Source organism: Streptomyces sp. 3MP-14 (assembly GCF_006334905.2).
Taxonomy (GTDB): Bacteria; Actinomycetota; Actinomycetes; order Streptomycetales; family Streptomycetaceae; genus Streptomyces; species Streptomyces triticirhizae.
On sequence record NZ_VDLZ02000016.1, the window covers coordinates 1 to 227,457 of the forward strand.

A 227,457-nucleotide genomic window follows, 5' to 3' on the forward strand; every position below is an offset into this window, starting at 1 on the left:
GCTCCGCGACGGAACCTTCTACGAACCCCGGACACCGAAGGACATCAAACTCGCCGCATAACCCCAGCAACACCAAACCACCCCAAACCCGACAGAGACGCCTTGACGAACGACATAGAGGCACCCCTCCCAGCCAGCCTCCTGCGGTCATTCGTTACGCCCGCACCCGGCCGATCGTGCGCCATCTAGGCCCGGCGTCGTAGCCCGCGCCAGAACCCCAACCCAAGTGGCGAGTCTCGTCGACCAACAAACGACCAGTCGGGCTGCCCCGCACCGGCCACCGGCCCGCAGACAAACCCCGCACCCAACACACCACCCCGCCGAGAACCGTTTTCGGACACGGCGAGATCAACCGTTCCACCAGCGGTTCCCCTTCGGTGGGCCGAACGACGAGGCCGGCGCACCTCGTTGCGGGTTCCGGGCCTGCCCGCCGTCCGGCGGGCAGGTCTGAGCGCCAGGTCACACCACGAACCCGTGGACAGGGGTCGGTTGATCCGCTCCCCGGGTCGCCCCCGCGCCCCCGTGGCGGGCCCTCGGGAAAAGTCCATCCTGTCGAACCCCTTGCCGGACCCGGTAGTAGAACGGTATACCAGCGTCGGACGGAACCTTTCCGCCACGGGCGCACCGGCCGATGCCGGCCCACACCCCCCATGCCGCACCAGACATGGGACGACTCGACGCTGCGCTTACTTAAGTTACTGCCTGAAGTTTTGCGAAGGGCTACTCATGATCAACGGATCGCGCTCGCGCGTCCTTGCCTCCTGCGTCACCGTCGCCGCCCTGGGACTCACGGCCTGCTCGGGGGGCGGCACCAACAGCGCCTCCGAGGACGGGCTGATCCTCAACGGCTACGCCGGAGCCAGCGGAACCTTTGTGGAGAACTGGAACCCGCTCTCGCCCACGGTCCTCAGCGGCACGCAGGGGATGATCTACGAGCCGCTGTTCTTCTTCAACAACCTCCAGCCGGCCACCGAGGAGCCGCAGCCCATCCTCGGCGCGAGCTTCTCCTGGAACGAGGACGGCACCGTCCTGTCGGTCGAGACCCAGGAGGGCATCAACTGGAGCGACGGGGAGCCGTTCTCCGCCGAGGACGTGGCGTTCACGTTCAACCTCATCCGGAACACGCCGGAGTTGAACACCACCGGCACCACGCCGGAGGCGGAGCTGGTCGACGAGACCCATGTGACGCTCACCTTCGAGGAGCCGTCCTTCGTGAGCGCCCCGACCCTGCTGGGCGGGACCTACATCGTTCCCGAGCACATCTGGTCGGAGAAGTCCGACCCGGCGACCGACCCCAACCCGGAGCCGGTCGGCACCGGGCCCATGATGGCCGCCGACTTCACCCCGCAGTCCTACCTGGTGACGAAGAACCCGGAGTTCCGCAACGCCGACGACGTCCAGGTGGGCGGCCTGCGCTACCACTCGCTCTCCGGCAACCAGGCCGCGACCGACAAGCTGCTGGCCAAGCAGCTGGACTGGGCCGGCGTCTTCATCCCCGACGTGGAGAACGTGGTCGGCAATCGCGACGACCTCGGCCTCACCTACTTCGGTAGCCAGCAGGTGGCCATCGCCTCCTGCGCCAACGCGGAACTGGGCTGTGAGGGCCCGCAGACCGAGCAGGCCGTCCGGCAGGCGCTCTCCGCCGCGCTCGACCGGGACCAGGTGAACCAGCTGGCCTACTACGGCAACGCCCAGCCGATCTCGGCGACCTACGCCCTGCTGGAGCGCGACACCGACCTGATCGCCCCCGACCTGCGCGAGCCGGTCCCGAACGCCCCCGACGTCGAGCGCGCCAAGCAGCTGCTGGAGGACGCCGGTTGGACCCTGGGCTCGGACGGCATCTACGCCAAGGACGGCGAGCGCCTCTCCATGAACGTCCAGGTCACCACCGGCTACACCGACTACATCACCGCGCTGGACGCCATGGCGCAGCAGGCGAAGGCGGCGGGCATCGAGTTGGTGATCCGGCAGGTCGCCAACTCCGAGAACGTCAGCTCCCAGGGGCTCGGCAACTTCGAACTGGCCATGAGCGGCGTCTTCCAGGGTGAGGCGGCCGACCCGTACTACGCCTACGAGACCTACTTCGCGTCCAACAACACCGGCCCCGTCGGCGAGTCGGTCAACCCCTACGGCAACGTCGCCCGCTACTCCAACCCCGAGGTGGACGAGGCGATCGTGGCCGCCGCCAGCACCGAGGACATGGCGGTGCGGGCCGAGCAGTACGCGATCATCCAGGAGCACATCGTCGAGGACCTGCCCTACATCCCGGTCGTCAACAACATCTCGTTCTCCAGCTACAGCACGGAGCGGGTCACCGGCTTCCCCACCACGGACGACCTGTGGGCCAGCCCCGACATCGGCTCCGCGCCGGACAACGGCCTGGTCGTCCAGCAGCTGCGGCCCGTCGACTGACGCCGCCGGCGCACGGTTTCGAGGCGACCATCCATGTACCTCCTGCGGAAACTCACCTTCTATCTCGCGGCCCTCTGGGCGGCGGTCACCCTCAACTTCCTGATACCGAGGCTGCTTCCGGGCAACCCGGTGGACATCCTCATCAGCAAGCTCGCCCAGCAGGGCCCGGTCGCCCCGGGCACCCGGGACTCGCTGGAGATGCTGCTGGGCTCGGACACCTCCGAATCCCTCTGGTCCCAGTACGTCAGCTATCTCGGCGGCCTGCTCAAGGGGGACTTCGGGACCTCGGTGACCTACTTCCCGGCCCCGGTGACGGATGTCATCGGGCAGGCCATCCCGTGGACCCTGCTGCTCGTCGGCATCTCCACGCTGCTCGCCTTCCTGCTCGGCGTCGGCCTCGGGGCCTTCGCCGGGTGGAAGCGGGGCACCTGGGTCGACTCGATCATCCCGGCCACCGCGCTGCTCCAGTCCGTGCCGTACTTCTGGCTGGCGCTGGTGCTGGTGTACTTCTTCGCGGTCAACCTGGGCTGGTTCCCACTGAGCGGCGGCTATGACGTCAACTCGGTGAGCCCCGGCTGGTCCTGGGAGTTCATCGAGAGCGCCATCTCCTACGGCACGCTCCCCGCGATCACCATCGTCGTCAGCTCCATCGGCGGCTGGCTGCTGGGGATGCGCAACATGATGGTCTCCACGCTCTCCGACGACTACGTGGTCACCGCCGAGGCCAAGGGCCTGCACCCGATGCGGGTGATGATCACCTACGCGGCCAGGAACGCGGCGCTGCCCTCCGTCGCCGGATTCGCCATCTCGCTGGGCTTCGTGGTGGCCGGGTCGATCGTGACGGAACAGGTCTTCTCGTATCCGGGCATCGGCAACGCGATGCTGCTGGCCGTGTCGAACAACGACTACGCGCTCATGCAGGGGCTGTTCCTCGTCATCACCATCGCCGTCCTGGTGTCGAACCTGCTCGTCGACCTGTTCTACGGGCTCATCGACCCCCGTACCCGGACCCGGAACTGAGAGGCCGTCCCCATGTCCAGTGTGCTCAACGACACCATGGCCGCCGCCGAGGAGGGCTCCATCGAGGCGGCGGCCGGGCCCAGGCGTCGGCGCTGGCGTGAGCCCAAGCTGCTCACCGGCGCCGGCATCGTCATCGTCATCGTGCTGTTCGGGCTGCTCGGCCCGCTGCTGACGCAGGACCCGTACGCGGTCGACAACATCGGCATGACCCCGCCCAGCGGAGACCACCTGCTGGGCACCACCCAGACCGGCGAGGACGTGCTGGCGCAACTCGCCCACGGCACCCGGGGATCGCTGCTGATCGGCGTCATGGTGGGCGCCATGACGCTGGCGCTCTCCTCCTTCTTCGGCATCCTCGGCGCGTTCGTCGGCGGCTTCCTCGACGAGCTGTTCTCGCTCTTCACCAACATCGTCCTGGTCATCCCCGGACTGCCGCTGATGATCGTGATCGGCAGCTATGTCGAGCAGAAGAGCATCTTCCTGGTCGCTTCCGTCCTCGCCCTGACCGGCTGGGCCGCGGGCGCCCGGGTGGTGCGGGCCCAGACGCTGTCGCTGCGCGACCGCGACTACGTGCTCGCCACCCGGGTGGCCGGGGAGTCGACGTGGCGGATCATCTGCGTGGAGATCCTGCCCAACCTGCTGCCCGTGCTGTCCTCCGGGTTCGTCTTCTCGATCGTCTTCGCGATCCTCGGCGAGGCCGGGCTCGCGTTCATCGGCATCGGCGCCAGCGACTCCCTGACCTGGGGCACGATGCTCGCCGACGCGCAGAACGGGCAGGCGCTGCTGCTCGGCGGCTGGTGGTGGTTCGTGGCCCCCGGCTTCCTGATCGCCATCCTCGGCTGCGGCCTCGCCCTGATCAACTTCAGCATCGACGAGATCATCAACCCCAAGCTGCGCCCGGCTCGTGCCCGAAAGAGGTCGTCGTGATGGCGAAGGCACCCGTTCTCACCGTGGACGGACTGTCCATCGACTACGTCACGGACCGCTCCGTCCCGGCCGTCGAGGAGGTGAGCCTCCAGATCCACCGGGGCGAGATCCTCGGCCTGGCCGGGGAGAGCGGCTGCGGCAAGTCGACGTTCGCCTACGGCATCAACCAGCTGATCCGCCCGCCGGGCACCATCTCCGGCGGCAGCGTCACCTTCCACGACAGCTCGGGCGAGGACATCGACGTGCTGGCGCTGACCGGGCGGGAGCTGCGCGGCTACCGGTGGGACAAGGTGTCCATGGTCTTCCAGGGCGCCATGAACTCGCTGAACCCGGTCATCCCCATCCACGCCCAGCTCGGCGACGTCTTCAAGACCCACCGGCCCGAGATGAGCCGGGCCCAACGCCAGGCCAGGGCCGAGGAGTTGTTCGAGTTCGTCGGCGTGCCGACGAACCGGCTGCGGTCCTACGCGCACGAGCTGTCCGGCGGAATGCGGCAGCGCGTGATGATCGCGATGGCGCTGGCGCTCTCGCCCCAGCTGATCATCATGGACGAGCCGACGACCGCCCTCGACGTGGTGGTGCAGCGGGACATCATCGAGGAGATCACCAGGCTCCAGCGCGAACTCGACTTCTCCGTCCTGTTCATCACCCACGACCTGCCGATGCTGCTGGAGATCAGCGACCGCATCGCCATCATGAAGGACGGGCGGATCGTGGAGCTGGCCGGGGTCGAGGACATCTACTTCGCGGCCCAACACCCGTACACCAGGCAACTGTTGCGTTCCTTTCCGAGCCTCACCGGAACGCGCGGCGACTTCATCCGACACGGGGCCGGCAACGAAGAATCCGGGGAGGAATGACGATGGCCACTCTCGAAGTGCGTTCGCTACAGAAGGACTTCCCGGTCAGGAACGGGGTGCGCCGCACCCTGTTCCCGGCCGTGAAGGGGGTCGACTTCGAGCTGGACGCCGGGAGGACCGTGGCCCTGGTGGGCCAGAGCGGCAGCGGCAAGTCCACGGTCGCCCGCATGATCGCCCAGCTGGAGAAGCCGACCGGCGGGGAGATCCTGCTCAACGGCCAGCCGGCGACGTTCCGCAGGCGCGGGATGCGGGAGTACCGCAGCCAGGTGCAGATGGTCTTCCAGGACCCGTTCGCCTCGCTGAACCCGTTCCACACCATCGCGCACCACCTGGAGCGGCCGCTGCTGCGCAACGGCCGGGTCCGGGGGAAGGCGGCGCTGCGGGCCAGGGTCGAGGAGCTGCTGGAGCGCGTCAACCTGACGCCCGCCGACAACTTCGCCGAGCGCCGCCCGCACGAGCTGTCCGGCGGGCAGCGGCAACGCGTCGCCATCGCACGGGCGTTGGCGCCCGAGCCGACGGTGCTGATCGCGGACGAGCCGGTCTCGATGCTGGACGTCTCGATCCGGCTGGGCATCCTGCACCTGCTGGCCAGGCTGCAACGGGAGGAGAACCTGGCGGTCCTCTACATCACCCACGACCTGGCGACCGCGCGCCACTTCTCCGACGAGATCCTCGTCATGTACCAGGGGGAGGTCGTGGAGCGCGGCGCGGCGGACGACGTGATCCTGCGGCCCACGGCCGAGTTCACCCGCCGCCTCGCCAACGCGGCCCCGGAGCCGGCCCGCAGCGAGCGCTTCCGCCGCGCGGCCGTGCGGTACGCCTCCGGCGGGGACGGGGGCGCCGGCGCGGGCGCCGGCGCCGGGGCCGCCTCCGGCGAGGGTGCTTCCGCCTCCGGCGAGGGTGCTTCCGCCTTCGGCGGGGGCGTTTCCGCCTTCGGCGGGGATGCTTCCGGCGCGGGGGCGGTGCCGTCCGCTACCCCGGACGGGTCAGGGACGTCGGACGCGTCGGGGAGCCCGGACACGCCGGACACTTCGGACGGGCCTGACGGGGCGGGGAAGCCCTGAACCGCCTCCCGGGCAACCCCCGTTCGCACCCCTTGGCCGTGAAGGCGCGTCACCGAGCGGACACCGTCGATGCCGATGCGGGCGCCGGCGCGGAGCCGTCCGGGCGCCGAACGCCCCGAACGGGGCCGGGAGTCCGGATAACCCGGACCAGCCGGGGAGCTTGGGCACGTCGGACGGGTCGGGGTGCCCGGACGCCCAGGATGCGTCCGGGAGTCCGACGCCCCGGGCGGGCCCACGGGCCCCGGACGCTCCCGGATACGTCGGGGAACCCGTACGGGCCGGGAAGGCCAACCGCCGGTTCGGCGGCCCATGTTCACACTCCACGACAGCGAAGGTGCACCACCCATGAGCCTGGCCCCGATGCCGGCACCCGATGCCGTGTTCGTCCAGACCCGGCCGACCGACCCGTTCGAGCCGGCCGCCGGGGCCGGCGACCGCTGGACCCGGGAGGGGGTGGAGGTGCGCGTGACCGGGGCCCCCGGCTGGTCGACCCTCTCGGTCGCCGCCGGGGGCGAGCCGCTCTCCCGGGTCGCGCTCCGCTGGCGCGGCGGCGTCCCGGAGGGCGCCCGCGTGCTGGGCGACGCCTGGGAGCGTTCGTACGGCGACCTCGCCTGGGAGGGCGTGGTGCCGCACCGCGTGCTGCCCTGGTACTGGCTGGCGCACGACGAGCGGGCCGGCCGCACCCTCGGCGCCGGGGTGCGGACCTCGCCTGCGGCCTGGTGCTCCTGGTCGGTCGACGCGGAGGGCGTCACGCTCTGGGCCGACCTGCGCGCCGGGCAGCGGCCGGTGCGGCTGGGCGACCGCGAGCTTGAGGTCGCCCAACTCGTCCGGCTGGACAGCGAGTCGGGGCCGCACGGCGCGCACCGCGAACTCGTCGTCGGGCTCGCCCCGGCGCCGGTGCCCAGCGGGCCGCTGGTCGGCGCCAACAACTGGTACTACGCCTACGGGCACGGCTTCGACGCCGATGCGGTGGTCGGGGACGCGCGGATCATCGCCAGGCTGGCCGGCGACCACCCGGTGCGGCCGTTCAGCGTGATCGACGCCGGCTGGACCCCCGGCGGCGGCACCGGCGGCGGCCCGTGGGACCGGGGCCAGGGCTCCTTCGCCGACATGGCGGAGGTCGCCTCCCGGATCAGCGCCGAGGGCGCCAGGCCCGGGCTCTGGTACCGGCCGCTGCTCTCCCGCGAGCGGGTGCCGCACGCCCACGCCCAACAGCTCGACGGGGCCTGGGCGTTGGACCCGACCAGGCCGGAGACGCTCGCCGGCGTCGCGGCCGATGTCGCGCGCTTCCGGGAGTGGGGCTTCGAGCTGGTCAAGCACGACTTCAGCACCTACGACATCCTGGCCGCCTTCGCCCCGCGGTTCGGCCCCTCGCTGGGCAACGCGCCCTGGCGGTTCGCCGACGAGACCCGCACCACGGTCGAGGTGATCCGGGAGCTGTACGACGTGATCGCCGAGGCGGCCGGCGACCTGGTGGTGATCGGCTGCAACACGGTCGGCCATCTGGCCGCCGGCCGGTTCGCGGCCCAGCGGATCGGGGACGACACCTCGGGCCGGCAGTGGGAACGCACCCGGCGGATGGGCGTCAACGCGCTCGCGTTCCGGCTGCCGCAGCACGGCGCGTTCTATGTCGCCGACGCCGACTGCGTGCCGGTGACCCCGCAGACGCCCTGGGAGCTGAACCGGCGGTTCCTCGACCTGGTGGCGCGCTCGGGGACCGCGCTGTTCCTGTCCGTCGACCCACGGGAGTTGACCCCGGAGATCGAGGCGGAGCTGAGCGCGGCGGTGCGCGTCGCGCTCGACGGCGGCGTGCCGGGCGGCGTCGAGCCGCTCGACGTGCTGCACACCACGACCCCGCGCCGCTGGCGGGTGGGTGACCGGGAGGTCGGCTACGACTGGTCCGCACCGCTCGGCGCCGAACCGTTCATCCACGACGTGTAACCATCCGCGACGGGTGAACGGTGCGCCGGCCCGGGGTGGGGGCCCCGGGCCGGCGCCGGTGTGAGCGCCCTATGCCGCGGCGGCGGCCGGGGCGGGGGAGGGCGCGGTGGCGTAGCGGGCGGGAACGCCGGGCAGGGCCCGGCGGGCGAGTCCGGCCAGGGTGCGGCCGGGGCCGATGTCGAGGAAGGCCGTGCAGCCCAACTCCTCGTGGAGCGTGCTCAGGGTCTCCGACCAGCGGACGGGGCCGGTCAGCTGGCGGGCGGCCAACTCCCGCCAGCGGCGGCCGCCCTCGTGCGGGCGGGCGTCGACGTTGGCGACCACGGGCAGCGCGCTGGCCCGGAAGCCCGTCAGCTCCAGGGCGCGGCGCAGCGCCGCCTCGGCTCCCTTCATATAGGGGCTGTGGCAGGCCGCGCCCACCGCCAGCACCCGGCAGCGCAGATCGAGCGCCGGCGCGGCGGCGGCCAGCGCGTCCACGGCCGAGCGGCTGCCGGCGACCACGGTCTGCTGCGGGCCGTTGTGGTTGGCCACCCACAGGTCCTCGCCCGACTCCCGCAGCTCAGCGACGAGTTCGGCGACCCGTTCGGCGCCCTCGCCCAGCACCGCCGCCATCGCGCCGGGGTGCCGCGCGGCCGCCTCGGCCATCGCCCGGCCGCGCTCCCCGACCAGCCAGGCGCCGTCGGCCACCGACAGCACGCCGGCCGCGACCAGCGCCGTGAACTCGCCCAGGCTGTGCCCGGCGAGCGCCACCACCCGCGCCTCGGGCTCCCTTCGGCGGAAGTCCGACCAGGCCAGCAGCGAGCCGGTGAACACCGCGATCTGCGCCAGGTCGGTGCGGGTCAGGGTCTCCTCGTCGGCGGTCAGCAGCAGCTCCGCCACGTCGTGCCCGGATGCCCGCGAGACGGTCTCGACCAACTCCCAGGACGCGGTCTCGCGCCAGGGCCGGCCCATTCCGGCGCGCTGCACGCCCTGTCCGGGAAAGAGGACGGCGTAACGCGGCTCGGGTTCTGGCTCCGCGCGCTTTTCTTCGTGGATCTCCTTGACCATGGCATTCTTTCCGGGACGTGGGAGTTCCATCGTTCCCGCCCGCCGCTCAAGAGCCGGAAAAGGAACGCTCACATGTCCACGCCTTGAGTGAGGCATTGCCCGGCACCCCGAATGCTGGCCATCGGACGGCCGAACCCGCACGCCCCGGCCTTGAGGGGGCTTTGAGTGAACGCTTGGCCGACCTCATCGACGATGGACACCACACAGGGGGAAGCGAGATGCACCCATCGAATTCCCAGGGCCTGATGGAGGATTGAGGAAATGACGTCCGAAGAAACGCGGAAAACCTGCCTTCCGGGCGCCTCGGAACTGGAGTTCCGTCACACCGTCGACCGTTCCCTGCTGCATCGCTGGGCCCTGGCCGAGGTGTTCCTGACCGACGGCCGCCGGGTGAGCGACAACGAGTACCTGGCGGCGGCCCAACTCCCCCCGTCCCACGCCTACTACACCGACCACATCTCGCGGCTCGGCGCGCCCGACCCGATGCTGCTGCTGGAGTGCTGCCGGCAGGCCGAGACCTACGGCGGGCACGAGTACGCCGGCGTCTCGCGGGACAGCAAGTTCCTGCTGCGGTCCTGGTCCATGGCGCTGCCCGGGCTGCTGAGCGTTCCGCAGGAGGAGACGCCGGGCGAACTGCGGATCGCCGTGCGGCTGTCCAACCGGCGCGGCGCGCCGGGCGACGCGCGGCGGCTGACGTTCGGCGTCGACATGAAGCTCGCCGGCCGCTGCCTCGGCTTCGTGTCGATGGACGTCGGCTACATCCCGTCCGAGGTGTACGACGCGGTGCGCCTCTCGGGCCGGGGCCGCCCGCTGGTGCCGTTCCGCGACATCCCGCGCCAGGACGCGCATGTGGCGCCGCACCTGGTCGGCCGCAACTCGCCGTCCAACGTGGTGCTGAGCAGCGCGACGCTGGGCACCGACAGCGCGCAGGCCACGGTCCGCATCCCGCTGGACAACCGCAGCATGTTCGACCACGGCCAGGACCATGTCCCCGGCATGGTGCTGATGGAGGCCGCGCGCCAGCTGTGCCTGCTGGGCGCCTCCGACCTGTGGGGCGCCTCGGCGCACCGCACCACCGTCGCCGGCTTCGACTTCTCCTTCATGCGCTACGCCGAACTCGACCTGCCGACCACGGTGCACATCCGCAAGACCGAGCCGTACGTTCCCGAGGACAACCTCAGCCTGATGCTGCCCGACCTGCGCACCTTCTATATCGACTTCGAGCAGCAGGGCGACGTCATCGCCTCCGGGCGGATGCACACCACCACCTCGGCCGCGACCAGGCCGCTGCCGGTGGGGGAGGAGTGCGCATGAGCCCCCGCGAACTGCCGCCGCTGCCCGCGCACCTGTGGCTGGTGCCCGCCCAGTGGCTGCCGCCCACCGTGGAGAAGGCCGCCGACGCGCGGGCCGACGGGCGGATCACCGAGGACGAGGCCGAGTCCATGGGCTACGACCAACTCCCGTGCTCCCTCGACGAGTCCGCGCCCCAGCTGGCGGTGCGCGCCGCCCGGCGCGCGCTGGAGCGCGCCGGCGTGCGCCCGGGGGACGTGTCGGCGGTGCTGCACGCCTGGACGTACTACCAGGGGCACGACTTCTGGTCGCCCGCCCACTATGTCGCCTCCGCCGCCGGCGCCGAGTCCGCCGTCCCGATGGGCGTGCAGCAGATGTGCAACGGCGGTGCCGCCGCGCTGGAGACGGCCGTCCACCGGCTGGCGGCCGACCCGGGCCGGGGCCCGGTGCTGACCACGACCGGGGACCGGTTCGCCCCGCCCGGCTTCGACCGGTGGGCCGGCGACTACGGCGTCTGGTACGGCGACGGCGGCACGGCGGCCGTGGTCGGCGCCGCCGCGACCCGCGACCTGGTGCCGGCGGGGTCGCTGGTGCTGTGCGCGCTGGCCACCCGCTCCGACCCGCAGTTGGAGGCCGCGCACCGGGACCGGGGCGCGTTCCACCCGGCGCCGCACAGCCGCTCGGCGGCCGTGGACACCCGGCGCACCAAGAAGGCGTTCCTGGCCGCGCGCGGCCGGGACTGGTTCCTGGACCGGCTGCGCGCCCAGACCGCCGCGACGCTGGCCGACGCGCTGCGCCAGGCCGGGATCGACGGCGACCGCCCGGCGCCGCGCTCCGTGCTGCTGCCCCGGCTCGGCCGGGCCACCGCGCGGAACGTCTACGGGCCCGCCGTCGCCACCGTGACCGCCGCGCCGCCCGGCGACCTGGGGGAGCGCACCGGCCACCTCGGCGCGGGCGACCTGCTGTCCAACCTGACCGAGCTGGCCGACGACGCGAGCCCCTGGTGCCTGGAGCGCGGCGAGTTCGGGGTGGTGCTCAGCGCGGGCGCCGGCTTCACCTGGAGCGCCGCCGTGGTGCGCCGCGCCTGACCGCCCACCTGACCGCCCGCCTGACCGCCGGCGCGCGCCCCCGCTTTGAGACCCCAGACCCCAGACCTCCGAGAGAAAACGAAGGGACCTCCCTCATGACCATCCCGCTGCGCGCGGAACCCGGCGGCCGACGCCCCGTGCTCGTCGTCGGCGCGGGCCCGGTGGGCCTGGTGCTCGCCGCCGAACTGCTCAGCCAGGGCGTGCCGGTCCGGCTGATCGACAACTCGGCCGCAGGGCCCACCCAACACTCCCGGGCCAGCGTCGTCTGGCCCCGAAGCCTCGAACTCCTCGGCCGCATCGGGGCGTCGGCGCCGCTGGTCGAGCTGGGCAACCGCCTCGACTCGGTCCGCTACTACTCGCGCAAGCGGCACATCGGCTCCGTCGACATGTGTCGACTTACCGACACCCCCTACCCGTTCGGCGTGGTCATCCCGCAGGACACCACCGAGGAGGTCGTCCGCACCCGGCTGGTCGCGCTGGGCGGCGAGGTCGAGTTCGGCACGCTGGTCGGCCTCGACCAGTCCGGGCCGCGCCCGGTCGCCGCCGTGGAACGGGCCGACGCGCGGGTCGAGCACATCGAGGCGGACTGGGTCGTCGGCGCCGACGGGGCGCGCAGCGCGGTCCGCGAGCTGGCCGGCATCCGCTTCCTCGGCAGCGGCGACGACGTGCTCTTCGCGATCGGCGACGGCCCGGTCGGCGGCGACATGGACCCGCACGCGCTGCTCTACTGCTACTCGCGCAGCGGCGCCCTGGGCATCGCGCCGTTCGGCGAGGGCCGGTTCCGGCTGGCGATCAGCGTGCCGGACTGGCGCGACGAACAGGGCCCGCCGCCCGAGCTGTTCCAGCGCTTCGTCGACGAACGCTCCCCGCGCGCCGGGCTGGTGGGCGAGCTGGACTGGTCCACCATCTTCCGCGCCAGGCGCCGGGTCGCCGAGACGATGCGGGCCGGCCGGGTCTTTCTCGCCGGCGACGCCGCCCATGTCTTCAGCGCCGCCGGCGCGCAGGGCATGAACACCGGCATCCAGGACGCCGTCAACCTCGCGTGGAAGCTCGCGGGCGTCGTCAACGGCACCTTCGAGTCCGCGATCCTGGACACCTACGACACCGAGCGGCACCTGGCCGCCGAGCGCATCGTGCTCACCACCGCCAAGCAGACCAGCTGGGGCCTGCTCAACCGCCGGCACCAGGCGCTGGCCAGGGACAACGCCATGCGGCTCGCCGAACGCACCGGCGTGCTCCAGCGGTTCGGCGCCCCGCTGGTCGCGCAGCACGACGTGAGCTACCGCCCGGCCGAGACGCTGCGGGACACCGTTCCCGGGCTGACCCGCCGGGTGCGGGCCGGCGACCGGCTGCCGGTCTTCGCCGCGCACGGTGCGCACGGCGCGCCGCAGCCCAACGCCGAGCCCTGGCCGGCCGTTCACCCGGCCCGGCTGTCGCTGCTGCTGTGGGCCGGGCCCCGGCAGGACGCCGGCTGGGTCGCGACGCGGGAGGCCGTGGCGGCCGTCGCGCCCGAGAACGTCGAGGTGCGCGACATCTCCTCCTGGTCCGGCTTCGAGCCGCTGCTCGGCCGCCGCCCGAGGGCGGTGCTGGTGCGGCCCGACGGCCATGTGGCGGCGCTGGTCGAGCCCGAACCCGACGCGGTGCGGCTGGCGTTGCGCCGGGCGCGCGCCGTCTTCGACGCGCCGGGCGCGCGGGCGCCGCGCGCGCTCCCGCTGCCGGCCGGCGGCGCGGACGCGGTGGCCACGGGCGAGGACTTCGCCGAGGAGCTGGCGTCATGAGCGGCAACGCGACCCGACCCGAACCGACCGGACCCGCCGCCGTGCTCTGCGGCCTGGGCGGCGCGCTGCCCGCCAGGGCGGTATCCAACGACGAACTCGCCGCCCAACTGGACACCTCCGACGCCTGGATACGCTCCCGCACCGGCATCGGCCAGCGCCATGTCATCGCCCCGGGCCAGGCCACCTCCGACCTGGCGGTCGAGGCCGGCGCCCGCGCCCTGGCCTCCGCCAGGGACACCGCCGGCCCGGCCGCCGCCGAGGTCGACCTGCTGGTGCTGGCCACCAGCACGCCCGACCGGCCGTGCCCGGCGACCGCGCCGGTCGTCGCCCAACGCCTGGGCCTGGGCACCGTCCCGGCCTTCGACGTGGCGGCCGTCTGCACCGGCTTCGTCTACGCGCTGGCCACCGCCGGCTCGCTGATCGAGGCCGGCGTCGCCCGCCGGGCGCTGGTGATCGGCGCCGACACGTTCTCCACCATCCTCGACCCGGCCGACCGCACCACCCGGGCCCTGTTCGGCGACGGCGCGGGCGCCGTCGTCCTGCGGGCCGGCACCCGGGACGAGCCGGGCGCGCTGCTCGGCTACGACCTGGGCAGCGACGGGCAGGGCGTGGACCTGATCACGGTGCGCGCCGGCGGCTCCCGGCAGCGCTCGGAGCCCGGCCCGCCGCCCGAGGCCGACCGGTGGTTCACGATGCGAGGCTCCTCCGTCTTCCGGGAGGCGGTGCTCAGCATGAGCGACTCCGCCCGGGCGCTCGCCGAGCGGACCGGCTGGGACCCGGCCGGCCCCGACAAGCTCGTGGCGCACCAGGCCAACGTCCGCATCCTGCGCGCCGTGGGCGACCAACTCGGCCTGGACGAGAAGCAGATCGTGGTCCACCTCGACCGGGTCGGCAACACCGTCGCCGCCTCCATCCCGCTGGCCCTGACCGACGCCGCCGGCGAGGGCGCGCTCCAGCCCGGGCACCGGGTGCTGCTGACCGGCTTCGGCGGCGGCCTCACCTGGGGCTCGGCCGCGCTGGTCTGGCCCGACGTGGTGACCGGACCGCCCGGCACCGTCTGAACCACCGACCCCACCGACCCCACCGACCCCACCGACCGCACCGACCGCACCCGCACCGACCCGCATTCACCCGTAGTAAGCAGATCCCGAGAAGGAGTTCCACCATGACCGTTCCCGTCGCCCAGGAGAACCTGAAGCAGCAGGTCACCACCCTCATCAGCGAGAAGTTCGGCCTCGACCAGGAGGAGCTGCTCTCCGGCGCCACCTTCGACGAGTTGGAGATCGACTCGCTGATCATCACCGAGCTGAGCCTCGCCCTGCGCAAGGAGTTGGGCGTCGTCCTGGACGAGGGCGACCTGAAGTCGTCGTTCACCCTGGACGAGGCCCTGACCGTCATCCGGCAGAAGGCGGCCGCCGCGTGAGCGGCCGGGCCCTGGGGCGCGGCGTCGCCGTCACCGGCATCGGCCTGGTGACCCCGGCCGGCATCGGCGTCGCCGAGAACTGGGAGCGCGTCCTCACCGGCGTCTCCGCCGCCGCGACCGACCCCGAACTCAAGGGCGAGAAGGTCGACATCTCCTGCCGGGTGCCCGGCTTCGACCCGGTGGCCGCCCTCGGGCGGCGCCACGCCTGGAAGCTGGACCGCTTCACCCAGCTCGCGCTCGTCGGCGCCCGGCAGGCCGTCGCCGACTCCGGACTCGACACCGAGTCCTGGGACCGCACCCGGGTCGGCGTCGTCATCGGCAACTCCCTCGGCGGCGCCGCCACGTTGGAGAAGCAGCTGCGCACCTACTTCGAGGGCGCGCCCGAGGACGTGTCGGCGCTGATGATCCCGATGGGCATGGTCAACATGGTCGCCGGCCAGGTCGCCATGGACCTGCGGGTGCACGGCCCCAGTCTGGTCACCGCGACCGCCTGCGCCTCGGGGGCCTCGGCCATCGGCACGGCCAGGGAGTGGCTGCTGTCCGGGGTGTGCGACGTGGTGCTGGCCGGCGGCACCGAGTCGGCGATCAGCCCCGGCACGCTCAACGGACTGTCCCGGATGGGCGCGCTCTCCGGCCGCACCCACGACCCGGCCGCCGCCTCGCGGCCGTTCGCCCAGGACCGGGACGGCTTCGTCGCCGGCGAGGGCGCGGCGATCCTGGTGCTGGAGCGGTGCGCCGACGCCCAGGCGCGGGGCGCCCGGCGCTATGCGGACGTCGCCGGCTTCGGCGCCTCCTCGGACGCGCACCACGCCACCGCCCCGCACCCGCAGGGCGCGGGCCTGGCCCGGGCGTTGCGCGACGCGCTGGCCCAGGCCGGGGTGCTGCCCGACGAGGTGCAGCACGTCAACGCGCACGGCACCTCGACGCCGATGAACGACCTGACGGAGGCGCGCGCCCTGCACGCGGTCTTCGGCGACCGGCCCGCCGTCACCTCCACCAAGGGCGTCACCGGGCACACCCTGGCGGCGGCCGGCGCCGTCGAGGCGGCCTACACCGCGCTCGCGCTGCACCACGGCGCGGTGCCGCCCACCGCCAACCTGCGGTCGGTCGACCCGGGGATCGACGTCGACATCGACGTGGTCACCTCGGGCCCGCGCCGGCAGCGGCTGTCGGTCGCGGCCAGCACCTCCCTCGGGTTCGGCGGGCACAACGCCGCGCTGGTGCTGACCGCCGCCTGACCGGGCCGGGGCGTCCCCCGCGCCCCGGCCCCACCCGACCCGGAGCCCGGAGCCCGGAGCCCACCGACCCAACCCCCGTTCCCCCGACAGAGATTGGACCTCACCCACGTGTCTACCCGCCTCCTCGGCAGCACCGGCCTCGCCGTCGGCCCCATCGGGCTCGGCTGCATGGGCATGAGCTGGGGCTACGCCGAGTCCCAACGCGACGACGCCGCCTCGGTCGAGGTGATCCACCGCGCCCTGGACGCCGGCCCGATCCTGCTGGACACCGCCGACGCCTACGGCGAGGGACACAACGAGACCCTCGTCGGCCGCGCCCTCGCCGGCCGTCGGTCGGAAGCGGTGCTGGCCACCAAGGTCGGGATCGTCGTCGAGGACCTCGCCACCCGGCGGCTCGGCCGCGACGGCTCGCCCGCCCACATCCGCGCCGGCGTGGACGCCTCGCTGCGCCGGCTGGGCGTGGACGTCATCGACCTCTACTACCTGCACCGCGTCGACCCGACCGTGCCGCTCGCCGAGTCCTGGGGCGCGCTGGCCGAGCTGGTGACCGAGGGCAAGGTCCGCCACCTCGGGCTCTCCGAGGTCACCGTGGAGCAGGCCGAGGAGGCGCACCGGGCGCACCCGGTGGCGGCCGTGCAGTCCGAGCTCTCCCTGTGGACGCGGGAGCCGCTGGACCCGACGACCGGCCTGGTCGGCTGGTGCGCGCGGGCCGGCGCGGCGTTCGTGCCGTTCGCCCCGCTCGGCCGTGGCTTCCTCACCGGCCGCTACTCCGGGCCCGGCGACTTCGAGCGCGGCGACTTCCGGGCCACCAACCCCCGCTTCCAGGACGCCGCGTTCGCCGCCAACCTCCGCATCGTCGAGGTCGTCGAGACGGTCGCGGCCCGGCACGGCGCGACGGCGGCGCAGGTCGCGCTCGCCTGGACGCTCACCAGGGGCGAGCACGTCATCCCCATCCCCGGCACCAGGCAGCTCGGCTATCTCGCGGCCAACCTCGCGGCGGCCGAACTCCGGCTCGACGCACGGGACCTCGCCGAGCTGGACGCCGCCCCCGCCGCGACCGGCAGCCGCTACTAGAACCCGCGCACCCACCCCCGCCCCCGGCACCGGCCCGCCCGCCGCCGGCGCACCGGCCCCGCCCCGCCCCCGGCATGAAAGCCCCATCGAGAGGACGGACGACCCATGACCGAACACCCGACACCCGCAGCCGGCCCGCCGCCCACCGTGGCCGTCGTCGGCCTGGGCACCGCCGGCGGCGCGCTGGCCGCGCGGATGGTCGACGCCGGACTGCGCGTCCTCGGCATCGACCCCGACCCGGCCGCCCGCGACCGCGCCCAACGGGCCGAAGCGGCGCCCGAGATCCACGCCGACCCCGGCGCGGTCGCCGAGGCCGACGTGGTGCTGGAGGCCGTGCCCGAGCCGGCCGCCGCCAAGCGCGCGACGCTGGCCACGCTGGCCCGCCACCGCAGGCTGGGCGCCCCGCTGGTCACCACGGCGCTCGCCGTGCCGGCCGCCGAGCTGGAAACCGCCGCCGGGCGCGACCTGTTGGCGCTGCGCTTCCTGCACCCCGACGCCCTGGACGCCGTCGAACTCGCCCGCGCCCCCGGCGCGGGGGACCGGGCGACCGCCCTGGTCACCCGGGTCCTGACCACGGCGGGGATCGCGGTGCACCCGGCGCCCGACCGCGCCGGCTCCCTCGCACCCGGGCTCCTCCTCGGCCTGCTCAACCGCGCCGCCTGGATGGTGCACGAGGGCTACGCCGGCGCCGCCGAGGTGGACGCCGCCATGCGCCTGGGCTGCGGCTGGCGCGAGGGCCCGCTGGCGCTGCTCGACGCCATCGGCCTGGACACCGCCCGCGACATCCTCGCCCAACTCGCCGAAAGCGGCGGGGAACACGCCCCGCCCGCCCCCATCCTCGACAAGCTCGTCGCCCAGGGCGCGCTCGGCCACAAGACCGGCCACGGCTTCCACCGCCACCCCACGGACCGCGCCGCCGAAGGCGCCGGCGCGCGCCCCGAGGAGGAACGCGCCCCCGTCGCGCCGGTCGCCCCGCCCGGCCGCAACGTCGTGGTCGTCGGCTCCGGCGTGATGGCCACCGGGATCGCCGAGAGCTGTGTGCGCGCCGGCTTCCACACCACGCTGCTGGCGCGCGCCCCCGAGCGGGCGCGCGAGGCGCACGAGACGGTGACGTTCCAGCTGCAACGCGCCACCGCCGCCGGCACCCCCGGCGACGACGAGGAACTGCGCGCCGCCCTCGACCGCTGGACCGCGACCACCGACCGCTCGGTGCTGACCGGCGCCGACCTGGTGATCGAGGCCGTGGTGGAGGACCCGCGCGTCAAGCGCCAACTCTTCGCCGAACTGGGCGAGGTGTGCGCGCCGCGCACCCTGCTCGCCACCTCCACCTCCAGCCTGTCGGTCAACGCCTGCACCGAGCCGGCCGGCCGCCCGGCCGAGGTGCTGGGGCTGCACTTCTTCAACCCGGCGCCGCGCATGGCGCTCGTCGAGCTGGTTCCCGCGCGCGGCACCAGCCCGCACACCCTGGCCCGGGCGCGCGGCGCGGCGGCGCTGCTCGGCAAGCGCGTGGTGGAGTGCGGCGACCGCCCCGGCTTCATCGTCAACGCGCTGCTCTTCCCCTATCTCAACCAGGCGCTGCGGCTGTTGGACGGCGGCGAGGTCGCGCCGCCCGCGTTGGACGCCGCCGTCAGGGCCGTGGGCGGGCAGCCGCTCGGGCCGGTGCGGCTGCTGGACACGGTGGGCGCCGACGTGGCGCTCGAAGTGCAACGACGGCTGCACCGCGAGCTGGCCGACGCGGTCTCCGCGCCGGTGCCGCTGCTCGAACAGCTCGTCGCCGAGGGCTATCTGGGCCGCAAGACGGCCGGCCGGGGCGTCCGCGCCTTCCTCGCCGACCGCGCGGCGGCCGCCGCGACGCCCGCGACCGGCGCCGCCTGAGCCACCCCCCCCGGTCGGGACGCCCGTTCCCCGTCCCCTCTCCCCATCTCTCCCCTCTTTCCCCATCTCTCCCCTTTCTCCTCTGTCCCCTCGCTTCGGAAGGCCATCTCCCCATGCCCCAGCCCGGACGATCCGGGGTCGGCGCCGCGTTCTTCGACGTGGACGAGACGCTGATCACCGTCAAGAGCATGTTCCGCTTCCTCGAACACCACTTCAGGGAGCGGGGGTTGCCGCCCGACGCCTACCGGCGCGCCGCCGCCACGCTGCGGGAGCGCGCCGCCGCCGGGGTCTCCCGGCTGCGGACCAACCGCGAGTACTACCGGCTCTACGCCGGGCACCCGGTGGACGCGACCTTCGCCCACGGCCGTTCCTGGTTCGAGGCCGAACTCGCCACCGGCACGCTGCTGCACGAGCCCGTCGTGTCCGCGCTGCGGCGGCACCGGCGGGAGGGCGCGCTGATCGTGCTGGTGTCGGGCTCGTTCCGGCCCTGCCTGGAACCGGTGGCCGAACTGCTGGGCGCCGACGAGATCCTGTGCGGGGAGCCCGAGATCGCCGACGGGCACTGGACCGGTGAGCTGGAGCGGCCGGTCATCGGGGTGGAGAAGGGCAGACTCGCCCGGGAGGCGCTGCGCCGCCACGGCGTGCCCATGGCGCGGGCCACCGCCTACGCGGACCACGCCTCGGACCTGCATCTGCTGCGCGCGGTCGGGCATCCGGTGGTCGTCGGCGACGACACGGTGCTCGGTGCCCATGTCGCGGCGACCGGCGGGGGAACGTTGCCCGGCATCCGGTGCGCGCCGCGCGCGGCGGCGCTGGGCACCGGCTGAGGCCGGACCGGCGGCGGGCGGCGCGCCCTTGCGCCGCCCGCGCCCCGGCGTGCGCGCCGGAGTCAGCGGGCGGGCGGGGCGCCGGCCAGCGAGACCAGCGCGGTGAAGCAGAGCTGACCGTCCTGCCGCATCGTCACCAGGATGCGGGTGCGGTCCTGCTGGTCGTTGGGCAGCGGCGTGGCCTCCACCCAGCAGGGGCTGTCGAGTTCGATGTAGCGGTGGAACAGCGTCTCCATCGCCTCGGTCACCCCCGAGCTGGCGTGCCGCATGGAGCGCGCGGCCTGTTGGGCGGCCTCCAGCAACAGGATGCCGGGGGCGTGGTCGCTGGGGTGGTCGAAGTAGACCGGGTGGTGGGTGTCGACGCGCAGCTGCCACCGGCCACGGTCGTCGGTCGGGGAGAGCACCGAGTCGCGGAACTCCCCCTCGCCGCTGGCGGGCGGCGGCGGCAGCGGGCGGCTGCGGGCGGTCGCCATGGCCTGCTCGGCGTCGCCGTGCGCGCCCCGCAGCCGCTGGTAGACGGCGGGGGTCTGGATGCTGAACCTGGTGTGGGCGTTGCCCAGCCACCGGCCGCCGTCCCGCACGCTGATGCTCAGCGTCAGCGCGGACACCCGGCCCCGGCGGCGGGCGATGTCGTGGCAGCGCACATGGAGGTCGGGACGACCGCCGGCGTCCGCCGCGCGCAGCGCCGCCAGGTCGAGCGCGAACCGGTACTCGTCCCACAGCAGATGGTGCCCGAACGGGACGTCGAACCCGGCGTGCGAGAGCAGCGGGAACGTCTGACGGATCGTCTCCGTCAGCAGCACCGCGTCGTCGTGGTGCGAGCCACGGGCGGTCAGCGGGCGGCCGGTGTTCCGCCAGTCCGCCGTGATCAGGAAGGTGTCCTCGCCGGTGCGCCGCAGGCCGGAGAGCAGCACCTGGGAGGGGTCGTGCTTGTGCACGAGGTTCTTGCCGATCCCGGCGGGCGGTAACACCGTCGCGGTTGTTACGTCGTTCATCACTAACCCCCATCTGTGAACGTGTCATGCGGGGGCTGCGCCGATCTGGCGTCACCCCGCCTCGGCGAGTAACATAGAGGACGTTCTTTTTCTTGTCGAGACCCGGGGCGAGGGCATGGCACCACCGAAGCAGGAACGCGCAGTTCAGACCCGGCAGCAACTCCTCCGGGCGGCGGCGGAGGTCTTCGACGAGTACGGCTACGCCGGCGCCGGCATCAACAAGATCCTCCAGCGCGCCGGGGTCACCGCAGGGGCGCTGTACTTCCACTTCAAGAACAAACAGGACCTCGCCGTCGAGGTGATGAACGCCCAGCGGCACACCATCGAGCCGCATGTGCCCTCCACCGGGCTGCAACGCCTGGTGGACATCACCCTGATCTGGTCCCACTCGCTCCAGGCCGACCCGCTGCTGCGCGCGGGCGTCCGGCTCACCGGCGAGCAGGCCAGCTTCGGTTTGCACGACCCGACGCCGTACACGGCCTGGGCGCGCAGCTTCGAGACCTGCCTCGAAGTCGCCCGCGCCGACGGCGAGTTGCGCGACCACGTCCGGCTGGACGAACTGGCCGAGTTCGTGGTCGGCGCGTGCACCGGGATGCAGGAGTACGCGCAGGTCGTCTCCGAGCGCGCCGACCTGCCGCGCCGCACCGTCAACATGTGGCGCGTGATGCTGCCGGGCATCGCGACCGCCGAGGCGCTGCGCGGGATCGAGGCCAGCGAGGAACGCGCCGCCACCCTCTGGACCGAGGTCACCGCCCACCGGGGCGAGGCCGGGTCGGAGGGCGGCCCCACCGAAGGGGACCGGACCGAGCAACGGACCGGGAGCCCCACCGACACCAGCCCCCAACGGGGAACGAAGGAGACCACATGACCGGGCGGCTCCACCACCTGCGCCACGCGGCGGTCAACATCGACGGGGTGTTACTCACCGACACCTTCAGCCCGCTGATCCACCGCTTCATCACCAGCCGGGGCGGCGCCTACTCGGCCGAGGTCGAGCGCCGCGTCTTCTCCCAGCGCAGACGGGACGCCGGCTGGGCGCTGGCCGAGGCGGTGCCCCAGGAGATGACCGGGCCGCAGGCGCTGGCGGCGTACTTCGCCGAGCGCGCGGCCCATCTCGCCGAGCACCCCGTGGAGATCGCCGAGGGCGCGCGCGCCCTGCTGGAGCGGCTGCGCGCCGCCGGGCTGCGTCTGGTCTGCTACGGCGGCCTGGGCCGCGAGCACTTCGACGAGCATCTGGGCGCGTTCACCGAGCTGTTCGACGACCCGGTCTACTTCTGCACCAACGACGTCCGGCCCGGCCTGCGGGAGATCACCGAACGGCTGGGGCTGCGCCACGGCGAGGTGCTGTTCGTCGACGACGTGGCGCGGGTCGCCGAGGAGGCCCGACGGCTGGGCGCCCCGTTCGTCGGGGTGCCGAGCAGCTACCCGCACAGCCACCAGGGCGAGTTGATGCGACGCGCCGGCGTGCGCCACCTGGTGCGCGCCCTGGGCGGGATCGACGCGGCGCTGCTGCGGGCGGTGGACGGGGAGGCCGCCGCCGGCACCCTGTGGGCCGACCCCGCGACCGACGGCCGGGCCCGGCCGCTGGCCGGCGCCGCGTCCTGAACGGCGGTCGGGCGCGGGCGGGTTGACCGCGCCCGGCCGTGGTCGCGGTGGTCGCGGTGGTCGGGGGGTCGTTCAGACCGCGCCGACGCCGCCGTCCACCGCCAGCGTCGTGCCGGTGACAAACGAGGACGCGTCGCTGATCAGCCACAGCGCGGCCTGGGCCACCTCGTCCGGGTCGGCGACGCGCTTCTGGATGGCCCGCTCGTAGAACTTCTCCTCGATCGCCGGGTCCATCGCGATGACCGACTCCATCATCTCGGTCCTGGTGCTGCCCACCGACAGGGCGTTGACCCGGACGCCCCGGGTGCCGTACTCGGCGGCGGCGGCCTTGGTCAGCCCGATCACCGCGTGCTTGGCGGCGACATAGGGCGCGCCGGCGCCGGTGGCGATCAGCCCTGCTGTGCTCGCGGTGTTGACCACGGAGCCGCCGCCGGTCGCCAACAGGGCCGGGATCTGGTGCCGCAGACAGTTCCACACGCCCCGGACGTTGGTCTCCATCACGGCGTCGAAGTCCTCGTCCGGCACCGCGTGGAGGTCGGTGCCGAGCGTGGCGTGGCCCGCGTTGTTGAAGGCCGCGTCGAGCCGGCCGAAGCGCTCCACCGCCGTGGCCACCGCGCGCTCCACGTCCGGGCCGTTGCGCACGTCGCCCACCACGGCCGTGGCGCGGCCACCGCCCGCGGCTAACTCCTCGACCAGCGCGTCCAGTCGGGCCTTGCGGCGCGCCATCAGCAGCACCGCCGCGCCCCGGCCGGCCAGCAGCCGCGCGGCCGCGGCACCGATGCCCGAGGAGGCCCCCGTGATCATGACGACCCGGCCGTCGATCTTCCCTACATCCTTGGTCATCCCGCCAGTCAACCAGCGGGCGCGCGGGGGAGCGAGAGGGCGGCGTGCGCGCGGCATCACGCGCCCCGGGGCCAACCGACCTGCCAAGTACGTCGCGAGCCGCCCCCGGCCAGCGGTTTTTTGACCTTCTTTACACTACGGTAGGGATGCTGTCGGCGAGACCAACTACGGGGCCCGAGCATGGCAGCGCCACCCGTGACCGGGGGGGTGCGACATGACCAGAGACGACGGAGAAGGGTTCCCGTGGCGCGGCAGGAGAGGGCAGAGCAGACCCGGCACCGGCTCATCGACGCGGCGGCCATCGAGTTCGCGGCACACGGCTACGCCGGCACCTCCCTGCACGGGATCGTGCGCGCGGCCGGGCTCACGATGGGCGCCCTGACCTTCCACTTTCCCTCCAAGTCCGCCCTGGCCGAGGCCGTGTGCGAGGCCGGCGCCGCCGCCACCAGGGAGGTGGTGAGCGGCGCCGCCACCGCCCGGGGCGTGGACGGCGTGCTCGGCCAGGCGCTCGCGCTGGCCGAGGCGTTCGCGACCACCCCGAGGATGCACGCGGCGGCCCGGCTGGCCCGGGAGGGCCTCTCGCGGGTCGACTGGTACGCCTCCTGGGTTCCCGAGCTGCGCACGGGACTTGAGCGGGTCTGGCGGGAGGAGCGGGTGGAGTCCGAGCTGACCCCGGGCATGGTCACCGCGCTGCTGGCCTATGTGCTGGTGGCCGTCGAGGCAACGGCCGAGACCGGGGACGACCTGGCCGCCGCCGTCGGCGGCTCCGGAAGGGACGTGCTGCCGCAGGCGATCAAGGCGCTGCGCGGCCTGATCCCCGGCGCCTGATCCCCGGCGCCTGATCCTGGGCGCCCAACCGCCCGTTCCCCGTTCCCCGCGCCGGCGCCCGGTGCGGGGAACCTGCCATTTATGGGGCGCACTTGCTCGGCCGCGCGCCCCCTCCGCCTGGTCGCGCTCCCACAACTTCCCGCAGTTCAGGGCCCCTTCACGCCCCCGCACCCGGCGCGCGTTCCGCGGGTTCGCCCCACCATCCCCGCTCCGCACCCTGTAAAAATACAGAACGTTCGCTATATTTTCGAAAGAGCGACGGCCAGGAGGGGGAGACCAGCGCCCATGAACGCACCACCCGCACACGTCAGGTCCGCCGACCCCGGACCCGCGCCGCTGATCCAGCGGCTCTTCGCCCACCTGCCCCGAGCCGACCAGCGGCGCTGGGCCGAGATCTACCTCGCCGGGCTGCTCGGCACCCAGGGGAAGAAGTCCGTCGGACGCATGGCGGCCGCCGTCACGCTCTCCCCGACCGCGTCCCAGTCGCTCCAGCAGTTCATCAACGTGAGCCCCTGGAGCTGGGGCCCGGTCAGGGCCGAGCTGGCGCGCTGGGTCGCCGACCGCGCGCCGGTGCACTCCCTGACCCTGGCCCCGGTGATCGTGCCCAAGCGCGGCACCCTCTCCGTCGGCGTGCACCGCCGCTTCGTGCCGGCGCTCGGCCGCACCGTCAACTGCCAGCTGGCGATGGGCGCGTTCCTCACCGGCGACGCCGGCGCCCGCTCCGTCGACTGGCAGCTGTACCTGCCGCGCCGCTGGGCCGAGACGCCCGAGCTGCGCGAGCGCGCCCGGCTGCCCGAAACCCTCGGCTACGCCTCGGCGTCCGCGCTCTGCCTGGCGCTGCTCGACCGCGTGACGCGCGCCCTGCCCTCCGGTCTTCCCGTGCTGGTCGACCCGGCGGGCCACCTCGAACCCGAGGCCCTCGTCAGGGGGTTGGAGGCCAGGGGACACGACTGGATCGTCGCGATCCCCGGCACCATGGCGGTCATCCCCGCCGCCGGGCCGGCCTCCGACACCGCGCTCGCCCTGCTGCGCCGCCAGGCGCGGGCGGCCGGCGCCGGCCCCGCCGTCCGGCCCACGCCGCTCCGCCCCGTGCTGCGCGCGCTGCGCGCCCGCGTGCCGTTCCCCGGCCTGGACCGGGAGCGCCTGCTGGTCGGCGAGTGGACCGGCCCCACCGCCGCCCCCGACCGGATCTGGCTCAGCAACCTGCCCCGCGCCCGACACGGCCAGGCGCGGGTGCTGATCGCCGCCCACGCCACCACCTCACTCGGCGGCTCCGAGGCCGAGTTGGGGCTGCACGACTTCGCCGGCCGCTCCTACCCGGGCTGGCACCGGCACGCCACGCTGGTCTCCGCCGCCGCCGTCTGCCGCCGGCTCGCCGAAGAGCTCGGCGGCCAGCGCAGGGCCGAACTCGCCGGAGCCGCCCGCCGCTGACCGGCCGACACGGCCCGGGCGAACCCCGCCGACCCCGGCGGAGGGCCCCACCGGCCGACACCGCCGGCCCACCCCACCCCCACGCACACCCGTGCCACACCGACCCGCACCTTCATCGACTCGCTGCCCGGGGACGGACGGCGAGGCCAGCGACGAGGAGGAGCTGTGGAGTTCCGTCTCCTTGGCCCCATGGATGTCCACGAACAGGGGCGCGACATCACGCCCACCGCCCCCAAGCAGCGCCAGGTTCTCGCGCTGCTCCTGGCCCGCGCGAACCGGCGGGTCTCCGTCGGCACGCTGCTGACCGAGGTGTGGGAGAACGGGCCGCCCAGGACCGCGACCACCGCGCTCCAGACCTACATCGGCTCGATCCGCAAGACCCTGGCCGCCGCCACCGGCGCCACCGTCCGCGCCGTCGCCGAACAGCGCCTGGTCACCGACGGCACCGGCTATGTGCTGCGGCTCGCCGACGACGAGTGCGACCGGCCGCGCTTCGAACAACTCGTGCTGGAGGGCCGCACGTTGATGACCGGAAACGACCCGCTGCGCGCCACCGCCGTCCTGGGCAGCGCGCTGGCCATGTGGCGCGGCGCGCCGTTCTGCAACGTGCGGCTCGGCAGCCAGCTGTCCGCCCAGGCCCGGGTGCTCAACGAGGCGCACCTCGCCGCCTGCGAGGTGCGGGTCGAGGCGCTGTTACGCTCCCGCCGCTTCCCCGAAGCGGTCTGCGAGAGCGTCGAGTTGATCGAGGAGCACCCCTACCACGAGAACCTGCACGCCCAGCTGATGCGCGCCCTGTACGCCTCCGGCAGACGGGCCGCCGCTCTGGAGACCTACCAGTCGCTGCGCAGACGGATGTCCGACGACCTGGGCATAGCGCCCTCGCCCAACACCAGAACGCTGCACCATGTGATGCTCCAGGACCTGCCCGACCAGCGCTATCTGGCGCTTTCCGGCGCCGTGCGCTGAGGCCGCCGCCGCGCCGTCACCCGGTGCCGCCGCCCGACTGCCACAGCCGGTCCAACGCCCGCGCCGGGCCGCCGAGGCCCCGCACCCGTTCCACCGCCGTGTTCACGAACGCCCGCAGCCGGCCCGTCTCGTGGTCCGCCGGCCACACGAACGCGTACTCGATGCGCGGCGCGTCGCTGAACGGCCGGAACACCAGCCCGGGCCGCGCGTAGTACCGCACCCCCGCCGCCGAGACCGGGGTGACGCCCTTGCCGGCCAGCACCAGCGACAGCGCGTCCTCCCAGTGCGTGATGGCCTGCCCGTGCGGGATCGGGCGCCCCGACGGGGTCTGGCGCGGGAAGTGGTGGTCCAGCCAGTGCGCCGGCACTGGACGCGCCACCGTCAGCAGCGTCGCCTCCGCCAGGTCCTCCACGCTCACCACGTCGCGCGCCGCGAACGGATGGTCAGCCGACATCAACAGCACCCGCTCCTGCGACAACAGCACCGGGCCCGAGCGGAGATCCGCTTCCTGAATCGGGAGTTCGCTGACCTGGAGATCGATGTCGCCCGAGCGTAAAGGCCCGTAGGGGTCGGAAATCTGCACCTGCCGGATCAGGACTTCGACGCCCGGATAGCGGTCGCCGAACACTTCCGTGATGTCGTGCAGAAGATGTCCGGTGAACGCCCCGGAAAACCCTATGCGTAACGTGCCGGTAATGCCCCGGCCGGCCGCGGTCGCCCGCGCCACCGCCTCGTCGATCCGCCGCTGCGCCGGCCCCACCTCGTCCCTCAGCCGCGCCCCGATCGGCGTCAACGTCACATGACGGCTGGTGCGTTCGAACAGCCGGGCCCCGATGCGCCGTTCCAACCTGGCGATGGTCTGACTCACCCGGCTCTGCGACACCCCCACCCGTTCCGCCGTCCTGCCGAAGTGCAACTCCTCGGCGAGCGCGAGAAATATCTCGATCTCCTGCCGCTCCATGTTCCTCCCCGGTCCCTCCCCGTTGCCCCTCGCCTCGAACGATGAGCGAAGCGGATCGATCGTTGCACAGATCGTTCTTGTTGCGCAGGCGCGTGGATTCGATGCTGAGGAAACCGTCAGTAAAGAAAGGACATCTCCATGACCGTTGCGGAATCCTCGGCCCGTGCCGACACGGCGACCGACATTCTCGACCCGCCACGAGCGCCCGACGACAGCCGGTTCGGCTCGCGCGAGTGGACGGTGCTGATCACCCTGTGCTGCGCGACGTTCATGTGCGGCCTGGACTTCTCGATCGTCACCGTCGCACTGCCCGAGATCGGGAGCAGCCTCGGCTTCTCCTCCGCCGGCACCCTCCAGTGGGTCGCCACGGCCAGCCTGCTGCCGTCGGCGTCCCTGCTGCCGTTCTTCGCCCGCGTCTCCGACCTGGTGGGCCGCAAGCGGCTGTTCACCATCGGCGTCGCGCTGTTCACCCTCTTCTCGCTCGGCGCCTCGGTCGCCGACTCACCCGGCCAGCTGATCGCCACCCGCGTCGGCCAGGGCACGGCAGCCGCGATGATCGCCCCGGCCGCCATCGCGCTGCTGACCGGCTACTTCCCCGAGGGGCCGCGGCGCGCCCGTGCCCTCGGCCTCAACGGCGCCGTGATGTCGCTGGGCTTCGTGCTCGGCGCCCTCGGCGGCGGCGTCATCACCAGCGGCCTCAACTGGCGCTGGACCATGGTCGTGCTGTGCCTGATGGGCGCCCTGGCGCTGGTCGGTGCCTTCGCGCTGCCGCCGATCCGGGAGCCCGGCGCCGCCAAGCGCATGGACATCCCCGGCGCCGTGCTGGCCACGTTCGGCCTCTTCGGCCTGGTCTACGGCATCGCCACCGGCGGTGACGAGGGCTGGGGCCGCCCCGAGGCGCTGGTCCCGATCATCGGCGGCCTGCTGCTCCTGGTCGGCTTCCTGCTCGTCGAGCGGAGCCACCCGGAGCCGCTGGTGCCGCTGAACGTGCTGCGCCGCCCCAAGGTGTCGCTGGCCGGGCTCTTCGGCGTCATCACCTTCGGCATGTGCGCGGGCACCACGGTGCTGCTGAGCCTGTACATGCAGGACGTGTTGGGCTGGTCGCCGATGCAGGCGGGCCTGGGCTACCTCGGCGAGGGCGCGGCCGCCGTGATCGGCGGAATGCTCGTCGGGCGACTGCTCGCCCGCGTCCAGGGCGCCGTCGTGCTGGCGGCCGGCCTGGCCATCCAGGGCGTGGGCACCGCCGCCATGTTCACCCTGCCCGAGGACGGCAACGTGGCCGCCCTGCTGATCACCTCGTCGATCATGGGCCTGGGCCACGTGTTCAGCGTCGTCGCCTTCATCTCCGTGATGACCAGCGGCGTCACCGCCGAGGACCAGGGCGTGGTGGGCGGGCTCTCCCAGCTGCCGCAGTACATCGCCGCCATCGGCGTCGCGGCGCTGACCGCGATCGCCGCCGCCCGCACCAGCTCCGTCGCCGGGGACGCGGTGGCCGACGCCGGCGCCACCCTGAGCGGCCTGCACGCCGGCATGGTGACGGCGGGTGTCGTCGCCCTGGCCGGCGCGGCCCTCGCCGGCACCGTGCTGCGCAAGCGGACCGCCGTCTAGTCCGGTGCCATCCGCGTGCACGGCCCGCCGCGCGCCACGCGGCGGGCCGGCCCCCGCAGTCAGGAGGTGGCCGTGCTGAACGACAGGCGGCTCCGCCGGCCGTCCGCCCCGCGCACGCTCCACGTCGGGGACCTGAGGGTCAGCTATGTGCCGGACGGCGCGATGCTGCTCAAGCCCGCCGGGTCGCTGCGCCCGGCGGCGTACCGGTCCTATCTCAACGACACGGGCCATCTGGTGGCCAACATCGGCGGGTTGCTGGTGCAGCGCGGCACCCGGGCCCTGCTGATCGACACCGGGCTCGGGCCACACTCGGTGCCGGCCCGGCCCGAGGCGCCCGCCGACCTGGTGGGCGCCACGGGCCCGCCGGGTCGGCGGGCGGAGCCGGCGGACGACGCCCGGCGGCACGGCGCCGCCGCGCACGGCGGCTCGCTGCCGGGCAACCTCGCCCGGCTCGGCCCCGGCCCGGAGGGCATCGAGGTGGTGGCGTTCACCCGGCTCCACCTCGACCAGCTCGGCTGGGCCAGCGTGCGGCCTCCGGTGTTCACCCGGGCCACCTTCGTGGTCCCGGCCGGAGCCTGGGACGGCCCGGTGCCCGAGCTGCCGCCGGCGCTGCGGCGACGGCTGCGCCGGGTGGTGCCGGGGGAGGAGGTCTTTCCCGGCGTCCGCGCCCTGGCGCTGCCGGGGCACACCGGCTTCACCATCACCTCCCGTGGCGAGCGGCTGCTGGCCTTCGGCGGCGCGCTGCACTCGCCGGTCCAGGTGCGGCACCCGGAGTGGTCGCTGCTGCCCGACGCCGACCCGCGCGGCGCGACGGCCCGCCGCCGGCGGCTGATCGCCGAGTTGCAGCGGGCCGACACGCTCGGCTTCGGCAGCTACTTCGCCGACGTCGTCTTCGGCCGGGTGCGGCTGGCGGCCGAAGGGCTGCACTGGCACCCCGAGTAGCGGCGGCCGGCACCCGCGCCCCGCGCCCGCACCAACGGGGCGGCGCGCCCTCACCGACACCGGGACACCGGGTCGGGAGGGCGCGCCGCCCCGTTCCGTCGCCGTCGGACCTTGCGCGGCGCGGGGATGGAAAACGTTCGACCTTGGGTATTTCCATCGCTGTAAGTCCCGTGATGCCATGACGAGGTTGGGACGACCCCGTCGCAACCCGACGCCGCCACGGCGTCCCTGAGGACCCCGAACGACCGAGGGAGCACCGATGCGCGCCCGCTCCAGAACCGCCCTGATCACCGCCCTGCTCGCGTTGCTCATCGGCCTGGCCGGTGCGCCGCGGTCCTCGGCAGGAGAAGCGATGCCCCAAGCCACCGGAACCTTCCGCAACCCGCTCAACACAGGCCCCGACCCGTTCGTCACCTACGCCAACGGGAACTACCACCTCGCCACCACCCAGGGCGACGCCATCCGGATGTGGAGCGCGCCCTCCCTCTCCACCCTGCTCGCGGCCGACCCCGTCACGGTGTGGACCGACACCGACCCCTCCCGCGACCAGCACCTCTGGGCCCCGGAGTTCTACCGCTTCAACGAGCGCTGGTACCTGTACTACACGGCCGACGACGGCGTGGACGAACACCACCGGCTCTACGTCCTGGAGTCCGAGGGCGACGACCCCAGGGGGCCCTACCACTTCAAGGGCAAGCTCGAACCGCCCAACCACGTCGACGACTTCGCGATCGACCCCGGCATCCTCCAGCACGACGGCCGGCTCTACCTCGCCTACAGCGGCCTCAACGAGTACCAGCACAACGGCCTCAACATCGCCCCGATGTCCAACCCCTACACCGTCTCCGGCGACGCGGTCGCCCTGGACGCCGCCGGCGGCTGCCCCGAGGTCCGCGAGGGCCCGGCGTTCCTCTACCGCAACGGCCACACCTGGATGACCTACTCCGCCTGCGACACCGGCAAGCCGGACTACCAGGTCTGGATGATGTCCCTGCCGGACGGCGCGGACCCGCTGGTCGCGTCGAACTGGACCCAGCACCAGGGGCCGTCGTTCTCCCGCGACGACGCCGCCGGCGTCTTCGGGCCCGGCCACCACAACTTCTTCACCTCGCCGGACGGGACCGAGGACTGGATCATCTACCACGCCAAGACCACCTCCGACTACACCTACACCGACCGCACCACCCGCGCCCAGCGCATCGGTTGGAACCCGGACGGCAGCCCCGACCTCGGCACCCCGCTCGCGCTCGGCGCCACCCAGGACCTGCCGTCGGGCGACCCCGGCTCGAACGTGGCGGGCCTCAACTACTGGATCAACGACGACGGCCGCTCCAGCGGCGACGGCACCGTCACCTTCGAGGGCGACTGGAACTCCGGCACCGGCTGCGCCGCCCAGTGCTTCTGGGGCGACGACCACTGGAGCGACCAGCCGGGCGCCACCGCGACGTTCACCTTCACCGGCACCAGGATCGCGCTGCTGTCCGTGCGCGACACCGGCAACGGCATCGCCGCCATCAGCGTCGACGGCGGGCCCGAGGAGCGCGTCGACCTCCACGGCCCGATCCGCGTCGGCGAGGCGCTCCAGTACCTCAGCCCCCGACTGCCGCACGGCACCCACACGTTGACGATCCGGGTCACCGGCGAGCGCAACCCCGAATCCGGCGCCGCCTTCGTCAGCGTGGACCGGGCCGAGGTCTACGCCGACTGAGCGCCGGCGCACGGCGCGGCGCGCCGGGCGAGTCGTCGCGGACACGCCTAGAAGGCGACGAATCGGGAACGCTCGTCCACAGGGAGGTGGCGAAGGCCCCGGACGGGCACCACGGATCGAGGGGAGTGACAGGAATGAACGGCATTCGAACGGTGGGGCGGGCCGGCGCCCGAGGCAGGGCCGCCGCCGGCGTGGCCGGCACGACCCTGGCGGACGTCTCCCGAGCCCGCGACCTCACCCGCGCCTTCTGCGACGATCTCGCCCCAGCCTTGAGCCAGGACCTGGCGGACGCCCTGCTGTTGGCGGTCTCCGAGCTGGTCACCAACGCCCTCCGGCACGGCGGCGGCAGCTTCGCGCTGCACCTGACCGCCACGCCGGAGGCGGTGGTGGTGGAAGTGGACGACGGCGAGCCGCGCCCGCCGCACGCCCGCAGCCCCGACGTGCTGCGCGGCGGCGGCTTCGGCTGGCCGCTGGTGCGCTCGCTGGCGTCGGGGGTGGCCGTCGTCCCCAGGCCGGGAGGCAAGACGGTGCGGGCCACGTTCCGGCGCGCGGCGGACCTCAACCAGGCCGCCTGACCCGGGAGTCGGGGCCGGCGCCCCACCGTCCCACCGGCTGTCATACCGGTGCTTTTGACGGCCCTTGGGGCAGATCCTGCGGTTCTCGGGTCAGAGTGGACGATCGGGATATTAGCCCTTGCGAGTGGATGCCATGATGGTGGTACGGATGGGTCCGGGGAGCCTCACGAGGTGCCCGGGACCCCGGGGAAACGGCGCTTGGCGACGTCCGGCGGGGCGTTGGCGTGTCCGTCAACCCCGTTGCGGGAAAGCTGAATCGTGGGACCGGGATACCCACGTGTCCTTGTGGGGCGTTAGGGTTACCCTGCCCGGACCGGGTGCCGCTGTACGGGTGGGAGAGTCATGAAGCAGATAACAGCGCACGGCAGGCCGCCGCGAGTGCCTGCGATCAACTGCGGGAGCACGGCCAACAGCGCGCGCCTCGACCGCCACCTCAGCGTGCTCGGCGGTCCCGCCGTGCCGGCGGGCGAGACCGAGGAAGCCACCACGCTGATGCGGGAGTTGACCCGCCGCGACCACAAGAGCCCGACCCGGGCCAACCGCACGGCCCGCGTGCTCCTCTTCGCCCCGCTCCGCCGGCTGCGTCGCACGCTCTTCGGCGGGCGCGGCTGAGCCTGGCAGACGTCCCTTCGACGTTCCCGCCGCCGCCGAGCCCGGTCCGGTCTCCGGCGGCGGCGCCCACCTCGGGCGGGCGCCGGGCGACGCCTCCCACGCGTCGCGCTCCCGGTCCCCGGCGCCTCCCGGGACGAAGGCCCGTATCCCCGCCCTGCCGCCGCGCGTCGCGGCGTCCGTTCAGTTGAGCACGTCGTGCCGTGCGGCCGGCCCGTCCCCTTCGCCCGCCGGCTCCGCCCGTTCCGCCGGGCCCGGCTCGCGCTCCGGGGCGCCGCGCTCCGCCTCCACCGTCACCGAGAAGGAGAAGCGGTCGCCCCGGTAGGACATCAGGGCCACATCCACCACCCGCCCGGTCAGGTCGTGCTCCACGCCCGTGATGTGCAGGATCGGGCTGAGCAGCGGCACCTCCAGCAGCCGGGCCGTGGTGGGATCGGCCAGCCTGGCCTGCGCCGTGTTGTCGACCCGGCCGACCCTGACGCCCGCCACGTCCCGCAGCACCCGGGTCATCGGCCAACGTTCCAGCGCCGAGGGGTCGATGCGGTCGGCGACCTCGGGGTGGATCAGGTTCTCCACCCAGCTCACCGGCTCCCCGTCCGGCGCCGCGCGGCGCAGCCGCCGGAAGCGCACCACCTCGGCGACCCCGGGGAAGTGCTCCACCAGCCCGGTCGGCACCGGCACCGGCACCGGGCCCGGGTCAAGCAGCGTGGTGTGGCCCCCGGACTGCTGGGCGACGATGGTGTCCAGCGTGCCCAACAGCCGTACAGGGACGCCGCGTTGGGCCGCCGGCTCGATAAAGGTGCCGCGCCTGCGGTGCCGACTGATCAGCCCCTCGGTCTCCAGCTCCTTCAGGGCCTGCCGCATGGTCAGCACACTCACGCCGAAGTGCTCGGCCAGCTGCTCCTCCGTGGGCAGGCGCAGCGGCGCGTGCGGCGGGCGCCCGAGTATGGAGGCGCGTAACGACTGGGAGACCTGGTACCACAGCGGCAGCTTGCGGTTCAGGTCGATCGAGTCGGGGGCGAAGACGTTCACGGCTGACGGACCTTCGGGTCGGGAGGCGAACCGGCGCCGGCCCGGCGGGCCCTCGCTACGGTCGCGTCGGGGAGAAGTGCTGTTCCAGACCTTGCCACACGTCGTCGTAGCGGCGCTGACGATGCGAGGCGTCGGCGGCCAGCGCGGTCAGCGTCACCGGCCAACGCGTCTCGAACATGAACGCGAGCCCGTCATCGATCCGTTCCGGGCGCAGCTCGGCGGTGCTGGCCCGCTCGAACGTGATCCGGTCCGGGCCGTGCGCGGACATCATGGTGTGCAGCGAGCCGCCCCCCGGCCGGAAGCCCTCCGCCTTGGCGTCGTAGGCGCCCTCGATCAGGCCCATGTACTCGGTCATCACGTTGCGGTGGAAGTAGGGCGGCCGGAAGGTGTCCTCGCCCACCAGCCAGCGGGGCGCGAAGACCACGAAGTCCACGTTGGCCTGGCCCGGCAGCTCCGAGGGCGAGGTCAGCACGGTGAAGATCGACGGGTCGGGGTGGTCGTAGCTGATCGAACCCAGCACATTGAACCGGCGCAGGTCATAGAGGTAGGGCACATGGCTGCCGTGCCAGGCCACCACGTCCAGCGGCGAGTGGTCGTACTCGGCGGCCCAGAGCCGGCCGCAGAACTTGGTGACCACCTCGACCGGCCCGCCCGCCTCCTCGTAGGCGGCGGTGGGCGCCAGGAAGTCCCGCGCGTTGGCCAGGCCGTTGGCGCCGATCGGCCCCAGCTCGGGCAGCGTGAACGGCTGCCCGTGGTTCTCGCAGACATAGCCACGCGCCGGCCCGTCGGGCAGCTCCACCCGGAACCGCACCCCGCGCGGGATCAGCGCCATGTGCCCCGGCGAGGCCCGCAGCACGCCCAGCTCGGTGCGCAGCAGCAGCGTGCCGCGCTCGGGCACCAGCAGCAGCTCGCCGTCCGCGTCGCCGAACACCCGGTCGATCATGGGGGAGTTGGCGTGGTAGAGGTGGATCGCCATGCCGGAGCGCAGCCGGGTGTCCCCGTTGCCGCCCAGGGTCCACAGCCCGGCGACGAAGTCGGTGCCGGGCGGCGGCTCGGGCATCGGGTCCCAGCGCATCCGGTTGGGGTCGGGCTCGGTCTCCTCGAACGGGGCGCCGCGCAGCGAGCCGTTGCCGATCCGGTGGAACGGCGGGTGCGCGGCCGAGGGGCGCAGACGGTAGAGCCACGAGCGCCGGTTGTGCGCCCTGGGCTCGGTGAACGCGGTGCCGCTGAGCTGCTCGGCGTAGAGCCCCAGCGGCGCGCGCTGGGGCGAGTTGCGCCCCACGGGGAGCGCCCCCGGCACCGCCTCGCTGCTGTGCTCGTTGCCGAACCCGGAGAGATAGCGCGGCGTCTCCTGGTCCCTGTCGGGGCTCGGCCGTTCGCCGGCGGTCGACGCCGCCGTGGTCGCCTCGTCGGTGTCCATCACACACTCCCGCCGCCGCTGATTCCTCTGATGGTGCGCAGGAATTGACGGTAGGAACGCCGGTCGGGCAAGTCAACGACCCTGCGGAGTCCGGCTCAACAACTCAGCCGTCTGCCGACGGTTGCGATACGGGTGCAGCGCCTGGCGCATCGCGCGCAACGCCTGCTCGGCGTCGCCGGACCGCAGCCGTTCCCGCCCGTCGAGGAAGCCGCTCCACGCCGCGCACGCCTCGTCCAGCCGGCCGGCCCGCAGCAGGAGTTGGCCGAATCTCGCCTGCGTCAGCGCCCGGCCGCGCAGGTCGGAGGGCGAGCGCTCGACGGCCGAGCGCCGCAGCGCGCCCAGCGCGCCCGGCAGGTCGCCCAGCGCCTCCAGCACCGCGGCCGTCTGGAAGTGCAGCGCGGCGGGCGGGTAGCTGTCGAACGGCGCGCCGGCGCCGCCGGCCTGCTCGGCGGCCCGCTCCGCCCGGCCGAGCACGGCGAGGGCCTCCCTGCGGTCCCCGGTGCGGGCCAGCGCCACCGCCAACTGCGTGCCCACATACGCCTGGTGCGCCGGCGGCGCGCCGCGCGCCCCCCGCTGCGCCGCCTCGGCGAGCTGGAGCGCCGAGGGCAGATGCCCCAGGCGCTGCGCCTGCGCGCTCATCGCGCGCAGCACCACGCTCCAGGAGGTGCGGTCGCCGGACTCCCCGGCCAGCCGCTGCGCGTAGTTGTAGTACCGCTGGGCCACGCCGTGCAGCAGCCCGTCCTCGTACATCCGGGCGAGCAGGAAGGCCAGCCGGCTGGCCAGCACCAGCAACTCGGCCCGCATCCTGGGCGTCTGCCGGGACCCGAGCAGCGGCACCACGTCGTCGGCCAGATACGCGGAGAGCGCGCTGCGCGCGTGCCGGCCGCCGTGCGAGTCGATCGAGGTGGCGAAGAACTCCACCGCGTCGTGCAGCGCCTTGGTCTCCTCGGCGCGCTGGCCCAGGCCCCTGAACTGCGGCGGCCCCTGCGGCGGATGCGGCACCACGGCGTCGGCGACCCGGTAGGGGCGCTGGTGCAGCGGCACCCGGCGGGCGGCGTCGGCGTCCGAGCGGCAGAGCGCGGTGAAGCCGGTGACCGGGTCGATCGGCGGGCCCTCGCTGGCGACGTCGGCGAAGCCGGCCGCCTCCGGCGTGATCGCCCGCCCGATCCTTCGGGACAGCGCCTCGGCGGCGAGTTGGGGCACCGGGTGGCGGGGCTGGGTGCCCGAGAGCCAGTGCGCGACGGCGGTGCGGTCGTAGCGGAGCGTGGAGCCGATCTCGGCCCCCAGGATGTTGACGGAACGCGCCAGCGCCTCCTGCGTCCAACCGGCCTCGGTGAGCAAGGCGCGCAGCCGGTGGTTCGGCCCCTGCCGCTTCTTCATGCCTCCAGTGGTCTCACGCCGGGGGCGCGAGTCGCCAGGGCGCATGGAGGCATGGGGCGCGGACGCTCTGCACCCCGATCACACGATCGAGTTGCTTTTGGGGCATTCGGTCACGCTCAAGTGGCGTGTGGCGACACGGTGGTTGACCGTATGGGCATGAATGATCCGAACGCGTATGCCATGGTCGTCCGCCCGCCCCAGCCGTCCGAGACCGCGAACCCCTGGGACACGCCCGCGCGTTGGGCCCCCGAGGCGGACGAGCGGTCCGCTCCGTCGACCGCCGCCGTCGAACGTCGGGCCGTGGGCGGCTGACCGCCGTCGGCTGACCGGTGCCGGTTGACCGCAGTTGGGTGACCGCCGCCGGGTGACCGTTGCCCGCCCCGCCCGGCGTCCCGTCGTCGCCGGGGCCGGGCCGGGGCTCCTGCCGCGGCCGTCAGGTGAAGAAGCGGGTGACGGTCTCGGCCGTGCAGACCGGCTTCTCGCCGCCCTCCCGCTCCACGGTGACCGCCAGGGTGAGCTGCCAACCGTCGCGCACCGGCTCGGCGTTGACCACCGAGCCCCGGGCCCGCACCCGGGAGCCCACCGGGAGCGGGGCGGGGAAGCGCACCCGGTTGCTGCCGTAGTTGATCGCCATCCGCACCCCTTCCACGCGCAGCAGCTGGGGAGTCAGCACGGGCAGCAGCGCCAACGTCAGATAGCCATGGGCGATCGTTGACCCGAAGGGACCGTTCGCCGCCCGTTCCGGATCGACGTGAATCCACTGGTGATCGCCGGTGGCCTCAGCGAACTGGTCGATCCGGCGCTGGTCGACGAGCAGCCAGTCGCTCGGGCCCAGCGGCTCGCCGATCGCCTCCGGCAGCGCTTCGGGCGAGGAGATGATCCGTGGTTCAGCCATCCGGCCAGAGTACTCAGCGGTAGCCAGCCGGGGGAGGGGCCGGCGGATCAGCGGGGCGCGGTCACCAGCCACACCCCGGCCAGCACCGCCAGCGCGAGCACGCTCCCGGCGGCGAGCAGCACGGTGCCCGGGCCCACGCGCCGGTCGCCCGACCTGGCCAGCGAGACCATCCGCCGCTGGGTCAACACCAGGAAGCCGGCCCAGACCAGCGCCGCGCCGGCCACCGCCAACGCCCCGACCAGCGCCCCCGAGTCCGCCATCACCACCCCGCGCCCCGCCAGCACCAGGGCCAACGCGAACGCCAGGGTCGTCCTTCGCCAGGCCAGCCGGGTGCGTTCCTCCTGCCCCTCGCCGTCCCGCCGCCCCTCGCCCGCGCGTCCCGCCGGGTCCTCGGGCTCTAGTGGGGCCACAGCAGGGCCCCGATGACCAGCAGCGCGGTGAGCACCGTGCCCACCGAGAGCACGGCGGGGAACCGGCTCAACGGCAGGTCGTCGCCGCGCCGTATGGCCCGTTCGGTGCGCACCCAGTGGTCGACCGCGCGCACCGCGCAGAGCGCGCCGCTCAGCAACAGCAGCAGCGCCACGGCCGTCCGGAACGCCCAGGGCAGCTCGGTCAGGAACTGCTGCACCGCGATCCCGCCGGCGAGCAGCGCCAGGGCGGTCCGCAACCAGGCGAGGAACGTGCGCTCGTTGGCGAGCGAGAACCGGTAGTCCGGCGTCGGCCCCTCGTCCCGCATCCGCTGGGGGGAGAACCACCACCGCACGGCATCCCACGTTCGTCCGATCACGCCCTCGACCCTAGGCCCTGTCCGGTCAGAATCGGCCACCGAACGCCCGATCACCTGCAACGGCCGTCCAGGGGTGATCAACTCGGCCATCCCTCGATCGATCTGAGCTTCGCCGGTCCTCGCGGTTGACGACCCGCTTCCGGGCCACCCAGGATCACTATCGATCGAACGGGAGGATCGTGGGATGGCATATGACGCCAACGTGATCGTGATCGGCGCCGGGCTCGCCGGCCTGGCGGCCACGGCCGAACTGGCCGACGCCGGGCGCAAGGTCATCCTGCTGGACCAGGAGCCGGAGGCGTCCGTCGGCGGCCAGGCCCACTGGTCCTTCGGCGGCCTCTTCCTGGTGAACTCCCCGGAGCAGCGCCGGCTTCGGGTGCGCGACAGCCACGAACTGGCCTGGCAGGACTGGCTCGGCACCGCCGGCTTCGACCGGCGCGAGGACCACTGGCCGCGCCGCTGGGCCGAGGCCTATGTCGACTTCGCCGCCGGCGAGAAGCGCTCCTGGCTGCACGGCATGGGCGTGCGGTTCTTCCCCGCCGTCGGCTGGGCCGAACGCGGCGGCTACGACGCCTCGGGGCACGGCAACTCCGTGCCCCGTTTCCATGTCACCTGGGGCACCGGGCCAGGCGTGGTGGCCCCGTTCGAGCGCCGGGTCCGCCGGGCTGCCGAACAGGGCCTGGTGGACCTGCGGTTCCGCCACCGGGTCAGCGGGCTGGCGCGCACCGGGGGCGAGGTGGACACCGTCCTGGGCGAGGTGCTCGCCGAGGACACCGCGCGGCGCGGCGTCGCCAGCAACCGGGAGGTGATCAGCGCCTTCGAACTCCGCGCCCAGGCCGTGATCATCACCTCCGGCGGCATCGGCGGCAACCCGGACCTGGTCCGCGCCGCCTGGCCGGAACGCCTGGGCAGCCCGCCGGCGCACATGCTCAGCGGCGTCCCGGCCCATGTGGACGGGATGATGCTGGGCATCGCCGAGCGCGCCGGCGCGCGGCTGATCAACCGCGACCGGATGTGGCACTACACCGAGGGCATCACCAACTGGGACCCGATCTGGGCCCACCACGGCATCCGCATCCTGCCCGGGCCGTCCTCGCTCTGGCTGGACGCCAGGGGCCAACGGCTGCCTGTCCCGCTCTTCCCCGGCTTCGACACCCTCGGCACCCTGGAGCACCTCAGGCGCACCGGGCACGACCACAGCTGGTTCGTCCTCACCCGGAAGATCGTCGAGAAGGAGTTCGCGCTCTCCGGCTCCGAGCAGAACCCCGACCTGACGGGGAAGAGCGTCCGCCAGGTCCTGGGCCGGGCCCGCTCCGGCGCCCCGGCCCCGGTGCGGGCGTTCCTGGAACGCGGCCCCGACTTCGTCGTGGAGCACGAACTCGGCGCGCTGGTCCGGGGGATGAACGCCGTCACCGGCGAGAGGCTGATCGACGAGTCCGAGCTGCGCCGCCAGATCGAGGCCCGCGACCGGGAGATCGGCAACCGTTTCACCAAGGACCTCCAGATCACCGCCATGCGCGGCGCGCGAAGCTACCTCGGCGACCGGCTGATCCGGATCGCCACCCCGCACCGGCTGCTCGACCCGAAGGCGGGGCCGCTGATCGCGGTGCGGCTGCACATCCTCACCCGCAAGACGCTCGGCGGCCTGGAGACGGACCTCTCGGGTCGGGTGCTCACCGACGGCGGCGAGCCGCTGCCCGGCGTCTACGCGGCCGGCGAGGCGGCGGGCTTCGGCGGCGGGGGGATGCACGGCTACCGCTCGTTGGAGGGCACCTTCCTCGGCGGCTGCCTCTTCTCCGGGCGGACGGCCGGCCGGGCGGCGGCCAAGGCCATCTGACCGGACCGGTCGGCGCCGGGGCATCCGCCGAGCTCCAACCCTGACCCGCGCGCCGGGAGTTGTGCGAAGCGCGCGGGGCCAGGGGCGGCCGGCATCGAGCCGACCACCCCGGGCCCCGTCGTGCTGTCGCCGGTCCCTCCGACCGGCGCCCGTCAGGGCTTGGACGGACCGGTGTCCCCCGCGGACCCGCTCTCGTCCGAGGAAGCGTCTCCCGTACCGCCGGAGGATTCGGCGATCACGGCCGTCGAACCTGCCTCGGCCACCGCGCCGTCCTCGACGGTGCCCGGGCCGATCCGGATCTCGAAGTCGCCGGCGTACTTCTCGCTGCCCGCGATCACGGCCATCTCCACGACCTCCTCACCCTTGCGCTCGCGCAGCACCAGGGCGTCCCGGCGCAGGTCCTTCATCAGCGCGAAGCAGAGGCCCACCATCACCAGGGTGAACGGCACCGCCGCCAGGATCGTGAGGTTCTGTAGGCCGTCGAGGGCCGGGTTCTCGCCCTCCTCACCGCCCTCGCCGCTGCCCACCAGGAGCATGATCGCGGCGACCGCACCGGTGAGCGCACCCCAGAAGATGACGACCAGTCGGTTCGGCTCCTGGGAGCCCTTCTGCGAGAGGGTGCCCATCACGATGGAGGCCGCGTCGGCGCCGGAGACGAAGAAGATGCCGACCAGGATCATCACCAGCAGCGAGGTGACCGTGGCGATCGGATACTCGGCGAGCACCGTGAACAGCTGCGCCTCCTCGCCGCCCTGCCCGGCCACGTCGACGCCGCTCTCCTGCACCCGCATCCCGGTACCGCCGAAGATGGCGAACCACACGAGGCTGACGGCACTCGGCACCAGGATCACGCCGCCGACGAACTGGCGGATCGTGCGGCCACGGCTGATCCGGGCGATGAACATGCCGACGAACGGCGTCCAGGAGATCCACCACGCCCAGTAGAAGACGGTCCAGCCGGAGAGCCAACCGGCCACGCCCTCGCCGCCGCTGGCCTCGGTGCGCGCCGCCATCTGCGGCAGCTGATCGATGAACGTGCCGACCGAGGTGGGGATGAGGTCCAGGATGAGGATGGTCGGGCCGGCCACGAAGACGAAGACCGCCAGCACGGCCGCCAGCACCATGTTGATGTTGGACAGCCACTGGATGCCCTTGGCCACACCGGAGACCGCCGAGAGCACGAAGGCCGCCGTCAGGAAGGCGATGATCGCCACCAGCAGGCCCTCGCCCACATCGCTCATCCAGTCGAGTTCCTCTATCCCGCTGCCGATCTGGAGCGCGCCCAGGCCGAGCGAGGCGGCGGAGCCGAAGAGGGTGGCCACGATGGCCAGGATGTCGATGACCTTGCCGACGCCGCCGTTGGCACGTCGCTCTCCTATCAGCGGGGTGAAGACCGCGCTGATCGTCTGCCGCCGCCCACGCCGGTAGGCGCTGTAGGCGATGGCCATGCCGACGACCGCGTAGATCGCCCAGGGGTGCAACGTCCAGTGGAACAGCGCGGTCGCCATGGAGGTGGCCATCGCCTCGCCCGAGTCACCGGGGGAGGTGCCCGGGGGCGCGGTCACATAGTGGCTGATCGGCTCGGCGGCCCCCCAGAACATGAGCCCGATGCCCATGCCCGCGCTGAACATCATCGCCACCCAGGACACGGTCCTGAACTCGGGCTCCTCGCCCTCCTTGCCCAAGGTGATCCGGCCGTAGCGGCTGGCCGCCAGCCAGAGCGCGAACACCACGAACCCGGAGGCGGCGAGGACGAAGCCCCATCCGGCGTTCTCGATGATGCTGTTCAGGGCGTCGCTCGAGGCGTCGGCCAGCGAGTCGGTGGCGACGGCTCCCCAGATGACAAAGGCAAGAGTGACCGCGGCGGACACGCCGAACACCACGGGATCGGTCCGTGGCTTTGCGAAGGCGGCCCGCGTGGGCTCTTCCAATGTCGGTGAGTTCTTATCGCCTGGCACGCGATTCCACCTATCTGTAATCGTTATCTTCCCTGGTCAGGACAGGTACCTGCACAGGGCAAGCGGTTGGGTACGCGGGGGCGGCTACCCGTGCTCGTCAGGCCCATGCGCGAAGGTTATCGACCCGAGACCTCCGTCGATTGCGGAAAGTCACCTCACTGCTGCACAAGGTAGCGGGTGGGTCTGACAATGCCCGCGATTGCGGGGTCAGGGAGGGATCTCGGCGCCGCCCCGGGCGGCCGCCCTGTGACGCGGGTGACACCGGAGACCGGCGGGGTCCGGCGAGGGTCGGTAAGGGCGGTTGGGGCGGACGGGGGTGTGGGTCCGCCGGAGCGGTGTCCCGTCGGTGCGGGCGGCGAAGCGGGCGGCTCGTGGGTGCTCGCTGACCAGCAACGTTCGGCGTCTGAAGGCGAGTTGACCTCGGGGTGGCAGGGGTCGGTCAACGGGATGAAGCGACCGTTCAATGCCGCTCGTTATTGACATGCCCACTTCCATCAACGCGCGTTGCTTGGTACAAACAGTGCCACAGCGACCCCCCATGGAGGTTCCGTGAGACTGACCAGACGCCTGTCGGCCGTCGCCGCACTGATCTTCGGCGTCGTGCTGACGCTGATGGGCGCCGGCCCGGCACAGGCAGCCGCTCCCGCCTATGTGGCCCTCGGGGACTCGTACTCCTCGGGCAACGGTGCCGGCAACTACATCGACTCGAGTGGCAACTGCCACCGGAGCAACAACGCCTATCCCGCCCTGTGGGAGCGGGCGAACAACCCCTCCAGCTTCTCCTTCGTGGCCTGCTCCGGCGCCGTCACCAGCGACGTGACCGGCTCCCAGGTGAGCGCGCTCAACTCCTCCACCGGCCTGGTGAGCATCACCATCGGCGGCAACGACGCCGGATTCGCCGATGTGATGACCACCTGCGTGCTCGGTTCCGACAGCACCTGCCTGAACCGGATCAACACCGCTCGCAACTTCGTCAACAGCACCCTGCCGGCCCGCCTCGACAGCGTGTACAACGCCATCAAGTCCCGGGCGCCCAACGCGCATGTGGTGGTCCTCGGCTACCCCCGCTTCTACACCGAGCCCTCCGGCATCTGCCTGGGGCTCAGCCAGACCAAGCGGCAGGCCATCAACGACGCCTCCGACCTGCTCAACTCCGTGATCTCCGCCCGCGCCTCGGCGCACGGCTTCACCTATGGCAACGTGGCGGCGGCCTTCGACGGCCACGAGCTGTGCTCGGGCGACGACTGGCTCCACGACCTGGCGCTTCCGACCTGGGAGGCCTACCACCCGACCGCCCTCGGGCACTCGGGCGGCTACTACCCGGTCCTCAACGCCAACGACTGACCGACCCGGCAAGGGCGCGCGGCGCCGTGCCCGACGCCTCCGCCGGTGTGGCCGGCAGGGTCCCCACCCCGCCGGCCACACCGACGCGTCGACGGCGGAACCGCCCCGCCGGCGACGGGAGTTGGCCCACGGCTCGGCTCGGCTCGGCTCGGCTCAGGCGGCCTCGGGGCGGTGGGCGAGGACATAGCCCTGCTGGCCCCGGCCCCGCGCGGGACGCTCGTCCTCGTCCGGCTCCCTGACCAGGTGCGCGTCCACCGTCAGGCCGGCCTCCGTCAACAGGGCGATGACGCGGTCGACGGGGAACCAGTAGACGTCGAGGTCCACCGCGTGGACGTAGCCGTGTTCCAGACGATGCCGGCGATCGCCCACCTTGAAGGCATGGATCAGCCGCCCGCCCGGCGCTAGGACACGGTGGAACTCGGCGAAGATCGCCAGCAGTTCCTCCGGCGGGGTGTGAACCGTGGAGTACCAGGCGACCACGCCCCCCAGCGAACCGTTCGCCAGGTCGAGGTCGTGCATCGCGCCCACCTCGAACCGCAGCCCCGGGTGGGCCCTCCTCGCCACCGCGACCATCTCGGGGGAGAGGTCGATCCCGAACATGCCGACCACCCCGAGTCCGTGCAGATGGCCGGTGATCCGCCCGGGACCGCAGCCGAGGTCGGCCACCGGAAGCCCGCCTCCCCCTCTCTGGACCAGCTCGGCGAACGCCCCCAACAGGGCGCGTTCCAGCGGTCTGCGGTCCAGGTCCCTCGCGAGCAGTCGGGCATAGTCCTCGGCGACCGTGTCGTAGGCGGCGCGGGTGCGGTCGGTATGGGGCGGCCGTGATTCGGCGGGCGGTGGGGGAGGGGAGTCACGACGAAACATACGGAGAGTGTAGGTGTGGGCTCTGACAGTGGCTGTCCGTCATCGGTGGCGGGTGCGCTCACTCCAGCAGGGCGCCGCGCAGCGCCTCGCGCTGTGCCCGCTGCCACCGCTGGATGCGGTCCCAGCGCGCCCAGCCGCCGCCCTCGGCCACCGCTCGCCGGTAGACGGGGTCGCCGTTGGCCACCCGCCTGGCGACGAAGGCGCGGCCGACGGCGGTGGCCCGCTCGATGGCCTCCGGGAGATCCGCGCGATCCCGGGGCGTCAGGCCGTAGCCGTCCGCGAGCACCCGGGCCCGGGCGATCGCGTCCAGACCCTCCGGATAGAAGCCGGCGCGGGAGCGTGGGTCGCGCATCGGCGCCCAGTAGCGCGCGGCCTGCGCCACGTCCCACAGCGGGCGGCCGGGCGCCGCCAGGTCGAAGTCGATCAGGGCCACGGCCCGGCCCTCGCGGAAGACGACGTTCTCCAGGCACGCGTCGTTGTGACAGAGCACGGAGCCGCCCTCGGGATCGGCGAGTTCCGTGCTCCAGCCCGTCGACGCGTCGGGCGGCGGCAACGCGGCGGAGGCGCCGTGCAGCCGCCGCAGCAACGCGCCCACCGAGCGCAGCGCGGCCTCGGTCATCGCCCAGTCGGGGAACGGCGGAAGCGGCACGTCACCCGGCACAAAGCCCAACTGCTCGCGCCCGTCAGGCCCGATCGCCAGGGGCTCGGGCACGCCGTCGAAGCCTCCGGCCCGGAGGGCCGCGAGATGGGCGTGGAGCGCTTTGGCCTGGGGCGGTGCCGGGCGGTCGACACGATCGCCCCTGCGGAAGACCGCGCGGCTGTTGGCCATGCCGCCCGCGAGCCGCACCGGCTCCTCGGCGGGTTCGTCGGCGGGTTCGTCGGCCGTCGGGCCGTGGGCGCGATCACCGGTCGTGGCGGACATGGCGGACCTGCCTTCCGTGGGAGGTGCGGGGCGGTGGGGCGGACCGGCGCCCGGCTGCGCCGGGGCACCGCGCGGGGGAACCCGTTCGGCCTCAACCGCCGGCGGCGTGCCGGCCGTTCGCGGCGCGCCAGTGTTCAGGGCGCGGCGGCGCGTGGCGCCGGTATGTGCCGCCGCCGCGCGCTCGGGGCGGCGGGCGGCGGGCGACGACACCGCACCATGGTGAACCAGCGCCCACCGCACGGGAATCCCGTGGCGCCCCGCCCACCCGGGGCGCCATACTCCGGCGTCGTGAACGCTCCACCTCCCGGCCTCGGAACCCCCTTCCCCGTCCTCTGGCTCTGCGGTCCGCCGGGGGTGGGCAAGTCGACCAGCGGATGGCTGCTCTACCAGCGGCTCGCCGCCGCCGGCACACCCGTCGGCTTTGTGGACATCGACCAGCTCGGCATGAACTTCCCCGAGCCGCCGGGCGACCCGGGGCGCTATCGGCTGAAGACCGCGAACCTGGCCTCGCTGGCCGCCAACCACCGCGCGGCCGGCGCGCGTTGCCTCGTCGTCTCCGGCGTGGTGGACCCGCTCGCCGGCGTCGATCGGGGTCAACTGCCGGGGATCGAACTGACGTTGTGCGGGCTGACGGCGCCCCCCGAGGAGCTGGGGCGACGCTATCTCGGGCGGGGCACCCTGCCGGAGGAGCTGGCCCGGGTCCTCGCCGAGAACGAGGAGTTCGAGCGGGCGGGCCTGGTGGATCGCCACGTCGACACCGGCGGCCTCCCGCCCGCGCAGGTCGTGGAACGGGTACTCGCCGACTGGCACCCGCCCGCCGCCGCGAGCGACGGGCAACCGGCGCCGAACCCGCCCGCGCCCACGCCCCCCGACGGCCCGGTCGCGACGCTGCTGCTCTGCGGGGCTCGCGCGGTGGGCACCTCGACCGTCGGCTGGGAGGTGGCACAACGACTCCAGCGGGCCGGAATCCGCACGGGCTTTGTCGACCTCGGACAGGTCGGATTCCTCCGGCCGGCGCCCGTGGACGACCCCGGGCTGCATCGCCTCAGGTCCGCCAATCTGGCGGCCCTGCTCGGCCGGTACGCGACCCGGGGCAGCCGCCATCTCGTCGCCGTCGGCTCCCCGCGCACCGAGGACGACCTGGCGCAGTACCGGCGTGCCCTGGCCGGGAACCCGCTCACCGTCGATCGGCTGACCGCCGGCCCCGAGACGCTCGCCGACCGCGTGCGACGCCGTGGCGCCGGGGAGGGCCCGCAGCTGCCCGGCGACTTGCTGATCGGGCGATCCGAGGAGGAACTGGCCGCAATCGCCGCCGAGTCCGCGCGCGAGGCCCGGCGGCTCGCCGACGCCGCGCTCGGCGACCTGGCCCTGGCCACCGACGACCGGAGCGTCGAGGAGATCGCCGACGCCCTCTTCCGACTCTGGGACCACGCGCCGGAGACGGTCATGCCCGCCCCCTGACGGGCCCGTCGCGAACCCGTCGGGAACGCGTCCGCGCCGAGGTGACGGACCGTATTCTCCTCGGTGGGAGGGACGACGATGGACATGGCGAGTGTGGGCGTGCGCCTCGGCTCGGGAGTGGTCGCGCCGCTGGTGCGGCGACTGTTCAGGAACCCGGGGCCGGGTGCCGGCCTGGTCGACAAGCCGGTGCGGATCGACGAGCTGGTGTCGTTCCGAGGCGAGAAACGCACCCTCGGCGAGCGCGACATGGTCAGACTCGCCCGCGAGTTGGTCGATCGGGGTCTCAAGGCGCTGGGCACCGAGGGCGCCGCCCTGGCCGAGGAGCGTCCGGCGCTGGAGGCCGCCCTCGCCGAGACCCTGCACGGCCTGGGCCGCCTCGACATGGACGACGCACAGGCGGTCAGGCTCGGGGCGGATCGGCTCGCGGAGGCGCTGCCCGACCGCTCGCGTGAACTGTCCGCCGCCGGCGAGGCGTTCTACCGCGCACTGGTCCGGCTGGCCTGCCTGCACATCGTCGACTTCTTCAGCAAGCGCTCGACCTTTGTCGCCCGCACTCTGGTCGAACAGACCCGTCAGAACGAGCGGTTGATCGCCACCCTGGACCTGTTGATCGAGCGCCTGCCGACCCGTTCCACGGAGGATGGCGCCTTCGAGGAACGCTACCGACGCTATGTGGCCGGACGGCATGGCACGCTGACCATCTTCGGACTCGATCTGGACGACGAATGGCCGCTGGACGACGCCTATCTGTCGCTGGAGGCCGCCCGACGGGAACCGGGGCACGAGATGCCCGTGGTCGAACGCGCGGAACGCGCGCTCGCCGGACTCGACCGGGTGCTGCTGCGCGGAGGCGCCGGCTCCGGCAAGACCACGCTGGTGCAGTGGCTGGCCGTCACCACCGCCGCCGACACGGTGCCCCCCGGGCTCAACCACCTGCTGGGCCGCGTGCCCTTCGTCCTCCCGTTGCGCACCCTCGCGCGCGGCGACCGCGAACTGCCGGGCCCCGGCGACTTCCTCTCGGCGGTCAACTGCCCCCACTCGCCGCCGGCGGGCTGGGCGGAACGGGTACTGACGGCGGGGCGGGCCCTGCTGCTGGTGGACGGCATCGACGAGATCCCCGAGGAACGGCGTCCCGCCACACGGGCCTGGCTGCGGGAGATGCTGCGGGAGTTCCCCGGCAACGTGTGGCTGGTCACCGGCCGGCCGGCCGCCGTGGCCGAGGACTGGCTGGCCCGCGAGCTGTTCGTCGAACTCGCGCTGGCACCCCTGAGCCTCGCGGACGTCGGCACCCTGATCCACCGCTGGCATCGCGCGGCGCGGGTCGAGGAGGCGGAGGCGGACGCGTTGCTCCGCGCGGTGCGCGGGCGTCAGGACCTGGTCAGGCTGGCCACCAACCCGCTGATGTGCGCCGTGATGTGCGCGCTGCACCACGCCAGCCACGGCTACCTCCCGAGGGGGCGCGAGGCGCTCTACGAAGCGGCGCTGCGGATGCTCCTGGAGCGGAGGGATCGCCAGCGCCAGGTCGCCCACGGGATCACCCTGGATGCCGCCTCGGCGACCCAGCTGCTCCAGAAGCTCGCCTACTGGCTGATCCGCAACGGCGACTCCGAGATGGACCGCCCGGACGCCGTCGCCGTCATCGACGGCGTGCTGCCCTCGATGCCGCAGGTGAGGGAGCAGGGCTCGGCCGAGGACGTCTACCGCCATCTGCTGGAGCGCTCGGGCCTGTTGCGCGAACCCGCGGAGGGGCTGGTGGACTTCGTCCACCGCACCTTCCAGGACTACCTCGCGGCGCGCGAGGCGGTCGAGGCCAGGGACCTTCCGCTGCTGGTGAAGAACGCCCACCGCGACCAGTGGGAGGATGTCGTCCGCATGGCCGTCGCCCACGGGCGCCCCGAGGAACGCGCCCGGCTGCTGAGGCTCCTGGTCAGGCGCGGCGACCAGGTCAGACGCCACCGCCTGCGGCTCCACCTGCTGGCGGCCGCCTGCCTGGAACACGCCACCCAACTCGCGCCCGAGGCGCGGGAGCTGGTCACCGCCCGGCTGGCCGAGCTGCTGCCGCCCCGCACCTGGAACGAGGCGGTCGCGCTGGCCCACGCCGGCTCGGTGGTGCTGGAACTGCTGCCGGGGCCGGCGGAGTTGACCTCGGATGAGGAGCGGCTGGCCGTCTTCGAGACCGTGCGCCTTGTCGGCGGCGACGTCGCCCTGAACCGCCTGGTGGAGTTCTGCGGGTGCGGCGACGAGGAGGTGGAGAGACGGCTCGCGCTCTGCTGGAGCAACTTCGAGCCCGGGGCCTACGCCGAGACCATCCTGCCCCGACTGCGCCCTGGCGAACCGGTGCTCGTCACCCGTACCGAGGAGCTTCCCCACCTCGCCCGCACCCGCACTCCTTACACGGCCCACAGCGTCGCCCCGGAGCAGTTGATCTCCGCCGGGATCCAAGACTGCTGCGCGCAGCTGCGCGTCAGCGGCCCGGTCGACCTCACCCTGCTGCGGAGGCTGGTCGCCCTGCGAGAGCTGGATCTCGGACGGAGCGTGCGTGGCCAGGACGTGTCGACGCTGAAGGATCTGAATCTGCGGTCGATCCAGCTGGATCTGGTGGGCAACCAGCCGGTGCACGGCCTTCACGACCTCGCTGGCGCCGAGGAGCTTCTGGTCAGGGCCCATGGGCCCCTGGCGGTGCTGCCTCCCGAGGCGCCCGTCACCTGGCTGCTCTGCGTCGAGAACTTCGGGGACCTCGCCTCCGTTCGGGGGTGGCCCCGACTGGGGACCGTCGCCTTCGGGGCGAAGGTGCGAAGGCTGCGGACGGCCGACTGGCGTGTGCTGAGCGGCGTCGCGGGTCTCCGCGACGTCTACTGCTGGGGCGAGTTGGGAGAGAACCTGCTGGAGTCCGGCGTGGTCCTGGAGAACGTCCGCCAACTCAGCTTCCACTCGCTCCCGCCGGGGCTGGACCTCTCCCGGATGGTCGATGCCGTCCCTCGCCTGGAGCGCCTCAGCCTGTCCGGGGGACCGGGCGTGGATCTGGCGCCCCTCGCGGGGCTGCCCGATCTCCGTCAGGTGGCGGTCCTCGAAGTGGAGTCCGTCGGCGGGACCGACGCGCTGAGCGGGGTGACCGTGCGGCACAGCTGCTCCCGCTACCGGCCGACCCGCTGAGCACGTTCGCCAGCGGAGACGGGCCGCCGACACCCGTCGCGAGGCGGGTCCGACCCAACGGATCACGGCCCGCACCCAGGCAAGCAACCTACGCACCGGGCGTCACCAGCCCCGTCTCATAGGCATGGATGACCAACTGGACCCGGTCGCGCGCCGCCAGCTTGGAGATCAGATGCGCCAGATGTGCCTTGACGGTGGCCATGCTGATCACCAACTCCGCAGCGATCTCCGCGTTCGACCGGCCCAGGCCCACCAACGTGAGGACCTCCCGCTCCCGCTCGGTGATGCTGTCCGGCAGCGCCCTCCGACGAGGTCCCTCGCGGGGGCGGGAGGTGAACTCCTCGATCATGCGCCGGGTGACGCCCGGGGCCAGCAGCCCGTCGCCCGCCGCCACCACCCGAATCGCCTGGAGGATGTCGTCCAGACCCATGTCCTTCACCACGAACCCGCTGGCCCCGGCTCGCAGCGCGCCATAGACGGTGTCGTCATCGTCGAAGGTGGTGAGGACCAGCACCCGGGTCTCGCTCTCGGCCGCCGTGATGCGCCGGGTCGCCTCGATACCGTCCATGCCCGGCATCCGGATATCCATCACCACGACGTCCGGCCCCAACTCCTCGGCCAGCGCCACGGCTTCCTCCCCGCTGCCGGCCTCGCCCACCGCCACGATGTCCGTGCTGTCGGCCATCAGCACGCGAAGCCCTATCCGCACCAGTGGCTGGTCGTCGACCAGGAGTACGCGCACGCTCATGGGGCGACCACCGCCCCGGGGACCGGCAGCCGCGCCTCCACCTGGAAGCCGCCGTCACGTCCGGGGCCCGCCCGGAACCGGCCGCCGAGCAGGCCGACCCGCTCCTCCATCCCCAGGATGCCGAAGCCCGTCCCCGAGACGACACCGCCACGCCCCGGGTCGGCGACGGTGACCACCACCTCGTCGTCGGAGCTGCGATCGATCGTCACCAGGCAACGCTCGACCCCGGCGTGCCGTACCACATTGGTCAGCGCCTCCTGAACGATCCGGAACGCCGCCAGGTCGACCTCAGGGGGAAGCGGTCCGCGCTCCCCGTGCCACCGCAGCTCCGCCGCGACCCCGGCGTCCCCGGCGGACGCAAGCAGCTTGTCGATCTCCGCCAGTCCCGGCGCCGGGCCGAGCGGGGAGAGCGCCGCCGCGGCATCCGCGGCATCCGCGTCGGACCGGCGCAACGCGACGAGCGTGCGGCGCAGCCCGAACAGCGTCTCCCGGCTGGACGCCTCGATGGCCGCCAGCGCGTTCCTCGCCTGCTCCGGCTGGGTGTCGATCACCCGACGCCCCATGCCGGCCTGGATCGCTATCACCCCCACGCTGTGCGCGATGACGTCATGCAACTCCCGTGCGATGCTCAGCCGTTCCGCCGTGACCGCCTGAGCCGCCGCCTGCTGCCGGATGGCCTCCTCGTGGGCACGGCGCTCCCGGATCATCTGCCCGAGCAGCAACCCCGTGATCTGCGACATGAAATAGGGCAAGAGCACATTGCCCCAGGGAATCAGGTCCGTCATGAGGGAGAACGAGCAGGCGAGCTGGGCCGCGAAGGCGAGCGTCCCGGCGCCGAGAGCGAAGCGCCGCCGCCGCACCGCCCCGATGTAGACGATCATCATGTCGCAGCCGACCAGCAGCACGGCCAGCGTCCAGCTCGGCACCTCCTGCGTGGCCGTCGCCGCCAGGCTCAGCAGGCCGAGGACCAGCGCCGCAAGGGGGTTGCGGCGCATCAGGGGAGCGAGAAGCGCCATCGTCACCGCGGTTAGCAGGGTCTGGGTCAGGGACGGGTCGGGCAGGACGAGCACCGAGCTGACGGCGGCGACGGGTTGGAGCAGGGCCGCGCACCAGGCCGCGACCGAGCGGCCCTTCTGCGGTGACGGAGCGTGAGGTGTTGCGGTCATGCGGCGATGGTAGTGCGCTGACCTGCGCCGGCACATTGGCCCGTGGGCCTAATTCCCCGGGCTAATAGGCGCTCGGAGAATCTAGCCCGTGGTCTGATGTGCACGATGGGGGCGCGGCAGCACGGTTGACCACATGATCGAAGTCACCGAACTCACCAAGCGTTTCCGAGGCGCCGCCGCCGTCGACGGACTGAGCTTCACCGTCCGTCCCGGCCGCGTCACCGGATTCCTCGGCCCCAACGGCGCCGGCAAGAGCACCACGTTGCGCCTCCTCCTCGGCCTCAACCGCCCCACGAGCGGGAGCGCCACGATCGAGGGACGTCTCTTCGCCGGCCGGCCCAGGGGCCTGCGGCACGTGGGCGCCCTGCTCGACGCGCACGACGTGCACGGCGGTCGCACGGCCCGGGCCCATCTGACCGCGCTCGCGCTGAGCAACGGGCTGCCGAGGAGCCGGGTGCCGGCGGTGCTGGAGGAGGTCGGGTTGGCCTCGGCGGCGGGCCGCAGGATCGGCGGCTTCTCCCTGGGCATGAGACAACGGCTGGGCATCGCCGGCGCCCTGCTCGGCGACCCGCCGGTGCTGCTCTTCGACGAGCCGGTCAACGGCCTCGACCCCGAGGGCGTGCGCTGGGCGCGGGGCCTGTTCGGGAGGCTGGCCGCCGAGGGGCGGACGGTGCTGGTCTCCAGCCATCTGATGAGCGAGATGGAGCACACCGCCGAGGAGTTGGTGGTGATCGGCAGGGGGCGGTTGATCGCGGCCGAGGCCCTTGCCACCTTCGCGAGCCGCGCCACCCGGCAGCGCGTCAGGGTGCGGTCCCCGCAGGCCCGGCAGCTCGCCGGGCTGCTGGCGAAGGAGGACGGGGCGGGCGTGGTGCCTCCCCCGGCATCCGATCCCGAGGCCATCGAGGTCACCGGCCTGCCAGCCGCCCGCATCGGCGACCTGGCCGCCCACCACCGCATCCCCGTCCACGAGTTGTCCGGCCGGGGCTCCTCCCTGGAGGACGCGTTCATGGAACTGGTCGCCGACAGCGTCGAGTACGCGGCGAAGGACCCGCGATGACCGCCATCCCTCGCACGACCGGCCCCACGGGAACGACCAGCGCCCGGCGCTCGGCCGGCGACGAGTCGCGGTACCGGTTCCGCCACCTTCTCGCCGCCGAGTGGCTGAAGTGGTGGACGCTGCGCTCCATCTTCTGGGCCCTCGTCCTCGGCGCCCTCGCGGTGGTCGGCATCAACGCCTACACCGCCAGCTCGGACTCCGAGTCCTGGCCGAGCCTGTCCCCGGACGCACAGGCCGACCTCGGACCCGTCTGGGCCGCCCAGGACGCCTTCACGCCCGCGTCCGCGATGATCCTCGTCCTGGTCTGCGGCACGCTCGGGGCGATGGCACTGGTCGGCGAGCACAGCTCCGGGCTCGTCAGGACGACGTTCGCCGCCGTGCCGGCCCGCCACGCGGTCGTCGTGGCCAAGGGGCTGGTGATCGCCGGGGTGATGGCGCTCTACGGCGCGGTGCTGGCGGTCGCCTCCTTCGGGACCAGCCAGGCGATCCTCGCGGGGCGGGGGATCGGACTGCCCTGGGACCATCCCGGCGCCGCCCGACTGATGGCCGCCTCGGCCCTGTTGGCGCCGATATCCGCGATGACCGGTCTCGCCCTGGGCGCGCTGATACGCCACGCGGCGGCGACCCTGGTCACGGTGAGCGCCGTGCTTCTGTTGCTGCCGCAGATGGTCGGCGAGCGGTCCGCCTGGAGCGCCACCGTGCGGCACGCGATGCTCCTGCCCGCCTGGGAGCATCTGGTCGAGATAGCCGACTGGCCTTCGTCTCCCGAGTATCCGGCGACGACGGGCGGTTCCTGGGCCGCGTATGTCGGGTGGGCTCTGGTCCCGGTGCTCCTGGCCGTGCTGGCCACGCGGCGGATGGATCTCTAGACCGGGTGCGCACCGCGAGGTCGGGGACGGGGCAGCGGTGGGCGAGCGTCCTGGGCGGTCAGCTCCGGTCGGCCGCTGTTGGTTCGGCGCTACGCTGCGGGCATGGATGGGGCGCGGGGATCGCGGGTCGGGGTGCTGCTGCGGGAGTGGCGGCGGCGGAGAAGGCTGAGCCAGCTGGAGTTGTCGCTTCTCGCCGAGACCTCGGCGCGCCACCTGTCCTGCGTGGAGACCGGGAAGGCGCGGCCCAGTCGGGAGATGGTGCTGCGGCTGGCGGATGCCCTGGACGTTCCCCTCCGCGAGCGCAACTCCCTGCTCCTGGCGGCCGACTATGCGCCCGCCTACCGGGAGAGCGGGTGGGAGGACCAGGAGCTGAGCCAGATCCGCGCCGCTCTGGACCAGATGCTGGCCGCGCACGAGCCGTATCCGGCCGTCGTCCTCGACCGCTACTGGAACGTTCGGCTCGCCAACCGGGCGATGCGCTCGCTCCTGTCCGACATCCCGCCCCGGCTGCACGAGCCCACGCCGAACGTCTTCCGCCTGGTGCTGCACCCCGAGGGCCTGGCCGCCCGACTGGTGAACCTGGCGGAGGTCAGGGGCCACTTCCTGGAGTACCTCGGCCGGCAGGTCGACGGCACGGGTGATCCCCGGCTGCGCGTGCTTCTGGAGGAGGTGCGTTCCTATCCGCGTCCGGAGGGGTGGCGGGAGGACGGGGCGTTCCTGCCGTCGGCCGGGCCGATCCAGGTTCCGTTGCGGGTGCGGTCGCCGGTGGGGGAGTTGTCGCTCTTCGGCACGATGGCGACGTTCGGTGCGCCGGCCGATGTGACGCTGTCGGAGTTGGCGATCGAGCTGTTCTATCCGCTCGACGAGCGGACCGCCGGCGTGCTGCGGCAGGCGGCCGCCGAGGCCGCCGAGTCGGTCGGGTGACCGGGCCGTCGGCCCGCTGGTTCAGCGGCCGTTGATGGCCGGCGTGGGCAGCGCGGCCGGGGCCTCGAGGCGGGCTATCAGCCGGTCGAGCAAGGCGACCAGCAGCGGATCGTCCTCGTCGGCGGGAAGAGCGGACCAGACCGCGCGCACCCGTTCCGCCAGCCGCAGATAGACCTCCCGGCCGCGCGGGGTGAGCCCCGCCACCACCCGCCGCCGATCCAGCGGATCGACCCTGCGGTGCACCAGGCCGTCGTCCACGAGCTGGTCCACCAGCCGGGTCAGCGTCGGAGGGGGAAGCTGGGTCCGGTCGGCGATGGCCGTCATGCCCTGGCCCGGGCTCTCGGAGAGCAGCGACAGCACCCGCCAGGACTCCACCGAACAACCCGACTCCTCCAGGGCGGTTCGCAGCCTGCGCGCCGCGAGCCGCTCGGCGCGGGAGAGCAGGGCGGCCACATCGTCCGGGTGGGAGGCGGCAGTTGGGGGCATCTCTCTCCTCCGGACGACGGGTCTCCATGGTACAAACGCCGGCGGGGACGGCCGTTCGACGCGTGGGGCCCCCGGGCGCCGCACGCCCCACCCCACCCCGCCGGCGCCCACACCCCCGCCCCCGCCGGCCCCGCCGGCGCCCCCACCCCGCGCGCTCCACTCCAACTCGTCGGCGCCCGCCCGCCGGTTCGCCGCCGGCCAACGCGCCATGCGCCAACGCGCCGCGCCACACCCCCGCGCCAACGCGCCGCGCGTCCCCTCGCCCGCATCTCGCTGTGCGGCCGGGCCGCCCGGCCCGGCCGCGCAGGGGCCATCATGGGCGGATGGCCCCCGGGGACTGGCTCGCGCCCGACGCCGACTCACTCGGCGTCGCCCTGGTGGTGCCTCGACGCGGCCCGGCCGGAATCTTCGGCCCCGCCTGCGAGTTGTGCGCCCAGCTCGCCGCCGACGAGGTCAACGCCGACGGCGGCGTGCTCGGCCGCGCCCTCCGCCTGGTGCCGGTCGACGGCGGAGCCCCGCCGCAGCACGTGGCCGCCGAGGTCGAGGCGCTGGTCAGCGCCGGCATCGTGGAGGGCGTGACGGGCTGGCACATCTCCTCGGTCCGTCAGGCGGTCGCCCCCAGGGTCGCCCACCGGGTGCCCTATGTGTATACGGCCCTCTACGAGGGAGGCGAGGACTCCGCCGGCGTCTTCCTCACCAGCGAGACCCCCGACGGCCAACTCCGCCCCGCCATGCGCCTGCTGGCCGCCGAGCGGCGGGTGCGCCGCTGGTATGTCGTCGGCAACGACTATGTCTGGCCCCGCCGCACGGCCCGCGCCGCCCACCGCTACGCCCGCGAGAACGCGGGCCGGATCGTCGGCGAGGACTATCTCCCGCTGGGCACCGAGGACTTCGCCGCCACGCTGCGCCGGATCGAGCGCGGCGAGGCGGACGCGGTGCTGATGCTGCTGGTCGGCAGCGACGCCGTGCGGTTCAACCGGGCGTTCGCCGCGTGGGGCCTGGACCGGCGCGCCCTGCGGCTGAGCACCCTGATGGACGAGAACATGCTCGCCGCCAGCGGCCCCGACGCCACCCGGGGGCTCAGCGCGACCGGCGGCTTCTTCGCCGCCCTGGCCACCGCCGACACCCTGGACTTCCAGGGGCGTTACACCGCGCGGTTCGGCGTCGACGCGCCGGCGCCCAGCGCCCTGGGCGAGTCCTGCTACGAGGGCGTGCTGCTGCTGGCGGCGCTGGTCGGCCGGGCCGGTTCGGTGGCGGTGCCGGCCATCGAGTCCACGGCGCCCGAGGTGAGTTACCAGGGCGCCAGGGGCGAACTGCGGTTGCGCGGCCGGCATGTGCGGCAGCGCATCTATCTGGCCGAGGCGGACGGCATGGACTTCGCCGTCACCGCTGACCTGGACGCCTGGACCTGAGCCGCCGTGATACTTCCGAACGGAAGTATTAACCACCGTGAAATTCCCGGGTAATAGGGCGATTTGAAGCTGTGGCGTGCCCTCGTCGGGCGGCGTGGCCCGGCGTTCCCCTCGCACTATCCCGGTGCCGCACTCCCCGGTGCCGCACCCCTCGATGCCGCAACCCCAGCCGCACCCCGCAGCCGCCGGGGACCAGTATCCCCGGCCGCCCGGGGACAAGGAGGACGAGAGATGCTCCCCATAGCCCGGCCCCCCATAGCCCGGGTACGCCGACTCGCCGCGATCGCGGTCGCCTCGGCCACCGCCCTCGCCCTGACCGCCTGTGGCGCCAAGACCGGCGAGGAGAGTGCCAACGCCGCCGCCACCGTCGACACCTCCGGCGACACCATCAAGGTCGGCCTGCTGAACTCGCTCTCCGGCACCATGGCCATCAGCGAGGTGACGGTCCGCGACGCGCTGATGCTCGCCATCGAGGAGATCAACGCCGACGGCGGCGTGTTGGGCAAGCAGATCGAGCCGATCAGCGAGGACGGCGCCTCGGACTGGCCCACCTTCGCCGAGAAGTCCGAGAAGCTCATCCAACAGGACCAGGTGGCCGCCGTGTTCGGCTGCTGGACCTCCGCCAGCCGCAAGGCGGTGCTGCCCGTCTTCGAGCAGAACGGCTCGCTGCTGTTCTACCCCGTGCAGTACGAGGGCCTGGAGCAGTCGCCCAACATCTTCTACACCGGCGCCACCACCAACCAACAGATCGTCCCCGCCCTCGACTACCTGGTCGAGGAGGGCGTCGAGTCGCTCTACCTGGTCGGCAGCGACTATGTCTTCCCGCGCACCGCCAACCGGATCATCCGCGCCTACGCCGAGGAACACGGCATCGAGATCGTCGGCGAGGACTACGCCCCGCTGGGCTCGACCGAGTTCGCCACCATCGCCAACAAGGTCGAACAGGCCGGCGCCGACGCCGTGTTCAACACGCTCAACGGAGACAGCAACGTCTCGTTCTTCTCCGAGTACGCGGCCACCGGCCTCACCGCCGAGACGATGCCCGTGCTGTCGGTCTCGATCGCCGAGGAGGAGGTCAGGAGCATCGGCGCCGAGAACCTGGAGGGCCAGCTGACCTCCTGGAACTACTACCAGACCACCGAGGGCGCGGCCAACGAGGAGTTCGTCGCCGCCTTCCAGGAGCGCTACGGCGCCGACCGCCCCACCTCCGACCCGATGGAGGCCGCCTACACCTCGGTCCACCTGTGGGCCGCGATGGTCGAGGAGGCCGGTTCCTTCGAGGTGGCGGACGTCCGCGCGGCGGCCGACGGGATCACGTTCGAGGCCCCCGAGGGCACGGTCACCGTGGACGGCGAGACCCAGCACATCCACAAGACCGCGCGCATCGGCCGGATCGGCGCGGACGGCCTGATCACCGAGGTCTGGAGCAGCGAGGAGCCCATCAGGCCCGACCCCTACCTGCGGGAGTACGACTGGGCCGAGGGTCTGTCCTGACCCATGACCGTCATCCTCAGCCAGTCGTTCACGGGCATCAGCATCGGCGCCGTGCTGCTGCTGATCGCCCTGGGTCTGTCCCTGACCTTCGGTCAGATGGGCGTGATCAACATGGCGCACGGCGAGTTCATCATGGCCGGCGCCTACACCGTCTATGTCGTCCAGAAGTCGATCGACTCCGCCGGCACCTCGCTGTTGGTCTCCCTCCCGCTCGCCTTCCTCGTCGCGGGCAGCATGGGCGTGCTCCTGGAGTGGCTGCTGATCCGCCGCCTCTACGCCCGTCCGTTGGACACCCTGCTGGTCACCTGGGGCGTCTCGCTGATGCTCCAGCAGCTGGCCAGGGACATCTTCGGCGCGCCCAACGTGAACGCCCAGGCGCCGAGTTGGCTCAGCGGCCGGATCACCCTGGTCGAGGGGGAGCACTCGTTGACCCTGGCGCACAGCCGGCTGTTCATCCTGGGCCTGGCGATCGCCGCGGTGGTCGCCCTCACCCTGACCCTGCGCCGCACCTCGCTGGGCCGGCGGATCAGGGCGGTGGTGCAGCATCGCGACCTCGCCGAGGCGTCGGGCATCGCCACCGGCCGGGTCGACCGGATCACCTTCTTCATCGGCTCGGGCCTGGCGGGGCTCGCCGGCGTCGCGTTGACGCTGGTGGGCCCGATCGGGCCGACGATGGGCACCAACATCATCATCGACGCCTTCCTGGTGATCGTGGTCGGCGGCATCGGCCAGCTGCGGGGCGCGGTGATCGCGGCGTTCGCGCTGGGCGTGCTCCAGGCCGTGATGGAGTACTCGACCACGGTCAGCGTCGCCCGGGTCACCGTGCTGGTCGCCATCGTGGCCTTCCTCCAGTGGCGTCCCCAAGGCATCTACACCCTGCGCACCAGGAGCCTGGCGTGACCGACATCCAGACAGCGGCCGGCAAGGAGACCGGCAAAAGGACCGGCAAAAGGACGGGCAACGGCAACGGCAACGGGACCGGTGCGCGGGGCGCGCGCTGGCGGCTGGCCGGCGGCTACGCGGCGGGCGCCGTGCTGCTCTTCGCCGTGGCGCCCGCCCTGCTGTCCGACTTCCGCCTCGAACAACTCGCCCGCTACCTCTGCTTCGCCATGGTCGCCGTCGGTATCTCGCTGGCCTGGGGGCGCGGCGGGATGCTGACCCTGGGCCAGGGCCTCTTCTTCGGCCTCGGCGGCTACGCCATGGCGATGCACCTCAAGCTCGCCGACGCCGGCGCCGGGCAGCTGCCGGACTTCATGCTGCTCTATGGCTCGACCGAGCAACTCCCCTGGTGGTGGGAGCCGTTCCGCTCGCCGGTCGTCGCGATCGCCGCCGTCTTCCTGGTGCCGATGGCGGTGGCCGCCGTGATCGGCTTCCTGGTCTTCCGCCGGCGGGTGCGCGGCGCCTACTTCGCGATCCTCAGCCAGGCGCTGGCCGCCGCGTTCGCCATCCTGCTGATCGGCCAGCAGGCCACCACCGGCGGCACCAACGGGCTGACCAACTTCCAGGGCTTCTTCGGCTTCGCCCTCAACGACCCGGTCAACCGCAGGACCGTCTACTTCCTCATCGCCGGCACCCTGCTGGCGCTGATGCTGCTGACCCGCCAGCTCTTCCTCAGCCGCTACGGCGAACTGCTGGTCGCCGTGCGGGACTCGGAGGAACGGGTCCGCTTCCTGGGCTACGACCCGGCGCTGGTCAAGCTGGTCGCCTATGTGGTCTCGGCTGGCATGGCCGGGCTGGCCGGGGCGCTGTTCGTGCCGGCGGTCGGGATCATCTCGCCGGCGCTGATCGGCATCGTGCCGTCCATCCAGTTCCTGATCGGCGCGGCCATCGGCGGCCGGGCCAGCCTGGTCGGCGCGGCGCTGGGCGCCATCGCCGTCGCCTGGGCCCAGACCACGCTCTCCGAGGAGTTCCCCGCCGCCTGGACCTACTTCCAGGCCGGGCTGTTCATCGTGGTCGTCGCCTTCCTGCCCGGCGGCCTGATCTCCCTGCGGCAGCTGCTCACCCGCCGCCGCCCGACCCTCCTGGGAGCGCGCACATGACCGAGGAGCCCCTGCACGGCCTGACGATCTCCGAACTGCGCGTCTCCTTCGACGGTTTCACCGCCGTGGACGGCGTCGACCTGCGGGTCGAGCCCGGCGACCTCAGGTTCCTCATCGGCCCCAACGGCGCGGGCAAGACGACCCTGGTCGACGCCGTCACCGGCCTGGCCAGGGCCACCGGCTCGGTGCGGTTCGGCGGCCGGGAGCTGCTGGGCCGGCCGGTGCACCGGATCGCGCGGCTGGGCATCGGCCGCACCTTCCAGACCGCGACGGTCTTCGAGAACCTCACCGTCGTCCAGAACCTCGACATCGCCGCCGGCGCCGGCCGCCGCCCGCTCACCCTGCTGCGGCAGCGCCGTTCGGTGCCGTCGGAGGTGGACGAGGCGCTGACCACCGTCGGCCTCGCGCCGCACGCGCACCGGCTGGCGGGCACCCTCTCCCACGGTCAGAAGCAGTGGCTGGAGATCGGGATGCTGCTGGTGCAGAACGTCGAACTCCTGCTGTTGGACGAGCCGGTGGCCGGCATGAGCCACGAGGAACGGGACGCCACCGGCGCGTTGTTGCGCACGGTGGCGGCCGAGCGCACGGTGGTGGTGATCGAGCACGACATGGAGTTCATGCGCGCCTTCGCCAGCAGCGTCACCGTGCTGCACGCCGGGCGGGTGCTCAGCGAGGGCAGCCCCGCCGAGGTGCGCGCCGACCCCCGGGTGCAGGAGGTCTATCTCGGCCACGCGCCCGAACGACCCACCGCCGCCGCGCGGGTGGGGGAGGAGTCCTGATGCTGGAGATCACCGAACTCGTCGCCGGCTACGGCCGCAGCGACGTGCTGCACGGGGTGAGCCTGACCGTGCCCGAGGACGGCGTGGTCTGCGTGCTGGGACACAACGGCGCCGGCAAGTCCACGCTGCTGCGCGCCGCCCTCGGGCTGATCCGCCCGAGCGCCGGCCGGGTGCGGCTGGACGGCCGGGACGTGACCCGGCTGCCCGCGCACCGGAAGGTGCGGGCCGGGCTCGCCTACGTTCCGCAGGGGCAGCAGAGCTTCCCGCAGCTGACCGCGCTGGAGAACCTCCGGCTGGTCGCCGACGGGCGGGGCGGGGACGGCGCCCGGGCGCTCGACGAGGCGCTCGACCTCTTCCCCGCGCTGCGCGAACTGGCCGGCCGCCGCGCCGGGTTGCTCTCCGGCGGCCAGCGGCAGCAGCTGGCCATCGCCCGCGCGCTGATCACCCGGCCCCGGCTGCTGCTCCTCGACGAGCCGACCGAGGGCATCCAGCCCTCGGTGGTGGCCGAGATCCAGCGCACCATCCTGGAGTTGGCCGGCCGGGGCGGCCTGTCGGTGCTGCTGGTCGAGCAGCACATCGACTTCGCGCTGCGCGCCGCCCAGCGCTACCACGTGCTGGAGGCCGGCCGGATCACCTCGACGGGCGAGGGCGGCGAGGCCGCCAGGGACCGGGTGCGGGAGGCCCTCACCGTCTGAACGCGGCGAGCCCCGGCGGAGAGCCCACGCGCCGCCCCGCCGCCCGAGCCCGGCCGGCGGGGCGCGCCCGGTCGGCCGGGCGGGCGCCTCACTCCTCGTCCGGGCAGACGATCTCGTCCCTGGGCACGTAGTGGGTCTCGAAGGTCTCCCGGTCCACCTCGGCGCCGTCCCGCACGAAGATCCGCTCCACCGCGACGTCGAAGCCCTCCAACGGCGGCTGCGGAACGCAGTCCTCGCCCTCGCCCTCCCGGCGCTCCGGCTCCTCGATGTTCTCCCGCTGCCCCGTCTCGGAGCGGACCTCGTCGAACCGCCTGGTGCCCAGGAAGGTCACCGTCACCGAGTCGTTGTCGGCCGAGGCCAGGACGTAGATCGCGTTCCCCGAGTCGTTGCGGAACCGCAGGTCGAGGCTGCCCCAGGCCACCGTGGCCTCGCGGCCCTCGGGGTAGCGCTCGATATAGAACGAGTGCGCCCCGTACTCGACGATCTCCACGCCCGCGAAGAACATCGCGTTGAAGACCGTGGTCGCCACCGCCGAGACGCCGCCGCCCTGCGCGGTCTGGTACTGGTCGTCGAGGATGATCACGCCCTCGACGAAGCCGTTCTCCTCGGTGCGTTCGCCGACCGTCCCGTTGAAGCTCCACTCCTCGTCGGGCAGCACCAGCGAGCCGTTGATCAGCTGGGCCGCGCGGCCGATGTTGGTGATGCGGTAGGGCGCGGGCTCGAACTCCACGGTGAAGCTGGAGATCTCCTCGACCAGCCCGAGGTCCCGGTAGTTCTCCTCGCTGAGGTCCGGCTCCACGGTCTCCGTGGGCAGCAGACCCATGCGCGCCCGCTCGCCGCTCCGGTCGAGCAGCGGCAGCACCGCGTCCCCCACCTCGTCGACGGCGACCCGGCTGCCCTCGGCGCCGCCCGAGGCGACCACGGAGCCGCCGTCGAGGCTCAGCGTCGCGTCGGTCGGCTCCACCGAGGCGTCCTCGAACAGCGGCACCACCCGGTCGTCCTCGACCAGCCCCTCGGCGTCCAACCGGGGCTCCAGCCGCCCCTCCTCGTCGGGCTCCATCGCGAGATGGTCGCCCAACACCTCGGGGCCCAGCGACACCCGCGCCGTGCCGTCCTCGCTCACCAGCGTGACCGGGCCCGACATCGCCGGCTCGGCGAACTCCTCGACCGCGCGCGCCACCTCGTCCTCGTCGGTAAGCGGCTCGGCCAGCGAGACGGGCAGCCGCACGGGCTGCGCCTCCTCGTTGAGATAGGCGGCGCGCAGCAGGTCGACGGAGCGCTCCACGTCCAGCGCGGTGCCGGCCGCAGGCTCGGTGATCCGCACCTGGCCGTCCTCGAAGCCCACCTCGCCCTCGGTCACGGCGGCGTCGGCGGACTCGGCGAGGTCGGTGAGCGCCGCCTCGCTGCGCTCCTCGTGCTGCACCACCACGGGGTCGAGCGCGCCGCCGCCGATGCCGAGGAGCCGGCTCAACAGCCCCGGCCGGTCGGCCCGTTCGACGGTCGCGGAGACGTCCAGCAGCAGCCCGGCCTCCTCCGGGTCCACCTCGTACACGTTCTCGTCGGCCTCGCCGATCAGCACCGGGACCGGTGCCAGTCGCTCCTCGCTCAGCTCGGCGTTGAGCCGTTCCCTGGCGGCCTCGTCGCTCAGGCCGCCGATGTCGACGCCCAACACGGTGGTGCCGGCGGCTATCCGCCCGCCCCACAGCATCCCGGCCAGCAGATAGAGGAGCACGGTGGCCAGCAGGCCGGCGCCGCCCCACAGGGCCCAGCGCTGCCAGGGGGGAGGGGCGGGAGCCGGTATCCGGGGAGGCTCGGCCGGGATCGGCGGGATGACGGCCACGGAACTCCCTTGAGGCGACGGGCGGCGAGCGTGCGACGCGGGAAGTGCGGCCGGGTGAGGGCCGGCGCCTGGGAAGGCTAGCAAAGAGCGCGCCGCCGGCGATGCCCGGGGCGCGGCGCGGGTCGGGAACGGAACGAACCGGTCAGGCGGGGCCGGGGCCGGCGCCGTTCCTCCAGCGGGGCTGCGGCACGCGGTCGCAGGCGGCGGACAGCTCGGCCCAGACCGTGCAACCCGACCAGTGGTCCGGGGAGATCACGCCCCAGCGGGCGGCGAGCGCGTCGAGCAGCAGCAGGCCCCTGCCGTTCTCCGCGTCCGCGTCGGCGACGCGCGGCACCCCGTGCGAGGGCCCGGACCCCTCGTCGGCGACCTCGATCCGCAGCACCTGGCCGCTGGACCACAGCAGACACCTGACCTGGCTACTCTGCGTGTGCAGGATGGCGTTGGTGACCAGCTCCGAGACGATGAGCTGGGCGTTGTCACAGGTGGTGCTCGGCAGGCCCCAGCCGTACAGTTGGTGCCGCACCCGTCGACGAGCCGCGGCGACCGAGGTGTCCCGGGCGGGCAACGCGAAGCTCTCGCCCGGCGGTTGGGCGGGCCGCATCGCCGGAGCTGGCAGGGGGGACGGCGGCACGCCGTGAGTAGGAGCCACGGGCGGGGTCGCCTTCCGGGGAACTGGAGCCGTCGTGAGCCGGGTCACGCGTTAACTATGCGTTCTCCTGAGGGCTCTGCGCAAGAGGAGTTCTGCAATTCGCAGAAAGCGAAGAGATCTCTGTGGATGTCGCTACCCGGTGTGGCAAACTTCTGTGCAGCGTAGGCGAGATGACATAGGCGCGGGACCAACGAGACGAAGCGGCAAGGGGAACCAAGGTGGCAGAGGCGCGGTCGGGGCCCACCGTGGGACAGATCGTCCTGGGGTTGCGGCTGAAGGAGTTGCGCGAGTCAGCCGGGTGTTCCTTCGCCGACGCCGCCGCCGCGCTGAGCGTCAACACCACGACCGTGCGGCGGATGGAGAAGGCCGAGGTCGGCCTCAAACCCCTGTACGTCAAGGCCCTGTTGGAGCGGTACGGCGTCGCCGCCGAGGAGGCTGAATCCTTTCTCCGGCTGGTGGAGGAGGCCAACCGCCCCGGCTGGTGGCACCGGTTCCGCGATGTGCTGCCGGACTGGTTCAGCCTCTATGTGAGCCTGGAGGGCGAGGCCAGCCTCATCCGGGCCTACGAACCACACTGCGTGCCGGGTCTGTTGCAGACCCCGGCCTATGCGCGCGCCCTGCTGCGCACCGGGTTTCCCGGCGCCTCCGACGAGGAGCTAGAGCGCCGGGTAGCGCTGCGGATGGAACGTCAGGAGCTGCTCACGCGGCCCCGCGCCCCGCTGCTGTGGGCCGTGGTCGAGGAGCATGTGCTGAGGCGTCGGGTCGGCACGGCCGCGGAGATGCTCCAGCAGATCGACCGGCTGATCGAGGCGACGCAGTTGCCCAACGTCACCCTCCAGATCATGCCGTTCAGCGCCGGACCCCATCCCGGCATGTTCGGGCCGTTCCAGCTCTTCCGCTTCGAGATCCCGGAGCTGCCCGACATCATCTACGCCGAAAGTCTGACCGGCGCGACCTACCTCGACGAGCGGCCCGACACCGTGGCCTATCTGGAGGTTCTGGACCGCATGGGTACGCAAGCGGCGTCAGCGCAGGACACCGAGGCTCTCCTCGGTGAGATTCGCAAGGAGCTGACCGCATGATCAAGCACATCTACAACGGGATGCCGGCCAGGGAGCTGGGCAGCGAGGGTTGGCGCAAGCCGTGGAGCGGCACCAACGGCGGCAACTGCGTGGAGGCGCTCAAGCTGGCCGACGGCCGGGTGGCGATCCGCCAGTCGACCGATCCCGACGGCCCGGCGCTGATCTACACCATGCACGAGATCGAGACCTTCATCCGCGGCGCCAAGCGCGGTGAGGCCGACTTCCTCTTCGCCTGAGCGATCCGACCCGACCTGTCCCTCCGTGCTTGACCGCAAGCCCACTCGTCCCCCCAGCCCACCCCCACCCCCACCCCCACGCCCCTGACCTACCGACCCCCAAGCCATGGCATGGGGGTCCTTCTCGTGTGTGAGGTGGATCTCAACGCAGCGGGGAAGATCCTCGGTTCGTTTACGGTTCAACCAACCGTTATCCGTTGACCAACCCCCAACCGGAGGTCCTCTTCCATGAGTTCTCCCGTCAAGCTCGCCGTCGTCTACTACTCCTCCACCGGCACCGTCGCGCGGATCGCCTCGGAGCTGGGTGAGGCGGCGACCAAGGCCGGCGCCGAGGTGCGGGTGCTGAAGGTGACCGAGCTGGCCCCGGCCGAGGCCATCGCGTCCAACGAGGCCTGGGCGGCGCACGCGGCGGCCAGCGCCGACGTGCCGGTGGCCACCCCCGAGGACATCGAGTGGGCGGATGCCGTGATCTTCGGCACCCCGACCCGGTTCGGCAACGTGGCCGCGCAGCTCAAGCAGTTCCTCGACCAGCTCGGCGGCCTGTGGGCCTCGGGCCGGCTGGCCGACAAGGTCTACAGCGGCTTCGTCGGCACCAGCACCCAGCACGGCGGTCAGGAGTCCACGCTGCTGGCGCTCTACAACTCGGTGCACCACTTCGGCGGCGTCCTCGTGGCCCCCGGCTACACCGACCCCGCCAAGTTCGCCGACGGCAACCCCTACGGCACCTCCCACGTGGACGCCCAGGGCGCCAACCCCGTCGACGACGCGACCGTCAACGCCGCCCGGGTGCAGGCCGAGCGCGTGGTGCGCTTCGCCGCCGCGATCAAGTCGGCCTGACCGCCGCCGCGCCGCCCGACCGGGCGACGCGCGCGCACGCGCGAACCCCCGCCGCCCGCCCCGAACCCGGGGCGGAGCGACGGGGGTTCGCCTCGTTCCCCTCGGCGAGGGGACGCGCGGTCAGCGGGCCGAGCCGGTGTGGGTCCGCAGCGCGACCTCGCGGATGAAGACGGTCAGCAGCAGCGAGCCCAGGGCGATCGGCGCGGCCACCAGGAAGACATCGGCGATGCCGTGCCCGTAGGCGCTGGCGATCACCGTCCGCACCGGTCCCGGCAGCGCGGCCATGTCCGGGATCTGGCCGCCGCCCCCCGCCGGCACCACGCCCAGTTCGGCGAGGCCCGAAGTGGAGTACTCCGCGACCCGGTTGGCCAGCAGCGCGCCCAGCACGGCGACGCCGATCGCGCCGCCGAAGGTCCGGAAGAACGCCACCATCGAGCTGGCCGCCCCCAGGTCCTCGGGCCCGACCACGTTCTGCGCGGCCAGCACCAGGTTCTGCATGGTCATCCCGACGCCCAGGCCGAGCAGCAGCATGGCGGCGGCGACCTGCCAGTAGGCGGTGTCGTAGCGCACGGTGCCCAGCAGCGCGCAGCCGGCCGTCAGCAGCACCCCGCCGGCCAGCAGCCAGGACTTCCAGCGGCCGGTGCGGGTGATCAGCCGGCCGGAGACGGTCGAGGAGAGCGTCATGCCGACGATCATCGGGATGGTCATCACCCCGGACATGGTCGCGCTCTCGCCGCGCGCCAGCTGGAAGTACTGCGCGAAGAAGACCGTGCCGGCGAGCATGGCCACGCCGACCAGCAGCGAGGTGGCTGAGGTGAGCGCGATGGTGCGGTCGCGGAACAGCCGCAGCGGGATGATCGGTTCGGCGGCCCTGGTCTCCACGACGACGAAGAGCACGGCCAGCAGCAGCGAGCCGCCCACCATCGCGAGCGTCTGCCAGGACAGCCAGTCGTAGGAGTCGCCGGCCAGGGTCACCCAGATCAGCAGCAGCGAGACCGAGGCGCTGACCAGCGCGGCGCCCGTCCAGTCGATGCGCACGCCGGCGCGGCGCACCCGGGGCAGCTTGAGCGTGCGGTGGAGCACCACCAGCGCGGCGATCGCGAACGGCACGCCGATGTAGAAGCACCAGCGCCAGCCGAGCCAGGAGGTGTCGGTGATCACGCCGCCGATGAGCGGCCCGCTCACGGTTGCGGCGGCGAACGTGGCGCCCAGATAGCCGCTGTACCGGCCACGCTGCCGGGGCGGGATCATGGCGGCCAGGATGATCTGCGAGAGCCCGATCAGGCCGCCGACGCCGAGGCCCTGGACCACCCGCACGCTGATCAGCATGGCCGGGTTCTGGGAGAGGCCGGCGATCATCGAGCCGATCACATAGATGGTCAACGCGGCCTGGATCAGCAGCTTCTTGTCGAAGAGGTCGGCGAGCTTGCCCCACAGCGGCATCGAGGCGGTCATCGCCAGCAGGGTGGCGGTGACGACCCAGGTGAAGGCGGACTGCCCGCCGCCGAGGTCGGCGATGATGCGCGGCAGGGCGTTGGTGACGATGGTGGAGGAGAGGATCGCGGCGAACATCCCGAGCAGGAGCCCGGAGAGCGCCCGCATGATCTCCGGGTGCGTCATGTCCGGAGCCGCCGAGGGCGCCGTTCCCTCGGGCGGGGCGCCCTCGGGCGCGGTTTCGGCCGCCGGGATCGCCGGCGTCCTGACGATCTCGGTCAGGGTCGCCGGATCGGGTATGGATTCCCTACTGTGCGTGGTCAAACGATCTCCCCATGATGTGGTTCCGCTCGTGACCCTATGACAAGGTGCTTATTACACGTAAACGAATTGGGGAAAGCTTTAGGTGTTTTGGGGTATTCCGTACGTTCCCCGGCGCCCGTCCGCGCGCCAGGGTGGGCGAACCCCTTCCGAATGCGCCCGGTAACGCCGCGCGGTTCTCGTCTATTCCCGGCCCGGGCGCCGAACGGTGTGAACTCCCGCACACCCGCACGGCGTTGACCAGTCGCTTCCCGGCGCGCGGCGCCGGGTGTCGGCGCGGCGTCCGCCGCGTGAATTCCGGGGCGAATTCCCCGGTGGGCGACAAGACGCCGGCCACGCACCGACGTTACCGACGCGTCGCCGAGGCCAGGTCGCAAAGGGACGGCCGGCGCCATTGGGTAGCGTGGGGCGATCAACGCCCGCCCGAAGGGACGCCGCTCGGTCATGAGAATTCGCTGGCCCAAGACCACCCGGCGGGCCTGGGCCGGACTGGCCGCGCTCGCGCTGGTGGTCGGCGCCGGCACGGTCGGGCTCGCCGTTGCCGACGACCAGCCGCCCGTGCACCGCACCGACCGGGTCCTGACCATGCCGGAGTCCCCCAACTCCGACGCCACCGTCGAGATCGACACCTCCTACTTCGTGACCGAGGGCGCGGCGCCCCGCCCCGCCGTGCTGCTCGGGCACGGCTTCGGCGGCAGCAAGGAGGACACCCGCGAACAGGCCGAACGGCTGGCCGCCGAGGGCTATGCCGTGCTCACCTGGTCCGCGCGGGGCTTCGGCGCCTCCACCGGCCGGATCGGCCTCAACGACCCCGACCGCGAGGTCGCCGACGTCTCCCGCCTCCTCGACTGGCTCGCCGAACGCCCCGAGGTCACCAGGGACGGCCCCGGCGACCCCCGCGTCGGCCTGGCCGGCGCCTCCTACGGCGGCGCCATCGCCCTGCTGGCCGCCGGCCACGACCCGCGCGTCGACGCCATCGCGCCCGCCATCACCTACTGGGACCTGTCGGAGGCGCTCTTCCCGAACGGGGTCTTCAAACAGCTGTGGGCCGGCATCCTGTTCACCACCGGGGCGGCCGACCCCGGCGTGGGCGCCCCGCCCGCCGCGACCGCCGACGACCCCGGATGCGGCCGGTTCACCGAGGAGTTGTGCGCCCTCTACCAGCGGGTCGCGGTCGCCGGCGAGCCGGACCCGGAGGCGCTCGACGTGCTGCGCGAGCACAGCCCGGTGGCCGTGGCCGACCGGATCGACGTGCCCACGCTGATCCTCCAGGGCCAACACGACTCGCTCTTCCCGCTGGACCAGGCCGACGCGATGGCCGAGGCGCTGCGCGCCAACGGCGCCCCGGTCAGCGTCGAGTGGCTCTGGGCCGGCCACGACGGCGGCATCTCCGAGGCCGAACGCACCGACGCCCGGATCGTCGACTGGTTCGACCGCCACCTCGGGGACGACCCGTCGGTGGACACCGGGCCGCCGTTCCGCGTCACCCGGATCACCGGCTTCGACACCACCAACGGCGACACCCTGCTCGCCGGCGCGTCGGGCGCGGCCTACCCCGGCCTCTCCGGCGAGCCGGAGACCCTCGAACTGGCCGGCGAGCCCCAGACGTTCGTCAACCCGCCGGGTGGCGCGCCGGCCGCCGTCTCCACCGTTCCCGGGCTGGGCGGCCTCACCGGGCTCGGCGGCCTGGGCGTGTCCCCGGCCATCGACTTTCCCGGCCAGTACGCCCAGTTCGACTCCCTGCCGCTGACCGAGCCGCTCCGGGTCACCGGCGCGCCGACCGTCCGCCTGCGGGTCTCCTCCGACTCCGGGGCGGCCGTCCTCTTCGGCAAGCTCTACGACGTCGCGCCCGACGGCGAGAGCCAGTCGCTGCCCGCCCAGCTGGTGGCCCCGCTGCGCGTCGACGACCTCGAAGGCGAGCGGGTCATCACCTTCCAACTCCCCGCCGTGGACTACCCGTTCGAGGCGGGGCACCGGCTGCGGCTGGTCGTCTCCAGCACCGACATCGGCTACGCCTCGCCCGCCGGCATCGCCCGCTACACGGTCGCCCTCGACGACCCGACGCTGACGCTGCCCACCGCCCCCGACATCGCCACCGCGCCGGCCGCGCTCGACTGGTGGGTGCCGGCGCTGCCGCTGACGGCGCTCGCCGTGGCGGCCGCGCTGGTGCTCACCCGAAGGCGCGGGGCGCGCGCCCCGGCGCACGACCCGGCGCTGGCCGAGGTGCCGCTGACCATCACCGGGCTGACCAAGCGCTACGCCAGAAACAGCGAACGCTACGCCGTGCGGGACCTGTCCCTGCGCGTCGAACGCGGCCAGGTCCTCGGCCTGTTGGGGCCCAACGGCGCCGGCAAGACCACCACGCTGCGGATGCTGATGGGCCTGATCACCCCCGACGCCGGCGAGATCCGGGTCTTCGGCCACCGCGTCGGGCCCGGCGCGCCGGTGCTCTCCCGGGTCGGGGCCTTCGTCGAGGGGGCCGGGTTCCTGCCCCACCTGACCGGCCGCGCCAACCTGGAGCTGTACTGGCGCGCCACCGGGCGCCCCGCGGCCGACGCGCACCTGGACGAGGCGCTGGAGATCGCCGACCTGGGCACCGCGCTGGAGCGCCCGGTGCGCACCTATTCCCAGGGGATGCGCCAGCGACTGGCCATCGCCCAGGCGATGTTGGGCCTGCCCGAGCTGCTGATCCTCGACGAGCCGACCAACGGGCTCGACCCGCCCCAGATCCGCGCGATGCGCGAGGTGATGATCCGCTATGCCGCCGAGGGGCGCACCGTGATCGTCTCCAGCCATCTGCTGGCCGAGGTCGAACAGACCTGCACGCATCTGGTGGTGATGGACGGCGGCAGACTGGTGGCCTCGGGCCCGGTCGCCGAGATCGTCGGCTCCGGCGACACGGTGCTGGTCTCCACGGCCGAACCGGCCACCGACGCCTGGCTGAAGACCATCCGCCAGGTGCCGGGCGTCGGCGCGGCCACCCGCACCGAGGCGGGCGTGCTGGTGCGGCTCGACGCCGTCGGTCCGGAACGGCTGGTGGCCGCGCTCGTCGAGGCCGGCATTCCGGTGAGCGGCCTGGTGCCGCACCGACGCCTGGAGGACGCGTTCCTGACCCTGATCGGCGGTGCCTGACATGTCCCCGAACCTCAGCACGGAGCGGGCCGAACGGGCCGGAGGCGCCCAACGCGCCGCCGCCCCCGGCTACGTTCCCCGCCGCACCCTCCCGCTGCGCGTCGAGGCCGTCCGCCAGCTGCGCCGCCGCCGGACCCTGGTGGTGGGGCTGCTGCTGGCGGCGCTGCCGGCGCTGGTGGCGGTCGCGTTCGCGGTGGGCGGCGCCCCCGACGACGCCGAGTCCCCGCTGCTGGACGCCGCCACCGCCTCAGGACCCAACTTCGCCGCCGTCTGCCTCTACCTGTCCTCCGGCTTCCTGCTGGTGGTGCCGGTCGCGCTGTTCTGCGGCGACACGGTGGCCGCCGAGGCCGGCTGGTCCTCGCTGCGCTATCTGCTGGCGGCGCCGGTGCCCCGGTGGCGGCTGCTGACCGCCAAGTTGCTGGTGGCGCTGGGCTTCTCGGCCGTCGCCATGGTGCTGCTGCCGCTGGCCGCGCTCGCCGTGGGCACCGCCGCCTACGGCTGGGGCGAGCTGCGGCTGCCGACCGGCGGCACCCTGCCGGCGGGGGAGTCCGTGCTGCGGCTCAGCATCGCGCTGGCGGCGATCTTCGTCGGCCAACTGGTCACCGCAGCCCTGGCGTTCTGGCTGTCCACGGTGACCGACGCCCCGCTGGGCGCGGTGGGCGGCGCGATCGGGCTGACCATCGTCGGCTCGATCCTGGACGCCATCACCGCGCTGGGCGACTGGCGGCAACTCATCCCCGCGCACTGGCTCTACGCCTGGCTGGACGCGCTGCAACGGGACGTGGAGTGGAACGGCATGGTGCGCGGCGGCGCGGTCTCCCTCGCCTACGCGCTGGTCCTGGTGGCCCTGGCCTACCGCCACTTCGCCCGCAAGGACATCGTCTCCTAGGGCCGGTCCCGGCCCGTCGGCCCCGGGTTCTCCCCGTGCCCCGCACCAACGCCCAGCTCAGGGCTTGATCAATAACATTGATCACAACCCAGAACAAAGCCTAGGGTACCCGGATGCCTCTTCACATCGCGGACTACGATCCTTCCTGGCCTTCCCAAGCGGCGGAAGCCATCGCCGAGTTGGCGGAGGCCGTGCCCGGTCTCTGCCTGACCGCCGAGCACGTGGGCTCCACCTCGGTACCGGGACTCGCCGCCAAGCCCATCATCGACCTGATGGTCTCGGTCGCCACCCTGGACGACGTGACCCCCGAGCGGGTGGCCGCGCTGACGCGGCTCGGCTACCGGTTCGAGGACGTCGGGATGCCCAACCGGCTGTTCTACTTCCGCGAACACACCGCCGGAGCGAGCGCCGGCGAGCGCAGCCACCACCTGCACATCGTCACGGCCGACAGCTGGGACACCCGCAACGAGCGCCTGTTCCGCGACTACCTGCGCGCCAACGCCGAGGCCGCCGCCGAGTACGAGGCCGTGAAGCGCCGCCTCGCGGCCGAGACCGACGACGGTTTTCTGTACACCAAGGCCAAGACCGAGGTCATCCAGCGCGGCGTGGACGCCGAGCGCACCCGGCGCGGCCTGCCTCTCGTCACGGTCTGGGAGGAGGTGTAGGGGCGTCGCGCCGCCCGGTCGCCGGGTGAGCACGACTCCGAACTGGTCCCGGCCGTCGGACCCGACGGGCGCGGGCCCTCCCCGTTCCTCGGAACGGGGAGGGCCCGCGCTGGGGTCACGCGAGGGTGGGTGCGATCAGAACTGGAGCGCCCAGGAGTTGAGGGTGCCCTGGTCGAGGCTGGCGTTGTCGGTCACCGTCAGGGTCCAGGTGCCGTCCGCCGCCACGCCGGCGCCCGGGATGCGGTAGGTGGCCACCAGGTCGTCCTGGCTGCCGCCGGCGCGGTCGCGCAGCACCTGGCTGGCGCCGGCCGGGTTGGTCAGCTCGATGGTGAGGTCGCCGACCCAGGTGTGGCTGATGTCGAGGTCGACCTCGAAGACGCCGGCCAGCTCGCCGACGCCGCTCACCTCGATCTCCGAGGTGACCGAGGCGTTGTCGACGATGTCCACGGCGGTGCTGTTCTCGAACCGCTCGCCGGTCGGCGGGTTGCCGGGGCCGGAGCCGTCGCCGCTGATGTTGAGCAGGAGGTTGGCGGTGTCACCGGGGATGCCGCTGAGCACGTCGCCCAGGGCCGAGCCCACCAGCGCGTCCTCGACCTCGGCCGGGGTCGCGTCCGGGTTCTCGGCCAGGTAGAGCGCGGCGGCGCCCGCCACGTGCGGGGTGGCCATCGAGGTGCCGGAGATGGTGTTCTCGGCGGTGTCACTGGTGTTCCAGGCCGAGGTGATCGCGCTGCCGGGCGCGAAGACGTCGACCACCGAACCCACGTTGGAGAACGGCGAGATGGCGTCGGTGTTGGTGCTCGACCCCACCGTGATGGCCTCCTCGACCCGCGCCGGGGAGCTGAGGGAGGCGTCCGCGCCGTAGTCGTTGCCGGCGGCGACCGCGTAGGTGATGCCGGCGTCGATCGAGTTCCGCACCGCCGTGTCCAGGGTGCTGTTGGCGCCGCCGCCGAGGCTCACGTTGACCACGGAGGGGCCAGAGGCGTTGGCGGTGATCCAGTCCACGCCGCCGACGACGGCCTCGATGGTGCCCGAGCCGTTGTTGTCGAGGACCCGGACGGAGACGAGGTCGGCGTTCTTGGCGACGCCGTACTCGGTGCCGCCTGCGGTGCCGGCGACATGGGTGCCGTGCCCGTTGCCGTCGTTGCCGTTCCCGCCGTAGGCGTCGAAGCCGAACGTCGCCCGGCCGTCGAAGTCCTGGTGGGTGTGGCGGATGCCGGTGTCCAGGACGTAGATGGTGACGCCCTCGCCGCCGTGGTCCGGGTAGGTGTAGGAGTTGTCGAGCGGCAGCGAGGCCTGGTCGATCCGGTCCAGGCCCCAGGACGGCGGGTCGGTCTGGGTGGCGGTGGTGAACACCCGCTGGTTGTGGGTGACTTCGGCGACCGCCGGGTCGGCGGCCAGGGCCAGCGCCTCCGCCTCGGTGGCCTCGACGGCGAAGCCGTCCAGCGCGTGCCGGTAGACGCTGGTCACCTCCGCCCCGTGGGACTCGGCGAGGGTCTCGGCGGTCGCGGCGACGCCGCTGGTCACCTCGTCGCTGTTGAGCGTGACGAGGTAGCTGCCGGGCACGATGTTCTCGGCACCGGCGTTGGCGATGACCCCGAGGGGGGCGTCGCTGGCCTGGGCGCTGGCCGGTAGGGCGATTCCGGCGAGGACCACGCCGATGGCGGTGGCCAGTCCGGCACCGCGCCGAATGCGCGCCGACTTACGCGTCTTGTCCATCAGGCAACTGCTCCTTGTGAGGCGCATAGGGGGACTCTGCGATGAACGGTTTCAGCGTGCCCATGTCAAATGGTGATTTCCATGAGCACGTCACAACTGTCGATCTACGCGTGCAGATGCGCAAGGTCGCGGGGGGATGCTTCACACGAACGACATCTCCGTGTAGCGGCAGGCGAGTTGACAACCCGTCGACATCGCGGCGGCTCGATCCGCCGCCTGTGGAGGGCGGTTGACCCCAGGGGGCCTCAATCATTCGATGAATAGGCGACGTTCTCCCGCTCCAGCCTCTCTTGACAGCTTCTTGCCATATAAAGATCCTATGAATGGGAGTGTGTAGGGGCATCACGCGCCCGGTGGCCCCCGATCCGGGCCGCCGTGGTGAGGCCGCGTCACCCGCCGCGCGCTGTCGTGCGGGGCGACTCTCCTTCCGTCGAGAACGGGGCCGGGTCCGGGCGCGTGGTGCCGCCGTTCCGTTCCTGTTCGGCATCACCGGGGCGTGCGGCGGCGTGCCGCGCGCCCTCCCCACGCACAGCCGAGAGGGAGAACCAACGTCATGTCATCTCATCTGTCGCTGAGCCGAAGGCAGTTCGCCGGCCTCGCCGCCGTCGGCCTGGGCGCCGCCGCGCTGCCCACCGTCCTCGGGCGGGGCCGCGCCTCGGCGGCCGAGGACCGGGGCCTCCACGTGGAGGGCCGGGGCCTGGTCGACGGCAACGGGGAGCCCGTGCTCTTCCGCACCGTGGAACACGTCATCCGCTGGGGCGACTACGACGGCGAGGTCCCCTGGGGCAACGTGCCCTGGGAGGGCGGCGCCCACGACAGCACCGGCAGTCAGCTGCCGGACATCGCCAGGACCGGCGCCAACTCGGTCCGGCTGATGGGCGGCCAGCCGCACGAGCTGGAGCCCCTGCTGCACCAGGCGGTCATCGAGCACAAGATGTGGGTCTCCATCGCCCGCGTCAACTGGCGCGACCCCACCGTCATCGCGGCGATCAACAAGTACGCCCGCTATGTCAGCCTGCACATCAAGGGCGAGACCATCACCACCGACGAGAACGTCTGGCGCGAGGAGGCCGTCCGCGACATCACCGAGGCGCGCGCCCTCGGCTTCACCTCGCCCATCGAGATCTACACGACCTCCTACGGGCAGCGGCTGAGCACCATCCTCCACCAGGGCGACGCGGTGGCCGCCGCCGATCCGCTCCGGAACACGGTCTTCGGCTACCAGCTCTACTCCGAGCTGGCCCCCGACGTGAACGGCGCCCTGGACGCCACCGTGAACTTCGGCCACCCGATCCTCGTCGGCGCCTGCCTCTTCCAGGGGGGCATCGACCAGGGCTGGGGCAACACGCCCAACACCTACAAGGAGGTCTGGGACGGCACCGCCGCGCGCGACCTGAGCAGCACCTACTGGGCCTGGAGCGGCGACGGCGAGGGCAACAACATGACCCACGACGGCAGCCTCGACAACCGGACGCCGGTCGGCGACTACCTCGTCCACGAAAGCCCGTACGCGCTCTCCTCGTTCGCGCCCAAGACGGAGTACCTGCTCAACTCCTGGGTGTGACCAGGGACTCCTGACCGGGGGATTCGAACGGCCGGGCGATAGGGTCCGGGAGTGGGCAACATCCTGTGGTTGATCGATCCGGACGCCGGGCGCGTCTCCAAGGCCGACCGGAAGCGCCGGCCCCCGCCGGACGGAGGCCGGTTGACCACGGAGATTCGGCTCGCCACCGAGAAGGGGTACCGACAGCGCTTCGAGGCCCCCGCGTTCGCCTACCCCGAGCGCCAGCCGCCGCCCGGCGGCTCGGCCGCCGACTACCTCGCGGCGCGCCGTCGCGGCGTGCGCGCCTTCACGCTCTGGGCCGACCCGGACCGCCGGACCCGGCTGGCCGACGTCGTGACCAGGGTGGCGAACGGCCCCAAGCGGTACGCCCGGTTCGAGGTGCTCGGGCCCGACGGCGCCTCGCTGGCGCTGATCGACCGGGAGCCGGCGTCGTTCGCCAGGCCCCGCCGGACCTGTTGGACGGTGCGGCTCGCGGACGGCACGGTCGCCGTCGGCAGGAAGGGTCGGCCCTTCTGGTGGTGGGTGTGGTGGCTGGTCTCGCCGTTCCAGGCGCTGATGCTGCTGCTGGCGCTCCTCGGCGGCGACGTCGCCAGGCCCCCGCGCCGCACCCGGTGGCGGGTCGGTCGCGGGGTGGTGCTCGACTGGGCCTCGGGGCAGCGGGTCTTCGAGCTGGAGGAGGTGGCCGGCGCCTGGGACCACCGGGTGACGGCGGCCCTGGTCGCCCTGCTGTCCAGCCACGAGGGCTGGCTCGGCGACAACTGGGAGGACGGGAAGGGCTGAGCGGCCCCGTCCGCCTCGCGCCCCCAACGGCCGCCGGCGGGCCGCCCGTTGGCCGAGCGGTCCCGCGCGGCACGCGCCGCGCGGGACTTCGAACGAACGGGCCGGGGCGTCGGTTCAGTCGTCGCCCTCGAACGCGTCGCCGATCTCGTCGATGATCTCCGCCGCGACCATGCCGCCGACCACCCCGGCCGCGATCCCGGCGACCGCGCCGCCGATGCCGATGCCGCCGCCCCCGTGGTCGTCGTGGTCCTTGTGTCCGTGCCCGTGTTCGTGCTCGTGGTGGCCCCCGCCGCCGAAGAAGCCGCCGGAGCGCCGCTCGGCGAGCTGCCGCAGCCAGGAGTCCACCAGCGCGGGGAAGTCGGTACGCCCGACGTCCTCGTGGCTGACGGTGAAGAGGTTGAGCGCGTCGCCGCCGCCCCCGAAGAACCCGCCGCGCCGGTCGGCCTCCAACACCACCGTCAGCCCCGACGGGTTGGCCAGGAAGCTGATCTCGACCTCGCGCATCGCGTGCGCGTGGTTCGGCCCTGGGGTCAGCTCGACCTCCTGGTAGAAGGGGAGGGTCTGACCCGTGCCCCGGATCTGCCCCAGCTCCAGGTCGGCGGAGCGGAAGCCGAAGCCCAGCTGCCCGAACGCGTCGAGCACCGCCTCCTGCACCGGCAGCGGACGGATCATCAGCGGGTCCAGATCACCCTGGTCCACCGCGCCCGCCACGGCCAACTCCGTGCGCACCCCCAGCGGCACGCTCAACGGCTGGCCGAAGACCTCGGTGATCGGCGTCTCCCACGGCAGTTGGAAGGAGAACGGGATCGACAGCTCCTGCTCCTCCGCCAGCCGGAAGCCGCCGCCCACCACCACCCGGTGGAACTTCACCGTGCCGTGCCGCTCCTCGTCCCCCTGCTCCGCCTCGACCTGGGCGGCGAGGTCGAGGGTGACCTCCGTGATCTCCACGTCCATCGAGCCGCCCCGCACCAGCACATCGCCGGAGACCGTGTCGCCTGGCAGCACCGTCTCCCGGTGCAGCACCGTGTCCACGGACGGGCCACCCACGCCCAGCTTTCCGAGCAACCGCTTGAACACCATGCCGGCGTTCTCCTCCTGTGTCGTCGCGACGTCCCGGTCGGCCGGGCGGCCGCGTGCCCTGTGCCGCGTCGCCGAACTGTCGACCGTTCAGTTGGTTCGGACAGTTCAACTGCCGCCGGACGTCGGCCGTTCCCGCTTCCGTCGCGGTTTTCGCACCACGCTATCGCGTCCGCGTGACCCCGGTGGCGAAACCGTCGGTGGCCGCCACCAGCCGCCCGACCATGCCCGCGTCGGCGGTGCTGTGCCCCGCCTCGTCCACCACCGTGAGCGCGCAGTTGGGGCCCCAGCGGTGCGCCAACTCCCAGGGCGTGCCCAGCAGATTGCCCGGATCGAGACTGCCCTGCACCACCACGCCCGGGAGGTCGGCGAGTTCGGCCGCGCGGCGGAGCACCTCGCCCTCGGGGAGCCAGGAGCCGGCGCTCCAGTAGTGGGTGACGACGCGGGCGAAGGCCAGCCGGAAGGCGGGGTCGTCGTAACGGGAGGGGCCGCCGGCGGGGCCCACGTCGATCGCCTCCTCCCAGTCACACCAGGCGCGCGCCGCGCGGGCCCGCACCTCCGGGTCCGGGTGGTGGAGCAGCCGCGCGTAGGCGGTGGGCAGGTCGCCGTCCCGGTCCTCGGGCGGCACCGCGTCGCGGAACGCCCGCCAGGCGTCGGGGAAGTAGCTGCCCAGGCCCCGGGTCAGCAGGTCGGTCTCGGCCCGGCGGCCGGTGGCCAGGCCCATCAGCACCAGCTCGCTCACCCGCTCCGGGTGCCGCAGCGCGTAGACCAGCGAGAGCACCGAGCCCCAGGAGCCGCCGAAGAGCAGCCAGCGCTCCACGCCCAGCGCCTCGCGCAACGCCTCCATGTCGGCCAGCAGGTGCTCGGTGGTGTTGGCGGCGAGGTCGACCTCGGGCTCGGCGGCGTTGGGGGTGGAACGGCCGCTGTTGCGCTGGTCGAAGAGGATGATCCGGTAGGCGGCCGGGTCGAAGAACCGCCGGCTGCGGGGGCCGCAGCCCGAGCCGGGGCCGCCGTGCACCACGAGCGCCGGCTTGCCGTCCGGGTTGCCGCACGTCTCCCAGTAGACCCGGTGCCCCTCGCCCACGGACAGCCAGCCGTGGTCGTGGGGCTCGATCGGCGGATACAGCGCGGACATGGCGGCCACCCTTCGGAGCGCAAAATCTGACAGCGCTGTTATATCAGGGCTGTCGGATGCCCGTCGCTCGGTTATCGTGCTGGCCATGTCCACCCAGCGCCCCCTCACCGGCATCGGTACCCGGCTGCGGCATCTGCTCGACCTGTTGGAGGCGGACCTCGCCACGGCCTATCCCCGGCTGGGTCTCGTCGACTACCGGCCCAGGTACACCCCGGTGATCCGCGCCCTGGTCGCCCACGGGCCGAGCACCATCGGGGAGTTGGCGCGGGCGATGGGAGTGACCCACTCGGCGGCCAGCCAGACCGTCGCCCAGCTCGGCCGCCGGGGGCTGGTCGAGCTGAGCGTGGGACGGGACGCCCGGCAGCGCGTGGTCCGGCTGACCGAGGAGGGCGAACGGCTGCTGCCCGTGCTGGACACCGAGTGGGCCGTGGCCGAGGCCGCGGTGGCCGATCTCGACGCCGAGCTGTCCGTGCCGCTGGCGACGCTGCTCGGCGAGCTGGAGCGGGCCCTGGAACGGCGGCCCTTCCGGGAACGGGTGGCCGACGCGGCCGAGGCGCTGACCGGCGGGCCGGCGGCCCAGGGCGCTGCGGGCCAGCCGTTCGGCGCCGGTGGTGGTGCGGGCTCGCCGGCGGCGGGGCACGATGAGGGGCATGAGCACTGAGGTCCGGGACAACAGCCAGCTCGGCCGGTTCGAGGCGTGGCTGGACGACGAGTTCGCCGGCTTCGCCGACTACGAGCGCGAGGAAGCGCGCGTGATCTATCCCCACACCGAGGTGCGGGTCGGCTTCGAGGGGCGGGGCGTGGGCGGCGAGCTGGCCACGGCCGCGATGGTGGACGCCGAACGCCGGGGGCTCAAGGTCGTCGCCACCTGCCCGTTCATCGCGGGCTGGCTGACCAAGCACCCGGAGTACCAGCACCTGGAGGAGACCACCCCGTAGCGGCGGGTGGCCGGCGGGCGCCCGGTCAGCCCTGGCCGCGCAGCCGGTCCAGCTCGCGCCGTTCGCGCTTGGTGGGGCGGCCGGCGCCCCGTTCGCGCACCGGCACGGCCGGGATCTCCACCCGGGGCGGGGGCGGCGGGCTGTTGTCGATCAGGCACTCGGCGGCGGTGGGCGCGCCCACGCGCTTGCGGATCAGCCGGGTGACCTCCACGATCCGCTCCCGGCCCGCGTGCCAGACCCGCACCTCGTCGCCGATCCGCACCGGCTGCGCCGGCTTGACCCGCTCGTTGTTGACCTTGACATGGCCGGCCCGGCAGGCCGAGGCGGCCATCGACCTGGTCTTGATCAGCCGCACCGCCCAGATCCAGGTGTCCACGCGCACGCTTCCCTGCTCACCAGCCATGGCATCGAGCCTAAGCCCTAGGCGGCCGGTTGCCGGAAGTCCGTCGGCTGCCGGAAGACGAGCAGGAAACGCCAGAACAGCAGCCGGCGCACCCGGCAGCCCGGCAGCAGCAGGGCCGCCCCGGCGCGGATCTCCGCGAGCGGCAGGGTCGGCTGCCGCACCGGCGCAGCGACCGCGTCCCGGGGCCGGCCCCGCAGCCGTTCCCCGGCCGTGACGGTCAGCCGCGCCGCCGCGTTGACCGGCACGGCCGCCAGGCTCACCGCCCGGTCGGCGGGCGTGCGCTCGGCGTAGCAGCCCAGCACCACCAGCACCCCGCCGGGCGCGAGCGCCTCCCGGAGGCGAGCGACGGTCGCGAACGGGACGTGGTGCAGGCTGGCCAGGCACGTCACGAAGTCGTAGTGCGCGCGCGGCAGTTGGTGTTCCGTGACGTCGGCGTGCAGATAGCGCGGGCCCCCGGGCGGCGGCGCCGAGCGCTCGCGGGCGGCCGCCAGCGCCTCGGCGGACGAGTCCAGGGCGTCCACCCGCAGGCCCAGGCCCGCCAGCCGCCGGGCGAACGTTCCGGTGCCACATCCGACGTCCAGCGCCCGGCGTGCGCCGCGCGGCAACTGGCGCAGCACGGTGCGGTGGTAGTGGTCGTTGTGGTCGAACGGCACACCGGTACGGTACGAGATCCCCTGGCGGGGAGCCCGTCCCGGGCACGCGGCGGTCTTCCTGGCGGGGGCGGCAACGCCGGTGCGCCGGCGGCGGATGGGGCGTGGCCTCCGGGGCGCTCGGTTCTCGCCGGCGGGTCGGTCGGCGGCTGGCTGCGGGCTCGCGCCGGTCGGCGGCTGGTGAACGCGCGGTTGGGGCGGGGGACTTCTCAGCCTGGGTCGCACTGTGCCGCTGCGCGGGGTCTGGCCGATGTTGGGGGCTACTGGTCGTGGGCTTGCGCCGGTCGGCTGCCGGTGAACGGGCGGTTGGGGCGGCTTTGTGCTGCCGCGTGGGGGTTTGCTGGTGTCGGGGGTTTCTCGCCGTGGCTCGCGCCGGTCGGCGGCTGGTGAACGTGCCGTCGGCGCGGCGGACTTCTGGGCCGGGATCGCACCGCCTCCCGCACGGGGAGTCATCGTCGGCGTCGAACAACCGCCGATGGCAGGCCCATCCAGCCCGCCCGGGCAGCGATGGACCCACCGCCGCCCGGCGCAGCCGGCCCGACCGGGGTCGCGCCGGCTGACTTTCCCGGCCACCGGCAGCCCTCGCGGTGCTGCGCAGCTGGGACGGTCATCCGGTCCGCCCCGACTCCGGGAGCCCCCGCCGTCCGGTGCAACCGGGCCGGCCCATCCGGCCCGCAGAGCAACCCGCCGCCCGCAGGCCCACTCACCGCCCGCAGCACCAACTACCGCCCGCCGGACCACCCACCGCCCGCAGGGCAACTGGCCGTCCGGCGCAGCCGGGCCGGCCCTCCCGCCCGGCCGCCCGCAGGGCCCCGCTCAGCCCAGGGGCACCCGCGCCGCGCCGGGAAGAGACGCGCGCCAGTGGACCTCAGCCGGCAGCAGCACCGGCGCATCCGGCGGCTCCGCGTCGTGCTCGACCAGCCGGATCAGCAGCTCGGCGCAGGCCATCCCGAGGGCACGCGGGTGCAGATCGACGGCGGTGGTCGGCGGAGCGGTCATCGCCAACGTCGGGCTGTCGCCGCAACAGGCGAGCAGCACGTCGCCGCCGACGCGGCGGCCGGCCGCCTCCAACGCGGTCAGCGCGCCCTGCACTATCGGCTCGGAGGAGAGCACCAGCAGGTCGGTGGCCGGCTCGCGGGCCAGCAACTCCCCAATGGCCCGTCGGTGTTCGGCCACCGACAGGTCGCCGAAACGGCTCTCGCCCGTGGTGCCGGGCAACCCCTGGTCGGCGCACCAGCGTTCAAACTCGGCGCGCAGCAGCACGCCCCAGCCGCTGTTGGCGTCCGGGCCGACGAACGCGGGCCGCCGCACCCCGTGCGCCGCCGCCCGGTCCAGGATCTGGCGGAGCGCCCCGGCGTGGTCGGCCGCGATCACCGGGCAGTCGGGCATCCCGTCGGGCGGGTGCTCGCCGGCGACCACCGGCAGCCCGGACTCCAGGAGTTGGCGCGCCCGCAGGTCGTCGGCGATCGGGTCGGCGATGATCACGCCGTCCACCCGGGGCACCCGGTTCCGTGGCACCTGCGGGTTGCTGGAGAGCAACGTCAGGTCGTAGTCCGCGCGTTGGGTGCCGTCCAGGACCCCGGTGACAAACTCCCGAAAGTAGTCGGAGGCGAAACGGTCGCCCGCGTGCAGATGGTGCAGTCCGATGGACCGGACCGATCCGGTGCGTAGGCCCTGGGCGACCGCGTTGGGGCGGTAGTTCAGCTCCTGGGCCGCCTCGACGACGGCCCGCCGGGTCGCCTCCGTCATGCGTCCGGTGCCGGAGAGCGCCTGCGAGGCCGTGCTGGGCGAGACGTTCGCCGCTCTGGCCACGTCCTTGAGCGTGACGGTCTGGCGCCTCATGGCGACATCATACGAGCGCCCGTTCGCCCACCCGCGAGCAGCGACGGTCCCGGCGAGGGAACGGCGAACGAACACCCGGAGCAACGCGCACGGGCCGCGCGGCGGCCCGCCAAGCCTGCCCGCCAAGCCTGCCCGCCAAGCCCCGGCGGCCAGCCGCCCGTTGCGAGCGGCCGAAAACAGTCGCCCATGTTACGGACAGGATTCGGCCGTGGGTCGGCCCGTCGGCGGCCGGCCCCGAGGTGCGCCAGCTGTGTAAACACCCCGCCACGCACCCCCGTTGGCCATTGACGAATCGATTTGGCAGTCCCTAGTTTCAGGTCCTGCCCGAACGAGACGGCGCTCCGGCCGTGCGGCGGGACAACGAGGTTCGCCCAGCGGTGCTTTCCCCTCGGGGGGCGAGGGAGGCTCCGGCACCCGCCTTATCGGGCCAGTCATGGCAACTTTCCGGAGAGGACTCATGTCCGAACAGCGCAGCGACTCCCCGCAGGACACACCCCGGCCGTCCGACCACGGGCCCGAGGGGCACGCCCACGGCCCGGACGGGCACCACCACCATCACCACGACTTCGGCGAGGGATTCTGGGCGCAACCGCCCCGGCTGGGCAGGGGACTTGAGGGACACGGCGCGGTCGACGACTTCAACGTCGGCCGACCGCCCGGGCCGATCTTCGTCAACCGCAAGGGCGAGGGCGGCTTCGCCGGCATCCAGACCTTCGCCAAGCTCCCCGTCTGCCTCACGCCCGAGGACCTGGTGGCCGGCGAGATCGACGTCGCGATCTGCGGCGTCCCCTGGGACGCCACCGCCTCCGGCCGCAGCGGCACCAACCACGGCCCGCTGGCCATCAGGGCCTGCGACTACAAGGGCGGCTACGGCCGGCCGCACTACTCCCTGGACGTGCGGGTCGACGCGTTCGAGACGTTGCGGGTCTGCGACTACGGCGACGCCCCGATCCGGGTCGGCAACACCTGGACCACCTTCGAGGAGATCCGCAAGTTCGTCGGCACCATCGTCGACTCCGGCGCCGTCCCGATCATCCTCGGCGGCGACCACGCCACCACCTGGCCGTCGGCCACCGCCCTGGCGGACCACTACGGCTACGGCAAGGTCGGCATCGTCCACTTCGACGCGCACGCCGACACCGGCACCGACACCCCGGGCAGCCTGGCCAGCCACGGCACCCCGATGCGCAAGCTGATCGAGTCGGGGGCGGTGCCAGGAAAGAACTTCGTCCAGGTCGGTCTGCGGGGCTACTGGCCCGATCAGGAAACCATCGACTGGATGGAAGAGCGCCAGATGCGCACCCACTTCATGGCCGAGATCAACCGGGACGGCTTCGAGAAGGTCCTGGAGCGCGCCGTGGACGAGGCTCTGGACCAGGCCGACCACCTCTACATCTCGCTGGACATCGACGTCGCCGACCCGGCCTACGCGCCCGGCACCGGCACCCCCGAACCCGGCGGCCTGACCAGCATCCACGTGCTCACGGCCGTCCGCCGCCTCGCCGCCGAGGTGGGCATCGTCGGCATGGACGTCGTCGAGGTCAGCCCGCCCTACGACGACCGGGGCGAGATCACCGCGCTGCTCGCCAACCGCGCCGTCCGCGAGGCGCTGACCGGCATCGCCATGCGCCGCAAGGGCCTGACCGAACCCGACTACCTGCACCCCGGCGCGCTTGGCCCCGGCCACTCCCGGGCGCTGCGGGACAAGGGCTGAGCCGGCCACCGGCGTCCGCAGCCTCCACCGAGCCCTCCAACGAGCGCCCCAGCACGAGGAGTTCCCCATGAGACGGCAATCCGCCGCCCGGCGCGCCGCCGCCCTGGCCGCCCCGCTCGCCCTGGCCCTGACCGCGACCCTGACCGCCTGCGGCGGCGAGCAGGGCACCACCGGCTCCGCCGCCCCCACCGACGGGGTGCTGCGCGTCGGCCTGCTCAACGACATCGGCCAGCCGCCCGACCCCGACGTCTACTACTCCGGCAACGGCCTGGCCCTGACCACCAACATGTACGAGGGGCTGGTGCGGTACGAGCCCGGCCTGGACACCGCGACCATTGGGCCCGCGCTCGCCACCGACTGGCAGGTCTCCGAGGACAACACCACCTACACGTTCACCCTGCGCGAGGGCGTCACCTTCCACGACGGGACGCCGTTCACCGCCGAGGCCGTCGAGGCGTCCTTCGACCGGCGCACCGCCGTCGGCGCCGGCCCCGCCTACATGGTGGCCGGCGTCGACTCCGTCGAGACGCCCGACGAGACCACCGTGGTGATCCGTCTCGCCGAGCCCAACTCGGCGTTCCTCGACTACCTCGCCTCGCCCTACGGCCCCCGCATGATCAGCCCGACCGCGCTGGCCGAGAACGCCGGCGACGACCACGCCCAGACCTACCTCAGCACCCACTCGGCGGGCACCGGCCCCTACCAGCTGAGCGCGGCGCGGGTCGGCGAGCGCTACGAGATGACCGCCTACGACGGGTACTGGGGCGGCGAACCGACGTTCACTACCATCGAGTTGCCCGTCTACACCGACACCTCCGCCATGCAGCTCGCCCTCAACAACGGCGACCTGTCGACCATCATCGGGGCGGTACCCTCCGCCTCCCAGGCCGACTACATCGAGGACGACGCCCTCCAGGCGTACAGCCTGCCCTCGTTCCAGGTCGGGGTCCTGTACATGAACCCCAACCGGCCCTTCATGGCCACCCCCGAGGCGCGGCGGGCGATGTTCTCCGCCGTGGACTGGGGGAGCGTCATCGACCAGGTCGTCGCCCACAAGGCGGAGCTGGCCACCGGCAGTTACTCGCGCGGCGCGCTGCCCGACGGCGTGGAGGAGCGCGCGATCACCCACGACCCGGCGCCGCTGGCCGACTATGTGGCCGGGCTGAGCGGCGCGGAGAAGACCGTCGTCATCGGGCACAGCGCCTCCTCCGCCGACGACGCGCAGATCGCCAACATCATCGCCGCCCAGCTCCAGGGGCTCGGCCTGGACGCCACCATCACCAGCTACCAGACCTCCCAGGTCTTCGGCGAGTTCGCGGCCAACCCGGCCGAGGCCCCCGACCTCTACGTCTCCTCCGGCACCTGGCCCGACTCCAGCAACCCGTACATGTACGGGCACGTGTTCTGGGACCAGGACGGCGGACTCAACCATCTCCAGTGCTTCTCCGACGAGACCACCGAACTCCTCGCCGAGGCCCTGGTCTCCGGCGATCCGGCGACCTACGGCGCGGCGGCCGAGGCCAACGAGGCGGCGGCCTGCACCCCGGCCTGGGCCTATGTCAACGACTTCGTCGTCGCCCAGCCCTGGTTGGGCGGGGTGGAGGAGGCGCACAGCATCGCCGAGCCCTACACGCTCGACTTCCACGCGCTGACCGTCGATTCGGGTGACGCGTCGGACTCGGGTGACGCGTCCGATTCGGGTGACGCGTCCGACTCGGCCGAGGACGAGTAGCCGTCCGGGGGACGCCGCCGCCCCGCGTTCACCGTCCCGGCGTCCCCCGTCTCCCCTCCCGAAGCAGCGACTCCGCCGAAGGAACCCCATGTCACACCGCCGGTCGGGCCAGCGCCCCACCCGCGCCACCGACCTGCCAGCGAGCTTCTGGTGGCTCTGGTTCGCCGTCCTCGTCACCTGGACCGGGCGTTTCGTCGTCCCGTTCATGACGCTCTTCCTCACCCGCGACGCCGGGCTCAGCACATCCGAGGCCGGGCTGATCGTCTCCGGCTACGGCGGCGGCGTGGTGCTCTCCGCCCTCGCCGGCGGGGTCCTCTCCGACGTGATCGGCCGCCGCCGCACCCTGCTGGGCAGCCTGCTACTCTCCGCCGCCACCATGACGGTGATTCCGTCGTTTCCCCAACCGGCCGCCATCGCCGTGCTGTTGTTCGTCTTCGGCCTGGTCAACGGCGCGGCCCAGCCCTCGGTCGCCGCGCTGATCACCGATCTGGTGCCGGCGGCCCACCGCAGGGCCGCGTTCGCCTACAACTTCTGGGCGGTCAACCTCGGTTACGCGGTGGGTCCGCTGCTTGCCGGGTTCATCGCCGACCACGCCTTCGAGTACCTCTTCTACGCCCAGGCCGGCGTGCTGGTGGTGGCCGCGACCATCGTGCTGGCCCGGGTCACCGACGCGCACGCCCCCCGCACGTTCCGCGCCTCGCGCGCCGCGAGGACGGCCGACGCGCCCGCCGAACCGGCCGTCGGGCTGCGCCAGGTGCTGCGCGACCGGGTGTTCGTCACCTTCACGCTGGCGATGCTCGTCTACTCGGTCGTCTATGTGCAGTCCACCTCGTCGCTGCCGGTGACCATGGTCGAGGACGGCTTCTCCTCCGGCGAGTACGGCTTTCTCCTCACCCTCAACGGGGTCCTGCTGTGCGCCCTCCAGATCCCCTCCGCGCGGCTGGTCGCGCGCTGGCGCCGGGAGGCGGTGCTGGCCGGAGCCCTGCTCTTCACCGCCCTCGGCGTGGGCCTCCAGGCGCTCGCCGACTCCTGGCTCTTCTACGCGATGGCCGTCTCGGTCTGGACGCTGGGGGAGATGGGCGCCCACCCGGCGGCCCAGTCCATCGCAGCCGACATGTCGACCCGGCAGGCGCGCGGGCGCTATCTCGGCACCTACGCCCTGGCGTTCAGCACCGCCACCATGATCGGCCCGCTGGCCGGCGGCACCGTGCTGCAACACCTGGGCAGCGGGCCGCTGTGGGTCGGCTGCGCCGTGGTCTGCGTGCTGCTGGCCGGGTTCCTCACGCTCACCTCACCGGCCCGCGAACGGCGGCTGGCCGCGCCGGCCGCCGACGACCCGTCCGACGTCCCGCACCCGAACCCGCCGCCCGCGCCGCCCGTTTCCGACTCCGGCGCCGTCGACCGGACTGCCCCCGCCACCACGACCACCACCGACGCCACGACCGCCGCCTCCACCGATGCCACGACCGCCGCCACCGACGCCACCCGCAAGGCACCCCTGAGCGATCCCGCAGCGCGGCGGGACCGCGTGGACCGGCCAGGCCGCTAGGGCGCCGGCCCCCCGCCGCCGGCCCTCCGCCGTTGAGCTTCCGCCGTTGGGCTTCGGCCATCCGAACACCCGGGAGGACCACCGATGTTGGACACCCAACCCGCCACCCCCGAATCCGCCGCGCCGACCACCGAGGCGCCCGACACCCCCGTGGCGACCCTGCGCGACCTGCGGGTCAGCCTCGCCCGCAACGGCAACCGCTCCGAGGTGCTGCGGGGCGTCGACCTGGACATCAGGCCCGGCGAGGTGCTCGGCCTGGTCGGCGAGTCCGGCTCCGGCAAGAGCGTCCTGGCGCTCGCCCTGCTCGGCCTGCTCCCGGCCGGCTCCGCACCCCGGGTCGCCGGCCAACTCCGCGTCGCCGGCGTGGACATGGTCAACGGCACCGAGGAGGAGCGCCGCCTGGCGCGGCGCGAGAGCCTCGGCGTCGTCTTCCAGGACCCGATGACCTCCCTCAACCCGACCATGCGCGTCGGGCAGCAGGTGGTGGAGGCGGCCGGCAGCGCCGACGAGGCGATCCGGCTGCTGCGCGCGGTGGGCGTGCCCGAACCCGAGCGCCGGATGCGGGCGTTCCCCCACGAACTCTCCGGCGGGCTGCGCCAACGCGTCATGATCGCCATGGCCATCGCCGGCGGCCCCCGGCTGATCGTCGCCGACGAGCCGACCACCGCGCTCGACGTCACCGTGCAGTCGCAGGTGCTGGGCGTGCTGCGGCGGCTCAGCGACGACCTTGGCTGCGGGGTGCTGATGATCACCCACGACCTGGGCGTCGCCGGCCAGATCGCCGACCGGATCGCGGTGATGTACCGGGGCAGGCTCGCCGAGGTCGGCCCCACCCGACGGGTGCTGAACGAGCCGCGACACCCCTACACCCTGGGCCTGTTGGCCTCCCGTCTCGACTTCGACACCGACCGGGACAGCCCGTTGCGCACCCTGGTGCCCGAGCCGGCCGGCGGCGCGGCGGTGGCCGGCTGCGCCTACCACCCGCGCTGCCCGCTGGCCGTCGACCGCTGCCGCGCCGAACTCCCGGGCCTGCCGGACCTCCCGGTCCGGCCCGAACACGCCGCCGCCTGCTTCCGCGCCGAGGAGTCCCGCGACCGGCTGCTGGAGATCGCCCACCGCGAGGCGGCCGCCGAGGCGGCCACGTTGCCCGAACGCGCCGAACGCGCCGAACGCGCCGAGCCTGCCGAGCCCGCCGAGCCGACCGAGCCCGCCGATGGGGACGCGGCGGCCGCCGAACGGGAGCAGGCGCCCGCGCGGCCCGGCGTCGTCCTGGCCACCACCGAGCTGGAGTGCCGCTTCACGGTGCGCGACCGCCGGGGCCGGAAGGCGTCGCTGGCCGCGCTGCGCGGGGTCACCCTCGACATCGAGGCCGGCGAGTCCCTCGCCCTCGTCGGCGAGAGCGGCTCGGGCAAGTCCACCCTGCTCCGCGTCCTCGCCGGGCTCCAGAAGGCCACCGGCGGCGCGATCACCGGGCCAACCGGCGGCGGGGTGCAGATGGTCTTCCAGGACGCGGGCGCCTCCCTCACTCCCTGGCTCACCGTGCGCGAACTGCTCACCGAACGCCTGCGCCGCCCACGTCTGGACCGCGCCGAACGCCACCGCCGCGTCGTCGCCGCCCTCGACTCCGTCGGCCTCCCCGAGACGACCCTCGACGCCCGGCCGGCCGAACTCTCCGGCGGCCAGCGGCAACGCGTCGCCCTGGCCAGGGCCACCATCGTCCCGCCCCGGGTGCTGCTGTGCGACGAACCCACCAGCGCGCTGGACGTCTCGCTCGCCGCCCATGTGCTCAACCTGATCCAACGCCTCCGCGCCGAACTGGGCATGACCGTCGTCTTCGTCACCCACGACCTGTCGGTCGCCCGGATCATCGGCGACCGGATCGCCGTGATGTACCTGGGGCGGCTGGTCGAGATCGGCACCGCCGACGAACTGGTCACCGACCCGAAACACCCCTACACCCGCGCGCTGCTCTCGGCCGTGCCGGGACTCGACGTCGAACTGCCCACCATCGAGGGCGAACCGGCCAGCCCGCTCGCGCCGCCGAGCGGCTGCGCCTACCACCCGCGCTGCCCCGTCGCCACCGAGGAGTGCGCCGACACCCTCACCGGCATCCAACTCGTGCCCATCGGGCCCCGACCGCCGGGGCCCGCGCGCACCGCGCCGCCCTCAGCCCGCCGGGCCGTCGCGTGCGTCCACCGAGGGGAGATCTGATGGCCGCCCTGGTCGCCGGCGTCGAGACGCCGACCCGAAGCCGCGTCCCACGTCGCCACCTGGTCGGCGGGCGGCTGTTGAACCACTGCCTGCTGGGCCTCGTCGGCCTGGTCACCCTGGTCGCGGTGCTCGCGCCGCTGCTGGCCCCGCACGACCCGGTGGGCACCAGCGGACAGCTCTACGCCGGCATCGGCAGCCCGGGCCACCCGCTGGGCACCGACGGCATCGGGCGCGACCTGCTCTCCCGAACCCTGCTGGGACTGCGCACCAGTTGGCTGATGGCGCTGGCCGTGGTCGCACTCGGGCTGCTGGTCGGCGGGATCGTCGGGCTGCTGGCCGGCGCCTTCGGCGGCTGGCTCGACGCGGTGCTGATGCGGGTCACCGACCTGTTCCTCGCGCTGCCCGGCACCCTGGTCGCCGTGGCCGTCGCCGCCGCGCTCGGCTCGGGGCTCGGCAACACCTTCCTCGCCATCTCCGTCGTCTGGTGGCCCTACTACGCCCGGATCGTGCGCGGCGAGGTCCGCGCCCTGGCGGTACGACCCCATGTGGAGGCCGCCCGGATGGCCGGCGTCTCCACGCCCCGCATCATCCTCCGCCACCTGCTGCCCGGCGTGGTGCCCTCGGCCGTCGTCACCGCCAGCCTCGACGTCGGCAGCGTGGTCCTGGTGCTGGCCAGCCTCTCCTTCCTCGGCCTGGGCCAGTCAGCGCCCGCGCCCGAACTGGGCGCCGACACCTCCCGCGCCCTGCCCGAACTCCTCACCCACTGGTGGATTCCGGTCATCCCCGGCGTCACCGTGATGCTGCTCAGCCTGGTCGCCAACCTCGGCGGCGACGCGGTGCGCGACCTCATCGCCCGGCGCGGCCGCTGACGCCCGGGCTCTCCGCTCACGAAAGGCCAACGGACATGACGTTCCGTTTCTTCGGCACCCGGCTGGCGTCCCTGGTGGCGCTGCTGCTGGTGCTCTCCGTGGTGCTGTTCGTCCTCCAGGAGATCTCGGCGACCGACGCCGCCGCCGCGACCCTCGGGCCCACCGCCTCGCCGGAGGCGATCGCCGCCGAACGCGCCAGGCTCGGCCTCGACGGGCCGCCCGTCGACCGCTATCTCGACTACCTCGGCGGCCTGTTCACCGGCGACCTCGGGACGTCGTTCCGCACCAGGCGGCCGGTCACCGAGGACATCGGCAGCTATCTGCCGGCCACCCTCGAACTCGTCCTCTTCGCCTTCCTGCTGGCCCTGCTGCTCGCGCTGCTCTTCGCGCTCTCCAGCACCCTGCGCTGGCGGGGCGCCGGCGCGCTGCGCGGGCTGCTCTTCGTCTCCTCGACCGCGCCCACCTTCCTGCTGGGCATCTTCTTCCTGATCGTCTTCTACCAGCAGTTGGACTGGCTGCCGGCCAACGGCCGGGCCAGCGGCGGGGCCGCGACCGACGGGCCCACCGGGCTGCTGGTCCTCGACGGGCTGCTGGCCGGCGACCCCGCCGCCAGCGTGGACGCGCTGCGGCATCTGCTGCTGCCCGCGCTGGCCCTCGCGGTCGGCCCGGCGCTGGCCATCGGCCGCGTCTTCCGCTCCAGCCTGCGCACCACCCTGGACGCCGAGTACGTCCGCACCGCCCGGGCCAAGGGCCTGGGGGAACGCGCCATCGTGGTGCGGCATGTGGCGCGCAACTCGGTCAACGCCGCGCTCTCCATGACCGGCCTCCAGATCGGCTTCATGTTCGCGGGGGTGCTGGTGGTCGAGAGCGTCTTCAGCTGGCCGGGGCTCGGCAGCTATCTGGGCGCCAGCATCCCGGTCTCCGACTTCCCGGCCGTCGCCGGGGTGACCTTCGTCCTGGGCGCGGTCTACATCGTGGCCAACACCGCCGCCGACGTCCTCCAGGGCGTCGCCGACCCCAGGGTGGCCGTCTGACGGCACGGGGGCGCCGGGCGGGGCGGCGGCCGGGGGAGTCCGATTGACGGAACGCTGCTGCAAAGGAGTGAGTCCCAGAGAACTCGGCGCTCCGCCCGCGTTGAACAGCGTGCGCCGACCACCCCGGCGCGCCCCCAACTCGGATGGAGCGTCCACTCGATGAACACCCCAGCGAACATTCCGGCCCGCTTGAAAAGCATCGCGCGGCTGGCGGGATACGCGGCGGCACTGGCGCTGCTGCTCACCGGCTGCGCCGGCGCCGGTGCGGCCGACGACGAGGACGGCGGCGCCGCGCCCCAGCCATCGCCGCTCGCCACCGCCCACGCCGTTCCCAGAAGCGAACCCAGCCCCGCCGCCGGGCCCCACGGCCCGGCCGACCGGGACAGCGCCACCCCCGAGGCCACCGACCAGACCTCGACCCCGACGCCGACCCACGTCCCCGAGCCACGCCCCACCCACGCCCCGACGCCGACCGCCGTCCCCACCCCGACCTCGACCGTCGAACTGCCCAGCTCCTTCTGCGCGTTCCCCGACCCGACGATGAACGCCGTCTGCCGCTCGGCCCTGGGGAACTAGGTGCGTTCCTCGGGGAGGCAGGTCCTCCGCGTGTCCGTCACCGATCGAGATCCGCGTAGCGGGTGATCTGGTGCGCCAGGCCGCCTATCGCGAGCGCCTCCAGCCCCGACACCAGAAGCAGCTGCCAGTGGGGTGGCCCGACCATCCAGTAGACGACCAGGGCGGCCAGCGGCGCCGCGCAGAAGGCCAGCAGGTCCACCGCGAGCTGGATCGCCTTGCGCGAACGGCGCCGCTCGTCGGTGCGGTGCGCCTTCTCCCAGGCGAAGACCTCGGGCTCGCCGGGGGCCAGTTCCTTGAGCCGGGGCGCCAACTCCTGCCGGACATAACGGCCGATCGCCGAGATCTTCTCGTCGTTCACCAGATAGGTCCAGCCGAGGATCACGGACAGTGGCGGCATCAGGAGAAGCAGCTGGATACGGCCCTGGCCCGTCAACGTGGAGGCCACCACGGCGGCCATGGTGCCGAGCGTGGCGTAGAGCAGGTTGTCCCGGAAGCCGATCCTGGCCCGCTGCTCCTGCTTGATGTGCTCGTACTCCGTGAGGAGCAGCTGCCCGCCGTCGATCAACGAGGCTCCTTCTCCAGTCTGGCGAGTTGGGACTCCAACCCCGCAAGGCCCATCCGTCCCGCCCCCGTGCGTAGGGATGACAGGTCCGGGACGGCCAGGGCCAGTTGGCGGGCGAGCTGCGCGACGATCGCCTCGGCCGTCGCACGGTCGACGCGCCACCTGGCCCCGAACCGCTGGTCCAAGCGCACCAGGAGGGCACGCTTACGATGATTCTCATCACCGCACCAGAGGCGGAAGAACCTGGCCCCCACGATCTGGTAGGAGCCGATGCGCGACAGCGAAAGCTTGTGCTCGTCTCGGAAGGCCTCGGGAGGCAAGGAGATCCGCCAGGTGCCACCCTCCCGCTCGGGCGCCGTCGGCGGCAGCCCGTGCCGGTGCAGCCAGTTCTCGATGCCCTTGAGCGTCCGCTCCTCGTCCTCGATCTGCTCGTTCTCCAGCGTCATGGCCACGGAGGGCGCTTTGGTCAGCAGGTCGCTCAGCTCCCCGTCGTGCGCCGCTCCGGCGCCCGCCTGGCCATAGGCCAGCAGTCGCCCTCGCGCGCTCACCACATAGAGAGGCAGGTAGACGAGTCGACTGTCGAGGGTCCGCATCCTGTCCATGGCGACCGGCAGGTTGTAACGGGCGCGATCCCGCCGGCGGTTGAGATCGTCGAGGGCGGCGGGATCGAAGGAACGGGAGACGAAGAGAGGCGTGAAGCGCGGCCCCTTCCCGTCGCCGACCAACCGCCCCAACTCCTCCTCGGACAGCAGCGACACGGTCTCTTGGTCGTAGTGCGGCTTCTGGAGCGGGACGGAGGACAGCGCCTCGAAGTAGAGCTTTCTGCGGTCCTGACGGGTCAACACGTAGCGGGTGTCGTCGTCCACGGAGCGCTGACCAAGACCGGTCAGCGTGAGCCGGCCTCCCTCCTCCCTGACGTGGCCGATCGCGGTCAGCGCGCGGACGGCCTGAGCCACCAGTGCGCGGTCCAGGGCGAAGAACGCGGTGAGTTCGTCGATGCCGTGGAGACCGCCGTGCCGCAGGCCCCGCGCGAGAAACCGCTCCAACAGGGAGAACTTCTCGCCCTCGGTGATGTCCGCCTCGACTTCCACCTCCCACACCGGAAGCAGCAGACCATGAAGTCGCAGGGGAACGACTCCCTCGCCGAACGCCGCGTGCTCCAGCACCCGCTCCTCGGGAAAGGGAAACAGCCGCGACGACCGCTCCAACGTCAACTCTCCTCCTGCTCGGCCGAGAACACGCGCAGGCGGCCCATGACCTCCTGATGGGTGGTGAGATCGCCACGCTGGCCGAGGTAGTCGTACAGCTGCTGGCTGAGGGCTCGGAACCCCGGGTCCGCAGCGCGGAGCAGTGTGCTGAGATCGCCCGTGATCACCAACTGCCGTTGGGCGCGGGTAAAGGCCACATTGACCCGGCGAAGCTCGCTGAGGAATCCGATTCGCCCGTGGGGGTTGCTCCGCGTGAATCCGTAGAGCACGACCTCACGTTCGCCGCCCTGGTAGGCGTCGACGCTGCCCACGGAGGCCTCCGCGAGCTGCGAGTCCCCGAGCAGGGGCTTGAGTTCCGAAAGCACGGCCGCACGCTGCGCCAGGTAGGGAACGATGACCATCCACTCGGCGCCCCGCCTGTGGTAGAAGGCGGCGAGACGTGCTAGCAGACGGGCCTCGCACCGGTTGAACACCCCTTTGCGGCGGAACCGTTCCGCGGCTCGTTGGCCCCGCGTCTCGTACCGCTCCCGTTCCGGGAGCTCCGACGTGTCCACGAAGGCCAGCGGGCTGGCGAACAGCGGGTCCGCGTGGTGATGGTCCTTCTCCGTGCGCAGCGTGCCGTCGTAGAAGGCAGCGGAGATGAAGTCGCCGATCTCGGCCGGCATCCTGCGCTGCTTGGTCAGTTGCACGACATGGGTCGAGGGCAGCCCGGAGCGCAACCGTTCCAGCGCGCTCCCCGACATCAGCCTGAGCAGGTCCGGATCGCCGATGCCCCTGCCCCACTCCGCCACCTCGGAGTCGAGGAAGGGCGGCAACTGTCGGTCGTCCCCAACGAGAATGCCCCGACGGACCCGACTCAACGGCACCAGGGCGTCCGCCACCCCGAGCTGCCCGGCCTCGTCGATGATGCCGAGATCGAACTCCACGCCTGACAGTTCCGGTCGGGACGCGGCGCCTATGCAGGTGGCACCCACGACATGGGCGAAGCGGATCAGCTCCGGAGCCAGCTGTTCGGGGGCCCGCGCCACGGCGTCATGCCACTCCTCGGCGAGCGCGCGTCGCCGGGAGATGAGCGGCAGCCACTCCGCCAACTGTTCCCGCAGCCGCTCCAACTCGGCCGTCGCCCCGTCCGGTTCGCGCAGGCGGACGACCGCAGGCGGGTCGGGGACCACCGAGGACAGTACCGCGACGGCCCGGTCGGCTGCCGCATAGGCGGTGTGCATCCCGCCCTCCCGCGTCCGCTGAGCCCGCTCGCTCGCCTCCCTCGCCCGAACGACGGCCGGATGGGACGCGAGGCTGTCCGCGATGGCGCCGTTGACGTGTTCGATCTCGCGTTCCAGATCCGCCAGTCGCGCCATGACGGGTTGCGTCTCGTCCCGCACCTCGTTGAGCCGGCCCTCGGCGCGTCGTGCCCGGAGGCGGTGGAACCAGCCCAGCAGCGGAGCCTCGGAGTGCTCCTGTGCGGAGCGCAGCCGGGCCGCGATCCGCTCGGCGCGTGCGGTCAGCTCGGCGAGTGCCGACCGCTGTCCCGTTGCGCGCTGTTGGAGCGTCGCGAGCCGCTCGCGGAGCGGTGCCGTTTCCCGCAACGCGGTGACGTCGAATCGTTCGGTGGCGGCGCGCTCCTCACGCGTCAGCGCGTGCACCACCTCCACGGCTCTGTCGAGTTCGGCCATCCAGGGGCCGAGCGCCTCCTCGGCCGCTCCGTATGCCTGTCGGCGCACCGTCATCCCGCCCTGGATCTCCCCCGCCAGGGACTCCGTCTGCTGCTCGAGGAGCAGGGGCTTCACATCGTCGTGCACCTTGTGTTCCACCCCGACCCGGATCACCACCAGGTCGCGGGACAGCCGCGCCAGCACGTTGTCGACGGCGCGGTTGGCGTGCGATGTGATCAGGACCCGTTCGGGCTCGGGCCGGCCGGGCGCCACTGTCGCCGCGGCGTGCGCGATCTCGGTGATGGTTCGGGTCTTGCCCGTCCCGGGCGGGCCGAGGACTACGAGGAACTCCGTTGTGGCCAGGGCCTTTTGGAATGCCATGCACTGTTCGGGGTCCAGCTCCTCGCGCGGGCGGGCCGAACTGGCGGGAACGGGGCCGACGCGGTGCTCCGCCAGTGCCGGCAGCAACGCGGGATTCTCGGCCTGCCCGGTGCGAAAGGCGGCGACGGCCTGCCGCTGCTTCGCGTAGACCACAGTGCTCGGCGTGATTTCCAGGGCCCCTCGCGAGGGCAGTTCGGGCCAGGAGACCGGCTCGTCAAAGCGGACGGTGACGGAACGCCCAGCCGCCCGGTTCACCTGGCCTCTGGACTCGTCCGCGCCCTGAACGCGGACGAACGCTCCGGCCGGTGGTAGCGCGTCGTCCACCAGGTGGAACTCGTAGACGGACTGTGGAGTGTTGCGCTTGCCCCCCGTCGGGGAGACATCGTGGAAGAGGAACGGGCGAGCGTCACGTTGCTCCCGGGTCTCGATCTCCTCCGTCGCGTCGATCAGCCGGTCCACCTGGCTCAGAAACGCGGACTGTTCGGCGGTGACGGTCGCCACGGTGGCCCCACCCGAGCCCTCGCCCGTCGCGGTACGCGCCGTCGACAGCCGCCCCCAGGCCTCGGCGAGTTCGCGCCACTGCGCGGAGGAACCGTCCGGGATCTCGCGTAGTTCAAGGACCATGGCCCAGTGGGGCGGGTGCACCAGCAGGCTCGAATGGGCCAGCCGTGCGTGGTCGGCCAGGCGCAGGGGATCGACGGAGCGCACGAAGTAGCCCGTGCCCCGATCGGTCGGCACCAGCCGGATGCGGTAGGCGTGGGTGTGGACTACCAGCGACGCGCGGAAGCGGGTGTCACCCGGGTCAATGAACGCGGGTGCGCCTTCGGCCAGCTGGTTGAGGTCTCGGAGGATGTCGTCCAGGGACCCGGGAAGGCCACGCCAGGTTCTCGACCTGGCCAGCAACTGGTCGTCCAGCCGCTTGCCCGGTACCAGGACGAGCGGGAGGCGGAGGTCGACGGTGACGAGAGGCATTCGGGGTTCCTTCAGGGAAGGTGAGGCGCGCGTGCCAACTCGCGTGCGGCGCCATGCAGCCCCGCGCGCAGCATTCGGAGGGGCGGGCGGGCAGCCGGGTCCCGTGCCAGCGTGGCGGCCAGGAGTTGGGCAAGCCCGGGTGGAACGGGGCCGCTCGACCGGTAGGGCGGCAGTCCCTCGACGGGCGGACGTCCAGCCAACAACTGATGGAGGATGGCCCCGAGTTGATAGACATCGGTTGCGGGCCCCGGCCCTGACAACGCTCCGTGTCGCTGCTCCGGGGCCTGGTAGGGACCGGGATGTTCGCCGGGGCGCGGGCGCGTGGCGGCCAGACCCAGGTCGCGCAACGACATCCCCGGGTCGCCCAGGACGATGGCGGTCGGCCGCAGGGCACGGTGGGCGATACCGGCCTCGTGCAGCCGGTCGAGGGTCTCGGTGACCGGTATCAGCCCTCGGAGCGCGCGCAGCAGCCGCACCGAGTTGGGGCGCTCGGCACCGACAGGCGAGGTGGGACAGTACTCGCGCAGCGTGTCCCGTGGTCCGCCGTGTCGGGTGTCGACCGGCCACCGCAGCGCCAGTGTCACGGTGTCCTCTCGCCCGAGCAACTGCACGACCTTCGGGCCACCGAAGCGGTGACACAGCTCCGCCTCCCGCCTCAGGGACCGGTGGGCCTCGGTCTCGCTGCCCGCCCCGGTGCCGGGGAGCGCGCGGACCTGACGCAGCCACACAAACGCGCCCGTCCGGTCGCGGTCGGGCAGCGACCGCGCCCTGGCCTGACGACGGATGACTCCCGCGTCGTGATCCTCCGTGAGTAGATCCTCGGGCCCCTCATAGACGAGGTAGGACCGTTCACCGACCGTGACGACCGGGTGGTGTGCCCAACTCTCCTCCGCAGGGGCGGGCTTGTGGCCGTCCACTCGTTGCGGGCCCGGCTCGAGGCGCGGCCGGACGACGGCCACGCTCAGGGGGTGTCGTTCCGAGGCATGGACCGACCGGGTGCCGCTGGGGACCCGCAGATCGCGGAGGACGCGCAGCGCGAAGGCCGCCGCGTTGCGTGACGCCAGCTGTTGGGAACCCTCGGCGTCCGCCCTGGACTTGTTCCCGTCGGCCCCGTCGCTGATGCCGCGCACGACCAGCGTCTCCACGTCGTTCCGCATCCGCACGGCCTGCGTGACTCCGTGGCTCTCCATCTCCACGGCGACCGCGTCGTTGTAGTGCCGCCTGATGCGCCGAGCCGTGGTCGAGTCGCGGGAGTCGACCACGACGTCACCGGCGGCGATGGGAGCGAGATGGACCTCCGGGGGCGCTGTCGTCTCCCGCTCCTCGGGACGGAGAAACGCCCAGGGCTCGTTCCGCCGAGCGGATCGGAGCAACTGGTCGACCCGGTGGGACGGTTCCCAAGCCGTCGGGCGTGCGCTGAACCCGTCGCGGCCCTCCCGCCCCCCGTGGTAGCCGTAGATCCTTGTCGCGGCCACAACGTCGCCGATCCGCACGTCGTCCTTGAGGGAGCCGGCGACCCCGACGAAGCAGAGCGCCTGTGGGGCGTAGTGTTCGATCACGTGTTGGGCGATCAGCGCCGCGCGGGTGTTGGTCGGGCCGGTCTCCACCAGCGCCACGCGCCAGTCGACGCCGACCACGCCACCCACCTCCAGGAGGGTGCCCTGCGGGAGTTCGACCTCCCGAACGCCCTTCATGTGTCGTCGCACCGCGTCGTACTCGACCGGCAGTGCGGACAGGATGACAACTGTCGGCAGCCCGACATCCGTTGCCCCCAACGCGCACACCCCCACTCATGAGCGAACCACGCGAACGCCCGCGACGCGGGACGCGGACGCCGTGGGAACTCACCCTAGCGTGACGGAGCGGAACGGTCGCGGAGAGTCTCTGCCCTTCGGGGGATGTACATGCCGGGCATGGCGCGCACGTCGACGACCGCCGCTCCCCGCGAGGCGACATGGCCCCCCGACCGCCGCCCCCTCGCCACCCTGCCATCGCGCCGGCGCGATGGCAGGGTGGCCGACTCAACCCCGATAGGTCTCCAACAGCCGCAGCCAGATCTCGCTCATCGTGGGGTACGCCGGAACCGCGTGCCACAGGCGGGAGATCGGCACCTCGGCGGCCACCGCGATGGTCGCCGCGTGCAGCAGCTCCCCGGCGCCCGAACCGACGAAGGTCGCCCCGACCAGCACCTCCCGGTCCAGGTCCACCACGGCCCTGGCCCGCCCCCGGTACCCCTCCGCGTAGAGCGCGGCGCCGGCGACGGAGCCGAGGTCGTAGTCGACCTCGCGCACCCGCAGCCCCGCCGCGCGGGCGGCGTCCAGGGTCAGTCCGACCGAGGCGGCCTCCGGGTCGGTGAACACCACCTGCGGCACCGCCCGTTGGTCCGCCGTGGCGACATGTCGACCCCAGGTTCGGTCGTCCACCGCCTCGCCGCGCGCCCTGGCGACGATCGCCTCGGCGGCGACCCGCGCCTGGTACTTCCCCTGGTGGGTGAGCATCGCCCGATGGGTGACGTCGCCGGCGCCATAGAGCCAGTCGCCAGGAACGTCCCGCACCCGGAGCGTGTCGTCCGTCGCCAGCCAGTCGCCCGGCGTCAGGCCGACCGTCTCCAGGCCCAGGTTCTCCGTCCCCGCCCTGCGGCCGGTGGCGAAGAGCACCTCGTCCGCGATCACCGCGTTCCCGCCGGAGACCTCCAGCACGACCGGTCCTGAGTCGTCAGGCCGCCGCAACTCCGAGACCGATGCCTCCGTCCGCACCTCCACGCCCGCCCTGGCCAACCCGTCGGCCACCAACTCCCCGACGAACGGCTCCCAGTGGGGCAGCAGCCCCGAACCGCGCGCCAGCAGGGTGACGCTCGCGCCCAACGCCTGCCAGGCCGCCGCCATCTCCACGCCGACCACGCCGCCGCCCACCACGGCCAGCCGGTCCGGCACCCGGGCCGCCGACGTCGCCTCCCTGCTGCTCCAGGGCCGGGCCTCGGCCATCCCGGGCAGGTCGGGCAGCGTAGCCCGGGAGCCGGTGCACAACGCCACCGCGTGCCGGGCCACCAGCCGCCGCTCGCCGCCCTCGGACGTGGTCACCACGACCGTCCTCGGGCCGGCCAACCGGCCCTGGCCACGGACCAGTTCCACCCGAACCGAACGCAGCCACTCCACCTGCGAGTCGTCCCGCCACCCGCTCGCGAAGGCGTCCCGGCTGGCCAGCACCTCCTCGGCGGCGAGCCCGCCGCGCACCGCCGCCCTGGCTCCCGGCACCGCCCTGGCGGCGGCCAGGGCGGCCGGCGGACGCAGCAGCGCCTTGCTCGGCATACACGCCCAGTAGGAGCACTCGCCTCCCACCAGCTCGCGCTCCACCAGCACCGTCCGCAGCCCGGCGGCCTGGGTACGCTCCGCGAGGTTCTCCCCCGGAGGGCCGCCGCCGATCACCACCACGTCAAACGTGTCGGCGTCCGTGGCACCGGCGCCGAACTCCTCGGCGCCGCCTGGGCGATCCGTCATACCGGTCAGCTCCTTGTCATCGGTGGGGCAGAGCATCCCCTCGAAGGGGCCCTCCAAGGGACGGGCCGTCCTCGGAACGGACCGCTCCGGGGAAGGGGACGTCTACCCACTCACCGTAGGACGGCACCGCCCGGCATCCCGGCCACCGTGCCGTGCCGTCCCCAGGCTCACCGTCCCGGACCGCTCCCGACCGCCTCGGGGCGCACGGCCTCGGCCGGCGGCAGCGCCTCGGCCGGCGGCAGGGTGGCGCCGGCCGTCGGCGCGGGCGAGGAGGCGGGCTCGCCTCCGGCGGCCCCGCCGGGTATGACCACCTGGGTGATCGAGTACCCGGGCAACTCCAGCCCCGCCGCGCCGTCCGCGAACTCCACGTCCGGCAGCTGGGCTATCGCCGACGGGTCGGCCTCGCCGTACTGGTACGCCTCGGCGGTAACGTCGCCCGCCCCGGCCACCGTCAGCGGAACGGACAGCGGCGATGTCGACTTGTTGACCAGCAACACCGTCAGCGCGCCGTCCTCCGCCCGCTCGGCGGCGAAGACCGACACCTGGTCGGAGTCCTCGCTCGTCGCGCTGACCCCGGTCTCACCGAACCGCGCGCCCGCACCGTCGTAGTTGAGGAACATCCGGAAGGCGTAGGCCCCCGGGTCGTCCGGCGCCGGCGGCGCCCACAGCGTCGCCAGGTCCAGCCCCTCCCGGCCGAAGATGCCCAGCACGTCGGCCTGCGCCACGGCCCCGTTCACCGTGTCCAGCGCGCCGTAGTTGTACTCGGTGATGGCCAGCCGGGTGCCCGGGTAGTTCTCCTCGACCAGCTCCCGCATCCGGGGGAGCAGCGCCACCGGCTGGCCTATCCAGCTCTCGTCCACATACTCCGGGTCCCACAGCTGACGCGTCGAGCGCAGCCGCAGCGCCTGCGTCTCGGGGTCGTCGTCCCCGTTCCAGACGCCCTCGCCCTGCGGATACCAGTGATTGTCGAAGTAGTCGAGCACGCGGGTGCCGTTGGCCTCCTCATAGGCGGCCATCTGCCGGAGGTACCAGTCGGCGAAGGGGACGCCGTCGTGCTCGGCGCGGTCCGGCGGATTCGCCCAGCAGTCCCCGCCCTCCTCGTTGCAGACCTGCTGGTCGAGGCCGGAGAGGAGCAGCGAGTTCCATCCCCAGCCGACCGGGCCCAGGGTGAGCGCCGTCGGGTCGGCCTCCTTGATCGCGGCCCCGATCTCGTACCCGGTGTCGCGCAGCTCCTCGTAGCTCGCGCCCGTCGGGTGCACGTCACGATGCGTCTCGTGCCACAGGTCGGGCTCGTTGTCCAGGCTGTAGAAGGGCACACCGCCCTCGGCCGCCGTGCCGTAGCGCTCGGTCAGATACTCCACCCAGCCGCCGACGAACTCGGGCCCGGCCGGAACGCTGGTGTCCGTCGGGTCGTTCCCCGTGATCCGCTCGCCCTCGGGGGTGATCCCGTTGCCGCAGTCCGGCGCCCACTGGTCCGTCGACTCCTGCGGCCCGTACTTCTCCACGCTGAACCCGCAGGCCAGCTCACGGGACTTGGGCACCCAGCCGACCAGCGGCACCGTCATGATGGTCTGGGCGCCGAGCGCCAGATCCTCCTCGATGAAGCGGTTGGCGCTGGAGGCGTCGGGCAACTCCTCGGGCTCCGCGCCCTCGTTGGGGATGTTCTCGAAGAACCAGTCGCTGGCCCGGTTGCTGGTGTCGTTGAGGTAGTTGAACCGGGTGGTCGCGTTGCCGCCCCAGCGGTTCACGGGCAGGCCCAGCTCCTCCTTGAGCGACGCGTCGGCGAAGTTCATCCCGTAGATGTCCGGGCTGATCGACCAGCGCTCGCCGCCCGGGTCCACCGTCACCGCCGGCCCGTCCGCCGCCTGGGCGGTGGCCGTGTCGGCGTCGGTCACCAGCACCGAACCAAGCCCCACCGCGCCCACCGCGACCAGGGAGACCAACAGGCGGAGGCGGCGGCGTGCGGGGTGTCCGCGCGGGGGACGCTGACTGCTCATGGGGAACCGTCCTCGGGTGGTGGGGGAGAGGCGGCCCGGACGGGCCACGGCGCTCATGGGAGCGCTCCCAGAGAAGCGCTCGAACGGAATCCCGTCAAGGGCGCGCGGAGCGCCGCCGTCCCGCCCAACGCGCCGTTCCCCGACCGGACTTCGCGCGGCGCCGGCGCGCGGGTGGGCGGCGCGGGCGGCTGCTTCACCGGGAGTGGCTTCACCGGGAGTGGCTTCATCGGGAGCGGCTTCGCCGGAAACGGCCGTGCCGCGAACGGCCGCACCGCGAACGCTGTGGGAACGCGCCCCCGCCGGCGCGCGGCCCGCGACGGCGCGGGCGAGCCGGCGCCCACCCGCGAGCGCGCGACGGAGTCGGCTCCGCCCCGCGTGAAGGAGCCGGCTCAGCGGGCCCCTGCCCCGAGTTGGTGTGCTTCCGCGCATGATCTCCCCGCCCCGATCCGGTGACTTTCCGTAGTGAACCTGCGGAGTCATGTCTACCAGGAGTCACTGACAATCGACCCTCGGTGCCGTTCGGGCCTGCCGGGAGAGGGGGGCGCGTGGTCGCGCTCAGCGTGTGCCGGCCACCAGAGTGCGCCGGTAGAGCAGCGCCAGTCGCTCGCCCAACTCCTCCCGCGACCACCCCTGTTCCTCCAGCAGGCCGCCGATCACCTCGCTGGAGACCAGCGACCACAGCAGGGCGGCCCCGCTCTCCTCGGTCCAGGGCTCGGCCAGTCGGCCCTCCTCGGCCAACCACCGGGTCAGCCGGCGGCAGTTGGCCAGCTGTGCGGCGCTGGCGCGCTCGGAGTGGCGCCGGGCGTCCGGGTCGTGAGTGCGCACCTGCTGCACGGCTCGATCAACCGCGAGCACATTGGGGTGATAACGCGCCAGATGGCGGGCCCATTCGGTCAGGGCCGCCGGGGAGTCGGGTGCCGCCCAGACGTGTTCGAGCGACCGTTCCAGGCCCTCGACCCCGGCTACGTAGTCGAAGAGCGCGGTGACCAGTTCGCCGCGCGAGGCGAAGTGGAGGTAGAGCCCACGGCGCGAGACGCCGACGCGCTCGGCCACCGCCGCCATGGTGAGCGCGTCCAGGCCGCGTTCTTCCAGCAGGGCTCGGGTGGCCGCGAGGATCGCCTGTCGCGTGCGGCGGCTCCTGGCGTTCAGGGGCTGCTCGATGGATCGGCTCACGGGCCCAGCCTTGCACAGAAGTGCGCGCCGTGTGTACTTTCAAGAAGTGCACACCGTGGATACTTTTGAGGAGTGGGAACGATGGCCGTGGATCAACTGACCGTGGTGGGGCGGCCGGAGCCCTTCGTGCTGCGCCCGTCCCGGGCCGCCGTCGTGGTGGTGGACATGCAGAACGACTTCGTCAGTCCGGGGGGAGCGGTCGAGGCGTCGGGGCATGACGTGTCGGCCGTCGCCGCGACCGTCGAGCCGATCGCCCGGGTGCTGACGTTCGCGCGACGCCTGGGACTTCGGGTGGTCTACCTCCAGCATGGCTACCGACCGGACCTGTCCGACCTCGGAACGGAGTTGTCGAAGAATCGACTGATTCACCTCGCCGCCCGGGTGGGGCAGCCGGTGAGCGCCCCCGACGGAACGGAGGGCAGGGTGCTGGTGCACGACACCTGGAACACCCGGATCGTGGACCGGCTGGCGCCCCTGGCGGGGGATCTGGTGGTGCGTAAGAGCCGGTTCAGCGGCTTTCACGACACGATGCTCGATGACCAACTGCGTCAACTCGGCGTGGAGGACCTGATCATGACGGGCTGTACGACGAGCATCTGTGTGGAGTCGACGATCAGAGACGCCATGTTCCGCGACTACCGGCCGCTGTTGCTCACCGACTGCGTGGCCGAGCCCCAGGGCCGCGCCTACCATGATGCGACGGTCGGACTGGTCGAGAGCAGCTTCGGCTGGACTGCCGAGTCAGTCGCCCTGCTCGACGCGGTGGTTGCGGGCTCCTGACCACAACCGACCGGAGGCGGCCGGGCGTTGTCGAAGAAGCAACGGTCCGGCGCCCGAAGGCCGGCGGGCGGTGGCGGTCGCCGTTCAGCGCCGGGCGGGCGGGGGTGCGGTGCTCTCGCGCCGCACCATCCAGGTGGGCACCAGCGTGGTGCCCCGTTCCATGGTGTCGGTGCGCAACTGGCGCAGCACCCCCTCCACGCAGCGCCGCCCGACCTCCGCGAAGTCCTGGTGGATCGTGGTCAGCGGCGGGGTGAAGGAGTTGGAGTCCGGGATGTCGTCGAAGCCGATCACGCTCACCTCGTCGGGCACCGCGCGCCCGTGCTCGTGCAACGCCCGCAACACCCCCAGCGCCATCTGGTCGTTGGCGGCGAACACGGCGGTGCACTCCGGCTCCCGCGCCAGCCGCAGCCCCGCCCGGTAGCCGGACATTGCCGTCCAGTCCCCGGGAAGCGGGGGCGGCACCGGCCGGCCGGCCTCCTCCAGGGCGGCCCGCCAGGCGTCGGTTCGGCGCTGGGCCGAGAACGAGTCCTGCGGTCCGGTCACATGCCACACCGTCTCGTGCCCGAGGTCCAGCAGATGCCGCACCGCGTCCCGCGCGCCGCCGGCCTGGTCGGTGTCGACCACGCTGTAGCGGTCGCCGGCGTCGGAGTCCATCACCACCACGCTGACGTTGGGCGGCAGCGTGAACGTCGCCGCGTCCAGCAGGTGGACCTCCATGATCACGATGATCGCGTCCACGGCCAGCTCGCCGAGCCGGGTGAAGGCCCCCCGCACCTGGTCCTGGGTGGGGGCGGCCACCGGCAGCAGCGTGATCGCGTAGCCCTGCTCCGCCGCCGAGTTGGCGATGGCCTCCAGGGTGCGCACATTGCCGGTGGTGGACAGCGTAAAGAGGATGACGCCTATGGTTCGGAACTCTCCGCTCTTGAGCGCCCGGGCCGCGCTGTTGGGCCGGTAGCCCAGCTGCTTCATCGCGGCCAGCACCTGTTGGCGGGTGCCCTCCACGACGCCGGGATGCCCGTTGGAGACGCGGGAGACGGTCTGCGAGGAGACCCCGGCCAGCCGCGCGACATCCGCCATCGACACCCGTCGCTGCCGGCGCGCGGGCCGGGAGGTCGGGCTGGCGGTCGGCGTCGGGGGACGGTCCGCGTCCGCGCCGTCCACGATCTTGTCCACCGGTCCGCTCTCCCGCGTTGTGCCTTGTGAGCTTGCTCGTCACCGGTCGGTTCTGCCGCCCGGCGCTTGACGCTCCCCAGGGAGCAGTGTAAGCATCACATCAATCAATGTTTACGTAAACACCCTGGCGGGTGCCTCCGGCGGCAAGGTCGTGTTTGCGTGAACATTCGGGTCAGAGCAGCGAGGTATCCCATGACGACGTTGTCACCGCCCACCATGGCGGGGCGCCCGGCCGCACCACCTCCCAGGAAGAGGCCGACGCGCCGCCGATCCTGGGTCGGTTGGGGCTTCATCGCCCCGTTCATGGTCGTCTTCGCGTTGGTCTTCCTCGCTCCCATCGCCTACTCGATCTATCTGAGTCTCTTCCGGGAGCAGATGGTCGGCGGCACCTCCTTCGTGGGTCTGGAGAACTACCAACGTGCCTTCGAGGACCCGAAGTTCTGGGAGGCGCTGGGCAGGGTCAGCCTCTTCCTCGTGATCCAGGTGCCGATCATGCTCGGCATCGCGCTGCTGGTCGCGCTGGCCATCGACAGCGGCCGGCTCTACGGCAAGAACTTCTTCCGCATCGCGATCTTCATGCCCTACGCGGTGCCGGCCGTCGTGGCCACCCTGATGTGGGGCTTCATCTACGGCAGCCGCTTCGGCCTGGTGGGCAACATCAACGACGCGTTCAACGTCTCGCTGCCCAACCCGCTCTCTCCCGACCTGGTGCTCGCCTCCATCGGCAACATCGTGACCTGGGAGTTCGTGGGCTACAACATGTTGATCTTCTATGCCGCGCTGCGGGTGATCCCGCACTCGCTCTACGAGGCGGCCGAGATCGACGGGGCCAGCCAGCTGCGGGTGATCACCGCGATCAAGCTGCCGGCCATCCGGGGCGCGCTGGTGATCGCCACGATCTTCTCGATCATCGGAAGCTTTCAGCTGTTCAACGAGCCCAGCATCCTCCAGAACCTGGCGCCGAACGCGATCACGACCTACTTCACGCCCAACCTCTTCACCTACTCGCTGTCCTTCTCCGGCCAGCAGCACAACTACGCCGCCACCGTGGCCATCCTCATGGGCCTGCTGACCATGGTCGTCGCCTATGTCGTGCAGCTCCGCGGTATGCGAAAGGAAGCGTGACCGATGGCAGCCACGACGCCCTCCACCCGGCGCCCCGCGCCCGCCCTCAGGCAGCGCCGCCGCCGGCCGCACTCGGTCAACCACCCCCGGCGCAGCACCCTGCTGACCGTCCTCACCGGGCTGGTCCTCGTCTACTCGCTGGTGCCGCTGGTCTGGCTGGCGATCAACGCCACCAAGACCCAGCCCGGCCTCTTCGACTCCTTCGGCCTGTGGTTCGACGGCGACTTCGCGCTGTGGAGCAACATCACCGACACCCTCACCTACGACGACGGCGTCTTCGTGCGCTGGCTGGGCAACACCCTGCTCTATGTGGTGGCGGGCGCCGGCGGGGCGACCTTTCTCGCGGTGCTCGGCGGCTATGCGCTCGCCAAGTTCCAGTTCCCGGGGAAGCGCGCCGTGTTCGCCGTGGTGATCGGCGCGGTGGCCGTGCCGGGCACGGCGCTGGCGGTGCCCACGTTCCTCATGTTCAGCGAGATGGGCCTCACCAACACGCCCTGGGCGGTGATCATCCCCTCGCTGATCTCGCCCTTCGGGCTCTATCTGATGTGGGTCTTCGCGGCGGACTCGATCCCCGGCGAGCTGCTGGAGGCGGCACGGATCGACGGGGCCAGCGAGCTGCGCACCTTCTTCCGGGTGAGCCTCCCGCTGATGGCGCCGGGCATCGTCACGGTGCTCCTGTTCACCATGGTCGCCACCTGGAACAACTACTTCCTGCCGCTGATCATGATCAAGGACCCGGACTGGTACCCGCTGACCCTGGGCCTCAACGCGTGGAACGCCCAGGCCTCCACGGCCGGTGGCGAGGCCATCTTCAACCTGGTGATCACCGGTTCGCTGCTCACCATCCTTCCCCTGATCGTCGCCTTCCTGCTGCTCCAGCGCTACTGGCAGTCGGGGCTGGCCGCCGGGAGCGTCAAGGAGTGACCGGCCACGGCCCCTCCACCCGTTCCTTCCTCTCTTTCCTTCTCCTACCAACAGTTCTGACAGCGAAGTGAGTTGACTGTGATGACCAAGACAGCGCGCCGCGCTCTGCGCGGAGTCGGGCTGGCCACCGTGGTGGCCCTGGGCCTGACGGCATGTGGCTCCGACGACGGCGGCTCCGGCGATGCCGGCGCCTCGGCCGACGAGGTGGCCCAGGCCCTGGAGGAGGGTGGCGAGATCACCGTCTGGGCGTGGGAGCCGACCCTCGGCCAGGTGGTCGAGGACTTCCAGGCCGAGTACCCGAACGTGAAGGTCAACCTGGTCAACGCGGGCACTGCCAACGACCAGTACACCGCCCTCCAGAACGCGATGCAGGCCGGCTCCGGCGTCCCGGACGTGGCGCAGATCGAGTACTACGCGATGGGGCAGTTCTCCCTGAACGAGTCGATCACGGACCTGTCCGGCTTCGGCGCCGAGGAGCTGGCCGACACCTACTCGCCGGGCCCGTGGAGCGCGGTGCAGGCCAACGACGGCATCTACGGCCTGCCGATGGACTCCGGTCCGATGGCGCTCTACTACAACAAGGACCTCTTCGACGAGTACGGCATCGAGGTGCCCACCACCTGGGACGAGTACCTCCAGGCGGCCCGCGATCTCCACGAGGCCAACCCCAACGCCTACATGACCAACGACACCGGCGACGGTGGCTTCGCGACCAGCATGATCTGGCAGGCCGGCGGCCGCCCCTACCAGGTGGACGGCACCGAGGTCGGGATCGACTTCTCGGACGAGGGCAGCACCCGCTACATCGACCTGTGGCAGCAGATGCTCGACGAGGACCTGCTGGCGCCGATCACCTCCTGGAGCGACGAGTGGTTCCAGGGCATGGGCGACGGCACCATCGCCAGCCTGGCCACCGGCGCCTGGATGCCGGCCAACCTGGAGTCGAGCCTGCCCGACGGCGCCGGTTCCTGGCGGGTGGCGCCGCTGCCCCAGTGGGACGAGAACGCGCCGGCCAGTGCCGAGAACGGTGGCAGCGCCCTGACCGTCCCCGACGCCAGCGGCAAGAAGGCACTCGCCTACGGCTTCCTCCAGTACGCCAACGCCGGTGACGGCGTGGCGACCCGGCTGGAGAACGGCGCCTTCCCCGCCACCACCGCCGACCTGAACTCCGACGAGTTCCTCAGCACCGAGTTCGACTACTTCGGTGGCCAGCGCGCCAACGAGGTGTTCGCCGAGTCCGCCGCCAACGTCGCCGACGACTGGTCGTACCTGCCGTTCCAGGTGTACGCCAACTCGATCTTCAACGACACGGCCGGCAAGGCCTATGTGTCCAACACCTCGCTCGCCGACGGCATGGCCCAGTGGCAGGACGCGTCCCGCCGCTACGGCGAGGAGCAGGGCTTCACCATCACCGACTGACCCCGGTCGCACCCCCCGACGGCGCGGGGACACCACCGTCCCCGCGCCGTTCGACCCACCCGAGGAGCACGATGACCCGCGACCCGTCGCCGCGCTGGCTGCGCTGGCCGACCGATGAGTCAAGGCCCAGGTTCGCCTACGGCGCCGACTACAACCCCGAGCAGTGGCCGCGCGAGGTGTGGCAGGAGGACATCCGGCTGATGCGCGAGGCGGGCGTGAACATCGTCTCACTCGCGATCTTCTCCTGGGCTCGCATCCAACCGGCCCCGGACGCCTGGGACTTCGCCTGGCTGGACGAGGCCATGGACCTGCTGCACAGCGGCGGGATAGCCGTTGACCTGGCCACCGCCACCGCCTCCCCGCCGCCCTGGCTGAGCACCCTCCATCCGGAGATCCTGCCGGTGAACGAGCGGGGCGAGACCGTCTGGCCGGGCGCCAGGCAGCACTGGCGGCCCACCTCGCCGGTCTTCCGGGAGCACGCGCTCCGGCTGACCACGGCGATGGCCGAGCGCTACCGCGACCATCCGGCGTTGGCTGCCTGGCATGTGAGCAACGAGCTGGGCTGCCACAACGTCTACGACTACTCCGACGACGCGGCCGGGGCCTTCCGGGACTGGCTGCGCGCCCGCTACGGTACCGTCGAGGCCCTGAACGCCGCCTGGGGAACGGACTTCTGGTCCCAGCGTTATGGCGCCTTCGAGCAGGTGCTGCCGCCGAGGCTGGCCGCCTCGCACCCGAACCCGACCCAGCAGCTGGACTTCAAGCGCTTCTCCTCGGACGCGCTGAAGGACTACCTGCGCGCCGAGCGCGACGTGCTGCGGCGCGTCACCCCCGAGGTGCCCGTGACCACTAACTTCATGGTGATGGGTGAGACGAAGGGGATGCACTACGCCGACTGGGCCGGCGAGATCGACTTCGTCTCCAACGACCACTATGTGCGCCCGGGGGCGCAGTCCCGCGACGAGCTGTCCTTCTCCGCCAACCTGACGGGGAACATCGCGGGCGGACGGCCCTGGTTCCTGATGGAGCACTCCACCAGCGCCGTCAACTGGCAGTCGGTGAATGTCGCCAAGCGGGAAGGGGAGCTGGCCCGCGACTCGCTGCTGCACGTGGCCCACGGCGCGGACGCCGTCTGCTTCTTCCAGTGGCGGCAGTCGGCGGCGGGCGCCGAGAAGTACCACTCGGCGATGGTGCCGCACGCCGGCGCCGACTCCGAGGTCTTCCGCTCGGTGGTCGAACTGGGCGCGCGCCTGGGCTCGTTGGCCGAGGTCGTGGGCAGCGAACGGAAGCCGGCGCGGGCCGCGATCCTGTTCGACTGGGAGTCGTGGTGGGCGAGCGAGCAGGACTCCCACCCGACCGAGCTGCTGAACTACCGGCAGGAGGCGTTGGACTGGTACTCCGCCTTCCTGGCGCTCGGGGTGCGGGCCGACGTGATCCACACGGGGGCCTCCCTCGACTCCTACGACCTGGTCGTGGCGCCGATCCTGCACGTGGTGCCGCAGCCGCTGGCGAAGGAGCTGGCGCGGTTCGTCGAGCGGGGCGGGCACCTGGTCACCACCTACTTCTCCGGCGTCGTGGACGAGAACGACCACGCCTGGCTGGGGGGTTACCCCGGCGCGCTGCGCGACCTGTTGGGCATCCGGATCGAGGAGTTCGCCCCGCTGCTGCCGGCGCAGCGGGTCACCCTCGACGACGGGTCCGTGGGCACGCTGTGGACGGACCGGATCGCCGTGACCGATGGGGACGTCGAGGTGTGGGCGCGCTACGAGGACGGGCAGCTGGCCGGCGGCCCCGCCATCACGCGCCGGGCGCTGGGCGAGGGCTCCGCCGCCTATGTCTCGACCCGACTGGGGACCGAGGGCCTGCCGGCGCTGCTGGAGCGGCTGCTCGGGGCGGCCGGCATCGGCAGCGAGCTGCCGGAACCCGCCCGTGGGCGCGTGGAGTTGACCGTGCGGTCGGGTGCGGGGAACGACTACTGGTTCCTGGTCAACCGCACCGACGAGCCGGTCGACATCGCCGGGCTGGCGGGCGAGCCGCTGGCCCCCGGGGCGGGCCAGCGGCCGGGGCTGCTTCCGCCGCGCGGCGTCGCGGTGCTGCGCCGCGAGCAGCGGGCGGACTGATCCGAGGAACCGACCGACGAGGGCGGCCATCGCGCGGTGCGCGGTGGCCGCCCACCTTTTCGGGCGGGCCGGCGGGAACGGCGGGCCACCCCTCATGAGTCCGCCGCCCCGTCCCGCCCGGCGCGCACCGAGCGCTGCCGCTCGTAGTAGCGCGCGGCCCGGGCGCGGTTGGCGCAGCTGGGCTTGCACCACTCCTGACGGCCGTGACCCTGCACGAAGTACCGCACGCAGCGCGGCGCGGTGCAGGCGCGCAGCCGCTCCCGGAAGGGGCCGGTGAGAAAGGCCGTCGTGGACCTGGCCAGGGCGGCGACCAGCCTGATCCGCTGGTCCTCGGTGCTCGACTCCGGGCTGGCGCTGGGCGGCTGCCCGTCCGGCCACTCCAGCCGGAGCGTTATCGGCTCCCGCGCGACCGCCGCGTTGAGCCGGGCCATGGCCTCCTCCATCGGCAGCAGCCGATGGGCGTCGGCCGGGCTGGGCGGGCCGGGGCGCACGGCCCTGGCGAAGAGCGCGCGCACCGCCCTGCGCAGCTCGACCACCTCGGCCAGCAACGCGTCGTCGCAGTGCGTCGCCTCGACATCGAGGGGCGGGGAGAAGATGTCGGCCCGCTCCGCCAGCCACTCGGCGAGCGCCTCGGGGGTGGCCAACTCGTCGGTCACCCCGCCGTGCCCGTCGTGCCGGATCGTGGTGGCGAACTCCACCGCCAGAAACCGCCGCATCCTCGCCGCCTCTCCTTCGCTTCCCTCGTTCGAGTGGCCCGCCGGCGCTTCCGCCCTGGTCAGCTGACGTTCCGTAATTCTTGGCTGCCTGGTGGTTGCGCTCGGTGACGACTCTAGTCTAGATTGTTCTCACGGTAAAGAGGAGATTTACCGTGAGGACTCGAGAGAGGGTGTGGGCCATGGCCCTGCTTCTGGCGCAGCTCAGCGACTTGCATCTGGACGGCACCGACCGGGCCACCGAGCGGGCCACCCGCGTCATGGACCATCTGCGGGCGCTGCCCCGCCTGCCGGACGCCCTGCTGGTCACCGGCGACATCGCGGACCACGGGGCCGAGTCGGAGTACCGCGAGGCGGCCAAGCTGCTGGACGCTCCCTTCCCCGTGCTGTGCTGCCCGGGGAACCACGACGACCGCGCGACCTACCGCAGCGTCCTGCTCGGCGAGCCGCCCGAGCCGGGCCCGATCAACGAGCTGCACCGGATCGGCGGCGCGGCCGTGCTGATGTGCGACGCCACCATCCCGGGGCGGGACGACGGCCGGCTCGATCCCGAGACGCTGGACTGGATCGCGGCCACGCTCGGAGCGCTCGGGCCCGACGTCCCGGCGCTGCTGGCCTTCCACCAGCCGCCGGTGGAGCTGGGCCATCCGATCCCGGACTCCTCGCGGCTGGAGACCGGGCAGCGGCTGGTGGAGGTGCTGGCCGACCATCCGCAGATCGTGGCCCTGTTGACCGGCCACGCCCACACGGCCGCCGCGTCCTTCTTCGCCGGCATCCCGGTGCTGGTGGCCCCCGCCGTCACCTGGACGCTGCGGATGCCGTGGGAGGGGCCCTCGGTCGCCGACCTCGCCGCGCCCCCCGGAGTGGCCTTCCACCTCCTGGACCGGGAGCACCGGTTGACGACGCACTTCCGGGTGGTGTCATGACGCCCCAGGCGGCGGCCGGCGGGTTCGCGCTCGCCGTGCTGCCGCTGGTCGCCACGCCGGGAGCCAGCCTGGCGCTGCTGGTCCGACACGTCGCCGACGCCGGTCGACGACGCGCCCTTCCGGTGATCCTCGGCACGGCCGGCGGGCTCTATGTGCACGCCGCCATGGCCATGGCGGGGCTCTCCGCCCTGGTCGCCGGCTCGGGCCTGGCCTTCACGGCCCTCCGGCTGCTGGGCGCCGCCTATCTGATCGGCCTCGCGCTCTGGACCTGGCGCTCCGCCCGCCCGCGCGACGAGCGGCGGCGAAGCGCGGCCGGGCCGCCGGGGTGGTGGCTCGGCGGGCGCCTGGCGTCGTCGGCCTGGGCCCAGTCCCTGCTGGGCAACGTGCTCAACCCCAAGGCGGCCGCGGTCTATCTGACCCTCGCACCACAGTTCCTCGACCCGGCCAGGCCCCTCGGACGACAGCTGTTGCTGCTGGCCAGCGTCCACGCCCTGCTGATCGCGAGCTGGCTCGGGCTGTGGACGGCCCTGCTCACCCGGGCGGGACGGCTCCTCAGAGGGCCGCGGCCGCGCCGCCTCCTCGCCAGAGCGAGCGCCGTGGCGCTGCTCCTGATCGGCATACGGTCGGCCGCGACTCTCTGAGCCTCCGGTCGCGGCCGCTCCGAGGACAACTGCATAGTGGAAGAGCTCGGAAGGAGCGCGCATGGAGCACGCCATCTGGGCCGAGGGGCTGGTCAAGCGCTTCGGCGGGACCACCGCGCTGGACGGCGTGGACGTCCGGGCCGCGAAGGGCAGCGTGTTGGGCCTGCTCGGACCCAACGGGGCGGGCAAGACCACGGTGGTGCGGGTGCTGGCCACCCTGTTGCGGCCGGACGCCGGGCGGGCCAGCGTGCACGGCTACGACGTCTGCTCCGACGCGCACCGGGTGCGTCGCCTGGTCGGGCTCACCGGGCAGTACGCCTCGGTGGACGAGCAGCTCACCGGCGTGGAGAACCTGCTGCTGATCGGGCGGTTGCTGGGCATGGCCAGGGGCGAGGCGCGGCGGCGCGGCGAGGAGCTGCTGGAGCAGTTCGGGCTCGCCGACGCGGGCCACCAGGCCGTGGGCGCCTACTCGGGAGGGATGCGGCGCCGGCTGGACCTGGCGGCCAGCCTGGTGGGCAGGCCCCCGGTCCTTTTCCTCGACGAGCCCACCACGGGTCTCGACCCGCGCGCCCGCACCGAGATGTGGGAGCTGACCAGGCAGCTGGTCGCCGGCGGCACCACGGTTCTGCTGACCACGCAGTACCTCGACGAGGCCGACGAGTTGGCGGACGACATCGTGGTCATCGACCACGGGCGGGTGATCGCCACCGGCACCCCGCAGGAGCTGAAGGCCAGGGCCGGCGGGAGCACCCTCGCGGTCAGGCCGGAGGACCCGGAGCGGCTGGCCACGGTGCGGCGCATCGTGGGCGAGCTGGCGCGGGTGGAGCCCGAGGTGCAGGGGGCCCTGGTCACCGCGCCGATCACGGACCCGGACGTGCTGCCGGCGGTGGTGCGCCGGTTGGACGAGGCCGATGTGCGGGTCACCGAGCTGGCGTTGCGGGGAGCCAGCCTCAACGAGGTGTTCCTCAGCCTCACCGGCCGCCCGGCCGAGGAGGCCGAGGCGGCGTCGGAGGAGGGGGACGGCGAGGCGGGGCGGCAGGACGACCCGAGCGAGGAGGTGCCCCGATGAGTGCTCAGGCGGCGACCGGCGGACGTTCCGCCGAGGCCGAGCCGGCGCCCCGCGTCGGGCTGTTGGAGGGGGTCAGACAGAGCCTCACCCTGGCCTGGCGGACCCTGGTGCAGGTGCGTCACAACCCCTTCGAGCTGAGCGACTTCAGCATCCAGCCCATCATGTTCGTGCTGCTGTTCACCTATGTGTTCGGTGGTGCCATCGCCGGGTCGGTGCACGACTATCTGAGGTTCATGCTCCCGGGGATGATCGTGATGAACATGCTGTTCGTCACCCTCTATGTCGGGCAGGGGCTGAACACCGACCTGACCAGAGGCTTCTTCGACCGGCTCCGGTCGTTGCCCATCGCGCGCTGGGCGCCGCTGGCCGGCCGGATCGCGGCCGACCAGGTGAAGCAGGCGTGGTCGATCCTGCTGGTCTTCGTGGTCGGGCTGATCCTCGGATTCCGGCTGGGACCGCCCGGGGTGCCGGGAATGCTGGGCGCGGTCGTCCTGCTGCTGGTCTTCGCGCTGGCGTTCTCCTGGGTCGCCGTGCTGGTCGGGCTTCTCGCGAAGGACGCCGAGCGGGTGCAGATCTTCGGCTTCACCGCGCTGTTCCCCATCACCTTCGTCAGCAACGTGTTCGTGCCCGCCGACACCATGCCCGGCTGGCTCCAGGCCTTTGTCGACATCAACCCCGTCAGCATCCTCGCGGAAGCCTGTCGCGGGCTGATGCTCGGGGGAGCGGTCGCCACCCCCGTGCTCAAGTCACTTGCCTGGGCCCTGGCCATCGCCCTGGTCTTCGCGCCGCTGTCCGTCTGGGTCTTCAAGCGGAAGCTCTGAGCCGTTCCGTCGCGCGTCGGTCAGGTCGGCGGTGTCCAGGTCGGCGCCCCCGGCCGGGTCGGTGCCCTCGTCCAGGGCATCGGCCTCGTCCAGGGCTTCGGGGTCGGTGGTCGCCGCGGCGGGCGGGGGCGGGGAGCCGGGGCTGAGATAGAAGAGTTCGGGGTCGCCCTCGTCCAGCCCCTGCACCAGCCCGACGGGCCGCCAGCCGGTGGTGCGCAGCAGCCGGCGCATCGGCCGGTTGGAGAGGTTGGCGGAGGTGAAGAGCTTCGGCGAGGTGCGGGCCGCGTCGGCGGCCGCCAGGAGGCGGGTCCCGACGCCCCTCCGACGAGCGCCGGGCGCCACCATCAACAGGGTCACAAAGCCCTGTTCGAAGAAGGTGTACTCCAGCACGCAGTACCCCAGCACTCCGGACGAGTCCTCGGCGACAAGGGCGAGCCGCTCGTCGCACCAGCGCCGCAGATGGGCGCGCCGGGAGTCGTCCCCGGCCGCCGCGATCGGGTCGATGCGGGTCAGCTCCGGCCAGTCCGCCGCGGTGGCGCGCCGTATCCCGGTGGTCTGATCGGTGGGTTGGTCGACCATGGACCGCATCATGGCAGCGGCGGCCCGGTCGCGCCGGTCATCCGGCGGATTCGCTCCGCCCCGGCCACCGCCGCGCGCCGGGCGCCGCGGAGAAAGCGCAGGTGGGATGCGTGGTCGCGGGCGCCGTGGCGGCGAGGATTCGGTTGCCTCCGGCGCGGGCCCGTGTGACGATACTCGGCGGCTCGCGAGAGCTGGAGCTTTGGCTTGATTCGGACGATTCGAACGAGGACGCACCGTGACCTATGTCGCCGCCGACACCCGCTATCAGGACATGGCCTACCGGCGCTCGGGCCGCAGCGGCCTGAAGCTGCCGGCCGTTTCGCTCGGCCTGTGGCACAACTTCGGTGCCGAGAAGGCGCTCGACACCCAGACCGCCATCGTTCGTCGGGCGTTCGACCTCGGCGTGACCCACTTCGACCTGGCCAACAACTACGGCCCCCCGCCCGGTGCCGCCGAGGAGAACTTCGGTCGCATCCTCGCGAAGGACCTGCGCCCCTACCGCGACGAGATCATCGTCTCCACCAAGGCCGGCTATCTGATGTGGGACGGCCCCTACGGCGAGTGGGGCTCCCGCAAGTACATGCTCTCCAGCCTGGACCAGAGCCTGAGCCGCCTCGGGCTGGAGTACGTGGACATCTTCTACTCCCACCGACCCGACCCCGACACCCCCCTGGAGGAGACCATGGGGGCGCTGGACGCCGCCGTGCGCCAGGGGAAGGCGCTCTACGTCGGCATCTCCAACTACTCGCCCGAGCAGTCCCGCGAAGCGGCCCGCATCCTGGGCGAGTTGGGCACCCCGCTGCTGATCCACCAGCCGTCCTACTCGATGTTCAACCGCTGGGTCGAGGACGGTCTGCTCGACGCGCTGGACGAGACGGGAGTCGGCTCCATCGCGTTCTCCCCGCTGGCCCAGGGGCTGCTCACCGACCGCTATCTGAACGGCATCCCGGAGGGCTCGCGGGCCGCCAGCGCCAGCCCGTTCCTCACCCCCGAGGGCCTGACCGGCGATACCCTGGACCGGGTGCGAAGCCTCAACGCGATCGCCGAGCGGCGCGGCCAGACCCTCGCCCAGATGGCCATCGCCTGGGTGCTGCGCGGCGGCCGGGTCACCTCCGCCCTGGTGGGTGCCAGCAGCGTCAAGCAGCTGGAGGACAACGTCAGCGCGGTCAACAACCTGGACTTCGGCGACGCCGAACTGGCCGAGATCGAGGCCCAGTTGTCGTAGGGGTTCGGCCGTGGACGCCGGTCGTGGGCGTCCGCCCCGAACCCTCCTGCCGAGTCCGAGTCCGAGTCCGAGTCCGAGTCCGCCGTCCCAGCCCGGGTCCGCCCCCGTTCGCCCCGCCGGGTGGGGGCGGGCCCGGGCGGTCGTTGGCGGGAATCGTCAGAAGCGTGTCATTGCCGCCGGTTCTACTCCGGCAGCAGAATCGGGACGTGCCCACTCGCCGTGTCGTCTTCGTCGTCTTCCCGCGCTTCCAGATCCTCGATCTCACCGGCCCGCACGAGGTGTTCACCGCCGCCGGCCAGCGGACCGGGGAGGTGGAGATCGAGGTGGTGGCCGCCGAGCGGGGGCCGGTGGTCGCCAGCTCGGGGCTCTCCGTCTCCCCGACCCTGACGACCGACCAGCTCCAGGGGCCGGTCGACACGGTGATCGCCGTCGGGGGCCGAGGCGTGTACCGGGCCTGCGAGGACGAACGCCTGGTGAACTGGTTCCGGGGCACCGCCCGTCGCGCCCGCCGCGTCGCCTCCGTGTGCAGCGGCGCGTTCCTGCTGGCCAGCGCCGGGCTGCTCGACGGGCGCCGGGCCGTCACCCACTGGGCCTCCTGCGACCGGCTCGCCGCCGACCATCCCGAGGTCGTCGTCGACCCCCGGCCGATCTTCGTCCGCGACGGCCCGGTCTGGACCTCCGCCGGCGTCACCGCCGGCATGGACCTCGCGCTGGCCCTGGTCGAGGAGGACCACGGCGCCCAGCTCTCCCGGGAGATCGCCCGCCAGCTGGTCATGTTCGTGCAACGCCCCGGCGGCCAGGCGCAGTTCAGCACGCAGTTGGCCGCCCAGCGTCCGGCCCGCGCGCCCGTGCGCGAGGTTCAGGAGTGGATCGTCGACCATCTGGACGAGGACCTGACCGTGGCCGCGCTCGCCGACCGCGCCGGGATGAGCGAACGCAACTTCGCCCGCGTCTTCCGCGAGGCGGTGGGCCGGACGCCGGCCGGCTATGTCGAGACGGCGCGCGTCGAGGCGGCCCGCCGGTTGTTGGAGACCACGGACGTCACCATGGAGGCCATCGCCCGGTCGTGTGGCTTCGGCACCGCCGAGACCTTCCACCGCAGCTTCAAGCGGGTGCTGGCGGTGACCCCGGGCGCCTATCGGGAACGGTTCGCCCGCCCGGGGGCGCTGCCGGGCCCGCGATGAACCCGCGATGAACCCGGCGCTGCCGCGCCCCCTGACCCACCGGGCCCCGTCGCCCGCCGCGCCCGGCGGCCGGTCCCGCACCGAGGCCAGCCGCCGCAACCGGGCCGCCGCAACTGGGCCGCCGAGGTCGGCGACCGAGGCCGGCCGGCCAGGGCCGCCACCGAGCCCGGCTCCGGAGACCAGCCGCCGGAACCCGTCAACCAACGAACGCACCACCCCGAGACCGTGAGGCCATCATGCGCATCCTGATCCCCCTGTTCCCCGGCGTCACCACCCTCGACGCCGTGGGCCCCTACGAGGTGCTGCGTCAACTCCCCGGCGTCGAGGTGCGCTTCCCCGCGCTCACCCCGGGCGTGGTCCTCGACGGCGCGAACATCCTGGGGCTGCGGGCCGACTCGGCGTTCGCCGAGTTCGACAGCACCGACGTGCTGGTCGTCCCCGGTGGGCCCGGGGCCAGGCCCCGCCAGGAGGACGACGTCTTCCTGACGTGGATCGCGCGGATGCACGCGAGCAGCCGGTGGACCACCTCGGTCTGCACCGGTTCCCTGATCCTCGGCGCCGCCGGCCTGTTGCGCGGCCTGGACGCCACCACCCACTGGTCGGCCGTCGCCGACCTGGAGGCACACGGCGCCCGCTACACCGAGGAGCGGGTGGTTGTGCGGGACCGGATCATCACCGCCGCCGGCGTCTCCTCGGGCATCGACATGGCGCTCGCCCTGGCCGAGCGGCTCGTCGGCCCGGTGCCGGCCCGGGCCGCCCAACTGTCCATCGAGTACGACCCGCAGCCGCCCTTCGACTCGGGCGCGCCCAGCAAGGCCACGCCCGAGGTGATGGCGTATGTGACCGAGCGCCGCCGCCGGCGCGGTTGACGGCGGCCATCCGAAGCCCCGCCGTCGGCCGCGCCGGCGGCGGGATCGGGTTGGTTCGGCGCCACGCTGGGCAGGGTGAGGTTTGTCATGCACACCTCTTAATCGTCCCCCCACAGGAGGCTGACGTGACCCTCAACAAGGCCACCCGGGTGCTGGTCACCCTGCTGGCGAGCCTGGCGCTGCTCTGGACCTCGGGCCAGGCGGTCGCCGACGACCCGTCCACCGCCGCGACGACGCTCACCTATGACGTCAGCGGCGCGGAGGAGTTCGTCGACGCCGTGCACGCGGGCGCCGCCATCTGGAACGAGAGCGTCGTCAACGTCCAACTGGAGCCCGCCGGCGCCGGCGAGTCCGCCAACATCGAGATCGTCGCTGACGACGGCTGGCCGCGCGCGCTCATGACGAGCCTGGGCAACGGCATCGTCTGGTTCGGCCGCCAGGCCGTGGACGAGGGCTATGACACCACCCGGATCGCCTCCCACGAACTGGGCCACATCCTCGGCCTGCCCGACATCAAGCCCGGCCCGTGCAGCAGCCTGATGTCCGGTTCGACCGCCGGCGTCGGGTGCACCAACCCCTACCCCAACGCGGAGGAGGCGGGGGCCGTGGAGGACGCCTTCGGCGGTGCCCTCGACGCCCCCGCGGCACCCGTCCTCTACCGGGACTGACGTGGACTGACGCGCACTGCCCCGGACTGAACGCGGACTGACCAGGATCGACCCGGACTGACCGGGCTCTGTTCCGCGCGCCGGCGCCTCACCCAACGGTGGGGCGCTGGTGCGCGTGCGCCGGGGGCGCGGGGCGGCGCGCGGCCCACTCCTCGCGGGTCAGCGCGTATTCGACCTCACCGTGCTCCGAGCCGGGGATGGGCTCCGGCCAGTCCCCGGCGAAGGCGCGCACCAGCCGCAGCCCCACCTTCTCCATGACGCGGCGCGAACGGGCGTTGACCGCCATGGTGTTGGCCGTCACCCGCGCCACCCTCAACTCCGTGAAACCCCTGTCGACCAGGGCCGACGCCCCCTCCGTCGCCAGGCCGCGTCCCCACGCCGACGCCGCCAGCCGATAGCCCAGCTCCACCTCCGCCCCGCCGGTCCCGGCCCCGCCGGCGCCGTTCTCCTCGGTGCCGTTCTCCTCTGTGCCGTTCTGCTCGGTCAGCGGCCGGAACTCGAACCACCCCAGGAAGACGCCGGAACTCCGTTCCTCCGCCGCCCAGTAGCCGCGCCCGGCCGCCCAGCCCGGGTGGTCGTGCAGCAGGCGCGGCAGGGTGCGCAGCCGAAGTGTCTCGGCGCTGGTCGGCCGGCCGCCGGTGATGTAGCGCATGACCTCGGGATCGCTGTCCAGCGCCAACAGTGAGCCAGCGTCCCGCTCGGTGAACGGGCGGAGTCTGAGGCGTTCGGTCTTCAGGAAGACATCCATCGCGGAATCCTCACCGCAGCCGGCCCGCGTCGCCACTCCTTAAGCGTCCGGCCGGCTTCCGGGCGCCCCGCCCGAGCGGCCCAGCGCCTGGAACTCTGCCGCCGTCCCGTCGTTGATCAGGGGGAACGCCGCCCGGAACGGTCGGCGACAGGTCGGCGATGGGTCGGCGATGCCGAGCGATGTCGGGATGGTGAGGAGCCGCCGTGAGTTGCCCCGTGGGTGTGCTGGTGCCCGGTCTGCTGGACCGGTCGACGATGGTCGCGTTCGCCCAGCGGGCGGAACGGCTCGGTTTTGACTCGCTGTGGATCGTCGAGGACTGCTTTCTGAATGGGGGCATCGCCCAGGCCGCCACCGTGCTCGCCGCCACCGAGCGCATCACGGTCGGTCTCGGGCTGCTGCCCGCCGGCGCGCGCAACCCCGCGTTCGCCGCCATGGAGGTGGCCACCCTGGCGAACTTCCACCCAGGCCGCCTGATCGTGACGGTCGGACACGGGATGCCCGACTGGATGCGGCAGGTCGGCTCGTGGCCCGCCAGTCCGCTGACCCTGCTGGAGGAGTATCTGGCGGCGCTCCGGGCGCTGCTGGCGGGGGAGCGGGTCACCGTCTCCGGCCGGTATGTGCGGCTGGACGCGGTCGAGTTGGCTGCCCCGCCGGAGCGCCCGCCGCTGGTGCTCGGCGGGGTGCGAGGGCCCAGGTCGCTGGCCGCCTCCGGGCGCGTGGCGGACGGCACCCTGCTGGCCGAGCCGGTGAGCGCCGAGTATCTGGCGGCGGCCAGGGAGCAGATCGCCGCCGAGGGCGACCACCTGTTGGTGGCCTACACCGTCGCCGCGCTGGACGAGGACCCGAACGTCGCCCGCGACCACGCCAGGGACGGGCTGAAGATGGTCGGCGAGCCGGCGTGGGCGCCGCACATCGCGCCGCTGCCGTTCGCCGACGGGCTGGCGGCGCTGCGTCAACAGAGCGGATCGCCCGAGGAGTTCGCCCGGGCGCTGCCGGACGACTGGGTGGACCAGCTGGCCGTCTCCGGCACCCCGGAGCACGGCAGGGCCAGGGTGCGGGCCCTGCACGAGGCCGGCGCCGACCGGTTGGTCGTGATCCCGGCCGGCCCTGACCCGTTGGCGGCCGTCGAGTCCCTGGGCCGCCTGAACTGACCCCGGGACCGCGCGGGACCCACGGCGCGCCGGGACCGTTCCAACGCCCGTTCCCAGGCCCGCCCCGTGCCCAGAACCGTTCCCGTTCCCGCAACGTCTCCGTGTGTGGCGCCGTCCGAGGTGTCGCCGAGTGGCCCCGGGCTGTCGCACACTGGTGCCACACGCCAGGCGAGTGCCGCCCGAGGACGGGAACGAGAGACGGGAGTGATGCGGCGTGGCCTCTGGAGTTGAACGGTCACTGGGCAGGTTGGTGCGCAAGCACCACACGGACAACCGCAGGCGCGCGCGGGTCGGTTGGGGCGCGGTGGGGCTGGCGGTCGCGGGGCTCGCGGTGGCGGGCTGGGCCGCGTTCCTGGAAGGGCCGCCGCCGGCCGGCGTGCTGGGCGTCGCGCTCGCGCTGGGTGCTTTGGCGCTCGCGGCGCGGATCTGGCGCCGCTGCCGGCGCGACCGGGGCGAGGTGTACGTGGTCCGCGAGCACGGGCTCACCCGGCGGGCCGCCGGCCGGCTGACCGTGGTGCCGTGGACGGACATCGCCGCCGCGACCTCCGCCAGGAACCGCTACCCGCTCGCCCGCTTCCTGGGGCGCGACGTGGTCTGCCGCTGCGAGCTGAAGGGCGGCGGCACCCTGCGGATCAGCGGCTTTGTCGAGGAGGCGGAGCTGCTGGTCAGCGCCATCAACGGGCGGCAGCGGCGGCCGGCAGCGCAGCGCGAGCCCCAGAGGAGCGCCTGACCCGGGGTGCCCACCCCGCGCCGCCCCGGCCGATAAACCGCCCCGGGCCGATGGACCGGCCCGGGGCGGCGGCCTGTCCGGTGCGGGCTTGACCTTCGAGTCGGGTGGAAGGTTTACCGTTTCCGCCATGGACACCCTGCGGATCTCCCAACTCGCCGCGCGCACGGGCGTTCCCGCGACCACGCTCCGCTACTACGAGTCCGCGGGCCTGCTCCCCGCCGCGCGGACGCCGGCCGGGTACCGGGTCTACGGCCGCGACGCCGTGGACCGGCTGGCCTTCATCGGCGCGGCGAAGCACCTGGGCCTCTCCCTGGAGGAGATCGCCGAGCTGCTGGCCGTCTGGGCGGCGGCCGACTGCCGCACGGTCCGCGCCGATCTGCGGCCCCGCGTCCTGGCGCGGCTGGCGGCGGCCGAGGAACGGGCGGCCGAACTCGCCTCGTTCACCGCCACCCTCCGTGCCGCGCTCGCGCGGCTCGACGCGCTGCCCGACCGCTCGGGCCGGTGCGACCCGAGCTGTGTCTTTCTCGAACCGCCCGGCGCCCCCGAGGCCGCCGCCCCCGAGCCCGAGCCGCCGCTGGCCGAGCAGCCGCCCGTCGCCTGCTCGTTGGACGGCGGCGGGTTCGCCGAACGGACGGCCGCCTGGCGCCGTCTCACCGAGGGCGCCCGGTGCGCCCCGCTGTCCGGCGGGGTGCGGCTGACCGTGCCGGCGGACCGAGCGGCGGCGTTCGCCGAACTGGTGGTGTCCGAGCAGCGGTGCTGCCCCTTCCTCGCGTTCCGCCTCGTGTTCGACGGCCCCGAGCTGCACTGCGAGGTGACCGGGCCGGCCGAGGCGGCGGAACTGCTCGACGGGCTCTTCGGCCCGCCGGACGCGCACGAGGGCCCGCCGCCCCGCCCGGCCGCCGCCCGTTGAACGCGGCCCCCCGCGCCGCTCGAACCGCACCACCCGCACTCCCCAAGGACGCCTCATGCTGGTCACCCGTTCCGTCGCGCTCTTCGTCGTCGCCGCGCTCTTCGAGATCGGCGGCGCCTGGCTGGTCTGGCAGGGGGTGCGCGAACACCGGGGTTGGATCTGGGTCGGCGCCGGGGCGATCGCCCTCGGGCTCTACGGAGTGGTCGCGACCTTTCAGCCTGACGACAACTTCGGTCGCATCCTGGCGGCCTACGGCGGCATCTTCGTGGCCGGTTCGATCGCGTGGGGCATGGTCGCGGATGGATACCGACCCGACCGCTTTGACCTGATCGGTGCCGCCGTGTGCCTGGTCGGCATGGCCGTGATCATGTACGCGCCGCGCGGCGGGCAGTGAACCGCGCGCCAACGCCCCGCGCCGCCGACGCCCCGCGCCGCCGACGCCGCCCGCGCCCGCCGCGCCGCCCACGCCCCCCGCGTGGCACGGCGGTTGGTGTGACCCCACGGAGCTTTCGTTCGCTTTCGGTGGGAATCCGACCATGGAACACCGCCGCCCGGACGGGTTTGATGTGCTGGGGCGTCCCGGGTGGCCGTGGGGACGACGACCCGGCGGAGCGCCGACCGTTCGGCAGCGACCCGAAGGAGTGCCGATGGAGCCGTGGCAACCCGCCCCACCACACCGGAAGGTCACCCTCAGGGCCCTGGTGAACCGCCTGATCCCGGCCGAGGACCACCCGGCCGGCTGGGAGGCGGGTCTCGACGCCTTCCTCCCGCGCATCCTCGCCGGCGACGCGCGCCGCCTCGCGCCCCTGGTCGAGACCGGCCTCGACCTGCTGGACCACGAGGCGTGCGCGCGGAACGCGGGCGGTCCCACCTGCGGCGTGCACTTCGCGGACTTCGCCCCGGCCGAACAGGACGTGGTGATCGAGGAGTTGCTGGACGGCGACGCCAGGGCCGAGTGGGGCGAGACCGACCCCGAGGAGTTCCTGCGGACCGTGATCCGGCTCGCCGCCCAGGGCTTCTGGGGCGACCCGGGCAACGGCGGCAACCGCGACGGCCTCTCCTGGCGGCTGATCGGCTACCGCGAGCGGCCCGGTTCCGCCCCGTGGCCCGAGCCCGACGACGCCCCGCCGCCCACCACCGACTGGGACGCCGTCGCCGGCCACTACGACGCCGTGGTGGTGGGCGCGGGCGCGGGCGGCGGCGTCGCGGCCTGCGTGCTGGCCGAGGCCGGCCACCGGGTGCTGCTGGTGGAGCGCGGCGCGTGGCTCACCCCGGCCGAACTGCGCGCCGACCACCTGCGCAGCCAGCGCCGCGTCGCCGTCAACGGCGACTATGACGCCACGGCGGGACCGCCGGCCGAGGGCAACCCGAGGGTGGCGGCCGGCCGGGCCGGCGACGAGACCGTCTGGCCGGACGACGCCCGCTGGAACAACAACGCGATGACCGTCGGCGGCGGGACCCGCGTCTATGGCGCGCAGGCCTGGCGGTTCTGCCCCGAGGACTTCCGGATGGCCAGCCTCTACGGTGTCCCCGAGGGCAGCAGCCTCGCCGACTGGCCGCTGACCTACGAGGAGTTGGCGTCCTCCTACGACCGCGCCGAGTGGGAGATCGGGGTGAGCGGTGACTCGCGCGGGAACGCGTTCGCCGACGAGCGCGCCCGGGGCTACCCCATGCCGCCGGTGCGCCCCAACGCGGTCGCGGGACCGCTGGCCAGGGGCGCCAACGAGCTGGGCCTGGCGACCTCGCCGGTCCCGCTGCTGATCAACTCGACCGCCTACAACGGGCGGGGCGGCTGCCTCAACTGCGCCGCCTGCGTCGGCTTCGGCTGTCCCGGCGACTTCAAGAACGACACCAGGAACACCGTGATCCCCCGCGCCCTGGCCACCGGCCGCTGCGATGTGCTCACCGGGGCGCGGGCCGAGCGGCTGGTCACCGACTCGGCCGGCCGCGCGGTAGCCGTCGCGCTGGTCGCCCGGCGGAGGAGGCCCGAGGGGATGCGGCTGGTGCGGCGCGAGGTGCGGGCGCGCGCCTTTCTGCTGGGCGCCGGCGCGATCGAGACCGCGCGCCTGCTGCTCAACAGCCCGTCGGCGCGGGAGCCCAACGGCCTGGGCAACAACCACGACCAGGTGGGGCGCCATCTCCAGGGCCACGGCTACGCCGGGGCGCACGCCCTCTTCGACGAGATGGTGCAGGACTGCGTGGGCCCGGGGCCGAGCATCGCCTGCAACGACTTCCGGCACCACAACCCGGGCGTCGTGGGCGGCGGAATGCTGGCGAACGACTTCGTGCCGACCCCGTTGCAGGCGTACCAGACGTTGCTCTCGTTGGGGCAGATCCCCAGCTGGGGGAGCGCGGCCGTCCGGGGGCTGCGGGAGCTGTACCCCCGGCTGGCGATGGTGACCGGGCCGGTGCACGAGGTGCCCAGTCCGATTTCCCGGGTGACGTTGGCGAGCGACGTGCGGGACTCGTTCGGCATACCCGTGGCGCGGCTGACCGGCCGGCCGCACGAGGCAGACCTGGCCGCGAAGCGGCTGCTGGCCGAGCGGGCGGAGAGCTGGTTGCGGGCCAGCGGGGCGCGGGCGGTCTTCCCGTTCGGCACCGTCCAGGCCAGCCATCCCAGCGGCGGCCAACACCAGGCGGGGACCTGCCGGATGGGAGAGGACCCCGCCAACTCGGTCACCGACTCCTGGGGGCGGGTGTGGGGGCACGCCAATGTGCGGGTGGTGGACGCCTCGCTCCATGTGACCAACGGCGGCGTCAACCCGGTGCTGACCATCCTCGCGCTGGCCTACCGGGTCGCCGGGCGGGCCGCCGAGGAACTGGCCTGATCCCGCCCTGACCCCCTGATCCTTTGGTGAAGCCCGTGGGAAGGCGGGCGTTCCGTTCCGTGGGGGGCCGGTGAAGGCGCAGCTCAGGGCCGGTCATAGGATGACGTGATCATTGCCTCTCCGGGGGCGGGGCGCGCGGCGCTCCGCCCCCGGAGGGCTGACCACGGGGATCACCACACTTCACCACGGGGGAGTTCGACGTGTCGCGAGCCGGTGTGCGCGCAAGTCTGCGAGGCCGAGAGCACGGCAGGGGGCGGGGAAGGGGCGCCGGCGCGATAGCGGCGGCGGCCTCGTTGCTGGCGCTGAGCGGGTGTTCGATGGCCACCGTCTCGCCCGCCGACGCGCGGAGCGGGCCGGCGGTGGAGAGCGCGGTGAGCCTGGAGGGGCCCGACTGCGGCGAACTGAAGTGCATAGCCCTGACGTTCGACTCCGCGCCCAGCGAGCACACCCCCGAACTGCTGGAGATCCTGCGCGAGGAGGAGGTGTCGGTGACCTTCTTCCTGCTGGGGCGGAACCACGTCGACACCTACCCCGAGCTGGTCCGGCAGATGGTCGACGAGGGGCACGAGGTGGCCAACCACACCTGGACCCACCCGCGCCTCACCGACCTCGACCGCGACGAGGTGCGCGAGGAGCTGTCCAGGACGCAGGAGGCGATAGCCGAGCTGACCGGCGTCACGCCCACCCTGATGCGCCCGCCGCAGGGCCGCACCAACGACATGGTGGGCGAGGTCAGCGAGGAGTTGGGGCTGGCCCAGGTGCTCTGGAGCGTCACCGCCAAGGACTACGAGACCACCGACTCCGAGCTGATCGAGGAACGGGTCCTGGACGGCGCCGACCGGGACGGGATCATCCTGCTCCACGACCTCTACGACGGAACGGTGCCGGCGGTGCCCGGCATCATCGAGCGGCTCAAGGCCGAGCACTACACCTTTGTCACCGTGACCCAGCTGATGGCGCCCGGCGCGGCCGAGCCGGGGCGGGTCTACCGCTGAGGCGGTCGTGCGGTCCCGGGGACAGCGGGCGTCAGGCGGGCGGGCATTGACGGAGTGAGTGCTCACTCCGTAGGGTTGCGGCATGAGCGAGGAACGTCGCCCCCGCCGCCGGGCGCCCGGGATGAGCGCGGAGCAGCGGCGCGCGATGATCGTGGCGGCCGCCGTACCCCTGCTGGTCGAGCACGGCGCGGCCGTCACCACCAGCCGCATCGCCCGGGCCGCCGGCATCGGCGAGGCCACCATCTTCCGGGTCTTCCGCGACAAGGACGAGGTGCTGGCCGCCTGCGTGAACGAGGTGGTCAACCCCGACCATGTGCTGCGCGAACTCGCCGCCATCCCGCCGGAACGCCCGCTGGCCGAGCGGCTGGTCGAGGCCGCCGAGGCGATGCGCGCCCATCTGGCCCGGCTGGGCACGGTGTTGGGCGCGCTGGCGGCCTCCGGCCACCAGCCGAAACGGCCGGGCCCCGGCCAGGATGGCCCCGGCCAGGACGGCCCCGGCCAGGACGGTGCGCCGGGTCCCGGGGCGCGCGAGTCGGCCATGGCCGTGGTGCGCGACGCCATCGCCGAGCTGATCCGCCCCGACGGGGAACGGCTGCGCCTCCCGCCCGAGCGGCTGGCCGCGATCTTCCTCGGCTCGCTCTCCCACCAGTTCGTCCTCGACACCGCCAACGCCACCGTGAGCCCTGCGGAGCTGGTCTCCGTCCTGCTCCACGGCGCCGTCCGAACGGAAGGCAGCACCTCGTGACCATCACCCTCAACCACGTGCTGATCCCCGCCCGCGACCAGCACGCCGCCGCCGACTTCCTGGCCTCGGTGCTGGACCTGCATCGGCTGCCGCCCGACGGCCAGGGCGGGCACCTCGCGCCTGTGCGGGTCAACGACAGCCTGACCCTGGAGTTCGTCGCCGACGAGCGACCGGCCGGGCAGCATCTGGCGTTCGACGTGGACCCGGAGACCTTCGACGGGATACTGGCCCGGCTGACGGCGGCCGGCGTGCCCTTCGGCGACGACCCATCGGACCCGGCCAACGGCTCCACCGGGCATCCGCTGTGCGCACGCGGGCTGTACTTCGTCGACCCGGACGGGCACCTGTGGGAGGTCATGTCGCCGGCGTGACCCGGCCCGCACGCACCCGCCGCGCCGGGCGCCCCGGCCCCCGGCCTGGTGCGCGCCCTGCCTAGATTGGGCGGGCGGTTTCACCAGCACTGCTCAAGGAGGATGGCGTGACGGCATCTGATGGCACCCCGGTCTCCCACTCGGGAACGTTCGACCTGGGCGGGGACCTGCCCGTGCGTCGGCTCGGCTACGGGACGATGCAGCTGACCGGGCCCGGGGTGTGGGGCGATCCCGCCGACCCCGACGAGGCGGTGCGGGTCCTGCGCCGGGCGGTCGAGCTGGGCGTCACGCTGATCGACACGGCCGACGCCTACGGCCCGTTCACCGCCGATCTGCTGCTGCGCCGCGCCCTCCACCCCTATCCGGCCGATCTGGTGATCGCCACCAAGGCCGGCTTCGCCCGCACCGGGCCCAACGGGTGGGTGCCGCTGGGGCGTCCCGAATTCCTGCGGCAGCAGGTCGAGTTGAGCCTGCGGCACCTGGGCGTGGAGCGGATCGACCTGCTTCAGCTGCACCGGATCGACCCCACGGTGCCGCTCGCCGACCAGCTCGGCACCCTGGCCGCCCTCCAGTCGGAGGGCAAGATCCGGCACATCGGGCTCAGCGAGGTGAGCATCGCCGAGATCGAGGAGGCGTCCACGCACGCCACCGTGGTGTCCGTGCAGAACCGCTACAACCTCGCCGACCGAGCCGCCGAGGACGTGCTGGCGTACGCGGAGCGCAACGGCCTCGCGTTCATTCCGTGGTTCCCGTTGGCGACCGGGGCGCTGGCGAAGGGCGACGGGCCGCTGGCCCGGGCGGCGGCCGAGCGCGGCGCCTCGCCCTCCGCGCTGGCCCTCGCCTGGCTGCTGCGCCGCTCGCCCGCGATCCTGCCCATCCCCGGCACCTCCTCCGTGGCCCACCTGGAGGACAACGTGACCGGCGCCGAAGTCGAGCTGACGGACGAGCAGTTCGAGGCGTTGACCGCCGCCGTGTGATCGCCGCCGTGTGATCGCCGCCGTGTGATCGCCGCCGGGTGATCGGCGGGGGGTGACGACTCCCGGGTGGGCGGCGGGGCCGGCCCGGTCAGTCGTCGAGCGCGCTCAGGGCGCCGGCGGCCAGCAGGGACGCCTCCACCACGGCGTCCGCCGGCTGGCCGTCGAGCGCCCAGCTCTGCCGGGCCACGGTGATCACCACATTGGAACGGCGGTGACTCAGCTCGACACCGCTCGGGGTGTCCTCCCGCCGCCAGGTCGTCCCCTCGACGTCCTGGCCGCCACCGGCGTACGGCGTCCAGCCGAAATACTCCCCGGCGGCGTCCGCCGGCGCGGCCTCGGCGGAGCCCCGCCAGGGATGGAGCCGGTAGACGAGCGTGAACCTGGCCTCGTCGTGGGCCACTTGGCACGCCACGGACCGGTACCCCTCGGCCTCGTCCACCGTCGGCTGCTCGGCCGGCTCCGGCCCGCTCCGGGCGACGCCCAGCCCGGCCAGGCTGGCCTCGGCGACCGCGCACGGGTCGGGCACGCTCGCCAGCGTGGCGCTCCCCGGCCACCACGGCGCCTCCCAGGGCTGGTCGCTCCGCAGCGACCAGCCGGCGACCACCGCGACCGCGACCAGCGCCACCGCCCAGCGCAGCAGCAGCCGGCGCCGGGTCCACGCGCCGGCCGGTGGCGCGCTCAGCGCCGGGGACCCGGACTCCGCCTCGGGTATCGCGGAGCGCAGCCGCGCCACCGCCGCATCGAACGCCTCCGGCCCCTGGGCCAGATGGCCCCGGGGCGCCGGTAGCCGCAGCCGCTCCCCGTCGCGGAGCAGCGCCTCGGAGCCGCCCGCGTCCACCGTGATCAGCCGTATGTGGTGCCAGGGCACGGACCTGGCCTCGCCGAAGGCCGCGCCGACCCGCAGCAACGCCCCGGTCGCCGTCAGCCGCGCCCGCGCGTGCCACACCAGCCGCCAGAGCGCGAGCAGCGACAGCGCAGCCCCGCACAGCCGCAGCCAGGTCAGCCCCTCCCGGTGCGCGAACACCGTGCCCGCGACCAGCAGCGCCAGCAGCACCGCGTATCCGGGAACGGCTCCCCGCACGGCGCCGATCGCCCCCCGCGTCACATCCCCGTCCCCCTGCCCCGCCACTGCCCATCGCCCCCCGTGGTCATCCGGTTTCCGACAGTGTGGCACGGGGGTCTGACAACGAGGTCCCGGCGAGGTCACGGCCCCGCACCGGGCCGGCGACGGCCGTGCCGTCGGGCGCCTCAGCGCTCGGGAACCGCCGCCACGAAGGCGGGGGAGGCCACCGGATGGCGGACGCGTTCGGTCAACGCCCCGGTGGCCGGGTCCAGTTCGAGGCCGACCACCACGTCGCCCGTCTGTCCCGCCGCGTACATCCGGCGGCCGTCCAGCGAGAAGTGCCGTGGCCAGGCGGCGCCCAGCGGGTGTTCGGCCACGACGCGCGGCGCGGCGTCCCCGGCGAGGGCGAACGCGGTGACGGTGTCGGGGCCACGGTTGGAGACGAAGCCGAACCGGCCGTCGGCCGTCAGCGCCAGCTGGGCGCAGTGGTTCCGCTCCGGCCAGCCGGAGGCCGGCACGCCCTCGCCCGGCTCGAAGACGCCGGGCGCCGACTCGCGCAACGGGATCAGTTCGCTGGTCAACTCGGTGACCACATAGGCCTGTTGCCCGCCGGCCCTGACCAGCTGCCGGGGCCCGCAGCCGGCCGGGAGCCGGGAGGCGACCCGGTCCACCAGCCGCCCCTCGGGGGTCAGCCGGTAGGACCAGAGGGTGTCCGTTCCCAGGTCCACCACGGTGGCCAGGGTGCCGGCGGCGTCCAGCGTCACCATGTGGGCGTGCGGCGCCTCCTGGCGGTCCGGGTCGGGGCCGGACCCCTCCAGTTCGGCCAGGTCAGCGCGTCGGGTGGGCACGCCCCGTTCGTCCAGGGCGAGGACGGCGACGCTGCCGCTGCCGTAGTGCGCGACCAGCGCGTGCCGGCCGTCCGGGGTGACCGTCAGCTGGCACGGCGCGGACCCGCCGCTGTCCAGGGTGCCCAGCACGCGGGGCGTGCCGTCGGCGTCCAGGGCGAACGCGGTGACGCCGCCGAGATCCAGCTCGTTGACGGCATAGCCGACCGGCAGCCTCGGGTGCCAGGCCAGCCAGGAGCAGCCGGACACCCCCAACTCGGCGACGGTGGACAGCGTTCCCCCGGCGTCTTCCCGGAGCACGGTGAGCCCGGGGCCCGAGCCGCCGCTGTCCTCGGTGTAGGACCCCACACAGACCAGCCGGTCACCCATCTCGCTCCGTCCGTCGCGCCGTTGGTGCCCCCACACGGTACCGGCGGGCCGGCCCGGGCCCCGTTCGGCGCGGTCAGAGCCGGCGCGAGACGGCGAGTTCGATCAGGTACCGCTTGGTGACCCGGCCCCCGTACCGCCCGTCGATCAGCCCGGCGACGCAGGCGAGCAGCCCCTCCCTGGCGGCGTCGGGCAGGTCGCGGTGGCCGGAGAAGGTGCGCAGCAGGTCCAGATAGGCGTCCGTGGAGTAGGTGAGGTCCAGCTGGTGGCGGCGGAGGACGGTGGGTCCGAACAGGCCGCTGCGCGCGACCTCCTCCACGTGGTCGGAGCCGTCGACGTCGTCGGCCTCGGGCGGCCGCAGGCCGGGTGGGGTGCGCGGGTCGAACCGCTCGTAGCAGCGCTGCACCTCGACGAAGAACTCCTCGGTGCCGCCGCGCACATGCTGCCCGCGCACCACGGCGAGCGCACCGCCCGCGCGCAGCGCCTCGGCGGTCCTGACCATCCGCAGCGCGGGGTCGATCCAGTGGAACGCGGTCGCCGAGACGACCGCGTCGAACGGTTCCGCCGGCAGCGGCCAGTCCTCGAAGGCGGCGGTGACCACCTCGGCGGTTCCGACGCCCGCCAGGTTGCGGCGGGCGACGGCGGCCATCCGCTCGCCCGCCTCGACGGCGGTGACCCGGCAGCCGCGTCGGGCCAGCGGCACCGTTGCCTGGCCGGTCCCGCATCCGATTTCCAGCACGCGGCTGCCGGGGCCGGCCCCGGCGAGATCGGCGAGGTCGTCGAACAGCTCGGGCGGGTAGCCGGGCCTGGCCCGGTCGTACAGCTCGGCGACCTCGTCGAAGATCCGGCTCAGTCGCGCGCGACGGGCCTCCTCGGGGCGGTCGTCGCGGGCCGGGGGCGAGGCCTTCTGGGGCACGTTCTCGGGCACGTTCTCGGGCATGGGTGGCACCGTAGGCGCCCGCTCCCGACCGGGCTTCCGCTTTTCCGGCGCCATCTCCGTTGTTTTCTGCATAGAAGAAGTTTGCCAAGCTCTATTTCTCATGAGTGGAACTCGTGAGAGATTGACCGCATGGCAGCACTACAGCGTGGACTCAGGGAAGGACCGGTGCTCGTCGTCGGGGGCGGGCCGGTCGGGATGGTGGCGGCGGCCTCGCTGGCCCGGCTGGGCGTTCCGGTCGTCCTGATCGAGGCCGAGGACGAGCCCAAGACCGACTGGCGGGCCTCCACCTTTCACGCGGCGACGCTCGAACTCCTCGACGAGCTGGGCGTCGCCGAGCAGATGCACGCCGAGGGTCTGCGCGTGCCGATCTACCACTTCAGGGACCGTGTGGAGGGCCTGGTCGCCGAGTTCGACTTCTCGCTCCTCGCCGACGAGACCCCCTATCCCTACCGGCTCCAGCTCAACCAGCAGCACCTGGTGCGGATGCTGCACCGGCGGCTGCGCACCACCCCGGGCGTGGAGCTGCGCTTCGGCTGCCGGGTGACCGGCGTGCGCCAGCGGCCCGGCGGCGGGGTGACCGTCGCACTGCACACCCCCGACGGGCCGCGCGAGCTGACCGGCTCTCACGCGATCGGCGCGGACGGCGCCGGCAGCACGGTGCGGAACGCGCTGGGCGTGGAGTTCACCGGCTTCACCTACCCCGAGCGCTTCCTGATCGCCAGCACCTCCGTCGACCTCTCCGAGGCGCTGCCCGGGATCGCCGAGGTCAACTACGTGGCCGACCCGCGCGAGTGGCTGTTCCTGCTGCGCACCCCCGAGTCCTGGCGCGCGGTCTGGCCGGTGCCGGCCGGGCAGAGCGAGGAGGAGGCGCTGGCTGAGGAGACGTTGCAGCGCCAGTTCCAGGGCGTGGCGCCCTGGCCCGGCGGCTACCCGATCATCGACCGCCAGCTCTACCGCGTTCACCAGCGGGTCGCCGAGACCTTCCGGGTCGGGGACGTGACGCTCATCGGCGACGCCGCGCACATCAACAGCCCGATGGGTGGCGTCGGACTCAACAGCGGCATCCACGACGCCGTGGACCTGGCCCGCCGCCTCGCGCGGATCGCCGAAGGCGCCGACGCGGACGCCGAGTTGGACACCTTCGCCGACCGCAGGCGGCGGATCGCCGTCGAGTATGTGCAGGCCGACACCCAGCGCAACACCGACCGGCTCCGGGAGACCGACGAGGCGCGCCGCCGCGCCTCGCACGCCGAGATGCGCGCCATCGCCGCCGACCCCGGGCGCGCCCGCGCCTATATGCGTCGGGCCTCGCTGCTGGAGAGCGTGCGGCGCTTCGGGATCGGCCTGCCCCCGGGGCGCACGCCGGAGCACGCCACCAGCGCGAGCAGCCACTGAACGCACGCCGAGGCGCACGCCGCCGCTGAACGCACGCCGAGGCGCGCGCCACCGCGACGCAACACCCCCGCCCGTCTGTCGATCGATCAGGAGGCCCCCATGTCCACCGCCGAGGAGACCCGGACGTCCGACGGGACCCCGGAGCCCGGGGACGTCGAGCCCGAACTGAGCGCGCTCTACCGGGACATCGACGCCGCCGAGCTGCGCCCCCTGTGGACCATCACCGAGCAGCTGCTCACCCCGACCCCACGGCCGAAGGCGGTGCCCTGGCTCTGGCGCGGCTCGGTGCTGCGCCCGCTGGCCGAACGCGCCATCCGCCTCGTCCCCGTCGAGCGCGGCGGCGAACGACGGGTGCTCTCCCTCACCAACCCCGGCCTGGGCGGCCGGCCCTACGCCGCCGGCACCCTGTGGGGCGCGCTCCAGTGCCTGGGCCCCCGGGAAACCGCGCCCGCGCACCGGCACACGCCCGGCGCCATCCGCTTCGTCACCGAGGGCGAGGGCGTGTGGACCACCGTGGACGGCGACGCCTGCGACATGCACCCCGGCGACCTGGTGCTGACCCCGGGAGGGGCCTGGCACGACCACGCCAACGGCGGCGACGGGCACATGTACTGGTTCGACGGCCTCGACCTGCCGATGATCGAGGCGTTGGACGCGGTCTTCTTCGAGCAGCACCCCGAGCTGCGCCAGCCGGTCGAGGGCGAACACAACCGCTCCGAGCGGGAGTTCGCGGCCGGCGGCGGCGCGTTCGCCGACACCATGGTGGCCGGCGCGGTGCGCGGCCCGCTGGACCCCGAGCCGTCCCGGCTGCTGGTCTACCGCTGGACGGAGACCGCCCGCCGGCTGGCCGAGCTGGCCGCCGGCACCGAAGCGCCGCTGGTCAGCCTGGAGTTCACCAACCCGCGCTCCGGCGCCAGCGTGCTGCCCACCCTCTCCTGCGGGATGCACCGGCTGCGACCCGGCGGCGCCTCGCTGCCCGTGCGGCGCAGCGGCAACCGCGTCTATGTGGTCTTCCGGGGCGAGGGCCACAGCGTGATCGACGGACGCCGCTTCGACTGGACGGCGGGCGACATGTTCGTGGTCCCGTCCTGGGCCGCCGAGGAACACCACTCGGCCGAGGGCGCCGACCTGTTCTCGCTGGGCGACGACCCGGTGCTGCGCGCCCTGGGCGTCTACCGCGAGGAGTCCCTGCCGACGGCCCAGACCGTCACCGACGTCTTCGGCGGCTGACCCCCAACGGGCGACCGCCGCCGCAGCGGCAGAACGCACGCCCCGCCGCACACCGCACGCCCCACCGCACGCCGCACGCCCCACCCGCACGGCACCGTGAACCGGCCGCGCCGAACCGGCCGCCGGAGAGATCGAAAGGCAGACGAGATGAAGCTGGCGCTCTTCGACGACCACCGCCTGGGCGTGGTGGACGAGACGGGGGAGTCGCCCCGAGTGGTCGACGTCACCGAGGCGTTGGGCTGGCCGCACGACCCCGACCCGGTGACCGCCGGCTGGTGGCGCCGGCTGTGCCGGGACTTCCCGCGGGTGCGCGGCCGGCTGGCGGAGGCGGCGGCCGCCGGCGAGGGCCGGCCGCTGGACGCGGTGCGGCTGCGCGCCCCCGCGCTCAACCCGAGCAAGATCGTGGCCTGCGCCTGCAACTACGCCGACCATGTGGCGGAGATGCACGGGGTGCAGGAGCGGACCCTGGGCGGGGTCGAGTCCTGGATGATGAACTTCGACGTCTTCCTGAAGGCGCCGTCCTCCCTCTCCGGGCCCGGCGACGACATCGTGCTGCCGAGCGAGATCGTCGAGGCGGGGCAGGAGATCCACCACGAGTCGGAGCTGGTGATCGTCGTCGGCGAGGGCGGGACCGACATCCCCGAGGAGCGGGCGTTGGACCATGTCCTGGGCTACACCCTCGGGTTGGACATCACGGTGCGCTCGGCCGCCGACCGCTCGCGGCGCAAGAGCTACGACACCTTCAGCCCGCTCGGCCCGGTGCTGGTCACCGCCGACGAGGTGGGCGACGCGGGCGGCCTGGAGATCTGGCTGGACGTCAACGGCGGGAAGCGGCAACACGTCAACACCCGCGACCTGTTGACGCCGGTGCCCGCGATCGTGTCGTATGCCTCGCACATGATGACCCTGCTGCCCGGCGACCTCATCTTCACCGGGGCGCCCCCCGGCGTCGGCGCGATCGTGCCGGGCGACACCGTGCACGCCTCGATCACCGGCGTGGGCGCGCTGACCCTGTCGGTGCGGCGGGGCTGAAGCGACCGGGCACGTCCGCGACGAGGCCCTCGGGGGACGTGATTTCCCTACCCCGAGGGCCCTCTCAACAGAAAAGAACTGGGCTAGAATTCTTTTATGTCGAATGAAGCATCGGGGGCCAGCTCGGTGGACAACGCCCTCCGCCTTCTCGAACTCATCGGGGAGCGGAAGGCGTTGCGCGTCTCGGAGGCCGCCGGTGCGCTGGGCGTCGCGCCCTCGACCGCGCACCGGCTGCTCAACGCCCTGCGCCGGCGCGGCTTCGTGATCCAGGAGAAGCCCAACACCGCCTACCGTCCGGGCCCGGTGCTCAACGAGATCGGCCTGGCCGCGATCGGCCGGGTGGACATCCGGCAGGTGGCCAGGCCGGTGCTGGAGGAGGTGCGGGACCGCACCCAGGAGACGGTCAGCCTCTCGCTGTTGGAGGGGCGCAACGTCCGGTTCATCGACTGCGTCGAGAGCCCCCGCGCCGTCCGCGTCGGCAACCGCACCGGCGTGGTGCTGCCGGCGCACTGCACCGCCGCCGGCAAGGCGATACTGGCCGCCATGCCGGAGCCGGAGCTGACCCGGCGTTACGACGGCGCCGAGCTGACCACCCGCACCACCGCCTCGGTCGCCGACTGGCCCAGCCTGGCCGCCGAGTTGGCCGAGATCCGACGCACCGGCTACGCGGTCAACATCGAGGAGGGCGAACGCGGCATCTCCGCTGTGGCCGCCGTGCTGCGGGACCGCGCCGGCACCCCGCTGGCCTCGCTCGCCGCCGTTGTCCCGGCGCACCGGCTGCCGTCCAGGGCCGAGGCGGGCGAGCTGGCCGAGCACCTGCTCGCCGCACGCGACCACCTCCAGGAGACCCTGCGCGGCCACTTCACCGCCTGAACCGCCTGAACCGCCTGAACGCGGAGGGAACGGGGGCTGGTTTCAGGCCACCGCGTAGAGGGCGCAGGCCAGCGCGAAGCCCATCGCGGCGATCAACGTCTGGAGCACCGTCCACGTCCTGAGCGTGGTGCGCACATCCATGTTCATGAACCGCCCCACCAGCCAGAACCCCGAGTCGTTGACATGGCTGGCGATCACCGAGCCGGCCGCCAGCGCCAGCACCAGCGCCGCCAGGGCCACCGCCGAGAACGTGCCGCCGTCCACGACCGGTTGCATCAGCCCGGCGGCCGTGGTCAGCGCCACCGTCGCCGAGCCCTGCGCGATCCGCAGCGCGGAGGCGATGACGAAGGCCGCCACGATCACCGGCAGCCCCAGGTCGGCCAGGCTCTCCGAGAGCGCGTCGCCGATCCCGCTGGCCCGCAGCACCGCGCCGAACATCCCGCCGGCGCCGGTGATCAGGATGATCGAACAGACCGGCCCCAGCGCGGAGTCGGTCAGCTCCTCCACGACCTCCCGGCCCCGGCCGCGCCGCGTCCCCAGCACATGGCCGGCCACCAGCACCGCCACCAGCAGCGCCACCGGCGTCGAACCCAGCGCCCGCGCCGTCTCGAACCAGCTCTCCTCGCCGCTGACCCAACCGGCCGCCCTGGCCGCGTCCAGGCCCGTGTTGGCGAAGATCATCACCAGCGGGAGCAGCAGCAGCGCGATCACCGTGCCGGGGCGCGGCGGCTCCTCCTGCTCCTCGGCCCGGGGACCCCCGGTGAGCAGCTCGGGCACCGGAAGCACCACCCGCTTCCCCACCCACAGCCCGAAGAGATAGCTGGTCACATACCAGGTGGGGACGGCGATCAGCAGCCCGAACACCGTCACGAGGCCGAGGTCGGCGCCCAGCAGCTCGGTGGCGGCCACCGGCCCCGGGTGCGGCGGCAGGAAGGCGTGCATCACCGAGAACGCGCCGGCCGTCGGCAGGCCGTAGCGCAGCACGCCGCCGCCGAGCCGGCGGGCCACGGCGAAGACGATCGGCAGCATCACCACCAGGCCGGCGTCGAAGAAGATGGGGAAGCCGAAGATCAACGAGGCCACGCCCAGCGCCAGCGGGGCTCGTTCCTCGCCGAAGCGCCGGATCATGGCGTCGGTCAACGACTGGGCGCCGCCGCTCACTTCGATCAGCCGGCCCAGGATCGCGCCGAGGCCGACGAGCAGCGCCACATTGGCCAGGGTGTCCCCGAAGCCGCCGGTCAGGGTCGGCAACACCTGCTCGGAGGGGATGCCGGTGGCGAAGGCCGTTCCCAGACTGATCGTGATCAGCGCCAGGAACGCGTGCATCCGAAGGACAATGATCAGAAACAGCAGGGCGGCGACCGCCACCCCGGCTATGGACAACAACCAACCCGTGGAGAGGGTCTGCACCCACTCGGTCTCCGGCTCCATCGCGACAGCTCCGTTGCGGTCGGGTCCAGGGACCCACCCGAGGGCGGGCATCGGGGGACCGTACCAGCGGCCCCGCCGGCCCCGGAAGACCGCCTCGTCCCCGCCCGTTGTCAGTGGCGCCGGGTAGTGTCCCGAAGACGGAGAGCGAGAAGGGGGGCTCGGACATGGCAGGGGAGCGACGGTCCAGGCGCGAGGTGATCAGGCGCCGGCGGCAGGCCGGATTCGTGGGGCGCAGAGGGGAGTTGGCGGCCTTCCGGGACAACCTGGCCCGGGGCGTCGAGCACGACGACTACCAGTTCGTCTTCCATGTCTCGGGCAACGCGGGCGTCGGCAAGACGGCGCTGGTGCGGCAGTGGGAGAAGCTGGCGGTCGAGCGGGGCGCGGCGACCGTCACCGTGGCGGACGAGGTGCACGGCCCGATCGAGGCCATGGAGGCGATGGCCCGGCGGCTGCGCGAACTGGACCACCCGCTCAAGGACTTCGAGAAGCGCCTGGCCCTCTACCGCAGGCTCTACCAGGAGGTGGCCGCCTCGGCGGAGACCGCCGACCACCACGCGCCGGGCGGGACCAGCATGGCCAGCGGGGTGCTGGCCAGGACCAACTCGACGCCCGGCGCTGGCGGGACGGGCTCGACCAGGTGCACCAGATCGCGCTCGACGTCTTCACCGAGGAGGAGGCGCGGGCGCTCCTGGCCGCCAGGGGCGTCACCGAGGAGAGCCGGGTCCGGGTCGTCCTCCGCCGGAGCGAGCGGCTGCCGGTGCTCGTCGCCCTGCTCGCCCAGCGCGTCCCGGACGGCGCGGAGGAGGTGGCGGACCTCTCGGAGACGGCCGTGGACCTCTTCCTGAGGTGGGAGACCGACCCCGCCCGCCGCGAGACGGCGCTGGCCGGCCGTGCCCTGGCGCGGTTGACGCTGGGGCAGCTGACCGAGGCCCGGGCCGACACCGACCGGGCCATTGACCTTGATCCCCACTGGGAACAGCCCTACCTGTACCGGGGGATGGCCTTGTTCTCCCTCGGCCAGCCCCGTGAGGCACTGCCCGACCTCGACCGTGCCCTGCGGGCCACGCCCGATGACCCCGGGGCCCGGGCCATACGGTCGGAGGTCCACCTGCTGTTGGGCAACGACGCCGAGGCACTGGCGGATCTGGACCGTTTGCTGGAGGCGGAGCCCGAGGAGGCGTGGGCCCTGGTCTATCGCGCGCAGGTACGCCTCATGACCGGTGATCCCGGCGAAGCGTTGGGCGACGTGGAGCGCGCACTCGCACGGCAGCCGGACCATGCGGCGGCGTCCGTGATCGCCGGCGTCGCCCACCGGCTCGCCGGCCGAACCGCGGAGGCGGAGGCCCACTGGGCGCGAGCCCTGACGCGACTGACCGAGGAAACCGCCGAGAGCGTCGAGGACTTCGAACCCTGGGGGAACCTCTTCCTCCTCCACTGCGCCCGCCGGGACGAGGAGTCGGCCGTTGCCGCGCGTCGGGGTTTCCTCGCCGCCGAGCCGGAGCCCGGCTCCCTACAGCAGTGGCTCGCCGCCCTCGACCGCTTCCGCCGGCTCCTCGACCTCGATCCCGACTGGGTGGCCGAGCTGGCCCGCCCCCTTCAGGAGCGGTTGTCCGAAGGGGGCGGTGGCGCGTGAGGTTGGCCCGGGGGTCAGTCCGTTACCCAGTCGTCGTAGTCGAGGTCGGCCTCGGTCAGGCCGATCTCGCGCATCACGCCGTGGATGGTCTCGATCGACTCCCGGTCGGTGGTGCCGTGCCACACCGGCAGGTTCATCCGGCCGGCCAACTCCGGTGCCAGGTCGCTGATCTCGGGCAGCGCCTCGCGGAACGCGTCAGGGTCCTCGGCGATCGAGCGGGCCGTCCGTTCCACGCCGGCGCGGAAGGCCGCGACCAGCTCGGGGTTGTCGGCGACCCGTTCCGAGGTCATCAGGAAGGTGCCGATCTGAAGGCCCGGCCTGGTGTTGACATAGGGGCCGGCCAGCGGGCGCAGCCCCTGGGAGATCCCGATCGTGGCGAACGGCTCGATCAACACGCCCGCGTCCACGTCGCCCCGCTGGATCGCCGCCGGCATGTCGGGCAGCGGCATCTCCACGAAGCGGACGTCGTCGTTGGTGAGATCGGCCTCGCGGAGCACCGAGTTGACGACGACGTCATTGATGTTCTGGAGCGAGTTGACGGCGATCCGCGTCCCGTCCAGGTCATCGGGCGAGGTGATCGGGCTGTCCTCGGGGACGACCAACTGGGCGAAGTCGTCGGTCTGTTCCTCGGCGGTCGAGGTGCCGGCCGCCACCATCTCGATCGGCATCCGGCGGCCCATCGCGATCAGCGCGGAGACCACGTTGGAGCCGGCGACGTCGATGTCGCCGCTGAGCAGCGCGGGGATCACGCTGGCGCCGCCGCTGGACGGGCTGACCTGGAGGTCCACGCCCTCGTCGGCGAAATAGCCCTGGCGCACGCCGTAGGCGAGGAAGGAGGAGGGCACCCCCGCCGTCTCGGAGACCACCAGGGTGTCGCCGTCCCCGCCGCCGGAGATGTTGGCGCCCGACAGGTCGCCGCCGTAGTCGGTGCAGGCCGCGGTGGTGAACACCAGCAGCCCGGCGAGCGCGCCGGCCAGCGCGCCCGCGCGCGCCCGGCGGCGCGCGAGGGGTCGGCGCGCGCTCATGCCGCCACCGACCTGCCGTCGATCGCGGCGAACAACTCGCCACGCAGCCGGGCGAACTCCGGCTCCTGCTTGGTGAGCACCTGGTCCCTGGGCCGGGGCAGGTTCACCGTGACGGCGTGCCCCACGGTGGCCGGCGGGCGCAGCACCAGCACCCGGTCGCCGAGGTATATCGCCTCGTCGATGTCGTGGGTCACGAAGAGGACGGTGATGCCATAGCGCTGCTTGACCGACAGCAGCAGGTCCTCAAGGCCCGAGCGGGTCTGGGCGTCCACGGAGGCGAACGGCTCGTCCATCAGCAGGATGCTGGGCCGGTAGGCCAACGCCCGGGCGATGGCGACGCGTTGCTGCATCCCGCCGGAGAGCTGCCACGGATAGCGGTCGCCTCGGCCGGCGAGGCCCACCGCGTCGAGCGCCTCCTCGGTCGCCTCGTTGGCCGCCCTCTTGTCCACGCCCTTGTAGCGCAACGGGAAGGCGATGTTGCGGCGGACCGTCATCCACGGCAGCAGCGAGCGGCTGTAGTCCTGGAAGACGAACGCCATGTCCTCCGGCGGCCCGGTGACGGGCTTTCCGCGCAGCGTGATCTCGCCCGAGGTGAACGGGATCAGGCCGGACAGACAGCGCAGCATGGTCGTCTTGCCGCAGCCCGAGGAGCCGAGGATGCAGACGAACTCCTGGTCCTCGACGGTGAAGTCGAGGTCGGCGACGGCGGGGGCTGCGGTCGGGTCGGGGCCGTAGACCTTCCGCAGGTGGGAAACTTCGAGCATCAGACTTCTCCGTCGGACGAGGGGGCGGAAGGGGAGGAGGCGCGGGCGGACCGCCGGGCGGCGCGACCGGACCGCTTGCGGGGCGCGGCCGGGCCGGCCAGCCCCTTGAGGCCGAAGTGCCAGGCCAGCACGCGGCGTTCGACGCGCAGGAAGAGCCAGTTGAGGACGTAGCCGAGCACGCCGAGCAGGATGATCCCGGTCCACATCTCCGGGATGGCGAACGAGCGCTGCTGCTCCAGCACGAAGTAGCCCAGGCCGTCGCTGCTGGCCACCATCTCGGAGACCACCATCAGGATGATCGCGATGGCCAGCGAGGTGCGCATCCCGGCGAAGATCCGGGGCGCGGCCGCCGGCAGGATGATCCGGGTGACGCGGGCGGCCAGCGGGATGCGGTAGGCGCGCGCCATGTCGAGCTGTTGCGCGTCGACGCCGCGCACGCCGTCGATGGAGTTGAGCAGGATCGGCCAGACCGCGCCCAGCACGATCACGAAGATCTTGGAGCTGTCGCCGGAGCCGAAGAGCAGCAGCGAGAACGGGATCAGCGCCGGCGCGGGCAGCGCCCGCAGGAACTCCACCACCGGCTCGGCGGCGGTGCGCAGCACCCGGGACATGCCCAGCAGCAGGCCCAGGCTGACCCCGATCACGACCGAGGCGAGATAGCCGGCGCCCATCCGCACCAGCGAGGGCACCAGGTCGCTGCCGACCCGGTCGAAGAGCCACAGCTCCCTGAAGTACCGGCCGATCTCGTCGAGCGGCGGGAAGTAGAAGCTCTGGGCGCGCGAGGCCCACACGCCGTAGCCGACCAACACGGCCACGGGCAGGGCGAGTTCCAGCAGGAGTCCGAGAGCACGGCGGCTCAGCCCGCGGCTCGCTCCGCCGTTTGTCGTGCTACTCACTGGGCGACCTCCTGACGCTGCGACGGGTGCCACCTCAGCAGCCGGCGTTCGATGGCCTGGAAGGCGAGGTTGAGCACCCAGCCGACCAGTCCGGTGACGATGATCAGGGCGTACATGCGCGGGAGGTTGGCGTTGGACTGGGCGACCACGATCGACTGGCCGAGCCCGGGCGCGCCCACCACCAGTTCGGCGGTGACCGCCAGCACCAGCGCGATGGCCGAGGCGATCCGCAGCCCGGTGGCGATATAGGGGGCGGCGCTCGGCAGGGTGACCCGGAAGAAGCGGGCCATCGGCGGCAGTCCGTAGGCGCGCGCGGTGTCCCGCACCACCGGGTCCACGTCCTGCACGCCGTAGATCACCTGGAGCAGGATCGGCCAGAAGGTGACAAAGACGATCAGGAAGACCTTCATCTCCAGGCCGACGCCGTAGACCAGCACCGCCAGCGGGATCAGCGCCACGGAGGGCACCGGCCGGCAGAACTCGATGACGACCCGGGTCATGCGGTAGGCGGTCTGGTTCGAGCCCAGCAGGATGCCGCAGGGCACGGCGAGCACGGTGGCCAGCCCGATGCCCAGGGCCCAGCCGCTGAGCGTGCGGCCTATCTCGGTCCACAGCGGGTGTCCGGCCGCGAGCTTGAAGAGTTCCGCATAGGTCTCGGTGACCGGCGGAAACCAGTCACGGGAGAGCAGTCCGGTGCGCGAACACAGCTCCAGGGCGAGCAGCACCACCAGCACGCCGGAGACCTTGAGACCGAGGTCCCGCACCCAGCGCTGCCCGAGCAGACGCCCCATACGACCGGAAGTGTCCGCCAGGTTTGCCCGAGCTGTCCCCTGCGGAGCACGTGTGACCGTTGCGGTCCCTTCGAGGCTCATGATGTGACAGGGGTAGGTTCGGACCAGCTCATGGCGACTCCTTTGTGCTTGAACGCGGGTGTCCTGCAAGCTACGACCTAATTCCGCCTACAGCAATACATTCGCTGGAAGTTCCCTCTATAAGAAAAACTGCCGGTCCGCGCGGGGTATATGGCGGTCCAGACGCACACGAAAGGGCCGGCCGGGTGGGGAGAGCGCCCCACCCGGCCGGCCCGGGTTCGAGAGGTGGATCGAGGCCGGTCAGCCGGTGATCGGCGAGCGACCATCGGCCGACCGGCGAGTGATCACGGGTAGTTGGTCAGATACGACTGCTGACTGTCCAGGTTGACCGGATCGCCCGCGTCGTTGATGACCCGGTCGATGGTGCCGACCCCGCCCAGCGAGACGGTCACCAGGTTGTGGAACTGGACCCCAGGCGCGTCCGGGACCTCGAAGCCCCGGCTGGCGTGGATGTCCGGGTTCACGTTGAAGAACGAGTAGGCGCCCACGCCCCACGCCTCGTGCTCGGTGACGTCGTCGGCCACCTTGTAGGAGGCCCAGCCCAGCGAGCCGTCCCCGCTGCTGCCCCACGCCTCCTGGGTCGGCGGGTCGTAGGGCATCTCGTTCTGGAAGAAGTACGTCCGGCCGCGCTCGCCGTTCCAGATGACCTGGTACTCCTGGTAGTGCTCGACGAACAGTCCGTACATGGTGACGTCGTCACCGTTGACGATCACGCCGTTGGCGGCCGTGTTCACGTCCCAGCCCCAGGTGCCGTCCTCGCCGTGGTCCGCCCGCCACACCCACAGGTGGTCGCCGATCACGTTGCCGCTGTTGACAGTGAGGCTGTTGTCCGCCCGGCCCAGGTGCGAGCCGCCGATCCGGAAGAACACGTCGTGCAGCGAGGTCGGGTTCGCCGAGTGGTCGGCCGACGAGCCCTCCGGGCCCACCTCGATCAGCGTCGGGCTGCTCTCCGCGCCCGCGTCGACCAGGATGCCGGCCAGCTTGACGCCGTCCACGTCGGCGACCCTGATCGCCTCCTCGCCGGTGTCGGGCACCAGCGTGGCCAGGCCCAGGCCCAGCACCACGGTGTCCGGGTTGTTCACCTCGATCGCCGAGTCCAGATGGTGCACGCCCGGCGTGAACAGCAGGTGCTTGCCCTCCGCCAGCGCCTCGTTGATCGTGGCCGTCGGGGAGTCCGGGTGCACGATGTAGAAGTCGGCCAGCGAGATCGACGAGCCCGCCGCCTCGCCGCTGGACCAGCTGGTGCCGACCGCGTTCTCCCGCAGCGCCGGGACGAACACCTGGTACTCGCCCGCGTCGTCGATGTAGAGGAACGGCTTCTCGCGGATCACCGGGGACTCGTCGATCACGGTGTGCGAGGGGTTGGGGAAGTTGGCCGCCGGGGTGCCGGTCGAGCCCACGAACACCATGTTCCAGACGGAGCCGTCCCAGCCGCCGTCCAGCTCCGTGTTGCGGGTCAACCACTGCTGCTGGGAGCCCGACTGGACCCAACCGCTGATCTTGGTGTCCGCGTAGAGCCCGCCGCTGGCCCAGCCGTCATAGCCGTTCCACAGCTGAACGCCCAGCGTGTCCAGGTGCATCCGCCGGTACGGCGCCGCCTGGGAGACGGCCCAGCGCTCGATCTCGCCCTCGGGGATCGTCACCTTCAGGTTCTCGGCCCCGCGCCAGAAGTTCTGGGTGGCGTTGCCCAGGTTGTTGGGGTCGTCGCCCTGCTGGAGCCAGTCGGCCTCCACCCGGACGTGACCGTTGACGTTGACGTCGTCCGGCATCAGGCCGAGGCCGGCGATCTGGGTGTAGAAGCCGACCTTGATGTCCAACGGGTACTCGCCCGGCTTGAAGAGCGCGGCGTGCCGCTCGGTGCCGAACTGGTTGGTGTGCTGCTCCTCGTAGATCGCGTCCAGCTCGCTCTGGATCTGGTCGGCGGGCATCGAGGGGTCGTAGACATGCACGTTGGGCCCGAGGTCAGGGGCGAACGGGTCCGTCTCCGGCACCGCCGTCGGGGCGGCCTCGGCGCCGTCGTCCTCGCCGGCCAGGGCGCCGGGCAGCGGTCCTGCCAACAGTCCGGCCGAGACCAGGGTGACGGCACCGAGGGTGGCCAGACCCCTGCGGGACAGCGGCAGCCGGCGGTGTCCGCGCGGCCCCGCCTTGCTTGCTCTCATGAAGAACTCCTGGTGGGGGGAGGTGAGGGCGCGACCGCGACGGGCGGGGACGGCGCTCGACGCGGTCGCGTCATCGGCTGGTTCGGGCGCCCGGGCCATGGCGTCCCACCACGCGCCGGGCAGCTCAGAGAGCGCTCTCAGATCCTTCGCGCCGAGTCTCTTGGTGCCCGGAGGGCATGTCAAGACGTCGCGTGATCCGGAACCGGTGCCACCGCGTTGACCTGGGTGAACGACCGCCCGGAAGGCCGTTGTTGTGGCTCGCCCACGCGAGGGTTCCCTCAGAGAGCGCTCTCTGGTCAGGACCCAACCCGGCTCGGTGCGCGGCCCGTTGGGCCGACGGGGCCGACGGGTGGGAAACGGCGGGAAACGGCCGGCGGGCGCCGGAAACGGCGGTGCCGCGCTCCCCGGACGGGGAGCGCGGCACCGTGGAGGAGGCGTCAACTCCGCGCCCGGCGGCGCGGGTTGACCCGGAGACCGGGACCTTGCTCAGCCCCTGATGCGCTCGCTGATCCAGACGCCGGACTCCTTCAGCGAGCCCGGGTCGCCCCAGGAACCCGCGTCGCAGGTGCCCGGCTCGAAGACGGCCCCGCTGCGGAAGTCGTCGGAGTAGTTCCAGTTGGTCCAGCTGATGTTCTTCTCGGCCAGCAGGTCGAGGTACCGGTCCGCGAACTCGAAGTCGTGCGCGCCGTCGCCGGTGTACTCCTCGGCGCCGAACTCCGTGACGAAGATCGGCAGTTGGTCGGCGGCGCGCTCCAGGGTGTCGATGTAGCCCTCCTGGTGGGAGGCCGCGTAGAAGTGGAAGGTGTACATCACGTTCTCCGCGTTCACCGGGTCGGCGACGATCTCGGACTCGTCCGAGCCGTCCGAGACGCCCAGCGAGGACCAGCCCCGGGTGCCGACGATCACCACCGAGTCCGGGTCGCCGGCCCGGACCACGGGAATGACCTCCTCCGCATAGCCCCGGATCGCCGACCAGCTCACGCCGTTGGGCTCGTTGGCGATCTCGTAGATCAGGTTGTCCTGGTCGCCGTGGCGCGCGGTGATCTCGGTGAAGAACTGCTTGGCCAGCTCGGTGTTGGCGTTGGGGTCGCCCGGGGTCAGCATGTGCCAGTCGACCACCACGTACATCCCACGCTCGGTCGCCTGGTCGATGATCCGGCTGGCCACGTCGGTGAAGTAGGCCGGGTCGGTCTCGTAGCCGTCCTCCTGCACATAGGTCGAGACCCGGATGACGTCGGCGCCCCAGTCGTCGGCCAGGACGTCGAGGGACTCCTCGGTGACGCAGTGCTCGAACCACTGGGTGCCGTGGGTGCTCATGCCGCGCAGCTGGACCGGCTCGCCGTTCTCGCCGCAGAGCGTGGTGCCGCAGACCTCCAGCGCGCCGTGCTCGGCGAGCGGGGTGACGGCCTCGGGCGCGGCGTCGGCGGGGGCGGCCTCCGCCGGGGCGGCGCCGTCCTCGCCGGCGGTGGCCAGCGACGCGCCGGCGAACGCCGTGCCGACGGCCAGCAGGCCGGCCAACCAGAGGCGGCCCGCGCGGTGTTGGGGGAGGCGCGGCCGACGGCTCGGCCGGCCGGAGTCGTCCGAACGGGGGGATCGCGAAGTGGGCATAACCTGTGTCTCCGATCGCGCCGAGGCGGGGCGACCCCGGCGGTGGGGGATGCGGGAGATGGTCGGCCCCGAACGTAGGGACACTTGACCAGCCCGTCAACCGTTCGGGCGGTCACCCGAACCGGAACCGGAACGGGAACGGCCGGTGCGTGGCGGCGTGTTGGCGACGGGCCGGTGCCGCGCCGGCGGGGGCGCGGGAACGGCCTCGCGCGCTTCCGGGTGGCGTTCGGCGAAGCCCCTCGCGGGCCCCGGCCGCCTTGGTAGTGTGCCCGGGAGGATTGGCTGTTGAGCTAACTGGCTCGTGTGGTGAGGTGTGCTATGGCGCAGGGCAGGGTTGTCCGCTTCGATGACATTCGCGGTTACGGGTTCATCATCCCCGACGAGGGTGGGGAGGATGTCTTTATGCACGCGAACGACCTGCTGGACGACAAGCACCTCTACCAGCCCGGCGCGGTCGTGGAGTTCGATGTCACCGAGGGCGAACGCGGCCCGAAGGCATCCCTGGTGAGCGTCGTCCGGAAGGGCTCCGGCTCCGACGAGAGCGGCCCGGTCGCCGCCTCCTCGTCGCGCGCGGAGTCGAGCGCCGGCGGGGTGGTCGAGGACGGGCTGTGCGACGTCCTCTCGCCGCGCGAGTTCCGCGTCGAGCTGACCGAGACCCTGTTGGATGGGGTGCCGAGCCTGACCGCCGCGCAGATCCTCCAGGTGCGGCAGGGCGTCGAGCGCCTGGCCCGTGGCCACGGCTGGCTCGCCTCCTGAAGGCCGTCGAAACCCGCGCGTTCGCCACGGAGTTGACGTGGCGCTGAGGCCCGCGAGCCGCTGACGTTCCGCTGCCCCCGATCCGTCGCGACGACGGTCGGGGGCAGCGGCGTGCGGGCCCTGCCCGGGGCGGCCGACGAACGAATCGTGGACATCGCGTGAGATGTTTCACTCTTGTTGCGCCATGGGTACACTCACCTCGCTGATGGGAGCGCTCCCAACCGGCAACCCCCATAACCGGAAGGCGAGTTCGCACGCTATGGAATGGCATGTTCACGCTAAGCCGATCACGGCCAAGATCGCCGCGCTGGTCGCTGCGGCGATGCTCTTTCTGATCCCCTGGACCGACACCGCCGCCGCCCACGGCTCGATCGTCGACCCGGCGTCCCGGAACTACGGCTGCTTCGAGCGCTGGGGTGACGACCACCTCAACCCGGCCATGGAGCAGGAAGACCCCATGTGCTGGCAGGCCTGGCGGGCCAACCCCAACACCATGTGGAACTGGAACGGCCTCTACCGCGAGAATGTGAACGGCAACCACCAGGGCGCCATCCCGGACGGGACGCTGTGCAGCGGCGGCAACACCGAGGGCGGGCGCTACGACTCGCTGGACGCCGTCGGGCCCTGGAAGACCACGGACGTCGGCTCCAACTTCACGGTCGAGCTGTTCGACCAGGCCAGCCACGGCGCCGACTACTTCCAGGTCTATGTGACCAAGCAGGGCTACGACCCGGCGACCGAGCCGCTGACGTGGGGCGACCTCGAACTGGTCGAGGAGACCGGCTCGTACGCGCCCGCGCAGAACATCTCCTTCGACGTGAGCGCCCCGGGCCGCAGCGGGCACCACGTCGTCTACACGATCTGGCAGGCCTCGCACCTGGACCAGTCGTACTACCTGTGCAGCGACGTCAACTTCGGCTGACCCCCGTCGGTCTCGGCCGAGTTCGGCTGAGCTGAGTTCGGCTCGGCTGAGGTGACCTCGTTCGCCACCGGTACAGCCGGTTGAGCCGCCGGCCGGCCGCCGCCTCGCGGTGGTCGGCCGGCGGCCGACCCACCCCGGCTCAACGAACGCCCCGCCGGATTCCACCACATCCGGCGGGGCTCGTTCGTGTGGGCGGGGCCGTGTGCGGGCTTGCGCGCGGGCTTCGTGCGCCGGCGCGCGTGCCGGCTCAGTGCGCGGCGTTCAACAGGTCGAGCGCGCTGTGCTGTTGCCCCACGCCGTAGCTGTCGGCGAGGCCGCGCCAGGACAGGTCGTACATGTCCAGCGGGGTGCGGGCCGAGGCGTAGGCCGCGTCCGCCTGGGTCTGGAGGTAGTCGGAGTAGGGGGCGTCGGGCAGGGCGTCGTTGAGCGCGCCGAGCCCGCGCGCGTAGGCGCCCTTGAACGAGGGGCCGTCGGCGCCGCAGTTGGGCTCGCAGGGCTCGGTGAGCACCCCGTCCTGGTGGAGCCCGGCCGCGTTGGTCGAGGCGTCGGCCAGCGCGCGGGCCTCGTCGAGGAGGCCGGCGTCGCCGGTGGCGGCGCTCAGCTCGGCGAGGGCGCCCAGGATGATGCCCTGGTTGTAGGTCCAGGTCGTCTGGCCGTTGTTGACGCAGCCGGCGTCGGCGTCGAGGCCGTCGTTGACCAGCCCCTCGTCGTTGATCATCCCGCTGCCCGAGAGCCACGCCCAGCCGGCCTCGGCGCGTTCCAGATAGGGGTTGTCGCCGGACAGGCGGTTGTGGAGGGCGGCGTTGAGCTGGATGAACAGCTCGTTGGTGACGGCGTTCTTGTACGGGTTGTCGACCTTCCACTGGACCCCGCCGCCGCAGAGGTCGGTCCAGTAGTCGTTCATCCACTCGGCGTCGGCCTGGGCGGTCTCCAGGTAGCGGGCGTCGCCGGTGACGTCGTAGGCGGCGACCCAGGCCAGGCCCCACCAGCCGGTGTCGTCGAGGTACTCGTTGCGGAACTGTCCGTCGTGGGCGTCGATCTGGCGGTCGTGGGTGTTGGCGATGGCGTACTCGTAGGAGGCCATGCCGGTGGCCTCGATGTTCTGGATGACGGCGGTCAGCGCGTTGGCGCCGACCCACCAGTGGTTCTGGAACAGGCCGTTGTCCAGGTCGTAGAGGGACATCAGCGCGGTGGCGGCGGCGGTGGCGGGGCTGCCGGCGTTCCAGGTGGTCCTGGCCCAGTCGGTGCAGGCGATCTCGGGCTGGCCCGACGCCTGGAGGCAGGCGCGCAGGGCGCCGACGCCGAGGTTGGCCCAGTCGTCGACGTTGAACATCGTGGTGGTGGCGCCGTTGGCGCCCTCGGGAACGGACACCTCGCCGATGCGGCTGTCGCCGGACCAGGTGGCGCCGCCGTCGAACGAACGGTCCAGCCACAGCTGGTCGCCGGCGGAGCCGCCGGCGAGGGTGGCCCAGCCCATGGCGCTGGTGTCGTCGAAGCGCAACTCGGCGGTGCGGCCGTGGAGTTCGGCCGTCACGGCGAGACGGTCGCCGCCGGCCTCGGCGGCGTCGCGGCCGTCGCAGTGGTCGTTGCAGACGACGGCCGCAGGTTGGACGGCCGCCGGCTGGACGGGGGGCGCGGCTTCCGGTCCTTCGGTGCCGGCGCTCGCCGGTCCGAGCGGCAACAGCAGCAGCGCGGCGCCGAGCGGCGCGGCCAGCCACCGGCGGCGCAGGGGAAGGCGTGACGAGAATGACATGGAGAAGACGGCTCTCTCGTGGGGGAGTTGGGGCGGCGCACCCGCCGCGGCACCTCGGCGGAGAACGCTCTCCCCTTAGTCACTAGAGCCGTTGAGCCGCGCCGTCAACCGGCGGCGGGTCCGGCGCGGCCGGACCCGCCGGGCGGGCGCGGAGCCGCTCGCCGCGCCGCGCGTTGCCCTTGCCGGGCGGGCGCGGGGCCGCTCGCCGCGCCGCGCGTTGCCCTTGCCGGGCGGGCGCGGGGCCGCTCGCCGCGCTGCGCGCGGCGTCGGGCAGAGCCGCCGGCCTCCGGCCGGACACCGGGAGGGCCTGCCGGCGTGCGGAAACGGCGGGGCGGTGGCATCCGGGGTGGTCCGGGGGGGTGCGAACCCCGGTTCGGCGGGTCGTTCTCGGCGTTCGCCCTGCCCGGGGGCCGACGTGGACCGCTCTCCTGCCGGAGGGCGGGGAGGTTCGGCGGCGTTCGACGGGTGCCCTGGGAGCGACGACGTCCGCGCAAGGACCGTGCGGGCCCGGGGCGTTGAACGAACCGTTCAACTCTCGCCGGGCGCCAGAGAAGGGAGACCTCCCTCCGGCCCCTCTCGACGACGAACCCAACCGTCCGGGGGATCTCCCTCCCCTTCCCAGCCGCCCCGTCGCCGGCATTCGTCACTCCCGCACCCGGCCGAACGAGCGGCATGGAGAGCCGGGCGTCGTGGCCCGCGCCCGAACCGTCGACCCCCATGAGCGCGCCTCGTCGACCAACAGCGATCTGTCGGGCAGAGCCGCCGGCCTCCGCCCCGCCTCGCCCGGCAAGGGCATCCCGCCCCGCCCGGCAAGGGCACCCCGCCCCGGCCCCCAGGGCCGGGGCGTCCGGGAAGCCCCGCCGGCCAGGCGCTAGTCGAAGGGCTGCGCCATCTCGCGTTCGATCTCGCCCAGCAGGTCCATCAGTTCGCCGGAGCCGCCCTCCTCCACCCAGTGCCGGGTGGCGATCCGCAGCGCGGTGAGGAACGCGGCGGCATAGACCTGGGGGCGGATGCGCTCGGTGCCCGGGCGGCCGGTGATCGCGGCGACGAGGTCGCGTTCCAGGGCCACATGGTTGCCCATCTGCCGCGCCAGCAGCGAGGGATGGCGCATCGCGAGCTTGCTGCGGGCCCCCCAGGCCCGCTCCTCCGGCGTCCCCATCCGCATCGACAGCGACCGCGCGGCCGAGGTGAGCGCGGTCCAGGCGGACTCCTCGGGCGGGCGTTGGCGCAGCGTCTCGACCAGCGCCCTGGTCTGCTGCTCCTCGCCGAAGAGCAGCGCGTCCTCCTTGGAGGAGAAGTAGTTGGAGAACGTCCGGCGGGAGATGCCCGCGGCGTCCGCGATGGCCTCGACGGTCACGTTCTCGATGCCGTGCTCGACGGTCAGGCGCAGCGCGGCCTCGTGCACCGCCTGTCGGGTGGCGGCCTTCTTGCGCTCCCGCAGTCCCGTGATGCTCTCCATGATTTCGAGATCCTACCCTGTGGGCAAAATTACCCACTGGGCAAATATGCCCAATGTGCATGTACAGTGAAACGGTCCTTCTTCGAGCATCTCAGGCTTCGAACATCTCAGGAACGTCTCTGCTGGAGGTCGCGCGTGAGCGCCCAGACCGTCTCGCCCGCCCAGGGCGCGCCCATGGACCACGGACGGGTCCTGCGCGCCATGAGCGGGCTGCTGATCGTGCTCTTCATGGCCATGATCAGTTCCACCATCGTCTCGGTGGCCCTGCCCCAGATCATCGGCTCGCTGAACGGAACCCAGTCCCAGTACACCTGGGTGGTCACCGCCACCCTGCTGACGTCCACCGCCTCCACCCCGGTGTGGGGCAAGCTGGCGGACCTCTTCAGCAAGAAGCTGCTGCTCACCATCGGCATCCTGATCTTCACGTTCTCCTCCCTGGCCTGTGGCTTCGCCCAGAGCGCGGGCCAGCTGATCGGCTTCCGCGCGGTGCAGGGCCTGGGCCTCGGCGCCCTTCAGGTGCTGGTCCAGGTGATCATCGCGGCGATGGTCAGCCCCAAGGAGCGCGGCCGGTACAACGGCTACCTCGGCGGCGTGATGGCCGTCGCCACCGTCGGCGGCCCGCTGCTGGGCGGCGCCATCACCGACGTGTCGTGGCTGGGCTGGCGCTGGTGCTTCTTCGTCGGCGTCCCGTTCACCCTGCTCGCCCTGGTGCTGCTCTCCCGGACGCTGAAGCTGGTCGAGGTTCCGCGCCCGGACGCCAGGGTGGACTACCTGGGCGCCTCGCTGATCGCGGTGAGCGTGAGCCTGCTGCTGCTCTGGGTGACCTTCGTGGACGCCGAGTTCGGCTGGGTCTCCTGGCAGACGGGCGCCATGGTGGGCGCCGCCCTGGTCCTGGGCGTGGCCGCCGTGGTGGTGGAGAACCGGGTGCGGGAGCCGATCGTCCCGCTGCACGTGGTGCGGCGCAGGGACCCGGCGCTGGCGATCGTGGCCAGCCTCGCGGTCGGCATGGCGATGTTCGGCGGCGCGGTCTTCCTGGGGCAGTACTTCCAGGTCGGGCGCGGCTACTCGCCCACCGAGGCGGGCCTGTTGACCATACCGATGATGGCCGGGGTGCTGCTCAGCGCGGCGGTCTCGGGCCGGCTGGTGTCCCGCACGGGCAAGGTCAAGCCGTTCATCGTCGCCGGCGTGATCGCCCTCACCCTGGGCTTCCTGACGCTGTCCACCATCGACCACGAGACCTCGCTGACGCTGGTCGGCGCGGGCATGTTCCTGGTGGGCGTCGGCGTGGGCATGTCGATGCAGAACCTGCTGCTGGTGGTGCAGAACACCGTGCCGCTGACCGAGGTCGGCGCGGCCAGCGGGGCCGTGACGTTCTTCCGTTCGCTGGGCGGCACCATGGGCGTCTCGATCCTGGGCGCGGTGCTCGCGAACCAGGTGTCGACGAAGATCTCCCAGGGTCTGACCGCCGCCGGCATCGACACCTCGGGCGGCGGGGACGGCTCGACGCTCAACGTGGCGGCCATGCCGCCGGCCGTCCAGGAGATCGTGCGCGCGGCCTACGGCGACGCCACGGGCCACATCTTCCTGATCTCGGCCGCGATCGCCGTGGTCGGCGTGGTGGCCACGCTCTTCCTCACGCCGACCAGGCTCCGCGACTCCATGGACCTGGCGCCGGCCGCCGAGGGCGGGGGCGCGAGCGAGGCCGCGCTGGAGGAGCCGACGCCGGCCGTCGCCAAACCGTGATCCGGCGGGCGAGGGGGCGGCCGGCGGCGCCCCCTCGCCCGTTCGCCGGGTCAACGGGGGTGTGGAACAGGCGAGTTGACGCCGCGTGGGGCCGCGCCCCGCGCGGCGTCCGGCAGTTGGGCCGGGTGCGGCGCCCCTCGGGGGCGGGAGCGGGCCGAGGCGTGGTCTAAGCTTAGGCTTACCTAAGCTAGGTCGATCACTCGTTCAGGCCGATCACTCCTACAGAAGGAACGTCCATGCCGTCCACCTTCCTCAGCGCGCGTCGTCAGCGTCTCGCCCTCGCCGCCGTGGCCACCGCAGCGGCGCTGGTGCTCAGCGGCTGTTCGTCATCGGACGACGAGGAGCCCGCCGAGCCGTCGTCGGCCGAAGGGGAGGGCGGCGGCGAGGCGTTCCCCGTCACCATCGAGAGCGCCCTCGGCGACGCCGAGATCACCGAGCGGCCCGAGCGGGTCGTCACCCTCGGGCAGGGCTCGGCCGAGACCGCCATCGCCCTGGGCCAGACCCCCGTCGGCATCGAGTCCTACGAGTGGGGCAGCGACGAGACCGGCTATCTGCCGTGGATTCACGAGGCGGTGACCGAGCGCGGCGACGAGCTGCCCACCCAGTTCGCCGGCGGCGAGGACATCGACTTCGACACCATCCTGGAGCTGGAGCCCGACGTCATCCTGGCGCCCTGGTCCGGCATCACCCAGGAGCAGTTCGACATCCTCAACGACATCGCGCCGACCGTGGCCTATCCCGACCTGCCGTGGTCCACCAACTGGGACGAGCAGATAGAGCTGATCGCCACCGCGCTCGGCCAGCCCGACCAGGCGGAGGTGCTGATCGGCGACATCCGCGACCAGCTCGCCGAGGCCGCCGCCTCCCGCCCGGAGTACGAGGGCGTCACGTTCTCCTACATCTACAACTCCGGCCCCGGTACCCTCGGCGTCTTCATGCCGGAGGAGCAGCGGGTCGAGATGGTCTCCTCGCTGGGCCTGACCGTCGACCCGGTGGTGGAGACCTTCGAGGAGCTTGAGGGCACCGACTCCGCGCTGATCGGCCTGGAGAACGCGGACCAACTCGCCGACAGCGACATCGTCTTCACCTTCTACACCGACGAGGAGACCCGCGCCGAGGTCGAGGCGCAGCCGCTGTACGCCGCCATCCCGGCGGTCGAGCGCGGCGGGATCGTGGCCAGCGACGACACCCCGTTCGTCACCGCCTCCTCGATCATCAACCCGCTGACCGTGCCGTGGAGCATCGACCGGTATCTGCCGCTGATCGACGAGGCGATCGTCACCCTCGACAACTGACCGTTCTCTACCGACCCACGGGCGCGCACGCGATGAACGCGACCAGTGAAGCGAGCACGTTGACGCCGCCGGCCGGCGACGCCGGCACCCGCGACCGGGGTGCCGGCGTCGCCCGGCTGGTGGGCTTCCTGCTGCTCGGCCTGCTGGCCCTGGCACTGGCGATGCTGGCCAGCGTCGTCTTCGGCGCCAGGACCACCTCGGTCGGCGACGTGTTCGCCACGCTCACCGGCGACGCCGACGACTATGTGGCCACGGTGGTCGAGAGCCGCTATCCCCGCACCGCGCTGGGCGTGTTGGCCGGGGCCAGCCTCGCGGTGGCCGGGACCCTGATGCAGGGCATCACCCGCAACCCCCTTGCCGACCCCGGGCTGTTGGGCGTCAACGCCGGCGCCTCGGCCGGCGTCGTCACCGCGACGGCGTTCCTCGGCGCCGGCGGCCAGTCGGGCGCGATCTGGTGGGCGCTGCCCGGCGCGCTGCTGGCCGGGCTGCTGGTCTACGCCGTCGGCTCGGCCGGCGCCTCCACCGGGCTGGTGCGGCTGGTGCTGGCCGGCGCCGTGGTGTCCGCCGTGCTGGCCGCGTACATTCAGCTGGTGACGCTCAGCAAGCCGCTGGTCTTCGACAGCTACCGCTACTGGGTGGTGGGGGCGCTCGGCGGGCGGCCGATGGAGATCTTCTGGACGGCGCTGCCGTTCGCCGCCGTCGGCCTCGCGCTGGCGGTCATGGTCTCCGGCGGGCTCAACGCGCTGGCGCTGGGCGACGACTCGGCGCACTCGCTGGGCGCCAACCCGACGGCGATCCGCGCCGGCGGGCTGATCGCCGCCACCCTGCTCGCCGCGTCGGCGACCGCGGCGGTCGGCCCGATCGCCTTCGTCGGCCTGGCCGTTCCGCACATCGTGCGGGCCGTCGTCGGGATCGACTTCCGGCTGCAACTGGCGTTCTCCGCGCTGTTCGGGCCCACCCTGCTGCTGCTGGCCGACGTGATCGGCCGGGTGGTGATGCGGCCATCGGAGCTGATGGTCGGCGTGGTCACCGCGTTCGTCGGGGCGCCCGTGCTGCTCTACGCGGTGCGCCGGATGAGGGGGACGGCATGACCGCCACCGTGGAACGCGCCGGGGACACGCGGGGCGCGCGCCCCCCGGGCATGGTCGTGATCGGGCGCCGGCTGGCGCTCCCGATGAGCCGGGCCGCGCTGCTGGCCGGCGTCGGCACCGTGCTGGCGCTCGTCGTCGCCTCGGTCGCGACGTTGAGCATGGGCCGACTCGGCGTCCCGCTGGGCGAGTTGCCCACCGCGCTGACCGGCGGCGCCGAGGGCAAGACGCTCTTCGTGCTGGACCGGCTGCGCGGCCCGAGGCTGGTGGTGGCCATCGCGGCCGGCGCCGCGTTCGGGATCTCGGGCGCGCTCTTCCAGTCCGTCACCCGCAACCCGCTGGGCAGCCCCGACGTCATCGGGCTCGGCGCGGGCGCCGGGGCCGGGGCGGCCGTCGTCGCGCTGAAGATGCCCGAGGGCGTGCCCGTCTCGCTGGGCGCGCTGATCGGCGCGGCCGCCGCCATCACCCTGGTCTACTTCGCCACCGGCAGCGGCTTCCGCGACCCCGGCCGGCTGATCGTGGCCGGCATCGGCGTCGCCGCCATCGCCATCGCCATCACCCAGTACGTGGTCTACGCGGTGGAACGGGAACGGGCCACCGCGCTGACCGCCTATGTCAACGGCTCGCTGGCCGCCCGCTCCTGGGACGACGCCCGCGAGATCGGGCTGGCGCTGCTGGTGCTGCTGCCGTTGACCCTGGCGATGGCGCGGCGCCTCGACATCGGCGAGATGGGCGACGAGATCGCCGCCGCGCTGGGCGCCGAGCCCAAGCGGACCAGGGCGCGGGCGGTGCTGCTGTCGGTGCTGCTGTCGGCGGCCGCGATCTCGGTGGCCGGCCCGATCGCGTTCATCGCGCTCACCGCGCCGCAGATCGCCCGCCGGCTGACCGGCGGCTGGGGCGCGCACCTGGTGCTCTCCGCGCTGCTTGGCTCGCTGCTGCTGGTCCTCGCCGACCTGGCGGCCCAGCAACTCCCCATGGACGACATGCCGGTGGGCATCTACACCATGGCCATCGGCGGCATCTATCTCGGCTATCTGCTGACCCGCGAATGGAGGAGGGGACGACTGTGACCACCGACGAGCGGGCCGGCGCGGCCGCGTCCGGCGCTGCCGCGCACAGAGGGCTGAGCGTGCGGGAGGTGACCCTGTCCTACGGGGGCGCCCCCGTGGTGCGGGAGTTGAGCCTGGACGTGCCGCACGGCGGGCTGACGATGATCATCGGGCCCAACGGCTGCGGCAAGTCCACCCTGGTCAAGGCCATGGCGCGGGCCATCAAGCCGGACGCCGGCAGCATCCTGCTGGACGGCACCGACCTGCGCGCCTACAAGGGCCGCACGGTGGCGCGCGAGATCGCGCTGCTGCCGCAGAGCCCCATCGCGCCGGAGGGCATCAGCGTCCGTGGCCTGGTGCGGCGCGGCCGCTACCCGCACCACACGCTGCTGCGGCAGTGGTCGCCCGAGGACGACACGGCGATCGCGTTCGCGCTGGAGCGGACCGGGCTGACCGAGCTGGCGGAGGCCAGGGTCAGCGAGCTGTCCGGCGGGCAGCGGCAGCGGGTGTGGATCGCGATGGTGCTCGCCCAGCAGACCGAACTGCTGCTGCTGGACGAGCCGACGACGTTCCTCGACGTGGCGCACCAGTACGAACTGCTGGAGCTGTGCGGCGAGTTGCACCGCGAGGGCCGCACCATCGTCGCCGTGCTGCACGACCTCAACCAGGCCGCCAGGTTCGCCACCCACCTGGTGGTGATGCACGAGGGCCGGGTCGTCGCCGAGGGCCCGCCGGCGGAGGTGATGACGGCCGAGATGGTCGCGGACGTCTTCGGCCTGCGCTGCGACATCGTGCCCGACCCGCGCACCGCGACCCCGATGGTCGTCCCGCACGCCCGCCACCCGGCCGCCGCGCAGCAGGAGCCGCTGCCGGTGGAGGGGTAGGGCGTCGCCTCACGGCCCGCCGGGCCGGTCGCCCCCGGCCGCCGACGCCGGAAATCCCGGCGGGAACTCCCAGCGCGGATACGTGTCGCGGAGCAGCGGCAGCAGGGCGTTCCAGTCCTCGGCCGTCAGCTGTCTCGGCTCGGCGAGGGTGACCCGTTCGTCGCGGACGACAAAGCCCCAGCTGAAGCCCGCCAGGGCGCGGGCGGTGAACGTGGGGCGCTGCGGACCGCGACAGAGGAAGGCGTGGGCGACCCACTCCATGTCGACGCGGGGGGACCGCGCCGGGGCGTCGAACAGCGTCGGCCGGTGGCCAGCGAAGGCGAACGGGTGGGGCAGTTCCCCGAGGCTGGCCAGGGGGTCCATCGCGAACTCCTTTCCCCCGCTGGCATCGTCGGTCGAGCGCACCGCCTGAATCCAGCCGAAGAACCCGTGGTAGCCCCGTCCCGGGTACTCGACGACGGCCGTGCAGTGCGGCAGATCGGCAGCGCCCGGGCCGGCGCCGAGAGCGTCCGGGTCGACGGTCGCAGCGATCTTGACGTGGAGCTGGCCGGGCAGCCCGGCGTCACTGAACGGGATTCTCATGCGTCGCACCATAGTGCGCCGCCCGGCCGGCGAACGCCCGGGCGCCGGCGGCCCGTTGGCGGAACGGGCCGGGCCGGGCCGCGCGCCGACCAGGACCCGCGGGTTCAGGCCGCCCTGCTACTCGCCGTGCGGGAAGACCGGCAGGGTCTGGTGGCCGTTGGCTATCAGGCTGGGCGTGGCGCGCAGTTCCTCCGGGGGCACGGCCAGCCTGAGGTCCGGGAAGCGGTCGAAGAGCGCGGGCAGCGCGATCGCCGCCTCGGCCCTGGCCAGCGGCGCGCCCAGGCAGTAGTGCGGGCCGTGGCCGAAGGCCAGGTGCTCCTTGTTGACCCGGGTCACGTCGAAGCGGCCGGCGCTCTCGCCGTGCACCCTCGGGTGCCGGCCGGCCGCCGCGTAGGCCGCCAGGATGGGCTCGCCCGCGCGGATCACGTGGCCGTCCGGGAGCGGGATGTCGGAGACGGCGTAGCGCAGCGGCAGATGCGCCACCGGCGCCTCGTACCGCAGCGCCTCCTCGATGACCTCGCCCCAACTCACCCGCCCCGCCCGGACGGCGGCCAGCTGCTCGGGGTGGGTCAGCAGCGCGGTGGCGGCCTGGTCCAGCAGGTTCGTGGTGGTCTCGTGGCCCGCGCTGACCACCAGCAGCAGCGTGTCGACCAGCTCCGCCTCGGTCAGCCGCGAGCCGTCGCCCTCCTCGTCCCTGGCGGCGATGAGCACCGAGGTCATGTCGTCGCCCGGCTCGGCGCGCTTCCGTGCCACCAGCGTGGTCAACAGCTGGTGGAACGCCAGGTTGTTGGCGCCGGCCTGCTCGGCGGTGAGGGTGGTGTCGAAGATGCCGTTGACCCGGCGGCCGAAGTCGGCGGCCAGGTCGTCGGGAAGGCCCATCAGCTCGCTGATCACCCGCACCGGCAGCGGGTACGCCAGCGCCGCCCGCAGGTCCACCGGCTCGCCCGGCGGCGCGGCGGCGATCGCGTCCAGCAGCTCGGCGGTGATCCGTTCGACGCCGGGCAGCAGCGCGTTCACCCGGCGGGTGGTGAACGCCGGGCTGACCAGCCGACGCAGCCTACGGTGGTCGGGGCCGTACGCGGTGAACATGTTGTCCGCCGTGACCCACACCTCAAGCGGCCACTGCCCGACGATCCGGTCCGGGTAGTCCGGCCAGTGCTGGCGCGGGTCCTTGGAGACCCGGGAGTCCGTCAGCAGCCGCCGCAGGAGGTCCGGGTCGCTGACCGCCCAGACGGTGACGCCCAGCAGGTCGACCAGCACCGCCGAGCCTCCGCTCTGTAACGCGGCCTCCTCCGCGCGGCGTTCGGAGCCCGTCGGGCTGAGGATCAGGGGCTTGGCCTGGCTCATCGAAAGCGCCTCTCGCGACAGGGGCGTTCGCCGAGGGCGACCCCCGCCCCCGCGCCCACCCGATTCTCCCCAGCGACCCCCGAGCGCAATCCGCGCCCCCGGGCACCGCTTCGCGCCGTTCCGCGCCCCGGCGCGCGGGGTGACCAACCGTGATCCCGCACGGCTCAGGGACCACGTTCGGTGACACTGGGTGGGTAACGCCTGGGAAGACAGCGAACGTTGGGACAACGGACCCTTTTCTTCCCCCGGGCGCTATGTCACTCTCCCGGAGCGAACCTCACGAGGGGATGACTCAATGCGAGTGCTGACCAGACGGCTTGTCGCCCTGACCGGAGCGCTGGCCCTGGCGGGTGCCGTCGCCGGCTGCGGCTCCGACGGGGACGGGGACTCCGGCACCATCGAACTCACCATCAGCATGAACGCCATCTCGGGCGGCAAGAACGCCGCCGAGGCCGACTGGATCGAGCAGTGGCTGATCCCGCGCTTCGAGGCCGCCCAGGAGGAGGCGGGCGTCGCCGTCGACGTCACCTTCGAGCCAAGTGGCGTGGACGACGAACAGTACAAGTCCCGCCTGGCGCTCGACCTCCAGTCCGGCTCGGGGCCCGACGTCTACGCGCTCGACGGCATCTGGCTCGGCGAGTTCGCCCAGGCCGGCTACGTCCAGCCGCTGGAGGAGACCACCGCTGACTTCGCTTCCTGGGAGGGCTGGGAGCAGATCCCGGAGGCCGTCCAGCAGTTGGCCACCTTCGAGGGCGCGCTCTACGGCATACCCGCCGGCACCGACGGCCGGGTGCTGTTCTACCACCGTGAGCTGTTCGCCGAGGCCGGGCTGCCCACCGACTGGCAGCCGACCAGCTGGGCCGAGATCACCGAGGCCGCCGAGGCCCTGGCCGGCATCGACGGCGTCACCCCCGTCCAGCTCAACGCCGGCACCGCGATGGGCGAGGCCACCACCATGCAGGGCGTGCTGCCGCTGCTGGCCGGCGCCGGCGAGGAGGTGCACAGCGAGGGCGCCGGCTGGACCGGCGCCACCGATGGCCTGGAGCGGGTCCTCGGCCTCTACGCCGAGATCTACGGCAACGGCCTGGGCGACCCACAGCTCCAGCAGGAGACCCAGGGCCGCGACAAGTCCTTCGAGGAGTTCGCCGCCGGCGAGATCGGCATCCTGCTGGAGGGCGACTACTTCTGGCGCTCCGTGGTCAACCCGAACAACGGCGTCGCGCCCATGGACAACCGCGACGAGGCCGTCGGCTACGCCCTGATCCCGGCCGCCGAGCCCGGCGCGGGCGTGGGCGGCGCCGACTTCGTCAGCACCTCGGGCGGCAACGTCCGGGTGGTCAACCCGGCCAGCGAACACGCCGACCTGGCCTGGGAGTTGCTGACCTTCATGCACTCCGCCGAGGCGCTGACGGCCGCCGTCGGCGACGACCCGCGCATCACCGCCAGGGTGGACGTCAACGAGCAGGTTCTCGGCGACGACCCGATGCTCACCTTCGTCAACGAGCAGGTCCTGCCCATCACCTCCTTCCGGCCGGCGCTCGACGTCTATCCGCAGGTCTCCGTCCTCCTCCAGGAGGCGACCGCCGCCGTGGTGGACGGCACTGACCCGGGGCAGGCGGCGGCCGACTACCAGGAGGCGCTGGAGGAGGTCGTGGATGGCGACGTCGCCCCCTGAGCCGGCCGAGTCGGTGCTCCCGGCCGGCGGGGAGCGCGCCGGCCGGGCCGAGCACGGCGACCGGGACGCGGCGGGGCTCGGGAGGGCCAGGGCGGCGGCGTTCGTCGTGCCCGCGCTGCTGCTGATCGCCGCGTTCCTCGTCTTCCCGGCGCTGTGGACGATCTACCTGGGCCTGACGGACTACCGGCTCACCGGGCTCGCCGCCGTCGACCCGCAGGTCGTCGGCCTGGACAACTTCGAACGGGCCCTGGACGACGAGGGGTTCACCAACTCCCTCGGCCTGACGCTCCAGTTCGTCGTCGGCTCGGCCGTGATCGGCCAGGCCGGCCTCGGCTTCGCCATCGCCTGGGTGCTGCGGAACCGGCGCGGCTTCGGCCGCCGGCTGATCGAGGCCATGGTGCTGCTGGCGTGGATTCTGCCGAGCAGCGTCATCGCGTTCCTGTGGATCGCGCTGCTCGACCGCGACGACGGCACCCTCAACGCGCTGCTGTCCACGCCCGGCACCGCCTGGCTGCTGGAGCACCCGATGCTCTCCATCGTGGTCTTCAACATCTGGCGCGGCACCGCGTTCTCGATGATGCTCTACGCCGCCGCCCTCGGGAACGTCCCGCCGTCCCACCTGGAGACCGCCCGCCTGGCCGGCGCCTCCTCGCTCCAGCAGCTGCGCGATGTGGTCTTCCCCCGGATCAGGGGGCATGTGCTGACCAACCTGCTGCTGATCAGCCTGTGGACGTTCAACGACTTCACCCCGTTCCTGCTGACCGGCGGCGGGCCCGAGGACCGCACCGAGATCATGCCGGTCTTCATCTACCGGACGGCGCTCTTCGGCGGCGAACTCGGCTTCGGCGCCGCCATCTCGGTGCTGATGCTGCTGATCAACCTCGTGATCGCGGTGGTCTACGTCCGGCTGCTGCGCAGGCGGAAGGACCCGGCCTGATGAACGCCCCACCCGCCGAAACATCCGGAGAGACGGGCGAACGGCCCGGGGACCGGCACGCCGCCGGGCTGGACGGCGCCCGGCGCCTGCTCGGCACCGTCGGCTTCTACACCTTCTGCTCGCTGGTCCTCGCGTTCTTCACCGTGCCGCTGCTGTGGCTGGCCAGCGCCCCGTTCGACGACACGCCCTCCATCACCGCCTCGCTGCCCTCGTTCACCCTGGACAACTTCGAGACGCTGCTGGACAACCGCTACGCGCTGCGCTCCCTGGGCAACTCCACCATCCTCGCCGCCGGCACCGGCGCGCTGGTCGTGGTCTGCTCCGCGCTCGCCGCCTACGCCCTCAGCCGCGTCCGGCTCCCCGGCCGCGACGCGCTGCTCTACTCGTTGCTGCTGCTCTCCTCCATCGTCACCGGCACCGCCGCCATGGTGCCGCTGTTCAATCTCGCCTACGAACTCGACCTGATCGACTCCCAGTTGGGCGTGATCCTGGTCCTCTCCGGCGGGCTGCTGCCCTCGGCCGTCTTCATCCTCAAGGACTTCATGGACGGCACGCCCCGCTCCTACGAGGAGTCAGCCCAGGTCTTCGGCGCCTCCCCGCTCCAGGTGATGCGCCATGTGGTGGTGCCGCTGGTGCGGCCCGGCCTGGCCACCATCGCCGTCTGGTCCGTCGCCCAGGTCTGGGGCAACTTCCTGATCCCGTTCCTGCTGCTCCGCTCCCCGGAGAAGTCGCCGGCCGCCGTGGTCATGTACACCTTCTACACCGAGGGCGGCCAGCCCGACCTGGCCCTGATCTCCACCTTCTCGCTGCTCTACTCCGTGCCCGTGGTGCTGATGTTCCTGCTGGTCAGCTCCCGGTACGGCTTCCGGTTCCACGGAGGGATCAAACGCTGATGGCCGACATCGCCCTGGCCGCCCTGACCAAGGTCTATCCCGGCGGCGTCCGCGCCCTGGACGCCATCGACCTGACCATCGCCGACGGGGAGTTCTTCGCCCTGCTCGGCCCCTCCGGCTGCGGCAAGACCACCCTGCTGCGCACCCTCGCCGGCCTGGAGACCGCCACCTCGGGCTCCGTCGTCCTCGGCGGCACCGACGTCACCGCGCTGGCGCCCGGCCGGCGCGACGTCGCGATGGTCTTCCAGGACTACGCCCTCTTCCCGCACATGACCGTCACCGACAACATCGCCTACCCGCTGCGCATCCGGAAGGTGCCGGGCGGCGAACGACGCGAACGGGCCGCCGAGACCGCCGCCGAACTCGGCCTGACCGACTACCTCGCGCGCCGCCCCGACCAGCTCTCCGGCGGGCAGCAGCAGCGCGTCGCGCTCGCCAGGGCGATGGCTTGCCGCCCGCGCGCCTTCCTCTTCGACGAGCCGCTGTCCAACCTCGACGCCCGGCTGCGCCTGGAGGCCCGTACCTTCCTCAAGCGGCTCCAGCGCGAACTGGGCGTCACCACCGTCTTCGTCACCCACGACCAGGCCGAGGCGCTGGCCCTCGCCGACCGGATCGCCGTCATGGAACACGGCCGGATACGCCAACTCGGCACGCCCGCCGAGGTGTTCCGCCGCCCCGCCAACACCTTCGTCGCCTCGTTCATCGGCTCGACCCCGATGAACCTGCTCCCCGGCACCGCCGCGCGCGGCGCCGTCCGCGTCGCCGACCTCGCGCTGCCCACCCCCGACGGCCTGGACTTGGCCGACGGCGAGGAGCTGACCTACGGCATCAGGCCCGAGTACCTCACCTACCACGAGGCGCCCACGCCCGGCGCGCTCGGCGGCGAGGTGCGGGTCGTGGAGAACCTGGGCAGCGCCCAACTCGTCACCCTCGAAGGCCCGGCCGGGCCCGTGCAGGTCGTCGTCGACGAGGACACCGAGGTCACCCCCGGCCGAGAGGGCCACGCGCTGCCCCGCGCCGACCGCGCCCTGGTCTACCGTGACGGCGAACTGCTCACCCCGACCGCCCACTCCACCGGGCCCAGAGCGGAGGTCCCGTGACACCCGCCACCGACACCGTCCACCGGGGCCGCTGGACCCTGGCCGACCGGCTCGAACAGCCGCTGCGCGAGCTGCCGTTCGAGGTGCCGCGCGGCACGGCCGCCGTCACCGTCGAGCTGTCCTACGAACGCGAGGCCGGCGTGCTGGACCTGGGCTGCCTCGGCCCCGCCGGCTACCGGGGCTGGTCGGGCGGCGCCCGCGACGGCTACACCGTCGCCGCCGACTGGGCCACGCCCGGCTATCTGCCGGGCGAGCCGGAGCCGGGGGAGTGGCAGGTGCTGCTGCGGCTGCACCGGGTGCCGCCCACCGGGCTCGAATACCAGCTGCGGATCACCACCACCGGCCGCCGCCCCGCGCCGCCCCCGGCGCCGGCAGAACCGCCGGTGCCCGAACGCCCGCCCCGCCGGCCGCTGCCCGAGGTCGACGGGCTGCGCTGGCTGGCCGGCGACTGCCACAGCCACACCACGCACAGCGACGGGGCCCTGACGCCCGCCGAGTTGGCGGCGCTGGCCGCCGCCCAGGGCCTCGACTTCCTCGCCGTCACCGACCACAACACCACCAGCCACCACCCGCACCTGCCGGCCGTCGCCGCCCGCTACGGCATCGCGCTGCTGCCCGGGCAGGAGGTCACCACCGACACCGGGCACGCCAACGTGCTGGGCGACGTCGGCTGGGTCGACTTCCGGCGGCCCGCCGACCACTGGCTGTCGCACGCCAGGCGGCACGGCGGGCTGCTGTCGATCAACCACCCGCTGGGCGCCGACTGCGCCTGGCGCAACCCGCTGACCGACCGGCCGCGCCATGTCGAGGTGTGGCACTCCGGCTGGTTCGACCGCCGCTGGGGCGCGCCCCTGGCGTGGGCCGCCGCCTGGCGGCCCGACGTGGTGGCGCTCGGCGGCAGCGACTTCCACCGGCTGGGCGACGACGCCCTGCCAGGCCGGCCCACGACCTGGGTGCTGGCCGAGGACGCCTCGTCCGACGCGGTGTTGGCGGCGCTGGCCGACGGGCGGGTCGCGGTCTCGGCGGGGCCGCGCGCGCCGCTGCTGCTGCGGGTCGGGGACGGCCTGCTGGCCCTGGACGCGGAGGGCACCGCGCTGGTGCGGCCCGACGGCAGCCGGCAGGCCGTGCACGGCGACCGCGCGGCGCTGCCGGCGGGGACCGGGCCGCACCGGCTGGAGACCTGGGAGAACGAGGTGCTGGCGCTGGCCTACTGAGCCGGCGGCGCGGGGACCGTGCGTTGTTTACGGGTCGTTTGGTGGGTGGGGGCGTGCGTAGCACGCATCGGCTTCGCCGGTCTGCTGCGGCGCGTCGGGCTTTATCGCGGGGTGGGTGACGGTGTTCGGGTCGTCGCGGCCGGCGGAAGGCCGCCGGGACCATCCCCGCGTGCGCGGGGAGCAGCTCGCCACCGGGGAACCCGGCGCGCCGTACCGGGGACCATCCCCGCGTGCGCGGGGAGCAGTCCAGTTCGCGCATGGCGGCGGTCTCCTCTCCGGGACCATCCCCGCGTGCGCGGGGAGCAGACCGGCTCCAAGATCGTCGGCGTGACGCCGGAGGGACCATCCCCGCGTGCGCGGGGAGCAGAGAAGCTGACCTGGGGTTTTATCGGCGGGGAGGACGGTTTTTACTTACTTTCGCGGAAACCGGCATCGTGGACAAAAGCCCATCCCCTCCTCGGCGTTCCTCGCTGTGCGATGCCAGCCACCATACCGAGGACCGTCATGCCGTGCTGTCAGACCCGGGCGGCACCACATCCGGGCGCCCTGCGGGTGACGGCGTCCGCGCAAGGGTCGGGCGGGCCTGGGGTGTTGAACGATCCGTTCACTTCCGAACGGGCACCTAGAGAAAAGATCTCCCACCCCCGCGCGCGCCCGCCTTCGGAAGTCGACGGCGCGCGGACCACCCCGACGGCAGGCGATCTTCGCGCGGCAGCGTGGTCGTTGACCGCACGCCCCACGACACCACCCGCCCAACCCGAACACCGTCACCCACCCCGCGATAAAGCCCGACGCGCCGCAGCGGACCGGCGAAGCCGATGCGCGCTACGCACGCCCCCACCCACCAAACGACCCGTAAACAACGCACGGTCCCCGCGCAGCGGAGGGCGCGGCCGCCACACCCCACCACCCGCACCCACCCCCGGCCGGGGCACTCAGTTCGCGGGCAGGCGGGAGAGGTCGCAGCGCCACGCGGTGACGGCCTCGTCGCCCGCGCCGACGATCAGACCGTCCGAGGCGATCGCCAGGGCGGCCACCGGGTGGTGTGAGCGGAACGACAACTCCCCTCCGTCGTGCGGGCTCAGCACGTCGATCAGGCCGTCCGACCAGGCGACGGCGCACACCGCGCCGCCCGGCACGGGAGCGGCCGCGAGCGCCGTCGGGACGGCGGCGCGGACCAGCAGCGGCACGCTCGACGGCGAGCGCGGGGGACCCCACAGGACCACCCGCCCGTCGGCGGTGGCGCCGAGGACCATGGTGCGCCCGTTCCCCAGCCGCACACCACAGACGGCTCGCAGTGGGGCCTCCGCCAGCCGTGCCGAACCGGCCGGCGCCAGGCCGGAGTTGTCGTGGGTGTGCAGCCACGCCGTGCCCGTGTCGTCCCCCAGGACCAGCAGCCCGCCTCCCGGGTCTCCGCCGAGGCAGGTGAGCGGGGCCCGGTCCGCTCCCGGCGCGTGGCGGAGGGACGGCGGCGGTTGGTCCCCGCCCGGAACGAGGCGCACCGAGCCGGCGTTGGTGAGCACCGCCCAGGTGCCGCCGTCGAGACGCGCCAGCCCGCTCACCGCCGCCCGCGTCTCGTTGATGATCCGCCCGAGCGTCCGCCCGGTGTCGAGGGTCAGCCGGCGCAGCTGACCCAGCGGGTCGGCGGCCAGCAGCCACGGCGGCTCGGACGGGCTCGGGGCGCCGAGCGCGAGCGCGCGCACCGCGCCGGGCCAGCGTTCGCCCTTCGCCGGGCCGCTGGCGACGGTGACCGTGCGCCGCATCCGGGTCCAGCGGGCGGCCACCGGATGGCGTTCGGCGGCGGGCGCCAACAGGGCCGCCAGCCGTGGGGCCGGTCCCAGCGCGGCGGCGTGCAGGATCGCCGCGCGCTCGGCCTCGTCCCGCCCCGCGTGCGTCAACAGGGGCGCGGCCGCGCGCCATGCCGAGCGCAGCGAGCGCGGGACGCGTACCCCGGGCCGGTCCAGCAGTCGGCAGATCGCGGCGACCGATCCGTGGACGAGGAACCCGGGGTCGCTCAACAGCCGCATCACCTGCTCGTCGGTCCTCGCGTGGTCCGTGAGGTGGTCCCGGACGAAGTCCGGCGCCCGGTCCCATTCGAGAATGTCGCGGTCGTTCCTCGGCACCAGCCCCAGCAGGGCCGCGAAGAAGTCCCCGCCGGGCGCCCCGCGCTCGGCGGGGGCGGCCAGGGCGGGCAGCGGAAGCCAGTGCGGTCCGGTCGTCCGGCCGTCACCGGTCCAGGTCAGCCGCCCCGCCGCCGTCTCCGCCTCGGCCGCCGCGTCCGGCACCTCCGGGTGCAACGTGGCGTGCACCGCCCGCCAGGTGGGCAGGTCGACGGGCCAGCCCAGCCGCCCGAGCGTGCCCAACGCCCGCCGCACGTCCGGGCCTTGGCGCTCCCACCAGGCGTCGACCACCGTCGCGGCCGTGCCGTCCCGGCCCGCGATCGCGCCCGCCGGGAGCTGGGCCGCCAGCCGGCCCAGCACGGGGAGGGGCGGGACGACGGTGGGCGGGGGCGCGTGCTCGGCCCCGGGCAGCCCGGCGTACCAGGCGGCGAACGCCGCCCGGTCGGTCAGCCGCTCGTCGTCGAGGTCGACGACGGTCGCCTCGGCGGTGAACGGGTTGGCGGCGAGCGGCCCCACCTCCACGACCAGCCGCACCCAGGGCCGCTGGAGCAGCGGCTCCAGCAGGTCCGGCACCAGCCGCAACCCGGTCCGCCGTTCCCCGGCGGAGGCGCGGTGCAGGTCGGCTATGCCGATCAGCAGCGGGCGCCGGTCCGCGTCCAGGCGGGCCAGCAGCTCGGGCACCGTCCTGGCCGCCCAGCCGAGTTGGTGGGACAGCTCCCACAGCACGGGGGAGGGGGACCGGTCGGCCGCCGGTACCAGGGCGTGCACGCGGGCGGCGGGGTGCTCGGCGCCGTGGGCGACGAGCCAGGCCAGCAGATGGCTCTTGCCGGTGCCGCGCGCCCCCGCGATCAGGCAGAGGCGCGGCCCCTCCTGGCGCGTGGCCCAGTCGAGCAGCGCGCGCCCGGCGGGCGCGCGCCCCGCCCCCAACGGGCGTCGGTCAGTCAGGTCTTCGGGCGATAAATCGACTTTCGACATGGCGGACTCCCTCGTCGCCTGCGAGAAGGTGGATGTGGGTGTGGGCGCGGGTGCGGGAAACCGAATCCGGGGGCCGGGTTCCGGTCAGCTCCACTCGCGGTCGGCCAGCGCGCCGTTCCAGTAGCACTCGGGCCGGGTCGTGGCCTCGGGGTCCACGGCGGCGAACTCCGCCATCAGCCGGTCCGTGGTGGCCTCACGCACCCGGCTGGGGCTCCAGCGGGCGTAGCCGCGCCGGTGCCTGTGGAGCGCCTGGAGGCAGCGGGCGAAGCGGTCGATCCGGCTGTTGACCTGGGCGACGCCGAGCAGTTCCCACAGGGCCCCCGTGGTGCCGTCCAGAAAGACCGGCTCGTGGTGGAAGAGGCCCAGCCGCACCCAACTGTCCACCGTCTCCGGCAGGTTGTCGAACGTGTGCAGGTTGTTCTGGGTGTCAACGGCCGAGGGCAGCCCCTCGGCCAGGTTGTCCATCGGGTCGTAGACGAAGTCGGGCAGGGCCGGCAGGCCGACCTCGCTCAGGAAACGGCGGCTGAGCGGGTGGACCACGCGCGGGTTCAGCCGCTCGTCCGGCACCGTGACCAGCCGATCCGCCCCGAACGACGCCGCCAACTCCCCACGGGAGACGACGAAGCTCATGGTCGCTTCCCCTGTCGACCCAGCGCCGCTGTCTCGTGCATCATCGCCAGAAAGCCCGCTTCACGCTCGTCCGCGTTTCCCTGGTAGGGGAAGGAATGAGAGAAGCGCGCCTCGGGGAACACCTCCGCCAGCCACAGGGAACAGTAGTGACCCGGCAGGAAGCAGGCCTCCAACTCCGTGTAGATCCTGGTCACCTGCTCTGGCCTGACCCCTGATGCCTCCAACTCGCCCCACAGTCGCTCCTCCGGGTGCAGACAGAAGCCCCCCGCGCTGGTGACGACCTGCTTCTGCCCTCCGGGGTCCTCGATCTCGAACGCCGTGTAGCCGGGATGCGTCATCGTGTGGCGGATGTCCTGAAGCACCATCAGCCACCAGGAGTCCGGGGACTCGGTCGGCTCGGAGTCGGCAACGGCGAGTCGCCGGATCAGCGCCCGAACCAACTCGGCGCGCTCTTCGATCGACTCGGTCGAGGCGAGCGAGGAGATCCCCTCGTCCAGAGCCAGCAGTGACTCGAGGAACGCGGTCAGCGACACGTTGACCACCTGTCCCGGCTCGTTGACGTCGATGAACTCCGCCCGCACCGTGCCGTGTTCGTCGAGGCAGAGCTGCGCGCCCCGGTCCCCGCCGAGGCGGCACCAGCGCGCCTTCGCCGCGTCGGGCGCCGCCACGCCGATCGACGCGCAGAACGGGCCGAGCTGGGCCGGGGCATCAGCGGCGGAGGTGAAGTAAGGGCCCACCTGTCGCGGGACCCCGACCTCGGTCAACAGCACGCTGTCCGCCGGCGACGCGGTGCCCTCGGGAACGGCGATCCGCCGCAGCCCTTCCCGGCCGAACCGAGCCATGAGCCGGCCCGGCAGGTCTTCCTCTCCCGTGCTCATCGTGCCACCTCTCCCTCGTGTCTCATCGTAGGCCGACCCACGTGGGCCTACTCTCCGAACAGCCAGTCTCGATAGGCCTTGTGCACCTTGTTGTCCAACCGTCTCTGAGCCGGGGTGTCCCCGTACGGGACGGAGTTGGTGACGGGCAACTCCTCCTGTGGTCTCTGCATGAAGGTGCCGACCCACTGGTCGCACTGACGCATCCCCCGACCGTGGCAGGGCGCGCGTTCGCTGTGTAACCCGGTGACCCAACCGTCCAGACGGTCTCTGGCCGCGTCGAAGGGGATGCCGGCGGTGTGCTCGCTGTGGGTGCGGTTCTCCTCGTAGCTCTTGCCGACCAGGATGAAATCCCCGTCATCGCCCTCGTAGCGGTAGGCCGCGTAGTTGTTGCCGTCCCGGTCGTTCGCGGCCAACCGTGCTCGCTGCGTCGCCCAGGTCAACTCACCACGGTGCCAATCCGTCTGCTCCGACGTCACCCGCCGCCGCTCGCGCTGGGTGTTGGAGAGGTTGTACTCGTCGTCCTCCTTCTTGACGGCGGTCCGCCTGTCCTCCCCCAGGAGCCTGCGCACACTTGGCGGGTCCCACCAACGAACGGGCCGGTCCCGACCGTTGGGCATCAGCCGTCGGACATTGCCCTCGTCGTCCACGGTGTACGTCGGCACCCGGTCGGCGAGGCGTCGCTCGGACTCGTCGAAGCGGTCGGCCGCCCTGCGGATGCGTCGGGCCGTCTGGCGGTGGGCCCGGTCCATCCCCCGGGGGACCTTGCTGGCGATCTCTTCCAGGATGTTGATGACGGGGCGCGCGATGCGCTGTCCTAAGCCGGCCACCCCTCAGCCCCCCGTGGTGAACGTCAGGCCCGTCACCTTCGACGAGAACAGCTCGCCGGAGGAGAGGCTGGCCTCCGCCTGCCCCAGGATGGTGTCCCCGAAGGCGCGCATCTCGTCGGTGTTCAGCCGGATGGTCGGCAACGGCTCGCCGGCGGCGATCTCGGCGGCCTCCTCCTGGAGCAGTCGCTGCACCGCCGACGTGATCTGGTCCTGCACCGGGCCGATCACGCCGTCCACCAGGGCGCCGATCGCCTCCTCCTCGAAGCGCTCGACGATCTCGTTGACCAGTCGCCGTTGGAGCTGTTGCGTCGCGACGGCGCTGGCGGAGGCGACGCCCAGGGTGGCCGCCGAGGCGGCCAGCGCGGCGGCCATCTGCCCGGCCGCGATGCCCAGTTGGGCGATGCATCTGACCTTCATGCCCTCGACGGCGAGGGCGGCGGCGTCCAGGCCGTCGGCCAGCAACTCGCAGCCGTCGACGAGCGCGCGCATGTGTTGGGACGACTGCTGCCCCCAGGACTCGGCCAAAGCGCCGTAGGACTGGGCCTGGTACACCCGTTCCAGATCGTTGCCGACGACTCCGGTCGTCGTGTCCATCGAGTCCTGGCAGTCCTGGGCGTAGGCGCGTAAGCCGTCGGCGGCCTCGCGGAGTTCGTCCTCGTCGATGTCGGGCCAGTTGAAGCCGAGCCAGTCCACGACCTCGGCCAACCAGCCGGGCAAGGTGATCGACATCTGTCCCCCCCGGATACGTGATGTTCCGTTATGTGTCGAAGTGCCGTTCTCCGTCCCCCTCGTTCACTTTCGTCATTCAGCGTAGGACGGGCGCCGAGCGGCACCAAGGGGTGGCGGTCCGGCTGTCGCATCACCGTGACGAACCCGTGAAAAGCCGTGAAAGAACCGCCAAGTCCCGTACAAGCAGGTCAAGTTGGCGCCAACCTCACGTCTGGGCCGGCCCTTGGCCGGGTACGCTCCCGTTGTCCGCCCGAACGCGGCGGGCGACGCTCTTCGGCCCCGGCGGCGGGCGGAGTGGGGGGACCGTTCCCGCGCCGTGCCATCCCCCACACCGAAGGAGGCCGTGCGATGGCGACCCCACTCAGCGCCGACCGGCTGCTGAGGGCCCTCCGCGACGAGGGCCTGACCGTGCACGAGTACCGCAGCTGGCGCACCAACAACCGCAACCACAAGGGTCCCTGGGGCCCCGTCAACGGCGTGATGATCCACCACACCGTGACCAGCGGCACCGAGGCGTCCGTGCGCCTCTGCTACGAGGGGCACTCCACCCTGCCGGGGCCGCTCTGCCACGGGGTGATCGACAAGGCGGGCGCCGTCCACCTGGTCGGCCACGGCCGGGCCAACCACGCGGGCGCCGGGGACGGCGACGTGCTGGCCGCCGTCATCGCCGAACGCGCGCTGCCGCCGGACAACGAGGCGGACACCGACGGCAACCCGCACTTCTACGGCTTCGAGTGCGTCAACCTCGGCGACGGCAGGGACCCGTGGCCCGAGGCCCAACTCCTGGCGATCGAACGGGCGGCCGCCGCGCTCTGCCGCGCCCATGGCTGGAACCACCGCTCGGTCATCGGCCATCTGGAGTGGCAGCCGGGGAAGATCGACCCCAGGGGCTTCACCATGGACGCCCTGCGCGAGCGGGTGCGCCGCCGGCTGGGCGCGCCCCCGGACGGTGGCGGCGGGCAGCCGACGTACGAGCCGTTCCCCGGCGCCGCGTTCTTCGCGCCGGGCCGCGTCAGCCCGATCGTCACGGCGATGGGCCACCGCCTGGTCGCCGAGGGCTGCGGCCGGTACCAGGTCGGCCCGGGCCCCGAGTGGACGGCCGTGGACCAGGAGTCCTACGCCGCCTGGCAGCGCAAGCTCGGCTACTCCGGCGCGGACGCCGACGGCATCCCGGGCGAGACGAGCTGGACCCGGCTGAAGGTGCCCAACGTCTAGGGTCTCTCTTCTGGATCTTCGTGCGTCTTGGTGGGTGCGGGGTTTGTCTGCGGGCCGGTGGCCGGTGCGGGGCAGCCCGACTGGTCGTTCTGTTGGTTGACGAGACTCTGCGGTGTGGTGGGGGATGTGGCGCGGGCTACGACGCCGGGCCTAGATGGCGCACGATCGGCCGGGTGCGGGCGTAACGAATGCCGGCAGGAGGCTGGCTGGGAGGGGGGGCGCGGCTTCCGGGAGGTGGGGTTCGTTGCCGAACGGGGGCCAGCTCTGGCGACCGTGCCCTCCGGGCGCAGGGACTGCGGCTTGTTCGGGGGTCGGTTGGTGGGTGGGGGCGTGCGTAGCGCGCACCGGCTTCGCCGGCCTGCCCCGGCATGTCGCCCGTCTCGGATGTGACCGATCGTCGAGCGACTGAAAGGGACGGCCCTCGCCGCTCCACTCCGGTGGCAGGACGGGGCGACGGTCAACGACTACGCTGCCGCGCGAACATCGCCTGCCGGTCGGGTAGTCCGCACCTTGTCGACTTCCGGGCAGGGGGGGTGGGGGTCTCTTTCAATAGGTGCCCGCCTAGAGTTGAACAATCTGTTCACTTCCAAACGGGCACCTAGAAAAAAGGTCCCCCACCCCCCGGCGCGCCCGCCTTCGGGAGTCGACGGCGCGCGGACTACCACGACGGCAGGCGATGTTCGCGCGGCAGCGTGGTCATGAACCGAACACCCCACCCACCGCAGCCTTCAACGACCAACCCGCACCGTACCCGTGAGACGCCCGACGATCGGCCACGTCCGAGACGGGCGACATGCCGGGGCAGGCCGGCGAAGCCGGTGCGCGCCACGCACGCCCCCACCCACCAACCGGCCCCCGAACTCCGCGCGGTCCCTGCGCCCGTGGGGCACGCACCGCCATTCCCGACCACCCCTGACGGCAACAAACTCCACCTCCCGGAAGCCGCGCCCCCCTTCCCAGCCAGCCTCCTGCCGGTATTCGTTACGCCCGCACCCGGCCGGTCGTGCGCCATCTAGGCCCGGCGTCGTGGCCCGCGCCACATCCCCAACCCCCCACAACAAGCCTCGTCGACCAACAAACGACCAGTCGGGCTGCCCCGCACCGGCCACCGGCCCGCAGACAAACCCCGCACCCACCAAGATCCACGAAGATCCACCAAGATCCGCAAGACGCCGCCGGTCCGAGCAGCCGGCCCAACGGCCGGCCCAACGCCCCGGTCAGTCGCCGGCGTTGATCGTGGCGGAGGGCAGGGCCAGCTCGGGGACGCCCCACTCGGCGAGGATCTCGGCGTGCGTGCCGTCGTCGATCAGCGTCTGGAGCGCCTGGCGCAGCGCCTCGGCGAGGGCTTCCTGGCTCGCGGGGAGCATGATGCCGTGCGGTTCGACGGCGAGTTGCGTCTCGGCCATCGTCAGCGGGCTGTCCGGGTGGCCGTTGAGGAAGTGCTGCGCGGTGGCGTAGGGGAGGACGGCCGCCGCGTGCTCGCCCCGGCCGATGGCGTACTCCATCTCGTCGAGGGTGCCGAGGGTCGCGACGGCGAACGGCTCGTCGCAGCCCGCGTTGGCCTCCTCCAGCGCGGCGAGGATGTCGTCCGCGTCCCAGGTGACGACGGACTGCCCGCACAGGTCGGCGAGGGTGAGGTCGGGCGGGCCGCCCTCGGTGAGCACGGCCAGGCCCTCCCGGAAGTGGTCGACATAACTGACGTCCAGCTCGGCCCGCTTGGCCGCCGTGTCCCGGAACGCGCCCAGGCCGATGACCGGCTCGCCGCCGGCGCCGCTCGCCGAGACCACCTGGACCAGCTCGTTGTAGTCGGGGACGGTCTCGATCTCCAGCTCGACGCCCAGCACCTCGCCGAGGGCGCGCGCGATGTCCGGCTCGACGCCGACCGCCTCGCCGTCCGGGCCGGCGAAGGACAGCGGCGAGGACCAGGTGCCCAGGCGAACGGTGAGCCGGTCGCCCTCCCAGGCCGGGGGCGGCGACGGGGACTCGGCGCCGGCCGCGCCCGAGGTGTCGCCGGTCCCGGTGCCGGGCGAAGTCCCGTCGCTCCAGGGCTGGTTGACGACCAGCGTCAGCCCGGCGGCCAGCGCCACGGCGACGCCGGCGGCGACGGCGGCCACCGTCCGCCGGGAGCGGCCGGCCGGCGCCGCCGTGGTGGGCTCCCCGGCCGGGGGCTCCCCGCCCGGGGGCTCCCCGCCCGGGGGCTCCCCGGCGGGCGGCGGCGGGACGGCCGGCGGCCCGCCGGGCGCCGCCGGCCCGAGCCGCGCCAGCCCCCCGGGCGCCGCCGGCCCGAGCGGCGCCGGCGTCCCCGGCGCGTCGAGGGCGAGCAACTGGGCCGCCTCCCGCCCGAGTTGGGCGGTGAGATGCGGCGGCAGCCAGACCCGTTCGTCGTCGACCCCGCGCGCCGCCAGCGCGCGGATCTCCGGCAGCGGCGGGCGCTCGGCCGGGTCCTTGGCGAGGCAGCGCACCGTCAGCTCGCGCAGCGCGCCGGTCAACGGACCGTCCGCCGGGCCGAGTTCGGGCGCCTCGTGGACGACGCGGTAGAGCACGGTGGGCAGCGCCGGCCGGTCGGGCGCGAACGGCGAGACGCCGGTGGCGGCGTAGGCGAGGACGGCGCCCAGTGCGAAGACGTCGGTGGCGGGGGTGATGGTCTCGCCCCGGATCTGCTCCGGCGCCATATAGCCGGGGGAGCCGACCATCGAGCCGGTGCGGGTGGCCCGGCTGGCGCCGTTCGCCGCCCGCACGATGCCGAAGTCGATCACGCGCGGCCCGTCGAGGGTGATCAGGATGTTGGCCGGCTTGAGGTCGCGGTGCACCAGCTGGTGGGCGTGGATGTCGGTCAACGCCAGGGTCAGCCCGTGGAGCAGGGACCAGACGCTCGGCTCGGGCAGCGGGCCGTGCTCGGCGACGACGGCCGCCAGCGCCGGGCCGGGCACATAGCCGGTGGCGACCCACGGCACGGCGGCCCCGGTGTCGCCGTCGAGCACCGGCGCGGTCCACTCGCCGGCCACCCGCCGGGCGGCGGCGACCTCGTGCCGGAAGCGCCGGCGGAACGCGGGGTCGGCGGCCAGCTCGTCGTGCACCAGCTTGATGGCCACCAGCCGGCCGCCGGGCGAGCGGCCCAGGAAGACGCGGCCCATGCCGCCCGCCCCGAGCTGCCCCAGCAGCCGGTAGGGCCCGATGCTCGTCGGCTGGCCCTCGCGTAACGGCCGCACCATCCCGTCCCCCTCCCTCGTTGACCCGCCGTGCCCGGCCACGGTGACCGGCCGCCGTGGCGGCCCGTGGTCAACTCCCGTACCAGGACTGCCCCGGCGCCGCCCGCCGGCAAACCAGGCGCGGCGAACCCGGGGCCGCGAACCCGGCCCGGCAAACCCGCCGTCCACACGGCGCGGCCCACCGCCGCGCGAGGCGGCGGTGGGCCACACCCTGTGGGGGGTTCCTCCGGTGGTCGGTGTCCCGGCTCAGTGGTGCGCCGGGGCCTCGGCCTCCACGACGGTGAACGTCACCTGGGCGTCGTCGGAGACGTTCCCCGCCGCGTCGGTGGCGCGGTAGGTGACCGTGGTCTCGCCCAGCTCGTGGACCATGAACGGCTCCGTGTAGGCGGTGAACTCCTCGGCGCCGTCGAGCGCGTACTCGATGCCCGCGACCTCCGACTCCTCGTCCGTGGCGGTGAGTTCGACCGTCGCCATGCCGGTGAGCGCGCCCTCGGGTTCGGCGGCCGGCGTCACCTCGATGGTGACGTCGGATGCCACCTGGGGTGGGGTGGTGTCGTCCTCCCCGCCGCCGGGTTCGCCCTCGACCACCTCGATCGTGGTGGTCTGGCTCTCCGAGACGTTGCCCGCCACATCGGTGGCCCGGTAGGTCAGCCGGTGTGAGCCGGGCTCGCTGAGGACGATGGGCTCCTCGTAGGGCTGGAACGCCGTTGCGCCCACCGCGTACTCGATGCCCGCCACGCCCGAGTCGTCGTCCGTGGCCGTCAACTCGACGGTGGCGCCGCCGACATAGGCGCCGTCCGCGTCCTGCTCGCCGGTCACCTCGGCGGTGACCTCGGGCGGCGTGGTGTCGTCGTCGCCGGGGTCGCCGCCGCCGTCCTCGGTCACCACCAGGGTGCCCTGCATCGCCAGGTGCCCAGGGATGGTGCAGAAGTAGCGGTAGGTGCCCGGGGTCAGCTCGACCTCGACCTCGTGGCGGCCGTCGTTGGCGTCGTTCGGGTTGGCCAGGATGTTCACCCGGACGTCGTTGTTGTACTCGGAGTTGGAGACGTCGAAGGTGAGCGTGTGGGCCATGCCCGTGGTGTTGCCGGTGGCCTCGCTGTTCTCGAAGACCAGCGTGGCCGGCCCGGCGACCGCCTCGACGGGCGCCGACTCGTAGGAGTCCAGGTCGTCGTCGGCCGTCCAGGTCAGCACCTGGTCGGCGGCCGTCGGCTCCTGGTCGGACGCGGCGTCGGCCTCGGCAACGGCCGTGACCTGGCTGGTCTGTTGGGCCTGCGCCGCCGGCAGCGCCACCAGGCCGAGGCCGGCCAGCGACAGCGTCAGCAGCGTGGCCAACGGTCGCCAGCCCCGGGTGAGCGCCCGGTGCCCGCGCGGCGCGGGGGTGGTCCGGTCCCCGTCCGTGCCGGTGTCTGTCATCGTTCCTTACCTCCTGCTGTGGGGGACCCCGCCGTCGCCGCTGTCACTGGTTCGCCAGCTGCTCGGGCAGGGGGGTGGCCGGGCCTCCGGTGTAGGTGACCCGCCAGAGCGCGGACTCCTCGGTGAGGTTGAAGAAGCCGCGTCCGTAGTCGAGGACGTAGAGCGAGCCGTCGGGGGCGAACTTCCAGTCCATCAGGTTGCGGATACCGCCGTCGCCGGCCGGGATGATCTCGTCCAACGACTCGGCGTGGACGGGCAGTCCGCCGCTGCCGGCGTTCTCCGGGTCCATCACCACGGCGTGGCGCGGCTGTTCGGCGTCGTAGTGGTCGCCGACGAACCACTTGCCGTCCCAGTAGGCGGGCCAGGCGACGTCGCTCTCGGCGGCCTCGTCATAGCGGTAGACCGGGCCGTTCATCGTGGCCTGGCCGCCGCCCCGCAGCCACGGCAGCAGGAAGGACTGCTCGTCGGCGACATAGCTCGGGATGCCGTTCTCGTCCCTCGGGTAGTCCGGCGCGCCGCCCTGCGGCGAGTACCAGATGTTGTTCGGGGTGACGGGCGGCAGCTCCACCAGGCCGTCGTTGTGCGGGGACTCGTTGCGGGGCGCGTCGCAGTCGTACCAGTCCAGCGGCTGCGACGGGTCGGGCAGGTTGCGGTCCCGGTAGGGCTGGTTGTTGCCCATGCAGTAGGGCCAACCCCGGTTGCCCGCCTCGGTGATGACGGCGAACGTGTCGTACTTGGCCGGGCCCCAGGTGGTGCTCGGCTCGCCGGCGTCGGGGCCGACCCAGCCGGCGTAGAGCCAGTCGGTGGCCGGGTCGATCGCGATCCGCGCCGGGTTGCGCACGCCCATCACATAGATCTCGGCGCGGGTCTTGCCGCCGCCCTCCTCCTCGCCGGTGAAGAGGTTGCCCTCGGGGATGGTGTACGTCCCGTCCGGCTCGGGGTGGATGCGCAGGATCTTACCGTTGAGGTTGTTGGTGTTGCCCGAGGTGCGGCGGGCGTCGGCGAAGGACACGCCCTGGTAGTTGGGCTCGGGGTTGTTGCCCGAGTAACCGTCGGAGAAGCCCGAGGAGTTGTTGTCCCCGGTGGCGATGTAGAGGTTGCCCTGGGAGTCGAAGTCCAGGCCGCCGCCGGCGTGGCAGCAGCTGTGGATCTGGGCGTCCCAGCTGAGCATCGGCACCTCGGAGGCGAGGTCGAGCGTGCCCGACGCCTCGTCGAAGGTGAAGCGGGAGATCCGCCGTTCACCGATCCGGGCCTCCCGGTCGATGGTCTCGTGCGGCATCCAGTACAGGTAGATGTACGCGTTCTCCGCGAAGGCGGGGTCGAGGGCGATGCCCAGCAGCCCCTCCTCGGTCTTGGTCAGCTCGTCCCCGCCGCCCTTGTTGCCGAAGACCTCCAGGTTGGCGGCGAGGGTGACGGAGTCGTCGGCCGGGTCGTAGACGTGCAACGTGCCCTGGCCCAGGCCGATGTTCGGGTCCTCCCAGTCGGTGACGACCGGCTGGTCGGCCCAGCCGCCGGCGCGCCCGATGTAGAACACCCGGCCGTCGTCGGCGATGTCCAGGCCGTGCGGCTCGCCGATCTGGTCCAGCTCGCCCGGCTGGTTGGGCTCGGTGATCCGCTCGGCGACATAGTTGTCGGTGATGGTCGCCTGGCAGTCGGCCCTGGTCAGCGCGCTGGTCCAGAGCAGAGCGCCGCGCAGGTGGGCGCGGAATTCGTCCTCGGCGAAGCTCTCGACCGTGCCGCCCATGCCGGTGTAGAACGAGCGCCCGCCGTCGTAGTCGCGGCACCAGGAGATCGGGTGGTCCCAGTTCTCCGGGGTGTCCTCCCGGACGCGGGCGACGGTGTGCACCTGGCCGCTGGGGTTGTCCTCCCAGTCGAACCAGACGTCCGTGCGTTCCCACTCCAGGGGCAGCCCGGCCGTCGCCGGGTTGAGCTGGTCGCCCACCTCGACGACCGCCTGCTCGGCCTCCGTTGGGCTGCCGTCGTCGGGCCTGGCCCCGATCAGCCCGGTGAACCAGGACGAGTCGGGCTGGGCTGACGCGGCGTCGTGCACGCCGAGGAAGCCGCCGCCGGCCTGGACATAGCCCTGGAGCGCGGCCTCCTGGTCGGCGTCGAGCACCGCGCCGTCGGCGGAGAGGAAGACCACGGCGTTGTAGGCGAGCAGCCCCTCGGGCTCGAAGACCGCCGGGTCGTCGGTGGCCTGGACGTCGAACTGTTCCTCGGTCGGGCCCTCGGCCCCGATGGCCTGGATGGCCTCAACGGCCGCCTGCGTGCGGTCGGTTGGCGCGTCCGCCGCGTGGAAGACGAGCACCTGGGCGTCGGCGGCGCCCGGTAGTACGGCTGACTGTCCCGTTCCCTCCTCGTTGCCTGAGGCCGCTGGGGAGGCCCCCAGCAGCGCGATCGACAGGGTGGCAGCAAGTGCGACGATCTGTGGCTTGCGACCCATGAAGCTCGCCCGCCCCTCCTGGGTGGTGATCCTGGGTGGTGGTCGTGCGTGGTCGTGCGTGGTCGTGCGTGAACTGAAGCTGGAGCAACGCCCATGGAAGCTAGACCTCTTTTACCGAGTCGCCAATGGCTATGACCGGAATCGAGGAAACTTTGTCCTGAGGGTGGGCAAACTCTTGTCGTGCTCATACCATGAGGCGCCATCAGAGTCGTTGACCAATGAGCGAGGAAGGCTCCGCACATGCGTCGACCAGGCGTCTCCCGGCGAATGTTCACCACCGGCGCGGCCGCCGCCGCCCTGGCCCCGGCCGGGCTTGCCGCGACGGCCGTGGGGGTCACGGCCGGCCGGGCCAGCGGTGAGCCCCGCCCCGCCGAGGTGAAAACGATCACCCTCTACGCCGAGGAGGTCGCCGACGGGCAGGCCGGCTACGGCCTGGAACCCGGTCAGGCGACCATCCCCGGGCCCCTGTTGGAGATGTACGAGGGCGACACCTACGAGATCGAACTGGTCAACAACATGGACGTGGACGTCTCCCTCCATGTGCACGGCGTTGACTACACCATCGACAACGACGGCACCGCGCACACCAACAGCACCGTCCCACCCGGCGAGAGCCGCGTCTACACCTGGACCACCCACGCCCCCGGCGTGCGCGAGGACGGCACGTTCATACCGGGCAGCGCCGGCTACTGGCACTACCACGACCACATCGTCGGCACCGAGCACGGCACCGGCGGCCTCCAGCGCGGGCTCTACGGCCCGCTGGTCGTGCGGCGCGAGGGCGACGTGCTGCCGGACAGGACCTTCACCGTCGTCTTCAACGACATGACCACCAACAACCTCCAGACCGGGCCGGACTTCGAGGCGGTGCTCGGCGAGCGGGTGGAGTTCGTCTCCATCACGCACGGCGAGTTCTACCACACGTTCCACCTGCACGGTCACCGCTGGGCCGACAACCGCACCGGGCTGCTGGAGAGCGAGAGCGACCCCAGCCGGATCATCGACACCAAGATCTGCGGCCCGGCCGAGTCGTTCGGCTTCCAGGTGATCGCCGGCGAGCACGTCGGCCCTGGCCACTGGATGTACCACTGCCATGTCCAGTCGCACTCCGACATGGGCATGGCCGGGATGCTGATCGTCTCCGACGCCGAGGGCAACGCCCCGGGCGAGCCCGGCCACCACGCCGAGCCGTCCGGCAACCAGCCCGAGACGCAGGGCGGTTCCTCGCATCACTAGAGACCGGGTCCCGCGCGTCACCCCCGGCACCGGGTGACGCGTGCGTGGCCGGAAATCGTCTTCTGACCCGGCGAAACCTCGCCAGGGCGTGCCGGGTCAGAAGGCGAGTACCACCACCGTCGCGGCATAGAGCACGATCAGCAGCACCCCGTCGAAGCCCAGCCGCAGCCAGCCGCGCTCCTGACGCACCAGCAGGCCGCCCAGCAGCACCGTCGTCATCACCAGCGCGCCCGCCGTCAGGAACAGCTGGTCGGGCTGCGCCGCGTGGTAGAGCGAGCCGCCCCGGTACGCCAGGTCCCCCACCACCAGGTTGAGCGCGTCCAGGCAGTTCCCGCCGATCACCGCAGCGATGGCCAGGGTGACCGCGCCCCTGCGCACCGCCGCGATCGCGGTGACCGTCTCCGGCAGCGCGTTGACCACGCCCATCAGCACCGCGCCCACGAAGCCGGCACGCAGGTCCGTCAGCGCCACGAAGGTCTCCGCCGCCCGGGCCACCACCCAGCCGCCGACCACCACCGCGCCCGCGATGCCCAGGAACTCGGCCCACAGCGAGCCGGTGCGCCGGCCCCGCGTGGCCTCCTCGACCTGCGGCCGGTCCGGCACCGTGTTGGTGGTGCGCACGGCCACCCACATCGGCCGCGAGCGGTCGCTGATCAGCCGCAGCCCGCCCCAGTAGAACGCCACCATCACCACCGAGACCGGGTGCACCCCCGCCACCGTGACGTCGGGGCTGAAGCTGCCCATCAACGCCAGGCCCAGCAGCCCGATCAGCAGGCAGCCGAAAAGCAGGTTGGGCAGCGAGGCCGCCGCGTGCTCCAGGTTCACCCGGCGGTAGGCCGCGTCCGCCGCCGCCACCGCCAGGGTCTGCGCGGCGATGCCGCCCACCGCGTTGCTGTACGCCAGGTCCGGGTGGTGGTCGGCCGCGCTCACCGCCGTCATCACGATCCCGGAGAGCGAGGCCACCAGGCCGAAGAAGACCGCGCCGAACAGCGCCTCCCCCTGCCCGGTGCGGTCGGCGAGCACGTCGCCCAGCGTGGCCAGCCGGACACTGCCCACCACGGTCAGCAGGCCGGCGGCCAGGAAGAGCGCGACGCTCCACCCCAGCGGCCACTGGCCGGTCACGATCTCGGACATAGAGCGCATCCTGACCCGTCGCGGCGGCCGGCGGCGGGAGGCGCCCGGGGCCGGTGTGCCGGCCACCCCGGGCGCACCGTTCCGGTGCCCCCGCCGGCCGGTCGTATGGGTCGCGTCAACGACACGCGCTCCGCTGTATGGAACGCATCAACGAAACGCCACAAACGGTCGGTAAGTGGAAGTCTCAGGTCCTGTTCGTTTCGTTCCGCTCATCTCTCCGGAGCCCGTCTCTCAGGAGCCGTCGATGGCCGATCTGGCCTTCGCCCTCACCACCCTCGCGGCCTTCGTCGCGGTGGCCCTCGTGGCGAAAGGGGTGACCCGGCTGTGAACCCCCAGGACGTCATCGGACTGGTCGTGGCCGCCGCCCTGCTGGTCTACCTCGTCATAGCCCTTCTTCTCGCCGAGAGGTTCTAGGCACCCCCCATGAACGCCCAACTCGCCGGGGTGCTCCAACTGACCGCGCTGATCGGCGCGCTCGCCCTGGCCTACCGACCGCTCGGCGACTACCTGGCCGACGTGTACACCTCCCGCCGGCACCTGCGCGTCGAACGGTGGATCTACCGCGCCATCGGCGTCCAGCCCGACGCCGAGGTCCGCTGGACCGGCTACCTGCGCGGCGTGCTCACGTTCTCGCTGGTCAGCATCGCCTTCCTGTATCTGCTCCAGCGGCTCCAGGGCGTGCTGCCCGGCTCGCTCGGCTTCGACGCCATCGACCCCGACCAGGCGTTCAACACCGCCGTCTCGTTCGTCACCAACACCAACTGGCAGTCCTACTACGGCGAACAGGCCATGGGACACGTGGTGCAGACGGCCGGGCTCGCCGTGCAGAACTTCCTCTCCGCCGCCGTCGGCATGGCCGTGGCCGTCGCCCTGGTGCGCGGCTTCGTCCGCACCCGCACCGGCGAGCTGGGCAACTTCTGGGTCGACCTGGTGCGCGGCACCCTCCGGGTGCTGCTGCCGCTTTCCGTCGTTGCCGCCCTCGTCCTGGTCGCCTGCGGCGTCATCCAGAACTTCTCCGGCATCCACCAGGTCGGCCAGTTCCTCGGCGGAACGCAGGACTGGAACGGTGGCGCCGTCGCCTCCCAGGAGGCCGTCAAGCTGCTGGGCACCAACGGCGGCGGCTACTTCAACGCCAACAGCGCCCACCCGTTCGAGAACCCCACGCCCTTCAGCAACCTCTTCGAGATCTTCCTGATCCTGCTGATCCCGGTCGCCCTCACCCGCACCTTCGGCCGCATGGTGGGCTCGCCCCGGCAGGGCTACGCGATCCTCGGCGCGATGGGCCTGATCTGGGTGCTCTTCGCCGGCCTGATGCTGGCCACCGAGCACCACGGCGCCGGCCCGGCGCCCGAGCTGGCCGGCGGCGCGATGGAGGGCAAGGAGACCCGCTTCGGCATCAGCGGCTCGGCGCTCTTCGCCGTGGCCACCACGTTCACCTCCACCGGCGCCGTGAACTCCTTCCACTCCTCGTTCACCGGCTTCGGCGGCGGCATCACGCTGCTGGGGATGCAACTGGGCGAGATCGCGCCCGGCGGCGTCGGCTCCGGCCTCTACGGCATGTTGATCATGGCCGTGGTCGCCGTCTTCCTCGCCGGCCTGATGGTCGGCCGCACCCCCGAGTACCTCGGCAAGAAGCTCGGCCCCCGCGAGATCAAGCTCGCCGCCTGCTATCTGCTGATCACCCCGGCCCTGGTGCTGGCCGGCACGGCGGCGGCCGTGGCCCTGCCCACCCCGCCCGACTCCACCCTCAACGGCGGCGCCCACGGCTTCTCCGAGATCCTCTACGCCTACACCTCGGCCGCCAACAACAACGGCTCCGCCTTCGCCGGCCTGTCCGCCGACACCACCTGGTACAACACCACGCTGGGCCTGGCCATGCTGCTCGGCCGGCTGCTGCCGATCGTCTTCGTGCTGGCCCTGGCCGGCTCCCTGGCCGCCCAGCGGCGGCTCCCCGTCACCGCCGGCACCCTCCAGACCGGCAAACCGCTCTTCACCGGCCTGCTGACCGCCTCCCCGCTGGTCATCTCTGGCCTCACCTATGTCCCGGCGCTCGCGCTGGGGCCGCTCGCCGAAGGACTCGCGGCATGACCACTCCCCAGACCACCCAGACCCCTCCCCGGTCCACCACCACGGACCGGCCGCCCCAGCCCGAACGGGCCGGGCGCACCAGCTCCCTGCCGAGCCGGGCCACCCTGGCCGCCGCCGTGCCCGAGGCGTTCCGCAAGCTGCGCCCGGCCACCATGGTCAAGGCGCCCGTGATGTTCGTGGTGCTCGTCGGCTCCGTCGCCACCACGCTGCTGGCCGCCGCCGACCCCGGCGACTGGTTCGGCTGGGCCGTCGCCGGCTGGCTGTGGCTGACCGTGCTCTTCGCCAACCTCGCCGAGGCCGTCGCCGAGGGCCGGGGCCGCGCCCAGGCCGAGAGCCTGCGCCGCACCAGGACCGACACCGTCGCCCGCCGGCTCGTCGGCAGGGGCACCGGCGGCGCGACAACGGAGGAACGCGTCCCCGGCACCGCGCTCGCGGTCGGCGACCTGGTGGTCTGCGAGGCCGGCGACGTCATCCCCGGCGACGGCGACGTGGTCGACGGCGTCGCCTCCGTCGACGAGTCCGCGATCACCGGCGAGTCCGCGCCGGTCATCCGCGAGTCCGGCGGCGACCGGTCCGCCGTCACCGGCGGCACCCGGGTCCTCTCCGACCGGATCGTGGTGCGGATCACCGCCCGGCCGGGCGAGACCTTCATCGACCGCATGATCGGCCTGGTCGAGGGCGCCGTCCGGCAGAAGACACCCAACGAGGTCGCGCTCACCATCCTGCTGGCCTCGCTCACGGTCATCTTCCTGCTGGCCGTGGTCACCCTGCGCCCGTTCGCCCTCTTCGCCGGCGCCGGCGAGCAGACCACCCTGATCGTGCTCACCGCGCTGCTGGTCTGCCTGATCCCCACCACCATCGGCGCGCTGCTCTCCGCGATCGGCATCGCCGGCATGGACCGGCTGGTCAAGCGCAACGTGCTGGCCATGTCGGGCCGGGCCGTCGAGGCGGCCGGCGACGTCTCCACGCTGCTCCTCGACAAGACCGGCACCATCACCCACGGCAACCGGATGGCGGCCGAGTTCGTCCCGGTGCGCGGGGTCACCGTCGAGGAGCTGGCCGCCGCCGCCCAGCTGTCCTCGCTCGCCGACGAGACGCCCGAGGGCCGCTCCATCGTGCGGCTCGCCGAGGACGGCCACGGCCTGCCGCCCCGCGACCGGGACGCGATACCGGGCGCCGACTGGGTCCCGTTCTCCGCCGCCACCCGGCTCTCCGGCGTGGACATCGCCGAGGGCGAGACCGTCCGCAAGATCCGCAAGGGCGCCGGGGGTTCGGTGGCCCGCTGGCTGAGCGAGCACGGCGGCCCGGAGGCGGTGGAGGCCGACCGGATCGCCGACCGGATCGCCGCCGCCGGCGGCACGCCGCTCCTGGTCGCGGTCCGCGACGCCGAGGGCGCCAGGGCGCTGGGCGTGGTCCACCTCAAGGACACCGTCAAGGAGGGGATGCGGGAACGCTTCGACGAGCTGCGCCGGATGGGCATCCGCACGGTGATGATCACCGGCGACAACCCGCTGACCGCGCGCGCCATCGCCGAGGAGGCCGGCGTCGACGACTTCCTCGCCGAGGCCACGCCCGAGGACAAGATGGCGCTGATCAAGCGCGAACAGGCCCAGGGCCACCTCGTCGCGATGGCCGGCGACGGCACCAACGACGCGCCGGCCCTGGCCCAGGCCGACGTCGGCGTCGCCATGAACACCGGCACCTCGGCCGCCAAGGAGGCCGGGAACATGGTGGACCTGGACTCCGACCCGACCAAGCTGATCGAGATCGTCGAGATAGGCAAGCAACTCCTCATCACCCGGGGCGCGTTGACCACGTTCTCGCTCGCCAACGACGTGGCCAAGTACTTCGCGATCATCCCGGCCCTGTTCGCCGCCACCTATCCCAGCCTGGACCGGCTCAACATCATGGGCCTGGCCAGCCCCGAGACCGCGATCCTCGCTGCCGTGATCTTCAACGCGCTGATCATCGTCGCCCTGGTGCCGCTGGCGCTGCGCGGCGTGCGCTACCGGCCCTCCGGCGCCGACGCGCTGCTCCGCCGCAACCTGGCGGTCTACGGGCTCGGCGGCCTCGTCGTCCCCTTCCTCGGCATCAAGGCCATCGACTGGCTCCTCGCCCTCTTCCTCTGACAGTGACCCGACCACCCGACGACCCGCCCGCCCCGAGAAGACACTCCCGAACGGTTGGACCCATGCGTCACTCCCTCACCGACCTCGTCCGCCACTGCGGCGCCGGGCTGCGCGCCCTGCTGGTGCTGACCCTGCTCACCGGCGTGCTCTATCCGCTGGCCGTCACCGGCGTCGCCCAGGCCGTCTTCCCCGAGCAGGCCAACGGCTCCACCGTGGAGGCCGACGGGCGCGAGGTCGGCTCCGAACTGATCGGCCAGCGCTACCTGTTGCCGCCCGAGGACCCCGACGACCCGGCGGAGGAGCCTCGCCCCGACCCTCGCTGGTTCCAGCCGCGCCCGTCCAACGGGCTGGGCACCAACGGCGTCAACACCCAGTACGAGCTGCTGCTCTCCGGCGCCACCAACCTGGCCGCCGACAGCCCCGAGCTGACGGAGACGATCGCCGCCGCCCGCGAGCAGGTCGTCGCGTTCAACTCCGTCCCCGGCCACCCGGTCGACCCCGCCGACGTGCCGCCCGACGCGGTCACCTCCTCCGGCTCGGGCCTCGACCCGCACATCTCCCCCGAGTACGCCGAACTCCAGGTCGGCCGGGTCGCGGCCGAGAACGACCTGCCGGCCGAACGGGTCGCCGAACTGGTCGAGGAACACACCGAGGGACGCGCGCTGGGCTTCCTCGGTGAGCCCCGGGTCAACGTGTTGCGGCTTAACGTCGCCCTTGACGCCCTGATCGCCGACCGGTGACCGAGCAGCGGACCAGCCAGCGGTTCACCGAGCCGACCAGCCAGAAGAGAGGCCACACGAACATGACTCGGGTCCTGGTGGTGGAGGACGACGCCCAGCTCGTCCGCGCCCTGGTGATCAACATGCGGGTCCGCGAGTACACCGTGGACGCCGCGCCCGACGGCGCCACCGCGCTGCGGCTGGCCGCCGCCCGCAAGCCGGACATCGTGGTCCTCGACCTCGGCCTGCCCGACATGGACGGCATCGAGGTGATCACCGGGCTGCGCGGCTGGACCCGCGTGCCCATCATCGTGCTCTCCGCCCGGCAGACCTCGGAGGAGAAGGTCCGCGCCCTGGACGCCGGCGCCGACGACTACATCACCAAGCCCTACAGCATGGACGAGCTGCTGGCCCGGCTGCGGGCCGCCGTCCGCCGCGCCGACGTCGGCACCGCCGCCGAGACCGAGGTCGTCACCACCGCCGACTTCACGATCGACCTGCTCGCCAAGAAGGTCCGCCGCGCCGGGCACGACGTGCGGCTGACCCCCACCGAGTGGCACCTGCTGGAGATCCTCATCAGCAACCCGGGCCGGCTGGTCACCCAGAACCAGCTGCTCGCCGAGGTCTGGGGCAGCTGGTCCGGCGGGCGGACCAACTACCTGCGGGTCTACATGGCCCAGCTGCGGCGGAAGTTGGAGCCCGACCCGGCCCACCCGCGCTATCTGATCACCGAGGCCGGCATGGGCTACCGCTTCGAGCCGGGCCCGCCGCCGGGCCCCGCGCCCGGCCAGCCGCCCGGCCAGGACGGGGTGGAGCCGTGAGACGCGGACGCCTGCGCGTCTTCCTCGGCGCCGCCCCCGGCGTCGGCAAGACCTACGCCATGCTCTCCGAGGCCCACCGCCGGCTGGAGCGCGGCACCGACGTCGTCGTCGCCCTCGTCGAGCACCACGACCGCCCCCGCACCCAGACCCTGCTGCGCGGCCTGGAGGAGATCCCGCGCGCCACGCTCACCCACCGGGGCGCCACGTTCCACGAGATGGACGTGGACGCGGTGCTCGCCCGCCGCCCCGCCGTCGCCCTGGTGGACGAGCTGGCCCACACCAACGTCCCCGGCTCCCGCAACGCCAAGCGCTGGCAGGACATCGACGAGCTGCTGGCCGCCGGCATCGACGTCGTCTCCACCGTCAACATCCAGCACCTGGAGTCGCTGGGCGACGTGGTCGAGTCCATCACCGGCGTCCGCCAGCGGGAGACCGTGCCCGACGAGGTGGTGCGCAGGGCCGACCAGATCGAGCTGGTCGACATGGCGCCCGAGGCGCTGCGCCGCCGGATGGCGCACGGCAACGTCTACGCGCCCGGCAAGGTGGACGCCGCACTCGCCCACTACTTCCGCCCCGGAAACCTCACCGCGCTGCGGGAGTTGGCGCTGCTGTGGGTCGCCGACCGGGTGGACGAGTACCTGCGCCGCTACCGCGTCGAGCACGACATCCACTCCACCTGGCAGGCCCGCGAACGGATCGTCGTCGGCCTCACCGGCGGGCCCGAGGGCCGCGCGCTGATCCGCCGCGCCGCCCGGCTCGCCGAGAAGGGCGCCGGCGGCGAGGTGCTGGCCGTCTATGTCGCCAGGGGCGACGGGCTGACCGCCGCCTCGCCCGAGGAACTCGCCGCCCAACGCGACCTGGTGGAGGGCCTGGGCGGCACCTACCACCACGTCAGGGGCGAGGACATCCCGTCCGCGCTGCTGGAGTTCGCGCGCAGCGCCAACGCCACCCAGGTCGTGCTCGGCGTCTCCCGCCGCAGGACCTGGGAGTACGCCCTCGGCCCCGGCATCTCCACCCAGGTCGCCCGCGAGGCCGGGCCCGACCTCGACGTGCACCTGGTCACCCACGAGCGGATGGGCAAGGGCCGGGGCCTGCCCGCAGCGCGCGGCGCCCGGCTCGGCACGCCCCGGATCGTCGGCGGCTGGCTGGTCGGGGTGCTCGGCCCGGCCGCGCTGACCGCCGTGCTGCTCGGCCTCACCTTCGAGGTGGGCCTCGCCAACGACGTGCTGCTCTTCCTCTCCCTGGTGGTCGCGGCCGCGCTGCTCGGCGGGCTGTGGCCGGCGCTGGCCTCGGCGGCCGTGGGCTCGGTGCTGCTCAACTGGTTCTTCACCGCGCCCTCCCACACCCTGGACGTCGCCAGCTCCCACAACCTGCTGGCGCTGGTGATCTTCTTCGGGGTCGCCGTCTCGGTCGCCTCGGTCGTCGATCTCGCGGCCCGCCGCACCCAGCAGGCGGCCCGACTGCGCGCCGAGTCCGAGATCCTGGCGTTCCTCGCCGGCGGGGTGCTGCGCGGCGAGACCAGCCTCCGCGAGCTGCTGACCCGGATCAGCCAGACCTTCGCCACCGAGTCCGTCGCGCTGTGGGAACGCGACCGGGAGGCGGGCCGGTTCGCGCGCGTCGAGGCGGTCGGCGGCGCCCAGCCGGCGCGGCCCGAGGACGCCGACGTGGACGTGCCGGTCGGCGAGAACCTGGCGCTGACCCTGCACGGCCGGGTGCTGCCGGCCGAGGACCGGCGGGTGCTGGCCGCGTTCGCCGCCCAGGCCGCCAGCGTGCTGGACCACCAGCGGCTCAAGGCCGACGCGCGGGCCGCCCGTTCGCTCGCCGAGGGCAACCGCATCCGCACCGCGCTGCTCGCCGCCGTCTCGCACGACCTGCGCACCCCGCTGGCCGCGATCAAGGCGGCGGTCTCCTCGCTGCGCTCGGCCGACGTCGCGTTCTCCGAGGAGGACCAGGCCGAGCTGCTGGCCTCCATCGAGGACGGCGCCGACCGGCTCGACGCGCTGGTCAACAACCTGCTGGACGCCTCACGGCTCCAGACCGAGACCGTGACCCCCGTGATGCGGGCCACCGACCTGGACGAGGTGGTGCCGGTGGCGCTGGCCAACGTGCCCGAGGGCCGGGTGGTCACCCACATCCCGGAGAGCCTGCCGATCGTCCCGCTGGACGCGGGCCTGTTGGAACGGGCGCTGGCCAACATCGTGGAGAACGCCGTCAAGTACGGCCCGCCCGACCAGCCCGTGCTGATCACCGCCAGCACGGTGGCCGGCTGGGTGGAGCTGCGGGTGGTGGACCGGGGCGCCGGGGTGCCGGACGAGGCGAAGGAACGGATCTTCGAACCGTTCCAGCGGCACGGCGACGCCCCGCGCGGCGGCGGCTTCGGCTTGGGCCTGGCCGTCGCGCGGGGCTTTGTCGAGGCGATGGGCGGCACGTTGACCGCCGAGGACACCCCGGGGGGCGGGCTCACCATGGTGCTGCGGCTCGCCACGACCCGGCCGGGGGCCGCGTCGCCGGGGGCTGCCCGGCCGGGGGAGGGGGCGTCGGCTCAGCAGCCGCCGCAGTTGTAGTAGGTGACGTCCCAGTGGTTGCCCTCGCGGGCGTAGATGTTGCCGGACGCCGACTCGTAGAGCGCGGCGCCGTCACCGCGCTGCCCGATGTAGGTGAAGGCGCTGGTCACATAGGAGTTGAGGCAGCTGTTGAGGCCGAAGTCCAGCTTGTAGCCGTTCCAGTGGCTGTAGGTCCCGCCGGCGTGGCCGGTCTCGGTGCCGCCGGTGATGTTCAACGGGCAGCCGCTGGCCGACTTCAGGGTCTGCGCGCCCTGCGCCGAGGCGAGGTTCAGCTGGTCGAACGAGGTGCAGGTCGGGTTGTTGCGGTTGGAACAGCCGCCGGAGGACGACCAGGTGATGCCGGAGGACGAGAACCGCGAGGTCGCCTGGGAGTGCGTGATCTTGGTGACCAGCGGCGCCACGGTCTCGGCGGTCACGGTCTCGGCGGCCGCCGGCTCGACGATCGCCGTCGGGCCGCTCTCGGCCGCCGCGCTGGCCGAGGGGGCGGCGAGGAACGAGGCGCCGGCGAGCGCGAGCACGCCGAGCACGGAACGAATGCGCATGTGGGGGAACCCTCCAGTGGTGTGGGGGACCGCCCCCGGAGCCCGGGGACGGTCGGCTGGTGAACGCGGACGGGCCATGCGGGTGTTCGGAACCTGCGGGCGACGGCGCGATGCCGCCGTGCGAACAGGATGGTGCCCGGATCTACGCGCGTTCGCCAGAGGGCGGGACCGTTCTTTCTTGTTCGGGGACAGTCAAGCCGCCGCATATGCCAGGGAGTTGGCGGAGCGTTGACGGGGGAGTGGACCAGGCGTGCGCGCCGGCGGGCGGAAGAGGAGCGCGCGCCGGCGCGTTGTCCCGTGCGTGAGGATCGGGGAGGCCGCTCGGGTCAGCGGCGTGAGCGTGCGGGCGTTGCGGCACTACGAGGACGAGGGCCTGATCGTCCCCGGCCGCCTGGCCAACGGCTACCGCGACTACTGCCGGCCGACCATCGGCCGCGTCCTGGCCGTCCGCGAACTCCTCGCGAGCGGCCTGCCGCTGCGGCTGGTCCGGCAGGCCCTCCCCGAACCGGACGCCGCCTCCCCGACCGGCCCGTCGACCGGCCCGCCGGCCGCGCCCCCGGCCGAACTCCTCGCCGAGATCGCCGCCTACCGTGACCGGCTCGCCGCCCATATCGCCGCGCTCCAGGCCCGGCAGGCGGCGCTCGACGCGTTCCTCCAACGAGCCGACGGCTGACGGCGCTTGACCCTCACGCCGGCGTGAGGCTCCTACCGTCCCGGGCATGGCAACCACCACCCACCCACCGACCGGCCCGGACACCATGCCGGCACTCGTCCAGCGCTCCTGGCGGGGCCCCGAGGACCTGGCGCTCAACCGCGACCACCCCCGCCCCGAGCCGGAGCCCGGCGGCTATCTGGTCCGGGTCGGCGCGGCCGGCGTCAACTTCGCCGACGTGCTGCGGGCGCGCGGCAGCTACGCCGGCGGGCCCCGGCCGCCGTTTGTCGCCGGCTTCGAGGCGGCCGGCGAGATCGTGGCCGTCGGCCCCGGCGTCAACGCCCCGCTCCCCGTCGGCTCCCCGGTCATCGGCGCCGGGCCCGGCGCGTTCGCCCGATATATGACGATGCCGGCGGCCGAGGCGCTGCCCGTTCCGCCCGGCTGGACGGCGGCCCAGGCCCTCGGCCTGGTCCTCAACGGGGCCACCGCCCTCGCGGCGCTCCGCCCGCTGGGCGAACTCGCCGCAGGCGAGACGGTGTTGATCCACGCGGCGGCCGGCGGCGTCGGTCAGACGGCGGTCCGCCTGGCCCGCCACCTCGGCGCGCGGGTGGTCGCCACCGCCTCGCCGGCCAAGCACGCGGCGGTGCGCGCGCTCGGCGTCGAGCACGTCCTCGACCCCCGACGCCCCGACCTGGCCGAGGAGATCCGCCGCCTGACCGGCGGCGTCGACCTCGTGCTGGAGTCGGTCGGGCGGACCACGTTCGCCGCCAGCCTGGCGGCGGCCCGGCCGGTCACCGGGCGGGTGGTCGTCTTCGGCGCGGCCTCCGGCGACGCGCACCTGACCACCCACGACCTCGTCTTCACCCACCCGGTGCGGGTCCAGGGCCTGCACATCGGCACCCTGGCGCGGGAGGCGCCCGCGACCTACCGCGCGCTGCTGGCCGAGCTGCGCGCGCTCGTCGACCGGGGCGTCTACCCGCCCGGCACCCCCGAGGTCCACCCGCTGGCCGAAGGCCCGGCGGTGCTGCGGGAGTTGGCGGCCGGCACCACCCGGGGCAAGCACGCCCTCGATCCCTGGCGCTGAGCCGGGCGGCCCGGTCGTAACGGCCCGGGGGCCCGGAGGCACCAGATGCCCCCGGGCCCCCGGGCCCCCGCCGTCGCGGCGCGGATCAGCGGACCAGCAGCCGGATGTACAGGAAGTCCACCTGGCACCTGGCCTCGCCCCACTGGCCGCTGGCGAGGATCTCCAGCGCCCTGGCCTGGCACAGGATCGCGTTGGGTGGGGTGTTCCAGTACCAGTCCCACTGAATCCACTCCCGGGCCTGCCCCTCCACGTCCCGGCTCTCGGCCGCCGCCGGCGCGGCGGCGGCCGGGCCTGCCGTGGCCAGCCCGCCGACGCCGATCGCCCCCGCCAGTGCCAGCGCCGTCCCGGCGGCACGCAGCCGTCGCGTCATCCTCATGTTCCCCACCCCTTCGAGTCCTTCTTCCCCTGCGGCGGATGTCCCGCTCGCTCTCCGACCGTAGGTGGCGATCGGTGGACCTCCCGCACGTTTCACTCCTGCGTGAAACGTGCGCGGCCCCGCGCCCTCCGCGATCCCCAACGCGCCGCGCCCGGCGGCCCGTTCAGGCGGGGGCCGTGCCCGAGGCGACCAGGATCGGGAGGGCCAGCAGCAGGCGGTCCCGTTCCGCGCGGCGCCGCTGGTCGGCGGCCCAGGCGTCCGCCTGCTCGGCGGTGACCGCGCCGGCCCCGGCCGCCGCCCGCGCCAGCGGGAGCAGCACCGGCAGCGCGTCCGGGCCGGTGAGCACCAGGGTGCGCACGTCGAGGCGCACGTCCGCGAAGCCCGCGTCCAGGAGCAGCGCACGGGAACGGCGCGCCGCGCGTGGCGCGGTCACCTGGTCGGCGCGGGCGTGCACCAGGGTCCGGGTGAGCGCCGGGTCGTCGGCGTCGATGACGAAGGTGTCCCAGTCCTGGCCCAGCAGCACGATCCGCCCACCGGGCGCCAGCACCCGGCGGGCCTCGGCCAACGCCCGTTCCGGCTCGGCCAGTTCGTGGAACACCTTCTCCGCCCGGTAGCCGCCGGCCGAGCGGTCCGGGAGCGGCAGCGCGTAGGCGTCGCCGACCCGCAGGTCGGCCCCGGGGAAACGGGCCCGGGCCGCCGCGATCATCCGCTCGTCCGGATCGACGCCGATCGCCGGCACCCCGCGTTCCCCCAGCTCGGCGACGGCCCGCCCGCCGCCGCAGCCGACGTCCACCACGGTGGCGGCGGCCCGTTGCCTGTCCGGGGCCAGCAACGCGTAGGACCGGGCCCGCAGTTCGGCCGCCCCCGGCAGCCGGTCGGCGGCGTCCAGCCGGGCGAGCAGCGTGGGAGCGGCCGGCCGCGCCTGGCGATCGTTCGTGGTGGGCGCGTGGTCGTCGGGCGCGTGAGGGTTGGGCGCGTGAGCGTCTGTCGTGTCGTTCATGCCCGCAAGGGTGCGAGTTCAGGTCGACCTGAGGTCAAGCGCGATCGCCCGGCGCCTCATCCGTTGTCGTCTGCCGGCGCCTGCTCCCGACCGTCGGCGATCAGCGGCTCGGTCACCGCCTCGGCGATCTCGGCCAGCGCGGCGAGTTGGGCCGGGGTGAGGCGGTCGATCAGGTGGCGGCGCACGGAGGCCACATGGTCGGGCGCCGCCCGTTCGAGCGCGGCGCGGCCCTCGTCGGTGAGGCGGGCGACCGTTCCCCTGCGGTCCTCGGCGCAGCTGTCCCGGGTGACGAGGCCGCGCCGCGCCATCCGCACCAGATGGTGCGAGATCCGGCTCTGCGACCAGAGCATCGAGCCGGCCAGCTCGGTGACCCGCAGCTCGCCGCCGGCCTCGGAGAGCTTGGAGAGCACGTCGTAGTCCGGGTCGGAGAGCCCGCTGTCGGCGGCGAGGTCGGCGGAGATCCGGGCCGTGAGCAGCAGTTGCATCCGCCGCCAGCCGCGCCAGGCGCGGTCCTCCTCCGGGCCGAGCCACCGCGGACCGTCGTCCGTGGCGACCGTCTCCCCCTGCTTTTCTTGACGTGTCATGCAGTCATGGTACGTTCTCCCTGTGCTTGACGTGTCATATAAACCGGTGTCCCTCCCGCGCCGACTGGCCACCCTGCTGCTCGGGCTCGCGCTCTTCGGCTGCTCGCTCGGCCTGCTGGTCCGCGCGGAGTTGGGCCTGCCGTCCTGGGACGTCCTGCACCAGGGCCTCGCCGAGCGCACCGGGGCCCCGCTCGGCCTGGTCGTCACGCTGGTCGGCGTGCTGGTGCTGCTGGCCTGGATACCGCTGCGGGAACGGCCGGGCGTCGGCACCGTCGGCAACGTGCTGCTGGTCGGCATCGCCGCCGAAATCACGCTCGAACTGGTCCCGACGCTGGACGCGTTGCCGCTGCGCTGGGCGGTGCTGGCGACGGGGGTCGTGGCCGGCGCGGTCGCCACCGGCCTCTACGTCGGGGCCGGCCTGGGCCCGGGCCCGCGCGACGGCCTGATGACCGGACTCGCCCGGCGCGGCCTGTCGATCCGCCGGGCCCGCACGGGGATCGAACTGGGCGTGCTCGCCGTCGGCTGGCTGCTGGGCGGCCCGGTCGGCCTGGGCACGGTGCTCTACGCGCTGACCATCGGCCCGCTGACCCAGCTCGCCCTCACCTGGCTGAGCCTTCCACCGCCGGCACCCCGGGCGGCGGCAGGCTCATCACTCCGGGTCTAGCATTCGCATACCGTGTGCAACGGTGCGCCGGCCCCCACCAGGTTCGGCCCGCCCGCCCTCCCGGAGAGACCTCAGAGAAAGCAGAACCACACCGTGCCTCGACTCAGCATCATCGTCGGCAGCAACCGCCCCGGCTCCAACGGCCTCCCCGTCGGCTCGTGGCTGCTCCGCCGGGCCTCGGAACGGGAGCCGTTCGGCGAGGTGGGCCTGGTGGACCTGGCCGAGGTCGGCCTCCCGTTCCTCGACGAGCCCGAGCATCCGTCGACCGGCCGCTACCGCTACCAACACACCCGCAACTGGAGCGCGTTGATCGACGCCTCCGACGCGTTCCTCGTCGTGCTGCCGATGTACAACGGCGGCTACGGGGCCGCGTTGAAGAACGCGTTGGACTTTCTCTACGCGGAGTGGCGCGACAAGCCGGTGGCGCTGGTCAGCTACAGCGCGGGTGCCTCCGGCGGCGCCCCGGCCGCCGAGGCGCTGCGGCCGGTGCTGGAACGGTTGGGGATGCGCCTCACCGGGGAGCCGGTGGCGTTGCCCGGGATCGACGAACTGGTGGACGGGGAGGCGGGGTTCCGGCCCACGCCGGCGATTGTGGCGGCGTTGGACGCGTTGCTCGACGAGGTGACGGCGGTGGCGGTGGCGGGGTCGGGGTCGGGGTCGGGGTCGGGGCGGCGGTAGGTGGTGCGGGTGGTGTGTTGGGTGCGGGGTTTGTCTGCGGGCCGGTGGCCGGTGCGGGTCAGCCCGACTGGTCGTTTGGTTCGTTGACGAGTGTTGTGGGTGGGGGGTTGGGGTTGTGGCGCGGACCACGACGCCGGGCCTAGATGGCGGACGATCGGCCGGGTGCGGGCGTAACGAATGACTGTGAGGGGCTGGCTGGGAAGGGGGGCGCGGCTTCCGGGAGGTGGGGTTCGTTGTCGGCGGGGTGGTGGGTGATGGCGGTGCGTGCCCTCCGGGCGCAGGGACCGCGCCGAGTTCGAGGGACGGTTGGTGAGTGGGGGCGTGCGTGGCGCGCACCGGCTTCGCCGGCCTGCTGCGGCGCGTGGCCCGTCCCGGAGTGTGGCCGATCGTCGGGCGACTCACGGGGACGGTGAAGGTTGGTCGTTGCAGGGTGCGGTGCTTCGCGGGGTTCGGTCAACGACCACGCTGCCGCGCGAACATCGCCTGCCGTCCTGGTAGTCCGCGCCCCGCCGACTCCCGCAGCGGGCGCGCCCGGAGGTGGGAGCCTCCCGCGCCCCCGCCGGACAACGCCCCACCTGAGCGTGACCCGAGCCTGACACCCGGCAAACTGCGGCATCAGCCCCGGGCGCTGCCTCCGCCAAGAGAACCACCCCCGCGTGCGCGGGGAGCAGAACCGCATCTCGTGCGGCGGGAGTGCCCGCCGGGGACCATCCCCGCGTGCGCGGGGAGCAGCTGGGCAGTACACACCGTGACCCACTCACCGGGGGACCATCCCCGCGTGCGCGGGGAGCAGTTCGGGACCGGGCAGCCCCTGCCCGTTGGGGTGGGACCATCCCCGCGTGCGCGGGGAGCAGGGGCTCCGCGCGCTCCAGGACGAAGCGCCGGCGGGACCATCCCCGCGTGCGCGGGGAGCAGACTTCGCCGACCGCAAGCGCTATGTGACGGGCGGGACCATCCCCGCGTGCGCGGGGAGCAGAGAAGCTGACCTGGGGTTTTATCGGTGGGGAGGGCGGTTTTTACTTACTTTCGCGGAAACCGGCATCGTGGACAAAACCCATTCCCCTCCTTGGCGTTCCTCACTGCTCGACGCCGGCCACCATACCGAGGTGGGGTGTTCGGGCGAGGGCGTTCCGCGTGAAAGGGGCGCCCCGCTCGGCCTGTTGGGGCGGGGGAAGCTGCTGGCTGGTCGGGGCGGTGGTCTTGGGGCTATCGGAGGTTGTCGAAGTCGCCTTGGCGATGCCGGTCTTGGGCGTAACCCGCCGGTCTGCCGCGAACCAGACCGGTTGCCGGCCCGGAGGTGATACGGCGGGCGCTCGTACGGTTCCTGGCCGCCTTCGGGCTGAACTTCGGCGCCTTCGACTGCTCTGTGACCGCCCACGGCGGATAGTGACTCGAAGACGCGGCCGGGCTGCGGATCACCACCGCCATCGCAGACCTGTTGGAGAACGGAGACGAGTCGGCATGAGTGAACCCCTGCCGTCGGAACACCTACGAGCGGACCTCGCGCGACGCCTGTCAAAGACCGGTGCTTTGCGCAGTCCGGCATGGGAAGCGGCCGTGTTGTCCGTACCCCGCGAAGCGTTCCTCTCGCGCGGCTGGTTCGAGTACGAGGAAGGCGGTTGGTACCGGCCTGCGGCAGGCGACTCGGCAGAAGGGCTCGCGCGGATCTACGAGGACGACACCCTCGTGACGCAGGTGGCCGGTGGCGTCTTCCCCGATCAGGTGGAGGGGCGCATCGCGGCGGCGCCCTCGTCCTCGTCCACTCTGCCGAGTCTGGTCGTGCGAATGCTCGAGGACTCGCGGGTGACGGAGGGAACGCGTGTGCTGGAGGTCGGCACGGGCACGGGTTACTCAACCGCCCTGCTGTGTCGGGTCGTTGGCGAGGACAACGTGACCACCGTCGAGGTTGACGCCGAGGTGTCCGCCCGTGCCGGGATCGCGCTCGCGGGTGCCGGCTACTGGCCCACCCGCGTGGTCGGCGACGGCCTGGCGGGCGACAGGGACGGCAGTCCGTACGACCGCGTGATCGCCACATGCGGCGTGCACACCGTGCCGGCCCACTGGCTCACGCAGACCCGCCCCGGCGGGGAGATCCTGGTCACCGTGGGCGGATGGATGCACGCCTCCGAACTCGTACGGCTGACCGTCGCAGACGACGGGACGGCAAGCGGTCCGGTCCTTGGCGGAGGGGTCTCATTCATGCTGGCCCGCCCTCACCTTCCGCCCCCGCTGGGCATCCTGCCGAACCTGGGTGAGGGGGACGCGGTGCCCGCAGAACTGGGCGCGGATGTGCTCGACGACGGGACCGCTCGTTTCGTGGCGCAGTTCGCGGTACCGCGCGCACAGCGACTCACGCTGGAACGTGACGGCCGGGTGGAACACGTCGTGATCGACATGGACGCCGAGGCGTGGGCGGTCGTCTTCCGGGACGGGGAACGGCGGTTCGTCCGCCAGGGCGGCACGGCACGCCTGTGGGGCGAGATCACCGAGCGCGTCGCGCGGTGGCAGAGGGACGGGTGCCTGCCCGCCGACCGTATGCGCCTGCACGTCGGCCCCGACGGACAACGCCTCACCTGGCCGTGACCCCGGGTCGGACTTTCGCTGTGCTGTGGCGTCAGGCCCGGGCGGTGCCCTGGCCGAGAGGACCATCCCCGCGTGCGCGGGGACCACGTCCAGCACTCGATCGAGACGCTGGCCGCCACGGGACCATCCCCGCGTGCGCGGGGACCACAGAAGCTGACCTGGGGTTTTATCGGTGGTGAGAGCGGTTTTTACTTACTTTCACGGAAACCGGCATCGTGGGCAAAACGCCCATCCCCTCCTTGGTGTTCCTCACTGCCTGATGCTGACCACCCTAACGGGGTGGGGTGATCGGGTTGGGGGCGTTCGGCGTGAAAGGGGCGCCTCCTGGTCCTGTTGGGGCGAGGAGCGCTGGGTGGTTGGGGCGGTGGTCCTTGGGGCTATTGGAGGTTGTCGAAGTCGCCTTGGCGATGCCGGCGCGCCCGCTCCCGGGAGGGGACGGTGCGCGGGCTATCTCGACGGCAGGCGTTGTTCGCGCGGCAGCGTGGTCGTTGACCGGATCTCACGAAGCACCGCATCCTTCAACGACCAACCTGCACTGTCCCCGTGAGTCGCCCGACGCTCGGCCACTTTCCGAGACGGGCCATGTGCCGAGGCAGGCCGGCGAAGCCGGTGCGCGCTACGCACGCCCCCAGTAGCCAGCCGGCCCTCGAACTCGGCGCGGTCCCTGCGCCCGGAGGGCACAGCCGCCACTCCCGACCACCCCCGACGACAACGAATCGACCCTCCGGAAGATGCCCCTCCCCCTCCCAGCCAGCCCCTCACAGTCATTCGTTACGCCCGCACCCGGCCGATCGTGCGCCATGTAGGCCACACGTCGTAGTCCGCGCCACAACTCCAACTCCACACAATGCGTCTCGTCAACGAACCAACCGAGCAACGGGCTTACCCGCACCGGCCACCGGCCCGCAGACAGACCGGACACACACCACCCGCACCCACCCCCGCGTGTGCGGGGAGCAGAGAAGCTGACCTGGGGTTTATCGGTGGGGAGGGAGGTTCTTACTTACTTTCGCGGAAACCGGCGCCATGGACATGAGGCCATCTCCTCCTCGGCGTGCCCGACTATCCGGCGCTGGCCTTCAGTGCTTGAGGTGGTCGATGAAGGTCGTCCAGGCCGGGGTGGGCAGGACGAGTGCGAGCCCCGGGTTCTTGCTGTCGCGGACGGGGACCGCGCCAGGGAAGCCGTCGGCGACCTCGACGCACTCCCCGTTGCCCGCGCTCCGGCGGGGCTTGCGCCATGCGGCGTGGGCGAGGTCGGAGACCCGGCCCGATTCGCTGTTCATAGCTCGGCCTTCCTGTTCGTAACGAGTGTCAGGCTGGCGGACGCGCGCCTCACCAGTGTCCCCGGATGGCCGGCGCCGGAGAAGGGGCGAACCCCGGCGCCTGTTGGGGCGGCGGGGTTCGGGAGGGGGAGAGGCCGGCTGGTCGGGCCGGCTGTCTCGGGTCGGTCAGAGGTTGTCGAAGTCGCCCTTGGCGATGCCGCCTTTGAAGGCGGCCCACTCGCCTGCGGTGAAGCAGAGGTGGGGGCGGTCGGGGTTCTTCGAGTCGCGCAACGCGACACCGCCGTCGGGCAGGGGGGCCAGCTCGAAGCATTCACCATTGTTGGCGGTCAGGCTGCTCTTCTGCCAGACGAGGGTGCTCGGATCGGTCGCGTACAACTCGGGTTTCTGCATTACTCTTTCCTGTCCTTGATACGTGCCACCAGATCGCGGGACGCGTCAGGGCCGAGCGCCGTGCTGGCGAGCGCCCGGAAGAGGCGGTTCAGGCGGCGAAGATCACGCGGATCGTCGATGGGCACGCTACCAGCGACCGATTCGCTGAAGGCCACCTCGGGCACGTCGCCCGGGAATTCGTAGACGCGGAAGCCTGCGATCTGGCATCCCTCCTCGCCCTTCTCGTAGGGGATGACCTGCACCTTGACCTCCGGGCGATCCGTGATGCCGAGCAGGTGATCCAGCTGTTGCCGATGCACGGCGCGGCCACCCACCTCGAACTCCAGCGCCGCCTGGGTGATCACGTAGTGACACTGGAGCGGAGTCTCCGTCTCCAGCAGTCGCTTCCGCTGTCGCATCAGGCGGACCTCGACCAGACCGTCGATCTGGTCGGGGCCCAGGGAGGCGAAGCCAACGGAGGTCACGGCCCTGGCGTACTCCTCAGTCTGCAACAGGCCCGGGAGCAGGGCCAGTTGGTATTCCCGCACACTCTGGGCTGCGTTCTCGAACGAGATGTTCTGCTCGTAAGAGCTGCTGATGACGTCGCGGTAGGGCGCCCACCACGGGGAACGCCGCTCGTTGGAGTCGGCCTGGAGTCGAGCCAGTTCCTCGCGCTGCTCGGCGGACACCTGGAACAGATCCATCAGCTTCCCCAACATCTCCTGTGAGCAGGCGCGCTTGCCGTTCTCGATCCGGCTGAGCATGGAGTCGTCGCATCCCAGCTTCTTGGCGACCTCGGTGAGTTTGAGGCCGTGCTCCTCGTCGCGGAGCCGTCTCAGGGCTCGCCCCAGCGCGATGCGGGACATCAGCACGGTGCTGGTGTTGTTCGTCGCCATCGTTTCTCCCAACTGCCGGATCGGCCGGTCTGGTTGTCGCGATCATCCCTGGTGACTCGATCGATCACAAGTGCGATGTCAATTGACTAGGCCGCTGACTTGACGATGCCGGGGGTGTGTCGTCATCGTAGAGACATCACGCCGGGCATCGTTCACGCAACTGACAGTGATCTTGTCCGGGGTCAGATGCCGCGCCCAAGCAGGAGGTGCTCATGTCTGTCGTCGCCCCCATCACCGATGAACAAGGCGTGTACGGCTGGCAGTTAACGGCTCGGGTGCGTGACATCGAGCGTTGGCGGGCGATCGCCGGCGCCGTCGTGAGCCGACTCGGTGGTGACGCTGAGGCAGTGGAGCTGGCGCGGCTTGGCGTCAGTGAACTGCTCTGCAACGTCGTCAAACACGTCGCTCACGACCCGAGATGCAGGCTGAAAATCACCCGCGAGGGTGAACGTATCCGCGTCTCCGTGAACGACCGCTCGTCCCGTGAGCCCAAGGCGGCCGTTCCCGACTGGAGTTCGGAGAGCGGGCGCGGGCTGTGGCTGCTGGGCCAGATGGCCGAGGAGTGGGGCTACTCGCCGGCGGGGGAGGGGAAGTCGGTCTGGTTCCGCTTCCCGGTCGCCGGGCAGCGGGCCACCTGATGGGCGGCGAGTGGGAGTTCGCGTTGCCCCTGCCGGGGCGGTGGGGGGCCAACTCCTGGGTGGTCGGGCCGTGTTGGTTCTTCTGCGGGCATCAGGTGACGGCCGTGGTGTGGATCGGGGCGGTTTCGACGGTGGGGGCGCACGCTCCGCTGTACGCCTGCGGGACCTGTCTGGATCAACTGCACGCGATGGTCTGGGACTTCGCGGAGTCGGGGTGGAAGGCCCGCTACCGGCGGGCGCGGACGGTGTTCGGGCGGCGGCTGCGGCGGTCGGCCGACGCGTATCAACCAACGGAGACGAAGGGGAGCGGCGGGGGATGACCGAGATCGTTCGGGGCGCGGAGTGGGTGTTGTGCCGGGAGCGGGGGCCGGGGGTGCCGGAGGGCATCTACGGGGCGGAGTGCATGAGTTGCGAGGCGCGTTCGCCGCTCTTTGATGACGACGAGTTGCCGGTGGCGGTGTGGTCGATCCAGCACACGGCCGAGTTCCCGGAGCACACGTTGTTTCTGGCGCGGACGGAGCGGCACTGGCGGGTGGTGCCCCGCCCGCACGACCCGGCCCCGGCGCAACCGCCGGACGGGGGCGGGGTGTTGGGGCCGGCGTTCGTCGGGCTGATGTGCCTGCTGACGGCGCTGTCCGGCCTGCTGCCGGCCCTGAACTACTGACCAACCAACCACGCAAGTTCAGCAAGTCAACTCATCGACAAAGACAAGGGTTCTTCATGCGTACGACGATTGTCCGTTCCTCGGTTCCGTTCACCTTCCACGTGTTGGCGACCACGGTGTCGAACCATGTGTTGATGGTGCGGGGGAAGCGGGAGGGGATGGACGACGGGTGGGTGCTGCCGCACGGCACGGTGCCGCAGGGGCGGTGCGTGATCCTGGCCGCGCGGGAGGTGCTGATGCAGCAGACCGGATGCGACCGTTCCCTCGCCGAGGTCCTGGCCATGACGCCGACGACGGACGAGGAGGGTGAGTTGAACGGGTTCTCCTATGTGCTGGATGGTGGGGTGTTGCCGGAGGTGCCGGACAACGACCCGGTGGAGGGGGCGAGTTGGGTGCCGATGCGGGAGTTGCACGAGCCGCCGGCGTTGTACCAGTACGCGATCATCGCCGCCGGGCAGCGGCGCCGGCTGCCGTTGCTGGTCAACGCCGACCGGCCCGAGGCCGCCTTCAGCTGATCAGCGGGCGGCCAGCCGGCGGCGTGCCCGGGTTGCCCTGGTGGGTGAACGCCGCCCACAGGTGCGGCGCGTCGAGGTCGCGGCGCGCCGCCTCGCGGGCGAGGTCCGGCGGGAGGCCGGGGGGCGGGGTCCGGTCGGGGTCGAGCATCCAGAGCTGGGCGGTGCGCAGCGCGTCGGGCGGGGCCTGGCCGCGCCGGGTGAGGGCGTCGTGGAAGACGGCCATCATCACGGCGGTCGCCCCGTCGTCGATGGCCCAGCGCGAGCCGATGACATCGGTCGCGCCCCGGCTGACCAGCGCGGTGGCCAACGTCAACGCCTCGTCGTGGTCGCGGGTGCTCAGGTCCGTCTCGCAGGCGCTGAGCACGACCAGCGGGCCGGCCGTCGTTCCGGGCGCCGCGCCGGCGCGGTCCAGGATGTCGGCCACGGTCAACTCGCCGTCGCCCGGGCCGTTTTCGGGCGCGGCGAGCCGCAGCGCGGAACGGGCCGGGTGCACCCCGGCCATCGCGTGACACGCCAGGTGCACGATCGCGGCCGGCGCCGCGCCGCCGGGCAACGCGGCCAGCACCTCCTCCGGCGTGCCGGCCGCGTCGCCGGCGTCGGCGGGGGAGAGGAACGACCCGTAGCGCGACGCTTCGGGGTAGTGGGCGCGCAGCGCCGCCGTCTCGATCTCGGCCCAGACGAGGGTGAGGTGGGGGTCGGAGACCAGCAGCTGCCCGGCCTCGGCGGGCAGCCGCTCGCGCCGCGCGGCGCGCAGGAACTCAGCGCCGGAGGACGCGTAGCTGATCACGGCGGAGTGGCAGGCGTACCGATACGCACCGTGTTCGTTCCCGACGCGGGCCGCGTGCCAGGGAACGGCGCCGAGCGGGCCGCAGGGTACGAGCACGACGCGGGGCGCGCGGCCGGGAGGCCGGCCGACGGCCCGCAGAACAGGGCGCAGCACGGCCGGCCCGGCCCAGTCGCACAGCCCGCGCAGCTCCACCCGCCAGTGGCCGTCCCACGCGGCCCGCCAGCTGGAGTGCACGCGGGGATCGCCGCCCGTGCGGGAGCGGTTCGCCGCCGCGTCGAGGTAACGGTCCAGCGGCGTGCGGTCGTCCAGCCGTTTGGGGATCGTCTCGTCCATGACCAGTTCCGGGAGCGTCAGCGATGCGGCGCCGCCGGGGCGGACGATCAACGCGACGCCGGGGACGTCGGGCCGCCGGCCGGGAACGAGATACACCAGCGCATCCACGCCGGCCGCCGTCAGCCCGGCGGCCAGTGCCTTCGGCTCCGGCGGCCGCAGCAACTCGCCCGGAACCCGTTCCCGCAGCGCGTCCAGCGCCAGCCGGCGCAGGCCCGGCGTGAGGAACGCGTCGCCCGCCGCCCCCGGCAGCGGGCCGGCGCCGGTCTCGGCGCGCCATCGCGCCGCCAACTCCCGTTCCCCGCGCGCCTCCAACCGCTCGGGCACGCCGCGCGCCACGGAGGCGGCGCGCAGCACCAGGGCCCGGCCCAGCTCCAACGCGTACACCGCCTGGGCCGGCCGGCCACCCGCCTCGCGCGCCAGCCACAGCGCGTGGGTCGCGCCGGCGCGGGCCACGGACAGCCCGTGCTCGGCGCCGGACTGGAGCAGCACGTCGTCGGCCAGGACGGCCAACGCCTCGCGGCGAACGGTTCGGGCGTTGGACAGGTCCCGATCGGACCGGTCGCCGCCCCACTGGCCGCGCAGCCACAGCGCCTCCGACAGTTGCACGAGCACCTCGCCGCTGTGGGGTGGGCAGCGTCCCTCGATCAGCAGGTCGCGGCATCGGGCCAGGACACGGATCGAACGCTCCAGCACCGCACGGTCGTTGAGGTGCCGGGCGGCGTGCAGCAGGGCGCGGCCCAGGGCGTGCAGGAGTAGGGCCTCGCTGTTCGGGTGGGGATGCGGGGCGGCCAGGGCCTCGCGCGCCGCCGCCAAGGCGTGGGAGACCGCCTCGCGGACGGGTGCCAGCGAGACCAGGCAGGCGAAGGCGTTGGCCCGCAGCATGGGGAGGAACGCGGCGAGCGTGGCGGGCACCCGGCGCCGGTCGGTCTTGGCCAACTCCAGATAGTGGCGCGCCGCCGCGGCGGTCAGCTCGCGATCACCCGCGCGGGCGGCCAGTTCGTGCTCCTGCGCGGCCAGGGCGTTCAGGACCGCGAAACGCAGCTCGTGATCGGTGGGCAACGCGGCCAGCAACTCGGTGAGTTCGCCGACCAGGCGCCGCAAGGTGTCGAGGTCGCCCTCGCGCTGGGCCCGGACCCGCTCCCGCTGGATGGTGGCCAGCGCCGGCGGCACCTCGACCGAGCGGCCGGGGCCGTTGGCGTCCAACTCCCGTGCGAGTGCCAGCACATCGTCGCCGAGCCGCAGGCTGCCGCCGAGCTGCGCCGCCGCGTCGAGCCAGCCGGTGAGCAGCGCGGTCAACACGCGGCGGGTTTCCGGGGTTTGCTCGTCGTTCTCGGGCAACGCGTCCAGCAACGCCCGCAGTCGGGCGATGCCCAGCTCCAGGCGCTTCAGGTCGCCGGTCTGGGTGAGTCGGATCATGTCGAGCAGGAGCATCAGGTACTGCTCCACGTCGAGCGGGCTTCGCCAGGTGAACCCGCCCTCGCCGGCGGCGGGGTCCGGCTCGGCCACGGCCTCCTCGTCGATCTCGTCGGAGTCCATGGTGCGGGGCGCCGCCAGGTTGGCGCGCAGCAGCAGGGCGGCGTGCAGGCGGGCGGCGCGGGCCCGTTCCGGCCCGGGGGCGGAGGAGGCTGACCGTGCGGCGAGCCCCAGCCGGGCGGCCAGTGCGCGGGGCTCCGGCTCGCCGCAGCGGAGGTCGGTCAACAGTGCGTGGAACGTGGCGAGTTCGGGCGTGTCCAGCCCAAGGTCACGCACCTCGTCGGCGGCGCGGGCGCGGGGAACGGCCGGATCGTGGGCCGTGGCGCAGAGCCAACCCAGCAGCCGGCGGAAACGCGGAACGTCGTCCGAGGCCCAGCGCAGCACCTCCCGCACCGCCCGCGCCAGCTCCGCGTCGTCCTCCGCCACCCGCGCCCCCGTTCCCCGTTCCCCGTTCCCGCCCGTCTCCGTTCCTCGATGGTGCCCCAGGCGCCCGCCGCCCGGCCGGCGTCGACCGGGCAACGGCCGGGCGGGCACCGGAAGTTGGCCGGCCGGCCCGCCCCGCCCGCCCCCGTCTCAGAAGTCGTAGTCGTCGATGTTGTCCGCGTTGAAGCGGGTTGGCGGGCCCAGGGTGATCACGCCGTCGGGGCCGACGGTGTACTCGCCCAGTTCGCCGGCCGTGAAGGTCTCGCCCTCCGCGCCGGTGATGATGCCGGAGGCGACGGCCGCGCCGGCGTAGGCGGCGAGTTCGCCGAGCGCGGTCGGGTCCCAGAGCGCGAACTCCGTGACCGTGCCGTCCGCGACGAACTCCCGCATCTGGTTGGGCGTGCCCAGCCCGGTGAGGGCCACCTCGCCCCCGTACTCCGAGCCCTGGAGGTAGCGGGCGGCCGCCGCGATGCCGACGGTGGTGGGGGAGACGATCGCCGCCAGGTCGGGGTGGGCCGCCAGGAGACCCTGGGTCTCGCGGAAGGACTTCTCGTCCTCGTCGTCCCCGTAGGCGACGGCGACCAGTTCGATGTCGGCGTAGTCGGGGTTCTCGGCCAGCTCGGCCTCCATGGTGTCGATCCAGGCGTTCTGGTTGGTGGCGTTGGCGGTGGCCGACAGGATCGCGATCTCGCCCTCGCCGCCGATCTGTTCGGCGGTCATCTCCAGCAGCGTGCTGCCGACCTCGGCGCCGTCCACCTGGCTGACGAAGACGTCGCGGCACTCGGGCGCCACGTCGGAGTCGAACGTCACCACCGTCGTCTCCAGCGAGCGGGCCTGTTCCAGCGCGGAGCACAGCGCGTTGGGGTCGTTGGCGGACAACAGCACGACGTCGGTTGCCTGTTGGCTGAGCGTGTTGACATAGGACAGCTGGGAGGAGGCGGAGGCGTCGGAGGGGCCGGTGTACTCGTAGGAGCCGGCGAGTTCGTCGACGACGCGTTCGGCGCCCTCGCTGCTGGCCTCGAAGTAGGGGTTGTTGACGGACTTGGGCAGCATCGCGACGCTCAGGTCGGTCGCGTAGGCGGCGTCCGGGTCGGCGGTGGCGTCGCCGGCGGGGGCGTCGTCGCGTTCCTCCTCACTGTCCCGGGTGGTGCCGCCGCAGGCGGCGAGGGTGAGGGCCAGGCCGAGGGCGAGCGCCGTCCGGCGGGCGCGGGTTCTGCCCGGTTTCGTGGTCGGGGCCGGGGTGCGGGTCATGGAGGGCCATCCCTTCGTGTCGGCTCGGGGAGTTGAACGGCGGTGCGGGCGACGGGCGTTGGGTGGCGGCGGAGGCGGGCGCGGAGGGCCGCGGAGACGTTGGGCAGCAGCACGGAGAGGATCAGCAGCGTTCCGGTGATGACGGTGAGCGCGTCGGCGGAGACCTTCGCCAGGCGCAGTGCGTTCTGGAGCGAGGTCAGCAGCACGACGCCGGCGACCACGCCCAGCAGCGTGCCGCGCCCGCCGTAGATGGAGACCCCGCCGAGCAACACGGCGGCGACGACGGTGAGTTCCAGGCCCTCGGCGTTGTCGGCGCGGGCGGTGGAGTAGCGCAGCGTCCAGTAGACGCCGACCAGCCCGGCGACCGCGCCGGAGACCACATAGAGCCAGAACTTGGTGCGCTCCACCGGGATGCCGGCGAACGCGGCGGCCGTGTCGTTGGCGCCCATCGCGAAGATCGCCCGGCCCACGGGCGTGGCGTGCAGGGCGAGCGCGAACGCCACGACCAGCAGCAGGATCGGCGGGACGACGTTGGGCACCCAGCCGTCGCCCAGCGAGCCGTTGGCCCAACGGGTGTAGTCCCGCGCGAAGTCGGCGACGGCTGTGTCGCCGAGGAGGACATAGGCCAGGCCACGGTAGAGGGCGAGCGTGCCGATGGTGACGGCCAGCGAGGGCAGGCCGAGCACGGTCACCAGCAGCCCGTTGACCGCGCCGAGCACCGCGCCGGCCAGCACCGCCAGCGGCACGATGGTCTCCAACGGCAGCCCGCCGGCCCAGAGTTCGCCGATCAGCGCGCTGGTGAGGCCGACGGTGCTGGCGACCGACAGGTCGATCTCGCCGCTGACCACGATCAGCGTCATGGGCAGCGCCAGCAGCAGCACCGGCGCGAGGTCCAGGATCAGGAACGTCGCGTTGCGCGTCGTGCCGAACTCGTCCACCGCGCCGGAGGCGACGAGCAGGGTGAGCACGGTGAGCGCGACGACCGCCGCGTCCCAGCCGGCGAGGCGACGGGGCAGGCGGGGCCAACCGCGTGCGCGGGCAACGGGTGTGGTCTCAGCGGACATGGGCGTCGTCCCTTCTGCGGAGCGAGGCCGCGACGCGCAGCGCGACCAGCCGGTCCAGGGCGATGGCCGCGATGATCAGCGCGCCGACGACGGCCCGCTGCCAGAACGGGTCGACGCCCAGCACCGGCAGCGCGTTGTTGATCACGGTCAGCAGCAGCGCGCCCAGCGCGGCGCCGTAGACGCTGCCGCTGCCGCCGAAGATCGCGACGCCGCCGACCACCACGGCCGCCACGATGTCCAGCTCCATCCCGTAGCCGGCGGAGGCGTCGACCGTTCCGTAGCGGGCCGCGTAGAGCACGCCGCCCAGCCCGGCGAGGGTGCCGGAGACCACATAGGCCAGCAGCAGCCGGGACGGGATGGGCAGCCCGGCGAGCCGGGCGGCCTCCTCGTGGGAGCCGATCGCGTACAGGTCGCGGCCGGCCCGGTGGCGGCGCAGGAACTCCCCGACGGCCAGCAGCACCCCCACCGCGATCAGGAAGAGCCAGGGCACGCCCAGCACCCGCGCGGTGCCGAAGTCCAGGAAGCCGCGCGGGAGTTCGCCGGCGCTGATCCGGGAGCCGCCGGCGAGGAAGTAGACCAGGCCACGGAAGACATAGAGGGTGCCGAGCGTCGCCACCAGCGCCGGCACCCGGCCATAGGCGATGACCAGTCCGTTGACCGCCCCGCAGGCCGCGCCGATGGCCAGCCCGACCAGGGCGGCGAGCGGAACGGGCAGCCCCGGGTGGTCGGCGAGCACGGTGGCCGTGCCGAACGCGGACAGGCCGAGCACCGAGGCCACCGACAGGTCGATGCCCCGGCCGACGACCACCATCGTCATCCCGCAGGCCAGCAGCAGGGTGAGCGCGGTGGCCAGCAGGATGTCGCGGATCGACTGGGCGGACAGGAAACGGGAGTTGGCCAGCCAGGTGACCGCGACCAGCAGCACCAGCGCGACCAGCAGGCCCAGCGCGCGGAACCGCAGCACCGCGTCGAGCAGCGCGGCGCCGCCGCGTTCCCGCTGCGGCGGGCTCTCGGTGACGGTCATGCGATCGCCTCCTCGCCGGGCGCGCTCCCGGGGGAGCCGGCCGTGGTCTCGTGACCGGTCGCGGCGCGGATCACCCGTTCCTCGGTCGCCTCGGCGCGCGGCAGCTCGGCGACCAGCCGGCCCTCGCGCATCACCAGCACCCGGTCGGCCATCCCGAGCACCTCGGGCAGCTCGGAGGAGATCAGCAGGATCGCCACGCCGTCGGCGGCGAGCCCCGCGATCAGCCGGTGCACCTCGGCCTTGGTGCCGATGTCGATGCCCCGGGTCGGCTCGTCCACGATCAGCACCCGGGGCTCGGTGGCCAGCCACTTGGCGAGGACCACCTTCTGCTGGTTGCCGCCGGAGAGCGTGCCCACCGGATCGTCGAGGTCGCCGTAGCGGGTGCGCAGCCGCTCCGCCGACTCGCGGGCGGCGCGCCGCTCGGCGCCGCCGACGAGGAAGCCGAAGCGGGAGAGCTGGCGGGCGCGCGGCAGGGTCGCGTTGCGCGCCACGGACAGCGCCAGCACCAGGCCCTGTTGGCGCCGGTCCTCGGGAACGAGGGCCAGCCCGGCGGCCATCGCGGCCCGGGGCCGGCCCGGCGGCAGCGCCCGGCCGGCGACCGTGACCGTTCCGCCGTCGCGCGGGTCCACGCCGAAGATGCCGCGCGCCACCTCGGAGCGGCCCGCGCCGACCAGCCCGGCCAGCGCCACGATCTCGCCGGCCCCGACGTGGAACCCGACGTCCCGGTAGACGCCGGCGCGGCTCAGGCCCTTCACCTCCAACGCCGGGGCGGCGGGCGGGCGTTGGCCCGGGGCGTCCGGGGCGTCCCGGGCGTCCGGGGCGTCCCGGCGGTCCTGGCGGTTCCGCCGGTCCTGCCGGACGAACAGCGCGTCGGGCTCGCGGCCCACCATCTGCTCGACCAGCCGGTCCACGGTGGTCTCGGCGAGCGGGGCCGTGGAGACATGGGCGCCGTCGCGCAGCACGGTGACCCGTTGGCACAGCGCCGTGACCTCGGCGAAGCGGTGGGAGACGAACAGCACGGCGGCGCCGTCGGCGCGCAGCGCCTCGACCACCGCGAAGAGCCGCGCCACCTCGGGCCCCGACAGCGCGGCCGTCGGCTCGTCCATCACCAGCACGCGGGCGCTGAGGGAGACGGCCTTGGCGATCTCGACGATCTGCTGGTCGGCGATCGACAGGCCGCGCGCGGGGCGGCGCGGGTCGAGCGGCACGCCGAGGCGGGCCAGCAGGGCGCCGGCCTCGGCGCGCATCGCGCGCTCGTCGATCCGGCCGAACCGGCCGCGCGGCTGCCGGCCGACGAAGACGTTCTCCGCGACGGTCAGGTCGGGGAAGAGGCCCGGCTCCTGGTGGATCACGGCGAGCCCCGCGGCCCGCGCGTCCTGCGGGTTCCTGAACTCGACGGGCGCGCCGTCGAGTTCGACGCGGCCCCGGTCGGGGCGGTGCACCCCGGCCAGCACCCTGATCAGCGTGGACTTGCCGGCGCCGTTCTCGCCGACGAGGGCGTGCGCCTCACCGGCGCGCAGCGCCAGGTGCGCGCCGCGCAGGGCGGCGACGGCGCCGAAGCTCTTCCACACGTCGCGCAGGGCGATCACGGGGGCGTCGTCCGGGTCGGTGGGGCGGGAGGCGGCCATGGACCCTCCACTCGTGAATCGATTCATGCCGTGCGCATGACACGGCTTGGACCGTGGGGCGGGTGGGGTGGGGGACTGCGTGCGGGAAGGGGCGCGGGTCGTGGGGGCGGTTGGGGCCCCGGAGCAGGTCTGGGAAGGTTGGTACCCATGCCTTCCCCCGCCGGCGCGCGTCCATTCACCGGGCAGGTCAGAGCGGCCGGCGCGGCTCCGCGACGGGCCGGGGCCCGAGAGGCCGGGCCCTGGGGCGGCTCAGGGCTTGCGGGCGACCAGGCCCCACTGGAAGAGCTGGTCGGCCGGCGGCTCGGCGCTGGTCGTGGGCCGCCACCGCGCGATCGGCAGCAGGCCGGGCTCCACCAGCTCCAGGCCCTCGGCCATGGCGGCCAGTTGGGCCTCGCTGCGCGGATAGTAGGGAACGGCACCCGAGGCGGCGTAGGTTTCGTTGAGCCGGATCATCACCGGGTCGTCGATGCTGTCGCACAGCGCCAGATAGCTGCCGCTGGCCAGCCGGTCCATATAGCTCCGCACCAGCTCGGCCGCCGGCTCGGGCCGGATGTGGCCGAGCATCGACAGCAGCACCAGCCCCACCGGCCGGTCCAGGTCCAGGGTGCGGCCGGCCTCGGCGAGCACCGTGTCCACGTCGCGGACGTCGCCCTCCGCGTAGTCGGTGGCGCCCTCGGGCGTGGAGGTCAGCAGCGCCCTGGCGTGCAGCAGGACCAGCGGATCGTTGTCGACATAGACGATGCGGGCCTCGGGGTCGTAGCGCTGGGCGACCTGGTGGGTGTTGTCGGCGGTCGGCAGCCCGGTGCCGATGTCGAGGAACTGGTCGACGCCGGCCTCCTGCACGAGGTAGCGCACCGCGCGGGCGAGGAACTCCCGGGAGGCGACGGCCAGTCCGGCCGCCTCCGGGTGCTCGGCGAGCAGCCGGTCCACCAGTTCCTTGTCGACCTCGTACCAGTCCTGGCCGCCGATCATGTAGTTCCACACCCGCGCGGAGTGCGGCACGGTCTGGTCGATTCGGGCGATTAGCGCCTCGCGTTCCTGATCGGGCTTGCCCACCTGTCGATCGTCCTGGGTCATCGTGCCGTCCCCTCTCTCCTGGGGTCTCTCCTGGTTTCTCTCCTGGTGCCCGGGTGGCCGGGGCCCGCCGGGACCTCGCGTTCCATCAAGCCACAGAACGTGGCGTCGAGCGCCGAGGCGGACACGACGACATGAAACGGAATTCCCGACACCACCCCGAACGGCGGCCGGAGCGGCGGCCCGAACGGCGCGCCGGGTCCGGCGCGGATGAATCGGTGCGCCCAGGTAAACCCGTCGGGAACTTCTGCCCGGTGCTTCGACGTTCATCGGACAACCCGAGGCCCGGGGGGTCCGGAACGCGGCCTTGCTCACGGGAGATTGTCTACTTAGCGTGGTTGGTATGCCCCTATCCGTGCACGAGCGTATCGGTCACCACATCAAACGGGCCGAGCAGGAGTTGGCGTCCGCAAAGCACTCCGCGCTGCGTCCGTTCAAGGTGAACGTGCCGCAGTACCACGTGCTGTTGGCGCTGTCGCAGGAGACCGGCCTGTCCGGGGCCGCGCTCGCCCGCCGGTGCATGGTCACCCCGCAGACGATGTCGTCGGTGCTCTCCACGCTGGAGGGGCGCGGCCTGGTGGAGCGCACCCGGCACCCCTTGCACCAGCACATCCTGGAGTGCCGACTCACCCGCGCCGGGCGGACGTTGTTCGAGCGGGCCGACCACGCGGTGGCCGAGATCGAGCGGCGGCTGACCGAGGCGTTCACCTCGGCCGAGGCCGACGACCTCGTCGGCTATCTGAACCGCTGTTCGCTCGCGCTCACGGAGGACGGCGCGCCGCGCGCCGAGGCGGCCTCGAAGCCGTCGGGCGAGCCGGTCGGCTGACGCGCGGTGCGGCCCGGCGGTTCCCGGCCCGCGCGCCGGCGCGACGCGGCGCGGTCCGGTGCGCCCGGAACCGGTCGGTCGACTTCCCCGGTTTCCCTGGAAGAGAAACCCCCGATTCCGGATGTGCGAAAGCACAGTCAATCGCCCGTGAGTGAACGTGCATTGGGGGGCGTGGGCGAGATGTGTGGCGCCCGCAGCGCCCTGCGCGGGTTGTGCACGGGATAGCACCAGAGGAAACAGAAATCTTATGCCGGAGGAGTATGTTCTTCATATCTATGAGCGTCGGTTTGGGCCGATGACATTCGTCCGTGGTGGAGGTCTCGCAGATGTCGTCCTTGCAGCGACCACTTCGCGCTGGCGCGCGGGAGCTGTCGCCCAGCCACCTCCAGCTGCTCCTCAGCCGGGTAAGCCAGATTCCCTCGCTGCGCGACAAATACCTGAGCACCCGTGACGGGCCGAGACAGCCGCTGACGTTGGCCACGCTTCCCGTGCTGACCCGGAACGAGTTGGTGGCCGCGACCGACGAACTCTTACGCGGCAAGGGCCCGGGCGAGGGCTCCGTCGTCTACGCGGGCGGCGGCACCGTCTCGCGGCCCAGCATGAGCCTGCTGCCCGGCGGCCTCTTCGTGGAGGAGGTGCACCAGGTGTGGCGGGCGCTGCGCCCGGGCGACGTGCTCGCCAACTTCTTTCCCGCCGGCCGGGAATGGGCCACGCACTCCTTCTACAACCGGTTCGCCACCCACTCCGGCGCCTCGCTGCTGCCGGTCGGCGACCTGCCCGAGGACGAGTTCGACCGCTGGCTCACGTTCTGCGCCGACTACGGCGCCAACGCGCTGGCCGCGCCGCCCCATCTGCTGAGACGGCTGCTGCGCCACCGCGCGGCCGGCCATCAGCTGCCCTGGCTGCGGAAGTTGCTGATCGGCGGCGCGTTCCACGACCGGACCCCGCTGGGTGAGATCGGCGAGCTGCTGCCCGACGTGGCGGTCTGGCAGCTGTACGGCTCGGCCGAGGCGTGGCTGGTCGGCCACCGTGGGCCGCGCTGCGCCGAGGGCGTGTTCCATCTGCTGCCGCACCAGTACGCCGAGATCGACGAGGGGCGGCTGCTGATCACCACGGTCGGCGCCGACGAGGCGCCGCCGCTGATCCGCTATGTCATCGGCGACCGGGGCGCGGTCGTCGACTGTCCCTGCGACCGGCCCGGCACGGCGGTGCGGGTGTTGGACGCGATCGGGCCGGCGCTGCGGTTCCAGGGCGGCCGGGTCTGGGCGCGGGAGCTGGTCGAACTCGCCCTGGAGACGGCGGAGGTGGCCGGCGCGCAGGTCGCGGTGGTGATGGGCGACGGCGAGACGCACCTGGAGCTGCGGGTGCGGCTCGCGGACGGCGTCCCCGACGACCAGTACACGCGCGAGTGGATACGTCATCGCGCGTTGCACGGGCATCTGGCGCTGGACCCGACGATCGCCGAGGACGCCGACCGCTTCCATGTGGTGACGGTGGACCGCCTGCACGACTGCGGGCGGGCGGAGCCGCCGCCGCTGGTGGTGGCCTGTGACGGCGAGGGTCATGTGGCCGAGGTGCCGTGAACCTCCGCGCTCCTGGCCGGCGTCGCCGAGGTCGCCCGCTCCACGGGCCCGGCCCCGCTCGCGGCTGACGGGCCGGCCGGCCGTTCCGGCGTCGGCTCGCCGAACACCGCGCGCAGCTCGGCGCGCAGCCGGTGCAGGTCGTCGGTGTGGCCGTGGGCGGCGACATGGCCGTCGGGGCGGACGAGGTAGTAGCCCTGCCGGTCGCAGCCGGTGTGCGGCCTGGCTCGGCCCAACTCCACGGCGACATGGCGCAGTTGGGGCCGGCCGGCGGTCGCCCCGGCCAGGACGTTCGCCCACTCCGGCACCCCGGCGCGGTGCACGGCCACCAGGCTCCAGCCGGCCGGGTCGGCGCCTGGCCCGGTCAGCCCGAGCGAGCCGGCCAGCTCCCTGGGCAGCACGGCGCCGACGCGCAGCCGGCCAGGGAGCCGGGACAGCAGCCGGCAGGCGGCGCCCCGGTCCGAGGGCCGCTGGCTGGCGCGCACCGGGGGATAGGCGATCCGGCGGCCCGCCATGACGGGCGCGTAGAAGCGGGACATGGCGCCGGAGCGCTCGGCGAGGCGGAACGCGACGTCGCGCACCGTGGCCTCGGAGCGGCGCTTGACCAGCCAGGCCCTGGTCTGGATGTCGGTGTCCCTGACCACCTGCCGGGCGACGGCGGCGCGCTCGGGGCCATAGCCGTCGAGGAGTTCGGGCGGCGCCTCGCCCCGGATCACGGCGGCCAGCCGCCAGGCCAGGTTGTGGGCGTCCTGGAGGCCGGTGTTGAGGCCCTGCCCGCCGGCCGGGCTGTGGATGTGCGCGGCGTCCCCGGCGAGGAAGACCCGGCCCAGCTGGTAGTCGTCGGTGTGCCGGGCGTGGACCCGGAAGACGCTCTCCCAGACCGGATCGGCGATGTCCACTCCGGAGGGCCCGCGCTCGGCGACGATCCGCCGCATCTTCTCGACGCTCACCCTCTCGCCCGCCGGGAGGCTGCTGAAGAAGCGGTAGACGCCGTGCGGCAGCGGCACGATGACCAGGGCGCCGGCGGCCGACTGGTAGTACAGCGCCCGGTCGGGCGGGAGTTCGCCCTCGATGTGCGCGTCCACCAGCGCGAACGCCGTCTCGTAGGTGCTGCCCTTGAAGCCGGCGCCGATCAGCCCGCGCACGGTGCTGCCCGCGCCGTCGGCGCCCAGCACGAACGGGGCCCTGGTGCGTTCGATCCGCCCGTCGGCGTGTTCGAGGATCGCGGTGACGCCGTCCGTGGCGGTGACGCGCCCGGAGAAGTCGAGGCCGTCGAAGTTGAGCAGCCGCACGCCGCGTTCGACGGAGCCGCCCAGCCGGTGCAGGGTCTCGGTGAGCACCCGCTCGGTCTCGTTCTGCGGCAGGCACAGCGGGCTCAGGTCCGGCCCGAACGGGAAGGTCGCCAGGTGCTCGCGGTCCGCGTAGTAGCTGAACGCGTTGATCGGCAGGCCGGCCTCGGCGAGCGCGTCGAGGGAGCCGAGGTCCTCGAACAGGTCGAGGGTGCGCGGCCAGACGAGGAGCGCCTTGGGGAACGGCGAGGGCTCGGGGGCGCGGTCCACGATGCGCACCCGCACGCCCCGGCGCAGGAGTTCGCAGCCGGCGAGCAGCCCGACCGGCCCGCCGCCCACGACCAGGACGTCGTACCCGTCCGTTCCGCGCCTTCCGGCGGCGGCGCCCGGGAGTGGTTCCGGGGGCAGTCCCGGGGTCGGATCAGAAACCTTACGCATCCTTAACTCCCCTGTGTGCACTGTGGTTTGACGCCTAACCATCATACATCTTATGGTGCTTCGAGATCATAGGGTTCATCGGTATCTGCGACCAGGGGGGCGCCTCGATGACCGACCTTGTGAGTTCCCGCGTTCTCACCCGCCAGGGCCGGCACCTGCCCGACCCCGGGTGTCCCGGGCGCCGCGTCTGAGGGGGCACCGTCGCCCCCGACCGCCGGCGCGTGCGCCCAGCGACCCGTCCCCGCACGTCCCCACGTGCGCCCGCGCCACCCGGCGCACCACCGCTCACCGCTGCCCGAAATCCCGCCTGCCCGACACCCGTCCGTCGGACGGCGGCGCCGCTCGGAGCGTTCCGAGCGGCCGACCCGCAACAGCACCGACCACACACGAAAGGCCAGTGTCATGGGCCCGACATCGTCCACCCGCACCTCGGAGCCACGGCGCGTCACGCCCGCCAGGCCGGCGCTCGACCACAGCCGCCTCGACTACAGCCGCACCGTGGACCGGCTCCTGGTCCACCGGGACGCGCTGAGCGAGGTCTTCCTCACCGACCTGCGGCACATCGACGAGACGAGCTACGCGGCCGCCGCCCAACTGCCGCGCTCCCACGCCTACTACGGCGACCACCTGCTGCGCCCGGCCCACTTCGACCCGCTGCTGGTGCTCGAAGCCTGCCGGCAGGCCAACCTGGCCGGCGCCCACCGCTTCTTCGGGGTGGCGGAGAGCGACAAGTTCATCCTCACCCACCTCGGGCTGCGGCTGACCAGACCCTGGCTCCTCGCGGTCGGCGGCACCCCGCTGCCCCTGGCGCTGCGGGTGCGGGTGACCAACCGCAGGGAACGAGACGGGCGGACGACGGGCCTTACCCACACCGCCGAGCTGACCGTGGGGGGCGAGGTCGTCGGCGAGGCGGAGATCGGGCTGCGCTTCAAGACCCCGACCGACTACCTCACCCTCAGGCTCGGCAACCGCGACGGACGCCCGCTGCCCTCCTCGGCCAGCTACCCGGGGATCGTCCCGGCCGGCTGCGCCCCCGCGCACCTCGCGGGCCGGGCGGCGCCGGAGAACGCGGTGCTGCTCGACCCCGCCACCACCGGAACGGGGGTCAGGGCCGGGCTGCGGGTCCCGGTCGGCCACCCCAGCATGTTCGACCACCCGCAGGACCACCTGCCCGGCATGGTCATCGTCGAGGGCGCCCGCCAACTCGCCCTGTACGCCGGCCAGGAGACGCACGGCCTCGCGGTGACCAAGGCGTACCCGACCGAGATCGTCGCCCGGTTCGAGCGGTTCGGCGAGCTGGAGGAGGAGACCACGCTGCACGCCACCGTCGGCCGCCCCACGCCGGCCGGGACGACGCCGCGCGGCCCCTGGTACACCCAGGCCGGGGTGCTCGACGACGACGCCGAGGACCTGCCGGGCCTCGGAACGCCCGGGCCGGCGGACGGCGAGGTCGTGCCCGAGCGGCTGCCCGTCCGCGTCGAGGCCAGGCAGCGCGGCACCGCCATCTGCACGGTGGACGTCACCCTCACCCGCGTCCCGGGGAACCGGGCCGCGCACGGCGCCAGGGGAGGCGCGGCATGACCGCCCCCGTCGCCTTCTGCGACGTGGACGAGACCCTGATCCGTGTCAAGAGCATGTTCCGCTTCCTGGAGTTCTACCTCGCCCGGCGCGGCGAACCGGCCGCCACCTACGAGCGGTTGATGGCCGGCTTCCGGGCGGACGCCGCCGGCGGGGTGCCGCGCCAGGAGATCAACCGCGCCTACTACCGGCTCTACGCGGGCGAGGACGCCCGGCGGCTCGCGGCGGCCGGACGCGACTGGTTCGCGGCCGAGTGCGAACGCGGCGGGTTCTGGGTCAGCGCCACCCGGCGCGCACTCGCCGGCCATGTCGCGGCCGGCGAACCCGTGGTCCTCGTCTCCGGATCGTTCTCCGCCTGCCTCGACCCCGTCGCCGACGCCGTCGGCGCGACCTGGGCCGTCGGCACCCGCCCCGTGGTCCGCCGGGGCACCCTCACCGGCGAGGTGCTGGTCCCCGTCATCGGCGCCACCAAGGGCCGGGTCGCGCACCACGCCGCCACCGTGCGCGGCGCCGACCTGGCCGCCTGCACCGCCTACGGCGACCACGCCAGCGACCTCGACCTGCTGACCGCCGTCGGACATCCCGTGGTGGTCGGCACCGATCCCGTCCTCGACTCCCATGCCGGCAGGCTCGGTTGGCGACGCCTCCCGAACGACCACGCGCCCGCGCCGGCATCCGCACCCGCGCCCACACCCGCGCCCGCACCACTGGAGACGGTATGAACGCGACAGGAATCCTCGGCACCGGCTCGTACCTGCCCAGCGAGGTGGTGACCAACGAGGAGGTCGGCCGGGGCGCCGGCGTCACCGACGAGTGGATCACCCGGAAGACCGGCATCAGGGAGCGCCGCCGCGCCCCCGACCACCAGGCCACGTCCGACCTCGCGGCGGCGGCCGCCGAACGGGCCCTGGCCCAGGCCGGGGTGCGACCCGACCAGGTGCGCTACCTGGTGGTGGCCACCTCCACGCCCGACCACCCGCAGCCGGCCACCGCCAACCTGGTGCAGCACCTGATCGGTGCGGTCAACGCCGCCGCGTTCGACGTGAACGCGGTGTGCAGCGGCTTCGTCTACGCGCTCACCGTCGCCCACCGGCTGGTGGACGCGCTCGACGCCGGGGCCGGCGACGAGCCGGGCTACGCGCTGGTCGTCGGCGCCGACATCTACTCGCGGATCATCGACCACTCCGACCGGCGGACCGCCGCGCTCTTCGGCGACGGCGCCGGCGCCGTGGTGCTCGGCCGCAGCCGCGAGGGCAGCGACCTCGGCGGCATCCTCGCCACCAGCCTGATCAGCCGGGGCGACCAGCACCGGCTGATCGGCGTCGCCGCCGGCGGCAGCCGGCTGCCGGCCAGCGCGCGCACCGTCGCCGACGGCGCGCACCACTTCCGGATGGACGGCCGTGGCGTGCGGCAGTTCGTCGCCGAGAACCTGCCGGGCGCCGTCGGCCGGCTGCTGGCGCGGGCCGGGGTGCGTCCCGAGGAGGTGCGGCACTTCGTTCCGCACCAGGCGAACGGGGTGATGCTGCGCGAGGTGTGGCCGGCGCTGCGGCTGGACAACGCGACGCTCCAGCTGACCGTCGAGTCCCAGGGCAACACCGGCGCCGCCTCGGTGCCGGTGGCGCTGGACACGGTGCACCGGCGTGGCCAACTGGAGGAGGGCGACCTGGTGTTGCTCTGCGCCTTCGGCGGCGGGATGTCGCTGGGCTCCACCCTGGTGCGCTGGGGCAGGACCCGGCCGGTGCTCGCCGCGCGGCAGGCGGACGCCGTGCCCGCCGGCGTGCCGGCGGCGGCGCGCCTCCCGGTCGGCGTCGCCGGCTGAACCGACGGTCACGCGCGTCGGCGTGCGCTGGCGTGCGTCGGCGTGCGGCCCGAACTCCGGGCCGCACGCCGGCACTTGACGGGTCCACATTCGACGGGCCCGCACTTGACCGTGCTCGATCCCCATACATAAGATCTCTTATACCCACAAGAAGACGTATCTCTGTGAGGTTCCTTAAATGTCTTCGCCCCTTCCCTTGCCCTCCCGCGCCGGCAGCGACCGATGACCGCGTCGCCCACCGCCCGTGAACCCTGGCCGGTCGCGGTCGTCGTCTGCCTCGCCGCCTCGCTGCTGCCCATCTCGCTGACCGGCGGCGCGCTGGCCGCGCCCGAGGTCGGCTCCCACTTCGACAGCGGCGTCGCCGCCTCCCAGTGGGTCGCCAACGGCTACATGCTGACCTTCGCCGCCTTCATGGCCGTCACCGGCTCGGCCGCCGACCGCGTCGGCCGGCGGCTGATGTTCCTCGGCGGCCTCGCCACCTTCGCCGGCGCCGGCCTGGTCGCCGCCACCGCCCCGTCCATCCTCGTCGTCGACCTCGCGCGGGTGCTCGCCGGCGCCGGCGCCGCCACCGTCATGACCTCGGGCAGCGCCGTGCTGGCCGACGCCTTCAGCGAACGGTCCAGGGGCCGGGTCTTCGCGCTGCTGGGCACCTCGATCGGACTCGGCCTGGCCATCGGCCCGTTGATCGGCGGCGCGCTCATCGCCGTCGGCGGCTGGCGCACCCTGTTCGCCGTGATCGCCGGGGCCGCCACCGTCCTGCTGCTGGTGAGCCCGCTGGTGGTGCGCGAGTCGCGCGGCCCGGCCGGGCCCGTCGACTGGCCGGGCGGGCTGACGTTCACCGCCGGCCTCTCCGCGCTGATTTTCGCGCTGGTCGAGGTGCAGCAGCGCGGCTGGACCGACCCGCTGGTGCTGGGCGCCGTGGTGGCCGGGGTCGCGCTCCTCGGGCTCTTCGGCGCGGTCGAACGCCGGGCCGCCGAGCCGCTGTTCGACGTGTCGCTGCTGGCCGTGCCCCGGTTCCTCGCCGTCTGTGTGGTGCCGACCGTGCTCGCCTTCGGCTTTGTCGCGCTGCTCGTCGTGCTGCCGCCCTATCTGGAGTCCGTCGAGGGCGCCGACTCCGGCGAGATCGGCCTGACCGTCGCGCTGATGACCATCCCCGCGCTGGTGGTCCCCGTCTTCGCCGGGGTGCTGGCCCAACGGCTCGCCGCCCGCACCATCCTCGTCCTCTCCCTCCTCGCCCAGGCGCTGGGCGCCGGCTGGATGGCCACCGGCTTCCACCCGGTGGCCGTCGCCCTGGTCGGCGTCGGCTTCGGCCTCTCGCTCGCGGTGCTGGACGGCACGGCCGTCTCCGTGGTCGAGCCGGCGCGCAGCGGCATGGCCGCCGGGCTGTTCAACACCGTCCGGCTCACCGGCGAGGCCGTCGGCATCGCCGCCGTGGGCGCCGCGCTCTCCACCCTCCTCAACTCCCGGGTGGGCGACGCGTCCACCGACCTGCTCCAGGGCGAGGCCGCCGGCGGCCTCGCCGCCGACTACTCGGGAGCCCTCGGCGTCGTCCTGTGGACGGTCGCCGGGCTCTCCCTCGCGGGCGCCGCCTATGTGTGGCGCCTGCTGTCCAGGACCGAACCCGAACCCGAGCCGGCCGCCGAGCCGGCGGCGAAGACCGAGGAAGCCCATGTGTAACCCCGCCCTGATCGGCTCGCTCAAGGTGCCGGCCGCCGCCTACGCGCACGCCTTCGCGCACCTGCGCCCGTCCGCCGCCGCCGGCGCCGCCGCCCCTCACGAGCCCGCACCCGCGCACGCCCAGGTCCACGAGCACGCCCACGCCCCCGCGCACGCCGAGGTCGGCGCCCCGGCCCAGGCGCGGCCGGCGTCGGCCGAGGCCGGTGCCGCCCGGCACGGCAACGACGAGCCGCCGCACCGGGGTTCGGGCCGGCGCGGGGTCGGCCGGCGGGCCCTGTTCCGCTTCGGCACGGCCGGCGCGGCGACCGTCGCCGCCGGCGCCGCGCTCGGCGGGGTCGCGCAGGCCGCCGCCCCGGCCGCCGAGGCCCGGGGCATCCGGCTGCCGCACGCGCCCCGGATCGCCGACCTGACGCACGAACTGGGCGAGGACTTCCCGGTCTTCTACCCGCTGGTCGCCCAACCCGAGTTCGAGCAGAACCGGTTCATCGGGGTGGACGGCTTCAACGCCAACCAGCTGAACATCAACGAGCACGCCGGCACGCACATCGACGTCCCCGGCCACTTCGAGGACGGCGCGCCCACCGTCGAGCAGATCCTCCCCGAGTCGCTGGTCGTGCCGCTGGCCGTCGTCCGGATCGCCGAGCGGGCGGCCCGCGACCCCGAGACGCTGCTGACCGTCCGCGACATCCTGCGCTGGGAGAGCCGCCACGGCCGGCTGCCCGCCCGGGCGTTCGTCGCCGTGGACAGCGGCTGGGGGGAGCGCGTGCACACCCCGGGCGCGCACCTCAACGAGGGCGCGGACGGCGTCTTCCGGTTCCCCGGGATCAGCCCCGAGGCCGCCGCGTTCCTCGTCGAGGAGCGGGAGATCACCGGCGCCGGCGTGGACACCAGCAGCCTTGACGGCGGGGTCGCCCCCGTTCCCCTGACCCACCAGACGCTGCTGCCGGCCGGCCGCTACGGGATCGAGAACCTGACCGGCCTCGACGCGGCGCCCGACCGGGACGCGCTGCTGGTGGTCGGGGCGCCGAAGCACCGGGGCGGCTACGGCGGCCAGATCAGGGCGCTGGCGCTCTACTGACCGCGCCCGCCCGCCCGTTGGCCACCAGGCGCCCGGCGCGCGCCGGGCGCCCGGCTAGGCGTCGAGCGCCGTGGAGCAGCGGCCGAGGAACTCGATGAACGAGGCGAACTCCTCCTCGGTGAACAGCTCGCCGAGCCGCTGCTCCACGGCGACCGCCGCCTCGTCCGCCCGGCGCAGCTTGGCCCGCCCCAGGGCGGTCAGCCGGGTCTCCAGCACGTGCCGGTGCACCGGGTGCGGCACCCGCTCGATCAGGCCGTCCCGCTCCATGGTGCGCAGCACGGCCGAGGTGGTCTGCGGCGTGACCAGGCAGCGGCGGGCCAACGCGGCGCCGGTCAGCCCGGACTCGGTGGAGAGCACCAACAGCACGGTGTACTGCGGAACGCTGAGCCCGATGGGCCGCAGGGCGGCGTGCTTGGCCGCGATCACATGTTGTTCCGCACGCTTGATGTGGTGGCCGATGCGCTCATCGACGGGGAGTTCGGTCATGGAGTTCATCCGCTTCAGGGGGTTGGCGGGGCGCCGGGGCGACGCTGGTGGGCGGCCTGCCGCCGGCGTCCGTGGGTCAGCGTCGATACCCAAGTGCCGTGTGCACTGCGCGTGTTGACCGACCCGAGCGGTAACGAACAGCCAGCGGGAGTACACCCATTCGCAATCTTAGTACCGTAAGGTAACGAACACTTATGGAGTCCGTCATGGAAGGTCCATCCATGTCGAACCGCACCAGCCGGCTGATCGTACCGATCATCGTGATCAGCGGCGTCGCGGTCACCGCCTCCGCGACCTATGTGCAGCAACTCCCCGACGCCCAGCGCCCCGTGGAGCCGGCCGCACCGCTGAGCACCGCGACGCTCGCGCCCAGCGAGGAGAGCCTCGGCCTGGTCCGCGTCAGCTACCAGCTCACCCGGGTCCCAGGCCACGCGCGCAACCAGGTCGCCGTCTGGATCGAGGACGAGGAGGGAAACTACGTCCGCACCCTGTTCGCCACCAGCTTCACCGCCAACGGCGGCTACGACCGCCGCCCCGAGTCGCTGCCGCAGTGGCGAGCGACCTCCGGCTGGGAGTCCGCCTCCGAGGAGGAGATCCGCTCCGCCAGCCGCCCCGCCCAGAACTCGGGCCCGCAGACCCTCTACTGGGACGGCACCGACCGCACCGGTGCCCCGATGCGCCCGGGCCGCTACGTCTACCGCGTCGAGGCCAACGTCCTGTGGGAGAAGCGCGTCCTGTTCACCGGCGCCATCGAACTCGGCGAGGAGCCCAGCACCTCGGTCGCCGACGTCGCCTACCTCCCCGAGGCCGCCCGCGACGAACCCGTCATGGTCGCCGACGTCCGCGCCAGCTTCACCCCCGACGAGCCGCTCTCCCCGGACGACGTGACGACCTGGACGCGGGGCTCCTGAGATGCGCGTGACCCGCGAACGCGTCATGGGCACCGAGCTGTTGACCGTGCTCCCGGCCGGGCAGGCGGCCGCCGTGCTGAGCTGGCTCCGCGACGTCGAGGCGACGTTCAGCCGGTTCGTCCCCGACAGCGACGTCTCCCGCGCCAACGCGGGTGCTGGCCGACCCGTCGCCGTCTCCGACCTTTTCCTGCACGTCCTCACCGAGGCCGTCGCCTACCAGCGGCGCACCGGCGGGCTCTTCTCGCCGTTCCTGGGCGCCGAGTTGGTCCGCCTCGGCTACACCCGCGACTTCGCCGAGATCGCCGACGTCCCCGCGCGGGTCGCGCCCCCCGCCGCCCTCGACGACGCCGAGGCGCCCGAGGTCCGCCTCGACCTGGACGCCTCCACCGTCCAACTCACCCCGGGTGTCGGCATCGACCTCGGCGGCTTCGTCAAGGGCTGGAGCGTGCAGGCCGCGCTCGACGGTCTCGCCGCCCCGCGCTGCCTGATCGACGCCGGCGGCGACCTGGTCGCCCGGCGCGGCGCAGACGACCCGCCCTGGCGCGTCGGCGTCGAACACCCGCTGACCCGCACCGCCCTCGGCGTCCTTGAGTTACCCCGGGCCGCCGCCGTCGCCACCAGCAGCGTGACCCGCCGTGCCTGGCGCGGCACCGACGGCGCTCGGCTCCACCACATCGTCGACCCCCGCACCGGCCAACCCGCCGCATCCGACTGCCTCCAGGCCACCGTCCTCGCCGACGACCTGGCCGCCGCCGAGGTCTGGGCCACCTGCCTCACCATCCTCGGCACCACCGAGGGCTCCGCCCGGCTCGCCGCACTCGACCCCGCCGCCCACTGGCTCACCGTCGACACCGAGGGCACCGTGCGCCACTCCCCGAACCTGCCGTTCGAGGCGACGCCATGAGGTGGCTCGCCGCGCTGATGGCCCTCTCCGTGGTCCCGTTCCTGCCGCTCCTCGGCCGCGCCGACAGCGTCGGCGACGCCGCCAACCTCGTCGGCCTCGGCGGCGCCCTCGCCCTCTGGTGGCAGGTGGTGCTCGGCACCCGCGCCCTCACCGGACGCCTCACCGCCGACCGGCTCGCCGTCGTCAACCTCCACCGCTGGCTGGGCGGTTGCGGCGCGTTCCTCGTCCTGCTCCACCCGCTGCTGGAGACCATCGCCGCCCGCCGCGACCTCGCCTACCTGTGGCTGGTCGACTTCACCTGGGTCGAGTCCGGCTACACCTCGCTCGGCCGGATCGCGCTGCTCCTCTTCCTCGCGCTGTGGCTCACCAGCACCCTGCTGCGTGCCCTGGTCCGGCACCGCGCCTGGCGGCTGGTGCACTACGTCTCCTATCCGCTGGTCGGCCTCGTCCTCCTGCACGCCTGGGGCGTCGGCTCCTACCTCATCGAGACGCCCTGGCTGCGCGCCTACTGGCTGCTGCTCGCCGGCCTCCTCGCGCTGCTGGTCGGCTGGCGGCTCGCCGTCCCGCTGTGGACCGGCCGCTACCGGCTGGTCGCCGCCGAACGCCTCTCGCCAACCGTCGTCCAGTACACGCTCGCCCCGCTCGGCCGCCCGCGCAGGCCCCGCAGGCCCGCGCCGGGACAGTTCTGCTACCTGCGGCTCAACGCCCTCGGCCGCGCCCACCCGTTCAGCGTGACCCGCGTCGGCGACGACGCCACGCTGAGCTTCGCCGTCAAGGACGCCGGGCCCTTCACCGCCCGGCTCTCCGCCCTGCGGCCCGGCGCCGTCCTCCGCCTCGACGGCCCCTACGGCACCTTCACCCGGCAGGCCCGCGACGCCGACCGGCCCGCCGTCCTCGTCGCCGGCGGCATCGGCGTCACCCCGTTCGTCGAACTCGTCCGCCGCCACGCCGGCCCGCACATGTCGCTGCACCACGTGGTCTCCACGCGCGAGGAGGCCGTCTTCGCCGACGAGCTGCGCCACCACCTCGGCCCCCGCTACCGCACCGGGCCACCCCAACCCGGCCCGCGCGCCCGCTACTTCGTCTGCGGCAGCCCCGGCTTCGTCGCCACCACCACCGGCCGGCTGCGGGCCCGCGGCGTGGCGGGCGGGCAGCTGCACACGGAGGAGTTCGACTGCTGACCGGGCGCTTGCCGCGCGGGGGTGGGTGCGGGGTTTGTCTGCGGGCCGGTGGCCGGTGCGGGGCAGCCCGTTGCTCCGTTGGTTCGTTGACGAGACTCTGCGGTGTGGTGGGGGTTCTGGCGCGGGCTACTACGCCGGGCCTAGATGGCGCACGATCGGCCGGGTGCGGGCGTAACGAATGACCGCAAGGGGCTGGCTGGGAGGGGGGCGCGGCTTCCGGGAGGTGGGGTTTGTTGTCGAACGGGGGTCAGCTCTGGCGACCGTGCCTTTCGGGCGCGGGGACTGCGGCTTGTTCGGGGGTCGGTTGGTGGGTGGGGGCGTGCGTGGCGCGCACCGGCTTCGCCGGCCTGCCCCGGCATGTCGTCCGTCTCGGATGTGGCCGATCGTCGGGCGACTGAAGGGGGACGGCCCGTCGCCTCACCCCTGCTGGCAGGACGGGGCGCCGGTTAACGACTACGCTGCCGCGCGAACATCGCCTGCCGGT

197 protein-coding genes and 1 CRISPR repeat array are annotated in these 227,457 nt (G+C 72.9%); of the genes, 123 read left to right on the forward strand and 74 right to left on the reverse strand.

Annotation, left to right across the window (positions count from 1 at the left end; translation table 11 throughout):
* Positions 1-726: 726 nt before the first annotated feature.
* From FH609_RS24050 to FH609_RS24075, 6 genes are all read left to right on the forward strand, one after another.
* Entirely contained in the window at positions 727-2,412 is a 1,686-nt protein-coding gene (locus tag FH609_RS24050) for an ABC transporter substrate-binding protein (protein WP_139671680.1), read from the forward strand.
* Between the two features lie 33 nt (positions 2,413-2,445).
* A complete protein-coding gene (locus tag FH609_RS24055) occupies positions 2,446-3,432 on the forward strand; it encodes an ABC transporter permease (protein WP_139671677.1) in 987 nt (328 codons plus the stop codon).
* 12 nt (positions 3,433-3,444) lie between these two features.
* A complete protein-coding gene (locus tag FH609_RS24060) occupies positions 3,445-4,359 on the forward strand; it encodes an ABC transporter permease (RefSeq protein WP_226961910.1) in 915 nt (304 codons plus the stop codon).
* Positions 4,359-5,219 (forward strand): ABC transporter ATP-binding protein, encoded by an 861-nt coding sequence (locus tag FH609_RS24065; protein WP_139671674.1) that lies wholly within the window; start codon positions 4,359-4,361, stop codon positions 5,217-5,219. Before FH609_RS24060 ends, FH609_RS24065 begins: the two co-directional genes overlap by 1 nt.
* A gap of 2 nt (positions 5,220-5,221) precedes the next feature.
* Positions 5,222-6,283, forward strand: a complete 1,062-nt coding sequence (locus tag FH609_RS24070) for an ABC transporter ATP-binding protein (protein WP_226961911.1) — start codon at positions 5,222-5,224, stop codon at positions 6,281-6,283.
* Positions 6,284-6,628: 345 nt separating this feature from the next.
* Positions 6,629-8,224 carry a hypothetical protein gene (locus tag FH609_RS24075; RefSeq protein WP_139671671.1) on the forward strand — a complete coding sequence of 532 codons (1,596 nt, stop codon included), beginning with the start codon at positions 6,629-6,631 and terminating at the stop codon, positions 8,222-8,224.
* Positions 8,225-8,293: 69 nt separating this feature from the next.
* Here FH609_RS24075 and FH609_RS24080 read toward each other — a convergent pair whose 3' ends face one another.
* Positions 8,294-9,268, reverse strand: coding sequence for an ACP S-malonyltransferase (locus FH609_RS24080; RefSeq protein ID WP_139671669.1), 975 nt, complete (start codon positions 9,266-9,268; stop codon positions 8,294-8,296).
* Between the two features lie 261 nt (positions 9,269-9,529).
* On the opposite strand from FH609_RS24080, the gene FH609_RS24085 reads away from it, so the two are divergent.
* From FH609_RS24085 to FH609_RS24125, 9 genes are all read left to right on the forward strand, one after another.
* Positions 9,530-10,582 carry an AfsA-related hotdog domain-containing protein gene (locus FH609_RS24085; RefSeq protein WP_139671666.1) on the forward strand — a complete coding sequence of 351 codons (1,053 nt, stop codon included), beginning with the start codon at positions 9,530-9,532 and terminating at the stop codon, positions 10,580-10,582.
* Positions 10,579-11,646, forward strand: a complete 1,068-nt coding sequence (locus tag FH609_RS24090) for a 3-oxoacyl-ACP synthase (RefSeq protein ID WP_139671662.1) — start codon at positions 10,579-10,581, stop codon at positions 11,644-11,646. Before FH609_RS24085 ends, FH609_RS24090 begins: the two co-directional genes overlap by 4 nt.
* Positions 11,647-11,741: 95 nt before the next feature.
* The gene (locus FH609_RS24095; RefSeq protein WP_139671659.1) at positions 11,742-13,424 is read left to right on the forward strand and encodes an FAD-dependent monooxygenase; all 1,683 of its coding nucleotides are present in this window, start codon (positions 11,742-11,744) and stop codon (positions 13,422-13,424) included.
* The gene (locus FH609_RS24100; protein WP_139671656.1) at positions 13,421-14,485 is read left to right on the forward strand and encodes a beta-ketoacyl-ACP synthase III; all 1,065 of its coding nucleotides are present in this window, start codon (positions 13,421-13,423) and stop codon (positions 14,483-14,485) included. Before FH609_RS24095 ends, FH609_RS24100 begins: the two co-directional genes overlap by 4 nt.
* Before the next feature lie 104 nt (positions 14,486-14,589).
* Entirely contained in the window at positions 14,590-14,847 is a 258-nt protein-coding gene (locus tag FH609_RS24105; RefSeq protein ID WP_139671653.1) for an acyl carrier protein, read from the forward strand.
* Positions 14,844-16,085 carry a beta-ketoacyl-[acyl-carrier-protein] synthase family protein gene (locus FH609_RS24110; RefSeq protein WP_226961912.1) on the forward strand — a complete coding sequence of 414 codons (1,242 nt, stop codon included), beginning with the start codon at positions 14,844-14,846 and terminating at the stop codon, positions 16,083-16,085. Before FH609_RS24105 ends, FH609_RS24110 begins: the two co-directional genes overlap by 4 nt.
* Before the next feature lie 108 nt (positions 16,086-16,193).
* Entirely contained in the window at positions 16,194-17,159 is a 966-nt protein-coding gene (locus tag FH609_RS24115; RefSeq protein ID WP_139671650.1) for an aldo/keto reductase, read from the forward strand.
* Positions 17,160-17,264: 105 nt separating this feature from the next.
* Entirely contained in the window at positions 17,265-19,034 is a 1,770-nt protein-coding gene (locus FH609_RS24120; RefSeq protein ID WP_139671647.1) for a 3-hydroxyacyl-CoA dehydrogenase family protein, read from the forward strand.
* Between the two features lie 113 nt (positions 19,035-19,147).
* Positions 19,148-19,861, forward strand: coding sequence for an HAD family hydrolase (locus FH609_RS24125; RefSeq protein ID WP_139671644.1), 714 nt, complete (start codon positions 19,148-19,150; stop codon positions 19,859-19,861).
* A gap of 62 nt (positions 19,862-19,923) precedes the next feature.
* Here FH609_RS24125 and FH609_RS24130 read toward each other — a convergent pair whose 3' ends face one another.
* The gene (locus FH609_RS24130) at positions 19,924-20,856 is read right to left on the reverse strand and encodes a ScbA/BarX family gamma-butyrolactone biosynthesis protein (protein WP_139671641.1); all 933 of its coding nucleotides are present in this window, start codon (positions 20,854-20,856) and stop codon (positions 19,924-19,926) included.
* A 115-nt stretch (positions 20,857-20,971) separates the two neighbouring features.
* Here FH609_RS24130 and FH609_RS24135 point away from each other — a divergent pair, with 115 nt between their 5' ends.
* Entirely contained in the window at positions 20,972-21,724 is a 753-nt protein-coding gene (locus FH609_RS24135) for a ScbR family autoregulator-binding transcription factor (protein WP_139671638.1), read from the forward strand.
* Complete coding sequence (locus tag FH609_RS24140) at positions 21,721-22,461, forward strand: HAD family hydrolase (RefSeq protein WP_139671635.1); 741 nt, start codon at positions 21,721-21,723, stop codon at positions 22,459-22,461. The genes FH609_RS24135 and FH609_RS24140 overlap by 4 nt, the downstream gene beginning before the upstream one ends.
* Positions 22,462-22,533: 72 nt before the next feature.
* Here FH609_RS24140 and FH609_RS24145 read toward each other — a convergent pair whose 3' ends face one another.
* Positions 22,534-23,304, reverse strand: coding sequence for an SDR family NAD(P)-dependent oxidoreductase (locus FH609_RS24145; protein WP_139671633.1), 771 nt, complete (start codon positions 23,302-23,304; stop codon positions 22,534-22,536).
* 243 nt (positions 23,305-23,547) lie between these two features.
* Here FH609_RS24145 and FH609_RS24150 point away from each other — a divergent pair, with 243 nt between their 5' ends.
* The 3 genes from FH609_RS24150 to FH609_RS24160 all read left to right on the forward strand — a co-directional run bounded on the left by FH609_RS24150 (position 23,548) and on the right by FH609_RS24160 (position 26,529).
* Positions 23,548-24,132 carry a TetR/AcrR family transcriptional regulator gene (locus tag FH609_RS24150; RefSeq protein ID WP_226961913.1) on the forward strand — a complete coding sequence of 195 codons (585 nt, stop codon included), beginning with the start codon at positions 23,548-23,550 and terminating at the stop codon, positions 24,130-24,132.
* A gap of 285 nt (positions 24,133-24,417) precedes the next feature.
* Complete coding sequence (locus tag FH609_RS24155) at positions 24,418-25,563, forward strand: transposase (protein ID WP_193318026.1); 1,146 nt, start codon at positions 24,418-24,420, stop codon at positions 25,561-25,563.
* 189 nt (positions 25,564-25,752) lie between these two features.
* On the forward strand, positions 25,753-26,529 hold the full coding sequence (locus FH609_RS24160; RefSeq protein WP_139671624.1) for an AfsR/SARP family transcriptional regulator: 777 nt from the start codon (positions 25,753-25,755) through the stop codon (positions 26,527-26,529).
* A gap of 16 nt (positions 26,530-26,545) precedes the next feature.
* Here the strand turns inward: FH609_RS24160 and FH609_RS24165 are convergent, their stop codons facing one another.
* Complete coding sequence (locus FH609_RS24165) at positions 26,546-27,490, reverse strand: LysR family transcriptional regulator (RefSeq protein ID WP_139671621.1); 945 nt, start codon at positions 27,488-27,490, stop codon at positions 26,546-26,548.
* 138 nt (positions 27,491-27,628) lie between these two features.
* Between FH609_RS24165 and FH609_RS24170 the strand changes: the two genes are divergently transcribed.
* The 5 genes from FH609_RS24170 (at position 27,629) to FH609_RS24190 (ending at position 32,935) form a co-directional block, all read left to right on the forward strand.
* The gene (locus tag FH609_RS24170; protein ID WP_139671618.1) at positions 27,629-29,098 is read left to right on the forward strand and encodes an MFS transporter; all 1,470 of its coding nucleotides are present in this window, start codon (positions 27,629-27,631) and stop codon (positions 29,096-29,098) included.
* A 72-nt stretch (positions 29,099-29,170) separates the two neighbouring features.
* A complete protein-coding gene (locus tag FH609_RS24175) occupies positions 29,171-30,040 on the forward strand; it encodes an MBL fold metallo-hydrolase (protein ID WP_226961914.1) in 870 nt (289 codons plus the stop codon).
* Positions 30,041-30,299: 259 nt separating this feature from the next.
* Positions 30,300-31,748, forward strand: coding sequence for a glycoside hydrolase family 43 protein (locus FH609_RS24180; protein ID WP_139671615.1), 1,449 nt, complete (start codon positions 30,300-30,302; stop codon positions 31,746-31,748).
* A 134-nt stretch (positions 31,749-31,882) separates the two neighbouring features.
* Positions 31,883-32,323, forward strand: coding sequence for an ATP-binding protein (locus FH609_RS24185; protein ID WP_139671612.1), 441 nt, complete (start codon positions 31,883-31,885; stop codon positions 32,321-32,323).
* Between the two features lie 342 nt (positions 32,324-32,665).
* Entirely contained in the window at positions 32,666-32,935 is a 270-nt protein-coding gene (locus FH609_RS24190) for a hypothetical protein (RefSeq protein ID WP_139671609.1), read from the forward strand.
* Between the two features lie 180 nt (positions 32,936-33,115).
* Here the strand turns inward: FH609_RS24190 and FH609_RS24195 are convergent, their stop codons facing one another.
* From FH609_RS24195 to FH609_RS24205, 3 genes are all read right to left on the reverse strand, one after another.
* A complete protein-coding gene (locus tag FH609_RS24195) occupies positions 33,116-33,964 on the reverse strand; it encodes a GntR family transcriptional regulator (protein WP_139671607.1) in 849 nt (282 codons plus the stop codon).
* Positions 33,965-34,019: 55 nt separating this feature from the next.
* Complete coding sequence (gene hmgA / locus FH609_RS24200; protein WP_139671604.1) at positions 34,020-35,384, reverse strand: homogentisate 1,2-dioxygenase; 1,365 nt, start codon at positions 35,382-35,384, stop codon at positions 34,020-34,022.
* A gap of 72 nt (positions 35,385-35,456) precedes the next feature.
* Positions 35,457-36,764, reverse strand: coding sequence for a tetratricopeptide repeat protein (locus FH609_RS24205; RefSeq protein ID WP_139671601.1), 1,308 nt, complete (start codon positions 36,762-36,764; stop codon positions 35,457-35,459).
* Positions 36,765-36,920: 156 nt separating this feature from the next.
* On the opposite strand from FH609_RS24205, the gene FH609_RS31245 reads away from it, so the two are divergent.
* Entirely contained in the window at positions 36,921-37,076 is a 156-nt protein-coding gene (locus FH609_RS31245; protein WP_193318024.1) for a hypothetical protein, read from the forward strand.
* A 121-nt stretch (positions 37,077-37,197) separates the two neighbouring features.
* Here FH609_RS31245 and FH609_RS24210 read toward each other — a convergent pair whose 3' ends face one another.
* From FH609_RS24210 to FH609_RS24220, 3 genes are read right to left on the reverse strand one after another with little or no spacing between them, the layout of a single operon-like run.
* Positions 37,198-37,659 (reverse strand): MaoC family dehydratase, encoded by a 462-nt coding sequence (locus FH609_RS24210; RefSeq protein WP_139671599.1) that lies wholly within the window; start codon positions 37,657-37,659, stop codon positions 37,198-37,200.
* A 47-nt stretch (positions 37,660-37,706) separates the two neighbouring features.
* Positions 37,707-38,069, reverse strand: a complete 363-nt coding sequence (locus FH609_RS24215; protein WP_139671596.1) for a DUF202 domain-containing protein — start codon at positions 38,067-38,069, stop codon at positions 37,707-37,709.
* Positions 38,057-38,395: a YidH family protein gene (locus tag FH609_RS24220; RefSeq protein ID WP_226961927.1), complete on the reverse strand. Its 339-nt coding sequence runs from the start codon at positions 38,393-38,395 to the stop codon at positions 38,057-38,059. Before FH609_RS24220 ends, FH609_RS24215 begins: the two co-directional genes overlap by 13 nt.
* A 235-nt stretch (positions 38,396-38,630) precedes the next feature.
* Between FH609_RS24220 and FH609_RS24225 the strand changes: the two genes are divergently transcribed.
* Positions 38,631-40,283 carry an FAD-binding dehydrogenase gene (locus FH609_RS24225; RefSeq protein WP_139671590.1) on the forward strand — a complete coding sequence of 551 codons (1,653 nt, stop codon included), beginning with the start codon at positions 38,631-38,633 and terminating at the stop codon, positions 40,281-40,283.
* A gap of 152 nt (positions 40,284-40,435) precedes the next feature.
* Here the strand turns inward: FH609_RS24225 and FH609_RS24230 are convergent, their stop codons facing one another.
* A complete protein-coding gene (locus FH609_RS24230) occupies positions 40,436-42,214 on the reverse strand; it encodes a BCCT family transporter (RefSeq protein ID WP_405379088.1) in 1,779 nt (592 codons plus the stop codon).
* A 576-nt stretch (positions 42,215-42,790) separates the two neighbouring features.
* On the opposite strand from FH609_RS24230, the gene FH609_RS24235 reads away from it, so the two are divergent.
* Positions 42,791-43,585: an SGNH/GDSL hydrolase family protein gene (locus FH609_RS24235; protein WP_139671585.1), complete on the forward strand. Its 795-nt coding sequence runs from the start codon at positions 42,791-42,793 to the stop codon at positions 43,583-43,585.
* 153 nt (positions 43,586-43,738) lie between these two features.
* On the opposite strand, the gene FH609_RS24240 is transcribed toward FH609_RS24235, so the two are convergent.
* The gene (locus FH609_RS24240; protein ID WP_139671582.1) at positions 43,739-44,449 is read right to left on the reverse strand and encodes a class I SAM-dependent DNA methyltransferase; all 711 of its coding nucleotides are present in this window, start codon (positions 44,447-44,449) and stop codon (positions 43,739-43,741) included.
* 58 nt (positions 44,450-44,507) lie between these two features.
* Positions 44,508-45,278, reverse strand: coding sequence for a phosphotransferase (locus FH609_RS24245; protein WP_226961928.1), 771 nt, complete (start codon positions 45,276-45,278; stop codon positions 44,508-44,510).
* Positions 45,279-45,659: 381 nt separating this feature from the next.
* Between FH609_RS24245 and FH609_RS24250 the strand changes: the two genes are divergently transcribed.
* Both FH609_RS24250 and FH609_RS24255 read left to right on the forward strand, forming a co-directional pair.
* Complete coding sequence (locus FH609_RS24250; protein ID WP_139671576.1) at positions 45,660-46,832, forward strand: AAA family ATPase; 1,173 nt, start codon at positions 45,660-45,662, stop codon at positions 46,830-46,832.
* A 78-nt stretch (positions 46,833-46,910) separates the two neighbouring features.
* Positions 46,911-49,985, forward strand: a complete 3,075-nt coding sequence (locus tag FH609_RS24255; protein WP_226961916.1) for an NACHT domain-containing protein — start codon at positions 46,911-46,913, stop codon at positions 49,983-49,985.
* Positions 49,986-50,073: 88 nt separating this feature from the next.
* Here FH609_RS24255 and FH609_RS24260 read toward each other — a convergent pair whose 3' ends face one another.
* Entirely contained in the window at positions 50,074-50,733 is a 660-nt protein-coding gene (locus tag FH609_RS24260) for a response regulator (RefSeq protein ID WP_139671573.1), read from the reverse strand.
* On the reverse strand, positions 50,730-51,899 hold the full coding sequence (locus FH609_RS24265; RefSeq protein ID WP_139671570.1) for a sensor histidine kinase: 1,170 nt from the start codon (positions 51,897-51,899) through the stop codon (positions 50,730-50,732). The genes FH609_RS24260 and FH609_RS24265 overlap by 4 nt, the downstream gene beginning before the upstream one ends.
* 133 nt (positions 51,900-52,032) lie before the next feature.
* On the opposite strand from FH609_RS24265, the gene FH609_RS24270 reads away from it, so the two are divergent.
* From FH609_RS24270 to FH609_RS24280, 3 genes are all read left to right on the forward strand, one after another.
* Positions 52,033-52,956, forward strand: coding sequence for an ABC transporter ATP-binding protein (locus FH609_RS24270; protein WP_139671566.1), 924 nt, complete (start codon positions 52,033-52,035; stop codon positions 52,954-52,956).
* Positions 52,953-53,825, forward strand: coding sequence for an ABC transporter permease (locus tag FH609_RS24275; protein ID WP_139671564.1), 873 nt, complete (start codon positions 52,953-52,955; stop codon positions 53,823-53,825). The genes FH609_RS24270 and FH609_RS24275 overlap by 4 nt, the downstream gene beginning before the upstream one ends.
* Positions 53,826-53,927: 102 nt before the next feature.
* Positions 53,928-54,749 carry a helix-turn-helix domain-containing protein gene (locus tag FH609_RS24280; RefSeq protein ID WP_139671561.1) on the forward strand — a complete coding sequence of 274 codons (822 nt, stop codon included), beginning with the start codon at positions 53,928-53,930 and terminating at the stop codon, positions 54,747-54,749.
* 21 nt (positions 54,750-54,770) lie between these two features.
* Here the strand turns inward: FH609_RS24280 and FH609_RS24285 are convergent, their stop codons facing one another.
* Positions 54,771-55,235, reverse strand: a complete 465-nt coding sequence (locus FH609_RS24285; protein WP_139671558.1) for a MarR family winged helix-turn-helix transcriptional regulator — start codon at positions 55,233-55,235, stop codon at positions 54,771-54,773.
* A gap of 323 nt (positions 55,236-55,558) precedes the next feature.
* Here FH609_RS24285 and FH609_RS24290 point away from each other — a divergent pair, with 323 nt between their 5' ends.
* The 6 genes from FH609_RS24290 to urtE all read left to right on the forward strand — a co-directional run bounded on the left by FH609_RS24290 (position 55,559) and on the right by urtE (position 61,654).
* Positions 55,559-56,647 carry a substrate-binding domain-containing protein gene (locus tag FH609_RS24290; RefSeq protein WP_139671555.1) on the forward strand — a complete coding sequence of 363 codons (1,089 nt, stop codon included), beginning with the start codon at positions 55,559-55,561 and terminating at the stop codon, positions 56,645-56,647.
* 231 nt (positions 56,648-56,878) lie between these two features.
* Entirely contained in the window at positions 56,879-58,141 is a 1,263-nt protein-coding gene (gene urtA, locus FH609_RS24295) for an urea ABC transporter substrate-binding protein (protein ID WP_139671552.1), read from the forward strand.
* A 3-nt stretch (positions 58,142-58,144) separates the two neighbouring features.
* The gene (gene urtB / locus FH609_RS24300; protein WP_139671549.1) at positions 58,145-59,041 is read left to right on the forward strand and encodes an urea ABC transporter permease subunit UrtB; all 897 of its coding nucleotides are present in this window, start codon (positions 58,145-58,147) and stop codon (positions 59,039-59,041) included.
* A 104-nt stretch (positions 59,042-59,145) separates the two neighbouring features.
* Positions 59,146-60,180 (forward strand): urea ABC transporter permease subunit UrtC, encoded by a 1,035-nt coding sequence (gene urtC / locus FH609_RS24305; protein WP_193318028.1) that lies wholly within the window; start codon positions 59,146-59,148, stop codon positions 60,178-60,180.
* Positions 60,177-60,959, forward strand: coding sequence for an urea ABC transporter ATP-binding protein UrtD (urtD, locus tag FH609_RS24310; RefSeq protein ID WP_139671546.1), 783 nt, complete (start codon positions 60,177-60,179; stop codon positions 60,957-60,959). The genes urtC and urtD overlap by 4 nt, the downstream gene beginning before the upstream one ends.
* Positions 60,959-61,654: an urea ABC transporter ATP-binding subunit UrtE gene (gene urtE / locus FH609_RS24315; RefSeq protein ID WP_139671543.1), complete on the forward strand. Its 696-nt coding sequence runs from the start codon at positions 60,959-60,961 to the stop codon at positions 61,652-61,654. The genes urtD and urtE overlap by 1 nt, the downstream gene beginning before the upstream one ends.
* 88 nt (positions 61,655-61,742) lie before the next feature.
* Here the strand turns inward: urtE and FH609_RS24320 are convergent, their stop codons facing one another.
* Together FH609_RS24320 and FH609_RS24325 are read right to left on the reverse strand one after the other, a co-directional pair.
* Positions 61,743-63,494, reverse strand: coding sequence for a VanW family protein (locus FH609_RS24320; RefSeq protein WP_319789618.1), 1,752 nt, complete (start codon positions 63,492-63,494; stop codon positions 61,743-61,745).
* A 142-nt stretch (positions 63,495-63,636) separates the two neighbouring features.
* Positions 63,637-64,095 (reverse strand): ATP-binding protein, encoded by a 459-nt coding sequence (locus tag FH609_RS24325; RefSeq protein ID WP_139671540.1) that lies wholly within the window; start codon positions 64,093-64,095, stop codon positions 63,637-63,639.
* 266 nt (positions 64,096-64,361) lie between these two features.
* Between FH609_RS24325 and FH609_RS24330 the strand changes: the two genes are divergently transcribed.
* The 3 genes from FH609_RS24330 (at position 64,362) to wrbA (ending at position 66,298) form a co-directional block, all read left to right on the forward strand.
* Positions 64,362-65,225: a helix-turn-helix domain-containing protein gene (locus FH609_RS24330; protein ID WP_139671537.1), complete on the forward strand. Its 864-nt coding sequence runs from the start codon at positions 64,362-64,364 to the stop codon at positions 65,223-65,225.
* Positions 65,222-65,461: a DUF397 domain-containing protein gene (locus tag FH609_RS24335; protein WP_122181919.1), complete on the forward strand. Its 240-nt coding sequence runs from the start codon at positions 65,222-65,224 to the stop codon at positions 65,459-65,461. Before FH609_RS24330 ends, FH609_RS24335 begins: the two co-directional genes overlap by 4 nt.
* 228 nt (positions 65,462-65,689) lie before the next feature.
* The gene (gene wrbA, locus FH609_RS24340; RefSeq protein ID WP_139671534.1) at positions 65,690-66,298 is read left to right on the forward strand and encodes an NAD(P)H:quinone oxidoreductase; all 609 of its coding nucleotides are present in this window, start codon (positions 65,690-65,692) and stop codon (positions 66,296-66,298) included.
* 120 nt (positions 66,299-66,418) lie between these two features.
* Here wrbA and FH609_RS24345 read toward each other — a convergent pair whose 3' ends face one another.
* A complete protein-coding gene (locus FH609_RS24345) occupies positions 66,419-67,918 on the reverse strand; it encodes an MDR family MFS transporter (RefSeq protein WP_139671711.1) in 1,500 nt (499 codons plus the stop codon).
* 720 nt (positions 67,919-68,638) lie between these two features.
* On the opposite strand from FH609_RS24345, the gene FH609_RS24350 reads away from it, so the two are divergent.
* From FH609_RS24350 to FH609_RS24360, 3 genes are all read left to right on the forward strand, one after another.
* Entirely contained in the window at positions 68,639-71,185 is a 2,547-nt protein-coding gene (locus FH609_RS24350) for an alpha/beta fold hydrolase (RefSeq protein ID WP_405379091.1), read from the forward strand.
* Between the two features lies 1 nt (position 71,186).
* Positions 71,187-72,074 (forward strand): ABC transporter permease, encoded by an 888-nt coding sequence (locus FH609_RS24355; protein ID WP_139671528.1) that lies wholly within the window; start codon positions 71,187-71,189, stop codon positions 72,072-72,074.
* Between the two features lie 113 nt (positions 72,075-72,187).
* Positions 72,188-72,739, forward strand: a complete 552-nt coding sequence (locus FH609_RS24360; protein ID WP_139671525.1) for a GrpB family protein — start codon at positions 72,188-72,190, stop codon at positions 72,737-72,739.
* 135 nt (positions 72,740-72,874) lie between these two features.
* Here the strand turns inward: FH609_RS24360 and FH609_RS24365 are convergent, their stop codons facing one another.
* Positions 72,875-74,455, reverse strand: a complete 1,581-nt coding sequence (locus FH609_RS24365) for a S8 family peptidase (protein WP_139671522.1) — start codon at positions 74,453-74,455, stop codon at positions 72,875-72,877.
* A gap of 553 nt (positions 74,456-75,008) precedes the next feature.
* Between FH609_RS24365 and FH609_RS24370 the strand changes: the two genes are divergently transcribed.
* Both FH609_RS24370 and FH609_RS24375 read left to right on the forward strand, forming a co-directional pair.
* On the forward strand, positions 75,009-76,019 hold the full coding sequence (locus tag FH609_RS24370) for a hypothetical protein (protein ID WP_139671518.1): 1,011 nt from the start codon (positions 75,009-75,011) through the stop codon (positions 76,017-76,019).
* A gap of 51 nt (positions 76,020-76,070) precedes the next feature.
* The gene (locus tag FH609_RS24375; RefSeq protein ID WP_226961917.1) at positions 76,071-76,799 is read left to right on the forward strand and encodes a hypothetical protein; all 729 of its coding nucleotides are present in this window, start codon (positions 76,071-76,073) and stop codon (positions 76,797-76,799) included.
* A gap of 114 nt (positions 76,800-76,913) precedes the next feature.
* Here the strand turns inward: FH609_RS24375 and FH609_RS24380 are convergent, their stop codons facing one another.
* Both FH609_RS24380 and pip read right to left on the reverse strand, forming a co-directional pair.
* Positions 76,914-77,879, reverse strand: a complete 966-nt coding sequence (locus tag FH609_RS24380) for a sporulation protein (RefSeq protein ID WP_139671515.1) — start codon at positions 77,877-77,879, stop codon at positions 76,914-76,916.
* A gap of 160 nt (positions 77,880-78,039) precedes the next feature.
* Positions 78,040-79,011: a prolyl aminopeptidase gene (pip, locus tag FH609_RS24385; RefSeq protein ID WP_139671512.1), complete on the reverse strand. Its 972-nt coding sequence runs from the start codon at positions 79,009-79,011 to the stop codon at positions 78,040-78,042.
* Between the two features lie 85 nt (positions 79,012-79,096).
* On the opposite strand from pip, the gene FH609_RS24390 reads away from it, so the two are divergent.
* Both FH609_RS24390 and FH609_RS24395 read left to right on the forward strand, forming a co-directional pair.
* On the forward strand, positions 79,097-79,672 hold the full coding sequence (locus FH609_RS24390) for a MarR family winged helix-turn-helix transcriptional regulator (protein ID WP_139671510.1): 576 nt from the start codon (positions 79,097-79,099) through the stop codon (positions 79,670-79,672).
* The gene (locus FH609_RS24395) at positions 79,662-79,949 is read left to right on the forward strand and encodes a GNAT family N-acetyltransferase (protein WP_139671507.1); all 288 of its coding nucleotides are present in this window, start codon (positions 79,662-79,664) and stop codon (positions 79,947-79,949) included. Before FH609_RS24390 ends, FH609_RS24395 begins: the two co-directional genes overlap by 11 nt.
* Positions 79,950-79,974: 25 nt before the next feature.
* Here the strand turns inward: FH609_RS24395 and FH609_RS24400 are convergent, their stop codons facing one another.
* The 3 genes from FH609_RS24400 to FH609_RS24410 form a co-directional block, all read right to left on the reverse strand.
* On the reverse strand, positions 79,975-80,352 hold the full coding sequence (locus FH609_RS24400) for an RNA-binding S4 domain-containing protein (RefSeq protein WP_139671504.1): 378 nt from the start codon (positions 80,350-80,352) through the stop codon (positions 79,975-79,977).
* Positions 80,353-80,369: 17 nt separating this feature from the next.
* On the reverse strand, positions 80,370-81,005 hold the full coding sequence (locus tag FH609_RS24405) for a class I SAM-dependent methyltransferase (protein WP_139671501.1): 636 nt from the start codon (positions 81,003-81,005) through the stop codon (positions 80,370-80,372).
* An 813-nt stretch (positions 81,006-81,818) separates the two neighbouring features.
* Positions 81,819-82,844, reverse strand: coding sequence for a LacI family DNA-binding transcriptional regulator (locus FH609_RS24410; protein ID WP_139671498.1), 1,026 nt, complete (start codon positions 82,842-82,844; stop codon positions 81,819-81,821).
* Between the two features lie 457 nt (positions 82,845-83,301).
* Here FH609_RS24410 and speB point away from each other — a divergent pair, with 457 nt between their 5' ends.
* The 7 genes from speB to FH609_RS24445 all read left to right on the forward strand — a co-directional run bounded on the left by speB (position 83,302) and on the right by FH609_RS24445 (position 92,529).
* On the forward strand, positions 83,302-84,558 hold the full coding sequence (gene speB / locus FH609_RS24415; protein WP_139671495.1) for an agmatinase: 1,257 nt from the start codon (positions 83,302-83,304) through the stop codon (positions 84,556-84,558).
* Positions 84,559-84,625: 67 nt separating this feature from the next.
* Complete coding sequence (locus FH609_RS24420; protein ID WP_139671492.1) at positions 84,626-86,290, forward strand: ABC transporter substrate-binding protein; 1,665 nt, start codon at positions 84,626-84,628, stop codon at positions 86,288-86,290.
* 88 nt (positions 86,291-86,378) lie between these two features.
* Positions 86,379-87,839: an MDR family MFS transporter gene (locus tag FH609_RS24425; protein WP_139671487.1), complete on the forward strand. Its 1,461-nt coding sequence runs from the start codon at positions 86,379-86,381 to the stop codon at positions 87,837-87,839.
* Between the two features lie 84 nt (positions 87,840-87,923).
* Complete coding sequence (locus tag FH609_RS24430; RefSeq protein WP_139671484.1) at positions 87,924-90,050, forward strand: ABC transporter ATP-binding protein; 2,127 nt, start codon at positions 87,924-87,926, stop codon at positions 90,048-90,050.
* Complete coding sequence (locus FH609_RS24435) at positions 90,050-90,919, forward strand: ABC transporter permease (RefSeq protein ID WP_139671481.1); 870 nt, start codon at positions 90,050-90,052, stop codon at positions 90,917-90,919. The genes FH609_RS24430 and FH609_RS24435 overlap by 1 nt, the downstream gene beginning before the upstream one ends.
* A gap of 35 nt (positions 90,920-90,954) precedes the next feature.
* Entirely contained in the window at positions 90,955-91,953 is a 999-nt protein-coding gene (locus FH609_RS24440) for an ABC transporter permease (RefSeq protein ID WP_139671478.1), read from the forward strand.
* A 189-nt stretch (positions 91,954-92,142) separates the two neighbouring features.
* Entirely contained in the window at positions 92,143-92,529 is a 387-nt protein-coding gene (locus FH609_RS24445; protein WP_139671475.1) for a hypothetical protein, read from the forward strand.
* Between the two features lie 37 nt (positions 92,530-92,566).
* Here FH609_RS24445 and FH609_RS24450 read toward each other — a convergent pair whose 3' ends face one another.
* From FH609_RS24450 to FH609_RS24480, 7 genes are all read right to left on the reverse strand, one after another.
* Positions 92,567-93,094: a hypothetical protein gene (locus FH609_RS24450; RefSeq protein ID WP_139671472.1), complete on the reverse strand. Its 528-nt coding sequence runs from the start codon at positions 93,092-93,094 to the stop codon at positions 92,567-92,569.
* Entirely contained in the window at positions 93,091-94,305 is a 1,215-nt protein-coding gene (locus FH609_RS24455; protein WP_139671469.1) for a hypothetical protein, read from the reverse strand. Before FH609_RS24455 ends, FH609_RS24450 begins: the two co-directional genes overlap by 4 nt.
* Entirely contained in the window at positions 94,302-97,304 is a 3,003-nt protein-coding gene (locus FH609_RS24460) for a DEAD/DEAH box helicase (RefSeq protein ID WP_139671466.1), read from the reverse strand. Before FH609_RS24460 ends, FH609_RS24455 begins: the two co-directional genes overlap by 4 nt.
* Positions 97,305-97,315: 11 nt before the next feature.
* Positions 97,316-99,079: a hypothetical protein gene (locus FH609_RS24465; RefSeq protein WP_193318023.1), complete on the reverse strand. Its 1,764-nt coding sequence runs from the start codon at positions 99,077-99,079 to the stop codon at positions 97,316-97,318.
* A gap of 246 nt (positions 99,080-99,325) precedes the next feature.
* Positions 99,326-100,801 (reverse strand): dihydrolipoyl dehydrogenase family protein, encoded by a 1,476-nt coding sequence (locus tag FH609_RS24470; RefSeq protein ID WP_139671460.1) that lies wholly within the window; start codon positions 100,799-100,801, stop codon positions 99,326-99,328.
* Positions 100,802-100,968: 167 nt separating this feature from the next.
* Positions 100,969-102,798, reverse strand: a complete 1,830-nt coding sequence (locus FH609_RS24475) for a glycoside hydrolase family 44 protein (protein WP_139671457.1) — start codon at positions 102,796-102,798, stop codon at positions 100,969-100,971.
* A 555-nt stretch (positions 102,799-103,353) separates the two neighbouring features.
* The gene (locus FH609_RS24480; RefSeq protein WP_193318022.1) at positions 103,354-103,971 is read right to left on the reverse strand and encodes a TetR/AcrR family transcriptional regulator; all 618 of its coding nucleotides are present in this window, start codon (positions 103,969-103,971) and stop codon (positions 103,354-103,356) included.
* Positions 103,972-104,052: 81 nt separating this feature from the next.
* On the opposite strand from FH609_RS24480, the gene FH609_RS24485 reads away from it, so the two are divergent.
* A complete protein-coding gene (locus FH609_RS24485; RefSeq protein WP_226961918.1) occupies positions 104,053-104,751 on the forward strand; it encodes a cysteine hydrolase family protein in 699 nt (232 codons plus the stop codon).
* Between the two features lie 84 nt (positions 104,752-104,835).
* Here FH609_RS24485 and FH609_RS24490 read toward each other — a convergent pair whose 3' ends face one another.
* Complete coding sequence (locus FH609_RS24490) at positions 104,836-105,915, reverse strand: LacI family DNA-binding transcriptional regulator (RefSeq protein ID WP_226961930.1); 1,080 nt, start codon at positions 105,913-105,915, stop codon at positions 104,836-104,838.
* Positions 105,916-106,116: 201 nt separating this feature from the next.
* Between FH609_RS24490 and FH609_RS24495 the strand changes: the two genes are divergently transcribed.
* The 4 genes from FH609_RS24495 to FH609_RS24510 all read left to right on the forward strand — a co-directional run bounded on the left by FH609_RS24495 (position 106,117) and on the right by FH609_RS24510 (position 111,512).
* Positions 106,117-107,049: a carbohydrate ABC transporter permease gene (locus FH609_RS24495; protein ID WP_139671451.1), complete on the forward strand. Its 933-nt coding sequence runs from the start codon at positions 106,117-106,119 to the stop codon at positions 107,047-107,049.
* Between the two features lie 3 nt (positions 107,050-107,052).
* Positions 107,053-107,973, forward strand: coding sequence for a carbohydrate ABC transporter permease (locus FH609_RS24500; protein WP_139707897.1), 921 nt, complete (start codon positions 107,053-107,055; stop codon positions 107,971-107,973).
* Between the two features lie 81 nt (positions 107,974-108,054).
* Positions 108,055-109,392 (forward strand): ABC transporter substrate-binding protein, encoded by a 1,338-nt coding sequence (locus FH609_RS24505; RefSeq protein WP_139671445.1) that lies wholly within the window; start codon positions 108,055-108,057, stop codon positions 109,390-109,392.
* Positions 109,393-109,463: 71 nt separating this feature from the next.
* The gene (locus FH609_RS24510; protein ID WP_139671443.1) at positions 109,464-111,512 is read left to right on the forward strand and encodes a beta-galactosidase; all 2,049 of its coding nucleotides are present in this window, start codon (positions 109,464-109,466) and stop codon (positions 111,510-111,512) included.
* A 92-nt stretch (positions 111,513-111,604) separates the two neighbouring features.
* Here the strand turns inward: FH609_RS24510 and FH609_RS24515 are convergent, their stop codons facing one another.
* Positions 111,605-112,228 carry a CGNR zinc finger domain-containing protein gene (locus FH609_RS24515; protein WP_139671440.1) on the reverse strand — a complete coding sequence of 208 codons (624 nt, stop codon included), beginning with the start codon at positions 112,226-112,228 and terminating at the stop codon, positions 111,605-111,607.
* A gap of 179 nt (positions 112,229-112,407) precedes the next feature.
* Here FH609_RS24515 and FH609_RS24520 point away from each other — a divergent pair, with 179 nt between their 5' ends.
* The 4 genes from FH609_RS24520 (at position 112,408) to FH609_RS24535 (ending at position 115,682) form a co-directional block, all read left to right on the forward strand.
* Positions 112,408-113,151, forward strand: coding sequence for a metallophosphoesterase (locus FH609_RS24520; protein ID WP_139671437.1), 744 nt, complete (start codon positions 112,408-112,410; stop codon positions 113,149-113,151).
* Positions 113,148-113,792, forward strand: coding sequence for a LysE family translocator (locus tag FH609_RS24525; RefSeq protein ID WP_139671434.1), 645 nt, complete (start codon positions 113,148-113,150; stop codon positions 113,790-113,792). Before FH609_RS24520 ends, FH609_RS24525 begins: the two co-directional genes overlap by 4 nt.
* Before the next feature lie 61 nt (positions 113,793-113,853).
* Positions 113,854-114,861 carry an ATP-binding cassette domain-containing protein gene (locus tag FH609_RS24530; protein ID WP_139671431.1) on the forward strand — a complete coding sequence of 336 codons (1,008 nt, stop codon included), beginning with the start codon at positions 113,854-113,856 and terminating at the stop codon, positions 114,859-114,861.
* The gene (locus FH609_RS24535; RefSeq protein WP_226961919.1) at positions 114,858-115,682 is read left to right on the forward strand and encodes an ABC transporter permease; all 825 of its coding nucleotides are present in this window, start codon (positions 114,858-114,860) and stop codon (positions 115,680-115,682) included. The genes FH609_RS24530 and FH609_RS24535 overlap by 4 nt, the downstream gene beginning before the upstream one ends.
* Here the strand turns inward: FH609_RS24535 and FH609_RS24540 are convergent.
* On the reverse strand, positions 115,608-116,261 hold the full coding sequence (locus FH609_RS24540) for a GNAT family N-acetyltransferase (protein WP_226961920.1): 654 nt from the start codon (positions 116,259-116,261) through the stop codon (positions 115,608-115,610). The two genes, FH609_RS24535 and FH609_RS24540, sit on opposite strands and share 75 nt — an antisense overlap.
* A gap of 235 nt (positions 116,262-116,496) precedes the next feature.
* On the opposite strand from FH609_RS24540, the gene mgrA reads away from it, so the two are divergent.
* The 4 genes from mgrA to FH609_RS24560 all read left to right on the forward strand — a co-directional run bounded on the left by mgrA (position 116,497) and on the right by FH609_RS24560 (position 120,207).
* Positions 116,497-117,486, forward strand: a complete 990-nt coding sequence (gene mgrA, locus FH609_RS24545) for an L-glyceraldehyde 3-phosphate reductase (protein WP_139671426.1) — start codon at positions 116,497-116,499, stop codon at positions 117,484-117,486.
* Between the two features lie 206 nt (positions 117,487-117,692).
* Complete coding sequence (locus FH609_RS24550) at positions 117,693-118,670, forward strand: GlxA family transcriptional regulator (protein ID WP_139671423.1); 978 nt, start codon at positions 117,693-117,695, stop codon at positions 118,668-118,670.
* Between the two features lie 236 nt (positions 118,671-118,906).
* Positions 118,907-119,539 (forward strand): DJ-1/PfpI family protein, encoded by a 633-nt coding sequence (locus FH609_RS24555; RefSeq protein ID WP_226961921.1) that lies wholly within the window; start codon positions 118,907-118,909, stop codon positions 119,537-119,539.
* 125 nt (positions 119,540-119,664) lie between these two features.
* Positions 119,665-120,207, forward strand: coding sequence for a snapalysin family zinc-dependent metalloprotease (locus tag FH609_RS24560; protein WP_139671417.1), 543 nt, complete (start codon positions 119,665-119,667; stop codon positions 120,205-120,207).
* An 88-nt stretch (positions 120,208-120,295) separates the two neighbouring features.
* Here FH609_RS24560 and FH609_RS24565 read toward each other — a convergent pair whose 3' ends face one another.
* On the reverse strand, positions 120,296-120,955 hold the full coding sequence (locus FH609_RS24565; RefSeq protein ID WP_139671414.1) for a GNAT family N-acetyltransferase: 660 nt from the start codon (positions 120,953-120,955) through the stop codon (positions 120,296-120,298).
* Positions 120,956-121,158: 203 nt separating this feature from the next.
* Between FH609_RS24565 and FH609_RS24570 the strand changes: the two genes are divergently transcribed.
* The 9 genes from FH609_RS24570 (at position 121,159) to FH609_RS24610 (ending at position 129,662) form a co-directional block, all read left to right on the forward strand.
* Entirely contained in the window at positions 121,159-122,106 is a 948-nt protein-coding gene (locus FH609_RS24570; protein WP_319789619.1) for an LLM class flavin-dependent oxidoreductase, read from the forward strand.
* 214 nt (positions 122,107-122,320) lie between these two features.
* Positions 122,321-122,836, forward strand: a complete 516-nt coding sequence (locus FH609_RS24575; RefSeq protein ID WP_139671411.1) for a hypothetical protein — start codon at positions 122,321-122,323, stop codon at positions 122,834-122,836.
* Positions 122,837-122,963: 127 nt separating this feature from the next.
* On the forward strand, positions 122,964-123,746 hold the full coding sequence (locus tag FH609_RS24580; RefSeq protein ID WP_139671408.1) for a MerR family transcriptional regulator: 783 nt from the start codon (positions 122,964-122,966) through the stop codon (positions 123,744-123,746).
* A 55-nt stretch (positions 123,747-123,801) separates the two neighbouring features.
* A complete protein-coding gene (locus tag FH609_RS24585) occupies positions 123,802-124,140 on the forward strand; it encodes a YnfA family protein (RefSeq protein ID WP_139671405.1) in 339 nt (112 codons plus the stop codon).
* A gap of 253 nt (positions 124,141-124,393) precedes the next feature.
* Entirely contained in the window at positions 124,394-126,574 is a 2,181-nt protein-coding gene (locus FH609_RS24590; protein WP_193318021.1) for a GMC family oxidoreductase, read from the forward strand.
* Between the two features lie 317 nt (positions 126,575-126,891).
* Positions 126,892-127,569, forward strand: coding sequence for a polysaccharide deacetylase family protein (locus FH609_RS24595; RefSeq protein ID WP_139671402.1), 678 nt, complete (start codon positions 126,892-126,894; stop codon positions 127,567-127,569).
* An 82-nt stretch (positions 127,570-127,651) separates the two neighbouring features.
* Entirely contained in the window at positions 127,652-128,314 is a 663-nt protein-coding gene (locus FH609_RS24600; RefSeq protein WP_139671399.1) for a TetR/AcrR family transcriptional regulator, read from the forward strand.
* Positions 128,311-128,685: a VOC family protein gene (locus FH609_RS24605; RefSeq protein WP_139671397.1), complete on the forward strand. Its 375-nt coding sequence runs from the start codon at positions 128,311-128,313 to the stop codon at positions 128,683-128,685. Before FH609_RS24600 ends, FH609_RS24605 begins: the two co-directional genes overlap by 4 nt.
* Positions 128,686-128,792: 107 nt before the next feature.
* Positions 128,793-129,662: an aldo/keto reductase gene (locus tag FH609_RS24610; protein ID WP_139671394.1), complete on the forward strand. Its 870-nt coding sequence runs from the start codon at positions 128,793-128,795 to the stop codon at positions 129,660-129,662.
* Positions 129,663-129,750: 88 nt separating this feature from the next.
* On the opposite strand, the gene FH609_RS24615 is transcribed toward FH609_RS24610, so the two are convergent.
* From FH609_RS24615 to FH609_RS24625, 3 genes are all read right to left on the reverse strand, one after another.
* Positions 129,751-130,767: a hypothetical protein gene (locus FH609_RS24615; RefSeq protein WP_139671389.1), complete on the reverse strand. Its 1,017-nt coding sequence runs from the start codon at positions 130,765-130,767 to the stop codon at positions 129,751-129,753.
* A 143-nt stretch (positions 130,768-130,910) separates the two neighbouring features.
* Entirely contained in the window at positions 130,911-131,939 is a 1,029-nt protein-coding gene (locus FH609_RS24620; protein ID WP_139671386.1) for a lactonase family protein, read from the reverse strand.
* A 73-nt stretch (positions 131,940-132,012) separates the two neighbouring features.
* Complete coding sequence (locus FH609_RS24625; protein WP_193318020.1) at positions 132,013-132,876, reverse strand: class I SAM-dependent methyltransferase; 864 nt, start codon at positions 132,874-132,876, stop codon at positions 132,013-132,015.
* A gap of 129 nt (positions 132,877-133,005) precedes the next feature.
* On the opposite strand from FH609_RS24625, the gene FH609_RS24630 reads away from it, so the two are divergent.
* From FH609_RS24630 to FH609_RS24645, 4 genes are all read left to right on the forward strand, one after another.
* On the forward strand, positions 133,006-134,271 hold the full coding sequence (locus tag FH609_RS24630; protein ID WP_139671383.1) for an FAD-dependent oxidoreductase: 1,266 nt from the start codon (positions 133,006-133,008) through the stop codon (positions 134,269-134,271).
* Positions 134,272-134,370: 99 nt separating this feature from the next.
* Positions 134,371-135,501: a cupin domain-containing protein gene (locus FH609_RS24635; RefSeq protein WP_139671380.1), complete on the forward strand. Its 1,131-nt coding sequence runs from the start codon at positions 134,371-134,373 to the stop codon at positions 135,499-135,501.
* A 147-nt stretch (positions 135,502-135,648) separates the two neighbouring features.
* Positions 135,649-136,533: a fumarylacetoacetate hydrolase family protein gene (locus FH609_RS24640; protein ID WP_139671375.1), complete on the forward strand. Its 885-nt coding sequence runs from the start codon at positions 135,649-135,651 to the stop codon at positions 136,531-136,533.
* Between the two features lie 96 nt (positions 136,534-136,629).
* Complete coding sequence (locus tag FH609_RS24645; protein WP_139671372.1) at positions 136,630-137,406, forward strand: IclR family transcriptional regulator; 777 nt, start codon at positions 136,630-136,632, stop codon at positions 137,404-137,406.
* A 42-nt stretch (positions 137,407-137,448) separates the two neighbouring features.
* Here the strand turns inward: FH609_RS24645 and FH609_RS24650 are convergent, their stop codons facing one another.
* Positions 137,449-138,837 (reverse strand): GntP family permease, encoded by a 1,389-nt coding sequence (locus tag FH609_RS24650; RefSeq protein WP_139671370.1) that lies wholly within the window; start codon positions 138,835-138,837, stop codon positions 137,449-137,451.
* 164 nt (positions 138,838-139,001) lie between these two features.
* On the opposite strand from FH609_RS24650, the gene FH609_RS31885 reads away from it, so the two are divergent.
* Together FH609_RS31885 and FH609_RS31890 are read left to right on the forward strand one after the other, a co-directional pair.
* Positions 139,002-139,682, forward strand: a complete 681-nt coding sequence (locus FH609_RS31885; protein WP_226961922.1) for an ATP-binding protein — start codon at positions 139,002-139,004, stop codon at positions 139,680-139,682.
* A gap of 152 nt (positions 139,683-139,834) precedes the next feature.
* Positions 139,835-140,470 (forward strand): tetratricopeptide repeat protein, encoded by a 636-nt coding sequence (locus FH609_RS31890; RefSeq protein WP_226961931.1) that lies wholly within the window; start codon positions 139,835-139,837, stop codon positions 140,468-140,470.
* A 14-nt stretch (positions 140,471-140,484) separates the two neighbouring features.
* Here the strand turns inward: FH609_RS31890 and FH609_RS24660 are convergent, their stop codons facing one another.
* The 6 genes from FH609_RS24660 to FH609_RS24685 form a co-directional block, all read right to left on the reverse strand.
* A complete protein-coding gene (locus FH609_RS24660) occupies positions 140,485-141,495 on the reverse strand; it encodes an ABC transporter substrate-binding protein (RefSeq protein WP_139671365.1) in 1,011 nt (336 codons plus the stop codon).
* Positions 141,492-142,259, reverse strand: a complete 768-nt coding sequence (locus tag FH609_RS24665; RefSeq protein ID WP_139671362.1) for an ABC transporter ATP-binding protein — start codon at positions 142,257-142,259, stop codon at positions 141,492-141,494. Before FH609_RS24665 ends, FH609_RS24660 begins: the two co-directional genes overlap by 4 nt.
* The gene (locus tag FH609_RS24670; protein ID WP_226961923.1) at positions 142,259-143,155 is read right to left on the reverse strand and encodes an ABC transporter permease; all 897 of its coding nucleotides are present in this window, start codon (positions 143,153-143,155) and stop codon (positions 142,259-142,261) included. Before FH609_RS24670 ends, FH609_RS24665 begins: the two co-directional genes overlap by 1 nt.
* Entirely contained in the window at positions 143,152-143,946 is a 795-nt protein-coding gene (locus tag FH609_RS24675) for an ABC transporter permease (RefSeq protein ID WP_139671359.1), read from the reverse strand. Before FH609_RS24675 ends, FH609_RS24670 begins: the two co-directional genes overlap by 4 nt.
* Before the next feature lie 365 nt (positions 143,947-144,311).
* Positions 144,312-146,186, reverse strand: a complete 1,875-nt coding sequence (locus tag FH609_RS24680; RefSeq protein ID WP_193318019.1) for a hypothetical protein — start codon at positions 146,184-146,186, stop codon at positions 144,312-144,314.
* Between the two features lie 486 nt (positions 146,187-146,672).
* Positions 146,673-147,794, reverse strand: a complete 1,122-nt coding sequence (locus tag FH609_RS24685; RefSeq protein WP_139671355.1) for a glycoside hydrolase family 5 protein — start codon at positions 147,792-147,794, stop codon at positions 146,673-146,675.
* A 318-nt stretch (positions 147,795-148,112) separates the two neighbouring features.
* On the opposite strand from FH609_RS24685, the gene FH609_RS24690 reads away from it, so the two are divergent.
* Together FH609_RS24690 and FH609_RS24695 are read left to right on the forward strand one after the other, a co-directional pair.
* A complete protein-coding gene (locus FH609_RS24690; protein ID WP_139671352.1) occupies positions 148,113-148,550 on the forward strand; it encodes a cold-shock protein in 438 nt (145 codons plus the stop codon).
* A gap of 259 nt (positions 148,551-148,809) precedes the next feature.
* Entirely contained in the window at positions 148,810-149,472 is a 663-nt protein-coding gene (locus tag FH609_RS24695; RefSeq protein WP_139671349.1) for a lytic polysaccharide monooxygenase, read from the forward strand.
* A gap of 247 nt (positions 149,473-149,719) precedes the next feature.
* Here the strand turns inward: FH609_RS24695 and FH609_RS24700 are convergent, their stop codons facing one another.
* Positions 149,720-151,225 carry a glycoside hydrolase family 76 protein gene (locus FH609_RS24700; protein ID WP_139671346.1) on the reverse strand — a complete coding sequence of 502 codons (1,506 nt, stop codon included), beginning with the start codon at positions 151,223-151,225 and terminating at the stop codon, positions 149,720-149,722.
* Positions 151,226-152,096: 871 nt separating this feature from the next.
* Positions 152,097-152,684 (reverse strand): TetR/AcrR family transcriptional regulator, encoded by a 588-nt coding sequence (locus FH609_RS24705; RefSeq protein ID WP_139671343.1) that lies wholly within the window; start codon positions 152,682-152,684, stop codon positions 152,097-152,099.
* A gap of 174 nt (positions 152,685-152,858) precedes the next feature.
* On the opposite strand from FH609_RS24705, the gene FH609_RS24710 reads away from it, so the two are divergent.
* The 5 genes from FH609_RS24710 (at position 152,859) to FH609_RS24730 (ending at position 158,743) form a co-directional block, all read left to right on the forward strand.
* Positions 152,859-154,427 (forward strand): MDR family MFS transporter, encoded by a 1,569-nt coding sequence (locus FH609_RS24710; RefSeq protein ID WP_139671686.1) that lies wholly within the window; start codon positions 152,859-152,861, stop codon positions 154,425-154,427.
* A 236-nt stretch (positions 154,428-154,663) separates the two neighbouring features.
* Positions 154,664-155,722, forward strand: coding sequence for an iron-siderophore ABC transporter substrate-binding protein (locus tag FH609_RS24715; protein ID WP_139671341.1), 1,059 nt, complete (start codon positions 154,664-154,666; stop codon positions 155,720-155,722).
* A 32-nt stretch (positions 155,723-155,754) separates the two neighbouring features.
* On the forward strand, positions 155,755-156,813 hold the full coding sequence (locus FH609_RS24720) for a FecCD family ABC transporter permease (RefSeq protein WP_139671338.1): 1,059 nt from the start codon (positions 155,755-155,757) through the stop codon (positions 156,811-156,813).
* Positions 156,810-157,880 (forward strand): FecCD family ABC transporter permease, encoded by a 1,071-nt coding sequence (locus tag FH609_RS24725; protein WP_139671335.1) that lies wholly within the window; start codon positions 156,810-156,812, stop codon positions 157,878-157,880. The genes FH609_RS24720 and FH609_RS24725 overlap by 4 nt, the downstream gene beginning before the upstream one ends.
* Positions 157,859-158,743: an ABC transporter ATP-binding protein gene (locus FH609_RS24730; protein ID WP_139671333.1), complete on the forward strand. Its 885-nt coding sequence runs from the start codon at positions 157,859-157,861 to the stop codon at positions 158,741-158,743. The genes FH609_RS24725 and FH609_RS24730 overlap by 22 nt, the downstream gene beginning before the upstream one ends.
* A gap of 9 nt (positions 158,744-158,752) precedes the next feature.
* On the opposite strand, the gene FH609_RS24735 is transcribed toward FH609_RS24730, so the two are convergent.
* Positions 158,753-159,325 carry a hypothetical protein gene (locus FH609_RS24735; protein ID WP_139671331.1) on the reverse strand — a complete coding sequence of 191 codons (573 nt, stop codon included), beginning with the start codon at positions 159,323-159,325 and terminating at the stop codon, positions 158,753-158,755.
* 117 nt (positions 159,326-159,442) lie between these two features.
* Complete coding sequence (locus FH609_RS24740) at positions 159,443-160,672, reverse strand: cytochrome P450 family protein (RefSeq protein ID WP_139671327.1); 1,230 nt, start codon at positions 160,670-160,672, stop codon at positions 159,443-159,445.
* A 295-nt stretch (positions 160,673-160,967) separates the two neighbouring features.
* Here FH609_RS24740 and FH609_RS24745 point away from each other — a divergent pair, with 295 nt between their 5' ends.
* Genes FH609_RS24745 through FH609_RS24765 form a run of 5 tightly spaced genes read left to right on the forward strand, consistent with a single transcriptional unit; the run spans position 160,968 to position 166,491 of the window.
* Entirely contained in the window at positions 160,968-162,347 is a 1,380-nt protein-coding gene (locus tag FH609_RS24745; RefSeq protein ID WP_139671324.1) for an extracellular solute-binding protein, read from the forward strand.
* Positions 162,328-163,284, forward strand: coding sequence for a carbohydrate ABC transporter permease (locus FH609_RS24750; RefSeq protein ID WP_139671321.1), 957 nt, complete (start codon positions 162,328-162,330; stop codon positions 163,282-163,284). Before FH609_RS24745 ends, FH609_RS24750 begins: the two co-directional genes overlap by 20 nt.
* Positions 163,284-164,177, forward strand: coding sequence for a carbohydrate ABC transporter permease (locus FH609_RS24755; RefSeq protein ID WP_139671318.1), 894 nt, complete (start codon positions 163,284-163,286; stop codon positions 164,175-164,177). Before FH609_RS24750 ends, FH609_RS24755 begins: the two co-directional genes overlap by 1 nt.
* On the forward strand, positions 164,177-165,277 hold the full coding sequence (locus FH609_RS24760; RefSeq protein ID WP_139671315.1) for an ABC transporter ATP-binding protein: 1,101 nt from the start codon (positions 164,177-164,179) through the stop codon (positions 165,275-165,277). Before FH609_RS24755 ends, FH609_RS24760 begins: the two co-directional genes overlap by 1 nt.
* Positions 165,274-166,491, forward strand: coding sequence for a CehA/McbA family metallohydrolase (locus FH609_RS24765; protein ID WP_139671312.1), 1,218 nt, complete (start codon positions 165,274-165,276; stop codon positions 166,489-166,491). The genes FH609_RS24760 and FH609_RS24765 overlap by 4 nt, the downstream gene beginning before the upstream one ends.
* 935 nt (positions 166,492-167,426) lie before the next feature.
* On the opposite strand, the gene FH609_RS24770 is transcribed toward FH609_RS24765, so the two are convergent.
* From FH609_RS24770 to FH609_RS24790, 5 genes are all read right to left on the reverse strand, one after another.
* Positions 167,427-169,586 carry a hypothetical protein gene (locus FH609_RS24770; RefSeq protein WP_139671309.1) on the reverse strand — a complete coding sequence of 720 codons (2,160 nt, stop codon included), beginning with the start codon at positions 169,584-169,586 and terminating at the stop codon, positions 167,427-167,429.
* 84 nt (positions 169,587-169,670) lie between these two features.
* Complete coding sequence (locus FH609_RS24775; protein WP_139671306.1) at positions 169,671-170,216, reverse strand: SUKH-4 family immunity protein; 546 nt, start codon at positions 170,214-170,216, stop codon at positions 169,671-169,673.
* On the reverse strand, positions 170,213-171,094 hold the full coding sequence (locus tag FH609_RS24780) for a nucleic acid/nucleotide deaminase domain-containing protein (RefSeq protein WP_139671303.1): 882 nt from the start codon (positions 171,092-171,094) through the stop codon (positions 170,213-170,215). Before FH609_RS24780 ends, FH609_RS24775 begins: the two co-directional genes overlap by 4 nt.
* Before the next feature lie 47 nt (positions 171,095-171,141).
* On the reverse strand, positions 171,142-171,921 hold the full coding sequence (locus FH609_RS24785; RefSeq protein ID WP_139671300.1) for a nucleic acid/nucleotide deaminase domain-containing protein: 780 nt from the start codon (positions 171,919-171,921) through the stop codon (positions 171,142-171,144).
* A 3-nt stretch (positions 171,922-171,924) separates the two neighbouring features.
* Complete coding sequence (locus FH609_RS24790; protein ID WP_139671297.1) at positions 171,925-172,650, reverse strand: hypothetical protein; 726 nt, start codon at positions 172,648-172,650, stop codon at positions 171,925-171,927.
* A gap of 348 nt (positions 172,651-172,998) precedes the next feature.
* Here FH609_RS24790 and FH609_RS24795 point away from each other — a divergent pair, with 348 nt between their 5' ends.
* Complete coding sequence (locus FH609_RS24795; RefSeq protein WP_139671294.1) at positions 172,999-173,865, forward strand: peptidoglycan-binding protein; 867 nt, start codon at positions 172,999-173,001, stop codon at positions 173,863-173,865.
* A 1,217-nt stretch (positions 173,866-175,082) separates the two neighbouring features.
* Here FH609_RS24795 and FH609_RS24800 read toward each other — a convergent pair.
* The 3 genes from FH609_RS24800 to FH609_RS24810 all read right to left on the reverse strand — a co-directional run bounded on the left by FH609_RS24800 (position 175,083) and on the right by FH609_RS24810 (position 180,930).
* Positions 175,083-177,077 carry a serine/threonine-protein kinase gene (locus tag FH609_RS24800; RefSeq protein WP_139671291.1) on the reverse strand — a complete coding sequence of 665 codons (1,995 nt, stop codon included), beginning with the start codon at positions 177,075-177,077 and terminating at the stop codon, positions 175,083-175,085.
* Between the two features lie 243 nt (positions 177,078-177,320).
* Positions 177,321-178,487: an OmpL47-type beta-barrel domain-containing protein gene (locus tag FH609_RS24805; RefSeq protein ID WP_139671288.1), complete on the reverse strand. Its 1,167-nt coding sequence runs from the start codon at positions 178,485-178,487 to the stop codon at positions 177,321-177,323.
* A gap of 43 nt (positions 178,488-178,530) precedes the next feature.
* Complete coding sequence (locus FH609_RS24810) at positions 178,531-180,930, reverse strand: ThuA domain-containing protein (protein WP_139671286.1); 2,400 nt, start codon at positions 180,928-180,930, stop codon at positions 178,531-178,533.
* Between the two features lie 240 nt (positions 180,931-181,170).
* Between FH609_RS24810 and FH609_RS24815 the strand changes: the two genes are divergently transcribed.
* Positions 181,171-182,166, forward strand: coding sequence for a multicopper oxidase domain-containing protein (locus tag FH609_RS24815; protein WP_139671283.1), 996 nt, complete (start codon positions 181,171-181,173; stop codon positions 182,164-182,166).
* Positions 182,167-182,262: 96 nt separating this feature from the next.
* On the opposite strand, the gene FH609_RS24820 is transcribed toward FH609_RS24815, so the two are convergent.
* Positions 182,263-183,300: a sodium:calcium antiporter gene (locus FH609_RS24820; RefSeq protein ID WP_139671280.1), complete on the reverse strand. Its 1,038-nt coding sequence runs from the start codon at positions 183,298-183,300 to the stop codon at positions 182,263-182,265.
* A 324-nt stretch (positions 183,301-183,624) separates the two neighbouring features.
* On the opposite strand from FH609_RS24820, the gene kdpF reads away from it, so the two are divergent.
* The 6 genes from kdpF to FH609_RS24850 all read left to right on the forward strand — a co-directional run bounded on the left by kdpF (position 183,625) and on the right by FH609_RS24850 (position 191,621).
* The gene (gene kdpF / locus FH609_RS24825; protein ID WP_139671277.1) at positions 183,625-183,714 is read left to right on the forward strand and encodes a K(+)-transporting ATPase subunit F; all 90 of its coding nucleotides are present in this window, start codon (positions 183,625-183,627) and stop codon (positions 183,712-183,714) included.
* 9 nt (positions 183,715-183,723) lie between these two features.
* Positions 183,724-185,388 (forward strand): potassium-transporting ATPase subunit KdpA, encoded by a 1,665-nt coding sequence (gene kdpA / locus FH609_RS24830; protein WP_139671274.1) that lies wholly within the window; start codon positions 183,724-183,726, stop codon positions 185,386-185,388.
* Positions 185,385-187,517 (forward strand): potassium-transporting ATPase subunit KdpB, encoded by a 2,133-nt coding sequence (gene kdpB, locus FH609_RS24835; RefSeq protein WP_139671269.1) that lies wholly within the window; start codon positions 185,385-185,387, stop codon positions 187,515-187,517. Before kdpA ends, kdpB begins: the two co-directional genes overlap by 4 nt.
* A 62-nt stretch (positions 187,518-187,579) precedes the next feature.
* Complete coding sequence (kdpC, locus tag FH609_RS24840; protein WP_139671265.1) at positions 187,580-188,257, forward strand: potassium-transporting ATPase subunit KdpC; 678 nt, start codon at positions 187,580-187,582, stop codon at positions 188,255-188,257.
* A gap of 62 nt (positions 188,258-188,319) precedes the next feature.
* On the forward strand, positions 188,320-189,057 hold the full coding sequence (locus tag FH609_RS24845) for a response regulator (protein WP_139671683.1): 738 nt from the start codon (positions 188,320-188,322) through the stop codon (positions 189,055-189,057).
* Positions 189,054-191,621 (forward strand): sensor histidine kinase, encoded by a 2,568-nt coding sequence (locus FH609_RS24850; RefSeq protein ID WP_139671262.1) that lies wholly within the window; start codon positions 189,054-189,056, stop codon positions 191,619-191,621. Before FH609_RS24845 ends, FH609_RS24850 begins: the two co-directional genes overlap by 4 nt.
* Here FH609_RS24850 and FH609_RS24855 read toward each other — a convergent pair.
* Positions 191,600-192,163, reverse strand: coding sequence for a hypothetical protein (locus tag FH609_RS24855; RefSeq protein WP_139671260.1), 564 nt, complete (start codon positions 192,161-192,163; stop codon positions 191,600-191,602). The genes FH609_RS24850 and FH609_RS24855 overlap by 22 nt on opposite strands.
* 301 nt (positions 192,164-192,464) lie before the next feature.
* On the opposite strand from FH609_RS24855, the gene FH609_RS24860 reads away from it, so the two are divergent.
* Together FH609_RS24860 and FH609_RS24865 are read left to right on the forward strand one after the other, a co-directional pair.
* Complete coding sequence (locus tag FH609_RS24860) at positions 192,465-192,836, forward strand: MerR family transcriptional regulator (protein ID WP_139671257.1); 372 nt, start codon at positions 192,465-192,467, stop codon at positions 192,834-192,836.
* 46 nt (positions 192,837-192,882) lie between these two features.
* Positions 192,883-193,899, forward strand: a complete 1,017-nt coding sequence (locus tag FH609_RS24865) for an NADPH:quinone oxidoreductase family protein (RefSeq protein ID WP_139671255.1) — start codon at positions 192,883-192,885, stop codon at positions 193,897-193,899.
* 85 nt (positions 193,900-193,984) lie between these two features.
* On the opposite strand, the gene FH609_RS24870 is transcribed toward FH609_RS24865, so the two are convergent.
* From FH609_RS24870 to FH609_RS24880, 3 genes are all read right to left on the reverse strand, one after another.
* Complete coding sequence (locus FH609_RS24870; protein WP_139671252.1) at positions 193,985-194,275, reverse strand: hypothetical protein; 291 nt, start codon at positions 194,273-194,275, stop codon at positions 193,985-193,987.
* A gap of 163 nt (positions 194,276-194,438) precedes the next feature.
* Positions 194,439-195,275, reverse strand: coding sequence for a methyltransferase domain-containing protein (locus FH609_RS24875; RefSeq protein ID WP_139671249.1), 837 nt, complete (start codon positions 195,273-195,275; stop codon positions 194,439-194,441).
* Positions 195,276-195,331: 56 nt separating this feature from the next.
* Positions 195,332-195,859, reverse strand: coding sequence for a MarR family winged helix-turn-helix transcriptional regulator (locus FH609_RS24880; protein ID WP_139671245.1), 528 nt, complete (start codon positions 195,857-195,859; stop codon positions 195,332-195,334).
* 46 nt (positions 195,860-195,905) lie between these two features.
* On the opposite strand from FH609_RS24880, the gene FH609_RS24885 reads away from it, so the two are divergent.
* The 3 genes from FH609_RS24885 to tgmC all read left to right on the forward strand — a co-directional run bounded on the left by FH609_RS24885 (position 195,906) and on the right by tgmC (position 199,784).
* Entirely contained in the window at positions 195,906-196,523 is a 618-nt protein-coding gene (locus FH609_RS24885; RefSeq protein WP_226961925.1) for a YczE/YyaS/YitT family protein, read from the forward strand.
* A 93-nt stretch (positions 196,524-196,616) separates the two neighbouring features.
* Positions 196,617-197,201, forward strand: coding sequence for an NADPH-dependent FMN reductase (locus tag FH609_RS24890; protein ID WP_139671238.1), 585 nt, complete (start codon positions 196,617-196,619; stop codon positions 197,199-197,201).
* Positions 197,202-197,843: 642 nt separating this feature from the next.
* Positions 197,844-198,177: a CRISPR direct-repeat array (repeat unit 29 nt; unit sequence GGGACCATCCCCGCGTGCGCGGGGAGCAG).
* A 485-nt stretch (positions 198,178-198,662) separates the two neighbouring features.
* Positions 198,663-199,784, forward strand: coding sequence for an ATP-grasp peptide maturase system methyltransferase (gene tgmC, locus FH609_RS24900; protein WP_139671236.1), 1,122 nt, complete (start codon positions 198,663-198,665; stop codon positions 199,782-199,784).
* A gap of 1,079 nt (positions 199,785-200,863) precedes the next feature.
* Here tgmC and FH609_RS24905 read toward each other — a convergent pair.
* The 3 genes from FH609_RS24905 to FH609_RS24915 all read right to left on the reverse strand — a co-directional run bounded on the left by FH609_RS24905 (position 200,864) and on the right by FH609_RS24915 (position 202,332).
* A complete protein-coding gene (locus FH609_RS24905; protein ID WP_139671234.1) occupies positions 200,864-201,067 on the reverse strand; it encodes a DUF397 domain-containing protein in 204 nt (67 codons plus the stop codon).
* A 165-nt stretch (positions 201,068-201,232) separates the two neighbouring features.
* On the reverse strand, positions 201,233-201,457 hold the full coding sequence (locus FH609_RS24910) for a DUF397 domain-containing protein (RefSeq protein WP_139671231.1): 225 nt from the start codon (positions 201,455-201,457) through the stop codon (positions 201,233-201,235).
* A complete protein-coding gene (locus FH609_RS24915; protein ID WP_139671228.1) occupies positions 201,457-202,332 on the reverse strand; it encodes a helix-turn-helix domain-containing protein in 876 nt (291 codons plus the stop codon). Before FH609_RS24915 ends, FH609_RS24910 begins: the two co-directional genes overlap by 1 nt.
* Before the next feature lie 212 nt (positions 202,333-202,544).
* On the opposite strand from FH609_RS24915, the gene FH609_RS24920 reads away from it, so the two are divergent.
* Genes FH609_RS24920 through FH609_RS24935 form a run of 4 tightly spaced genes read left to right on the forward strand, consistent with a single transcriptional unit; the run spans position 202,545 to position 204,149 of the window.
* On the forward strand, positions 202,545-202,970 hold the full coding sequence (locus tag FH609_RS24920) for an ATP-binding protein (RefSeq protein ID WP_139671225.1): 426 nt from the start codon (positions 202,545-202,547) through the stop codon (positions 202,968-202,970).
* A complete protein-coding gene (locus tag FH609_RS24925) occupies positions 202,970-203,290 on the forward strand; it encodes a hypothetical protein (protein ID WP_139671222.1) in 321 nt (106 codons plus the stop codon). The genes FH609_RS24920 and FH609_RS24925 overlap by 1 nt, the downstream gene beginning before the upstream one ends.
* Positions 203,287-203,634, forward strand: coding sequence for a hypothetical protein (locus tag FH609_RS24930; protein ID WP_139671219.1), 348 nt, complete (start codon positions 203,287-203,289; stop codon positions 203,632-203,634). The genes FH609_RS24925 and FH609_RS24930 overlap by 4 nt, the downstream gene beginning before the upstream one ends.
* Positions 203,635-203,690: 56 nt before the next feature.
* Positions 203,691-204,149: an NUDIX domain-containing protein gene (locus tag FH609_RS24935; RefSeq protein ID WP_139671216.1), complete on the forward strand. Its 459-nt coding sequence runs from the start codon at positions 203,691-203,693 to the stop codon at positions 204,147-204,149.
* Here FH609_RS24935 and FH609_RS24940 read toward each other — a convergent pair.
* The 6 genes from FH609_RS24940 to FH609_RS24965 all read right to left on the reverse strand — a co-directional run bounded on the left by FH609_RS24940 (position 204,142) and on the right by FH609_RS24965 (position 213,209).
* Positions 204,142-207,168 (reverse strand): CHAT domain-containing protein, encoded by a 3,027-nt coding sequence (locus tag FH609_RS24940; protein ID WP_139671213.1) that lies wholly within the window; start codon positions 207,166-207,168, stop codon positions 204,142-204,144. The genes FH609_RS24935 and FH609_RS24940 overlap by 8 nt on opposite strands.
* A gap of 147 nt (positions 207,169-207,315) precedes the next feature.
* Positions 207,316-208,416: a rhamnose ABC transporter substrate-binding protein gene (gene rhaS / locus FH609_RS24945; RefSeq protein ID WP_139671210.1), complete on the reverse strand. Its 1,101-nt coding sequence runs from the start codon at positions 208,414-208,416 to the stop codon at positions 207,316-207,318.
* Positions 208,413-209,480, reverse strand: a complete 1,068-nt coding sequence (locus tag FH609_RS24950) for an ABC transporter permease (protein WP_139671207.1) — start codon at positions 209,478-209,480, stop codon at positions 208,413-208,415. The genes rhaS and FH609_RS24950 overlap by 4 nt, the downstream gene beginning before the upstream one ends.
* Positions 209,470-210,504, reverse strand: a complete 1,035-nt coding sequence (locus FH609_RS24955; RefSeq protein ID WP_139671204.1) for an ABC transporter permease — start codon at positions 210,502-210,504, stop codon at positions 209,470-209,472. Before FH609_RS24955 ends, FH609_RS24950 begins: the two co-directional genes overlap by 11 nt.
* Positions 210,501-212,132 carry a sugar ABC transporter ATP-binding protein gene (locus FH609_RS24960; protein WP_139671201.1) on the reverse strand — a complete coding sequence of 544 codons (1,632 nt, stop codon included), beginning with the start codon at positions 212,130-212,132 and terminating at the stop codon, positions 210,501-210,503. The genes FH609_RS24955 and FH609_RS24960 overlap by 4 nt, the downstream gene beginning before the upstream one ends.
* 249 nt (positions 212,133-212,381) lie before the next feature.
* Positions 212,382-213,209, reverse strand: a complete 828-nt coding sequence (locus FH609_RS24965; protein ID WP_139671198.1) for an SAM-dependent methyltransferase — start codon at positions 213,207-213,209, stop codon at positions 212,382-212,384.
* Positions 213,210-213,561: 352 nt separating this feature from the next.
* Between FH609_RS24965 and FH609_RS24970 the strand changes: the two genes are divergently transcribed.
* A complete protein-coding gene (locus tag FH609_RS24970; RefSeq protein ID WP_226961926.1) occupies positions 213,562-214,032 on the forward strand; it encodes a MarR family winged helix-turn-helix transcriptional regulator in 471 nt (156 codons plus the stop codon).
* Between the two features lie 335 nt (positions 214,033-214,367).
* Positions 214,368-215,615: an AMP-binding protein gene (locus tag FH609_RS24975; protein ID WP_193318018.1), complete on the forward strand. Its 1,248-nt coding sequence runs from the start codon at positions 214,368-214,370 to the stop codon at positions 215,613-215,615.
* Here FH609_RS24975 and FH609_RS24980 read toward each other — a convergent pair.
* Positions 215,594-217,339, reverse strand: a complete 1,746-nt coding sequence (locus tag FH609_RS24980; RefSeq protein WP_139671190.1) for an FAD-dependent monooxygenase — start codon at positions 217,337-217,339, stop codon at positions 215,594-215,596. The two genes, FH609_RS24975 and FH609_RS24980, sit on opposite strands and share 22 nt — an antisense overlap.
* 402 nt (positions 217,340-217,741) lie before the next feature.
* On the opposite strand from FH609_RS24980, the gene FH609_RS24985 reads away from it, so the two are divergent.
* The 5 genes from FH609_RS24985 to FH609_RS25005 all read left to right on the forward strand — a co-directional run bounded on the left by FH609_RS24985 (position 217,742) and on the right by FH609_RS25005 (position 223,491).
* Positions 217,742-218,920, forward strand: coding sequence for an AfsA-related hotdog domain-containing protein (locus tag FH609_RS24985; RefSeq protein ID WP_139671187.1), 1,179 nt, complete (start codon positions 217,742-217,744; stop codon positions 218,918-218,920).
* Positions 218,917-219,639: an HAD family hydrolase gene (locus tag FH609_RS24990; RefSeq protein ID WP_139671183.1), complete on the forward strand. Its 723-nt coding sequence runs from the start codon at positions 218,917-218,919 to the stop codon at positions 219,637-219,639. Before FH609_RS24985 ends, FH609_RS24990 begins: the two co-directional genes overlap by 4 nt.
* On the forward strand, positions 219,636-220,736 hold the full coding sequence (locus FH609_RS24995; RefSeq protein WP_139671181.1) for a 3-oxoacyl-ACP synthase III family protein: 1,101 nt from the start codon (positions 219,636-219,638) through the stop codon (positions 220,734-220,736). Before FH609_RS24990 ends, FH609_RS24995 begins: the two co-directional genes overlap by 4 nt.
* A gap of 222 nt (positions 220,737-220,958) precedes the next feature.
* The gene (locus tag FH609_RS25000; RefSeq protein WP_139671178.1) at positions 220,959-222,413 is read left to right on the forward strand and encodes an MFS transporter; all 1,455 of its coding nucleotides are present in this window, start codon (positions 220,959-220,961) and stop codon (positions 222,411-222,413) included.
* A complete protein-coding gene (locus FH609_RS25005) occupies positions 222,406-223,491 on the forward strand; it encodes a cyclase family protein (protein WP_193318017.1) in 1,086 nt (361 codons plus the stop codon). The genes FH609_RS25000 and FH609_RS25005 overlap by 8 nt, the downstream gene beginning before the upstream one ends.
* A 54-nt stretch (positions 223,492-223,545) precedes the next feature.
* On the opposite strand, the gene FH609_RS25010 is transcribed toward FH609_RS25005, so the two are convergent.
* Positions 223,546-223,977: a MarR family winged helix-turn-helix transcriptional regulator gene (locus tag FH609_RS25010; RefSeq protein WP_139671171.1), complete on the reverse strand. Its 432-nt coding sequence runs from the start codon at positions 223,975-223,977 to the stop codon at positions 223,546-223,548.
* 206 nt (positions 223,978-224,183) lie between these two features.
* Between FH609_RS25010 and FH609_RS25015 the strand changes: the two genes are divergently transcribed.
* From FH609_RS25015 to FH609_RS25025, 3 genes are read left to right on the forward strand one after another with little or no spacing between them, the layout of a single operon-like run.
* Positions 224,184-224,888, forward strand: a complete 705-nt coding sequence (locus FH609_RS25015; protein WP_193318016.1) for a DUF2271 domain-containing protein — start codon at positions 224,184-224,186, stop codon at positions 224,886-224,888.
* Position 224,889: 1 nt separating this feature from the next.
* Complete coding sequence (locus tag FH609_RS25020; protein ID WP_139671165.1) at positions 224,890-225,792, forward strand: FAD:protein FMN transferase; 903 nt, start codon at positions 224,890-224,892, stop codon at positions 225,790-225,792.
* Positions 225,789-226,973: a ferric reductase-like transmembrane domain-containing protein gene (locus FH609_RS25025; protein WP_139671162.1), complete on the forward strand. Its 1,185-nt coding sequence runs from the start codon at positions 225,789-225,791 to the stop codon at positions 226,971-226,973. The genes FH609_RS25020 and FH609_RS25025 overlap by 4 nt, the downstream gene beginning before the upstream one ends.
* Positions 226,974-227,457 lie beyond the last annotated feature (484 nt).

What these genes read in the sequence shown, in the direction of transcription:
- FH609_RS24985 (WP_139671187.1), top strand. Translation starts at nt 217,742, where the DNA reads ATGGGCCCGACATCGTCCACCCGCACCTCGGAGCCACGGCGCGTCACG.
- FH609_RS24420 (WP_139671492.1), top strand. Translation starts at nt 84,626, where the DNA reads ATGAGACGGCAATCCGCCGCCCGGCGCGCCGCCGCCCTGGCCGCCCCG.
- FH609_RS24270 (WP_139671566.1), top strand. Translation starts at nt 52,033, where the DNA reads ATGATCGAAGTCACCGAACTCACCAAGCGTTTCCGAGGCGCCGCCGCC.
- FH609_RS24620 (WP_139671386.1), bottom strand. Translation starts at nt 131,939, where the DNA reads ATGGGTGACCGGCTGGTCTGTGTGGGGTCCTACACCGAGGACAGCGGC.
- FH609_RS24745 (WP_139671324.1), top strand. Translation starts at nt 160,968, where the DNA reads ATGCGAGTGCTGACCAGACGGCTTGTCGCCCTGACCGGAGCGCTGGCC.
- FH609_RS24130 (WP_139671641.1), bottom strand. Translation starts at nt 20,856, where the DNA reads ATGAACGACGTAACAACCGCGACGGTGTTACCGCCCGCCGGGATCGGC.
- FH609_RS24410 (WP_139671498.1), bottom strand. Translation starts at nt 82,844, where the DNA reads ATGAGGCGCCAGACCGTCACGCTCAAGGACGTGGCCAGAGCGGCGAAC.
- urtD (WP_139671546.1), top strand. Translation starts at nt 60,177, where the DNA reads ATGACCGAGGAGCCCCTGCACGGCCTGACGATCTCCGAACTGCGCGTC.
- FH609_RS24500 (WP_139707897.1), top strand. Translation starts at nt 107,053, where the DNA reads ATGGCAGCCACGACGCCCTCCACCCGGCGCCCCGCGCCCGCCCTCAGG.
- FH609_RS24775 (WP_139671306.1), bottom strand. Translation starts at nt 170,216, where the DNA reads ATGAGCTTCGTCGTCTCCCGTGGGGAGTTGGCGGCGTCGTTCGGGGCG.
- FH609_RS24585 (WP_139671405.1), top strand. Translation starts at nt 123,802, where the DNA reads ATGCTGGTCACCCGTTCCGTCGCGCTCTTCGTCGTCGCCGCGCTCTTC.
- FH609_RS24345 (WP_139671711.1), bottom strand. Translation starts at nt 67,918, where the DNA reads ATGACGCACCCGGAGATCATGCGGGCGCTCTCCGGGCTCCTGCTCGGG.
- FH609_RS24095 (WP_139671659.1), top strand. Translation starts at nt 11,742, where the DNA reads ATGACCATCCCGCTGCGCGCGGAACCCGGCGGCCGACGCCCCGTGCTC.
- FH609_RS24520 (WP_139671437.1), top strand. Translation starts at nt 112,408, where the DNA reads ATGGCCCTGCTTCTGGCGCAGCTCAGCGACTTGCATCTGGACGGCACC.
- FH609_RS24715 (WP_139671341.1), top strand. Translation starts at nt 154,664, where the DNA reads ATGCCGTCCACCTTCCTCAGCGCGCGTCGTCAGCGTCTCGCCCTCGCC.
- tgmC (WP_139671236.1), top strand. Translation starts at nt 198,663, where the DNA reads ATGAGTGAACCCCTGCCGTCGGAACACCTACGAGCGGACCTCGCGCGA.
- rhaS (WP_139671210.1), bottom strand. Translation starts at nt 208,416, where the DNA reads ATGACCCGCACCCCGGCCCCGACCACGAAACCGGGCAGAACCCGCGCC.
- FH609_RS24185 (WP_139671612.1), top strand. Translation starts at nt 31,883, where the DNA reads ATGAACGGCATTCGAACGGTGGGGCGGGCCGGCGCCCGAGGCAGGGCC.
- FH609_RS24255 (WP_226961916.1), top strand. Translation starts at nt 46,911, where the DNA reads ATGGACATGGCGAGTGTGGGCGTGCGCCTCGGCTCGGGAGTGGTCGCG.
- FH609_RS24120 (WP_139671647.1), top strand. Translation starts at nt 17,265, where the DNA reads ATGACCGAACACCCGACACCCGCAGCCGGCCCGCCGCCCACCGTGGCC.
- kdpB (WP_139671269.1), top strand. Translation starts at nt 185,385, where the DNA reads ATGACCACTCCCCAGACCACCCAGACCCCTCCCCGGTCCACCACCACG.
- FH609_RS24100 (WP_139671656.1), top strand. Translation starts at nt 13,421, where the DNA reads ATGAGCGGCAACGCGACCCGACCCGAACCGACCGGACCCGCCGCCGTG.
- FH609_RS24710 (WP_139671686.1), top strand. Translation starts at nt 152,859, where the DNA reads ATGGACCACGGACGGGTCCTGCGCGCCATGAGCGGGCTGCTGATCGTG.
- FH609_RS24685 (WP_139671355.1), bottom strand. Translation starts at nt 147,794, where the DNA reads ATGCCCACTTCGCGATCCCCCCGTTCGGACGACTCCGGCCGGCCGAGC.
- FH609_RS24725 (WP_139671335.1), top strand. Translation starts at nt 156,810, where the DNA reads ATGACCGCCACCGTGGAACGCGCCGGGGACACGCGGGGCGCGCGCCCC.
- FH609_RS24755 (WP_139671318.1), top strand. Translation starts at nt 163,284, where the DNA reads ATGAACGCCCCACCCGCCGAAACATCCGGAGAGACGGGCGAACGGCCC.
- FH609_RS24325 (WP_139671540.1), bottom strand. Translation starts at nt 64,095, where the DNA reads ATGCGGCCCGCCCAACCGCCGGGCGAGAGCTTCGCGTTGCCCGCCCGG.
- FH609_RS24650 (WP_139671370.1), bottom strand. Translation starts at nt 138,837, where the DNA reads ATGGAGCCGGAGACCGAGTGGGTGCAGACCCTCTCCACGGGTTGGTTG.
- pip (WP_139671512.1), bottom strand. Translation starts at nt 79,011, where the DNA reads ATGTCCGCGCTGTATCCGCCGATCGAGCCCCACGACCACGGCTGGCTG.
- FH609_RS24505 (WP_139671445.1), top strand. Translation starts at nt 108,055, where the DNA reads ATGACCAAGACAGCGCGCCGCGCTCTGCGCGGAGTCGGGCTGGCCACC.
- FH609_RS24580 (WP_139671408.1), top strand. Translation starts at nt 122,964, where the DNA reads ATGGACACCCTGCGGATCTCCCAACTCGCCGCGCGCACGGGCGTTCCC.
- FH609_RS24190 (WP_139671609.1), top strand. Translation starts at nt 32,666, where the DNA reads ATGAAGCAGATAACAGCGCACGGCAGGCCGCCGCGAGTGCCTGCGATC.
- FH609_RS24335 (WP_122181919.1), top strand. Translation starts at nt 65,222, where the DNA reads ATGATCAAGCACATCTACAACGGGATGCCGGCCAGGGAGCTGGGCAGC.
- FH609_RS24980 (WP_139671190.1), bottom strand. Translation starts at nt 217,339, where the DNA reads ATGCGTAAGGTTTCTGATCCGACCCCGGGACTGCCCCCGGAACCACTC.
- FH609_RS31245 (WP_193318024.1), top strand. Translation starts at nt 36,921, where the DNA reads ATGAATGATCCGAACGCGTATGCCATGGTCGTCCGCCCGCCCCAGCCG.
- FH609_RS24690 (WP_139671352.1), top strand. Translation starts at nt 148,113, where the DNA reads ATGGCGCAGGGCAGGGTTGTCCGCTTCGATGACATTCGCGGTTACGGG.
- urtE (WP_139671543.1), top strand. Translation starts at nt 60,959, where the DNA reads ATGCTGGAGATCACCGAACTCGTCGCCGGCTACGGCCGCAGCGACGTG.
- FH609_RS24875 (WP_139671249.1), bottom strand. Translation starts at nt 195,275, where the DNA reads ATGAACGACACGACAGACGCTCACGCGCCCAACCCTCACGCGCCCGAC.
- FH609_RS24645 (WP_139671372.1), top strand. Translation starts at nt 136,630, where the DNA reads ATGTCGAATGAAGCATCGGGGGCCAGCTCGGTGGACAACGCCCTCCGC.
- FH609_RS24090 (WP_139671662.1), top strand. Translation starts at nt 10,579, where the DNA reads ATGAGCCCCCGCGAACTGCCGCCGCTGCCCGCGCACCTGTGGCTGGTG.
- FH609_RS24720 (WP_139671338.1), top strand. Translation starts at nt 155,755, where the DNA reads ATGAACGCGACCAGTGAAGCGAGCACGTTGACGCCGCCGGCCGGCGAC.
- FH609_RS24675 (WP_139671359.1), bottom strand. Translation starts at nt 143,946, where the DNA reads ATGGGGCGTCTGCTCGGGCAGCGCTGGGTGCGGGACCTCGGTCTCAAG.
- FH609_RS24630 (WP_139671383.1), top strand. Translation starts at nt 133,006, where the DNA reads ATGGCAGCACTACAGCGTGGACTCAGGGAAGGACCGGTGCTCGTCGTC.
- FH609_RS24680 (WP_193318019.1), bottom strand. Translation starts at nt 146,186, where the DNA reads ATGAGAGCAAGCAAGGCGGGGCCGCGCGGACACCGCCGGCTGCCGCTG.
- FH609_RS24810 (WP_139671286.1), bottom strand. Translation starts at nt 180,930, where the DNA reads ATGGGTCGCAAGCCACAGATCGTCGCACTTGCTGCCACCCTGTCGATC.
- FH609_RS24285 (WP_139671558.1), bottom strand. Translation starts at nt 55,235, where the DNA reads ATGCCCCCAACTGCCGCCTCCCACCCGGACGATGTGGCCGCCCTGCTC.
- FH609_RS24240 (WP_139671582.1), bottom strand. Translation starts at nt 44,449, where the DNA reads ATGTTTCGTCGTGACTCCCCTCCCCCACCGCCCGCCGAATCACGGCCG.
- FH609_RS24855 (WP_139671260.1), bottom strand. Translation starts at nt 192,163, where the DNA reads ATGCGCATTCGTTCCGTGCTCGGCGTGCTCGCGCTCGCCGGCGCCTCG.
- FH609_RS24380 (WP_139671515.1), bottom strand. Translation starts at nt 77,879, where the DNA reads ATGGTGTTCAAGCGGTTGCTCGGAAAGCTGGGCGTGGGTGGCCCGTCC.
- FH609_RS25015 (WP_193318016.1), top strand. Translation starts at nt 224,184, where the DNA reads ATGGAAGGTCCATCCATGTCGAACCGCACCAGCCGGCTGATCGTACCG.
- FH609_RS24060 (WP_226961910.1), top strand. Translation starts at nt 3,445, where the DNA reads ATGTCCAGTGTGCTCAACGACACCATGGCCGCCGCCGAGGAGGGCTCC.
- FH609_RS24540 (WP_226961920.1), bottom strand. Translation starts at nt 116,261, where the DNA reads ATGGTCGACCAACCCACCGATCAGACCACCGGGATACGGCGCGCCACC.
- FH609_RS24160 (WP_139671624.1), top strand. Translation starts at nt 25,753, where the DNA reads ATGGATGTCCACGAACAGGGGCGCGACATCACGCCCACCGCCCCCAAG.
- FH609_RS24535 (WP_226961919.1), top strand. Translation starts at nt 114,858, where the DNA reads ATGAGTGCTCAGGCGGCGACCGGCGGACGTTCCGCCGAGGCCGAGCCG.
- FH609_RS24590 (WP_193318021.1), top strand. Translation starts at nt 124,394, where the DNA reads ATGGAGCCGTGGCAACCCGCCCCACCACACCGGAAGGTCACCCTCAGG.
- FH609_RS24625 (WP_193318020.1), bottom strand. Translation starts at nt 132,876, where the DNA reads ATGCCCGAGAACGTGCCCGAGAACGTGCCCCAGAAGGCCTCGCCCCCG.
- FH609_RS24280 (WP_139671561.1), top strand. Translation starts at nt 53,928, where the DNA reads ATGGATGGGGCGCGGGGATCGCGGGTCGGGGTGCTGCTGCGGGAGTGG.
- FH609_RS24955 (WP_139671204.1), bottom strand. Translation starts at nt 210,504, where the DNA reads ATGACCGTCACCGAGAGCCCGCCGCAGCGGGAACGCGGCGGCGCCGCG.
- FH609_RS24760 (WP_139671315.1), top strand. Translation starts at nt 164,177, where the DNA reads ATGGCCGACATCGCCCTGGCCGCCCTGACCAAGGTCTATCCCGGCGGC.
- FH609_RS24950 (WP_139671207.1), bottom strand. Translation starts at nt 209,480, where the DNA reads ATGTCCGCTGAGACCACACCCGTTGCCCGCGCACGCGGTTGGCCCCGC.
- FH609_RS24350 (WP_405379091.1), top strand. Translation starts at nt 68,639, where the DNA reads ATGCCGGAGTCCCCCAACTCCGACGCCACCGTCGAGATCGACACCTCC.
- urtB (WP_139671549.1), top strand. Translation starts at nt 58,145, where the DNA reads ATGACCGTCATCCTCAGCCAGTCGTTCACGGGCATCAGCATCGGCGCC.
- wrbA (WP_139671534.1), top strand. Translation starts at nt 65,690, where the DNA reads ATGAGTTCTCCCGTCAAGCTCGCCGTCGTCTACTACTCCTCCACCGGC.
- FH609_RS24740 (WP_139671327.1), bottom strand. Translation starts at nt 160,672, where the DNA reads ATGAGCCAGGCCAAGCCCCTGATCCTCAGCCCGACGGGCTCCGAACGC.
- FH609_RS24515 (WP_139671440.1), bottom strand. Translation starts at nt 112,228, where the DNA reads ATGCGGCGGTTTCTGGCGGTGGAGTTCGCCACCACGATCCGGCACGAC.
- FH609_RS24600 (WP_139671399.1), top strand. Translation starts at nt 127,652, where the DNA reads ATGAGCGAGGAACGTCGCCCCCGCCGCCGGGCGCCCGGGATGAGCGCG.
- FH609_RS24080 (WP_139671669.1), bottom strand. Translation starts at nt 9,268, where the DNA reads ATGGTCAAGGAGATCCACGAAGAAAAGCGCGCGGAGCCAGAACCCGAG.
- FH609_RS24795 (WP_139671294.1), top strand. Translation starts at nt 172,999, where the DNA reads ATGGCGACCCCACTCAGCGCCGACCGGCTGCTGAGGGCCCTCCGCGAC.
- FH609_RS24140 (WP_139671635.1), top strand. Translation starts at nt 21,721, where the DNA reads ATGACCGGGCGGCTCCACCACCTGCGCCACGCGGCGGTCAACATCGAC.
- FH609_RS24180 (WP_139671615.1), top strand. Translation starts at nt 30,300, where the DNA reads ATGCGCGCCCGCTCCAGAACCGCCCTGATCACCGCCCTGCTCGCGTTG.
- FH609_RS24155 (WP_193318026.1), top strand. Translation starts at nt 24,418, where the DNA reads ATGAACGCACCACCCGCACACGTCAGGTCCGCCGACCCCGGACCCGCG.
- FH609_RS24165 (WP_139671621.1), bottom strand. Translation starts at nt 27,490, where the DNA reads ATGGAGCGGCAGGAGATCGAGATATTTCTCGCGCTCGCCGAGGAGTTG.
- FH609_RS24275 (WP_139671564.1), top strand. Translation starts at nt 52,953, where the DNA reads ATGACCGCCATCCCTCGCACGACCGGCCCCACGGGAACGACCAGCGCC.
- hmgA (WP_139671604.1), bottom strand. Translation starts at nt 35,384, where the DNA reads ATGGACACCGACGAGGCGACCACGGCGGCGTCGACCGCCGGCGAACGG.
- FH609_RS24750 (WP_139671321.1), top strand. Translation starts at nt 162,328, where the DNA reads ATGGCGACGTCGCCCCCTGAGCCGGCCGAGTCGGTGCTCCCGGCCGGC.
- FH609_RS24425 (WP_139671487.1), top strand. Translation starts at nt 86,379, where the DNA reads ATGTCACACCGCCGGTCGGGCCAGCGCCCCACCCGCGCCACCGACCTG.
- FH609_RS31885 (WP_226961922.1), top strand. Translation starts at nt 139,002, where the DNA reads ATGGCAGGGGAGCGACGGTCCAGGCGCGAGGTGATCAGGCGCCGGCGG.
- FH609_RS24125 (WP_139671644.1), top strand. Translation starts at nt 19,148, where the DNA reads ATGCCCCAGCCCGGACGATCCGGGGTCGGCGCCGCGTTCTTCGACGTG.
- FH609_RS24635 (WP_139671380.1), top strand. Translation starts at nt 134,371, where the DNA reads ATGTCCACCGCCGAGGAGACCCGGACGTCCGACGGGACCCCGGAGCCC.
- FH609_RS31890 (WP_226961931.1), top strand. Translation starts at nt 139,835, where the DNA reads ATGGCCTTGTTCTCCCTCGGCCAGCCCCGTGAGGCACTGCCCGACCTC.
- FH609_RS24905 (WP_139671234.1), bottom strand. Translation starts at nt 201,067, where the DNA reads ATGAACAGCGAATCGGGCCGGGTCTCCGACCTCGCCCACGCCGCATGG.
- FH609_RS24880 (WP_139671245.1), bottom strand. Translation starts at nt 195,859, where the DNA reads ATGACACGTCAAGAAAAGCAGGGGGAGACGGTCGCCACGGACGACGGT.
- FH609_RS24805 (WP_139671288.1), bottom strand. Translation starts at nt 178,487, where the DNA reads ATGACAGACACCGGCACGGACGGGGACCGGACCACCCCCGCGCCGCGC.
- FH609_RS24665 (WP_139671362.1), bottom strand. Translation starts at nt 142,259, where the DNA reads ATGCTCGAAGTTTCCCACCTGCGGAAGGTCTACGGCCCCGACCCGACC.
- FH609_RS25020 (WP_139671165.1), top strand. Translation starts at nt 224,890, where the DNA reads ATGCGCGTGACCCGCGAACGCGTCATGGGCACCGAGCTGTTGACCGTG.
- FH609_RS25010 (WP_139671171.1), bottom strand. Translation starts at nt 223,977, where the DNA reads ATGACCGAACTCCCCGTCGATGAGCGCATCGGCCACCACATCAAGCGT.
- kdpA (WP_139671274.1), top strand. Translation starts at nt 183,724, where the DNA reads ATGAACGCCCAACTCGCCGGGGTGCTCCAACTGACCGCGCTGATCGGC.
- FH609_RS24730 (WP_139671333.1), top strand. Translation starts at nt 157,859, where the DNA reads ATGGAGGAGGGGACGACTGTGACCACCGACGAGCGGGCCGGCGCGGCC.
- FH609_RS24910 (WP_139671231.1), bottom strand. Translation starts at nt 201,457, where the DNA reads ATGCAGAAACCCGAGTTGTACGCGACCGATCCGAGCACCCTCGTCTGG.
- FH609_RS24935 (WP_139671216.1), top strand. Translation starts at nt 203,691, where the DNA reads ATGCGTACGACGATTGTCCGTTCCTCGGTTCCGTTCACCTTCCACGTG.
- FH609_RS24085 (WP_139671666.1), top strand. Translation starts at nt 9,530, where the DNA reads ATGACGTCCGAAGAAACGCGGAAAACCTGCCTTCCGGGCGCCTCGGAA.
- FH609_RS24050 (WP_139671680.1), top strand. Translation starts at nt 727, where the DNA reads ATGATCAACGGATCGCGCTCGCGCGTCCTTGCCTCCTGCGTCACCGTC.
- FH609_RS24205 (WP_139671601.1), bottom strand. Translation starts at nt 36,764, where the DNA reads ATGAAGAAGCGGCAGGGGCCGAACCACCGGCTGCGCGCCTTGCTCACC.
- FH609_RS25025 (WP_139671162.1), top strand. Translation starts at nt 225,789, where the DNA reads ATGAGGTGGCTCGCCGCGCTGATGGCCCTCTCCGTGGTCCCGTTCCTG.
- FH609_RS24925 (WP_139671222.1), top strand. Translation starts at nt 202,970, where the DNA reads ATGGGCGGCGAGTGGGAGTTCGCGTTGCCCCTGCCGGGGCGGTGGGGG.
- FH609_RS24105 (WP_139671653.1), top strand. Translation starts at nt 14,590, where the DNA reads ATGACCGTTCCCGTCGCCCAGGAGAACCTGAAGCAGCAGGTCACCACC.
- urtA (WP_139671552.1), top strand. Translation starts at nt 56,879, where the DNA reads ATGCTCCCCATAGCCCGGCCCCCCATAGCCCGGGTACGCCGACTCGCC.
- FH609_RS24145 (WP_139671633.1), bottom strand. Translation starts at nt 23,304, where the DNA reads ATGACCAAGGATGTAGGGAAGATCGACGGCCGGGTCGTCATGATCACG.
- FH609_RS24475 (WP_139671457.1), bottom strand. Translation starts at nt 102,798, where the DNA reads ATGAGCAGTCAGCGTCCCCCGCGCGGACACCCCGCACGCCGCCGCCTC.
- FH609_RS24780 (WP_139671303.1), bottom strand. Translation starts at nt 171,094, where the DNA reads ATGAGCACGGGAGAGGAAGACCTGCCGGGCCGGCTCATGGCTCGGTTC.
- FH609_RS24770 (WP_139671309.1), bottom strand. Translation starts at nt 169,586, where the DNA reads ATGTCGAAAGTCGATTTATCGCCCGAAGACCTGACTGACCGACGCCCG.
- FH609_RS24530 (WP_139671431.1), top strand. Translation starts at nt 113,854, where the DNA reads ATGGAGCACGCCATCTGGGCCGAGGGGCTGGTCAAGCGCTTCGGCGGG.
- FH609_RS24365 (WP_139671522.1), bottom strand. Translation starts at nt 74,455, where the DNA reads ATGGACAAGACGCGTAAGTCGGCGCGCATTCGGCGCGGTGCCGGACTG.
- FH609_RS24265 (WP_139671570.1), bottom strand. Translation starts at nt 51,899, where the DNA reads ATGACCGCAACACCTCACGCTCCGTCACCGCAGAAGGGCCGCTCGGTC.
- FH609_RS24920 (WP_139671225.1), top strand. Translation starts at nt 202,545, where the DNA reads ATGTCTGTCGTCGCCCCCATCACCGATGAACAAGGCGTGTACGGCTGG.
- FH609_RS24395 (WP_139671507.1), top strand. Translation starts at nt 79,662, where the DNA reads ATGAGCACTGAGGTCCGGGACAACAGCCAGCTCGGCCGGTTCGAGGCG.
- FH609_RS24400 (WP_139671504.1), bottom strand. Translation starts at nt 80,352, where the DNA reads ATGGCTGGTGAGCAGGGAAGCGTGCGCGTGGACACCTGGATCTGGGCG.
- FH609_RS24695 (WP_139671349.1), top strand. Translation starts at nt 148,810, where the DNA reads ATGGAATGGCATGTTCACGCTAAGCCGATCACGGCCAAGATCGCCGCG.
- FH609_RS24065 (WP_139671674.1), top strand. Translation starts at nt 4,359, where the DNA reads ATGGCGAAGGCACCCGTTCTCACCGTGGACGGACTGTCCATCGACTAC.
- FH609_RS24595 (WP_139671402.1), top strand. Translation starts at nt 126,892, where the DNA reads ATGGCCACCGTCTCGCCCGCCGACGCGCGGAGCGGGCCGGCGGTGGAG.
- FH609_RS24370 (WP_139671518.1), top strand. Translation starts at nt 75,009, where the DNA reads ATGTCATCTCATCTGTCGCTGAGCCGAAGGCAGTTCGCCGGCCTCGCC.
- FH609_RS24495 (WP_139671451.1), top strand. Translation starts at nt 106,117, where the DNA reads ATGACGACGTTGTCACCGCCCACCATGGCGGGGCGCCCGGCCGCACCA.
- FH609_RS24660 (WP_139671365.1), bottom strand. Translation starts at nt 141,495, where the DNA reads ATGAGCGCGCGCCGACCCCTCGCGCGCCGCCGGGCGCGCGCGGGCGCG.
- FH609_RS24260 (WP_139671573.1), bottom strand. Translation starts at nt 50,733, where the DNA reads ATGAGCGTGCGCGTACTCCTGGTCGACGACCAGCCACTGGTGCGGATA.
- FH609_RS24865 (WP_139671255.1), top strand. Translation starts at nt 192,883, where the DNA reads ATGGCAACCACCACCCACCCACCGACCGGCCCGGACACCATGCCGGCA.
- FH609_RS24800 (WP_139671291.1), bottom strand. Translation starts at nt 177,077, where the DNA reads ATGGTGCGGCCGTTACGCGAGGGCCAGCCGACGAGCATCGGGCCCTAC.
- FH609_RS24470 (WP_139671460.1), bottom strand. Translation starts at nt 100,801, where the DNA reads ATGACGGATCGCCCAGGCGGCGCCGAGGAGTTCGGCGCCGGTGCCACG.
- FH609_RS24245 (WP_226961928.1), bottom strand. Translation starts at nt 45,278, where the DNA reads ATGGCCAACAGCCGCGCGGTCTTCCGCAGGGGCGATCGTGTCGACCGC.
- FH609_RS24700 (WP_139671346.1), bottom strand. Translation starts at nt 151,225, where the DNA reads ATGTCATTCTCGTCACGCCTTCCCCTGCGCCGCCGGTGGCTGGCCGCG.
- FH609_RS24135 (WP_139671638.1), top strand. Translation starts at nt 20,972, where the DNA reads ATGGCACCACCGAAGCAGGAACGCGCAGTTCAGACCCGGCAGCAACTC.
- FH609_RS24565 (WP_139671414.1), bottom strand. Translation starts at nt 120,955, where the DNA reads ATGGATGTCTTCCTGAAGACCGAACGCCTCAGACTCCGCCCGTTCACC.
- FH609_RS24870 (WP_139671252.1), bottom strand. Translation starts at nt 194,275, where the DNA reads ATGAGGATGACGCGACGGCTGCGTGCCGCCGGGACGGCGCTGGCACTG.
- speB (WP_139671495.1), top strand. Translation starts at nt 83,302, where the DNA reads ATGTCCGAACAGCGCAGCGACTCCCCGCAGGACACACCCCGGCCGTCC.
- FH609_RS25000 (WP_139671178.1), top strand. Translation starts at nt 220,959, where the DNA reads ATGACCGCGTCGCCCACCGCCCGTGAACCCTGGCCGGTCGCGGTCGTC.
- FH609_RS24170 (WP_139671618.1), top strand. Translation starts at nt 27,629, where the DNA reads ATGACCGTTGCGGAATCCTCGGCCCGTGCCGACACGGCGACCGACATT.
- FH609_RS25005 (WP_193318017.1), top strand. Translation starts at nt 222,406, where the DNA reads ATGTGTAACCCCGCCCTGATCGGCTCGCTCAAGGTGCCGGCCGCCGCC.
- FH609_RS24735 (WP_139671331.1), bottom strand. Translation starts at nt 159,325, where the DNA reads ATGAGAATCCCGTTCAGTGACGCCGGGCTGCCCGGCCAGCTCCACGTC.
- FH609_RS24440 (WP_139671478.1), top strand. Translation starts at nt 90,955, where the DNA reads ATGACGTTCCGTTTCTTCGGCACCCGGCTGGCGTCCCTGGTGGCGCTG.
- FH609_RS24845 (WP_139671683.1), top strand. Translation starts at nt 188,320, where the DNA reads ATGACTCGGGTCCTGGTGGTGGAGGACGACGCCCAGCTCGTCCGCGCC.
- FH609_RS24055 (WP_139671677.1), top strand. Translation starts at nt 2,446, where the DNA reads ATGTACCTCCTGCGGAAACTCACCTTCTATCTCGCGGCCCTCTGGGCG.
- FH609_RS24705 (WP_139671343.1), bottom strand. Translation starts at nt 152,684, where the DNA reads ATGGAGAGCATCACGGGACTGCGGGAGCGCAAGAAGGCCGCCACCCGA.
- FH609_RS24510 (WP_139671443.1), top strand. Translation starts at nt 109,464, where the DNA reads ATGACCCGCGACCCGTCGCCGCGCTGGCTGCGCTGGCCGACCGATGAG.
- FH609_RS24360 (WP_139671525.1), top strand. Translation starts at nt 72,188, where the DNA reads ATGCCTCTTCACATCGCGGACTACGATCCTTCCTGGCCTTCCCAAGCG.
- FH609_RS24430 (WP_139671484.1), top strand. Translation starts at nt 87,924, where the DNA reads ATGTTGGACACCCAACCCGCCACCCCCGAATCCGCCGCGCCGACCACC.
- FH609_RS24995 (WP_139671181.1), top strand. Translation starts at nt 219,636, where the DNA reads ATGAACGCGACAGGAATCCTCGGCACCGGCTCGTACCTGCCCAGCGAG.
- FH609_RS24555 (WP_226961921.1), top strand. Translation starts at nt 118,907, where the DNA reads ATGCGCATCCTGATCCCCCTGTTCCCCGGCGTCACCACCCTCGACGCC.
- FH609_RS24225 (WP_139671590.1), top strand. Translation starts at nt 38,631, where the DNA reads ATGGCATATGACGCCAACGTGATCGTGATCGGCGCCGGGCTCGCCGGC.
- FH609_RS24485 (WP_226961918.1), top strand. Translation starts at nt 104,053, where the DNA reads ATGGCCGTGGATCAACTGACCGTGGTGGGGCGGCCGGAGCCCTTCGTG.
- FH609_RS24930 (WP_139671219.1), top strand. Translation starts at nt 203,287, where the DNA reads ATGACCGAGATCGTTCGGGGCGCGGAGTGGGTGTTGTGCCGGGAGCGG.
- FH609_RS24640 (WP_139671375.1), top strand. Translation starts at nt 135,649, where the DNA reads ATGAAGCTGGCGCTCTTCGACGACCACCGCCTGGGCGTGGTGGACGAG.
- FH609_RS24290 (WP_139671555.1), top strand. Translation starts at nt 55,559, where the DNA reads ATGGCCCCCGGGGACTGGCTCGCGCCCGACGCCGACTCACTCGGCGTC.
- FH609_RS24210 (WP_139671599.1), bottom strand. Translation starts at nt 37,659, where the DNA reads ATGGCTGAACCACGGATCATCTCCTCGCCCGAAGCGCTGCCGGAGGCG.
- FH609_RS24965 (WP_139671198.1), bottom strand. Translation starts at nt 213,209, where the DNA reads ATGACCCAGGACGATCGACAGGTGGGCAAGCCCGATCAGGAACGCGAG.
- FH609_RS24355 (WP_139671528.1), top strand. Translation starts at nt 71,187, where the DNA reads ATGTCCCCGAACCTCAGCACGGAGCGGGCCGAACGGGCCGGAGGCGCC.
- FH609_RS24960 (WP_139671201.1), bottom strand. Translation starts at nt 212,132, where the DNA reads ATGGCCGCCTCCCGCCCCACCGACCCGGACGACGCCCCCGTGATCGCC.
- FH609_RS24990 (WP_139671183.1), top strand. Translation starts at nt 218,917, where the DNA reads ATGACCGCCCCCGTCGCCTTCTGCGACGTGGACGAGACCCTGATCCGT.
- FH609_RS24915 (WP_139671228.1), bottom strand. Translation starts at nt 202,332, where the DNA reads ATGGCGACGAACAACACCAGCACCGTGCTGATGTCCCGCATCGCGCTG.
- FH609_RS24525 (WP_139671434.1), top strand. Translation starts at nt 113,148, where the DNA reads ATGACGCCCCAGGCGGCGGCCGGCGGGTTCGCGCTCGCCGTGCTGCCG.
- FH609_RS24820 (WP_139671280.1), bottom strand. Translation starts at nt 183,300, where the DNA reads ATGTCCGAGATCGTGACCGGCCAGTGGCCGCTGGGGTGGAGCGTCGCG.
- FH609_RS24460 (WP_139671466.1), bottom strand. Translation starts at nt 97,304, where the DNA reads ATGCCTCTCGTCACCGTCGACCTCCGCCTCCCGCTCGTCCTGGTACCG.
- FH609_RS24815 (WP_139671283.1), top strand. Translation starts at nt 181,171, where the DNA reads ATGCGTCGACCAGGCGTCTCCCGGCGAATGTTCACCACCGGCGCGGCC.
- FH609_RS24435 (WP_139671481.1), top strand. Translation starts at nt 90,050, where the DNA reads ATGGCCGCCCTGGTCGCCGGCGTCGAGACGCCGACCCGAAGCCGCGTC.
- FH609_RS24790 (WP_139671297.1), bottom strand. Translation starts at nt 172,650, where the DNA reads ATGTCGATCACCTTGCCCGGCTGGTTGGCCGAGGTCGTGGACTGGCTC.
- FH609_RS24220 (WP_226961927.1), bottom strand. Translation starts at nt 38,395, where the DNA reads ATGCGGGACGAGGGGCCGACGCCGGACTACCGGTTCTCGCTCGCCAAC.
- FH609_RS24070 (WP_226961911.1), top strand. Translation starts at nt 5,222, where the DNA reads ATGGCCACTCTCGAAGTGCGTTCGCTACAGAAGGACTTCCCGGTCAGG.
- FH609_RS24075 (WP_139671671.1), top strand. Translation starts at nt 6,629, where the DNA reads ATGAGCCTGGCCCCGATGCCGGCACCCGATGCCGTGTTCGTCCAGACC.
- kdpC (WP_139671265.1), top strand. Translation starts at nt 187,580, where the DNA reads ATGCGTCACTCCCTCACCGACCTCGTCCGCCACTGCGGCGCCGGGCTG.
- FH609_RS24390 (WP_139671510.1), top strand. Translation starts at nt 79,097, where the DNA reads ATGTCCACCCAGCGCCCCCTCACCGGCATCGGTACCCGGCTGCGGCAT.